Origin of the sequence: Bilifractor sp. LCP21S3_A7 (genome assembly GCF_052118825.1) — a bacterium.
In the GTDB taxonomy this organism is placed as follows: Bacteria; Bacillota; Clostridia; order Lachnospirales; family Lachnospiraceae; genus Bilifractor.
Genome location: NZ_JBQKGL010000003.1, coordinates 1 through 230686 on the forward strand (window position 1 = coordinate 1; position 230686 = coordinate 230686).

At 50.2% G+C, this 230686-nt stretch carries 179 protein-coding genes, 1 tRNA gene, 1 other RNA gene and 1 pseudogene (1 of these 182 cut by a window edge); 113 read left to right on the forward strand and 69 right to left on the reverse strand.

Annotation, left to right across the window (positions count from 1 at the left end; translation table 11 throughout):
* The first annotated feature begins 329 nt into the window (after nucleotides 1-329).
* Nucleotides 330-671: a helix-turn-helix domain-containing protein gene (locus ACTQ1O_RS03255; protein ID WP_441486084.1), complete on the forward strand. Its 342-nt coding sequence runs from the start codon at nucleotides 330-332 to the stop codon at nucleotides 669-671.
* A 664-nt stretch (nucleotides 672-1335) separates the two neighbouring features.
* Here the strand turns inward: ACTQ1O_RS03255 and ACTQ1O_RS03260 are convergent.
* Nucleotides 1336-2463 (reverse strand): DUF362 domain-containing protein, encoded by a 1128-nt coding sequence (locus ACTQ1O_RS03260; protein ID WP_441486085.1) that lies wholly within the window; start codon nucleotides 2461-2463, stop codon nucleotides 1336-1338.
* Nucleotides 2464-2962: 499 nt separating this feature from the next.
* Between ACTQ1O_RS03260 and ACTQ1O_RS03265 the strand changes: the two genes are divergently transcribed.
* From ACTQ1O_RS03265 to ACTQ1O_RS03385, 25 genes are all read left to right on the forward strand, one after another.
* Nucleotides 2963-3184, forward strand: coding sequence for an LDCC motif putative metal-binding protein (locus tag ACTQ1O_RS03265; RefSeq protein ID WP_441486285.1), 222 nt, complete (start codon nucleotides 2963-2965; stop codon nucleotides 3182-3184).
* Between the two features lie 142 nt (nucleotides 3185-3326).
* Nucleotides 3327-4595 (forward strand): HlyC/CorC family transporter, encoded by a 1269-nt coding sequence (locus ACTQ1O_RS03270; RefSeq protein ID WP_441486086.1) that lies wholly within the window; start codon nucleotides 3327-3329, stop codon nucleotides 4593-4595.
* A gap of 415 nt (nucleotides 4596-5010) precedes the next feature.
* The gene (locus ACTQ1O_RS03275; RefSeq protein WP_441486087.1) at nucleotides 5011-6018 is read left to right on the forward strand and encodes a deoxyguanosinetriphosphate triphosphohydrolase; all 1008 of its coding nucleotides are present in this window, start codon (nucleotides 5011-5013) and stop codon (nucleotides 6016-6018) included.
* Nucleotides 6019-6198: 180 nt separating this feature from the next.
* Nucleotides 6199-7989, forward strand: coding sequence for a DNA primase (gene dnaG / locus ACTQ1O_RS03280; protein ID WP_441486088.1), 1791 nt, complete (start codon nucleotides 6199-6201; stop codon nucleotides 7987-7989).
* 10 nt (nucleotides 7990-7999) lie between these two features.
* Entirely contained in the window at nucleotides 8000-9127 is a 1128-nt protein-coding gene (rpoD, locus tag ACTQ1O_RS03285; protein ID WP_441486089.1) for an RNA polymerase sigma factor RpoD, read from the forward strand.
* A gap of 121 nt (nucleotides 9128-9248) precedes the next feature.
* Nucleotides 9249-10016 (forward strand): tRNA (adenine(22)-N(1))-methyltransferase, encoded by a 768-nt coding sequence (locus ACTQ1O_RS03290; protein WP_441486090.1) that lies wholly within the window; start codon nucleotides 9249-9251, stop codon nucleotides 10014-10016.
* On the forward strand, nucleotides 10006-10824 hold the full coding sequence (locus tag ACTQ1O_RS03295) for a Nif3-like dinuclear metal center hexameric protein (RefSeq protein ID WP_441486091.1): 819 nt from the start codon (nucleotides 10006-10008) through the stop codon (nucleotides 10822-10824). Before ACTQ1O_RS03290 ends, ACTQ1O_RS03295 begins: the two co-directional genes overlap by 11 nt.
* 343 nt (nucleotides 10825-11167) lie before the next feature.
* Nucleotides 11168-12841, forward strand: coding sequence for a nucleoside kinase (locus ACTQ1O_RS03300; RefSeq protein ID WP_441486092.1), 1674 nt, complete (start codon nucleotides 11168-11170; stop codon nucleotides 12839-12841).
* Nucleotides 12838-13056, forward strand: a complete 219-nt coding sequence (locus ACTQ1O_RS03305) for a hypothetical protein (protein ID WP_441486093.1) — start codon at nucleotides 12838-12840, stop codon at nucleotides 13054-13056. Before ACTQ1O_RS03300 ends, ACTQ1O_RS03305 begins: the two co-directional genes overlap by 4 nt.
* A gap of 319 nt (nucleotides 13057-13375) precedes the next feature.
* Nucleotides 13376-19201, forward strand: coding sequence for a Cna B-type domain-containing protein (locus tag ACTQ1O_RS03310; RefSeq protein ID WP_441486094.1), 5826 nt, complete (start codon nucleotides 13376-13378; stop codon nucleotides 19199-19201).
* A 179-nt stretch (nucleotides 19202-19380) separates the two neighbouring features.
* An RNA gene (gene rnpB, locus ACTQ1O_RS03315) (RNase P RNA component class A) lies at nucleotides 19381-19741 on the forward strand.
* Nucleotides 19742-19997: 256 nt separating this feature from the next.
* Nucleotides 19998-20642: a Maf family protein gene (locus tag ACTQ1O_RS03320; protein ID WP_441486095.1), complete on the forward strand. Its 645-nt coding sequence runs from the start codon at nucleotides 19998-20000 to the stop codon at nucleotides 20640-20642.
* A 95-nt stretch (nucleotides 20643-20737) separates the two neighbouring features.
* Nucleotides 20738-21427, forward strand: a complete 690-nt coding sequence (locus ACTQ1O_RS03325) for an HdeD family acid-resistance protein (protein WP_441486096.1) — start codon at nucleotides 20738-20740, stop codon at nucleotides 21425-21427.
* A 202-nt stretch (nucleotides 21428-21629) separates the two neighbouring features.
* A complete protein-coding gene (gene pyrB / locus ACTQ1O_RS03330; protein WP_441100114.1) occupies nucleotides 21630-22550 on the forward strand; it encodes an aspartate carbamoyltransferase in 921 nt (306 codons plus the stop codon).
* Nucleotides 22551-22988, forward strand: coding sequence for an aspartate carbamoyltransferase regulatory subunit (locus ACTQ1O_RS03335; RefSeq protein ID WP_441099959.1), 438 nt, complete (start codon nucleotides 22551-22553; stop codon nucleotides 22986-22988).
* Between the two features lie 156 nt (nucleotides 22989-23144).
* Nucleotides 23145-24485 (forward strand): ATP-binding protein, encoded by a 1341-nt coding sequence (locus ACTQ1O_RS03340; protein ID WP_441486097.1) that lies wholly within the window; start codon nucleotides 23145-23147, stop codon nucleotides 24483-24485.
* 58 nt (nucleotides 24486-24543) lie between these two features.
* Entirely contained in the window at nucleotides 24544-25677 is a 1134-nt protein-coding gene (gene pheA / locus ACTQ1O_RS03345) for a prephenate dehydratase (RefSeq protein ID WP_441486098.1), read from the forward strand.
* 228 nt (nucleotides 25678-25905) lie between these two features.
* Nucleotides 25906-27453: a Ppx/GppA phosphatase family protein gene (locus tag ACTQ1O_RS03350; RefSeq protein WP_441486099.1), complete on the forward strand. Its 1548-nt coding sequence runs from the start codon at nucleotides 25906-25908 to the stop codon at nucleotides 27451-27453.
* A 258-nt stretch (nucleotides 27454-27711) separates the two neighbouring features.
* The gene (locus ACTQ1O_RS03355; protein WP_441486100.1) at nucleotides 27712-29868 is read left to right on the forward strand and encodes an RNA degradosome polyphosphate kinase; all 2157 of its coding nucleotides are present in this window, start codon (nucleotides 27712-27714) and stop codon (nucleotides 29866-29868) included.
* 312 nt (nucleotides 29869-30180) lie between these two features.
* Complete coding sequence (gene ilvN, locus ACTQ1O_RS03360; RefSeq protein ID WP_441099966.1) at nucleotides 30181-30681, forward strand: acetolactate synthase small subunit; 501 nt, start codon at nucleotides 30181-30183, stop codon at nucleotides 30679-30681.
* 251 nt (nucleotides 30682-30932) lie between these two features.
* Nucleotides 30933-31952, forward strand: coding sequence for a ketol-acid reductoisomerase (gene ilvC, locus ACTQ1O_RS03365; protein ID WP_441486101.1), 1020 nt, complete (start codon nucleotides 30933-30935; stop codon nucleotides 31950-31952).
* 271 nt (nucleotides 31953-32223) lie between these two features.
* Nucleotides 32224-33489 carry a 3-isopropylmalate dehydratase large subunit gene (gene leuC, locus ACTQ1O_RS03370; RefSeq protein WP_441486102.1) on the forward strand — a complete coding sequence of 422 codons (1266 nt, stop codon included), beginning with the start codon at nucleotides 32224-32226 and terminating at the stop codon, nucleotides 33487-33489.
* A gap of 12 nt (nucleotides 33490-33501) precedes the next feature.
* A complete protein-coding gene (gene leuD, locus ACTQ1O_RS03375) occupies nucleotides 33502-33990 on the forward strand; it encodes a 3-isopropylmalate dehydratase small subunit (protein WP_441486103.1) in 489 nt (162 codons plus the stop codon).
* A 162-nt stretch (nucleotides 33991-34152) separates the two neighbouring features.
* Nucleotides 34153-34227: transfer RNA gene (locus ACTQ1O_RS03380), tRNA-Pro, on the forward strand.
* Between the two features lie 132 nt (nucleotides 34228-34359).
* On the forward strand, nucleotides 34360-35088 hold the full coding sequence (locus ACTQ1O_RS03385) for a YdcF family protein (RefSeq protein ID WP_441486104.1): 729 nt from the start codon (nucleotides 34360-34362) through the stop codon (nucleotides 35086-35088).
* 72 nt (nucleotides 35089-35160) lie between these two features.
* Here the strand turns inward: ACTQ1O_RS03385 and ACTQ1O_RS03390 are convergent, their stop codons facing one another.
* The gene (locus ACTQ1O_RS03390; protein ID WP_441486105.1) at nucleotides 35161-36774 is read right to left on the reverse strand and encodes a PucR family transcriptional regulator; all 1614 of its coding nucleotides are present in this window, start codon (nucleotides 36772-36774) and stop codon (nucleotides 35161-35163) included.
* Between the two features lie 598 nt (nucleotides 36775-37372).
* On the opposite strand from ACTQ1O_RS03390, the gene ACTQ1O_RS03395 reads away from it, so the two are divergent.
* The 17 genes from ACTQ1O_RS03395 (at nucleotide 37373) to ACTQ1O_RS03475 (ending at nucleotide 53473) form a co-directional block, all read left to right on the forward strand.
* On the forward strand, nucleotides 37373-38749 hold the full coding sequence (locus ACTQ1O_RS03395) for an MFS transporter (RefSeq protein ID WP_441486106.1): 1377 nt from the start codon (nucleotides 37373-37375) through the stop codon (nucleotides 38747-38749).
* 211 nt (nucleotides 38750-38960) lie between these two features.
* Nucleotides 38961-40034 (forward strand): uroporphyrinogen decarboxylase family protein, encoded by a 1074-nt coding sequence (locus ACTQ1O_RS03400; protein ID WP_441486107.1) that lies wholly within the window; start codon nucleotides 38961-38963, stop codon nucleotides 40032-40034.
* 709 nt (nucleotides 40035-40743) lie between these two features.
* Nucleotides 40744-42420, forward strand: coding sequence for a GspE/PulE family protein (locus ACTQ1O_RS03405; RefSeq protein ID WP_441486108.1), 1677 nt, complete (start codon nucleotides 40744-40746; stop codon nucleotides 42418-42420).
* Nucleotides 42421-42423: 3 nt separating this feature from the next.
* The gene (locus ACTQ1O_RS03410) at nucleotides 42424-42585 is read left to right on the forward strand and encodes a hypothetical protein (RefSeq protein WP_441486109.1); all 162 of its coding nucleotides are present in this window, start codon (nucleotides 42424-42426) and stop codon (nucleotides 42583-42585) included.
* Nucleotides 42582-43634: a type IV pilus twitching motility protein PilT gene (locus ACTQ1O_RS03415; RefSeq protein WP_441486110.1), complete on the forward strand. Its 1053-nt coding sequence runs from the start codon at nucleotides 42582-42584 to the stop codon at nucleotides 43632-43634. Before ACTQ1O_RS03410 ends, ACTQ1O_RS03415 begins: the two co-directional genes overlap by 4 nt.
* A 269-nt stretch (nucleotides 43635-43903) precedes the next feature.
* Entirely contained in the window at nucleotides 43904-45118 is a 1215-nt protein-coding gene (locus ACTQ1O_RS03420) for a type II secretion system F family protein (RefSeq protein ID WP_441486111.1), read from the forward strand.
* A 49-nt stretch (nucleotides 45119-45167) separates the two neighbouring features.
* Nucleotides 45168-45743 carry a hypothetical protein gene (locus ACTQ1O_RS03425; RefSeq protein ID WP_441486112.1) on the forward strand — a complete coding sequence of 192 codons (576 nt, stop codon included), beginning with the start codon at nucleotides 45168-45170 and terminating at the stop codon, nucleotides 45741-45743.
* 88 nt (nucleotides 45744-45831) lie between these two features.
* Entirely contained in the window at nucleotides 45832-46605 is a 774-nt protein-coding gene (locus ACTQ1O_RS03430) for a prepilin peptidase (protein ID WP_441486113.1), read from the forward strand.
* A 197-nt stretch (nucleotides 46606-46802) separates the two neighbouring features.
* Nucleotides 46803-47804: a pilus assembly protein PilM gene (pilM, locus tag ACTQ1O_RS03435; protein WP_441486114.1), complete on the forward strand. Its 1002-nt coding sequence runs from the start codon at nucleotides 46803-46805 to the stop codon at nucleotides 47802-47804.
* A gap of 95 nt (nucleotides 47805-47899) precedes the next feature.
* The gene (locus ACTQ1O_RS03440; protein WP_441486115.1) at nucleotides 47900-48646 is read left to right on the forward strand and encodes a hypothetical protein; all 747 of its coding nucleotides are present in this window, start codon (nucleotides 47900-47902) and stop codon (nucleotides 48644-48646) included.
* Nucleotides 48643-49275 (forward strand): hypothetical protein, encoded by a 633-nt coding sequence (locus ACTQ1O_RS03445; protein ID WP_441486116.1) that lies wholly within the window; start codon nucleotides 48643-48645, stop codon nucleotides 49273-49275. The genes ACTQ1O_RS03440 and ACTQ1O_RS03445 overlap by 4 nt, the downstream gene beginning before the upstream one ends.
* Nucleotides 49276-49463: 188 nt before the next feature.
* Complete coding sequence (locus ACTQ1O_RS03450; RefSeq protein WP_441486117.1) at nucleotides 49464-49871, forward strand: type IV pilin protein; 408 nt, start codon at nucleotides 49464-49466, stop codon at nucleotides 49869-49871.
* Between the two features lie 340 nt (nucleotides 49872-50211).
* Nucleotides 50212-50763: a hypothetical protein gene (locus ACTQ1O_RS03455; RefSeq protein ID WP_441486118.1), complete on the forward strand. Its 552-nt coding sequence runs from the start codon at nucleotides 50212-50214 to the stop codon at nucleotides 50761-50763.
* A 116-nt stretch (nucleotides 50764-50879) separates the two neighbouring features.
* Entirely contained in the window at nucleotides 50880-51191 is a 312-nt protein-coding gene (locus ACTQ1O_RS03460; protein WP_441486119.1) for a hypothetical protein, read from the forward strand.
* A gap of 107 nt (nucleotides 51192-51298) precedes the next feature.
* On the forward strand, nucleotides 51299-51763 hold the full coding sequence (locus tag ACTQ1O_RS03465; protein ID WP_441486120.1) for a type IV pilin protein: 465 nt from the start codon (nucleotides 51299-51301) through the stop codon (nucleotides 51761-51763).
* 73 nt (nucleotides 51764-51836) lie between these two features.
* Nucleotides 51837-52304: a GNAT family N-acetyltransferase gene (locus ACTQ1O_RS03470; protein ID WP_441486121.1), complete on the forward strand. Its 468-nt coding sequence runs from the start codon at nucleotides 51837-51839 to the stop codon at nucleotides 52302-52304.
* A 263-nt stretch (nucleotides 52305-52567) separates the two neighbouring features.
* Nucleotides 52568-53473, forward strand: coding sequence for a type IV pilin protein (locus ACTQ1O_RS03475; RefSeq protein ID WP_441486122.1), 906 nt, complete (start codon nucleotides 52568-52570; stop codon nucleotides 53471-53473).
* A 277-nt stretch (nucleotides 53474-53750) separates the two neighbouring features.
* Here the strand turns inward: ACTQ1O_RS03475 and ACTQ1O_RS03480 are convergent.
* Nucleotides 53751-54017, reverse strand: a pseudogene (locus ACTQ1O_RS03480) (type II toxin-antitoxin system Phd/YefM family antitoxin).
* A gap of 523 nt (nucleotides 54018-54540) precedes the next feature.
* On the opposite strand from ACTQ1O_RS03480, the gene ACTQ1O_RS03485 reads away from it, so the two are divergent.
* Complete coding sequence (locus ACTQ1O_RS03485) at nucleotides 54541-54912, forward strand: nucleotide pyrophosphohydrolase (RefSeq protein WP_441486123.1); 372 nt, start codon at nucleotides 54541-54543, stop codon at nucleotides 54910-54912.
* Nucleotides 54909-56786, forward strand: a complete 1878-nt coding sequence (locus ACTQ1O_RS03490; protein ID WP_441486124.1) for a DNA/RNA helicase domain-containing protein — start codon at nucleotides 54909-54911, stop codon at nucleotides 56784-56786. Before ACTQ1O_RS03485 ends, ACTQ1O_RS03490 begins: the two co-directional genes overlap by 4 nt.
* Nucleotides 56787-56957: 171 nt before the next feature.
* On the opposite strand, the gene ACTQ1O_RS03495 is transcribed toward ACTQ1O_RS03490, so the two are convergent.
* Nucleotides 56958-57560 (reverse strand): hypothetical protein, encoded by a 603-nt coding sequence (locus tag ACTQ1O_RS03495; protein ID WP_441486125.1) that lies wholly within the window; start codon nucleotides 57558-57560, stop codon nucleotides 56958-56960.
* 551 nt (nucleotides 57561-58111) lie between these two features.
* Nucleotides 58112-59149, reverse strand: a complete 1038-nt coding sequence (locus ACTQ1O_RS03500; RefSeq protein ID WP_441486126.1) for a helix-turn-helix domain-containing protein — start codon at nucleotides 59147-59149, stop codon at nucleotides 58112-58114.
* Nucleotides 59150-59353: 204 nt separating this feature from the next.
* On the opposite strand from ACTQ1O_RS03500, the gene ACTQ1O_RS03505 reads away from it, so the two are divergent.
* The 9 genes from ACTQ1O_RS03505 to ACTQ1O_RS03545 all read left to right on the forward strand — a co-directional run bounded on the left by ACTQ1O_RS03505 (nucleotide 59354) and on the right by ACTQ1O_RS03545 (nucleotide 70473).
* Complete coding sequence (locus ACTQ1O_RS03505) at nucleotides 59354-60718, forward strand: MFS transporter (protein ID WP_441486127.1); 1365 nt, start codon at nucleotides 59354-59356, stop codon at nucleotides 60716-60718.
* A 22-nt stretch (nucleotides 60719-60740) separates the two neighbouring features.
* Nucleotides 60741-62990: a family 78 glycoside hydrolase catalytic domain gene (locus tag ACTQ1O_RS03510; protein ID WP_441486128.1), complete on the forward strand. Its 2250-nt coding sequence runs from the start codon at nucleotides 60741-60743 to the stop codon at nucleotides 62988-62990.
* 298 nt (nucleotides 62991-63288) lie between these two features.
* Nucleotides 63289-63465, forward strand: coding sequence for a hypothetical protein (locus ACTQ1O_RS03515; RefSeq protein WP_441486129.1), 177 nt, complete (start codon nucleotides 63289-63291; stop codon nucleotides 63463-63465).
* A 33-nt stretch (nucleotides 63466-63498) separates the two neighbouring features.
* Nucleotides 63499-65103, forward strand: coding sequence for an EAL domain-containing protein (locus ACTQ1O_RS03520; RefSeq protein ID WP_441486130.1), 1605 nt, complete (start codon nucleotides 63499-63501; stop codon nucleotides 65101-65103).
* 82 nt (nucleotides 65104-65185) lie between these two features.
* A complete protein-coding gene (locus ACTQ1O_RS03525; protein WP_441486131.1) occupies nucleotides 65186-65407 on the forward strand; it encodes a hypothetical protein in 222 nt (73 codons plus the stop codon).
* Between the two features lie 184 nt (nucleotides 65408-65591).
* Nucleotides 65592-66758 carry a GGDEF domain-containing protein gene (locus ACTQ1O_RS03530; RefSeq protein WP_441486132.1) on the forward strand — a complete coding sequence of 389 codons (1167 nt, stop codon included), beginning with the start codon at nucleotides 65592-65594 and terminating at the stop codon, nucleotides 66756-66758.
* 299 nt (nucleotides 66759-67057) lie between these two features.
* A complete protein-coding gene (locus ACTQ1O_RS03535) occupies nucleotides 67058-67267 on the forward strand; it encodes a DUF6219 family protein (protein WP_441474533.1) in 210 nt (69 codons plus the stop codon).
* Nucleotides 67264-68424, forward strand: a complete 1161-nt coding sequence (locus ACTQ1O_RS03540; protein WP_441486133.1) for a GGDEF domain-containing protein — start codon at nucleotides 67264-67266, stop codon at nucleotides 68422-68424. The genes ACTQ1O_RS03535 and ACTQ1O_RS03540 overlap by 4 nt, the downstream gene beginning before the upstream one ends.
* A gap of 123 nt (nucleotides 68425-68547) precedes the next feature.
* Nucleotides 68548-70473 (forward strand): oleate hydratase, encoded by a 1926-nt coding sequence (locus ACTQ1O_RS03545; RefSeq protein ID WP_441486134.1) that lies wholly within the window; start codon nucleotides 68548-68550, stop codon nucleotides 70471-70473.
* Nucleotides 70474-70560: 87 nt separating this feature from the next.
* Here ACTQ1O_RS03545 and ACTQ1O_RS03550 read toward each other — a convergent pair whose 3' ends face one another.
* Nucleotides 70561-73416, reverse strand: a complete 2856-nt coding sequence (locus tag ACTQ1O_RS03550) for an EAL domain-containing protein (RefSeq protein WP_441486135.1) — start codon at nucleotides 73414-73416, stop codon at nucleotides 70561-70563.
* Between the two features lie 446 nt (nucleotides 73417-73862).
* Between ACTQ1O_RS03550 and ACTQ1O_RS03555 the strand changes: the two genes are divergently transcribed.
* Nucleotides 73863-74990 carry a GGDEF domain-containing protein gene (locus ACTQ1O_RS03555; RefSeq protein ID WP_441486136.1) on the forward strand — a complete coding sequence of 376 codons (1128 nt, stop codon included), beginning with the start codon at nucleotides 73863-73865 and terminating at the stop codon, nucleotides 74988-74990.
* Between the two features lie 149 nt (nucleotides 74991-75139).
* Here ACTQ1O_RS03555 and ACTQ1O_RS03560 read toward each other — a convergent pair whose 3' ends face one another.
* The 3 genes from ACTQ1O_RS03560 to ACTQ1O_RS03570 form a co-directional block, all read right to left on the reverse strand.
* On the reverse strand, nucleotides 75140-76360 hold the full coding sequence (locus ACTQ1O_RS03560; RefSeq protein WP_441486137.1) for an FprA family A-type flavoprotein: 1221 nt from the start codon (nucleotides 76358-76360) through the stop codon (nucleotides 75140-75142).
* Nucleotides 76361-76529: 169 nt separating this feature from the next.
* Nucleotides 76530-78437: an acyl-CoA dehydrogenase family protein gene (locus tag ACTQ1O_RS03565; RefSeq protein ID WP_441486138.1), complete on the reverse strand. Its 1908-nt coding sequence runs from the start codon at nucleotides 78435-78437 to the stop codon at nucleotides 76530-76532.
* Between the two features lie 256 nt (nucleotides 78438-78693).
* Complete coding sequence (locus ACTQ1O_RS03570) at nucleotides 78694-79113, reverse strand: RrF2 family transcriptional regulator (RefSeq protein WP_441486139.1); 420 nt, start codon at nucleotides 79111-79113, stop codon at nucleotides 78694-78696.
* 767 nt (nucleotides 79114-79880) lie between these two features.
* On the opposite strand from ACTQ1O_RS03570, the gene ACTQ1O_RS03575 reads away from it, so the two are divergent.
* The 4 genes from ACTQ1O_RS03575 to ACTQ1O_RS03590 all read left to right on the forward strand — a co-directional run bounded on the left by ACTQ1O_RS03575 (nucleotide 79881) and on the right by ACTQ1O_RS03590 (nucleotide 89275).
* Nucleotides 79881-81098 carry a hypothetical protein gene (locus tag ACTQ1O_RS03575; protein WP_441486140.1) on the forward strand — a complete coding sequence of 406 codons (1218 nt, stop codon included), beginning with the start codon at nucleotides 79881-79883 and terminating at the stop codon, nucleotides 81096-81098.
* Nucleotides 81099-81348: 250 nt separating this feature from the next.
* Nucleotides 81349-81786, forward strand: a complete 438-nt coding sequence (locus tag ACTQ1O_RS03580; RefSeq protein ID WP_441486141.1) for a type IV pilus modification PilV family protein — start codon at nucleotides 81349-81351, stop codon at nucleotides 81784-81786.
* 8 nt (nucleotides 81787-81794) lie between these two features.
* On the forward strand, nucleotides 81795-82523 hold the full coding sequence (locus ACTQ1O_RS03585; RefSeq protein WP_441486142.1) for a PulJ/GspJ family protein: 729 nt from the start codon (nucleotides 81795-81797) through the stop codon (nucleotides 82521-82523).
* 59 nt (nucleotides 82524-82582) lie between these two features.
* On the forward strand, nucleotides 82583-89275 hold the full coding sequence (locus ACTQ1O_RS03590) for a prepilin-type N-terminal cleavage/methylation domain-containing protein (RefSeq protein ID WP_441486143.1): 6693 nt from the start codon (nucleotides 82583-82585) through the stop codon (nucleotides 89273-89275).
* A gap of 178 nt (nucleotides 89276-89453) precedes the next feature.
* Here the strand turns inward: ACTQ1O_RS03590 and ACTQ1O_RS03595 are convergent, their stop codons facing one another.
* The 6 genes from ACTQ1O_RS03595 to ACTQ1O_RS03620 form a co-directional block, all read right to left on the reverse strand.
* Nucleotides 89454-90959, reverse strand: a complete 1506-nt coding sequence (locus ACTQ1O_RS03595) for a bifunctional folylpolyglutamate synthase/dihydrofolate synthase (protein WP_441486144.1) — start codon at nucleotides 90957-90959, stop codon at nucleotides 89454-89456.
* A 139-nt stretch (nucleotides 90960-91098) separates the two neighbouring features.
* Nucleotides 91099-91947: a 2-amino-4-hydroxy-6-hydroxymethyldihydropteridine diphosphokinase gene (gene folK / locus ACTQ1O_RS03600; RefSeq protein WP_441486145.1), complete on the reverse strand. Its 849-nt coding sequence runs from the start codon at nucleotides 91945-91947 to the stop codon at nucleotides 91099-91101.
* 101 nt (nucleotides 91948-92048) lie between these two features.
* Complete coding sequence (gene folP, locus ACTQ1O_RS03605; RefSeq protein ID WP_441486286.1) at nucleotides 92049-92858, reverse strand: dihydropteroate synthase; 810 nt, start codon at nucleotides 92856-92858, stop codon at nucleotides 92049-92051.
* A 168-nt stretch (nucleotides 92859-93026) separates the two neighbouring features.
* Nucleotides 93027-93605: an HD domain-containing protein gene (locus ACTQ1O_RS03610; RefSeq protein ID WP_441486146.1), complete on the reverse strand. Its 579-nt coding sequence runs from the start codon at nucleotides 93603-93605 to the stop codon at nucleotides 93027-93029.
* A gap of 162 nt (nucleotides 93606-93767) precedes the next feature.
* Nucleotides 93768-94325 carry a GTP cyclohydrolase I FolE gene (gene folE / locus ACTQ1O_RS03615; protein WP_441486147.1) on the reverse strand — a complete coding sequence of 186 codons (558 nt, stop codon included), beginning with the start codon at nucleotides 94323-94325 and terminating at the stop codon, nucleotides 93768-93770.
* Nucleotides 94326-94792: 467 nt separating this feature from the next.
* Complete coding sequence (locus ACTQ1O_RS03620) at nucleotides 94793-95740, reverse strand: LysR family transcriptional regulator (RefSeq protein ID WP_441486148.1); 948 nt, start codon at nucleotides 95738-95740, stop codon at nucleotides 94793-94795.
* Nucleotides 95741-96040: 300 nt separating this feature from the next.
* Between ACTQ1O_RS03620 and ACTQ1O_RS03625 the strand changes: the two genes are divergently transcribed.
* The gene (locus ACTQ1O_RS03625; RefSeq protein WP_441486149.1) at nucleotides 96041-97357 is read left to right on the forward strand and encodes a CapA family protein; all 1317 of its coding nucleotides are present in this window, start codon (nucleotides 96041-96043) and stop codon (nucleotides 97355-97357) included.
* 285 nt (nucleotides 97358-97642) lie between these two features.
* On the opposite strand, the gene ACTQ1O_RS03630 is transcribed toward ACTQ1O_RS03625, so the two are convergent.
* Together ACTQ1O_RS03630 and ACTQ1O_RS03635 are read right to left on the reverse strand one after the other, a co-directional pair.
* Entirely contained in the window at nucleotides 97643-99436 is a 1794-nt protein-coding gene (locus ACTQ1O_RS03630; protein WP_441486150.1) for an ABC transporter ATP-binding protein, read from the reverse strand.
* 1 nt (nucleotide 99437) lies between these two features.
* Nucleotides 99438-101306, reverse strand: coding sequence for an ABC transporter ATP-binding protein (locus ACTQ1O_RS03635; protein WP_441486151.1), 1869 nt, complete (start codon nucleotides 101304-101306; stop codon nucleotides 99438-99440).
* Between the two features lie 528 nt (nucleotides 101307-101834).
* Between ACTQ1O_RS03635 and ACTQ1O_RS03640 the strand changes: the two genes are divergently transcribed.
* From ACTQ1O_RS03640 to ACTQ1O_RS03740, 21 genes are all read left to right on the forward strand, one after another.
* Nucleotides 101835-105533: an ABC transporter ATP-binding protein/permease gene (locus ACTQ1O_RS03640; RefSeq protein WP_441486152.1), complete on the forward strand. Its 3699-nt coding sequence runs from the start codon at nucleotides 101835-101837 to the stop codon at nucleotides 105531-105533.
* Between the two features lie 499 nt (nucleotides 105534-106032).
* A complete protein-coding gene (locus ACTQ1O_RS03645) occupies nucleotides 106033-107565 on the forward strand; it encodes a sodium/proline symporter (protein WP_441486153.1) in 1533 nt (510 codons plus the stop codon).
* A gap of 454 nt (nucleotides 107566-108019) precedes the next feature.
* Nucleotides 108020-109681, forward strand: coding sequence for a 2-isopropylmalate synthase (locus ACTQ1O_RS03650; RefSeq protein ID WP_441486154.1), 1662 nt, complete (start codon nucleotides 108020-108022; stop codon nucleotides 109679-109681).
* 240 nt (nucleotides 109682-109921) lie between these two features.
* On the forward strand, nucleotides 109922-111412 hold the full coding sequence (gene thrC / locus ACTQ1O_RS03655) for a threonine synthase (protein ID WP_441486155.1): 1491 nt from the start codon (nucleotides 109922-109924) through the stop codon (nucleotides 111410-111412).
* Nucleotides 111413-111507: 95 nt separating this feature from the next.
* Entirely contained in the window at nucleotides 111508-112590 is a 1083-nt protein-coding gene (gene cobT, locus ACTQ1O_RS03660; RefSeq protein ID WP_441486156.1) for a nicotinate-nucleotide--dimethylbenzimidazole phosphoribosyltransferase, read from the forward strand.
* Nucleotides 112587-113102 (forward strand): bifunctional adenosylcobinamide kinase/adenosylcobinamide-phosphate guanylyltransferase, encoded by a 516-nt coding sequence (locus tag ACTQ1O_RS03665; protein ID WP_441486157.1) that lies wholly within the window; start codon nucleotides 112587-112589, stop codon nucleotides 113100-113102. The genes cobT and ACTQ1O_RS03665 overlap by 4 nt, the downstream gene beginning before the upstream one ends.
* A 24-nt stretch (nucleotides 113103-113126) precedes the next feature.
* Nucleotides 113127-113909, forward strand: a complete 783-nt coding sequence (locus tag ACTQ1O_RS03670) for an adenosylcobinamide-GDP ribazoletransferase (protein WP_441486158.1) — start codon at nucleotides 113127-113129, stop codon at nucleotides 113907-113909.
* Nucleotides 113910-113913: 4 nt separating this feature from the next.
* On the forward strand, nucleotides 113914-114300 hold the full coding sequence (locus ACTQ1O_RS03675; protein ID WP_441486159.1) for a bifunctional adenosylcobinamide kinase/adenosylcobinamide-phosphate guanylyltransferase: 387 nt from the start codon (nucleotides 113914-113916) through the stop codon (nucleotides 114298-114300).
* Nucleotides 114301-114439: 139 nt separating this feature from the next.
* Entirely contained in the window at nucleotides 114440-115180 is a 741-nt protein-coding gene (locus ACTQ1O_RS03680) for a histidine phosphatase family protein (RefSeq protein WP_441486160.1), read from the forward strand.
* Nucleotides 115181-115195: 15 nt separating this feature from the next.
* A complete protein-coding gene (locus ACTQ1O_RS03685; protein ID WP_441486161.1) occupies nucleotides 115196-116215 on the forward strand; it encodes an amidohydrolase family protein in 1020 nt (339 codons plus the stop codon).
* A complete protein-coding gene (gene cbiD, locus ACTQ1O_RS03690) occupies nucleotides 116194-117420 on the forward strand; it encodes a cobalt-precorrin-5B (C(1))-methyltransferase CbiD (protein ID WP_441486162.1) in 1227 nt (408 codons plus the stop codon). Before ACTQ1O_RS03685 ends, cbiD begins: the two co-directional genes overlap by 22 nt.
* Before the next feature lie 163 nt (nucleotides 117421-117583).
* The gene (cobM, locus tag ACTQ1O_RS03695; protein ID WP_441486163.1) at nucleotides 117584-118354 is read left to right on the forward strand and encodes a precorrin-4 C(11)-methyltransferase; all 771 of its coding nucleotides are present in this window, start codon (nucleotides 117584-117586) and stop codon (nucleotides 118352-118354) included.
* 100 nt (nucleotides 118355-118454) lie between these two features.
* Nucleotides 118455-119558: a cobalt-precorrin 5A hydrolase gene (locus tag ACTQ1O_RS03700; RefSeq protein ID WP_441486164.1), complete on the forward strand. Its 1104-nt coding sequence runs from the start codon at nucleotides 118455-118457 to the stop codon at nucleotides 119556-119558.
* Between the two features lie 157 nt (nucleotides 119559-119715).
* On the forward strand, nucleotides 119716-120447 hold the full coding sequence (gene cobJ / locus ACTQ1O_RS03705; RefSeq protein WP_441100216.1) for a precorrin-3B C(17)-methyltransferase: 732 nt from the start codon (nucleotides 119716-119718) through the stop codon (nucleotides 120445-120447).
* Nucleotides 120440-121402 (forward strand): precorrin-6A/cobalt-precorrin-6A reductase, encoded by a 963-nt coding sequence (locus tag ACTQ1O_RS03710; protein WP_441486165.1) that lies wholly within the window; start codon nucleotides 120440-120442, stop codon nucleotides 121400-121402. The genes cobJ and ACTQ1O_RS03710 overlap by 8 nt, the downstream gene beginning before the upstream one ends.
* 113 nt (nucleotides 121403-121515) lie before the next feature.
* A complete protein-coding gene (cbiE, locus tag ACTQ1O_RS03715; protein ID WP_441486166.1) occupies nucleotides 121516-122811 on the forward strand; it encodes a precorrin-6y C5,15-methyltransferase (decarboxylating) subunit CbiE in 1296 nt (431 codons plus the stop codon).
* 178 nt (nucleotides 122812-122989) lie between these two features.
* Nucleotides 122990-124567: a cobyrinate a,c-diamide synthase gene (locus tag ACTQ1O_RS03720; RefSeq protein ID WP_441486167.1), complete on the forward strand. Its 1578-nt coding sequence runs from the start codon at nucleotides 122990-122992 to the stop codon at nucleotides 124565-124567.
* Nucleotides 124548-125531 (forward strand): adenosylcobinamide-phosphate synthase CbiB, encoded by a 984-nt coding sequence (gene cbiB, locus ACTQ1O_RS03725; RefSeq protein WP_441486168.1) that lies wholly within the window; start codon nucleotides 124548-124550, stop codon nucleotides 125529-125531. Before ACTQ1O_RS03720 ends, cbiB begins: the two co-directional genes overlap by 20 nt.
* A gap of 143 nt (nucleotides 125532-125674) precedes the next feature.
* Nucleotides 125675-126757, forward strand: coding sequence for a pyridoxal phosphate-dependent aminotransferase (locus ACTQ1O_RS03730; protein ID WP_441486169.1), 1083 nt, complete (start codon nucleotides 125675-125677; stop codon nucleotides 126755-126757).
* Nucleotides 126758-126759: 2 nt separating this feature from the next.
* On the forward strand, nucleotides 126760-128277 hold the full coding sequence (locus ACTQ1O_RS03735; protein ID WP_441486170.1) for a cobyric acid synthase: 1518 nt from the start codon (nucleotides 126760-126762) through the stop codon (nucleotides 128275-128277).
* A 98-nt stretch (nucleotides 128278-128375) separates the two neighbouring features.
* Nucleotides 128376-129035, forward strand: coding sequence for a precorrin-8X methylmutase (locus ACTQ1O_RS03740; protein WP_441474488.1), 660 nt, complete (start codon nucleotides 128376-128378; stop codon nucleotides 129033-129035).
* Between the two features lie 74 nt (nucleotides 129036-129109).
* On the opposite strand, the gene ACTQ1O_RS03745 is transcribed toward ACTQ1O_RS03740, so the two are convergent.
* Nucleotides 129110-129391 carry a type II toxin-antitoxin system HicB family antitoxin gene (locus ACTQ1O_RS03745; RefSeq protein ID WP_441486171.1) on the reverse strand — a complete coding sequence of 94 codons (282 nt, stop codon included), beginning with the start codon at nucleotides 129389-129391 and terminating at the stop codon, nucleotides 129110-129112.
* Between the two features lie 552 nt (nucleotides 129392-129943).
* On the opposite strand from ACTQ1O_RS03745, the gene ACTQ1O_RS03750 reads away from it, so the two are divergent.
* From ACTQ1O_RS03750 to rsfS, 16 genes are all read left to right on the forward strand, one after another.
* On the forward strand, nucleotides 129944-131482 hold the full coding sequence (locus ACTQ1O_RS03750) for a 4Fe-4S dicluster domain-containing protein (RefSeq protein WP_441486172.1): 1539 nt from the start codon (nucleotides 129944-129946) through the stop codon (nucleotides 131480-131482).
* Between the two features lie 193 nt (nucleotides 131483-131675).
* Nucleotides 131676-133553: a TIGR03960 family B12-binding radical SAM protein gene (locus ACTQ1O_RS03755; RefSeq protein ID WP_441486173.1), complete on the forward strand. Its 1878-nt coding sequence runs from the start codon at nucleotides 131676-131678 to the stop codon at nucleotides 133551-133553.
* Nucleotides 133537-134307, forward strand: a complete 771-nt coding sequence (locus tag ACTQ1O_RS03760; RefSeq protein ID WP_441486174.1) for a TIGR03936 family radical SAM-associated protein — start codon at nucleotides 133537-133539, stop codon at nucleotides 134305-134307. Before ACTQ1O_RS03755 ends, ACTQ1O_RS03760 begins: the two co-directional genes overlap by 17 nt.
* Nucleotides 134308-134466: 159 nt before the next feature.
* Entirely contained in the window at nucleotides 134467-135714 is a 1248-nt protein-coding gene (locus tag ACTQ1O_RS03765; RefSeq protein WP_441486175.1) for a ribonuclease E/G, read from the forward strand.
* Nucleotides 135704-136741, forward strand: coding sequence for a CPBP family intramembrane glutamic endopeptidase (locus ACTQ1O_RS03770; RefSeq protein ID WP_441486176.1), 1038 nt, complete (start codon nucleotides 135704-135706; stop codon nucleotides 136739-136741). Before ACTQ1O_RS03765 ends, ACTQ1O_RS03770 begins: the two co-directional genes overlap by 11 nt.
* A 223-nt stretch (nucleotides 136742-136964) precedes the next feature.
* Entirely contained in the window at nucleotides 136965-137843 is an 879-nt protein-coding gene (locus tag ACTQ1O_RS03775; protein WP_441486177.1) for a DegV family protein, read from the forward strand.
* A 132-nt stretch (nucleotides 137844-137975) separates the two neighbouring features.
* The gene (locus ACTQ1O_RS03780; RefSeq protein ID WP_441486178.1) at nucleotides 137976-138722 is read left to right on the forward strand and encodes a YoaK family protein; all 747 of its coding nucleotides are present in this window, start codon (nucleotides 137976-137978) and stop codon (nucleotides 138720-138722) included.
* 184 nt (nucleotides 138723-138906) lie between these two features.
* Nucleotides 138907-139215: a 50S ribosomal protein L21 gene (gene rplU, locus ACTQ1O_RS03785; protein WP_441100192.1), complete on the forward strand. Its 309-nt coding sequence runs from the start codon at nucleotides 138907-138909 to the stop codon at nucleotides 139213-139215.
* Nucleotides 139216-139548, forward strand: coding sequence for a ribosomal-processing cysteine protease Prp (locus ACTQ1O_RS03790; RefSeq protein ID WP_441100190.1), 333 nt, complete (start codon nucleotides 139216-139218; stop codon nucleotides 139546-139548).
* 3 nt (nucleotides 139549-139551) lie between these two features.
* Nucleotides 139552-139845 carry a 50S ribosomal protein L27 gene (rpmA, locus tag ACTQ1O_RS03795; RefSeq protein WP_441486179.1) on the forward strand — a complete coding sequence of 98 codons (294 nt, stop codon included), beginning with the start codon at nucleotides 139552-139554 and terminating at the stop codon, nucleotides 139843-139845.
* Between the two features lie 262 nt (nucleotides 139846-140107).
* Nucleotides 140108-141406: a GTPase ObgE gene (gene obgE / locus ACTQ1O_RS03800; RefSeq protein ID WP_441486180.1), complete on the forward strand. Its 1299-nt coding sequence runs from the start codon at nucleotides 140108-140110 to the stop codon at nucleotides 141404-141406.
* Between the two features lie 115 nt (nucleotides 141407-141521).
* Complete coding sequence (locus tag ACTQ1O_RS03805; RefSeq protein WP_441486181.1) at nucleotides 141522-142148, forward strand: hypothetical protein; 627 nt, start codon at nucleotides 141522-141524, stop codon at nucleotides 142146-142148.
* A 165-nt stretch (nucleotides 142149-142313) separates the two neighbouring features.
* Complete coding sequence (locus tag ACTQ1O_RS03810; RefSeq protein WP_441474478.1) at nucleotides 142314-142607, forward strand: YhbY family RNA-binding protein; 294 nt, start codon at nucleotides 142314-142316, stop codon at nucleotides 142605-142607.
* Between the two features lie 120 nt (nucleotides 142608-142727).
* Complete coding sequence (nadD, locus tag ACTQ1O_RS03815) at nucleotides 142728-143393, forward strand: nicotinate-nucleotide adenylyltransferase (protein ID WP_441486182.1); 666 nt, start codon at nucleotides 142728-142730, stop codon at nucleotides 143391-143393.
* A 62-nt stretch (nucleotides 143394-143455) separates the two neighbouring features.
* Nucleotides 143456-144049, forward strand: coding sequence for a bis(5'-nucleosyl)-tetraphosphatase (symmetrical) YqeK (gene yqeK / locus ACTQ1O_RS03820; RefSeq protein WP_441486183.1), 594 nt, complete (start codon nucleotides 143456-143458; stop codon nucleotides 144047-144049).
* A gap of 59 nt (nucleotides 144050-144108) precedes the next feature.
* Nucleotides 144109-144486, forward strand: a complete 378-nt coding sequence (gene rsfS, locus ACTQ1O_RS03825) for a ribosome silencing factor (protein ID WP_441486184.1) — start codon at nucleotides 144109-144111, stop codon at nucleotides 144484-144486.
* Nucleotides 144487-144551: 65 nt separating this feature from the next.
* Here the strand turns inward: rsfS and ACTQ1O_RS03830 are convergent, their stop codons facing one another.
* Together ACTQ1O_RS03830 and ACTQ1O_RS03835 are read right to left on the reverse strand one after the other, a co-directional pair.
* A complete protein-coding gene (locus ACTQ1O_RS03830) occupies nucleotides 144552-144884 on the reverse strand; it encodes an MGMT family protein (protein ID WP_441474474.1) in 333 nt (110 codons plus the stop codon).
* Between the two features lie 244 nt (nucleotides 144885-145128).
* The gene (locus tag ACTQ1O_RS03835; RefSeq protein ID WP_441486185.1) at nucleotides 145129-145614 is read right to left on the reverse strand and encodes a LysM peptidoglycan-binding domain-containing protein; all 486 of its coding nucleotides are present in this window, start codon (nucleotides 145612-145614) and stop codon (nucleotides 145129-145131) included.
* 285 nt (nucleotides 145615-145899) lie between these two features.
* Here ACTQ1O_RS03835 and lexA point away from each other — a divergent pair, with 285 nt between their 5' ends.
* From lexA to ACTQ1O_RS03865, 6 genes are all read left to right on the forward strand, one after another.
* Nucleotides 145900-146595 (forward strand): transcriptional repressor LexA, encoded by a 696-nt coding sequence (lexA, locus tag ACTQ1O_RS03840; RefSeq protein WP_441474472.1) that lies wholly within the window; start codon nucleotides 145900-145902, stop codon nucleotides 146593-146595.
* A 553-nt stretch (nucleotides 146596-147148) separates the two neighbouring features.
* The gene (locus ACTQ1O_RS03845; RefSeq protein ID WP_441486186.1) at nucleotides 147149-147844 is read left to right on the forward strand and encodes a hypothetical protein; all 696 of its coding nucleotides are present in this window, start codon (nucleotides 147149-147151) and stop codon (nucleotides 147842-147844) included.
* A gap of 87 nt (nucleotides 147845-147931) precedes the next feature.
* Complete coding sequence (locus tag ACTQ1O_RS03850) at nucleotides 147932-150061, forward strand: C40 family peptidase (protein WP_441486187.1); 2130 nt, start codon at nucleotides 147932-147934, stop codon at nucleotides 150059-150061.
* A gap of 159 nt (nucleotides 150062-150220) precedes the next feature.
* Nucleotides 150221-151123, forward strand: a complete 903-nt coding sequence (locus ACTQ1O_RS03855) for a hypothetical protein (RefSeq protein WP_441486188.1) — start codon at nucleotides 150221-150223, stop codon at nucleotides 151121-151123.
* On the forward strand, nucleotides 151120-151701 hold the full coding sequence (locus ACTQ1O_RS03860; RefSeq protein ID WP_441486189.1) for a glycerol-3-phosphate responsive antiterminator: 582 nt from the start codon (nucleotides 151120-151122) through the stop codon (nucleotides 151699-151701). The genes ACTQ1O_RS03855 and ACTQ1O_RS03860 overlap by 4 nt, the downstream gene beginning before the upstream one ends.
* 158 nt (nucleotides 151702-151859) lie before the next feature.
* Nucleotides 151860-153254 (forward strand): alanine/glycine:cation symporter family protein, encoded by a 1395-nt coding sequence (locus ACTQ1O_RS03865; protein WP_441474467.1) that lies wholly within the window; start codon nucleotides 151860-151862, stop codon nucleotides 153252-153254.
* Here the strand turns inward: ACTQ1O_RS03865 and ACTQ1O_RS03870 are convergent.
* Complete coding sequence (locus ACTQ1O_RS03870; RefSeq protein WP_441486190.1) at nucleotides 153251-154459, reverse strand: helix-turn-helix transcriptional regulator; 1209 nt, start codon at nucleotides 154457-154459, stop codon at nucleotides 153251-153253. The two genes, ACTQ1O_RS03865 and ACTQ1O_RS03870, sit on opposite strands and share 4 nt — an antisense overlap.
* Nucleotides 154460-154709: 250 nt before the next feature.
* Here ACTQ1O_RS03870 and ACTQ1O_RS03875 point away from each other — a divergent pair, with 250 nt between their 5' ends.
* The 6 genes from ACTQ1O_RS03875 (at nucleotide 154710) to ACTQ1O_RS03900 (ending at nucleotide 164930) form a co-directional block, all read left to right on the forward strand.
* On the forward strand, nucleotides 154710-156128 hold the full coding sequence (locus ACTQ1O_RS03875; protein WP_441486191.1) for an MFS transporter: 1419 nt from the start codon (nucleotides 154710-154712) through the stop codon (nucleotides 156126-156128).
* A gap of 115 nt (nucleotides 156129-156243) precedes the next feature.
* A complete protein-coding gene (locus ACTQ1O_RS03880; RefSeq protein ID WP_441486192.1) occupies nucleotides 156244-158694 on the forward strand; it encodes a beta-glucosidase in 2451 nt (816 codons plus the stop codon).
* A gap of 18 nt (nucleotides 158695-158712) precedes the next feature.
* Nucleotides 158713-161286 (forward strand): family 78 glycoside hydrolase catalytic domain, encoded by a 2574-nt coding sequence (locus tag ACTQ1O_RS03885; RefSeq protein WP_441486193.1) that lies wholly within the window; start codon nucleotides 158713-158715, stop codon nucleotides 161284-161286.
* 322 nt (nucleotides 161287-161608) lie between these two features.
* Nucleotides 161609-163114 (forward strand): glycerol kinase GlpK, encoded by a 1506-nt coding sequence (gene glpK, locus ACTQ1O_RS03890; protein ID WP_441486194.1) that lies wholly within the window; start codon nucleotides 161609-161611, stop codon nucleotides 163112-163114.
* Between the two features lie 202 nt (nucleotides 163115-163316).
* Nucleotides 163317-163649, forward strand: a complete 333-nt coding sequence (locus ACTQ1O_RS03895) for a hypothetical protein (protein ID WP_441486195.1) — start codon at nucleotides 163317-163319, stop codon at nucleotides 163647-163649.
* 261 nt (nucleotides 163650-163910) lie between these two features.
* Nucleotides 163911-164930, forward strand: a complete 1020-nt coding sequence (locus ACTQ1O_RS03900) for a tyrosine-type recombinase/integrase (RefSeq protein WP_441486196.1) — start codon at nucleotides 163911-163913, stop codon at nucleotides 164928-164930.
* A 135-nt stretch (nucleotides 164931-165065) separates the two neighbouring features.
* Here the strand turns inward: ACTQ1O_RS03900 and ACTQ1O_RS03905 are convergent, their stop codons facing one another.
* From ACTQ1O_RS03905 to ACTQ1O_RS03935, 7 genes are all read right to left on the reverse strand, one after another.
* A complete protein-coding gene (locus tag ACTQ1O_RS03905; protein ID WP_441486197.1) occupies nucleotides 165066-165596 on the reverse strand; it encodes an HD domain-containing protein in 531 nt (176 codons plus the stop codon).
* 181 nt (nucleotides 165597-165777) lie between these two features.
* Nucleotides 165778-167364 (reverse strand): L,D-transpeptidase family protein, encoded by a 1587-nt coding sequence (locus ACTQ1O_RS03910; protein ID WP_441486198.1) that lies wholly within the window; start codon nucleotides 167362-167364, stop codon nucleotides 165778-165780.
* A 223-nt stretch (nucleotides 167365-167587) separates the two neighbouring features.
* Nucleotides 167588-167851, reverse strand: a complete 264-nt coding sequence (locus tag ACTQ1O_RS03915) for a hypothetical protein (protein ID WP_441486199.1) — start codon at nucleotides 167849-167851, stop codon at nucleotides 167588-167590.
* A gap of 30 nt (nucleotides 167852-167881) precedes the next feature.
* Nucleotides 167882-168526 carry a lysoplasmalogenase gene (locus tag ACTQ1O_RS03920; protein WP_441486200.1) on the reverse strand — a complete coding sequence of 215 codons (645 nt, stop codon included), beginning with the start codon at nucleotides 168524-168526 and terminating at the stop codon, nucleotides 167882-167884.
* Nucleotides 168527-168578: 52 nt separating this feature from the next.
* Nucleotides 168579-168986: a DUF6483 family protein gene (locus ACTQ1O_RS03925; RefSeq protein ID WP_441486201.1), complete on the reverse strand. Its 408-nt coding sequence runs from the start codon at nucleotides 168984-168986 to the stop codon at nucleotides 168579-168581.
* 96 nt (nucleotides 168987-169082) lie between these two features.
* Nucleotides 169083-170393 carry a homoserine dehydrogenase gene (locus ACTQ1O_RS03930; protein ID WP_441486202.1) on the reverse strand — a complete coding sequence of 437 codons (1311 nt, stop codon included), beginning with the start codon at nucleotides 170391-170393 and terminating at the stop codon, nucleotides 169083-169085.
* A 154-nt stretch (nucleotides 170394-170547) separates the two neighbouring features.
* Nucleotides 170548-171258, reverse strand: coding sequence for a Crp/Fnr family transcriptional regulator (locus ACTQ1O_RS03935; protein ID WP_441486203.1), 711 nt, complete (start codon nucleotides 171256-171258; stop codon nucleotides 170548-170550).
* 345 nt (nucleotides 171259-171603) lie between these two features.
* On the opposite strand from ACTQ1O_RS03935, the gene asrA reads away from it, so the two are divergent.
* The 3 genes from asrA to asrC are packed head-to-tail and all read left to right on the forward strand — an operon-like array spanning nucleotide 171604 to nucleotide 174546.
* Nucleotides 171604-172668: an anaerobic sulfite reductase subunit AsrA gene (gene asrA, locus ACTQ1O_RS03940; protein ID WP_441486204.1), complete on the forward strand. Its 1065-nt coding sequence runs from the start codon at nucleotides 171604-171606 to the stop codon at nucleotides 172666-172668.
* The gene (gene asrB, locus ACTQ1O_RS03945) at nucleotides 172655-173455 is read left to right on the forward strand and encodes an anaerobic sulfite reductase subunit AsrB (RefSeq protein ID WP_441486205.1); all 801 of its coding nucleotides are present in this window, start codon (nucleotides 172655-172657) and stop codon (nucleotides 173453-173455) included. Before asrA ends, asrB begins: the two co-directional genes overlap by 14 nt.
* Before the next feature lie 14 nt (nucleotides 173456-173469).
* Entirely contained in the window at nucleotides 173470-174546 is a 1077-nt protein-coding gene (asrC, locus tag ACTQ1O_RS03950) for a sulfite reductase subunit C (protein WP_441486206.1), read from the forward strand.
* Nucleotides 174547-174817: 271 nt separating this feature from the next.
* On the opposite strand, the gene ACTQ1O_RS03955 is transcribed toward asrC, so the two are convergent.
* The 17 genes from ACTQ1O_RS03955 to ACTQ1O_RS04035 all read right to left on the reverse strand — a co-directional run bounded on the left by ACTQ1O_RS03955 (nucleotide 174818) and on the right by ACTQ1O_RS04035 (nucleotide 193406).
* The gene (locus tag ACTQ1O_RS03955) at nucleotides 174818-175465 is read right to left on the reverse strand and encodes an AAA family ATPase (RefSeq protein WP_441486207.1); all 648 of its coding nucleotides are present in this window, start codon (nucleotides 175463-175465) and stop codon (nucleotides 174818-174820) included.
* 174 nt (nucleotides 175466-175639) lie between these two features.
* A complete protein-coding gene (locus tag ACTQ1O_RS03960; RefSeq protein WP_441486208.1) occupies nucleotides 175640-176557 on the reverse strand; it encodes an RluA family pseudouridine synthase in 918 nt (305 codons plus the stop codon).
* Nucleotides 176554-177102 carry a signal peptidase II gene (gene lspA, locus ACTQ1O_RS03965; protein WP_441486209.1) on the reverse strand — a complete coding sequence of 183 codons (549 nt, stop codon included), beginning with the start codon at nucleotides 177100-177102 and terminating at the stop codon, nucleotides 176554-176556. Before lspA ends, ACTQ1O_RS03960 begins: the two co-directional genes overlap by 4 nt.
* Before the next feature lie 119 nt (nucleotides 177103-177221).
* Nucleotides 177222-178319, reverse strand: coding sequence for a 3-dehydroquinate synthase (aroB, locus tag ACTQ1O_RS03970; protein ID WP_441486210.1), 1098 nt, complete (start codon nucleotides 178317-178319; stop codon nucleotides 177222-177224).
* A 375-nt stretch (nucleotides 178320-178694) separates the two neighbouring features.
* Complete coding sequence (locus ACTQ1O_RS03975) at nucleotides 178695-179291, reverse strand: cell division protein SepF (protein ID WP_441486211.1); 597 nt, start codon at nucleotides 179289-179291, stop codon at nucleotides 178695-178697.
* A gap of 176 nt (nucleotides 179292-179467) precedes the next feature.
* Nucleotides 179468-180175 (reverse strand): YggS family pyridoxal phosphate-dependent enzyme, encoded by a 708-nt coding sequence (locus tag ACTQ1O_RS03980; protein ID WP_441486212.1) that lies wholly within the window; start codon nucleotides 180173-180175, stop codon nucleotides 179468-179470.
* Between the two features lie 170 nt (nucleotides 180176-180345).
* On the reverse strand, nucleotides 180346-181674 hold the full coding sequence (locus ACTQ1O_RS03985) for an HlyD family efflux transporter periplasmic adaptor subunit (RefSeq protein WP_441486213.1): 1329 nt from the start codon (nucleotides 181672-181674) through the stop codon (nucleotides 180346-180348).
* Nucleotides 181675-181851: 177 nt separating this feature from the next.
* Nucleotides 181852-182277, reverse strand: a complete 426-nt coding sequence (locus ACTQ1O_RS03990; protein WP_441474444.1) for a twitching motility protein PilT — start codon at nucleotides 182275-182277, stop codon at nucleotides 181852-181854.
* 185 nt (nucleotides 182278-182462) lie between these two features.
* On the reverse strand, nucleotides 182463-183689 hold the full coding sequence (locus tag ACTQ1O_RS03995; protein ID WP_441486214.1) for a D-alanyl-D-alanine carboxypeptidase family protein: 1227 nt from the start codon (nucleotides 183687-183689) through the stop codon (nucleotides 182463-182465).
* Complete coding sequence (locus ACTQ1O_RS04000; RefSeq protein ID WP_441100141.1) at nucleotides 183625-184815, reverse strand: FtsW/RodA/SpoVE family cell cycle protein; 1191 nt, start codon at nucleotides 184813-184815, stop codon at nucleotides 183625-183627. Before ACTQ1O_RS04000 ends, ACTQ1O_RS03995 begins: the two co-directional genes overlap by 65 nt.
* A 99-nt stretch (nucleotides 184816-184914) precedes the next feature.
* Nucleotides 184915-187863, reverse strand: coding sequence for a penicillin-binding transpeptidase domain-containing protein (locus ACTQ1O_RS04005; RefSeq protein ID WP_441486215.1), 2949 nt, complete (start codon nucleotides 187861-187863; stop codon nucleotides 184915-184917).
* A complete protein-coding gene (gene mreD, locus ACTQ1O_RS04010; RefSeq protein WP_441474440.1) occupies nucleotides 187848-188375 on the reverse strand; it encodes a rod shape-determining protein MreD in 528 nt (175 codons plus the stop codon). Before mreD ends, ACTQ1O_RS04005 begins: the two co-directional genes overlap by 16 nt.
* Entirely contained in the window at nucleotides 188372-189220 is an 849-nt protein-coding gene (gene mreC / locus ACTQ1O_RS04015; RefSeq protein WP_441474439.1) for a rod shape-determining protein MreC, read from the reverse strand. The genes mreD and mreC overlap by 4 nt, the downstream gene beginning before the upstream one ends.
* On the reverse strand, nucleotides 189217-190236 hold the full coding sequence (locus ACTQ1O_RS04020; protein WP_441474438.1) for a rod shape-determining protein: 1020 nt from the start codon (nucleotides 190234-190236) through the stop codon (nucleotides 189217-189219). Before ACTQ1O_RS04020 ends, mreC begins: the two co-directional genes overlap by 4 nt.
* A 41-nt stretch (nucleotides 190237-190277) precedes the next feature.
* Nucleotides 190278-191054, reverse strand: a complete 777-nt coding sequence (gene radC / locus ACTQ1O_RS04025; protein WP_441474437.1) for a RadC family protein — start codon at nucleotides 191052-191054, stop codon at nucleotides 190278-190280.
* Nucleotides 191055-191541: 487 nt separating this feature from the next.
* The gene (locus tag ACTQ1O_RS04030; RefSeq protein WP_441486216.1) at nucleotides 191542-193173 is read right to left on the reverse strand and encodes an NAD(P)/FAD-dependent oxidoreductase; all 1632 of its coding nucleotides are present in this window, start codon (nucleotides 193171-193173) and stop codon (nucleotides 191542-191544) included.
* A gap of 68 nt (nucleotides 193174-193241) precedes the next feature.
* Complete coding sequence (locus ACTQ1O_RS04035; protein WP_441486217.1) at nucleotides 193242-193406, reverse strand: hypothetical protein; 165 nt, start codon at nucleotides 193404-193406, stop codon at nucleotides 193242-193244.
* Nucleotides 193407-193852: 446 nt separating this feature from the next.
* Between ACTQ1O_RS04035 and ACTQ1O_RS04040 the strand changes: the two genes are divergently transcribed.
* Nucleotides 193853-194767, forward strand: a complete 915-nt coding sequence (locus ACTQ1O_RS04040) for a hypothetical protein (RefSeq protein ID WP_441486218.1) — start codon at nucleotides 193853-193855, stop codon at nucleotides 194765-194767.
* Nucleotides 194768-194925: 158 nt separating this feature from the next.
* Here ACTQ1O_RS04040 and ACTQ1O_RS04045 read toward each other — a convergent pair whose 3' ends face one another.
* The 24 genes from ACTQ1O_RS04045 to ACTQ1O_RS04160 all read right to left on the reverse strand — a co-directional run.
* Nucleotides 194926-199542, reverse strand: coding sequence for a VaFE repeat-containing surface-anchored protein (locus ACTQ1O_RS04045; protein WP_441486219.1), 4617 nt, complete (start codon nucleotides 199540-199542; stop codon nucleotides 194926-194928).
* Entirely contained in the window at nucleotides 199539-200774 is a 1236-nt protein-coding gene (locus tag ACTQ1O_RS04050) for a DUF7601 domain-containing protein (protein ID WP_441486220.1), read from the reverse strand. The genes ACTQ1O_RS04045 and ACTQ1O_RS04050 overlap by 4 nt, the downstream gene beginning before the upstream one ends.
* The gene (locus ACTQ1O_RS04055; RefSeq protein WP_441486221.1) at nucleotides 200771-201628 is read right to left on the reverse strand and encodes a class C sortase; all 858 of its coding nucleotides are present in this window, start codon (nucleotides 201626-201628) and stop codon (nucleotides 200771-200773) included. The genes ACTQ1O_RS04050 and ACTQ1O_RS04055 overlap by 4 nt, the downstream gene beginning before the upstream one ends.
* Before the next feature lie 96 nt (nucleotides 201629-201724).
* Nucleotides 201725-203872: a SpaH/EbpB family LPXTG-anchored major pilin gene (locus ACTQ1O_RS04060; RefSeq protein WP_441486222.1), complete on the reverse strand. Its 2148-nt coding sequence runs from the start codon at nucleotides 203870-203872 to the stop codon at nucleotides 201725-201727.
* 254 nt (nucleotides 203873-204126) lie between these two features.
* Entirely contained in the window at nucleotides 204127-205083 is a 957-nt protein-coding gene (locus tag ACTQ1O_RS04065; RefSeq protein WP_441486223.1) for a class B sortase, read from the reverse strand.
* Between the two features lie 520 nt (nucleotides 205084-205603).
* A complete protein-coding gene (locus ACTQ1O_RS04070; protein WP_441486224.1) occupies nucleotides 205604-206827 on the reverse strand; it encodes an NAD(P)/FAD-dependent oxidoreductase in 1224 nt (407 codons plus the stop codon).
* A 190-nt stretch (nucleotides 206828-207017) separates the two neighbouring features.
* A complete protein-coding gene (locus ACTQ1O_RS04075) occupies nucleotides 207018-208283 on the reverse strand; it encodes a methionine gamma-lyase family protein (protein WP_441486287.1) in 1266 nt (421 codons plus the stop codon).
* A 43-nt stretch (nucleotides 208284-208326) separates the two neighbouring features.
* The gene (miaA, locus tag ACTQ1O_RS04080; protein WP_441486225.1) at nucleotides 208327-209310 is read right to left on the reverse strand and encodes a tRNA (adenosine(37)-N6)-dimethylallyltransferase MiaA; all 984 of its coding nucleotides are present in this window, start codon (nucleotides 209308-209310) and stop codon (nucleotides 208327-208329) included.
* A gap of 240 nt (nucleotides 209311-209550) precedes the next feature.
* Complete coding sequence (gene mutL, locus ACTQ1O_RS04085) at nucleotides 209551-211695, reverse strand: DNA mismatch repair endonuclease MutL (protein ID WP_441486226.1); 2145 nt, start codon at nucleotides 211693-211695, stop codon at nucleotides 209551-209553.
* A 6-nt stretch (nucleotides 211696-211701) separates the two neighbouring features.
* The gene (gene mutS / locus ACTQ1O_RS04090) at nucleotides 211702-214341 is read right to left on the reverse strand and encodes a DNA mismatch repair protein MutS (RefSeq protein WP_441486227.1); all 2640 of its coding nucleotides are present in this window, start codon (nucleotides 214339-214341) and stop codon (nucleotides 211702-211704) included.
* A 195-nt stretch (nucleotides 214342-214536) separates the two neighbouring features.
* Nucleotides 214537-216003 carry a tRNA (N6-isopentenyl adenosine(37)-C2)-methylthiotransferase MiaB gene (gene miaB, locus ACTQ1O_RS04095; protein ID WP_441486228.1) on the reverse strand — a complete coding sequence of 489 codons (1467 nt, stop codon included), beginning with the start codon at nucleotides 216001-216003 and terminating at the stop codon, nucleotides 214537-214539.
* 115 nt (nucleotides 216004-216118) lie between these two features.
* The gene (locus tag ACTQ1O_RS04100) at nucleotides 216119-216682 is read right to left on the reverse strand and encodes a 5-formyltetrahydrofolate cyclo-ligase (protein ID WP_441486229.1); all 564 of its coding nucleotides are present in this window, start codon (nucleotides 216680-216682) and stop codon (nucleotides 216119-216121) included.
* Nucleotides 216683-216694: 12 nt separating this feature from the next.
* A complete protein-coding gene (gene proB / locus ACTQ1O_RS04105; protein WP_441486230.1) occupies nucleotides 216695-217567 on the reverse strand; it encodes a glutamate 5-kinase in 873 nt (290 codons plus the stop codon).
* A gap of 195 nt (nucleotides 217568-217762) precedes the next feature.
* The gene (gene ybeY / locus ACTQ1O_RS04110) at nucleotides 217763-218284 is read right to left on the reverse strand and encodes an rRNA maturation RNase YbeY (RefSeq protein WP_441486231.1); all 522 of its coding nucleotides are present in this window, start codon (nucleotides 218282-218284) and stop codon (nucleotides 217763-217765) included.
* Nucleotides 218285-218330: 46 nt separating this feature from the next.
* Entirely contained in the window at nucleotides 218331-219350 is a 1020-nt protein-coding gene (locus tag ACTQ1O_RS04115; RefSeq protein WP_441486232.1) for a PhoH family protein, read from the reverse strand.
* A 210-nt stretch (nucleotides 219351-219560) separates the two neighbouring features.
* Nucleotides 219561-220109: a DUF2284 domain-containing protein gene (locus tag ACTQ1O_RS04120; protein ID WP_441486233.1), complete on the reverse strand. Its 549-nt coding sequence runs from the start codon at nucleotides 220107-220109 to the stop codon at nucleotides 219561-219563.
* 117 nt (nucleotides 220110-220226) lie between these two features.
* Nucleotides 220227-220706 carry a 23S rRNA (pseudouridine(1915)-N(3))-methyltransferase RlmH gene (gene rlmH, locus ACTQ1O_RS04125; RefSeq protein WP_441486234.1) on the reverse strand — a complete coding sequence of 160 codons (480 nt, stop codon included), beginning with the start codon at nucleotides 220704-220706 and terminating at the stop codon, nucleotides 220227-220229.
* Nucleotides 220707-220936: 230 nt separating this feature from the next.
* Nucleotides 220937-222340: an NADPH-dependent glutamate synthase gene (gene gltA, locus ACTQ1O_RS04130; protein WP_441486235.1), complete on the reverse strand. Its 1404-nt coding sequence runs from the start codon at nucleotides 222338-222340 to the stop codon at nucleotides 220937-220939.
* On the reverse strand, nucleotides 222340-223227 hold the full coding sequence (locus ACTQ1O_RS04135; protein WP_441100091.1) for a sulfide/dihydroorotate dehydrogenase-like FAD/NAD-binding protein: 888 nt from the start codon (nucleotides 223225-223227) through the stop codon (nucleotides 222340-222342). Before ACTQ1O_RS04135 ends, gltA begins: the two co-directional genes overlap by 1 nt.
* 624 nt (nucleotides 223228-223851) lie before the next feature.
* Nucleotides 223852-225291, reverse strand: a complete 1440-nt coding sequence (locus ACTQ1O_RS04140) for an FN3 associated domain-containing protein (RefSeq protein WP_441486236.1) — start codon at nucleotides 225289-225291, stop codon at nucleotides 223852-223854.
* 3 nt (nucleotides 225292-225294) lie between these two features.
* A complete protein-coding gene (locus ACTQ1O_RS04145; protein ID WP_441486237.1) occupies nucleotides 225295-228396 on the reverse strand; it encodes a DNA translocase FtsK 4TM domain-containing protein in 3102 nt (1033 codons plus the stop codon).
* Nucleotides 228397-228422: 26 nt separating this feature from the next.
* Nucleotides 228423-229292 carry an undecaprenyl-diphosphate phosphatase gene (locus tag ACTQ1O_RS04150; protein WP_441486238.1) on the reverse strand — a complete coding sequence of 290 codons (870 nt, stop codon included), beginning with the start codon at nucleotides 229290-229292 and terminating at the stop codon, nucleotides 228423-228425.
* A gap of 88 nt (nucleotides 229293-229380) precedes the next feature.
* Entirely contained in the window at nucleotides 229381-230124 is a 744-nt protein-coding gene (locus ACTQ1O_RS04155) for a YebC/PmpR family DNA-binding transcriptional regulator (RefSeq protein WP_441100084.1), read from the reverse strand.
* Between the two features lie 321 nt (nucleotides 230125-230445).
* Nucleotides 230446-230686, reverse strand: partial view of an NAD(P)H-hydrate dehydratase gene (locus ACTQ1O_RS04160; protein ID WP_441486239.1) — the 3' end only. It continues 1280 nt past the right edge of the window; only the last 241 of its 1521 coding nucleotides appear in the window; the start codon falls outside the window, past its right edge — the gene reads right to left on this strand; the stop codon is at nucleotides 230446-230448.

Here is a 230686-nt window from a genome sequence, read left to right on the forward strand (position 1 = left end):
ACTGTTACTAATCGGTCGAGGGTTTGACCTGAAGCATAAGTTGGAAGGAAAAGAGGGAATCCGGAGACGGATTCCCGGGAAGCGTTTGTGTGTTCAGTTTTGAAGGTATGTGTTGATTTTCTGAAAAGTCTGCTTTGACAGACTTTTTTTTTTAATTGTATAAGCTCTTCGAAAACGCAGACAGGCTCGTCACACGCAAAGCGTGTGTAAGAGACTGAATGCGATTTCGAAGGCATTTTCAATATAATATTATGAACACTGTCTACGCCCTGAGAATTACGCACCCGCTCATAATATATTTCTAAAGATGGTTGAAGAGGTGCAGTCGGATGGGTAAACAATGTGATTTTGAATTCGCAAATCTCGGGCAGGTTGTGAAAAAACTGAGAAAGGAACATGGGCTGACACAGGTGGATGTTGCCAGAACCCTGAATGTGACGCCTGGATATATCAGCAACGTGGAAAACAGCAGAACTGAGATGTCTCTCCGCATGCTGTGCTACTATGGAGATTTAACAGGGCTCACACTGGATGAGCTTGTCGGGAAAGCGGTACCGGCATATCGGAAAACTTCTCTGGATCATAAGATATCCAGGATGGTGGAGAAGCTGGGTGAAGAGGACAAACAGAAGGTTATCGATACGCTCAGCATATGGACGAATGTGGAATGACATATCATTAAAATGCGCAGACGGTTTAAAAAGCACCACAGAAATATCAGAAAGCAATGTAGAAATATCAGAAAATACTGCAGAGGCGTTAGATAATACCGGAAATAATTAAAGAAGAGCATTGCTTTATGCATTTCTCTTTGCTAGTATAGCTTTCATAATTTAAGAAAAAGAAATTTGAAAACTTGTCGGACGTACAATGAAGTATCTGCCATCTTTAGCGATGGTCGGGTACTTTTTTGTACTACATGTCGGTGAAAATGATGCATGTACTGTTAATGATACAAGGACGTATCGGGAAGGAATTCCCGGTGCGCCCTTATTTTTTTACGCGAGCGTCGCGATAGCGAGATAAAACTCGCGCAGCGTGTTTTATCTCGTTTCGTAAACAGTGAGACGTACTGATTCACGAAGCAGACGTGTGAGGCTCCATTCGCATCGGCGGGATATCATCCGCGAAGAGCGGCATTGCCTTGCCTGACACAACCATTAAACTGCTGCCGAAGATTTGCGTTCAGATCGTAGTAGAGGACAAGAAGGTCGAGCCGATCATACTCTGAAATCTATGTATATAATGCCATCAATGAGAATACGTGAATTTCCCGGACCATTTTGAATGATCCGGGAAATACTCATGACACTTATTCCAGACGGTTATTTGTGATCACTTCATTGTGACCAGTTCATAGGAGCGGCTGCCGAGGCCGATCTTCTCGGCGTGCTCGAGCGTCTCCTTCCAGCGCACGTTTGGGTTGCTGTCCAGGAAATGGTCGTGATAGTGGTGCCAGTCCGGTTTTGCGAGGTTGTCGCCGAGCTGACTGTTGCGGATCGGCGTGGCAGCGAGACAAGCGTCAACGCAGGCCTGATCGAGGGCAACCGGATCAAAGGAGGCAAACATTCCGATATTCGGAAGAATCGGGGCGTCATTCTCCGGGTGGCAGTCGCAGTTCGGGGAGACATCGGTGATCAGACTGATGTGGAAGGTCGGGCGGCCGTCACAGACTGCCTGGGAGTATTCGGCGATCTTGCAGCCGAGGATTTCGTTGGCGTCCTCGTTGTTGTTTTCGATGGCGTCGAAATTGCAGGCTCCGATGCAGCGTCCGCATCCCTTGCAGATATCCTGATCGATGTGTGCCTTTCCGCTCTCGTAAGAAATGGCATCGGATCCGCACTCCTTTGCACAGTTCCTGCAGCCACGGCATTGTTCTTCAATGACATGCGGCTTTCCGGAGTTGTGCTGGTGCATCTTGCCTGCGCGGCTTCCGCATCCCATACCGATATTTTTGAGCGCTCCGCCGAAGCCGGTCGCCTCATGACCTTTGAAATGAGTGAGGCTGATCAGGATGTCGGCGTCCATGATGGCATGACCGATATATGCCTCCTTGAGATATTCACCGTTCCGGATCGGGACGATCACCTCATCTGTTCCGCGCAGACCGTCGCCGATGATGACGTGGCATCCGGTGGTCGCCATGCTGAAACCGTTCTCTTCGGCACAGCTTAAATGATCAAGCGCGTTCTTCCTGCTTCCCGGGTAGAGCGTATTGCAGTCGGTCAGGAAGGGATTTCCGCCGAGTTCCTTTACGACGTCAGCGACTGCTTTTGCGTAGTTCGGACGCAGATAGGAAATGTTGCCGAGCTCGCCGAAATGCATCTTGATTGCTACAAACTTTCCATCCATGTCAATGTTGCCGATTCCTGCCTTGCGGATCAGCTTCGCCAGCTTCCCCGGCAGGCTCGGGCCATTTGTGTGTGTACGAAAGTCGGTAAAATAGACCTTTGATTTTTCCATCAGATTCCCTCCGCATACATTGAATATACATTGAATCCGACCTCTTCCAGATTGCTTCTGCGCGAATGCCCGCGCGGAATCCGAAAAAAGTCTTTTTTATATTATAAAAGTTGTCTTTGTATAATTCAAGACAGGTTCTGCCCTGCCGGTAAAGGTTCTGATCTGCCGGAAGATCAGACGAGCATTCTTATAGTGAAAACAGTTGAGACGGCAAAAACCCAGAACATATGACAGGCAATCGAGAACGTGCGGCATACTCCTGAGATCTTGCAATAAGCAATTTCAACAAGTCAGAAGCGAATCAGACTATATATAATATAATATATAATCTGAAGCGATTCAGATTATGTGAGAAGGAATTCAGGATATGTCGGCTGTGAGAAGGAATTCAGGATATGCTGGCTTGCGAAAAAGGATTTCCGTGCTATGATAGGAATACGGTGAAATCCCGTGCAGAAAAGAACTTCCAGATATCAGCAATAGGGAAATTTCAGATTTGATGAGAATTCGTAATACAGGAAGGAAGATCCGAACGATCAAGAAAGGAAATGGTTTTTGTCATATGAGTATTTTTTCCGGAATCAAAAATCATTGGAATGCGTGGCTGAAGCGTATGGCGGATTCGAACAAGGAAGCGTTTCACGGCGAGGTGCCGGACTGCTGCAAGCTGAAACAGCAGAATCAGCCGGGGCAGAAGAGCCGTGAAGAACGGCAGAAGTAATGCCCGGGCCAGAAGAGCTGTGAAGAACGGCAAAAGTAATGCCCGGGGGCAGAAGAGCCGTGAAGAACGGCAGAAGTAATGCCCGGGCGAGGTCCTGTGCCGCGTACAATGACATTTTTGAGGGGATGAATGCAGGAAAGATATGGAAAAAAATATCGGTACTCTGGTGGTTATCGTAATTTGTGTAATATTGTCGGCTTATTTTTCAGCGACGGAGACGGCGTTTGCCTCGCTGAATCATATCCGGGTCAAGAATATGGCGGAGAAGGGAGACCGGCGGGCGATCCTTGTCATGAAGCTGCTGGACCGTTATGACAGTGTCCTCTCCACGATTCTGGTCGGAAACAACGTCGTAAATATCGGCGCGACGTCGCTGGCGACCGTTTTCTTCGTGCGTATGCTCGGAGAGGATGCGGGTTCCGGTATTGCGACGCTGGTGACGACGCTGGTGCTCCTGATTTTTGGCGAGATTTCGCCGAAGAGTATGGCGTCGGAGTTTCCGGAGCAGGTGGCGATGCTGGCGGCCCCGCTTCTGAGCTGTATTGTGGCAGTTCTGACGCCGGTGAATTTTCTTTTCGGACTGTGGAAGAAGTTTCTTGCGAAGCTCATTAAAGGTGAGGAAGACCGCGCGATTACGGACGAGGAGCTTCTGACAATCGTCGACGAGGCGGAGACCGGTGGCGGCATCGGTGAGGAGGAAAGCGATCTGATCCGCAACTCAATAGAATTCCGGGATCAGGAGGCGGTTGATATTCTGACACCGAGAGTGGATATCGTCGGAGTGGAGTATGGAACCTCCAATCAGGAAATTGCGGACATCTTTGCCCAGACCGGATACTCGAGGCTTCCGGTTTACCGGGAGGACATGGACCATATCACGGGAATCCTTTATGAAAAGGATTATTATAACAAGATTTTCGGCTCAGACCGGACGATCGACTCCATCATACGTCCGACGGTTTTTATTACGGAGCACAAGAAGATCGACGAGCTCCTGCGCGAGCTTCAGAAGAAAAAAATTCATCTGGCAGTCGTGGTCGATGAGTACGGCGGAACGGTCGGTATCGTGTCCATGGAGGATATTTTGGAGGAGCTGGTCGGCGAGATCTGGGACGAGCATGACGAAATTGTCCAGGAAATCCGGAAGATCACGGACAGCGACTATGTGGTGGAGGGTTCCGCAAACCTTGAAAAGCTCTTCGATGAGATCGGATGTGAGCGGGAGCATGATTCGATCACCGTGAGCGGATGGATTCTGGAGATCGCCGGAAAAGTTCCCTCCCGCGGGGATGTTTATCACTATGAGAATATGACAATACGGATTCTCGAGATGGATGGACACAGAGTTGGAAAGATAAAGCTTCATGTGGAGCATCCGGCGGAGAAAGAGGACAGGGCAGATCAACAGTAACTGCTGTCCGCAGGCGACGGAAAACAAGAATTCGGCAGAATCGCTGCACAGTCAAAGCTATTTAAAGCTTGTCAGGCGACGAAAATCAAGAATTGTGCATAATCGTCGGCCGACTCAGCATTGCTTAAATCAGTAGTCTGCACCAGCACCAATCCACCAGGGGTTGGTGTTTTTCTTGTCTGGACGGACAAAAATTTAACGATTTGCTTTGAAACTTTTCAAAATAAAAAAGGAAAATCCTTTTTGGCGTCGTAAATATATAATAGACGCATTTTTTCAGCCTGCGGAGCCATCCGGAGATCTTGAAGTGATGCCTGCTGATGAGTCAGCGCGCAGGATCTGGAAGTGATGTCGCCCATATATCTGGAAATTTTCGGGAAAGCAGCATTCTCGGCAGAGATTGGAGAGCAGAGCCATGAATATTCGGGAAGCGATTGAAGAAAACGAAATGGATGATCTGAGCCCTTACGCTGCCCATAGCCGGGAGACGCGGGGGCGGGACTGGCCGATCAGCGAGGATACCGTTCGAACGGATTACATGCGCGACCGGGACAGGATTCTGCACTGCAAGTCCTTCCGGAGACTGAAGGACAAGACGCAGGTGTTCCTGTCGCCGCAGGGAGATCACTACCGGACGCGGCTGACACACACGCTGGAGGTATCCCAGATTTCCAGGACAGCAGCGAAGGCACTGCGGCTTAATGAGGATCTTGTCGAGGCAATTGCTCTGGGGCATGATCTCGGGCACACCCCATTCGGCCATGCCGGGGAGAGAACCCTGAACAGGCTCTGTCCGTCGGGATTCCGCCACTATGAGCAGAGTCTCCGTGTCGTGGAAAAGCTGGAGAAAAACGGGGAGGGGCTGAACCTCACCTGGGAGGTGCGGGACGGAATTCTGAATCATCAGATGAGCACGACGCCGCACACGCTGGAGGGAAAGATCGTGCGGATCTGTGACAAGATTGCGTATATCCATCACGACATGGACGATGCACAGCGGGCGGGAATCATCAGCGAGGACGATATTCCTATTACGCTGCGGATGACGCTCGGATATACTTCCCGCGAGAGGCTGAACACACTGGTGATGGATCTGATCGCCAGCAGCCGGGACTGCGATGATATCCGGCAGTCGGAGCAGATCCATGACGCGATGATGACCTTCCGCAAGCTGATGTTTGCGGATGTGTACACAAATCCGGTGGCAAAGTCCGAGGAGCTCAAGGTGGACAGGATGCTGACGGAGATGTATGGATATTACGTCCGGCATCCGGAGCTTCTGAAGGGAGAATACCGCAAGATGCTGGAGCAGGGCGAGACACCGGAGAGGGTTGTCTGTGATTACATCTCCGGGATGACGGATCAGTACGCAATTCACAAATTCCGGGAGATCTACATTCCGAAATCCTGGGATGTATTGTGACAGGAAGGAAGTGCGATCGCGCAAAATCCGCATCTCATACAGGCTGCGGCACGATGGGTCTTCCATATGGCGGTTTACAGGGCAATCGTCAGGATATATCTTCCATAGAACCGTTAAAGCGTTTATGGTCAGTCAGGCCGGGATACCGTCAGATGCTGACAGGATAATATTGGAGGAATCATGAGATATACAGATGAGGTCATCGAGGATGTCCGTGAACGGAATGACATCGTGGATGTGATCTCTCAATATGTGAAGCTTCAGAAGCGGGGCAGCAATTATTTCGGGCTGTGCCCGTTTCATAATGAAAAATCGCCGTCTTTCTCGGTGAGCCGGGACAAGCAGATGTATTACTGCTTCGGCTGCGGCAAGGGCGGAAATGTGTACACTTTTCTGATGGAGTACGAGAATTACAGTTTTCAGGAGGCAATCAAGGCTCTGGCGGACAGGGCAGGCGTGAAGCTCCCGGAGGCGGAGTATTCGAGAGAGGAGCGGGAAGAACAGGACAAGCGGTCGAGGCTTCTGGAAATCAATAAGCAGGCGGCACTGTATTATTATTCCAGACTCCATTCTCCGGCCGGACAGGCCGGACTGAGGTATCTGGAAGGGCGCGGGCTTAGCGCGGAAACCATGCGGAGCTTCGGACTGGGCTATGCCGACAAATACAGCAACGATCTGTATCAGTTTTTCAAGAAAAAAGGCTATAGCGACGGGATTTTAAAGGAATCCGGGCTGTTTCATGTCGATGAGAAGCGGGGATTTTCAGACAAATTCTGGAACCGGGTAATGTTCCCGATTATGGACGCGAACAGCCGGGTGATCGGCTTCGGCGGCCGGGTGATGGGAGACGGAAAACCGAAATATCTGAACTCCCCGGAGACGCCTGTGTTCGACAAGAGCCGGAATCTGTACGGCCTGAATGTAGCGAGAAGGACGCGCCGGAAGAACTTTATCATCTGTGAGGGCTACATGGATGTCATTTCGATGCACCAGGCGGGATACACGAACGCCGTTGCTTCGCTCGGAACGGCGCTGACCTCTCAGCAGTGCTCGCTGATGAGCCGGTTCACGAAACAGGTTCTGGTCATCTACGATATGGACGGCGCCGGCGTGAAGGCGGCTCTGCGGGCGATTCCGATGCTTCGGACGGCCGGGCTTTCCACAAAGGTCGTAAACCTGAGACCGCACAAGGATCCGGATGAATTCATCAAGGCAGAGGGAGCCGAGGCGTTCGAGCAGAGGCTGGAGGAGGCGGAGAACAGCTTCCTCTTCATGGTCCGCATGACCGAACAGAATTACGACATGAATGATCCCGGCGAGCGAAGCAGATTTTTTCACGAGGTGGCGGCCATGCTTCTCGAGATCGAGGATGAGATTGAGAGAAACAGTTACACTGAGGCAATCGCGAGAAAATATCACATCGAGCAGAACATGCTGGTGTCGCAGATCAACCGGGAGGCGCTGAAGGGCGTGGGGAGAACCGAGATCCGGCCGCCGAAGAACACCGATGCGCGAAGGCAGAAGGCAGCCATGGCAGCTGCTCCGGCGGACAAGGAACAGAAGCTGATGCTCACCTGGATCGCGGGACAGCCGGGGCTTCTGGAACGGCTGAAGGATTATCTGTCGCCTGCGGATTTTACCAATCCGATGTACCGGGAGGTCGCGGAGATGGTCTGGGAGCAGGGAGCAAAGGGCAAAATCAGCCCGGCCGCTATTATCAATCATTTCGAGGACAGCGCGCAGCAGACAGAGGCAGCATCTCTCTTCAACACAGATATCACACTAGACAGCCCGGCAGACCGCAAGAAGGCGCTTTTCGATGTCCTCTGCCGCATGAAGCGGCAGAGCATCGACAAGAGAGCTGATGAGCTGGACCCCGCGGATATGCAGGGATTCATGAAGATCATGGATGAAAGAAAAAAGCTCGATCAGCTTCGAGCAAGAGGACTGCCGGAAAATATTTTTTCATAGGAGAATGTTCATGGAAGCAGATAACAAGAAATTGCTGGAAAAAACCAAAAGCCTCATTGAGGTAGCCAAGAAGAAGAAAAACGCTCTCGAGTACACGGAGATCGTTGAATATTACAAGGATATGAACCTCAACGAGAAGCAGATCAAGATGGTTGTGGCATATCTGGAGGATCATGACATCGATGTTCTCCGGATCCAGAGTGAGGATGAGGAGCCGAATGACGACATGCTCCTTCTCAGCGAAGAGGGAGAGGACGAGAACGAGGAGACCGATGTGGAGAACATCGATCTCACCGTCCCGGAGGGCGTCAGCATCGAGGATCCGGTCCGGATGTACCTGAAGGAAATCGGAAAGGTGCCGCTTCTGACTGCGGATGAGGAAATCGAGCTGGCCAAGCGGATGGAGGACGGCGATGAAAACGCGAAGAAACGTCTGGCGGAGGCAAATCTCCGTCTGGTTGTATCCATCGCGAAGCGATACGTCGGCCGCGGCATGCTTTTTCTGGATTTGATTCAGGAGGGAAACCTCGGACTGATCAAGGCGGTAGAAAAGTTCGATTACCGGAAGGGATATAAATTCTCAACCTATGCGACATGGTGGATCCGTCAGGCCATCACGAGAGCGATCGCCGATCAGGCCCGCACCATCCGTATTCCGGTACATATGGTAGAGACCATCAACAAGCTGATCCGCGTCTCCCGTCAGCTGCTTCAGGAGCTCGGCCGCGAGCCTACGCCGGAGGAGATCGCGAAGGAGATGAATATGTCTGTGGACCGTGTGCGTGAGATCCTGAAGATCTCACAGGAGCCGGTATCTCTCGAGACCCCGATCGGCGAGGAAGAGGACAGCCACCTGGGAGACTTCATTCAGGACGATAATGTTCCGGTGCCCGCGGACGCGGCTGCCTTCACGATGCTGAAGGAGCAGCTGGAAGAGGTGCTTGGAACGCTGACCGAGAGGGAACAGAAGGTTCTCCGGCTCCGCTTCGGTCTCGATGACGGAAGAGCCAGAACCCTCGAGGAGGTCGGAAAGGAATTTAACGTCACCCGTGAGCGAATCCGTCAGATCGAGGCGAAGGCGCTCCGGAAGCTGCGTCATCCGAGCCGCAGCAGAAAGCTGAAGGATTATCTGGACTGATATACCTGGCAGTAGCAGAAAGCTGAAGGGATTATCCGAACTGATATACAAATCAGTAACAAAAGCGAAAGAATTATCCGGACGGATATACTGATCAGAGACAAGAGGCGGGAGGATTATCTTGACGAATACACCGATCATCAACAAAATGTCAGAGCGGCTGCTGTCAGTGGCCTCCCTGGTGACGCCGGGCAGCAGGACGGCGGATATCGGAACGGATCATGGATATGTGCCGGTATACCTGGTGGAAAATAGAATTGTGGACGCAGCCATTGCCATGGACTTGAGAAAAGGACCGCTCGCCCGGGCGCAAGAGACAGTGAACAGCGCCGGACTCTCGGACCGGATCGAGCTGCGAATCTCGGACGGCCTGGAAAATCTTAAACCGGGGGAAGCGGACACGGCCGTGATTGCCGGGATGGGAGGCATGCTGATCTGCCGCATCCTGACGGCACATCCGGAGATGACAGAGTCCCTGAAAGAGTTGGTTCTGGAACCACAGTCAGAGGTGGACAGGGTCCGCCGGCTCCTTTCGGAGATCGGATTCGCGATCACAGATGAACGAATGATCTTTGAGGACGGAAAATACTACCCGATCATCAGGGCAGAAAAGTGCCCGTCTTCTCCGGCAGCACTTAATGAGATGGAAGGACACATTGAACCGTCTTCTCCGGCAGTCCTCAGTGAAATGGAGGTGCACTTTGGCCCGGTTCTGCTCCGGCGCAGGGATCCGATCCTGAGAAAGTATCTCGCGTGGCAGATTCAGGTCAACGAGCAGATCGCTGGAAGACTCGCGGCGGCAGGCAGCGGGAATTCCATGCAAAGACTTCAGGAAGTAAAGGAGGAACTGCGGCTGCTTCTGGCCGCATACAGCAGATATGAGATGTGAAGAGATTATTCAGAGACTGGAACAGGGATATCCGTTATCCTGCGCGGAAGAATGGGACAACCCCGGACTGCAGGTGGGTCGCAGAAACCGTGAAGTACGGAAGATTTTTGTCGCCCTGGACGCGACGGAACAGACGATCCGGGAAGCCGTGGAGTGGGGAGCAGACCTTATGATCACGCATCACCCTCTCTTATTTCACAGCATCAAGCAGGTGAACGACGACAGCTTCATCGGCAGAAGAATTCTTACCCTGATTGAAAACGATGTGAACTGCTACGCGATGCACACGAATTTCGACGTCCTTGGAATGGCGGAGCTCAACGAGAATCAGCTGAACCTGCAGAACGCGCATGTTCTTGACGTTATACGCGAGAATGAGGGCGTCGAGGAGGGAATCGGACGGGTCGGCGATCTGGAAGAACCCATGACACTGTATGATTTTTCCGTGACGGTCAGACGTGCCTTCGGACTCTCAACCGTGCGCTGTTATGGTCTGAAGGAACTGGAGGAAAACGAGGAAGAATCCGGAGACGACGGATTGCTGGTGAGCCGTGTGGCAGTATGCGGCGGGTCCGGCAAGAGTCTGATTGACCGGGCAATCGACGAGGGCGCCCAGGTTCTCGTGACCGGGGATGTGGACTATCACAGCGCGATTGACGCAATGGCAAGAGGACTGTATATCATCGATGCGGGACACTACGGCACAGAGTACTGCTTCATCGATTACATGGTGAAGAAGCTGACCAAGCTGTTTCCGGAGTGCAAAGTCCGCGGCGCGAAGATCATTCCGCCGTTCACGGTAATATGAGCAGAAAATACAGATAACAGAAAAGAAAAAGGCGGAATGCTCTGGCAAATCTCACAGAGTATTTCGCCCGTTGTTTTCTTATTTTATTATATTCGTTCTTCCTTATCGTTCTGTTTTTTATTGTTCTGCTTTTTTATCGTTCAGTTTTTTTATAATGTATCTTTCAAAAAAGAAGACAGTTTGGCAGGGCTTATGCCAGAAGAGCATAGGAGTGCGTGTACGGCACAAGGTGATCGGCAGCGGCTGCGGAATGTGGCGGCACACATCGCACTCATCGGATTTACATCTGTTACATTAGCAATGGATCTTCAGGCAGATGGTAAGTGACTGAGAGGAGATTATTATGTCAGGAACATTTCAGATTCAATATCAGGGAAAGCATTTCGAGGTAACCGAAGGCACTCGCTACATCGATTTTGTCGGAGCGCACCCGCTCCCGGATAACCTTCCGGTTCTGCTGGTTCTGGCAAACGGAAGACTTCAGGAGCTGAATCGGCCCGTGAAGGAGGATTGCGTGGTCGAGCCACTCACGATCAGGGATCAGATCGGCATGGCGACCTACCGAAGAAGCCTGAATCTGCTCTTCAACAAGGCGGTTCTGGATGTGGAGAAGAGGCGCAATCCAGGAAAGGATATCCGGATCACGCTGAATTTTTCAAATGGAAACGGATATTACTTCACCTTCAGCGGAGAGGACAGACCGGATGAGGAATTCGCTTCTCTGGTAAAGAAAAGAATGCAGGAATTGGTGGAAGAGGACCTTCCGATCTGTAGAAAGACACTATCCACCTATGACGCGATCCGTTCTTTCCGGAAACAGGGGATCGCCTACAAGGAAAGACTTCTGAAATACCGCAGAGTATCTACGGTGAACCTGTATGTGCTCGGCGATTATCAGGACTATTTCTATGGCTATATGGTACCCGGCACAGGCTGCCTGAAGGTATTTGATGTCTGCTGCTATGAGGACGGGGTGGCTCTGGTCTACCCGAAACACGACGAGCCGGACCGTGTTCGCCCATATGCACCCTTCCCGAAGCTTTTCAAGGTACAGTCGCTTTCAGAAGACTGGAATTCGCGGATGGGAATCCAGTCGGTGGCGGACCTGAATGATACAATTACAAGAGGAGATATTGAACATAAGCTGCTGGTGGCGGAGGCACTACAGGAAAGCCGGATGTCGGACATTGCGCAGGACATCCGGAAGCGGGGCAATGTGAAGTTTGTCATGATTGCTGGTCCGTCATCCTCCGGCAAGACCACGTTCTCCCGCCGGCTGTCGATTGAACTCACTGCCCATGGGCTGACCCCGCACCCCATCAGTCTCGACAATTTTTACCGCGACAGACAGTACTGCCCGAGGGATGAGAATGGAGATTATGATTTTGAATGCCTGGAGGCCTACGATCTGGAGCTGATCCGCGAGGTACTGAGTGATCTGATGAATGGAAAAGAGGTCGAGCTTCCGTACTTTAACTTCCTGACCGGCCAGAGGGAATATCACGGTCAGAAGCTGCAGATGAAGAATTCGGATATTCTGGTCATCGAGGGAATCCACGGACTCAATCCGAAGCTGTCGGAGCACCTGCCTGCGGACTGCGTGTACCGTGTCTACATCAGCGCTCTGACACAGCTGAATATCGATGACCATAACCCGATCTCGACTACCGACGGCCGTCTTCTTCGTCGCATTGTCCGCGATTACCGGACCCGGGGAACCGACGCTCTGGAGACGATTCGCAGGTGGCCGTCGGTTCGAAGAGGCGAGGAAAAATATATTTTTCCCCACCAGGAAAACGCAGATGTCATGTACAATTCCGCGCTGATCTACGAGCTTTCTGTTCTGAAGATCTATGCCGAGCCGCTGTTGTTTCAGGTGCCGGAGGATGCTCCGGAATATCTGGAGGCAAAACGGCTGCTGAAGTTTCTGGACTATTTCCTCGGGACGCCCTCGGAAAGCGTGCCGGTGAACTCCATACTCAGAGAATTCATAGGAGGGAGCTGTTTCGACGTATGAAAAAAATCATAGGAATCTCAGGATACATTCTGATGGTGATCGGCACCATCTGCCTGTTTGGAGCGCTGTTTATCGTGATCGGCGCTGCAATCTGGAATATAAATTTGCTCATATACGGAGATCACACATTGACCATTGCACTGATTCTGATCGCGGCATGCCTTGATGCGCTGGGATTTATGCTGCGGTGGATCAGCGGGAAGATAGAAGACTGAGAATACGATGATATATCAAAAACGTTTTCGTTAAAAAATACACAATGTATACGATAGATTGTGTTTACTTTCGTTTTTATTTGTGTTATAAGGTATTATAGTAATGATTCCTACTATTGTAATTAAAATCATATTATACTTATCCGATAGCAGAAGGATTTTGAGACGATAACAGGAAGCATTTTTAAAGCTTTTTTATCTGACGATCTTTACGTAAACCTCGAAACAGACTACTTGTAAAAGAGATCGGTGAAAATCAGCACAAACAAAGCATAAGAAGATTCTGGCGGAAATATTTTACTAAAAGTAAGGGGATCTTATGAAAAAAACGAAGAAATGGAAACGTATTCTCACAGTCTTATGTATCTTTACGATGATTGCAGGTATCATGAGCCCATCAGCGATTTATGCTGGTGATTCCACGCAGGAGACTGTGGCCGAGCAGACGGATACAGCTGAATCTGCTGATACACAAACCGAAACTGCCGAAACGGCGGAGACAACAATTTCGGGAGCTGCGGGAGACGCTTCCGGAGTTGCAAACAACGAAAACGATGCAGACTCCATATCCTCCGACAGTACCGTTACATCTGCTTCGGAAAATACGGATAATGCGGATAAAGAAGAAAAATCTGAATCCGATGAGACTTCCGTGACAACCACTGATTCAGGAGTGGAAGAGGCGACTGCGGAATCATACCCGGCAGTTTCTCTGAATACAAAAACAAATGATGGAACAGAAATCAACATCAGTGCACCGGAAGGAGCATTTCCGTCTGGCATTCAGGTCGCGGTAACAAAGGTGGATTCAGAGCAGATCCTTTCAGCCCTTAAGGAAGCTTCTGACAATACGGATCTGACAGCGGATCAGGTTGTGGCGTATGACTTTGATTTTTATCTGGATAATGGTGAGCATAATATTGAACCTCAGAAGGAGATTTCTGTTCAGTTTTCTATGACTCAGCTGAAAAAGGACGATTCCGTAACTGCCTATCATCTGAAGGATGAGAATTCCGTGGCAGAAAAAGAAGATGTCACAGCAGACGTATCCGCCGGAACAGCAACACTGGAATCGGGGAAGTTCTCGATACATGCATTGCTGCTGGGTTCAGCAGAAAACGCATCTGGCGTAACAATAGATTTCGATGAGAAAACAGATATTCATTCTGTTAGTGGACAAGATGGGACAAAGATCATTCTTTACTGCATGAATAATGAGTTGCATTGGCCCCATAAGACACCCAGCATTCAGAATATTCCGACTTACACGGAGACGTCGCTTGAAGAGTTCCTCAATGCAAATGGCATTACGGGTGATGATCAGAAAAAGCTGAAGACCAATCTGGAAAATCTCCTTTATGCAGGCTATCCATATAATGGATATAGTCTGTATGAGATCGTGGACAGCGTTCCTACGATTTCGGAGGATGATTTCAATCGGTTTCTTACTCCACCTCAGTATCTGAGAGACGATTTTCCGGACAGTATCGGAAACAATAACTTTACGTATGCGGATAGAAATGACAATAGGAAGTTAGCGTTGCTGACACAATTTTTGAAGGAGGCGGGTATATACTTTCAGGGAGGAACGACAGCTTCCGGGCTGAACTATCAGCAGCTGCAGCAGCTTCCCTTCTGGAGAGCGGCTTATTGCATGGTATATTTTTCAGGTGATCCCATTCAGTCCTATTCCAGTATATATGTGGCCAATTATTATGTGACGGAGTCACAATCCTATGCTGCTACACGCGATGCTATCTGGACGTTATTAAAGAATGCAGGACTGAAGGAAAACGGCAGGGATGTAACTAAGACGACATTAGTTGATAATTTGATTAATGCTAATGCTGATGGAAAAAAAACGATTCTCACAGAGAAACCTGTTGAAGATAAGGTTAGTGTCTCCGGAGATCTCAAGTTTTCTTATAGTACGCGTGATGGCAAGTGGCACACGGGTGCGTTATCGATTACGACACCGTCCACATATCATACCCCATTTAGTCTGATTCTTCCCGGTAATATTACCGAAGAAACCGGAAAGACGCAGGTAATGAGCGGTGAAAGCTTTTCATTGGTATCCGCTACAAAGCCGGATGCTTCGACATCAATCTCGCTTTCAGCCACCATCCCCTGGATGGATCCTGATCTTGAGGTATATGTGGCAGACAGTAGTGTGACTGCTTCTGATGGAACACGGTTTCAGAACATGATTGGTGCGGTTATCCACAAGACTCCGATTTCCAAAACAGTCAGTGTTTCTAGCTCAAATACAAGTTTTACATTCACCAAGATTTGGAAGGATAACAGTAATAGCGATAACGTCCGCCCGGGTCAGGATTCATACAAGAGTAAGCTCCATCTGATGAATGGCACCACGGAATTAACAGGATTTACACCGGATATAACAGATAATGGAAACGGCACATGGACAATTACGTATAAAGATCTGCCACAGATAATTGATGGCAAGGATGCTTCCTTTACTGTCCGGGAAGATGCCGTAGATAAGTACAGCGCAGACAAGGCTACCGTTATAAATAAAGAGTCTATTACGAATACATATTCGCCTGTAACCATTTCTGGTACAAAGACATGGAATGATTCGGGATACAGTAGTGTAAAAAAACCGGACAGTATAACGGTTAATCTGCTTGCCAATGGTAATCTGGTGGCTAGTAAATCGGTTACAGCAGCTACAAGTTGGAAGTACAGCTTTGATAATCTTCCTAAATACGATGACAATGGACAGGAAATCGTCTATACCATTACGGAAAATAATGTCTCGGATTACAGTACGACTGTAAATGGATATAATATTACAAATACCTATACACCGGGAAAAACAAGCGTTACTGTTAAAAAGGAATGGAAAGACAACAACAATCAGGATGGAAAACGTCCGGACAGCGTGGCGGTTCAACTTCTTTCAAATGGTGAAAAGCAAGGGGAAGCAGTTGCTCTATCAAACAAAAACGGATGGACTCATACATGGGGCAATCTCGATGAGAAGGATAAGGAATCTAAAGAGATTACCTATACAGTAGAGGAAGTCAATGTCCTGGATGAATATACGACAGCAGTAAGTGCTGGTGAGAAGCAGCATTATTTTGTCATTACAAATACGCATACACCAGAAACAACGACAGTAAGCGGTACAAAGACCTGGGATGACAACAATAACCAGGACGGCAAACGCCCATCTATGATTACGGTAAATCTGTTGGCTGACGGAGAACAAATACAGAGTCAGGATATTACTGCAGATCAAAGCGGAAACTGGAAATACAGTTTCACAAATCTTCCAAAATACAAAGATGGTAAGGAAATTAAATACACAGTTAACGAGGAGCCGGTAGATAGTTATAAAACTACAATAGAGAACTACAATATCACAAATAAGCATACACCGGAGACGACAGAAATAAGCGGTACAAAGACTTGGAATGATAATGAGAACCAGGATGGAAAGAGACCGACAAGCATCACGGTGAGACTGTTGGCTGATGGTAATGAGGTGGCGTCTAAAGCTGTTACGGCGGGTAGTGGGTGGACGTATAAGTTTGATAAGCTCCCGGTTTACAGTAACGGCAATAAGATTACTTACACGATCTCGGAAGATGCCATTGATGGTTATTCGAGTAGTAGAGATGGATTTAACATTATTAACAGTTACACACCAGAACAGACTGTGCTGAACGTTCAAAAGGTCTGGGATGACAGCAACAATCAGGACGGCAAACGCCCAAATTCTGTTACGGTGCAGCTGTACGCGGATGAAACAGCAAGCGGTGAGCCGGTCACATTATCAGCATCTAATAATTGGTATCATACCTGGACGAAGCTTCCAATATATAAGGGTGGCGAGAAGATCAAATATACAGTGAAGGAAACTTCGGATCTTCCGAAAGGGTATACGCCGAAGATTTCAGGAGATGCAGAGAAAGGATACATAATTACCAATAGCTATACGCCCGAAACAACAACAGTCAGTGGCTCGAAGACTTGGAGTGAGCATGATAATCAGGATGGCGAAAGACCGGATAAAATTAAAGTGAGATTATTAGCTGATGGTAAGGAAGTGTCATTTACAACCGTTAGTGCGGCTGACGGGTGGAAGTATAAGTTCGATAAACTTCCGGTTTACCATGACGGAGATATAATCAAATATTCGATATCAGAAGATGCGATCCCCGATTATACAACGGAAATCTCCGGATATAACATCACGAATAGTTACACACCGAAAGAAACCAGTGTGAGTGTGCTGAAGAATTGGGCTGACTCAGACAATCAGGATGGAAAACGTCCAAACGACGTACAAGTTCAGCTGCTGGCGGACGGTGATGCATCCGGTGAACCAGTGACACTGACTTCTTCGAACTGGATGTATACTTGGAAGAATCTTCCTATGTACAAAAACAGTGGCACGGAAATTAAGTATACAGTTAAAGAAGTGTCAAAGCTTCCTGATGGTTATTCGTCTATTATTACAGGAGATGCTGTACGTGGATATACGATTACCAACAGTTATCAACCGGAAAAAACAACGATTTCCGGTTCAAAAACCTGGGATGATAATAACAATCAGGATGGCAAGAGACCGGACAGCATTATGGTCAAGCTTCTGGCAGACGGAATCAGGGTTGCTGAGAAGACAGTAACGGCGGAAGATGGCTGGAAGTACTCATTTGAGGATCTCCCGGTTTACAAGAATGGTCAGAAGATTAAGTATTCTATTGCTGAGAGTGGGGTTGAGAATTACTCGACTACCATCGAAGGATACAATATCACAAACAGTTACACACCGGAGAAAACCAGTGTGACCGTTCTAAAGAGATGGAATGACAGTGAGAATCAGGACGGCAAACGCCCGAACTCGGTCACTGTTCAGCTGTACGCGGACGATGAGGTGAGCGGCAAACCGGTGACCCTGACAGAATCAAGCGGCTGGCTTTACACGTGGATCGGACTTCCTATGTATAAAAATGACGGAACAAAGATCGCATATACAGTTAAAGAAGATTCAGATCTTCCGAGTGGTTATACATCTTCTGTCACAGGAAGTGCCGAGGGCGGTTACGTGATTACGAACAGCTACACGCCGGAGAAGACTACGATTTCCGGGACGAAGACCTGGGACGATAAGAACAATCAGGATGGCAAGCGCCCGGATAGTATCACGGTAAAACTGCTGGCGGACGGAGACAAGGTTGCTGAGAAGACAGTGACGGCGGACGACGGCTGGAAGTACTCATTTGAGGATCTCCCGGTTTACAAGAATGGTCAGAAGATTACGTATACTATTGCTGAGAGTGCGGTTGAGAATTATTCGACTGCAATCAACGGATTCGATATCACGAACAGTTATACACCGGAGAAGACCAGTCTGAGCGTTCTGAAGAGATGGTATGACAGTGAGAATCAGGACGGCAAACGCCCGAACTCGGTTACTGTTCAGCTCTATGCGGATGGCAAGGCGAGCGGTGAACCGGTTACCCTGACGGAATCAGGCAACTGGCTTTACACGTGGACCAGACTTCCTATGTATGAGGACGGAGGAACAAAAATTCAATATACAGTTCAGGAAACTTCTAAACTTCCGGATGGTTATACATCTTCTGTAACGGGAAGCGCTGAGGGGGGCTACGTGATCACAAATTCGTATACACCGCCAACGGATCCGACAGAAACGCCAACTCCGTCAACGACACCGACGGAAACGCCAACTCCGTCAACGACACCGACGGAAACACCAACTCCGTCAACGACACCGACGGAAACGCCAACTCCGTCAACGACACCGACGGAAACACCTGCGCCGTCAACGACAGCGACACCTACGCCCGCAGAGACATCCACGCCGTCAACGACACCGACAACAACACCGACAACAACACCGACAACAACACCAGGGTCGACAGCATTGTTAACTCCCTCGAATACACCTGGCACTCCATCAGTGTCGACAATGCCGGGAAGAGGAGATAATAACTCTAAGGGATCTGCAGGAACAGTGAAAACCGGTGGGGTATTAACCGGTGACAACTCGAATACCCGTATTTGGAAGGCTTCACTCACTGCATCAGCAATCCTTCTTGTGATCCTTCTGTTCATGACCGTACGAAGCAGAAGAAAACACAGATGAACATTAAGAGCGTGAAAGTAAACGGCAGGAAAAACGTATTGTTAAGCAGGAGCCTGAAAACCTTAGAATAAGGATGCTCAAAATATACGGAATTAAAATACAGGTTCAAAATATATTATGGATTGTTAAAAATCCGTGTATATTTCGGAAGTTTGTGGTAAGATAATTAAGATTGGCTGCAAGTAGGACATACGGTCGCGGCCGGCGGGCCGAAAGGTGCCGGCTGAGGAAAGTCCGGGCTTCACAGGGCAGGGTGCCGGATAACGTCCGGCGAGGGTGACCTCAGGGAAAGTGCAACAGAGATATACCGCCCCTGGCTCCGTAAGGATGCAAGGGCAAGGGTGAAAAGGCAGTGTAAGAGACTACCGATCCCCTGGTGACAGGGGATGCCATGTAAACCCCATCCGAAGCAAGACCGAACAGAAGGCAATGTGGCTGCCCGTCACGTCTTCAGGTAGGTCGCTTGAGCCTGCCGGCAACGGCAGGACACAGATAGATGACCGTACGCGACATAACCCGGCTTATCGTCCTGCTTGCAGTCAATTGTGGTTGAGATTTCAGAGGCTTTGTTTCATAATGGATGAAGGATAGTGAGAGATGATCACACTATTTTTTATCCATAGAAACAAAGTCTTTTTGTTTTCAGAGAGACTTTTGTTTTTTTAAATTGATGGAAACAAGGCCTTTTTCTTTTCAGAGATTTTTGCTGTTTTTGAATTGGCGGCTAATTTTGAATCTATGGAAACAATGCCTTTTTCCAGAGCGTGTTTTTGTGAGAATTGAAGTGAGGGATGAAATGAGGAAAAATGATATCAGGTCAGAGAGTAAGGGAGTTATGCCCCGGATTATCCTTGCCTCAGGATCTCCGCGGCGCCTGGAACTGATGCATCAGGCGGGCTTTTCGGTCGAGGTGATTCCGAGCCACGCGGACGAGAAGGTAAGCAGCGGAACACCGGACGAGGTGGTGCGCTGCCTCTCAAGACGAAAGGCAGAAGATGTCGCCGGCGAAATACTAAATCCCGACAAATCACAACTGTCTGCATGCATCATACTTGGCGCTGATACGATCGTGGCGCGTGACGCGGATATCCTCGGGAAGCCGTCGAGTCCGGAGGAAGCAGCGGAGACGCTGCGAAGTCTCTCCGGAAGAAGCCACGACGTTTATACAGGCGTGACTCTTGTGAAGGTGGAGAAGGGTGAAATACAGCGAGAGGAAACCTTTTCCGTGCGGACCAGAGTATATATCTGTCGGCTCACGGACAGAGAAATCCGGGAATATGTCGAGACGGGGGATCCGATGGACAAGGCAGGCAGCTATGGGATCCAGGGTATTTTCGCCAGGTATATAGAAAAAATTGAAGGTGATTATTATAATGTGGTTGGACTTCCCGTTTCGGCTGTCTACCATAAGCTTGAAGAGTGGGGCGTTTCGCGGGAATAATATCAGTGGGATGTTTCAGGTTTTGTGACGTGGCATAGCGCAGACGGAAATTGAACTTAAAACGCACATTTGATACTCTGCAGGAGGAAGAAAACATGTTCAGGAATTTAGGAGAGAATATCAAGAAGAAGCTGCTTGCAGTCAATATATGGTCGCTGATTCTGCTCATCATCGGTATTTTTCTGCTGGTGCGGCCGGAGAGCACGCTGTTTGTGATCTGCAGACTGCTCGGCGTGGCGATGATCGTGATCGGAGCGCTGCTGATCGCCAGCTATATCAATATGCGCGGTGAACCTGTGGCGGCTGGCGCGCTGGCCGGCGGTGTCATCCTTGCGGCTTTCGGAATTTTTATTGTAGCGAGGCCGGATGTGATTGCGGCCTTCGCTGGAATCCTTTTTGCCGTGATACTGATTTCGTATGCCTGCGGTCAGTTTGTGGAGATGAGCACGCTCCGGACCTTTCATGACGGCAGATGGTATCTCTGCCTGATCGGCGGAATCGTGACGCTGATTCTCGGTGTGGTATTCCTGTTCCATCCGATGCGGCTGACCTCTGTACTGGTTCAGGTTGCCGGGGCGGCGATGATTTACGCGGCGATCTGCGGCTTCGTCTTTCATAAGCGCACCGCGGATTTTGCCGCTGAGGTACACGATGCGGCGGAGGAGTTCCGCCGTGCGGAGGATGAATTTGAGGATGAAATGACCGGGCGCCCGCACTATGATGAGAATGGTCAGGAAATCATAGACGGGACAGCGACGGAGGAAGATGTCGATGACCGGAAGTAAGAACAACCCGCAGCGTTTTTTCCCGGGATGGGGAGAAACGGCTGCGGGTTTTTGCTCCGCGTCCCTTGATTCCACATATGCATTTGCGGTAAAATAACTCGAATGCAATCCGCAGCTTATCAGGCTGTGGTGCCATAGTAGCCATTGTCATTTATTTAGCTTACGTTTAAGGAGGCTTATAATGCACAGACAGTTGAAGAATCTGAGACATGTCATGTCACCGCTGGATCTTTCCGTTGAAGAGCTCGAGCATATCATGAAGCTCGCGGCGGATATGGAGAAGAATCCGGAGAAGTACGCGCATGTCTGCGATGGTATGAAGCTTGCGACTCTATTCTATGAGCCAAGCACGCGAACAAGGCTCAGTTTTGAGACGGCCATGCTGAATATGGGCGGAAACGTCATCGGATTTCACTCGGGCAATACCAGTTCCGCTACCAAGGGAGAGAGTGTGGCAGATACCATCCGCGTTGTAAGCTGTTTTGCAGATATCTGCGCGATGCGTCATCCGAAAGAGGGAGCTCCTATGGTGGCCGCGGCCAAGTCCTCGATTCCGGTCATCAATGCCGGCGACGGAGGCCATCAGCACCCGACGCAGACGCTCGCGGATCTCATGACAATTCGCCAGACCAAGGGAAGACTTGGCAACATGACTGTCGGGATCTGCGGCGACCTGAAATTCGGCCGCACCGTCCATTCGCTGATCAGCGCTCTGGTGCGTTATCCCGGCATCCGCTTTGTGCTGATCTCGCCGGAGGAGCTGAAGCTTCCGTCGTATGTCAAGGAGGAACATCTGGATCCGAACCACATCGAATATAAGGAAGTGATCCGTCTGGAGGATGCGCTTCCGGAGCTCGATATCCTCTACATGACCCGGGTGCAGAAGGAGCGCTTCTTCAACGAGGACGACTACATCCGCATGAAGGATTTTTACATCCTGAATGAGGAAAAGATGAAGCTCGCGCCGAAGGATATGTATGTGCTTCATCCGCTTCCGCGCGTGAATGAGATCTCGGTTGATGTCGATGACGACCCGAGAGCCGCTTATTTCAAGCAGGTGTACTGGGGCATGTATATGAGAATGGCACTGATGTTCACGCTTCTTGAGCTGGAGGTAAAATAAATGCTGAATGTAGGTTCTATCGAGCAGGGATTTGTATTGGATCACATCAAAGCCGGCAAGGCGATGACCATCTATCATGACCTGAGACTGGATCAGCTGGACTGCTGTGTCGCGATGATCATGAATGCCAGAAGCAGTAAGATGGGCAGAAAAGACATCATCAAGGTGGAATGCCCCGTTGATCAGCTGGATCTGAACATTGTCGGATTCATCGATCCGAACATCACCATCAATGTCATTGAGCATGGAGAGATCGTCGAGAAGAAGGCACTCGGTCTTCCGAAGGAGATCCGCAACGTCATCAAATGCAAGAACCCCAGATGCATCACATCCATCGAACAGGGGCTGGATCAGGTGTTCATCCTGACGGATCCGGAGCATGCGGTATACCGCTGCAAGTACTGCGAGGAGAAGTATCACGGACATCGGAGAGACTGACAGTAAAGAGCAGCGCTTTCCGAAGGCAGCATTGTCATGAGACGCAGGTAACAAACTGCGATTCCGAAAGCAACAATGCAGGGAAATGCGCGGGAAACGGACTGCGCTTTTCGAAGACAGCAGTTGAGAACGGAAGATTATTCTGGGGAGGAGACTATGGACCACATTATTTCAAAATTATTGATATACGGAAGCATCCCGGAGGATTGTATTCTCGCGCAGATGGGGGATATCTGCCGGAACGCGCGGGAGAAAACGCAGTCGAAGGATGTGCTTCGCACACGCTGCTTTCATGAGGTGAAGAGGATTCTCAATATCGCGACGGACTACGCTTTTGACAAGAACCTCTGGCACAATTATCTGACCTTCCGGCTGATCACGGATGAGAACTCCTTCAGTCTGACCTGTGAGAAAGTCGGCGCAAGCGACGGAAGCGTCAATTATTTCGCGAAAAATGACTTCAAGGCTTACAAGGAACTCTTCGATTATGATTTCAGCTGGCTGGAAGAGGAGCTCGGTGTTGACTGCTTCTCGAGAATTCTGGACTACAAGGCCATCGTAAAGCCGGAATTGATGTACAACAAGAATGTCAGCGAAAAGGTCAGGACGCTCAGTGAGAAGCTGGAGCAGGCCGGGGACGAAAATGAGTTCTTTGACGCGGTGACCGGATTTTACCGGGATTACGGAGTCGGAATGTTCGGCCTGAACAAGGCATTCCGCATTGCTTCCGATGAGAACAACGATGTTACCTTCCACGCCATCAACAACATGGAGAAGGTGATGCTGGATGATCTGATCGGCTATGAGATCCAGAAGAAGAAGCTGGTGGACAACACAAAGGCCTTCGTAGAGGGAAGAAAGGCAAACAACTGCCTGCTCTACGGCGATTCCGGAACCGGAAAATCGACCTGCATCAAGGCAATTGTCAATGAGTTCTATCCGGACGGTCTGCGCATGATCGAAATCTACAAGCACCAGTTCAAGGATCTGTCGAATGTGATCGCGAAGATCAAGAACCGGAACTACAAGTTCATCATCTACATGGATGACCTGTCCTTCGAGGAATTCGAGATCGAGTACAAATTCCTGAAGGCAGTCATCGAGGGCGGTGTCGAGACAAAACCGGCAAATGTTCTGATCTACGCGACATCGAACCGGAGACATCTGATCAAGGAAACCTGGAGTGACCGCGACGATGTTGTGAACGACAACGGCATCCACAAGTCGGATACCATGGAGGAAAAGCTGTCGCTGGTTCACCGCTTCGGTGTCACCATCGGATTCACAAAACCGGGTCAGCAGGATTTCTTCAAGATTGTCATCGGCCTGGCGAGAAGGAACGGCATCAGGCTGACGGACGAAGAACTGAAGGCCGGCGCCAACAAGTGGGAACTCACCCATGGAGGAATCTCCGGAAGAACCGCACAGCAGTACATCAACTATCTGCTGGGGGATCCGGAAATTGAGAAAGAGGCGATACAGCAGGCGCATATCTGACGATCGGATAAATCGAATCAGAATATTTTGACTAAAAACAAACGGGAGAATTATCAGCATGTCAGAACTGGATCATTATCGCGAGGAAATCGACAAGACGGACAAGGAGATCGTCCGCCTCTTTGAGGAACGTATGAAGCTTGTGGAAGGAGTCGCGGACTACAAGATCAAGAGCGGGAAGGAAGTCTTTGACGGCAAGAGAGAACAGGAAAAATTGCATAATCTGTCTGGTCTGGCTCATTCGGAATTCAACAGAAGGGGTGTGCGGGAACTTTTCGAGCAGCTGATGGCAATCAGCCGGAAGCGTCAGTATCAGCTTCTGACCGAGAACGGGATTACCCTTCCGGCGGATTACGCGCTGATGGATCATCTGTATTTTCACAATGCCCGGGTTGTCTTTCAGGGTGTCTACGGAGCGTACAGCTTCGAGGCGATGAAGGAATTCTTTGATGATACGATCGAGAGCACCCATGTAAAAACCTGGAAAGAGGCGATGGAGCTTGTGACAAATGGAGAGGCGGATTTCGCAGTGCTGCCGATCGAGAATTCGACGGCGGGAAGTGTATCGGACATCTATGATCTTCTCCTGGAATACAACAACTATATTGTCGGAGAGCAGGTGCTGAAGATCGATCATATGCTGATGGGACTTCCCGGGGCAACGATCGATGACATCGACGTTGTTTATTCCCACCCGCAGGGACTCGCGCAGTGCAGGGAGTATCTGCAGAGCGAACACCCGGACTGGAAGCAGCAGAATGTACTGAATACCGCAATGGCAGCCGAGAAAGTGGCCCGCGAGGGACTGAAGAACCAGGCAGCCATCGCCAGCCGTTCCGCGGCAGAATACTTCGGCCTTCAGATCCTGAAGGAAGGGGGGCTATCGAAGGAGAAGAACTCCACCCGATTCATCATCATCTCTCACAGCCGCCGATTCGTCCGCACTGCGCAGAAGATGAGTGTATGCTTCGGCGTACCGCACGCCTGCGGAACCCTTTACAACATGCTTTCCCATTTCATCTACAACGGACTGAACATGTACAAGATCGAATCCCGGCCGATTCCGGAGAAGCCCTTTGAATACCGCTTCTTCATCGACTTTGAGGGAAACCTCAGCGATCCTGCAGTAAAGAACGCACTCCGCGGCCTCGAAGCCGAAGCAGTCGGACTTCGCCTCCTCGGCAACTACTGACTGTATAAGCTCTTCGAAAACGCAGACAGGATCGTCACACGCGAAGCGTGTGTAAGAGCCTGACTGTGATTTCGAAGGCAACAAGTCTGAGCATGGAGAGACGCGAAAGCGGCAAATTAAAATTGTTACACAGAGTTAACAGAAATTTAGAATACAAAATATGTCCATTCCGGCAGATATTGCCTATACTGTAACCGTTTTATTCTAGTCATTTGGGGGTCATATAAAATGGCATTTTTAACATTCGGCGCAATCCACATCGGAAGCTATGAGGTTTCTCTTGAAATTTTTGAAATCTCCAGGAAGAACGGCATTCACTGCATCGATAAGATCGCGCACAAGATCGAGCTTGGCCATGATTCTTTTTCCACCGGAAGGATCGGCTTTGAAATGGTCGATGAGCTCTGTGATGTCCTGACGGATTTTCGGAAGATCATGGACACTTACAAGGTGGATGGTTACAGCGCGATTGCGACAAGCGCGATCCGCGAGGCGGAAAATGATCTGTTCATTCTGGGCAAGATCCGCCAGACGACAGGACTGAATGTCCGGATCCTGAGCAACTCGGAGCAGCGGTTCCTGAGCTACAAGGCGATCGCCTCCATTGCGGGATGCTTCGAGGACATGATCCGAGAGGGAACCGCTGTCGTTGATCTGGACGGAGGAAGTATTCAGATCTCGATTTTTAATAAATCTGAGTTGATCGTCACACAGAACATGAAGATCGGAAATCTCCGTGTCCGGGAAAAACTGCAGAATGCCATGGGCAGAACAGACAATTACGAGGATCTGGTCGAGCAGCTGATTCAGCATGACCTCAGTCTGTTCCGCAGCATGTATATTCGGGATCTGAAGATTGAGAACATCATTCTGAACGGCGATTTCATCACGGAGATGATTTTCCAGGATCCGAAGCACAGAGACCGCTCGACGCGTATTCTGACCAGGGATAAGTTTGAGAAGTGGTACAGGAGGATCGGCGGGAAATCCGTGGCCGACCTTGCGATGGAGAATAATATCGCGGTGGAATACGCATCCCTGCTCCGGCCGTCCGCCATCATCTATCACAAGATCGTGACGGATCTGGATCCCGTGAACATCTGGACGCCGGGCACACATCTGCAGCGGGGGCTCGCCTATGAGTTTGCGGAGGCACACGATATCTTCAAGGCAAAGCATGATTTTGAGAACGATATCGTAACCTGCGCGAAGAATATCGCAATCCGCTACGCAGTCAGCGCACCGCACATCAACAATATGGATGTGACGGCCATGAGCCTTTTTGACGCGACGCTTCCTCTGACGGGCATGACCAGCCGGGACCGGCTGATGCTCCGGGTCGCTGTCATGCTTCATGATGTCGGAAAGTTCATTGGCTTCAACCAGATCGGCGAGAATTCCAGGAACATCATCATGAGCAATGAAATCATCGGTCTCTCTCACGCAGAGCGGGAGATCATCGCTCTGTCGGCCCGGTATGTCCAGGAGGATTTTCCGCAGCACGAGGATATCGTCATGGAATCCAGTCTGGATACGGAGCGGTATTTGAAGGTCGCTGCTTTTGTCGCGATCATCCGTCTGGCAAACGGACTTGACCGGAGCCACAGACAGAAGATCCTGAACATCAGCACAGAGATGAAGAAACAGAAGATTGTCATCCGCGTTGAGGTTCGCGAGAGCTTTGCTCTTGAGGAGGGCATGCTCCAGCCGGAGATTGACTTTTTCAATGAAGTGTTTGGCGTCCGCCCGGTGATCAAGCTGAAACGGATCGTCTGAGCACAGGAATGTGCAGAATATACAGCAAGATGCAGAAAGCGCAGCAAGGTGCAGAAAGCGCAGCGTGGGTGCAGAAAGTACAGCAGGATGCAGAAAGCACAGCAAGGTGCAGAAAGCGCAGCGTGGGTGCAGAAAGTACAGCAAGATGCAGAAAGCACAGGCAGAGTGCAGAAGGCACAGGAATGGGAGACTTTGGTCAGCTGCCCACGGCCTCAAGACGGTGGGTTTTCGCCTGTGACAATCGAAAGGAATATAGTTATGAAAATGAAAGCTGAGTACGAAGAATATGCAAAACCGGAATATTACTGGAACAGGGAGCTTTCCTGGATCCGTTTTGATGAGCGGATTTTGCATGAGGCAAAGGACAGTACCATCCCGCTGTTTGAGAGACTGAAGTTCGAGAGCATCACCTCCTCAAACCTGGATGAATTTTTCATGGTCCGCGTAGCGTCCCTGAAGGACCAGATGCACAGCGATTACAATAAGCCGGATATCGCGGGAATGACGCCGGGAGAGCAGATCGATGCGATCCTTGACGCCACGCACGCGATGGTAAAGGATCAGTACGACAACTACAACAACGAGCTGGTTCCGAAGCTGAGAGAAGTGGGACTCCATGTGTTCAACAGTCATGAGGAGCTGACCCCGGAGCAGGCTTCATACATTGATGATTATTTTAACGAGAATGTCTACCCGGTACTGACGCCGATGGCGATGGATTCCTCCAGACCCTTCCCGCTGATCCGGAACAAGACTCTGAACATCGGAGCCTTGATCCGCAAGAAAGGGAGTGACGACGGGCGGACGCTGTTCGCTACCGTGCAGGTGCCGTCTGTTCTGCCGAGATTCATCGAGCTGCCGGAGAAGGACGCGTCTGAGCGCGCCATCATTCTGATGGACGAGATCATCGAGAGAAATATCTCCCGGCTGTTCCTCGGCTACGAGGTTGTATGCGCGCACCCTTACCGGATTATGAGAAATGCGGAGCTCGGCATAGATGAGGATGAGGCAGCCGATCTTCTGGTGGAGATTCAGAAGTCGCTGCGGAAGAGACAGTGGGGCGAGGTCATTCGTCTGGAGGTGGAAGAAGGCATCGAAGCGGAGCTTCTGCAGATCCTGAAAGAGGAGTTCCAGGTGCGGGAGCCGGATATCTTCTATATCCCGGGACCTATCGATCTGACGTTCCTGATGAAGGTCTACGGAATAGAAGGATTTGATCAGTACAAGGTTCCGAAGTATACGCCGGCGGATGTTCCGGCACTTCAGAATGATGATGATATTTTCACCAACATCCGAAAGGGCGATATATTCCTGCATCATCCCTACATGAGCTTCCAGCCGGTAGTTGATTTTGTAAAGCAGGCAGCGTCCGATCCGAATGTACTCGCCATCAAGCAGACGCTCTACCGTGTCAGCGGCCATTCCCCGATCATCGCTGCGCTCGCGCAGGCGGCGGAAAACGGCAAACAGGTGACGGCTCTGGTCGAGCTGAAGGCACGGTTCGACGAGGAGAACAACATCGTCTGGGCGCAGAAGCTGGAAAAAGCCGGCTGCCATGTCATCTACGGACTGGTCGGACTGAAGACACACAGCAAGATCACGCTGATCGTGCGGAAGGAGGAAGACGGCATCCGCAGATATGTTCATCTCGGAACCGGAAACTACAACGATTCCACCGCGAAGCTGTACACGGACTGCGGCATTCTGACCTGTGACGAGAACATCGGCGAGGATGCCACCGCGGTCTTCAATATGATTTCGGGATACTCCGAGCCGGACCGCTGGAATGATCTTATCGTTGCGCCGATCTGGATGCGTGACCGCTTCCTGCATCTGATTCGTATGGAGGAAAAACATGCGCGCGAGGGACAGCAGGCAAGAATCGTGGCGAAGATGAACTCCCTGTGCGATCCGGAAATTATCGCGGCCCTCTACAAGGCCTCCGCTGCAGGCGTACGGATCGATCTGATCGTCCGCGGAATCTGCTGTCTGAAGGTCGGAATCCCGGGCATCAGCGAGAACATCACTGTGCGATCGATTGTCGGAAACTTCCTGGAGCACGCAAGAATCTTCTATTTCTATAATAACGGCAGCGAGGATGTCTACATGGGCAGCGCGGACTGGATGCCCCGTAACCTGGACAAACGTGTCGAGATCGTCTTCCCGCTCCTGCAGCCGGAGACGAAGAAGCAGGCAATGCACATCCTGGAGATTCAGCTTGCGGATACCGTGAAGGCAAGCATCCTCCAGCCGGACGGAACCTACAGGAAGCAGGATCTGGAAGGCAAGGAGAGGATCATCGCGCAGGATTATTTCTGCCGGGAGGCAACGGAGATGGCGAAGCAGCAGAAGAACAGCGGCGACAGCCGTGTCTTCATCCCCGCGGAACCTGTGACCGTGCCGGAGGAAGCGTAAGATTGTTGTGCTCTTGTGAATAATAGCATTCATGTTGAACGTGAACACAATTCAGCAAGACTTGTCCAGATACAGAAAATTTTTGACTTGCAGACATACCCGGGAAAATGTATTCTAATATCGTCTTCAGGGAGCGAAAAAATTTCAAATGCATTCCTGCAGGATTTCATGACGGACAGGGAAAAATGAAGATGTCTGCAGCTGGAGAGATAATACAGACTTCAGCAAGATGAAAATCATTCAACTTGTTGACAAATGAAATTCCACATAGTAGAATACAAAGAGTTTGAAGTAATAGAGGGAATGGCGGTTATGGAAAAGCGAATTTTATCGATCCTGGTTGACAATACATCGGGAGTCCTTACGAGAATCGCAGGACTTTTCGCGAGACGCGGCTATAACATCGACAGCATCACCGCAGGTGTGACCGCGGATCCGCGGTTCACCAGAATCACAATTGTGACCAGCGGAGACGAGCTCGTTCTTGAGCAGATCAAGAACCAGGTTCAGAAGCAGGTGGATGTCAGAGACATCAAGATCCTGGACGCAGATACAAGCGTTATCCGCGAGCTGGCGCTGCTGAAGCTTCGGGTCAGCGAAGCGGAGAGAGACAAGGTTCTTGCGGTTGCGAATATTTTCCGCGCGAAGATCGTAGATGTGGGACTGAATTCCATCATCATTGAGCTGACCGGATCTCAGAGCAAGCTGGAGGCATTCTTCGAGCTTACCAAGGAATATGAGACGCTGGAGCTCGCGCGTACCGGAATAACGGCACTGTCCAGAGGAATGGACGATGTCACGTATCTGGACTGAACGGCTGTACAATATCACCCGTTTACCGGAACTGGTACCGGAACTGGCTGACCGGTGTGCTGTCTGGCAGCGAACGTTTCCTCAATGCCGCTCTTTCGCAGGGACCGGCAGATTTGCTGCGGCACTTGCGGCACACCCGATAGAATCAGTTAGCTAAAGAGTTTACTCTTTAACATATATAAGCCGCTGTATACGGCAGAATAAGCCACTGTATACGGCAAAATCTAAAATTATATGGAGGAACTTGTATTATGGCATGGAAAATGTTTTATCAGGAAGATTGCGATCTGTCTCTGCTTGACGGCAAGAAAATCGCCATCATCGGTTACGGCAGCCAGGGTCATGCACATGCACTGAACCTGAAGGATTCCGGATGCGACGTCATTATCGGCCTGTATGAGGGCAGCAAATCCTGGAAGAGAGCCGAGGAGCAGGGCTTCAAGGTTTATACAGCGGCTGAGGCTGCAAAGCAGGCAGATATCATCATGATCCTGATCAACGATGAGCTGCAGGCAGCTATGTACAAGAAGGACATCGAGCCCAACCTGAAAGAGGGAGATATGCTGATGTTCGCTCATGGCTTCAACATCCATTTCAACCAGATTATCCCGCCGAAGAATGTCGATGTCACCATGATCGCACCGAAGGCACCAGGCCATACCGTTCGTTCCGAGTACCTCAGAGGACGTGGAACTCCCTGCCTGATCGCTGTTGAGCAGGATTACACAGGACATGCACAGGATCTTGCCCTTGCATATGGCGCAGGAATCGGCGGAGCTCGTGCAGGACTTCTGGAGACCGACTTCAGAACCGAGACCGAGACTGACCTGTTCGGTGAGCAGGCTGTTCTTTGCGGCGGCGTTGTAGCTCTGATGCAGGCTGGATTCGAGACTCTGTGCGAGGCCGGATATGATCCGAGAAACGCATACTTCGAGTGCATCCATGAGATGAAGCTGATCGTAGACCTGATCTATCAGTCAGGCTTCGCAGGAATGAGATATTCCATCTCCAACACTGCTGAGTACGGCGATTACATCACCGGACCGAAGATCGTTACCGCTGAGACAAAGAAGGCAATGAAGAAAGTCCTGTCCGACATTCAGGATGGTACCTTCGCGAAGGACTTCCTGCTTGACATGAGCCCGGCAGGCGGCCAGGCACACTTCAAGGCACTTCGTAAGCTCGCTTCCGAGCATCCGTCAGAGAAGGTCGGAGCTGAGATCCGCAAGCTGTACAGCTGGAACGATGAGGACAAGCTGATCAACAACTAATCCCCATTTCCACATATACAAAAGTATCCATATAAGCCGGGGGCTGAGAATGCCCCTGGCTTGTTTTAGTTTACGCCAACAGTGAGCCGCAGCCGAATGCGAAGTATTCGTGTGCGGCGAGCGTCGCGATAGCGAGATAAAGCTCGCGCAGCGTGTTTTATCTCGTTGCCGGGATCCGCGAATTGTTGTAAAATAAACAAGATCTGCCGTTATGCAGAGTATGGCGGTTACTGCATTTTTTTTAACATGAGTGTTTATGGAGGACAAACAGATGGGAATGACGATGACGCAGAAGATCCTCGCGCACGCAGCCGGACTGGACAGTGTAACTGCCGGTCAGCTGATTGAGGCGAAGCTGGATCTCGTACTTGGAAATGACATTACCACACCGGTAGCCATTGACGTCATGGACGGCTTCAAAAAGCAGCAGGTTTTTGACAAGGACAAGATCGCACTGGTAATGGATCATTTTATCCCGAACAAGGATATCAAATCCGCGGAGCACTGCAAGCAGGTGCGTGAATTTTCACAGAAGTATGACATCACGAATTATTTTGACGTCGGACAGATGGGCATCGAGCATGCGCTTCTTCCGGAGAAGGGACTCGTGGTTGCCGGCGACGTTGTCATCGGAGCAGATTCCCATACCTGCACCTACGGCGCGTTAGGAGCATTTTCCACAGGTGTGGGAAGTACGGACATGGCTGCAGGAATGGCCACCGGCAGAGCATGGTTCAAGGTCCCCTCCGCTATCAAGGTCGTTCTGACCGGCAGGAAAAATAAATGGATCAGCGGCAAGGATGTCATCCTTCACCTGATCGGAGAAATTGGTGTAGACGGAGCACTCTACAAGTCCCTGGAGTTCACCGGAGACGGAGTTGCGGATCTGACGATGGACGACCGTCTGACGATCTCGAATATGGCGATCGAGGCGGGCGGCAAGAACGGAATCTTCCCGGTAGACGACAAGACCGTCGAATATATGAAGGAGCATTCCACAAAGAGCTGGACCGTCTATGAGGCAGATCCGGACGCGGAGTACGAGAGAACGGTGACGATTGATCTCTCTGCGCTGAAGTCCACGGTTTCCTTCCCGCATCTGCCGGAGAATACCCATACCATCGATGACTGCGGAGACATCCGGATTGATCAGAGCGTCATCGGATCCTGTACGAACGGAAGAATTCAGGACCTTCGTGAGGCTGCGGAAATCCTGAAGGGCCGCAAGGTGGCGAAGAACATCCGATGCATCATCATTCCGGCGACGCAGGCGATCTATCTGCAGGCACTGAAGGAAGGACTGATCGAGACCTTTATCGAGGCCGGCGCTGTCGTAAGCACACCGACCTGCGGACCCTGCCTCGGCGGATACATGGGAATCCTGGCAGAGGGTGAGAGATGCATCTCCACGACAAACCGTAACTTTGTAGGACGGATGGGACACGTGAAATCTGAGGTTTACCTCGCAAGCCCGGCGGTAGCGGCGGCAAGCGCGGTCACTGGAAAGATCAGCTCTCCGGCAGAGCTCGGCTTATAAGGAGGAAGTAAGATGCAGGCACAGGGAACAGTATTCAAATATGGTGATAATGTAGATACCGACGTAATCATTCCCGCCAGATATCTGAACTCTTCAGATCCGGCGGAGCTCGCAACACACTGCATGGAGGATATCGACAGGGAATTTGTGCACAAATTCCAGAAGGGCGACATCATCGTGGCGAACAAGAATTTCGGCTGCGGCTCCTCCCGAGAGCACGCGCCGCTGGCCATCAAGGCTGCAGGCGCAAGCTGCGTTATCGCCGAAACCTTCGCACGCATTTTTTACCGCAACTCGATCAATATCGGACTGCCGATCATTGAATGTCCGGAGGCGGCAAAGGCAATCGGTAACGGAGACAAGGTGAAGGTGGATTTTGACTCCGGAAAAATCTACGATCTGACAAAGGGCACGGAGTATCAGGGACAGCCATTCCCGCCGTTCATGCAGAAGATCATCTCTGCCGGCGGCCTCGTCAACTACATCAACGAGGAGAGCTGAGGAGCTGCCGAAGGCTTCGGCTGCCGTCTGACGAAAAAGTGCACTTACTTCCAGGTCAGCAATTAAAAAAATAGATTTACATTGTGTGATCTTTGCGTTATAATGATCAGGTGCTGTGAGTAAGGATACTTTGATCAAGGTTCATCTGCAGCATCTGATTACCGGGGTATGGCTCAGTTTGGCTAGAGCGCACGGCTGGGGGCCGTGAGGTCGCAAGTTCGAATCTTGTTACCCCGATTGCTTGAGGATCTCCGTTTGGAGGTCCTCTTTTTTTCTATATAAGCCCGTCGAAAACGCAGACAGGTTGTCTGTTCTAACAAACCGGAAGACTGATTTTGAGGTGAGCATGAGGTGAAGAAAGTGGGCATCTTGTTATTTATAATCGGAGCGGCTGCCATAGGTTACGGCTTTCTGATCCTTGCCGCGGCGTCGGGTACGAAATTTTTTGCAATATGGTTTCTGATCGGGGCATTTATTATCTGGGCGGGATATATGACGAACGGGAATCACTGGCGCGCCGTTCCGCCTGCCGTCCGGATCGCTCTGGCGGTTCTGGTCACTGCCGCTGTGGTTATCGTGGCAGCAGGAACGGCATGCATCATGACTCATTTCCACGACAGGGCGCCGGACGGACTTGACGAGATTATCGTTCTCGGCGCGCAGGTCAGAGAGTCAGGACCGAGCCGGGTGCTGAGAAGCAGGCTGAATGCAGCGGCGGCGTATCTGGCGGAGAATCCGGATACGGTATGCATCGTCAGCGGAGGGCAGGGACCGAATGAGCCCTGCACGGAAGCGGAGGCTATGAAGGAATATCTTGTCCAGAAAGGCATCCCGGAGAACCGGATCCTGGAGGAGGACAAATCCACGACAACTGTGGAGAATCTGGAATTCAGCAGCCGGTTTCTGAACCGGAAGGAGGATTCCGTGGGAATTGTGACGAACAATTTTCATGTGTTCCGCAGCCTGAAGCTCGCGAAGAAAAACGGATACCGGAACTGCCGGGGGATTGCGGCGGGCTCCACACCGCTGTACCTTCCAAATAACATCCTCAGAGAGTGTCTCGGTATCGTGAAAGAAGTCACGTGGGGGAACTTCTGAGTGTTCCTTATCGTGAAAGTGGTCGTGTACTGGAACTTCTGATTTTCCTCTCCTGGAACAGGTCTCTTCTGTTCATCCTTTTTTATAATGGCTTGCAGTCTCTTCGAAAGCATGGCTCATCTCCAGCAGAAGAATGGATTGCTGCAGGTACAGGGACAGATCCGGGCCAAAGGAATCGCAGTGCATAAGGTTTCTTATGGTCCGGATTCTTTTGTTCACAGTATTCCGATGCAGAAACATGGCATCGGCAGTTTTCTGTGTGGACTGGTTATGGTCCAGAAAGGATTTCAGTGTGTCGAAAAGCTCTGGCCTTCCATTGCTTTTCTGTTTCCAGAGATAGCGGATGACAGGATCGCAGAAATACAGCTTTTCGTCTGCCGGATCACTCCCGAGTAGAAAGCGGTTCCCGTAGGAGCGGAAATTGCGGATCAGATTGTCGCCAGAAAGGGAAAAAAAGTTTCCCGAAACTGGAAAGTCATCGGCTGCAGCAGGAATGGTATTCCTGGAAACAGCGTGGCCTGAAGATGAACAGCATTCGGCCCCGGTCACCGGCGGGATATTGTTCCGAGGCATTCTGCGTTGATTTAGAGCGAATTCTGCCTGTCGGAACATATAGGATAGTTCTTGAAGGCCCGGTTCCGGGAGACTGAAACCGATGGCCACGAGATTACGCGCGGAAAAACTTTTCAGGAAGGACATAAACTCTGTGCGCATGAACGTGCTTTCCACAGCAACCAGCGCCACGTATTCGGAGATTCTGAGGCAGACGCATTCCGGGAAGGTCTGTTGAATCGAGTGTTGTATGATGCTGAGAGCTCTTTGGTCCGTGTAGCTGTCACCGAATTGTTGGGGTTTCAGCAGGACGACCTGAAAGACATCATCGTCCTTCCAGTTATAAAAATGAAGTTGGGTTTTCAGATCGTTGGGGTTGACTGCTTTTTTCTGGATGAGGCGGAAAAATACATTGGCGGAATCATTCTCATTCTTTATTGTCTTTCCCATATATGCCTGAAGAATCTGCCCCAGACGGTGGAGAAGCTGTGCGTCTCCGGGGTTTACAGGTCTGTTCTTCTCCAGAAGCGTGATTCTGCCGCAGGTGGCAGAGTCAAAGGCAAGGCCCTCCGTCAGACCGTTGAGTGTCATCTGCTCATTTTTTCGCCACTGGAAGGTATGACTCCCGTTCTGAAGTCTCGATTCCATAGCGGCATTATCATAGCGTATCAGATGAATGCTTTGGAGAGAAGAGTAGCCGGTGCGGGCAATGTACTGCCATTCCGCGTCCATCTGGGACAGGTCGTCCACATGTGACATGGCGAGAGCACGGCTGTTTGCATTCTGGATCAGCAGCGGGTTTTGGAAAATCCGTTCCGAGCGATCAACGATATTCTGGAACCTTCCATGCTCTGCATCGTCTTCCACCTGAGATTCCCAGTCCTGATAATAGTCAAATACACCCTGGAGAAGCTCAAAGGCTTCTATGGCTCTGAGACCTTTCACCCGGATGATGTCTCCCTCCCCGTTAAAGATGACGGAGTTGTCTTCTTCGTACACATATACACAGTTGGTCGCGTAGGCGAGCCGGGCACTGTTCAGAACAGCTTTCGCGGTATCACGAATCTGAAGCGTCAGGTCATCTGCCATCAACGGCATCAGACGATTGGCAATCATCCACATACTAAGTTTCATTTCTTATCCTCGTCGATTTTCCCTGCTGTCTCTCCGATTTTCTGTTATTCCTGTCACGATCAAATCCCTGGTTGTCGTGTAGTGGTTTTTCTGTTATTCCTGCCACGATCAAAGCCCAGGTTGTCGCGTGGTGGTTTTTCTGTTATTCCTGTCACAATCAAACCTCTGGTTGTCGCGCAGTGATCCGGGATGCCGGATCGGCGGCTGTCGCCATCCCGGAGTTCCATCATCCCTTGCGCATATTCATTGAGAAGCAGATATTTCTCGTTCACCTTCTACCCGTGATCATGAGTATGGTTTTACGGGTGCAGTTTTATTCTAACGAAAGCGGTCAGAGAAAACAATATTTAGAGATGCAATAGTGCTGTATTTGCATATAAAATTAATAAAAAAATCAATTAATCATGTGCGTTTTCGACATTTTCTGTATGCGGGTGAGGAAGTACTATGGAAATATCAAAAGCAGTTGTATGAAGAAACGGCGCCGCAGATTGACGTACAGCTGACGAAAGGGAACTGCTGCGGAGAACAGGACAGAGGGGAAAATAGCAGCAGTCAGATGTGGACTTCGTTGGATATAACGGGAGGAGGGATATTTGTGCAGAAAGAATCACAGGCAAGGTCGGCGAAACCCTTAAGCAGGCCGTTGAAAACATTTTTTGGTATCGGAGATTTCGGCTTTACATTGATGACGAATATCGATACCTTTTATGCTTCTTATTTTTTCATTAACATTGCGCTTCTGCCTTTGGCGACAGTGTCGGTGATCACGACGATTTCTGCGGTCGTCGATCTGATCCTTTCCTGTCTCTACGGGGCATGGATGAACAAGATCAAGCCGGGCAAATGGGGGAGATACCGTTCATGGCTGGTGCTTACGCCGTGGATGGTGCCGTTCCTTTACATGTTCGAATTTGTAAAACTCGGCAATACGACGGTGATGGTAGTTGTGATGACCATTGCCATGATCACAAGCCGGATTGCATGGAATATTCCGTATATCGCGAATATCTCAATGATCAATATCGCTGGAAAGACAACGGAAGACAGGATGGCGCTTTCTTCGATCCGAAATGTGTGGACCGCGCTTGGCAGTGTTGTTTATTCTTATCTCGGACCTATGGTTGTAGCTGGTTTTACTGCGGTTCTGAGTGAGAAAAACGCTTATGCGGCAACTGCATTTGTATTTGGCGCATTCATGGCTGCTGCATACTTCGCGCATTTCAAGATGTTCAAGGGCTATGAGGAAACCGGGGAGGAGAAACTCGCCCGGATTGCAAAACAGAAGCAGGCAGAAAGCGCGCCGAAGGTGAGTGCAATCGCAGCGGTCAGATGTAATCCGCATCTGCTGGCTTTAATGCTTTCTTCCACTACAAAGTACATGGTTCTGTTTCTTGTGAATGGTATTGCGATTTATTACTTCCAGTATATAGCACTGAAACCGGCAATGTTTGCGGCATTCATGCTGATCACAAATCTCCTGGGAGTTCTGGCATCGTACATTTCAAGATTCTTCGTCGCCAGAGCAGGGGCCAAAAAGACCGTTGTGTGCGCATATCTCATCATGGGAATTGCCATGCTTGCTGCATTTGTGATTTACGAAAAATGGATTCCGGTGATCATCCTGATGGCTGTTACTTTTTTCGCCATGAATATCACTACCACCTGTGATCCGGAACTTTTTGCTACGTGCGCTCAATTCAGCTCGGCAAAAACCGGGTTTGATACGACCGGAACTGTCATGGGTCTTCTCACCGTTCCGGTGAAATTTGGAATCGTAATGCGGGGCATCCTGATTTCTGCAGCCCTTGCAATCGGCGGTTTTTCGGCAACGGTGGATCCCTCACAGGCTACGGAGCAGATGAAACGGGGAATCTGCATTGGCTTTATGATCATTCCTGCTCTTGTAGTAATTGCAGGCGCAGTGATCCTTGCTTTCGGCTACCGGCTGGGCAGAGAAAATACGGAAAAATAAAAAGCAGAATATGGATAACCGCATCTGAAATGAGTGGCATATCTGTAAAGAGAGAAGGTGAAGGAACATCATATCTTCGAAGAGAAAAGGTGCAGGAACATCATATCTGCAAACAGATAAGGTGAAGGAACATCATATCTGCGAAGCAAAAAGGTGAATGGCATTATATCTGTGAATGGAAATATTGGTGAAGCGAAAAGGAGGAGATTATATGCTGACAAGAAGACAGAATTTATTGGAGACGATTCACGGTGGGCATCCGGACCGGCTGGTCAATCAGTATGAGTACATGCAGCAGGTGTTTGATCCGGTGCTGCTGAACGCGCTTGGCAACTGCCCGAGAGGTGGAACGGCGGTGAACGGCTGGGGTGTGACGATCGAATTCCCGGATTACGTGCCGGGTCCGTTCCCGGATACCAGCCCGGAAAAGGTAGTCATCAAGGATATCGAGCATTGGAGAGATTATGTCAAGGCGCCTGCCGTAGATTTTCCGGAGGAAGCATGGGCACCATTTGTGCAGCAGGCGGAATCCATTGACCGGAATGAGTATTTCGTCGCAAACTTCATTGCACCCGGAATTTTTGAAAAACTCCATTATCTGATGGGCATGGAGGAGTGCATGATGGCCTTCTATGAGAGCCCGGACGAAATGCATGAATTGATTGATTTCCTGACAGATTGGGAGATTCAATGCGCTGAGCAGGTGATCCGTCATCTCCATCCGGATGCACTGTTCCACCATGATGACTGGGGAAGCCAGAAATCCACATTTATGAGTCCGGCGATGTTTGAAGAGTTCATTCTTCCGGCCTACAAGAAGATCTATGGTTATTACAAGGATCATGGCGTGCAGCTGATTGTCCATCACAGCGATTCCTTTGCGGCAACACTTGTGCCCTATATGATCGAGATGGGTGTGGATATCTGGCAGGGCGTCATGAGTACCAACAATGTGCCGGAGCTGATCCGGAAATACGGTGGAAAGATTTCGTTCCAGGGCGGCATCGATAACGGGAAGGTGGATCGCGTTGACTGGACGAAAGAGGGCATCGAACAGGAGGTCCGCGGCGTGGTGGAAGCATGCGGAAACATGTATTTCATTCCGAGCACAACGATGGGCGGTCCGGAGAGCACTTATCCGGGGGTATACGAGGCCGTATCGGAGACTATAGACAAGATCTCTGAGGAAAAATTCGGCTACACCGGAAAATCCGGCAACAAGGCAGATCCACTGTTCGCCCATGTGGACAAGGCGTCGAAGGAAATCTCAAATCAGGATTCGTAAATCAGTCAACAGGTCTGGATTTGCGAACCAATGAGAAGGATGGAATTCGTAAACCAATTACGAAGATTTAAAAGGAAACGAGATAAAACGCGCTGCGCGAGTTTTATCTCGCTATCGCGACGCTCGCCGCACACGAATACTTCGCATTCGGCTGCGGCTCACTGTTCGCGTAAATAAGAAGCAATTACCGGGTCGGCAATATGCCGGCCCGTTTCTTTTCGGTATCAGATACAGAACTTTTACTCCAGTTTATCATCCTTGCATCCATTTCACCGGCCTTGCTTGTGAGTGATGATATGGCGTGAATGCCATATCATAGGAAACAAACGGATTACGTACAGTGCAGGCTGACGAAAGATCAGACAAGGCTGATTTTCGAGACGAATACTCAAGGCTTTGCTGAGGCACTCGGAATACCCTGCGGCCAAGCAGAGAAATAGCGACCTGTCGTGCAGGTCATCGTGACGCAGGTAATCGTGGTGCAGTTCAACGTGATTCAGCTCATCGTGGTACGGCTCATCGTGGAGCAGTTCATCGTCACATCCGCTGAAATTGACAGCATTTTAGGTTTGTTGTATATTTGGGTTTAGTTTTTGGTATGATGAATATATGAGATAAAGAGCATTGGCGATAGAGGGGATGTGGAGTCAACTGCCCACCGCCTGAAGATAGTGGCTTTTCGTCTGCAGCAAACGAAAGGACTTTGTTTATGAAGAATAAACGACTGGGAGATATGCTTGTCTCGTCGCATGTAATTACTGAGGATCAGCTGAATCAGGCGCTTCGGATGCAGAAGGAGCAGAAGAAGCGGCTCGGACAGGTTCTCATCGATAACGGATTCATCACGGAGGCGCAGCTGATTGATACCCTTCGTATACAGCTCGGTATCGATTACATCGATTTGGGTAAGGCCGATATTGATCCGACGATGTCAAAATATATTCCAAAGTCTCTGGCGAAGAAGGCGTTGATCGTTCCGGTTTCCGTCTCCAAGGACTCGCTGTTCCTGGCGATGGCGGATCCACTGAACTTCATGGCGCTGGAGGAGGCGCATGATACATCGAAGAAGAAGATCATTCCGATGATCGCTTCGCAGGCTGCCGTGGAGCATGCGATCAATGTACTCTACAGCAACGAGGGCGCCGCCGAGGCAATGGCGCAGATGATGGCGGATGCCGGGCTGACAAAGGACGAGATCAAGACACCGGAAGAAGAGGATGTCGAGGATGCGCCGACGATCCGACTGGTGAATTCGATCATCGAGCGCGCCTACAATGAGAAGGCATCCGATATTCACTTTGAGCCGACCGAGACGGAAATGGTCATCCGCCTTCGTGTAGACGGGCGGCTTCACAGGATCATGACGATCCCCGGCGACCTGATGGGCTCGGTAACATCAAGACTGAAGGTCATGGCACATCTGAATATCGTTGAGAAAAGAATCCCGCAGGACGGCCGGGCGGTTCTGAAGCTGAAACAGAACGATGTCGATATGCGTATGTCCACGCTTCCGACAATCTATGGAGAAAAAATCGTAATCCGAATTCTCGGTACAGAGGGCTCCATGCTGACCCGCGAGGGAATTGGAATTCCGCAGGACGAGAACGCGAAGATCGACCGGCTGCTCAAGAATACCAGCGGGGTAATCATGATCGTGGGTCCAACCGGAAGCGGAAAATCTTCGACGATGTATGCCCTGATGCAGGAACTGTTAAGTGAGTACACGAACCTGATCACGCTGGAGGATCCGGTGGAGTATCACATCGAGGGCGCCACTCAGGTGCAGATCAACGAAAAGGTCGGCCTGACATTTGCCAGCGGTCTCCGTTCAATTCTGCGACAGGACCCCGACATCATCTGTGTCGGAGAGATCCGTGACGGCGAGACTGCAGAGATTGCGATGCGCGCCGCGATGACCGGACATCTCGTGATCACGACCATTCACACGGAGGACGCGGTATCGGCCATCGACCGTCTGAAGGATATGGGCGTCGCTCCGTACCTGATTTCCGCCGGCCTTCGAGGCATCATCTCTCAGAGACTTCTGCGGAGAATCTGCCCCACCTGCAAGGAAGAATACACGCCCGAGGCGGAATCGCTTTCTCTGGCCAGAATCCACAATTACCCCGGAAGAAAGTTCTACCACGGAAAAGGCTGCGACAACTGCTACCATTCCGGCTACCGCGGGCGAATCGGCGTATTCGAGATCCTGATGATGAACGACGAACTCCGCCACTGCATCACCTGCGGTGCGGACAAGCAGGAATTTACAAGGCTTGCGAAAAAAACAAACTACGTGACAATGCTGGAACATGCAGATAAACTGGTAGAAGACGGTATCACAACAGTTGATGAAATTATCCGTACAATAAGTATTACAGATTGAGTAATGGATGGGAAGACTGCTTTCTTTGCAGAAACTGGGAGTTTACAAGCTTATTTGAAAATTCGGGATGTATTTATGATTGCAGGGATAGCTGACTTGAATAGAATTGCAGGGACAGTTGACATGAATAGAGCGGTTCGAAAAATGAGAGGCATAAAGATATGATGAAGGTCGACCAAATGGTTATGACAGCAGCGGCGATGCGCGCATCGGATATCCACCTGATCTGCGGACTTCCGCCGAAAATTCGTGTGGACGGAATACTTCAGGATCTGACAAGTGATGTTCTGACCGATGATGACTGCAAAAAAATAGCTGAGAAACTGGCGGGAGAGCATTACGATTCCATTCGTGATATCGGAGAACTGGACATGGCGGCGTCCATCGGCGGCGAGCGTGTCCGTATCAACCTGTTCCACCAGAGAGGCCATATCTCAGCAGCACTGCGTATCCTGAGCAATCATATCCCGGAGGTCGAGGAGCTGGGACTACCGAAGGCGGCAGAGAGGTTCGCCAATTACCGGAAAGGCATCGTGCTCGTCACCGGTGAGACCGGTTCCGGAAAATCCACAACACTCGCAGCGCTTCTGAATCGCATCAATGAAACACGGGCAGAGCACATTGTAACGTTGGAGGATCCGATCGAGTACCTGTACGAGCCGAAGAAGAGCATCATCAACCAGAGAGAGATCGGAACAGACACCAGAAGCTACGAGGACGGACTCCGGGCGGTTCTGCGGGAAGACCCCGACGTCATTCTGATCGGTGAGATGCGTGATCTGACCACAATCGAGACGGCGCTGACGGCAGCAGAGACCGGTCACCTCGTCTTTGCGACGCTTCACACGAACTCCGCCGTCGATTCCATCGACCGCATGGTCGGCGTTTTTCCGGAAGAGAGACAGCCGCAGATCCGTATGGAGCTGTCGACCACACTGAACGCGGTTCTCTCGCAGCAGCTTCTGCCCAGAGCAGGCGGCAAGGGCCGGATTCTTGCGGCGGAAGTCATGATCGTCACGACTTCGATACGAAATTTGATCCGCGAGGGCAAAACACCGCAGATGCATTCCGCGATGCTGACATCCGCAGCGGAGGGCAGCGTTACGATGGACAACTTCCTCCTCGAGCTCGCCGCGGACCGCAAGATCACGCCGGAGACCGCACTGCAGGCCTGCAACGATGCCGACTATATGAAGAAGAAATTCATGTTCTGAGAGGACCGTTGTGGCAGGGATCTGTGAATAACCAGGCATACTCCGGATTGCCCGGATGGATCGCTTCGACCGTCGTCGCATGGATCTGTGAATAATCAGGCATACTCCGGATTGCCCGGATGGATCTCTGCGCTCGTCGCCGCATGGATCTGTGTATCACCAATATCGGGTGATTTACGCGAATAGTGAGCCGCAGCCGAATGCGAAGTATTCGTGTGCGGCGAGCGTCGCGATAGCGAGATAAAATTTTTCTGAGAGGAAAAGTGCGTATGACTACATACCAGTACCGCGCCATTGATACCGACGGCAAATCAATCCGTGGTGTCGTACAGGCGCCGGATGAGTATTCAGCGGTGCAGAAGATCCGGCAGAGCTGCCCGATCATCACTGAAATTTCCGCTGTGAAAGAATCCCGAAATGTGCTGTCAATGGAGTTCGGCGGGAAACCGAAGGTAAACGCCAAGATTCTTTCCGTTCTCTGCTCCCAGTTCGCCGTAATGCTGAGATCGGGTATGCCGGTCGGGCGGTGCATCTCAATGATCGCCGAACAGACCGAGGACAAAAAACTGAAGAAGATGCTGCAGGAGGTCGCTGCTGATGTTGAGGATGGAAGCAGCCTTGCGTCAAGCCTCGAACGAAACGGGAAAGGCGTTTTTCCATCGACCTTTGTGGAAACAATCCGGGCAGGTGAGCAGTCGGGTACCATTGAGAACTCCTTCTCGAAGATGCAGATCTACTATGAAAACGCAAGCAAAAATCAGGAGAAGATCAAGGCGGCAATGACCTATCCGATCTTTGTCGTTATTGTAGCGATCATTGTCCTGATCATCATCATGGCAAAGGTTATCCCGACGCTTACCAGCACCTTTGAGTCGCTCGGCGGCAATCTGCCCATGATGACACAGATCACCATCGCAATTTCGAATTTCTTCGCAAAGTGGTGGGCGCTTTTTGTGATTGTCATTCTGGGAGCCGTGATCGGACTGTCCGTGTACTTTCGGACCGATAAAGGCGTGCTTGTCAAGGGAAAGCTTCAGCTTCGGATGCCTGTCATGGGAAAAATTAACACAGCCAACAGCGCTGCTCAGTTCGCGGATACAATGTCTGTGCTTCTGGCATCCGGCCTTACGGTCAACAATGCCGTGGCGGTAACGGCAAAGGTCATGGACAATGAGCTGTTCCGGCGCGACGTAGCGGCCATGCAGCCGAAGATTGAGGAAGGACAGCCCCTGGGCAAATGCATCGAGGCGAGCGTCTATTTTCCGGACAACCTCAAACAGATGACCGCGATCGGAGAGGAAACCGGTTCGCTGGAGGATACCCTGCAGACAATCGGAGAGTACTACAACAACGAAGCGGACTACCGGATAAAACAGGCACTGGCAAAGCTGGAGCCGACGCTCCTGATTTTCCTTGCGTTCTTTGCCGGGTTTATCGTCATCTCAGTCTATCTGCCGATGTTCACGATGTACAACCTGATGTAAGAGAGGACCGGCGGATCAGAGAATGAACTGAAACAGAGGAACGGCGGGAATGGGGAAACGGAATCGATCGATAATCAGAAATGAACGGGGAATCGCGAACCTGACCGCTGTTCTTCTGATCGCGGTGATTTTTTTCTGCGGCATGTTTGTGGTTCGGATGTATGTCTGCCACCTGAACGACGCGAAGCTGACCTTCGACCGGAATCAGGTCGAGAATGCCATCAAGGCCGCAAAGGTCCAGTACATGGAAGACGGGTTCGGCGGTGATGTCACTTACTATTTTGACTCTGTCAACAGCCGGATGCTTGGCTGGGATGAGATCGGGAAGATCGAGGGGTACGGGCGCTCCGACCGCAGGCACAACGCGAACGGGGAGACAGGAGCACTCGGTATTCCGAATCTCGGAGGAAAGAACGGCGGGCAGCTTCTCGCGCTATCCGTGGAGGACAGCGGGACGGTGGTTCACCCAAGATGGCAGGGACATACACTGACCGCCTACGACTACACCCTCATGACCGTCAGTGAAAGACGTCGGCTGAACACAGAGCAGAAGGATCAGATCGAGAAGGATGCTGCGAAGACCGGGACGAAAATCGCCGGTCTCAGCGTGGCTGCATCTTCATGAAGTTGTGTTCTGTATTTGAGTTGTGCATTTGAGCTGTGCATTTGAGCTGTGTATTTGAACTGTGTATTTGATAAGAAGGGGAATCGAGGTGGAACCAACTCTATTTCTGACAATATACGGCGGAGTCGTCAGCTTCATCTTCGGTGCCGTCTTCGGCAGCTTTATCAACTGCCTTGCGTGGCGGATTGTGCACGGTGAGAGCGTGCTGAAGGGCAGAAGCCACTGTGCGGTCTGCGGTCATCCGCTTTCAGCGGCGGACCTGGTGCCGATCTTCAGCTACATGTTCCTGAAGGGCAGATGCCGGTACTGCCATAAGAAGATTTCCCCGCGGTACATGATCGCAGAGCTGATTCTCGCCTGCGCCTTCACAGGTGTATATCTCCGATACTGGATCAGCATTCTCACGATTCGATACATGATCCTGTCCTGTATCCTTCTCGGACTTTCCCTGACCGACCTGGATACCTTTGAAATTCCGAACGGCTTCATCGTGGCAGGTATTGTGCTGTGGGCGGTTACCCTTCCCTTCACCGGGGAAAAAATCAAAGACCAGCTGATCTCGGGCCTTCTGGGCGGAGCCGTCATTGCAGGGGCATTGCTTCTGCTTTCACTTCTCTTTGACAAGGTCACCGGCAAGGAAGGACTTGGAGGTGGAGACATCAAGCTTTTCTTTATGGTGGGGCTCTTCACCGGACCGGTAACCGGACTGTTCAATCTGATCCTGTCCTGCATCGTTGGACTCATTTTTGCCGTGATCCGCAGGGAACACAGAATCCCCTTCGGCCCGGCAATCTCCATCGCAAGCTGGATCAGCATCCTGTTCGGCCAAGCCGTAACCGGGTGGTATCTGAACCTGTTCTGACAGGAAGTACCTGATCCGCGCGGTAAGATTTACAGAATAGGAATTCATAAACGTTTTTCGAATCGTTACACAATAGGAAGTACCTGATCTGTGCGATCTGACAAACAGAAGGGTATATGAACTTAATCTGATCTGCTATAATAAAAGAATAGTCTGTATCACGAGGCAAAAAAACATTACGGGAATGAGGGCGTGCTATGCCAAAGAATAAGATACTGGGAATCGATATCGGGAATTACCGGATCAAGATGACGCTGTGCCAGAACAATGTCCCGGTCCGATTTGTGAGCGAGAGAGTGCCGGAGCATCTCGTAAAGGATGGACGCATCATCTCCTGGGACGCAGCCGGGGATTTTATCAAGGAGCTGATGAGGGAAAACGACATCAGCTGCAGGACAGCGGCTGTCACAATGCCGGAGAATACTGCCTATATACGACGGATGGAACTTCCGCTGATGACGATCAGTCAGCTGAAGGTTAACCTTCCCTTTGAATTTCACGATTACATCACAGAAGATCTCGACAAATATATCTACGATTATGCGGTAATCGGCCGAAACGAGAAGAAAATGGAGCTTCTTGCGGTGGCTGCCAGTAAAGATCTGATTCAGAACTACACCGCCATGTGCAGAAGAGCCGGTCTCAGACTCGAAATCATCGCTCCGGAGGTAATTGCCTTCCGCACGATTATTCAGGACTTCGAGAAACGGCACAACATCGAAAAAGGAAGCAGAGACTATGTCATCCTCGACGCCGGCGACCGTACCATCAATCTTCATTTTTTTCCGAAGGGAGAGTACGAAATCACACGAAGCATGGAGCCGGGATGTCACGAACTGGCGAAAGCTTACGCGGAAGCGGTCGGCCTGAATGAGAAAACGGTAAAAAATATCGATATGAGCGCTCTGGACGATCAGAAGGACATCATCCAGGATGACCAGCAGATTCAGGACCTGTACAACAGCATGGCCGTTCAGATCATGCGTGTGCTCAATTTCTACAGCTTCAATAATCCGAACAACAACATCGACAAGCTGTACTACTGCGGCGGCGGATCGAGAATCGACGGACTCATGAAGGAAATTGCAGAGAACGTCGAGCTGCCTCAGATCAGCATCGCCGACCTCATCGAGACGAAACCGGAGTTTGATGAGAGCATGATTCTCGGGCCGCAGTCGCTCGGAATCACCATGTTCTAAGGGCAAAATAAGCATTGATCCTGAAATTACCATGCTCTAAGGGCGGAATAAGCATTGAGCCTGAAATCACCATGCTCTAAGGGGAGGAATAAGCATTGAGCCTGAAAGATCTGTTAAGTATGGAAATCGGCCCCGGCGCTTCCGGAAGCGGCAAAAAGCCGCAGAAGAGCAGCACCGGCGCACGTGGAAAAGGAAAATACCCGACAAAGACAAGCATCAATCTGATCTACCACGAGAACAACGGAAAACGCATCGCCTTCGATCTGGTGGTCTTTGGCATTTTTCTCGTGGCACTCGGGATCTTCACCAAGTTCATGGTGCTGGACAAGCTGAACGAGATCAATACCGCGCAGGCGGAATACAGTGCGAAGCAGGAACAGCTCAAGGAGCTTGTATCGTCTAACAGCGTCTATGACGATGTGAGCGGTCAGTACAGCCACTACGGAACCGGATACATGAATTCCGACGAGCTGGCCATGCAGGACCGGGCAAAAATGATGCAGGTGATTGACCAGGATGTTCAGGTCGACAGCGGAATCAAGAGCATATCAATTACCGGCAACACCGCTACGCTGACCATCGAGCGGACGACATTGTCTGAAGTCTCCGACGTGGTCAAGGCACTCCAGAGTAGCGACATCGTACAGTATGTCTCGCCTTCTACCGCATCCACAGGAGATGACAGCACAGACACAGGCGTTGTGACGGCGGAGATCACCATCACCTTTACCTCCCCAACCGGTGCCGTATCCAGTTCGTCCGGTGACGAAGGACCATCGCTGACGGATCAGCTTGCGAACAGGAAGAAGGAAGCAGAAAGTGAGGGAATGGAAAATCAATGAAACTCAATCGTAAATTTTCCCAAAAAGAAACTGTCCTTATCCTCATTCTGACCTTTGTCCTGCTGGGATTTATCTATTATTTTTTTACCTACGATTATCTCGAGTCACAGCTCCGCAGCTACGACACCACGGATCTGGACAGTCAGATCACGCTGGAGCAGAAGAGAGCGGCAATGATCAGCCAGATGAAGCAGGACATCGCCAACGGCACAGTAGCATATTCCGGCGAGGTCGCCACCTACAACAACCTCAGCAACGAGATGACGGAGCTGAACAACATCTTCTCCGGGACATCGGTCTACAACTTCGATTTTGAGGAGCCGGAGGCGACAGACAGTACGGTTCGCAGAAATATCAACATCACCTTCACCTCCAACAGCTATGCGGAGGCGGAAAAAATCATCAGCAGCCTCTATTCCTGTAAATATCGCTGCCTGATCAGCGATCTCGACATCGCAGCCGGTAGCGAGAGCGGCGTTCTGCAGAGCGGACCGGTCAGCGTATCCATGAAGGTGACCTTCTTTGAGACACTCGAGGGAGCAACAGACACCAGCGGTATCATCGTCGACAGTTCATCCGACGAAAGCCAGACAGACGGCACCACTTCAAGTTCCGCTGCATCATACTGAATGAGGTCCATAAAATTCCGCCGATTACCTAATTTCGTCTAGATTGATTAAAATAATCGGCAAAATTTGGGCAGTAATTCATATGGCTAGACTTGTAAAATAACGAAAAAGCATATATTATAATACCAGTAATAATTTTTATTTCCTTAGTCTTAGAGGAAGTAATGTTCAAGAGGAGGACCTGAAAAATGTTCAAGAAATTAAAAAACAGCAAGAAGGGATTCACCCTTGCTGAGCTGCTCATTGTTGTAGCAATCATCGGCGTACTGGTAGCCATCAGTATTCCGATCTTCTCAGCACAGCTGGAGAAGGCAAGAGAGGCGACGGATCAGGCGAATATCCGGAACGCATATGCAGAGGTTACGGCGGCATGTCTTGCTGACAATCAGACGGAATCCGATGAAACCAATAAAACTGACCAGATTAGTGCGATTACCTATAAGGACGGCACATATAGCTGCACAGTCACCGCGACACAGTCGGATAAAACGAAATGGGAATCGGGAACTACTGTGACCATTGGCGGCCAGCCCGTTAATGCTGCAGCAAGCTGGACGATTTCCGGCAAAAAAGACGGAAAGGTATCGATAAGCTAAACAGGCACTTCTGCATCACCCTCAACCACGCCAGGATCATAATGAATTAACCTCAACATGTTAAATATCAGGTCCCTCATCCTCGTGATGAGGGATTTTGCTTATATAGAAACCATCCGGATTGATCCGGGAACCAGCAACCTCTCAATTCCATGTGCAAGAGCTTTTTTAAACGCACCTTACCTGCTCTGCACTATTACGCGCGCCTGTCCATCGCTTGTAATGACAAAGACTATTGCGCAGAATGAGGCCATTTTCCGCAGATTTCAGAACCTGCGGGCGTTATTACATTTACGGAAAGCATTATCTGATTCTTTTGAGATTATGATGGGGGAGTAATGTGGGGATTCAAGAACGGGACTGGTATCAAAGAGACCAGCGCGCAAAAGAATATAAGGCGGCAGGCGTAAAATATAAAAACTCACAGGGCTGGTACTACAGACTGAATGGATATGATTTCGGTCCGTGTGATAAAGACAATATCTGCCGGTTGATGCGAGAGCACAGACTTGATGACAGCAGCCTGGTGAAACATGGGTCAGGCGAGTGGATGCAAATTTCAAAGCTTCGGAAGGAGTTCCCGAAGGGTGGGTATATTTACAAAACTGGTAAGAAGGGTTCTGCTTCAGTTCATGTTGGAGAGGAGCATAAATCGAGTGTAAGTACTGTTGGCATTATACTTGGGGGGATAACATTCCTGATATGTTTGTGGCAGAAAATAGATATTCCGGTAATGGTATTTTCGATTGCACTTAGCGTGGTCATGCCATCTACGATAAGAGCTGAGAGAGAAAAAAGACGTATCACATTGTTGGGCGTAATGGCAACGATTGTCCTTATAATCAATTTTATTTTTCTGGGGCTGATATTGTTTTTACGGTATTTTAGTTAAAGGGCTCAATGATTTACTTTTGTATTGATGATTGGAAAAATCTAGAGCTATCTTCATAATATTGTTGCTGCAAACAGAGATAATACCTATGAAGACCAGATCAAAAGGAGAATACAATGAATTTCGAAGATTTTACAGATAAAGAACAGAAACAAATCAACGCTGGCTTATCCACCGCGGAGATCAGTGATAAAGAGGCTGCTGACAAGATCCTTGCTCTTGTCCCACAGGAGTGGATCAAGAAGATCCCTTTCTTCGTGAGAAAGCACGCAACGACGAAAACCATCGAGCGAATCGCCAATCAGTATCCTGAGCTGTATGCAGTCGCAAAGAACCCGGGAGAACTGCCGGAAAAAGAGAGTGAGGAACTTCGAACGATCATCACGGATATTTTCAAAGAGAAGATGAACAAGCACAATATCAAGTAATAATCATCATTAGTGATCGTTATAGGTAATAACCGTAGTATGAAAGCAATGTGACGGCATCACGGGACTTTCGGTATTAAGGCAATGATCTGTTAGGGGGATGGTTAATGAGAAAACGGAATAAAGGTTTTACATTAGCAGAACTCCTGATCGTAGTTGCCATAATCGGAGTGCTCGTGGCGATATCCATCCCGATCTTCAGTAAGCTGGTCGAAAAGGCAAGGTTTGCTACGAATGTGGCGAATGCAAGAGCTGCTTATGCGGCGGTAGAAGCGGAACATATCACGACCGAATTTACGCCGGATGAGTTGAATCCAATACGAGATACTTATTACTCTTATGATACCGAGGCAGGTAAGGTTAAAGCAGGAGCCGATCTAAACGGATATGAGGGAGTGGGCTTGAGACAAGATGACCCAGACTTTTCGTATCCGCCTTCTTCCTGGACAACATCTACACGTCCTGGTGATCACTCGGACTGGGCCTTAGGCAAACGTGTCTATAAGAAATGGATATTGGTTGTCAATAATAGTGCTGGAACGGTAAGACAATACTTGGTGTACACCGGATAATGTTTTCTGGATAGAGCATAATCCATGTAACCATGTAGTGATGCCGGACTTCATACGCTTATGGAGGACACATATGATTTCTGCTCAAATTAATGGCTTCCATGTTCGTTCATTCGATGCCTTAACGACACATGAGCTTTATGAAATACTAAGAGCAAGGGCTGATGTGTTTGTGGGAGAGGAGAAGATCCTTTATCCGGACGCGGATGGACTTGACTACAAAAGCCTTCATGTGTTTTGTACCGATCCCATGGGCAAGGTCACAGCATACCTGCGCATGTTTCCGAAGGAAGATGAGCCAGGAACGGTTCAGATGGGACGAGTGCTGACAAGGGTCCATGGAACAGGAGACGGAAGGAAACTTTTGAATGCCGGGATCCAGGCGGCAAGGGAATGCCTGGATGCACGAGAAATATACGTTGAGTCGCAGAAACACGCTGAAGGGTTTTATGCGAAGGCAGGCTTTAAGGTGACTTCTGAAGATTTTATCGAGGCAGGAATCCCACATGTTCAGATGCGCCTGATGGTTTCGAAGACCTGATCGTTTGCCCTCCCGTCGAGAAGATGAGCAGGACAACGTAAAGCACGGCATAAACGCCAACGTCAGCACCAACACAAAGCGCGACATAAGGACCAACATCTGCTACAATATAAAACACAACATCAACCAACACATCAAATCACGGTACTGAATGAGCGGTGTAGAGACTCTACCAGTACCAATGACACCGATGAGACCCGGAATAAACGGACAATCCAGCCCGCTTGTTTCGGGATTTCAGTAATCATAGGAGGTGTGATCCCATGTGGACAAAGAACAAAAAAGGCTTCACACTGGCGGAACTTTTGATCGTAGTTGCCATAATCGGAGTACTTGTCGCGATATCCATTCCGATCTTTAACAGTCAGCTGGAGAAATCACGATTTGCAGTAGACCAGTCTAATGTCAGAAATGCGAAGGCTGCTGCGGCAGCGGATTATTTGAGCACGGGAGCCAGTGGAAAAGTAGAGTATTATTATGATGCATCCAGCGGCAAGGTTACGTCGGATTTTGCAGCTGCAAAGCAGATACCTGTCTACGGCAAATCTACGATGAAGGAAGAAGGTGTAGAAGGCACCGGTAAAAGCAATGGGATGGCCGGCATTGTTATGGTTACCGTTGATTCCACGGGGATAGGAGAGGTGCGCTGGACAAAGAATGATATTGAATACGTTAAAGACAATGCTAGATCCTATCTGTCCGAAGATGGAAAGAGCCTGATCTTTAAACCAACGGGCCTGAAAATATTGTCTTTTAAGGATTCAGTTACACCGCTGCAGCAGTTATCAGAAGATGAAAAAAGTAAGGTAACCACCATTTCTTTTGAAGCAAACAATGAGTATCCTGACGACATCAGTCGGAACGGGCAGGGGAGAGGTATGGATTTTGAGGGGCAGTTCAATGGATATTCCAATGTGACGAGACTTGATTTGTCCGGCATCAGTATTTCAAGAATCAAATTGGAAGACTGGAATGCGCTTTCAAGCCTGAATACCATTGTCCTTCCGACAGCAACTATCAAGGATTCATTTAACATCCCCGGAAAATGGTATTATGTGGAGGGAGAAAAGAAAGTATACCTTCCGAAATACAAATACGACAACAACAGTTCAAGAGTGGATAAGGAAACGAGTGGATTGGAAGGAAAGACGATATATAAAGAAACTTAAGGCTGAGAGCTTTTTGAGTTTTTATAGACGGCGGTGCGGGATGAATGCCTGCATCGCTTTTTTGCCCTCATCAGATTTTGCTTACACTTGTTCATTTTTCAGAGGCCAATGTCCGGCGTTCATGGTATACTGAAGTAAAAGGATCAGAGCGCATATTGGCATTTGATAAAAAGACCGGACAGGAAGATACCCATCCGGTTTATCATGGTTCTGAAGATCAGTTGAGATGTAGTCCACGATTTCATTTAGATCCTCTTCAAGGGGAAGAAATGACAGCTTATACTTTTTCACTGACGCGGCTCCTTACTCTGCTGAAGACTTCGTTTGAGGAGGATCGTTTGTCCGATTTCGCTGCTGCCGCATCGGCCTCGTCAAGCTTACGTTCTGTGTCGTCAGTGAGAGCGGAGTACTGTTCGATACTTAAAAGAACCATGGTGCCATATCCGTTTTTTGTGAGAAAGACAGGTTAATTTGATTTCATGACGGTTTCTTCAAGTTCCGGGAACTTGTTTCTGAGGTCGGATACAGGGCGAATGTTGATCATAGTGATTCCTCCTTTTTTATCATTATTCTGTCATTATATTATCACAATTACAAGAATAAGGAGGGACCGGGGGAGCTAAAGATACTGAAAGACGCTACTACAGAAGACCGATGCCCAAAACCGCGCAGAAAAAGCGAAAACAAACGGGGTATATTGCCCCGTTATTTTTATACCCGAAAGGAAGTGAGCAGAGATGGCAAAGGACGGAACTGCCAGAGGTGGCCACACAGAAGTGTGGTCTCTTTTGAAGCGGTTGGAGAGAACAACATCAAGCATCGTTGCCCTCCAGCACATCGTTCATTGCAATGCGAAACGAAGAGTATTTTTTATATTTCTCAGGATGAGCCTTCATCTTATAATACTCATTCATTGCTGCGATTGTATCAGTATTAGGATTCTCTCTGGTGACGGTAAAAGAAGGTTCATCAACTGTTGAAGGATTAAAACTGGTATTATAATATGATTAAAGAACTTCGTAAGGTAAAAATTTCAGATATGATCATAACAGAATGGGTAAAGCGAAATGAACGATTCGATAAAAGAACTAACAGATGAAATTGTAGCATTCAGAGATGCCAGAGACTGGAAAAAGTTTCATAATTCTAAAGATATGGCAATCTCAATATCTCTTGAAGCTGCAGAACTTTTGGAGGTTTTTCAATGGTCTGGAGAAGATGTTGAGGCTGATACAGATAAGAAAGTATCTAAGATCAAAGAAGAACTTGCGGATGTGCTGATTTATTCTCTGCTCATGGGGCATGATCTTGGATTTGATATATCTGAGATTGTAAAACAAAAGATTGATACAAACAACAGAAAATATCCGGTGGATAAAGCATATGGAAAATCGGATAAATATACGGCATATTTATCGTCTGGAAAGGGAAAAGTATGATCGTTTACGAGGGCATAAAGAGTGACTTTCTGGAAAATGTTGAGGATGACACTATCGCTGACAAGATTGAACAATTAATCTTACAGAAGATGGGAAGACATACGGTGGCTAATGAAAGGATGTCATGGGTTAACTCGATGGAATACATGTATAAGGTCATGAATGATCCTGAAATTCCTTCTGATGCAGGAATTGCCATTGAGTATAATATCCCGCAGACAGCAAAGAGAGTTGACTTTATGATTTCCGGATATGATATCAATAAAAGGCCTGGAATGGTCATTATAGAATTAAAACAATGGAGCAAGCTGAATAAAGTGTACAATAGTAATGCTCTTGTTGAGACTTATACCGGAAATGCGGAACGGAAGGTGGTTCATCCTTCGTATCAGGCCTGGTCCTATGCCCGATTAATAGCGGATTATAATTCTGCAGTGCAGGATCAAAATGTACATCTTATACCATGTGCCTATCTTCATAATTATATCCGAAAGGATGACGATCCCGTCGATGATAGACAGTATGCCGCATATACGTCTGAAGCACCGGTTTTTACAAAGGGGCAGGTGCCTGATTTAAGAGCATTTATTAAAAAGTGCGTAAAAACAGGAGACAAAGAGAAGGTTCTTTATCTGGTTGATCGCGGAACGATAAGACCATCAAAAAGCCTTCAGGATTCTATTGCTTCTATGATTAAGGGCAATAAAGAATTTGTCATGATCGATGAACAGCGTGTTGTTTATGAAGAAATCATAAAGCTATCAACAAAGTGCCAGCGAGATCATAAAAAACGGACCATTATCTGCAAAGGTGGTCCCGGAACAGGTAAGAGTGTAATTGCTGTAAGGTTATTGGCTGAACTGACCCAAAGAGGACAATTTGTTCAATATGTTACCCATAATAGTGCCCCGAGACAGGTTTATGCTGCAAAGCTAAAAGGAAAAGTCAAGAAAAGCAGCGTTGATAATATGTTTAAGAACTCTGGTACTTACACAGAAGTCGGCAATAATAAGATTCATACACTGCTTGTAGATGAGGCACACCGGTTAAGTGAAAAATCCGGAATGTTTCATAATAAGGGAGAAAATCAGATCAAAGAAATCATCCATGCGGCTGCATGCTCTGTATTTTTTATTGATGAAAGTCAACGAGTCACTATGTCTGATATTGGTTCGGTAGACGAAATCTTGAAATGGGCAAAAGAAGAGGGATCAGAGGTAACAGAACTGGAGCTTCTTTCCCAGTTCAGATGTAATGGATCAAATGGATATCTTGCATGGGTTGATGATCTTCTCGAGATCCGTGAGACTGCGAATTATAATTTATATGGACTCGGTTATGACGTAAGGGTTTTCGATAATCCGGAAGATATGAGAAAGCTCATTTTAGAGAAAAATAAGGTGAATAATCGATCCAGAATCCTGGCTGGATACTGCTGGGATTGGCCCAAGAAGACAAGAAATGATACTGATTTTCATGACATTAAAATCGGAGATTTTGAAATTAGCTGGAATCTGGATGGCGGAGAGGCGTTCGCTATCGGTGAATACTCTGTTAACGAGGCGGGCTGTATCCATACCACGCAGGGTCTGGAGTTTGATTATGTTGGTGTCATCATGGGAGATGATATCCGATATGAAAATGGTCATGTGGTTACTGATTTTAAAAAAAGAGCTAAAACGGATCAGTCTTTGCGGGGAATAAAGAAGCTTTACAAAGAACATCCGGAAGATGCAGTCGATCGTGCAGATGAAATCATAAAAAATACTTATCGCACGCTTATGACCCGGGGAATGAAAGGATGCTATATTTACTGTACCGATCCCGGAATGAGGAAATATATCAGAAAACGTCTGGAAATGGTCTCCGAATAATTTATTGTATAAGTCCAGTCGCAATGTTCTTGGCCCACGGGGAGCCTGCTCACCAGTGGGCCAAGAACATTAGCGGCACGGAAGCTGCGAAGCAGCGAAGTGACGCGGGGACTTATACAGTTTGTGACACGACTTATCGTATGAGGTTTACTGTAAAAGATATAGGAGCGATTAGAAACGATCTGACCGCTTCTTTATCCATAGAGCAATTTCCTCCCTGATTTCTGTTTCATTATCAATAATTGTACTCAGCGATGGATTGCGTATTATTACATGGTCTTTTCCCTTACACGCTATTTCCCGGTCTAATTCATCCAGCTCTGGCTCTAACTTACTACGCAAAAGATCTTTGATTTTCTGAAGCTCCTTCTGTGCAGCTCTTGTACGTCCATTGGAAAGATTTTCCGCATAGGTTTTCTGCAGTGTCTGAAAGTCCAGATAGGATAAATCTGCCATGTAGTAGAACTGAAAAAAATTTGAACATGGATTATGTGCACACATATCTTCATTTGTTTGTGCATCCCTGGTACATGGCGTCAACGATGTTCGGATGCAGACTCCTCCCGTTTTTCGACGAATAATCAGATTTTTTCCGAGAGCTTCCTGGATCTGATGAATATCTTTTTTTACATCCAGATGTCTGTCATTGATAAAGAGCTTTATATTGTCACGAAGGTCACTTCCCATGAATCCTATCGGAGTCAGATCATCACCTGCGATTTCACTGATGATTTTTTCGGAATATTCAATATTAGCAAGATCGGAAGGTGCCATAGTGGTTCCTCCTTGAGTTAGGATAAATTAAATGAATTTTCAAAGTATGTGAATCTCACAGGCTGGTTTCCATATTCCTCCAAAGTATGACTATGGAGAGGTCATATAAGGAACGCAGGGACTACCAGGGCGAATGAATAACAGGAGGCAAAGATCAGCATGGATAAAATAAGAACGGATATACCGGAACAGGTGGATCAATTGCGGAAACGATACCATGAGGGTTTTGATCTGATTGATAGCGAAGTTTGTTTTGTCCTTGCTATTTGAGGAACGGGATGACGAAACGGTCAGCGTAACCTATGAATGGACTGCATCAGATGTGGTCCCGTTGAAGGAGGAATTGCAAAGTATCCCGATAACAGAATAACGGGAGCTGTATACACGGTTCGTCTCAGAGGGGATCGTCATGGTGAGGGATACGGAAGTATTTCAGAAGGAACATCCGGATATAAGAACCATCTGGCCGGTGCTTTTTTCGTGCCATGAATGGAGGAAAACAGTATGGCAGATCGTAGTAAATATATAACGCAAGAATTTTAGCGTAAGGCTCATGGTCCGGTATGCCGTTTTCTGAATTCGCTGGGAGTTAGTCCGTAGTGTTTTCGAAAAATCCTTCGGAAGTTGTTAGGGGAATCAAAGCCGATCAGCTCACATATTTCTCCAATTGAGTGTTTGGTTGCACCGAGCAACTGGGCTGCCCGAGCCATTTTCTGCTGCTGGATATTTTCCGTAAAACTCATGCCCGTTGCATCAGAGATGATTCGCTGCATCTGTCGATCACTGTAGTTGAAGAACTGTGCCAGACTATGCAGGGTAATGGTGGTGTAATTGGCCTGCAAATAGCGGAGTATGAACATGATGCTGTCATCAGCCGACTTCATCCGTACGTTGGGAATCTCAATATCCTTTTCATGATGTCTGAGAATGGTAATGAAAAAAGCAGATAGCAAGGAATTTATCATCTGATTTTTGTATCGCTTATTTTGGCAGAATTCCAAATACGCTGCCCTTCCGAGATTCTCCAGTTCCTCGTCCTTGTTGGTATGAATCATCAGATAGGGAATCTCTTCCGGCTCATAGAAGACGCGGTGGAAAAAGGTGGACAAGATGGTGTCGCCTTCCATCAGGGAGAGAAATGAGCGTTCGAAGGTGGATTTTCTTATCAAAATGTTCATTAGGTCAGCATCGTCCGAGAAGGCACTTACTGAATGACTCGTTCTCGGCGCATGGATGCAAATATCTCCTGTATGCATGGTGAAGCTCCCGTTGGGCAGGATGTTCTCACAGGTGCCGTTGATCACGATAAGGAGCTCAAAGAATTCATGCCTGTGCCAGAAGGCAGGGGTGTAGCGCATATGTTTTACGAAGCTGCAATCCATATCTTTTTCAATAAAGGTGTGCTCACCGATATTGGTCGACAGGTTTTTTCTGGCCGGTGACAGGTCTCCTGTAAAAACCTGATCCAGTATATCCCGGACTTCATCCTCTGTGTGTACCTGTTCCAGATGCCGTTCTGGATGGGCAATCCAAAGGCGTTTCAGCCGTTTTTCGGCCTCGGATAGAGGGGTATGAATAAAGGTGTCCATGATAAATTCCCCCAAAAACTAACTATTACATTTATACCACCGTTTCATGGTAAAACGCAAGAACATGGGAAAATGCATGTCGTAAAAGTTACTATTTCATGTCTTCTAAGAGGCTCGTTCTTGTCCCGTTTGGGTGATATCTTTGTACTCAACAAATAATATAAAGACCGGTAAAATGGACCGGTCAGGAAAGGATATCAAAAAATGGAAACGAAAAAGCTGAGATTTTCCGAGAAGATGGCTTATGGACTTGGTGATTTCCCAGAGGTAATCAACTCCATTCTCGCAGCCTTTCTCACCATGTTCTACACCGATAATATCGGCATGGCGGCAGGCGCTGTTGGGACCATGTTCTTCATTTCAAAATTGTTTGATGGCATTACAGACATTCTTGCCGGTGTCCTGATTGACAAGACAAGAACAAAGTGGGGGAAAGCCAGACCATGGCTTCTCTGGCTGGCTGTACCGACCGGTTTTGCAGCTGCCCTGATTTTCTGGATACCACAGAATGCGTCGCAGACGACCCAGCTGATTTATGCATTCCTGACCTTTAACCTGTTCTCTTCCGTAATGTTCACAATCACAGGAATCGCACGGTCTTCCCTGTTGGCACTTATGACACAGGATATGAAACAGCGTGGAGCTATGGCTGCCTTCGGAATGTTTTTTGGCTTAGGCGGCACCATTCTGGGAATGTCTGCAACTTTTCCTCTGATCTACAGATTTGGTGGTGATGTGAAGGCATGGAGAATCGTCTTCACCATCTACGGCATCGTCACAACCCTTGGCCTGTTGTATGCTTTCTGCTTCTCTAAAGAGTATGTAACATCTGTTGAAAAATCAACCACAAACGAGGAATCAAAACTTGGCTTCGCTGAAGAGGTAAAGCTGTTCTTCACAAATAAATATCTGCTGATCGCCCTGGTTATGACGGTTCTGGTAAACTTTGTAACTCAGGTCAACTCAGCAGCCCAGACTTATTTTTATACATACACTATGAATGATCCAATGCTGACAACATCTCTGAATCTGGTCAGCGTAGTTCCGATCATTGTGAGTATTGTGGTGTTCGTGGGTCCATGCCTGGCTAAGTTTGGAAAAAAGAAAACCATGTATATCGGTATTTTGGGCCAGATCATTGGTTTTGTAGTCAGAGGCATTGCAGGTACACTGCAGAGCGTGCCGCTTTTGATCGCAGGCACCATCATCGGCGGAATTGTAACAGGATTGCTTGCTGTACCGGTATCCACCCTTTTTGCAGATGGTATCGACTATGGTGAGTGGAAGACCAATAAGAGAATTGAGGGAATGGGAGCTGCAATCACATCCTTCTCCCAGAAGATCAGCTCCGGGTTGGCTCTGGCCAGCGTTGGTTGGGTTCTTGCCCTCACAGGCTTCGTAGCAAATGAAGTTCAGAACGCGGCAACGAACAACGGTATCATTGCCCTGTTTGGATGGGTACCGGCCATCGTTCTTGTTGTGATCTTTTTGATCATTCGATTCGCATACAAGTATGATGAGATCGCGGAGCAGATAGTGATTGACCTGGATACCAGAAAGAAGCAGTAAAGATCATAAGGAGTAAGAAAGAATGCGTTTACTTGGCAACTGGATTACAAATGGCACGGAGCATCCTTTTTATGTAAGAAAGGTACTGACAGTTACGAAAAAAATCACCCGTGCAGAGGCTAAGGTCTGCGGCCTTGGACAGTTTGTCTTCTATGTCAATGGAAAGAAGATAGAAGATCATGTGCTGGATCCGGGCTGGACAGCTTACGACAAGCTGATCGAGTATGTGAGCTTTGATCTGACAGATGCCTTCAAAGTTGGGGAGAATGTCCTCGGCGCAGAGGTTGGCAACGGATGGTTCATCAAGGACGATCTGGACTACACCTTTGGCTTTCCGTCGTTCATGCCGCCAAACCCAAATCCATATAAAGCCTATGGTAAAGCACTTGTTTTTGCAATGAAGCTGGATATCGACTATGCAGATGGTTCACACGAGACCATCTGCGCAGATGACACCTTTAAGACGGCTAAGCATCCAACGATAAGATCTAACGTCTATGGTTCTGAATTTTTTGACGCATCCCTTGTCCAGGAGGGATGGAGTGAGGCAGGATTTGATGACATTGCCTGGGAGCAGGCTCAGATTCTTGCAGAGGAGGAGGAACCGACAGGCCGGTTGCTGGAGCAGTTCCAGCCGGCGATTAAAGTCATTAAAGACTACCCTGCAGAATATATGCATCATGCTAATGGGCGGGCTATTTATACCTTTCACCAGAACATATCCGGCATGCTAAGCTTCCGGGCAAAGGGAAAGAAGGGGGATACAATCAGGTTTTACCCGGCAGAGAAGTTGGGAGAGGACAAGGATGTGGACCAGGTGGCAAAGAACTGGGTGACCGTAGATACCGTAATCACATATGTGGTGGGAAAGGATGACACCTGGGAGAATTTCCGTCAGAAATTTGCTTACTTCGCTGGTATGTACATGGCGGTAGAAATGCCTGAGACATGTCAGATCGAAAACATGGTGGGGCACGCAATCACAAGCGCCTGGAAGGAGGCTGGCACTTTCTGCTGTGACGACGATCGCTACAATAAGATCTACGACATGATTGAGCGCACTGTCGAGGCAAATATGGTCAGTGTCCATACCGACTGCCCGACTATTGAGCGTTTTGCCTGGCAGGAAACTAATCATCTCATGGGTGCTGCCATTATGTTCATGAAGGATGGAAAAAAGCTCTGGGAGAAGTTCCTCCTGGATATGAGAGTAGGGCAGCATACAGAAGAGGACTACTTTTTTGATTTCGCCGGCAACAAGTTCAAGCCGGGTCAGGGGCTGGTTCCGTCCCAGTGTCCATGCTATATTCCGAATGTACTGCCTGTACCGGGAATGGGAAGCTTCTATGATATTATCCCATGGGGCAGTGCCCTGATTCTGGGAGCCAGATGGCATTATCTGTTTTATGGGGATCAGAAAGTCATCGAGGATAACTATGAGGCGGGGCTGAAGTATCTGGACCATTTGAAGACAAAGATGACGGAAGAGGGATTCATCAGACACGGACTTGGCGACTGGGGCAATCCGGAAGAACAGTTGGCCAGAGAAAATGTTGAGACAGCCTTCCTCTATGCGGATGCGAGGACTCTGGCAGAATTCGCCCGGGTACTTGGAGAGACGGAAGATCAGGCTGATCTCGAGAAATTTGCTGAAGAAGTAAAAGCTAATTACAACGACAGACTTCTTGCCCAGGGACCAGATGGCAGATGGGCATACTTCAGTCTGGAGGAGAAAAATAAGACCGGCGCATTCGTCACAACTCAGACGTGCGAGGCCCTGCCTCTTTACTGGGGCATGGTACCGGAGGATAAGAAAGGCGATGTGGTGGACGTTTTCAAAGAGACTTTGAAAGAAAAAGGTTCCTTCGCAGCAGGCGAGATAGGACTTCCCTATATCATCCAGACAGCAAGAGAGGAAGGACTCAACGATGTGATTGCAGAGTTTATCCTTAAGCCGGATCATCCATCTTACTACGCCTTTGTATTGGATGGCATGACTACACTGGGTGAGTACTGGGAGAAAAATCCGAGAAGCCATGCTCATGACATGATGGGTCATATCCAGGAGTGGTTTTTCAATGGAATCGGAGGCATCCAGATCAAGGCGCCGGGCTTCAAGAAAGTAAGCATCCAGCCATACATGCCAGAGAGTGTGAATCACTTTGTCGTAACACATGACACGCCCTACGGTACGATCCGTGTGGAAGGAAGAAGAGTGGATGGCACGCCGGAGTACGAAATTTCTGTACCGGATGACATTGAAATCGAGTGAAAAAGGAATTGACATCTGTTGTAGAGAATGCAGCAGATGTTTTTTTACGCGAACAGTGAGCCGCAGCCGAATGCGAAGTATTCGTGTGCGGCGAGCGTCGCGATAGCGAGATAAAACTCGCGCAGCGTGTTTTATCTCGTTCTGTAAGGTTGACAAGTAGTAAATGGTATAGTAAACAGTAAATGATCAGCATCTGACGAATTTAGCTGACGCTTGATGTTGTGAAGTCGCATGTTTTACTTGCTGTCATTGTGATATACTTATCATTAAATAAGCCCTTTTCATGTGGGATAATCGTATGAAAGGGAAGCATTTTTCAAAAATGGACTGCCATGGGATGAAAGATATTGACTGCTTCAAGGCGATCGATGATCGTTTTGATTTACGCGAGCGTCGCGATAGCGAGATAAAACTCGCGCAGCGTGTTTTATCTCGTTACAATGCGGCTCAGTCTTCCGGTGCCTGTCTGTCGTGACAGAGAGTGAAAGTCGTAAAGGAATATTTACATATGGATACACATGATATGGATCAGTATATTGCTTCACATCTGGAGGAGGCATTGGCGAAGGAATGGATCTCGCCTTATTTCCAGCCGATTATCCGTACAATAACGAATAGTTTTGCGGGTGCCGAGGCGCTTGCCCGATGGGAAGATCCGGTATTTGGCCTTATAATGCCGGGTACCTTTGTGCCGATCCTGGAACAGAAGGGACTGATCTATAAATTAGACTGCTTTATCCTGAAGAAAGTGGCGAAGCTGCAGCGGAACCGGATCGACGCGGGGCTTGCTGTCGGACCGATTTCGGTTAATCTGTCACGACAGGATTTTGATCACGTGGATATGGCTGCATATGCGAAAAAGGTTTGCGATACGTACAATATTCGCCGCGATCTGATCGTGCTGGAGCTTACCGAGAGTCTGTTGGTCACGGACAAGGAGAAGATGACATCAGTTGTCAGAGAGCTTCGGGCCGAGGAATTTACGATCTGGATGGATGATTTCGGGAGCGGCTATTCTTCCCTGACCTTTCTGAATGACTATACGCTTGATCTGATTAAGCTGGATATGGGCTTTTTGAAGTCCTTTACACATACCTCCATGGAAATCATGAAAAGTGCCGTCAGCATGGCAAAGAAACTGGGCATACGGACGCTTGCGGAAGGGGTTGAGACAGAAGAACAGGCACACTTTCTGAAAGAGATCGGATGCGACATGATGCAGGGATATTATTTTTCGAAGCCGCTGCATATGCAGGAGGTACTGGAATTTCTGCGTCATATGAATATGCCTTCGGAAGTGATCGAATGGAAGGACTTCTATGACCGGGCAGATGCCTGCGCGGTTGACAGCGACGTGCCGCGGGCGGTCATGGAGTATGACATAACAAATGATCATATTCGTTATCTGTATATCAACAGGCATGAAAAGGAACAGCTGCGCAGTATCGGACGTGTTCACAGAGAAAATTCCGAATTTGTCATGAATGTCAGGAATACTTCGCTTCATGCCAGACTGCTGCAATTTTACCGCCATATGCTCCAGGTGGACGGGCGGGCTTCCCTGTATGTATCGGACAATTCTTTTTTTGTTCGTCTGGATGGAAAAATGATCGTTAAACAGGACAATCGATGCGTATTTCTCCTGTCTATCGTCAATATTACCGAGGAACGGACGCAGAAGATCGGAGAAGTACTCTACAAATCGGTATCAGATATTATGCTGTTGTTTGATGATGTCCATGTTCTGAACCCGGAACAGGATACTGCGGATACTGTGCTCAACAATTTCGGTATCGAAGGCGGCCGCACGGACCATGATCCGCTTCGCAAGGGGCTTGAGGACTTTTGCCATCATATGATTTCTCCGGAGGATCGGGAACGTTACTGGGCTTTTGCCGATCCTGACACGATGATTGAACGGTTGCGGAAGGCTCCGGATGGAGTATGCCGCGATTACTTCCGTGTGCTGCATACCGCCGATGATCAAAAAGGAAGCTTTGAATGGAAAGAATTCAATCTTCTGCTGATTCCCGGTTCGGAAGACCAAAAGGTCCTTTCCTGCATCAAGAATGCCGGGCCAACCGAAGGCAGAAAATTCGTTTGGGACTGCTGATTCAGGCGTTTTCAAAACTGCCGCCTCCTTGTAAATGACGAATGGATCAGAGTGACTGAGGCTTTTTGAGATGGAGGTGCCCATGGAACTGATTCGATTTGAGCATGTGTATAAGACCTATGGTCAGGGAGAGGGACAGGTTCATGCCCTCGCTGTTCGCGGTGATCGTGAACGTTCTGATGCGGCGGCAGATTCGCCGTATCAACATGGCCGAGTCGCTCAAGGCGGTAGAGTAGGGGAGGCTTTGGGATTCTCAGTAGGGGAAGATTCGGAATCCTCAGTGGATGATTTGTATAAAATGTGATATCATCAGTACATAGCAGATTGTTCAGGAACTAAGCGGACCGATTTATTTCACGTTATAACGCCAGGTAAGGCTGCCTTCCGTGTAACAATTGGTCTAGTCAAATCGTGAACGCTCTAATAGTATATGTATCCGGCACAAAAGTGCGATCATGTGAACGCAATCGGGAGAGTTGAAGAGTAGTATGAGTGTACCGAGCTGGCTTGTTTTAAATACATATGTGGCGATTCTTTCTATTGTTCTGCTTGGAATGACACTGAGCAAGAAGTCGGGCACGCGCCAGGACAGCAGCTTTGTGTTCATGCTGAGTGTCATTCTCATTCTTCTGATCGCTGATTCATTCAGTAAGGCATATGTGCCTGGAAATCTCGGACTTATGATTTCAAAGGCAGGCACTTATTTCATTTTTGCCTTTGATCCCGTTGGCTATCTGGCTGCGCTGATCTACATTGATTCCTGGACTTCCGGAAAAAAGGATCACGTGGAAAGCGTCTTCTATGGCATCGTCATCGGCTATGTCTGTCTGAATTTTGTATTAGTGACCGTCAGTGCAGCGCTCGATCTGAGATGGTTTTACTGTTTTGCGGGTGCTTCGCACACGCATACGCACGGCAGCCTGTTTGTCCTGAGGGGCCTGATAAACATGATCTTCTGTGCGGTGATTTCTCTGTACATTTTTTTGCGCAGAAGGAAGATCCGTACGCAGTATACGCTTGTTGTCATTATGTTTCCCATGATCATTCTGTTTTCCGGCTTTCTGCAGGTGTTCGTCGGAGGTGCATCGTATGAATACGCGGGATCCGTGCTGGCATGTCTGCTGTTATTTGTGAAGGTGCAGGCGCATAATATAGATGATGACTACCTGACCGGTCTGCTTAACCGAAGAGGGTTTATGCGTGAGATGGAGTACCAGAGCAGCCATTATCGCCGGGAACATCCGTTTGCTGTATACTTTGTTGATCTGGATTTCTTCAAGGTGATCAATGATGAATATGGACATCTGGCGGGTGATGAAGCTTTGATTACCTTATCCGAATTTCTTGTGGATGTTTTTGGGAGAGAAGCGAGAATCGGACGTTACGGAGGCGATGAGTTCATAGTGCTTGCTTTCGAAAAGGACACACAGCAGGCAGAGCGGAAGCTGAATGAATTAAAGCGGCGGTGTGATGAATTTAATCAGCGGCAGACATCTGGTCTGCAGCTGTGTTTTTCGTCGGGATTCGCGTTCTATGATCCGGATGCCTATCCGGGGGTGGATCCGTTTTTCCGTCACATCGATGATCTGATGTATCAGGAGAAAAAATCTCATCATGCGCTGCGGAATTCTTCGGGCGTGTCTTCCGCCGGATGAGGGATCCGGCGTAGATAATCATTGGCATTGCCAAGAAGTTTACCATGAAAAGAGAAAAAAGCTTAGCCGTTCTGGTGGTGCGTGAACGGTAATATGATGCGTCAGGATTGAGGCCGGGTCACAAAAAGTTCAGTGTATCTAATCGATATTTGTGTTATAATTCTTGCAGCCGGTAACCGCTGTGCGATATATAGTGCCACATACTGCATAAGCTGCGGATTGCTCCGTGCTTCGCACTCTCGCAATCCTACAGGCATTCGCAATCGCATACAGTACATTCTACACTGGAGGTATTGTTCATGGAGAAACACAAGCAATTTGGAATTCTTGCACTGGTATGTATGCTGTTGACGTTTTTTTCCGGAATCTGCAAGCCGATCCGAAAGGTACATGGCTGCTTTGGGTGCCTCACGCTGCTGTTTATGATCGGAGCTGTGGTGAGTGGTCATTCAATGATCAGCAAGACTGACGCGGACAGAGATGAAGGCGAGGCAGTGGAGAATGCATGAACATTTCGATGCAGTATCATTTCGCGGAAGCGTATGAGCCTTTTTACTTCTCCTTCCTGGCAGTGTGCCTGATCATCGCGATACAGGTCTACCGTCGGGTACAGTCAAATCTCGGCAGGGAGTCCGTGACGGGTGCTTTCAAGTTAATCATCCGGGTCTATTTTATTTATATTATCACGGATTTCCTGTGGCTTTTTGTGTCATTTTATACGGACTCTCTGACCTTGGTTGTCGTTCTGGAGTATATCGAGTCCGGTATCCTCGCTTTGTTCACCTTCTGCTGGTTCCGGTTTGCGGAATTCTATATTGATGGATTTCCGATGCAGAATATCCGAACCTGGATCTGGTATTCGATTCCGTATCTCGTCACGGTCGTTGTCACGGCTTGGTATGTGCTGAATGTCACCGGTATCATGGGAGAGGCGCGTGTTTCATCGGCTCTGTATGTGATTAACAGTATAGCAGACTGCTTCTATCTGGGCTTTGCTTTTTTCCATACACTGTACAAGCTGGCACAGGAAAAGTACAGGATCCGACGTCAGCGGTATCTGGTTATACTGGAATGCATCGTCTATCCGGCGGTGGGAGCAGTGATCAGCTTTTTTATTTCGTATGTGCCGTATATCATTCTGGGTATTCTGCCGTCCATCATTAAGGTACTGATCGATATGCAGAACGCGAATATTTATACGGACGCCCTTACCCGGATCAACAACCGTTATCGGGTGGATGAGTATCTGGAGCACAACTGGGAGCATTGCTCTGAGGAGAGACCGCTGTGGATTTACCTCATCGACATCAATCAGTTCAAGAAGATCAATGACCGGTTCGGACACATGGAAGGTGACCGGGCACTCGTGGCAATCGCGGATGCATTGAAGAAGATCGCGTATGAGGGGCTTGTCATCGGGCGGTTCGGAGGGGACGAGTTCATTCTTGTCGATCCTCAGGATCACGATCTGGAAGCACTCACCCGTGAGCTGCGCAGTTATCTGAAAGAGATCTCCGAAGAGAGGCGGTTTGCCTTTCCGCTTACTGTTTCTGTCGGATATGCTTCGTGCACCGATCCGAGGGAGCAGATCATCGATGTGAAGAAGCGCGCCGATGAAGTTCTGTATCAGGACAAAAAGGTGCAGAACGCGGGCGCAATTGAATGATTATCTGATTCTAAAAAGTATAAAATTTCTGTCAAATTCCCCGTTTTTCTTGACGGGGAATTTATTTTGTCGTATTCTGGACCTGAAAATGACTGACGGTCAGTTATACAGGAGGTACATGCCATGTATTACAGCAGTGGAAATTATGAAGCATTTGCGACACCTGAGAAACCGGAAGGAATTGAGAAGAAACATGCGTATATTGTAGGAACAGGCCTTGGAGGCCTTTCGGCTGCATGTTATCTGATCCGGGACGCACAGATGCCGGGAGAGAATATCACCCTGTTCGAGTCACTTCCGCTTGCGGGAGGTTCGTGCGACGGTCTGCATGACCCGCAGAAGGGATACATTATGCGCGGCGGCCGTGAGATGGATAATCATTTTGAATGTATGTGGGATCTGTTCCGGTCCATTCCCTCCATTGTCAATCCCGGAGAAACGATTTTTTCGGAGTATTACAAGCTGAACAAGGAGGATCCGAACTATTCCCTCTGCCGTGTAACGGAGAAGCAGGGACAGGATGCTCACACGGATCGGAAGTATGACCTGAACAAGAGCGCGGAGAAGCAGCTGCTGAAGCTGATGTTTGCCAGCGATGAGGAGCTGGCGGACAAGACCATCGACGATATGTTTGATGATGACTTTTACCGGACGAACTTCTGGATCTACTGGCAGACCATGTTCGCGTTTGAAAAATGGCACAGTGCTCTCGAGATGAAGAAGTACATGCAGCGCTATGTCCATCACATCGACGGACTCCCGGATCTTAGTGCGCTGCGCTTCACACGATACAATCAGTATGAGTCGATGATCCTTCCGATGGTGAAGTATATCCAGGATGCCGGCGCGGTGATCCGGTACAATACACAGGTGACGAATATTGTCTGTGACTGCAAGCCTTCGCGAAAACAGGCTGTCAGACTGGAGTACACACAGGACGGAGAGGATAAGGCTATTGATCTGACTGAGGATGATCTGGTCTTTGTGACAAACGGTTCGCAGGGCGACGGTTCTGCCTACGGCGATCAGACGCATGCGCCTGAGATTCAGATCGAGAACGGACAGGGCCCGTCTGTGGAGCTGTGGAAGAAGCTGGCGGCTCAGGATGACGCTTTCGGTCATCCGGACGTATTCTTCCGGGACATCAAGGAGACCAGCTGGGAGTCCTGGACGGTGGATACGGCGAACAAGGAGATTCTGGAGGCCATCGAGAAGATCTGTCACAGAGATCCGCTCTCCGGAAAGGTAGTAACCGGTGGAATCGTGACAGCGAAGGATTCCAGCTGGCTCATCAGCTGGACAATAAACCGCCAGGGTCAGTTCCAGGATCAGCCGGATGATCACTGCCTGATCTGGGTTTACGGACTGAACTGCTGGGATGACTGCGGCGACTACGTCCAGAAGCCGATGTTCATGTGCAGCGGCCGTGAGCTCTGTGCGGAGTGGCTGTATCATATCGGAATTCCTGCAGATCATATCGATGAGCTTGCGGACAAGGAGTGCAACACCACCCCATGCATGATGCCTTACGTAACGAGTTTCTTTGAGCCGAGAAAGTATGGCGATCGTCCGCTCGTGGTTCCGGAGGGATCCGTGAATCTGGCCTTCCTCGGACAATATGCGGAGACTCCGCGGGATACCGTATTCACGACAGAGTACTCAATCCGCACAGGTATGGAAGCGGTCTATACCCTCTGCAAGGTAGACCGGGGGGTTCCGGAGGTGTGGGGATCCATTTATGATATCCGCGATCTGATCACTGCAGGTGTGAAGATGAACGACGGCAGGATGATCAAGGACTGGCCGATCGGGGCAGGTGAGAAGGCCGCCATCATGGGCGCTCTGAAGCTCGCGCGCAACACGGACCTGGAGACGCTTCTGATCCGTCTCGGAGCGGCAGAGGAAAAGGACTTTGAACCGGTGATCGACAAGAAGAAGGCTGCCGAGGCGGTGGAAGACGTGAAGGACAGCGCAGTCACCAAGGCTGTCGGAGCGGCTGTCGCGGTTGCGGCAGGCGTGACGGCGCTGAAGCATCTGAAGAAGAAATGATTTAAGGGAACATGACTCCGGGAAGAGATGATCCCCGGAAGCGTGATTCCGGAACATAATGATCCCGGAATATGATAATTCCAGGATTTATGGAGCAATGACGAAATTGGCAAGGGTAAGCAGAAAACCTTCCATTTCGCCATTGCTTTTTTCTGCGAGGAGATTGAGTGTTGCGTGGTACTTCTGATTATTCAGCTCAACGCTGAAACCAAAGGCCGGATGCTTCGCGTCGACTTTGCGGATCGCGTCAGTCAGGATCGCATAGAGGCTGAAGTCCTGTCTGAGGGAGTACTGATATTTGTTCACGGCGATCACAGAGCCCTTCAGCAGATCCTGCATATCCTTGTCGATGCGGAGGAGTGTCAGCTGTTGATCCGGACAGAGGACAATGACGGCTCTTGCCAGAAGAAGAGGCCGGTGATTCTGCGGATTCTGATACTGGAACGGCAAATTATTCACGAGACTCACCTTAGCCATGGTCTGATAGAAGCGGTCCGTATCTTCGTCTGTAACGTTGCTGACGAAAGGACTGCCGATCAGATCATTGAGCGGGATCGGTCTGCTGAAGAAAAAGCCCTGAATGAAGTTCATACCCCATTGCTGTGCATACCAGAGCTGTTCTCTGGTTTCAATTCCCTCCGCGATCATCATGCTGCCGGTCTCATGGCAGAGATCAACGATGCTCTTGATAATGATTTTGGTCCGTTGATTCGAGAGATCCCGGAAGAAGGACTGGTCAATCTTAACACCCTGGACTTCGTAATTATGAAAGGCGGACAGGGAAGACTCTCCGACACCGAAGTCGTCCATCCATACCCGGTATCCGCGTGCGTTCAGCTGCTTCACGGCATCATGAATCACCTTTGTCTCCGCGAAGGCGGATTCCGTGATCTCGAACTGAATCTGTTCCGTTGGGATCCCATACCGCGAGACAATGTGCTCGATTTCCTCCGGCATATTCATGATTTTGAAATCGGTCTGAGACAGATTAATCGTGACAAATAGCTTTTGCGAGAACTTGTCTCTGTATTTCCGGATATCCCTGCATACCTGTTCCAGAAGGTACAGATCGAGACGGTAAGCCTCGAAGCTCTCTTCCAGGTAAGGAACGTAATCAGCGGGAGAGATCATACCCTTTTCCGGATCGATCCACCGGCTCAGTGCCTCAAAGCCGCTGGTGGTTCCGGAAAGGGAGCCGACGATCGGCTGATAGTACGGAACAATATGACCGGCCTCCAGAGCAGCGATGAAATTGCTGTGTACAAAGTTCTCCCGGGCACGTTTCTGCTCCAGTGTGGCATCGTAGATGCAGAGATAATTGTCGCCAGAGGTGACATTATATGCCTGATTTGCCGCATATATCGCGTTGTACATACCGGTAATGAAGTCTGCAGGAGCGTCGGTATCGTGATGGTGATAAATTCCGGCACGGAGAATGACAACCCGGCTGCTTTCCAGAGCGGCGACGTCGGACTGAACTTTTCGGATCCGGTCCGTGAATTCAGAATCCGGGACTGTCGAATACAGTACAAAATGATCCACCTCGCGGGTGAAGAGGATCGAGTCAGGAAAATAGCGCAGGAGTATGTTCAGAATGGCCTGAAGGATGATCTGTCCGTTCCGTGTGCCAATGGTTTCATTGATTTCCGCAAAACGGTTGACGTTCAGATAGGCAATTGACCATGATTTGCCGCACATTTTATTCTGGGTGAAAAATTTTACGGCGTCATCCGTGTTTTTTACGGTAGCGGGAGATAGAAGCTGCTCTGTCATCATCCGGACAGAGGCGTTGGCAAGAGACAGCGCTCCCTGCATCGTGCCTTTTCCATCGCTTTTGGCCTTATAGAGATAATTGTCGGCGATTTTGATCAGGGCGCGCAGATCGGCTTCCGCATGAGGAATGCCGACGCAATATCCGATGCTGCAGGTAAAAGGAAGGTCATCCCCGGTTTCCGCGCAGGAATTCTGAAACTCACGTAGTTTCTGAGTGAACATCCGGGTATTGTTTTTGGAAATAATCAAAAATTCATCTCCGCCATATCGATAGCAGCGATCCTCGTAATCATGAAAAATATGTCTGAGCTTTTTTCCGGTCCTCTCCAGCACCCTGTCCCCGTATTCATGACCGTAATTGTCGTTGTATTGTTTGAAGGAATCCAGATCGATCAGAGCCAGTGACAGCTTCTGATTGATGTAGCCGGGAAAATCCTTCCGGAGCGCATAGCGGTTAAGAAGGGTGGTAAGCGCGTCGGTCCTGCTCTTGGTGTAATAGAGATCCCTCTTGCTCTCAATGGAGAACAGCATGCCTTCTGTCTGAAGAAAGGAAATCCAACGGACCCAGTTGACAAAGCCGCAGATCAGATGCAGGGCAATGATATCGACCAGATCCTGCCACGCAATATTATAATGCAGGAAGCACAGAACAAAGATCATCGACACAATGTTGATCGCGGCATTCCGGATAAAAGACGGAATATCCGAGAGCGGCAGCAGATAGACGATGATCGTGACCAGAATGTATTCAAAGAAAAAGCTGCTGTTCTTCTGCGTGGTAAAAAAGGTCAGACTTGCCAGAATCATGTTGATACCGCAGAAGAGATGGAAGATCAGCGCGGCATGGCTGCGTGTGATATCATCCGCGGGCTTTTTCTGCTCATACAGCACCAGCCGCAGGAAGACAACGTTGGTCAGAAACAGGATAAGGTAGACAGAGGTGGCGTTGACACCGGAGAGCACATAGCCCTTGTCTAAAGATAAAACAGAGCCGATCACTCCGATCAGTGCGAGTATGCAGAGAAGAATACACGCGGTGATGCTGTAAAAGATGTTGTTTTTGAGGATATCGGACTTAAGGCGGGGATCCTTGACTGCAGAAAGGTCCAGATCTCTCCCGACGATTAATTTTGTCAGCCCTTGCAGAAACTTCTCTCTACGTACTTTCATAGATTCTCCGGTAAAACACGATGTGATAATGGTGCCACAAACTGTATGAAACGAGATAAAACACGCTGCGCGAGTTTTATCTCGCTATCGCGACGCTCGCCGCACACGAATACTTCGCATTCGGCTGCGGCTCACTGTTCGCGTAAAAAAAACTATTTTTATTATAGCATTATTAGAGGAAAGTGTGTACATGTAAGCATCGTAAAAGCCTGATATGTACCCGGAAGAAGCCTGGCATATACTTGAGAGAAATTTGACATAAGTATTGGAATAAACCTGGTATAGATGTACCGGAAATGCTGTTTTTGGGGGTCTTCTAATTCTTAAGAATTCGTTTGCCGTTTTATGGTATACTGGTAAATAAGCTTGTAAGCTTGTTGAAAAATATAGGAGCCTTATGAAAACACTTGCAGTTTTCCGGGCGTATTCGAAATGGAAATATAATTATGCGTGAAAAAATATCTTTCTTCTTTCAAAAACTTAAGCTTACGATTTTTCCGGATGTTTCAAGAAATGTGAAGGATGAAATCATCCGGGATAATATCTATCGCCTGAAGAAGATTTCAGCTGCGGTTACGGCAGTTGAGATTGTGATTCTGACCCTGTTCTGCGTTCATTACTATTTCGCTGTTCTGCATTATTGGCGGAGTCTGGTCAGCGCCCTGACATGTATTTTGGTAAGTGTATATTTCACGGTGCATATGACAAGAATTTCGCGGAACGAGATCAGCCTGAATAAGCATCTTCTGCGCGAAAATGTGATTATCATTCTTTATTACGGAATTCTGGTTTTCTGGGGTATGGCGGCGTCGCTGCGCCATTATGAGTCCGGAGAGCAGATGCTGACTTTTTTTATAGTGGAAATTGTGTTTACCTGTTTCGTTACGATGCCTCCGCTGATGAGTATCGCTCTGATTCTGTCGGCACACGGTATTTTCTTCATTGCTCTGGAATTGGAAGACGGAGCGGCGAGAATCAGTTTCCTGAATTATCTGGCACTCGCTCTGCTTCTATGCGCCGGCATGATCACCCGCTACCACATTGAAGTAAGGCAGATCCGGCAGCGTATAGAGGTGGAGAACCTGAATAAAAAGCTGGAGATCCTTTCCATGACAGATGCTCTGACGGGTATCGGAAACCGGATGGCTCTCCGGACAGTTTTTCAGAATTATGTCGGCGGTCAGGTCGCCGTAATGATGGCGGATGTCGATTATTTCAAGCGTTATAATGATGAAGCAGGACATGAGGCGGGAGATGAGGTGCTGATCTGCGTGGCATCTTTGCTCACGCGGTATTTTCCGAGAAATTGCTGCTTTCGTTATGGAGGAGACGAATTCCTGGTTCTCATGAAAACGGATCGGGCGGAGGAGTTTCAGCACCGTATTGACTGCTGGCAGGATGCTGTTTCAGCCGCCTCCGTTCCCGGAATTTCAGTCCCGATCCGGTGCAGTGCCGGATTCGTGGTAGAAAGAGTGGAAAGCGAGGAGGAGCTCAGAAGGCTGGTTCACAAGGCGGACAGGGAGCTCTATCTGGTAAAGGAAACGCATCACAAGAGCGTACGCGGAAGAAGGTGAACGGAGAAGGCAGCCTGTAAAGCTGTTTTCCCGCGTGCTGTTCTGCCCGGGTACGCTCTTGATGATTTCGCAGCGAGGGTATTCTGTTAAGGATCAGGGGGCTTCGTTTAGAAAATCCCGAATCAGGGGTTCCTTCAGAAAATCCCGAATCAGGAGACTTCGTTCAGGGAATCCCGGATTGCTTCGGCAAGGCTGGTCAGATCGTCTTCCTGTTCTTCCTTCATCGCGGAGGCGAGCGACAGCCTTTCATTCAGGATGGTCATGTCCTTCAGCTCGTTGTTGAGGAAGTCCTGCATCAGATCCCCTGACTTGCATGCCCAGGAGCCGTTTTCGATGATGGCGAAGGTTCGTTTCTGGAGGTTCAGCGCCTTCATATCCATCAGATAGTTGTGCATCACCGGATAGATGCCGAGGTTATAGGTGACCGAGGCCAGGACGATGTGGCTGACACGGAAGGTCTCGGAGATCAGGTAGGATACGTGTGTGTTCGACACATCGTATACGACCGTGTTGGTGACGCCGAGCTCCGCCAACTTTGCGGCGAGCGCCTGAGCAGCCGCCTCGGTGTTGCCGTACATGGAGGCGTAGCAGATCATGACGGCTTTTTCTTCCGGTTCATAGGTGCTCCAGTGCTGGTATTTGTCAAGGAGATAGTCAAAATTGCTGCGCCATACCAGTCCGTGAAGCGGGCAGATATATTTGATCTGGGGAAGCAGGGGAGCTGCCTTCTTCAGAAGCTTCTGAATATGCGGACCGTATTTTCCCACGATATTTGTGAGATAGCGTCTGGACTCGTCGATCCAGTCGCGGTCGTAATTCACCTCGTCGTTGAAAAGCTTTCCGTCCAGAGCAATGAAGGAGCCGAAGGCGTCCGCGGAGAAGAGAACGCCGTTCGTGGTGTCGAAGGTAACCATTGCCTCCGGCCAGTGCACCATCTGTGCCTGCACGAAGGCGACGGTATGATCTCCGAAGCAGGCAGTGTCGCCTTCCTTCACCTCAATGGTTTCGTGTCCGTCCGTGTGAAAACCGAACTGATGCATCAGCATAAATCCTTTTTCCGTGCAGTAGATGCGGCAGTCGGGGTAGCGGAGCAGTACCTCCTGAAGAGATGCCGCGTGGTCAGGCTCCAGGTGGTTGACCACCAGAGCGTCCAGCTTCGCGCCGTCCAGCAGATACTCGATGTTCTCGAGCATCTGGCGGCAGGCCGACCAGTCAACGGTGTCAAAAAGCACGTTCTGCTTATCCTTCAGCAGGTATGCGTTATAGCTGACTCCTCTCGGTATCGGGTGAATATTCTCGAAGAGATGGGTGCGGTGATCATTCGCGCCGACCCACCACAGATTGTCCGTCACCTGTCTTACACAATGCATATGGTTTCCTCCTATATAATGATGATTCGACATGCCTGTCCTTTATATACCTGTCTTTAGTAGATCTTCGACATGTCTGCCTTTTGCAGATTTACGACATGCCTGCCTTTTGCAGGCTTTCGATATGCCGGTTCTGGAATTTGTCATATCCTTTGTCTGAATCCGTGAATTATTCCACCTTTGTGAAGTTTGCCTTTGGTTCCGCGCATTCCGGACATACCCAGTCCTCCGGAAGCTTCTCGAAGAGGGTGCCTGGCCTGATGTCGGCAGCCGGGTCTCCGATGGCAGCATCGTATTCGTATCCGCATCCGTCGCATACATAGAGGCTGTACGGCGGTTTCATCTTCTTGGGCTGAGCGCGTTTGATCTTTTTCATCGGCGGAGCGGGTTTCTTCTCACCCGTGTCGAGTGCTTCTGTGAGAAGCGGGAGAATCTCGTTCACATCTCCGACGATACCGTAATCGCAGTTCTTGAAGATCGGCGCGTTCGGATTCTTGTTGATCGCGACGATGGTGGATGCCTCACGGATGCCCTTCAGGTGCTGAACGGCTCCGGAGATGCCGCAGGCGATATACAGGTTGCCGGAGAACTTCTGCCCGGACATGCCGACGTAGCGGTTGAGCGGTACGTAGTGAAGAGTTTCGGCTACCGGACGGGAGGAGCCGATGGCCGCGCCGGCGGCTGCCGCCAGATCCTCGATCAGCTTCATGTTTTCCTTCGGACCGATGCCCTTTCCTGCGGATACCACACGTTCCGCTTTCGCGATCGGGGTGTCCTTCGGGATGCCGACCGTGAAGTCATAGCCATCCTTTTTCAGATCCTTTACCAGTTCCTCGACACGTTCCTGTGCGGAGCCGTCCTTGAGGATCTTTTTTCTGCGGGCGCCGGTGACATTCGGCTGCTGCTGGAAGAGCGGAGCAGAAGCCTCCTTCGGAGCCTTTCCGAGGATCGCAGTTGAGATGACGAGACGCTGAATCTCGTTGGTTCCCTCATAGATCGTTGTGATCTTCGCGTCGCGGTAAAATCTTTCGACATCCATGCCTTTCAGATAGCCGTTGCCGCCGTGAATCTGCAGGGCCTCGTCACAGACCTCCACGGCGGTATCAGAAGCGTACTGCTTTGCCATCGCGGCCTCCATTGCATAGGGCTCATGGTTCTGCTTCAGCTCCGCGGCGCTGTAGACGAGCATCCGGGATGCCCGGATCTTTGTCGCCATATCTGCAATCTTGAAGGAGATCGCCTGCTGGAAGGCAATCGGCTTATGGAACTGCACGCGCTCCTTGGAGTAAGCGATTGCGCTCTCAAACGCTCCCTGTGAGATGCCAAGCGCCTGTGCGGCAATGCCGATGCGTCCGCCGTCAAGCGTGTTCATGGCAATCTTGAATCCCTGTCCTTCCTGTCCGAGGAGATTTTCCTTCGGAACCTTCACATTGTTGAACAGGAGCTGGGCTGTTGCGGAGGAACGGATGCCGAGCTTGTCGTAGTGATCGCCGAATTCGAATCCGGGCATACCCTTTTCGACGATGAAGGCACTGATGCCTCTGGAACCGATTCCCGGCGTGGTGAGGGCGAAGATTACGTAGATGTCGGCCTCTCCGCCGTTGGTGATGAAGATCTTCTCACCGTTGAGCAGGTAATAGTCGCCTTGCAGTACAGCGGTGGTCTCCGTGCCGCCGGCATCCGAACCGGCATTCGGCTCGGTAAGGCCGAATGCGCCGAGCTTCTCGCCCTTCGCGAGAGGAATGAGATATTTCTGCTTCTGCTCCTCGGTTCCGTACGCAGCGATGGGCCAGGTTCCGAGAGAAGTGTGCGCGGAGAGGATAACGCCCACGCCGGCGTCGACTCTGGAGAGCTCCTCCACGGCGATGGCGTAGCTTGTCACGTCAAGTCCTGCGCCGCCGTATTCCTTCGGGTAGGGAAGTCCCATGATGCCGAGATCGGTCATCTTGCGAACAACCTCTGACGGGAAAATATTGCCCTTGTCCCATTCGAAAGAGTATGGTTTGATTTCGGCTTCGGCAAAGGCGCGGACCTTCGCGCGGAGTTCCTCTTGTTTCTGTGTGGTTGCGTAGTTCATAGACCTGCCTCCTTTTCCTGAAATATTTAAGTCTTCCTAATCTAATATTTAAGTCGTCCTTATCTGTTGGCATGCCCTATCCGGGATGATGTGTTGTGCTTTGCCGGTATGGAGTTCTCTGTTTTCTCTTTCTATAATGAGCGATATCGGGATTGATGCATTTGCTTTTCTAATGAGCAATATCTGATCTAATGAGCAATACTCATCTAATGAGCAATATCAGAGATAAGCGGCTCTCTTGACTTTATGGATTCGGTTATGACGATGTATCATCGTTTTCCAGAAGGTCCAGGATGGATTGCCTGGCAAGCTCCTGATTCAGCGTATTCTGGATTTTACACAGCCTGGAATGAATCGTGCATTTTCTGCAGTTCTTTTCAGACCAGGTGCAGCGGCAGTCCGGGCTCATGCAGTCAGAAATATAGGAATCGGATTCCGTGATCCGGATGACATCCAGAAGAGTGATGCTTCCAAGGTCACCGGTAAGCTCTGTGCCTCCTTTGACGCCCCGGACGCTTTTCACAAGCCCCGCTTCTGTCAGCCGCCGCAGAATCTTGTACGCAAACTGCTGCGGAACGGCTTCACTCTCACAGAGTTCCTTGACATTGTGTCGTTTTCCGTCCGCCAGAGCGCGGAGAATTCGTAAAGCGTAGTCAGTTTCCCGGGTGATCAGCATTTGTCTTCTTCCTTTTTCGGCTTGAGAATTTATTCTTCCGTCTCTTATTCATATGATTTCATACGTTCTGTAAGATAATTGCATTTGTATTTCAAAGAGCAGATAGATCCTATGAATTAACTGTAATATACTGGACAATTATAGTCAACAATAAGGAGAGGGAGAAGTGCAAATTCGTGAGTAATAGACGATTATTATCTGATAAAATTGTGCAGAATACTGAAAACAAGAAACTGATACCTTCTTGTGATGGTAGCGAATCATTCGGAATGTCACGAAATCACGGAGTGATGCGGATGCCGGGAATACCCTTAAATCCCATCTGAGATCATCTGAGATACGGAAGAAACAAATTTGATGTGAAGCCTTGAATAAGCAAATTTATGTTATGCGGCAAAGTGCTTCAGGTGTTGCGAAAATCAACGAATATTTGACGTGAGAGATCATTGTTGCTATTATAAAATGTAATATTCTCGTTATAATTTTTTATCATTAACCGGCGTGTGTGCGTTTTGTTCGAAGCAGTACAGCGGCTGGTTTTATAGATATTGTGACATGAACGCGGGCAATCCAAATGCCTGTAGGATTGCGGGATTGTGAATACCCCTGGGATTGCGGGAATGCGAATACCCCTGGGATTGCGGGAATGCGAATACTCCTGAAATTGCGGGAATGCGAATACTCGCAGGATTGCGGGAGCGCGCAGCACGGAGGAATCCGTAGCTTATACAGTTTGCGGTACAATGTATCGAATGAGTGCCTACTATATGAAAAAGAAGAGAAATGTTCTGATTCAGAGAAAAATAAAGTCGGAGGAAGGCGCAAGCCTTTCCGTGGCGCTGCTGTTTTTTCTGGTATGCGCAATTGTCGGGTCGGTAATTCTGGCTGCGGCGACATCCTCGATGGGGCGGATGAAGAACCTGTCCTCGACGGAAAAGGATAAGGATGCCGTATATTCGACGGCAAGGCTTGTGGTGCGGCGCATGGCGGGAAGGAATCTGGCGGACGATGAAGTCCTTCCGAAACTTCTGAATCTTCAAAAGAATAAAAGCACCGGAGCAGCAAGCGCGGACGACATTGCCTCCGGGACGCAGATTATCTGCAATGCGGCGGATAATACTTTGACTGCCGGTACAGAGTTTTCTTTTTATCGCACAGTGAATGGAGACGGGACATCTGTTGATTCCAGCACTTTGGAAGGAAGCGGAGGCCCGGCTATATCGCAGGCAGACCAGTCCGATTACCTGAATGGGAGGCTGCCGGAATCTCCATTCAAGAATATGAAAGACAATCTGCAAAACCAGAGTTTAACCTCACAATTGAACCTTACCGGATATGAAAGCGTCCGCGCGGGAGAAATTATCGATTCGTTCTGGCATGATTATGTTCTGATAGACGACGGAACGCTTGGAACGAAAACGGGTAATCCCGGAATTTCCAGTGCAAATACCTACAGCTGGACCGGTGACAGCGTTCCGGGCAATCACACCTGGATGTACGGTTACACAGATGCTGTCGACACGTATCTGAATAGCAGTTCCTTGAACAAACAGTCTTATATTCTGAGTGTCGGAGCAGGCAGTGATTCAATTAAAGTCTGTGTGGACTTATATATGGACAAAGGTCTGAACATCGAAGCACAGATTTATCCTTATAAGGTAGATGACAACGGAAATCAAACATCATCCTTTCAAAACGCATCTGCAAGATGTCTGGTGAGGATCCCCGCAAACGGAGGGGAACTGCAGTATACACAGGACACGAATACAGCGGCAATAAACTCGTCCATATCGGGCACGGCATCCGGAGCCGGAGATGAAAACGGTACAGCACCGGGAGGATCGTCTCAGAATCCGGATGATACCGGGGATTCGGTAACATACAAGGTGACCATCACCAGAAGCGTGACATTGAGCGGATTCGGATGGGGAGATGCCAGGGTTTACACCGGTTCCGCGATCAGCGCGCAGAATCCCCGGAGCTGATAAATGACAGAATGTCTTAAATAAATACAGATGATCTTTGATTTACGCGAACAGTGAGCCGCAGCCGAATGCGAAGTATTCGTGTGCGGCGAGCGTCGCGATAGCGAGATAAAACTCGCGCAGCGTGTTTTATCTCGTTAATTGAAGACAGGCGATTTCATATTATTCGAAAACAGCTGATCTCAAATTGTTGGAGAACAGCCGCTCTCAATTATTTGAATACGGATGATCTCGAAGGAAAGTAAGAAGAATGCAGGATAAACAGTTGTGCGATAATTCTAATAAGAGCGGAAGGGAAAAGGACGTTGCGGAAGGATTCTGCGGATGCGGAAGCTTTGTCCGTGCAAGGCTTCGCTCCAGGGCGGGAGAGAGCCTGACGGAGACGTTGGTTGCGGTTCTGATCGTTTCTCTGGCGTCTATTCTTCTGGTGTCGATGGTGCAGGGGGCACGCCGGGTGATTTCACGTTCCGGATCCGCTTATTCAGATTATATCACGGAACACAGCGATCTGGCAGTGCAAGGTGACAGCAGGGACAGCAGCAAATCAGATACGGATACCATTACAGATGCTATTATACTGAAAAAAAATGCGGCCTCGTCTGATTACAGTCTTTCTAAGATGGAAGAAAAAGTGACCGTGAAAACGGGAAAGGACGGGAACAAGGTATTTTTTCCCGCGGACAGCTGAGGTGCAATATGAGGCGCAGGCAGGACTATTTCCTATATCACAATCGAACAAAATCCCGAAAGGGTTTTTCTCTCACGGAGATGCTTGTAACAGTTCTTCTGATGTCTCTTGCGACACTCGCGATTGCGGCCGGAATCACAGCTGCAGTCCGTACGTACCGGAGTATGACATTGAAGGCGGAAGCACAGACACTTCTCGGAACAGCGATTGCTTCCGTGGATGACGACTTTGCCGCAGCGGATTTGTCTACACTGACGATCGGCTCTGACGGAAGCGAGGCATCGTTCTATTCCGGGAACCGTGGGTATGAGGTACACATTCACAATGGCGGCGATACCATATATATGACAGATGCCGGGAACGGCATCTCATCTGTTTCGTCCGGAAGTGTGTCGGATTCCGCCAATGGAGCGATTCCGATTGTCACAACGCAGACGAGGACACAGAATCTGAAGCTTCAGATCAAGGATATTTCGATTACTCCGTCAGCGGCAGAGGGCTTGGGAAGCAATGCTTCGGCTGGAAACGTATCAGGTGGGAGCACGTCTGCCGGAACAGTATCGGGTACTGCGTCGACCGGCAATTCCGGGACGAAGCTATCGGATACGAATCCGTATTTCACATACACAATTATTGTGCTGCATGGTGAAACAGTAGTTGAGTCAGAAAAGGTGAAGACCGCAGTAATTGCAGGGTATCCGGCAGGAACAGGCAGCCGGGGGAATATGGGCGAATAGATCTGACCGGCCGGTACATTGCAAGCGCATGGGACCTTTCGCATCGAGGATGACAGTACATGAGAATAAATGATTTTCCGGATCATCAGAATCATAGAAAAAAAACGACGAATAACGTTGCTAAAAAGAGGACTGCCCGGGATAAATCCCGGAGCGGATTTACGCTGGCAGAGATGCTGATAACGGTTGCAATTATCGGCATTCTGGCAGCTTTTGGCTTTGTGGCGGTAATCCGTTATCAGAAGTCCCTCAAGCAGACCGAGCTCGATGACACGGCACGTCAGATTTTTGTTGCGGCGCAAAATCATACGACGGTATCGCGGGCAAGCGGAAACTGGGATACATATGTCGCGGAAGCGGAAGGTCAGAATGGAGGAGGAACGGATAAGCTGGGGGAGGCAATGGGAGCCGGCGCAGGAGATCAGAACGGACCGTCGGATTATGATAAGAACTCCCTGGGCAGCTGGAATTCATCCTGGGCGAATGTAACGTCCGCAAAAGACCAGGAGCATGATTTCCGTTATGTGACGGTCAGCGCGGACGATACGAACGATCCCGGCATTCTGTCTATGATCCTTCCGGACGATGCGATCGATGAAACCCTTCGCGGGAACGGAAATATTCTTATCGAGTATGACGCGAAGACCGCGGCCGTCTACGGTGTATGGTACTGTAAGATGGCAGACTTGAAGAAGGCAAAGAGTACCAATACGACAGGTACCGCTTCTTCGTCTGTTGTCAGTTCCATTGCCAATACGGAATCTTATATAAATGACAACCGTGTGAGTAAATCCAACCGCATGAAGAGTGATCCCATGGTGGGCTATTACGGCGGTGCGACAGCGGCCCAAAAAGAAGGTGAGAAGCAGGATACTCTCAGCGCAATCATCGAAAATGACGACCGCCTGATGCTCGAAGTCGCAGTGCCCGAGAAGGGCAGATCTGGTTCAGGCAGTGCTCGAAGAGCGTATACGGTCAAGGCTGTCATCACCGGACAGACAAGCAAACATTCCAGAGAGATTACGCTCGGAAACTCTAATGTGCCAACATCGCAGAAGAATGCAAATTCCCTGAAAGGCGTTTACAAGGATTCTTCCACAGGCTACCGGCTTTACTATTATACGCTGGACAGCGTGACGGACGGAGCGGAGGGCCATTTTGCAAGCCAGTTCTGCAACGCGTCGGATAAGGCGGAGGAACGGCTTCTTCCGGGAGAAAATCTGACGATTACAGTCAGCCTGTCCTATGATGGGGAGGCGTCCCGGAAGGGATCCTCTTCAAATGGAAGTTTATCCTCCAAGGGAAGCGCGTCTAACGATGCTTCAAGCGTGACACTGACCGCTAACAGTCTTTTCGCGAATGGTTCCGCAAATGACGATCAGACAGCGGGAATCGTCTATGGACGTCACCTCCAGAACCTGAGCACGGTTGTGTCCGGCGTCAACAGAGAAGCTTCCGGAAGCACCGGTTCCGCGGGAACCGGGAGCAATTCCGGAGGGAGCGGTGCGGTTATCACAAAAGCAAAGATGATGCGCGATCTGGACTGGTCCAAAATGACCATTCGTTTTTTGGACAGCAATCCGATCCCGAGGACGTCGGCCGGCACTGAAGCCGGCAGCAGCGGATCCTCAGCGCAGAACTATGCGGTTTCATCGTATAACAGTGAGTGGAATACTTCAGATTCCGGTTCCGTGTCTTCCGTTTCCGAACCGGCAGCGAGGGCAGTCACCGCAGCGGGTAAGTTCTACAGTATTTCGGATTCTGCTCTGACTGCTTTCAACGGAAACGGATGCGTGATTTCCAATCTGCAGATCGGCGCGTCTAAAACCTTGTCATCAGGCTCTTCCGCAGGAAAGAACGTGACCTATGCCGGTCTGTTCGGTTATGTCGATTCGGGAATCGCGGAGGACAGCCATTCTGCAGGCGGCAATGCGTCCGGCAGTCCGGCGGGTAATTCCATGACCGTGAGCCTGCTGACTTTAAAGAATCCGACGGCTGAAAATGCCACCTTTGCTGGATTCGTCATTGGAAAAACAGATCGGAAGACTTCTGTTCAGAACGTGACGATTACGTCGGATCAGTCGCTTTCCATCGCAGCAGATCAGGCAGCGGGCGGCATACTGGGAGAGGCAGAGAGCACTTATACCAATATTCAGTACGCAAAGGTTCTGGCGGGAACAAGATTGACCGTCAGTGCAAATAATAATATTTTTTCGACTGCAGGAGGAATTCTCGGCGGTCAGATTGAAGCAAAAACAGGGACAGAAGGCACCGGGACAGGTCTGTCCATTGAGAACTGTACCGTATCTGTATCGGGAGCAGAGAACAGCTCGTCAAATACAAATAATGCGGAAAATAACGGCAGTGCGGGTGCCGCAGGAAATTCGGATAAATCGGTTCAGGTTTCAGGCGGATACTCTGCCGGCGGGATTCTCGGTTATTGCGGAGCGTCAGAAGCGGACAATACCGGAGGCAATTCTGCAGGCTCTTCTGCCGGAAATTCTGTTTATAACGGTGCGGTCAATATTCAGAATTGCAGTGCCATCGGCGCGGGAAATGAGGATCTGGTTTCTGCCCGAAAGGCAGCGGCAGGGCTTGCGGCTTACATCAGCGCAGGCGGAAAGGTGGATATTGAGAACAATGCGGCTTCTGTATATGTCGCCGGTTCCGATTCGCAGAATTCCTCCGACGCGGCAGGTTTCGGAGGCCTCATCGGATATCTGAACAGTACAATCAACGATAGCCGGGTTTCGAATTGTTACGTCGGCGGCCGTACGGCGGCCGGAGAGTATAAGGATACTGTTGATGATGCTGCTACGCAGGGCCGCTACAACATCCGTGGATACGGTTATGTCGGCGGCTTCATCGGACAGGTTGCGGGCAGCCATTCCCTTACGATAGAGAAATGCTTTACCACGGCCTCCGCATATTCCGGGACAAACGGGGGTACAGGCAACGGTGGGCAGAACGCCGCACAGGCAGGAAACTTCGTTGGTTACAGCAGCAACAGCAGCGCAGTTATCACTTTCTGCTATGCAACCGGACTCACGAACGGAACGGTATTTGCCGGAGGAAATTGGGCTGCTACTTCAGGGGACAATTATTATCTGAAGGGCGTAAACAAAGGAGAACTGACCGGAGCAAAAGTAAAGGGCGAAGCAAAGGAAACTGCAGGCACACCATTTGCGAATCAGACTGCCACTGTAAAGACCAATATATATGATAAAACCCTGGAGGGAGATTATCCGTATCAGATGATTTCCGGTCAGTCTGCGTACTACGGAGACTGGGTCATCCCGAAAAAAACACAAAGCTTCAACGGAGATTTCGGAATCCTGTACTATGAGATTGTGCAGCATGGAGATCAGGCAGGCGCGTCAAAGGATGCTTATTATCATGGATATGTGGGAAACGTAGCTCTCGATGAGGGAGATAATAATATTCAGGAGGTGAATACAAAGTTTACTCTTCACTCTAAAGGAACTATGGATACGACAACAGGACTTCTTACTGCTATTGATGGTGGCGAATATGTTACTGAGGACGGATACATTCTGCTTTTGGCAGACAAGTATGCCCCGAATGAAGTCGAAATGGATTTCAACTGGGGGAAAACCTTGCTGTCAGAACTGGCTTCCAATATATTTATTCCATATGATGCCATCACAGAAAGTTTAAATATATCAGGGTATCATGCATACTACTTAAATGCTAAGAATGAGACGGTCCAAAACTATATTTTATGGAACACGGATGAATCCAATACTGACCGTATGAACGTAAGCTTTTTAATGAGTTCCGGAACAGACAATGAGAAAAATAATAATTACGGGTGGAGAAAGAAATTAACATTAAAATGTAATCCGTATTTTGCAGATTATATCCTGACAAGTTCTGATACAAAGCCATTTACAATTCGCAGCGCACACCAGCTGAACACATTATTCGAATTGAACGGTGGAAAGTACATAGGAAATGGTGGAGGAACCGGTAAAACAGTTGTCACACAAACTATGGATATTTCTTATAATAATGATGTGATCGATTTTACAGCTCCGAAATCTGATGGGAATTCACAGGCAAAGTCAGAAGGCATTGACTATACATCAAAAACATTGGAAAAACTTGTCGGGACATACCGGGGAGCCCTAAAAAGTAATGGTAGTTATTATAAGCTGGATTTTCTGACAGAGCCTCTGATAGGAAGTGTTTTCTTTGCAAGGACATCAGATAACCCAAATACATCAAATGATCCAAATACATCAGATAACCCAAATACATTAAAGAACTTAACAATCACTAACATGAAGGCAGTTTCTTTGGCAGGGTCAAATCATGGAGATATGGAGAACCTGACAATATTAGATTCTAAATTTAGTGGGAATGCTTTACTGTCTGGGAATTCTGATAACGACGGCATTAATACGGGAACAATTAGTAATTGTAAAATTAGTAATTCAGAGATTAATGGGAATGGTATTGCTAAATACAATAATGGAGTAAATGGAATAATCAGCAATGTGACCTTGGAGAATAACGTTGAGATAAAGGGGAACGGATTTGTAACAGAGAACAATCAGGGAACAATAAAAAACAGCAGCATTACAAACGCGGAGATCGGAGGTAATGGAGTTGCAAGTACGAACAGCAATGGCGGAACGATCGATACGGTAAAGCTGGAAAGTATCAGCAAAATAACCGGGAACGGATTTGTAGTTAATAACGAGAGAGGAACAATAGAAAACAGCAGCATTACAGATACGGAGATCGGAGGTAACGGAGTTGCAAGTACGAACAATGGCGGAATGATCGATACGGTAAAGCTGGATAGTATCAGCAAAATAGCCGGGAACGGATTTGTAGTTAATAACGAGGGAGGAACAATAAAAAACAGCAGCATTACAAATGCGGAGATCGGAGATAACGGAGTTGCAAGTACGAACAGCAACGGCGGAACGATCGATACGGTAAAGCTGGAAAGTATCAGCAAAATAACCGGGAACGGATTTGTAGAAGAGAACAAGCAGCAGGGAACAATAAAAAACAGCAGCATTACAAATGCGGAGATCGGAGGTAACGGAGTTGCAAGTACGAACAGCAATGGCGGAACGATCGATACGGTAAAGCTGGAAAGTATCAGCAAAATAGCCTGGAACGGATTTGTAAAAGAGAACAATGGAGGGACAATAAAAAACAGCAGCATTACAAATGCGGAGATCGAAGATAACGGAGTTGCAAGTACGAACAGCAACGGCGGAACGATATCTGGTGTTACTCTACAGTTGGTCGAAATAAAGTCGAATGGTTTTGTAGATACTAACACTAACAGCGCTACTATATCTGAAGGTTATATAATTGATGCTCAGATAGGAAAAAATGGTTTTATTAATACCAACTCTGGTAAAATCGATAACTGTCAACTGTATGCAGACACGAATGTGTATGAAGGTTATTTGAATTCGCGTGATTCGAAGATGTGTTATTTCAATCCACAATCGCCGACAGTAGATGATCAGGATACTGGTTCGGCGGGCTATAGTTTATTGGTTTGCGGCTTGGCAATAAATGAGAATGATACATCGTCTGAAGCTTCTTATATCTATAATAACGAGACGGCTGGTTTTGTTAACGCGAATACAGGAGGAACCATATCTTTATGCAGTTATTCTGGTAAAGTATATGGTAAAGATAATGCGGCTGGATTTTTCTTGAATAATACAAATTCGGGAAAGATTCAGAAGAGTTATGCCAATGCGTTGGTAACTGCATCTGATATTGCCTGCGGTTTCGGATATTTGTGTAAAAATGGTGAGATAACAGCAAGTCATAGTATCGGTATGGTTCTTGAAGCACAAGAAGGCACCGGATTTGTTTATCAATACGAAAATACTGATTGGAGTAATAAGATTGAGAATGATTATTCTGCTGTCTGGAAAAGCACAGCGGGTACGTATTACTTTTTCGCTAAATCATATAACGCACCTATGTATTCTACTCTAATGAAAAACTGTACTTATCTTTCGAGCATCGATTGCGCTAAGAACAGTTTAAGAGATGTGTCGATAATAGTTACGGGGTCTAATTTCGAGTTGAGAGGGGTTACATATGAAGAGCTGAAAAACAATTATGGATCAGCGGCATCTGCCGCCAAAACGATTCCTTATTATCAGTATGTAAGCAAAGATGAGGAGGTTTATCCATTCCCTATGCCTGTTGATGATAAGAATGTTGTGATGACCGCATATGGTGACTGGAACAAGGCGGTTTATTCGATCCGATTTGACGGAAAAGGCGGAAAGCCTGTTACTGTTGATAATGTTGAAATAGACTCAATACCGAATATCGATTACATAGCAGAAGTTACTCTGCCTGACTGTAAAAAAGCAGATAGCAGCGAAAAGTTTCTAGGTTGGGAGACTGCTACGGGTAATCTGTATCAGGCAGGAGAAAAGGTGTCCGGTTTGGCAAAATCAGGCACAGTAACCCTTACTGCAAAGTGGGAGACGAATACAAAAATTGATTCGAGTAATCTGGCAGTTGGTGAAGGCAATAGTGTAACAGCAAATTCGAGTGAAGATGCGATGAGCAGCGGAGGGCGAAGAGGAGACACTGCCGTCGACAAAACAGATGCCGATAATAAGAAAGATTCGGATTCATCATCGGTTATTTCCGGTTTTACGGATGAGGAATCTCCAGAAAAAACGACCGGAGGACAGACGAGTCAGAGCAGCATACCGACAGAGAACGGCTAATTAAGGAAAAACTATCTGTCAGTAATTAATTGCAACAACTGCGAATACAAAGGCCTGACATATTGACGAAAGTAAATCGTGATGTGACAGGCCTTTGATTTTGAATTCATTATCCGCAAGTAGATAGATTGTTTTTTGACTTCTGAGTAATAATTTGAAACGAAATAGTGGTGGTATTCTATTCGTTAGGTTTCAGATGCGCTTTCAGATGCTCCCGTATTCTTCCCACATAGTACAGGGATCCGAAGGAGCAGATGACGTCGTCCTTCCTGCAATTTTTGAGTGCTTTGTCTGTGGCTTCTTCGATGGAGCCGCAGGCTTCGGCCGTGTATCCGGCCTCCCGGAGTTCGCGGGCGAGCTGTTCGGGATCGAGGGCTCTGGGATTCGGCACGGGTACGGTGTAGAATTGTTTCGCGAGGGGACCGACGATATCGATGACCCTGTGGTAGTCTTTGTCTGCGAGGATGCCCATGAGGAAGGTGATTTTCTGACCCGGGAAGTAGCGGGCGAGACTGTCCCGGAGCATTGCGGCACCTTCCGGATTATGCCCGCCGTCTACGATGACGGCGGGATTTTTGTGCATGAGCTCGAATCTTCCGTGCCATACGGTGTGTTTGAGTCCCTTTCGGACAGCGTCTTCCGTGATCGGATAGCCTTTTTGCCGGAGAATTTCGGCTGCGGCGACGGCCATGGAGGCGTTTGCGCACTGGTAGGAGCCGAGGAGCGGGATGAAGAGATCCCGGATCGTTGTTCCTGATGCTGAGGTGTTATCTGTAGAGATTTCGTCGGGTACTGATGTTTCGGGTACTGATGTTTCGGGTACTGATGTTTCGGGCATTGATGTTTCGGGTACTGATGTTTCGCGTACTGATGTTTCAGATCCGGAAGATTCGGGAAGAGACATATCAGATAAAGAGATTTGCGGATCCGCTTCGAGCGTTAGATCAAAGATCTGTCCCTGCAGGGAATATTCCCGCGCTTTGCGGCAGACGTTTATCCGGTGAAGGCGGGCTTTTTTTTCTCTGCATACGGCTTCGAAGACCTGATCGGCCTCCGGCTTCTGGGGATAGAGGAGTACGTCAGTGCCTTCCTTGATGATGCCGGCCTTCTGAAAGGCAATTTCGCGGAGTGTGCGGCCGAGAATCTCAGTGTGGTCCATGCTGATGGTCATGATGACGGCGGCTTCCGGGGAGGGGATGACATTTGTGGCGTCGAGGAGGCCGCCCATTCCGGTCTCGAGGACGACGATGTCGCAGTTCTGTTCGTGAAAATAGAGGAACATCACTGCAACCAGGATCTCGAACTGAGTGGGCTGCGGTTTTCCGTCTCTGAGGTTCTGCTGAATCTGTGACGCGACGCGGGTCAGGATTGCTGCGAAGTCTTCCTCGGTGATGTCGTGTCCGTTGATGCGGAACTGTTCGGTAAAATGCTCGATGGCGGGGGAGTTAAAGCTTCCAGTTCGAAGGCCGCTCTCGATGAGAATCTGCGAGAGAAAGGCGGAAGCGGAGCCTTTTCCGTTTGTTCCGGCGATGTGAACGAAGCGGAGCTGTTTCTCCGGATTTCCCAGTGATTCCATCAGCGTCCGCATCGCGCCGAGCTCGTAGGCGACGGCGCCGCTTACCACGTCCTTCGGGGAAAATTTCGGGACGCTGTCGAGATATTCCATAGATTCTCTGAAATTCATCTTGTCTCCTCTATTTATTAATCGGGATCTTGTCGGAAACCGGTCTTTTTCTTCAAAATGCCTGACGGAATTCACTATTTCTGTAAAGTGAGATGCATGATTGCGCATCTGTTTTTTTCGTTACGAAGGAGCAAATTCCTCACGATATTTGTGTCTGTTTTTCCAGGTTCCGGAGCATCTGCGCCATGGTCAGATGTGTGACCGGATGGGTCCACCACGGGGCGATTTCTGCCATCGGGCGGAGCACGAAGTCCCGGTTTGCCATGTCGGGGTGTGGGATGTTGAGACGTTCCGTTCCGATGATTTCCTGATCGTAGAAGAGGATATCCACGTCGAGGGTGCGGGGACCCCAGTGGATCCTGCGGACTCGCTGTGCTTCCTGTTCGAGGGAGGCACAGAGATCGAGCAGCTCTTCCGGCGTGAGAAGAGTGCGGATCATGCAGGCACCGTTGAGGAAGGGATCCTGGTCGGTGTAGCCGTAGGGAGCCGTCTCTATGAAGGAGGAGACCTTCAGGAGACGGTTCTTTTTTTCATTTTTGATACCGTTTACGGCGAGATCGAGCATCGCCTTCCGGTCACCCATATTGGAGCCGAGCGCGAGGAAGGCGGTGTGCCAGCCGCGGTGGATCCGGACGGAGACCTGGTCGAGCGGAAGACCGATGGGTGCCCAGGGCTTATGGATCTCGAGGGTGATTTCCCGGAGAAGACCTTCATATTTTACGAGAAGGTGTTCCGCAAGCTGTTCGGCGCAGGCCTCGATCAGCTGGAAGCGGCGGTCTGTCAGAAAAGCCGTGATCTCGTGGCAGACCTCTCCGTAGTTAATGGTGTTCTCGAGATTGTCGGTGAGGCCGGGCTTCCGGATATCGGTGCAGAGCACCGCGGATACGGTAAATTTCTGACCGAGCACGGCTTCTTCTTTATAGACGCCGTGCTTTGCGAATACTGTTAAATTGTCGATTCGGATTTCGTCATGGCTGGTTGAATGCATCGTTTCTTTTCCTTCTGTTTTTATGTTCGGCTTTTTATCTGTGAGTGAAGCCTCACACGACAAAAGTCACGAGTGTGCGGCAGCGGCGTAAGGCGGTACAGTTAGAGGGTTTGCAGGATCTTTTCCGTCATGCGGATTGCCCGGGCGTTTTCCCTGACATCATGGACGCGGACGAAGCCGGCGCCTTTCATGACACCGATGACACTTGTGGCGATGGTTCCTTCCACACGCTCGGACGCGGGAAGATCCAGGGTCAGACCAATCATGGATTTCCGGGATGTGCCGAGAAGATACGGGTAGCCGAGATCTTTCAGAAGCTCCAGGTGGTTCATCAGCTTCAGGTTCTGCTCATAGGATTTGGCAAAGCCGATGCCGGGGTCCAGAATGATCCGGTCATCCGCCACGCCGGCTCTTTTCGCGATTGCGACGGATTCCCTGAGATCGTCCAGAACATTCTGCAGATAATCGGTGTAGTCGGTGTTGTTCCGGTTGTGCATCAGGCAGCAGGCGACGCCGGAGGAGGCGATAACGGAAGCCATCTCGGGGTCATATTTGCAGCCCCAGATATCGTTGATCAGATCGACGCCCTCCGCAAGACCTGCTTTTGCGACGGCGCTCTTGTAGGTGTCGAGGGAGATCGGGATATCGAAGCGGCTGTGAATTGCCTCGATGACAGGAGCGACGCGGTCAATCTCCTCCTGGTCCGGAAGCTTTGTGTAGCCGGGACGGGTGGATTCTCCGCCGACATCGATGATGTCAGCTCCCTCCGCGATCATCTGTTCTGTGTGTTTCATTGCTGTGTCCAGGTGATTCCATTTTCCGCCGTCGGAGAAGGAATCCGGTGTGACATTCAGGATTCCCATGATATAGCAGTGCTTGTCCGGCTCAAAGGTGCGTGTGCCGATTTTTATGGTGTGCACTGCTTTACCGGCGGCAGCTGCCCGAACTTCGATGGCTTCTGTACGTGGTGTTTCTGATTTGCTCATGATCAAGTACCTCTACTTTCTTTTTGGATGTCTGTTATCTTTCAGGGCCGCGAGACCGGCAAAACCGGGCAGAGGAGCAGGCGGCTGGAACCGTCATATCTCCGGTGTCCGGTTTTTGCGTTCCTCCGGCCAGTTGCACTCCTTGCGGGCGTTACATATATAGCACGGACGGGATTTTTTATCTGCAGCGTACATAATCTGTGCAAATCGTTTTTGAATGGCTTCGGAATATTCTGCCTTTTCCGAAGCAAGGGCCGGATCGCTTCCGGCAGTCAAGGCTGCGTGTAATCTGTGACTGCCGATGGCATACAGGATCAGGCCGGTTTCGGCTGCGGTATAGCCGCAGTCCGCAAGAATCGGGCCGGCGATCTGTACGCCGGCAAGATCATGAGGAGTGCCGTCCTCATACTGGCGCGCTCTTCCGATGTCATGGAGCAGAGCGGCCGCATAGATCAGATCATTTCTTACCGGAAGATTCTCCCGGAGGCAGAGGATCTGCATGATTCTTGCGGTATCGAGAAGGTGCTGCCAGTCGTGACGGCAGAAAACGCGGTCCTTCTCGAGATGCTGTGTTTTTTCCAGTTCCAGGCGGAACCCCGGGTGCTCCATGATTCTGCGGACACGGTCCTGTTGTTCCGGATGCTGGCTGTTCTCACTGGTGTGTGGGGACATGATTGCCTCCGTTATTTAACTCTGTGTGGTACTGAGTGCCTTCTCCTGCATTAATCAGACTTCCGACATTATTCCGGGGACCTCATAACGATATCCTTCAGGATTCAGGTTCTATTTTAGACCCTTTCGTATGATCCTGATGGACAGCAAGTGACGGATTTCTCAGGTGCGGATCATGGCGAGCACGCGGTCTACCAGAGCGGGATCTTTCTCAAATGCTCCCTTGCAGACATAGGTCATGGTCCGGGTGCCGGGTTTCTTGATCCCGCGCATGGACATGCACAGATGCTCTGCCTCGATGACAACCATGACACCGCGGGCGTCCAGATTTTCCATCACAGCGGTTGCGATCTGGTCCGTCAGTTTCTCCTGGATCTGGGCGCGGCGGGCATATGCCTCAACGGTGCGGGCCAGCTTGCTGAGTCCTGCGACCTTTCCGTTCGGCAGATAAGCGATGTGCACGTTGCCGAAGAATGGGAGCAGATGATGCTCGCAGACAGAGTAGAAATGAATGTCCTTTTCGAGAACCAGGCTGTCGGCGGGACTGGAGAATGTGACGGAGAGCGCCTTCTTTGCCGCCTCGTCCGTACCCGAAAAAATTTCCTCACACATCCTTGCGATGCGGTCGGGCGTACCCTTGAGACCCTCTCTGTCAGGATCCTCGCCAATTCCCTCAAGAAACAGGCGTACAGCCTGTTCCACCTTTACCTTGTCAATCATAATAAGAAAAAACCTCCAATTCAATGAAACGCGGGCTGCGTTTTCTCGCTGCTGCAGCCGGCATGACGCATGCGCAGGAGATAAAAAGGCAAAAAAAACAGGACCGCAAGGTTACAGGTCCCGTAATAAAGTCCAGCAACGGGATGGACTGAAATATCGCAGCCATGCATTTCCAGTAGACGCCATGCTTTTACAAGTGCAATATACTGTCTAAGGCCGGCAATTCGTTTCCCACTCATCTCCCGTGCAGTGGAAACACTACGCATTTCAATCCTGCTTTGCCTATGGAACTATATTAGTACAGACTGGGGGTAAAATCAATGATAACCTGCCGGTTTGTGTGATGAGCATAACCTGCCGTTTGTGTGATGAGAAAAGAACCGGATCCGGCAGGCATACATGACGTACTGAATAAGTTACAGTTGATATTTCATTCGGCCGCATACATGTACGTTGCAGTTGATATTTCATCCGGCTGCATACATGAGATAGCCGGTGAAGTCGGTGATCAGTGCGGAGGGCTGCCGCTCTTTTGGAGCAGCGAACAGGATTGAGGTCCGCAGCTCTTCCGAGTCGATGGTCATTGTCCGGATTCCGTCGGGAAGTGCGGGCCGGAGTGATTCCGGGAACAGGCACACGGCGCATCCGCTGCTGCACCAGAGCAATGATGTTCTGGCGTCGTCACAGATGCTGAAATAATCCGGTGTGAGATGCTGTGCGGTGAATTGTTCATGAATCAGATCATAGTATCTGCGGTAAACTGAGAGCGGATAGCGGGAGAGCTCTGAGAGAGAGATCTTTCCGGAATTTCCGGGAATGGATTCTTCCGGGGATTTAGCGGTTGGGGATTCTGCGGCCGCGAATTTTGCGGCCGGGAATTCTGCATCTCTTGCTTTTCGCGGGCTCCACTGTGCAGGGAATCCTGCAAGCATCGGTTCGGTGCGAATCAGGCGGCAGTTGAACTCCTCCACGGGAAAGGGGGTTCGGAGAACGGCACCCTCAATCACGCCCGTATCAAGCAGGTGGCGGAGCTCAAAGGTGGAGCCGTCATACAGCTGGTAGTGGACATCGTGATGGTCTGTTGCAAAACGTTTCAGTACGGGCTGCATGATGGAGACGGTTGTGGATGTCATCCCAAGATACAGCGTCTGCCCCTTGCCGGCCCGAATCGTGTCCCTTGCCGCATTATCCGCCATTTCAAGGATGCGGGTTACCCGTGTATAAAAAATATGGCCCGCGTTGGTCAGCCGGATGTGGCGGGCGCCTCTTTCAAAGAGCTGAACGCCGAGCTCATTTTCAAGCATCTTCATCTGATAGCTGACCGGCGGCTGTGCGACATGAAGCCTCCTCGCCGCTTCACTGATGCTGCCCGCGTCTGCAACCGCCTGAAAATATTCCATCTGTTTCAGATCCATGTCCGAGACCTCACTTGCAAATTTCTTTAAATACTATATCACAGCCAGAGTGGAGAAGAAAGAATCACAGTAAATGAATGGCTTTTCATCACGATGATTTGCATATATGAATCACAGTAAATGAAAGGCTTTTCATCACTAGGATTTGCATATATACTTGTATAAGGTGAGTCGCAATGTTCCTGGCCCACGGGGAGCTTGCTCATCAGCGGGCCAAGAACATTAGCGACGACAACGACGGTCGCCTGTTAGCGGCAGGGAAGCTGCGAATATAATTTTCAAATGTGGGGGATTATGGTTATGGATGACGGGAGAAGGAACCGTGACACAAAGCCAGGTGCGCGGCGGGATTCACGGCGGGACATTTCCGGCATGACGGAGGAAGAGATTCGCGCGAGAAAGAGGCGGATGGCGGCGAGACGGCGCCGGCAGGCACAGGTGCGGAGAAGGAAGCGGATACTGGCCTGCTGTGCGGGCGGAGGAGTTCTGCTTGTGGTTATCATCGCTGCGGCGGTTCACGCAGGCGGTCCCTCGAAGAATGGAGGAGGAAAGACTGCATCCGGTGAGACGCTGGAAGCGGTGACCGTCTCCAGTTCGGAAGCTGCGGCGGCAGCATCCGCGAAGATCAAGCCGACAGACCTGAAGATGACTTTTACCGGAGATGTAATCCTCGGGACAGATGAGTATTTTGATTACAGTACCAGCATGAATGCGTACTACGACCTGAACGGCCCGGATTATTTCCTGAAGAATGTAAAGGATATCTTCAGCAAGGATGATCTTACCGTTATCAATTTTGAGGGGACGCTGACCAACGAGACTGCCCGGGTTGGAAATCAGTTCGCTTTCAAGGCTCCGCCGGAATATGTGAACATCATCAACAAGGAGTCGATTGAGGCCGCAAACGTGGCCAATAATCACAGCCATGATTACGGCGAGAAGAGCTTTACGGATACCGTAAACACGCTGAAGGAAAATCACATTGAGCCTTTTGGCTATGACGATACTGCTGTGATTGAGGTAAAGGGCGTGAAGGTCGGTCTGTTCGGAATCTACGAGCTGGACGAGTATGACGGCGTGGCACCTCAGGTTACCGCAAATATCAACAAGCTGAAAAAGGAAGGTGCGGATGTAATTATCGCCGTCTTCCACTGGGGCAATGAGCTGGAGAGCTGCCCGGATCAGTATCAGGTGAAGCTTGGGCATCAGGCGATCGACGAGGGAGCGGATCTCGTGGTCGGCCATCATCCGCATGTGATACAGGGAATCGAGTACTATAAGGGAAAGACCATCGCTTATTCCCTAGGAAATTTCTGCTTCGGAGGCAATTATCATCCGACCGAAATCGATACGATGATTTTCCAGACAACCATCTCGGTGGACGAAAACGCGAGGATGACAGGTTCTACAATCAATATCATTCCCTGTCTGGAGTCCACGACCTGGGAGTACAATGATTATGTTCCCACACCGCTGACAGGGGCGGACGCGCAGTCTGTGATTGATAAGCTGGACGAGCGAAGCCAGGAGATCGCGTCCACGTATCAGACGGATACTGTGTATGAAAGTACTGACACTTCTGGAGGAAATACTGTGAGTTCAAGCAGTGTCGAATGAATAACTGTGCGTTCAGGCAGGGTCAGACGAGTACATGATCCATGACGCTGATCAAATATAGAACGGATAGTAGAAAATATAGTAAAAAAATATAGCTGAAAAAATTTAGTAGAAAAATATAGTAAAAAGACCTCTGATGAGAACATCAAATCTCGTACAGGGGTCTTTGCTAATTTACGTGTACAAAGGGGAGTATGCGGCAACAGCAAAGTCAGATGCCGCATCCAGCTTCTTTATTTACGTTCACAGGAGCATATCCGGCCGCAACGGGGTCAGATACAATATTCAGCTTCTCTCAAACTGCGCATGGTAGAGCCTGCTGTAGAATCCGTTCTTTGCGAGCAGCTGTTCGTGATTGCCCTGCTCGATGATGTGGCCGTCACGCATGACGAGGATTTCATCGGCGTCCCGGATGGTGGAGAGACGGTGCGCGACCACGAAGCTGGTCCGTCCCTTCATCATTTCATCGAAGGCCTTCTGGATACGGATCTCGGTGAGCGTATCGATGGAGGAGGTCGCCTCGTCAAGGATCAGGATCGGCGGGAGGTTCAGCATGACTCTGGCGATGCAGAGGAGCTGCTTCTGTCCCGCGGAGAGGTTTCCTCCGTTTTCCTCGATTTCCGTGTCGTAGCCGTTGGGCATGCGGAGGATAAAGCTGTGGGCGTAGGCCTTCTTCGCCGCTGCGACGATTTCCTCATCGGTGGCGTCGGGTCTGCCGTATGCGATATTCTCCCGGATTGTTCCGGCTTTCAACCAGGTGTCCTGGAGAACCATTCCGTAGTTGTCGCGGAGACTCAGGCGGCGGATCCTGCGGATATCGGTTCCGTCCACGGAAATAGAACCGCTGTTTACGTCGTAGAAACGCATGAGCAGGTTGATGATGGTGGTTTTGCCGCAGCCGGTCGGGCCGACGATGGCAATTCGTCTGCCGGGCGCGACATCTACATTGAGGTTTTCGATCAGCGGATGGTCCGGCGTATAGGAGAAGGCGACATTTTTGATCTGAACGGCGCCCTCTGCGTGTTCGATGGAAATGGCGTCCGGATCGTCCGCTGGTTCCGGCTCCTCATCGAGCATCTCGAACACGCGGCCTGCGGATGCGACGGAGTTCTGGAATTCTGTGATCACGTTCGTGATATCGTTGAACGGCTGGCTGTACTGCTTGACATAGGCGAGGAAGCTGGTCAGCTTTCCGATCGTCAGCAGCGAGGAGCCGATGGGCGACAGGAAGCAGAGAAGGCACCCGGCGATGACCACGCCGTTGTAGATCAGGGTGTTGAGAAACCTTGTCGTCGGATTGGTCAGGGATGAGTAGAAGGTAGCTTTCATGCTGTTCTCGCCGAGTTCGCGGCTGCGCTTTTCGAATTCTTTCAGGGCGGCCGCCTCGTGACCGAAGGTCTGGACGACGGTCAGATTCCCGATCATCTCGTTGGTCAGCGTCGTCAGGTTTCCTCTGGATTCCGATTGCTTTTTAAAGAAACGGAAGGAACGGTCGGAGATGAATTTTGCGGCAAAAAATGTCAGCGGCGTCAGAACCGCGACGATGAGCGTGATCAGGGGCTGCAGCGTCAGCATGAAGATAATCGTTCCCACGATGGTTACGATACCGGTGAACAGGTTGGTGAATCCGAGCAAAATTCCATCGGAGAGCTGCTCGACATCTGTGATGACACGGCTGATCAGATCGCCGGTGGGATGCGCGTCAATGTAGGAGAGCGGCAGGCTGTGAATCTTGTGAAAGGCCTCCTTGCGCAGATCCCGAACGATCAGGTACGTGATTTTGTTGTTGATGTGATTCATGGTCCACTGGGCAGCTGCCGTCACGGCGATGCAGATGACGATTCTGCGGATGATGCGGAGCAGACCCGCGAAATCGACATGTCCCTTTGAGACGATCAGATCCACTCCGTTACCGATGAAGATGGGGATCAGCAGGGTCAGAGCGACAGACAGAACGGCCAGGACCAGGGACAGGATCACAAATCCCATGTAGGGCTTCACATAGCTGATGATCCGCAGGAGGGTGTTCTTGCGCATCGCTTTTTTCGCGTTTTTCGGATCTTTTGTGCTTATCGTCATTTTATTCACATCCCTTCTGGGTGGAGTCGCTCTCATCCTGTGTCTTATGATTGTCTGCAGAGGCGTCCCGTGTCTTTCGATTGGCTGCTGTCGCGTCTGTGTTCTTCTGGCTGTCCTCGATTTCAAGTGGTCCCTTCAGATCTCTCTCTATTTCATCCGGTGTCATCTGTGACTGGCAGATGTCCCGGTATATGCTGCAGTTTTTCAGAAGCTCAAAGTGGTTCCCGCTTCCGGCCAGCCTTCCGTCATCGAGAACCAGAATCTGGTCGGCGCTCCGTATGGTGCTGACACGCTGAGAGACGAGAATGACGGTACGTCTGGAGATGTCGTTGTGGATGGCCTTCCGCAGCTTTGCGTCTGTGGCAAAATCGAGGGCGGAAGCGCTGTCGTCCAGGATCAGGATCTGCGGGTCCCGCACCACGGCACGGGCGATGGTCAGGCGCTGTTTCTGGCCGCCGGAGAGATTGCGCCCCTCCTGTTCGATCGGAAGATCGAGGCCCTCTCCCTTCTGGTCTACAAATTCTCTGGCCTGGGCGATATCGAGCGCCTTGTAGATCTGTTCGTCTGTGGCGTCGTCATTTCCCCATTTCATATTGTCGCGAAGGGTGCCCTGGAAGAGCACGGCCTTCTGGGGGACGACGCCGATGCTGGAGCGGAGATCCTTCTCGCGGATGTCGCGGACGTTTTTCCCGTTCAGGGACACCGAACCGGAATCCGTGTCATAGAATCGCGGAAGGAGATTGATCAGTGTGCTCTTTCCGGCACCGGTTCCTCCGATGATGCCGAGGGTGGAGCCTGCGTCCGCGTGAAAGCTGATGTCATCGAGCGCGGGGGAGGAGCCTTCCTGATATGTAAAGGTGACGTGATCGAAGTCGATGGAGGCACCGTCTGCTCCGGCAGGGAAATCAACCGTGCCGTCTGCCCGTGTATTCTGCATCCGGAAGACATCGTCCACGCGGTTCATGGATGCGGCTGCCCGGGAGAGCAGGATGATAAGATTGGCGAGTTTTACCAGCTCGGTGAGAATCTGTGTCATATAGTTGACCAGGGCGGTGATGCTTCCCTGTGTCAGGGCGCCGGAATTGACTCTTCCGCCGCCGATCCATAGAATGGCGACGATGCCGAGATTGATGACGACATAGGTCATGGGATTCAGAAGCGCGGATATTTTTCCGACGTGGACCTGCTTCTGATAAAGCCGTTCGGTTTCGCTGTCGAACGAGGAGGTCTCCCGGTTCTGCTGGTTGAACGCGCGGACGACGCGGACGCCCTGCAGATTCTCACGGGTCTTCCGGAGAATTGTGTCGAGCTGCGACTGTACCTTGCGGTTCAGAGGCATTGTGATGAGAATGATCGACATGATGATAAAGAGCAGCACCGGGATGACGATGGCAAAGCTGACAGCTGTTGGGACATCGACGGTGAAGGCCATGATCATGGCGCCGAAAACGACGAACGGTGAACGCAGAAAGAGACGGAGGAACATGTTGACGCCGTTCTGAACGGTGTTGATGTCACTCGTCATCCGCGTGATCAGGGTAGAGGTCCCGATGCTGTCGATCTGCTTCCAGGAAAGTGTCTGGATATGTGCGTAGAGGTCATTGCGCATCATCGTTGAGGTGCTGGTGGCGACCTTTGCGGCAAAATACTGCGCGGTGATTGCGGATGCGAGGCCGATGAATCCGAGTATGATCAGCAGGATTCCGTTGTGAATGATGTAAGAGACATCGCGGTTGGCGATTCCGACATCGATCATCTTTGCGACGATCAGCGGAACGATCAGTTCAAAGGTTGCTTCCAGCATCTTGAAAAGCGGGGCGCAGATGGTCGCCGCCAGATGCCGCTTCAGATAAGACCAGAGTCGTTTCATGAAATGAGTCCTTTCTATAAATAATGAAATAACAATGAAATGAGTCAATCTGTCCCGGCTGTAATGATTGAGTCCATTTATTCAGACGCTGCACGATTTTGCGCCTTACAGGCGACAGGACTTATGCTGTATAGAAGTGTACGCCGGAAGTATAGAAAACACAAATACGAAATCTTTTGAATAACCATATAAGAATTGTATACGTGATCGAATTTTGACAAATAAAAAATATAGAAATGAATTCGCAGCCCTGTTTCCGGATAACATCAGGTCTGGATTTTTGGCTCAAGATCATTGCGTTTCGAAGTGGTTTTGCATAAAATGACCATATTGCCGTATCAGGCACGATTCATATTGTGGCATCGAAGTCTGGCGGATTCCTGCCGCTACGCTTGCCGGACATTGCCATTTATGTAAATTGCGGCTTTGTAGCAGGGAAGTTTGCCAGGGGAGGGCTTGCCGGACGTTGCCGTTTATGTAAATTGCGGCTTTTCAGCAGAACCGTTTATAAAGGAGAAATTGAATTTTATGCTTCAGATAAAAAATATCAGCAAGGAGTACCGGACCGGCGATCTGGTCCAGAAGGCGCTGGATCATGTGAGCCTGGATCTGCGGGACAGTGAGTTTGTGGCTGTTCTCGGACCGAGTGGATCCGGAAAGACGACCTTATTGAATATTGTAGGCGGTCTGGACCGCTATGACAGCGGAGATCTGGTGATCAACGGAATTTCCACGAAGAAATACAGGGACAGAGACTGGGATTCCTACCGGAATCACACGATCGGTTTTGTCTTCCAGAGCTACAACCTGATCATGCACCAGAGTGTGCTTGCCAACGTAGAGCTGGCACTGTCCATTTCGGGCATCTCCGGAAATGAGAGGCGGGAGAGATCTATGGAGGCGCTCCGCCGGGTCGGACTTGCCGGGCAGGAGCACAAGAAACCGTCACAGCTTTCCGGAGGACAGATGCAGCGGGTGGCAATCGCAAGAGCACTTGTCAACGATCCGGATATTGTGCTGGCGGATGAACCCACCGGCGCGCTTGACACGGAGACGAGCATTCAGGTGATGGATATTCTGAAGGAGGTCGCAAGGGACCGGCTCGTTGTTATGGTGACGCATAATCCGGATCTGGCGCAGAAGTATGCCACCCGGATTGTAACCATCAAGGACGGGCGGATTTTGTCTGACACCAATCCGCCGGATACCGGCAGAGAAGAGAAACCGCCGGTTCACCGGAACATGGGAAAAGCCGCCATGTCTTTTCTGACCGCGCTTACCTTAAGCGGCAACAATCTCCGGACAAAGAAGGCGAGAACATTGCTCGTTTCCTTCGCGGGATCCATCGGAATCATCGGCATTGCGCTGATCCTTGCGCTGTCGAGCGGCGCGAACCGATTTATACAGACACAGGAGGCTGAGACGCTTGCGATGTATCCGCTTCAGATTGAGAAGACCGGATATGATCTGACCTCCATGATGAAGAGCATGGGCGGTGATCCGGGATCTATGTTTGGATCAGACGGCACAAAGACGTATACCGACGCGGTCGGTGTGGATGAAACGGCGGGCAGGCTGCTGAAGGATGTAAGCACGAACGATCTGAGGGCTCTGAAAAGTTATCTGGACAGCAGGGAGAGCGGAATTCAGAAGTATGTGAATGCCATCGAGTACAATTACGGCATCACGCCCCAGATCTATACGCTGGAGGATGGTTCGGCCGAACAGCTGAATCCGAATCATCTGTTTGATTCCCTCTCTTCTGATGATTCGGGGAATATGGACATTGCCGGAATGATGACCGGCTCCCTCAGCGTGAACCTTTTCAGCAAGCTTCCGACCTCGGAAGAACTCTATAAGGAATCCTATGATCTGAAGGCGGGACACTGGCCGGAAAAAGATACCGATCTGACTCTGGTTCTGAATTCAAGCGGTGAGGTCAGCGATGTGATCCTCTATGCCCTGGGGCTTCGGGACCGGAAGGAGCTGGAGCAGCGGATCGAGAATTTTGCGGACGGAAAGAAGGGTGATACGAAGGTGGTTGCAGGGGAAACGTCTGACAGCGGGGCAGAAGACAGAAGCGGGACAGAAGACGGAAGCGGGTCCGTGGTTTCCTCTGGTTCGGATCTCGCCGTACAGGACAGCAGCACAGAAGGCGCGGAATCTGTCTATGCCTATGATGATTTTCTTGGGAAGAGTTTCCAGCTGGTGAATGCCTGTGACTATTATACCCGCGATGATACGTACAATGTCTGGACCGACCAGAGCGACGACAGGGATTTTGTGAAAAAACTTGCGGAGAACGGGAAGAAACTAACGATCACGGGAATCGTACAGCCGAAGAAGGAAACAATGTCAGAGGCTCTGAGTACCGGGATCGCTTACTCCCCGCTGCTGGAGGAAGAACTGATGAAGGCGGCCGCTCAAAGTGAGGTCGTAAAGGATCAGCTGAAGAATCCGGAGGTCAATGTACTGACAGGCAAGAAGTTCTCCGAGGAGAACGCCTCGTCCGATCTGGATTTAAGCAGGCTTTTTTCCATCGACGGGGACGCGCTTCAGAAGGCATTCTCGTCGAAGGCAGAATCGATCTCGCCGGACAGCCTGGATCTGAACAAAATTCTTCAGAACCTGAATCTTCAGAATCTGGATTTCAGCAATCTGAATCTGGAGGACAGCCTTGATCCGTCGGCAATGCAGAAGGCGATGCCGGATCTCGGAAGTGTGGACCTCCCGGGGCTTCTCTCGAAGGTTCAGGTGCATGTGACCGGGGAACAGCTTCAGAGTCTCTTTCAGGAGGCGGCGAAGGGCTATCTGGAAAGCATCTCGAAGGATCCTTCCACCGACTATACGAAGCTTGGCAGCGCATTCGCGGAATATCTTCAGTCGGAGACGGGGAGAGCCGCGGTTCAGTCGGAAATGCAGAAGATTCTCGATGCCAACAAGGAAAATCTCATTACCCGGGACGATGTGGTACAGATGGCATCTGAGATTTTTGACGGATATTCGGAATATGCACAGAAGAATCTGCCCGATGATCCCCTGAGTCCGGACGGCTTCCGCAGCTGGCTGTCCTCTCCGGATGCGGAGGAAACCGTTGGAAAAGCCTTTTCCGTCATCACAGACAAGCTCAGCCGCTTTACGGTGACAGACGGGGATGCAGCTTCCATGACGGAGACGCTTTTGAAGAGCTATGACGAGTGGGCGGGTGAACATGACGCACCGCAGATGTCTAAGGCAGCGGATTCTTTTGCTGCCTATCTGCAGTCCGAGGATGCGCAGAAGCTTCTTCTGAATGCGGCGGGGCAGATGATTGATGTAAGCGGGCTTCAGAGCGCCCTCTCGGATACGCTTCAGAGCACGGTCAGTGCGCTGATTCAGGCGGTTACCGCGCAGATCGAAGGCGCGATCACATCGGCTATGACGCAAATGACCGGACAGCTTCAGCAGGCGCTCTCGCAGGCGCTCGGTCAGACCGTCAGCGCGATCTCCGGGAATATGGAGAAAATGTTCCAGATCGATCCGGACCAGCTGGCATCTGCCTTTCGGGCGAACATGGACGCCGGACAGCTGCAGAAACTGATGAGTTCTATGATGCAGGGCAACAGCAGTTCGCTGGAGAATAATCTGTCTTCTCTTGGTTATGCCGATCCTGCCGAGCCCTCCGAAATCAATATTTATCCAAAGGATTTCAAGGCAAAAAATGAGGTCGTGAATCTCCTGACCTCTTACAATAAGCAGATGGAGAAGAAGGGCGAGGACAGCAAGGTGATCACCTACACGGATATGGTTACTGCCATGATGTCGTCTGTCACAAAGATCATTGATACTATCAGCTACGTCCTGATCGCTTTTGTCGCGATCTCGCTGGTTGTTTCTTCGATTATGATTGGTGTTATTACCTATATCAGTGTGCTGGAACGGAGGAAAGAGATCGGAATCCTGCGGGCGATGGGCGCGTCGCGTCACAACGTGGCGCAGGTGTTCAATGCGGAAACCTTCATCACAGGTATCCTGGCCGGGGGCATCGGTGTCGGCGTCACATTGCTGCTTACGATCCCGATCAATGCGCTGATTGTTCGTGTGACCGGGCAGGAGATACATGCGGCACTGCCGCCGGCAGCGGCGCTGATGCTGATCGCGCTCAGTGTGGCGCTGACCATGTTTGCCGGTCTGATTCCTTCACGAAAGGCGTCCAGAAGTGATCCGGTGACGGCACTGCGAAGCTGATTTACTGTATAAGCTCTTCGAAAACGCAGACAGGATCGTCGCACGCGAAGCGCGCGTAAGAGACTGTATGCGTTTTCGAAGGCAACAGGTATGAGGATGAAGCGCGAACGCGCGAAATCCGAATACCTGTTGGATTGCGGGAGTGCGAAGCACGGAGCAATCCGTAGCTTATACAGTATGTGGCACGATGTATCTACTGTATAAGCTCTTCGAAATTCGACGGAAATCGAAATCGGAAAAAACTGCTTAGAGATATTGAGTTTACCACTGGAATGTGGTAAACTCTCCACAATACATTTGAAAATCTCATGCTATATATGCGAATTTGTAATGATTGTATTGCAGGATCGATTTGAGATGTGCGGCGGGTGATTTCGGGCTGGTGTGTATCATGGATTAAGCTGCAGACAGAAGCCTGTGCTGCGTATTTTCGAGCCGTATGTATATCAGGATATTTTCAGGCGTTTTACAGGATTTTATGAAGAAGTGAGGGAGAGAGATGACAAGTTCACAGGTTGGAATTCTGATCGTCATGATCGTGTACCTGCTCGGTATGCTGGCGATTGGATTCGTGGTGGCAAAACAGAATGAGAATATCAGTGATTTTTACCTCGGGGGAAGAAAGCTCGGGCCGATTGTGACCGCAATGAGTGCGGAAGCCTCGGATATGAGCTCCTATCTTCTGATGGGACTTCCAGGACTGGCTTATCTGTCCGGTATAGCTGATGTAGGATGGACCTGTATCGGTCTTGCTGCGGGCACCTATATCAACTGGCTGCTCGTCGCGAAAAGGATCCGGCGCTACACTGCAAGGACGGGTTCGATCACGATTCCGGATTTCTTTTCAGACCGCTACAAGGATAAGCACAGGGCGCTGATGATGATCGCGGCATGCATCATTATCATTTTCTTTATTCCGTACACCGGCTCCGGCTTTGCTGCGTGCGGAAAGCTTTTTTCCAGCCTGTTTTCGGTAGATTATCACATCGCGATGGTGATCAGCGCAGCGGTTATTATTTCCTATACGCTGACCGGCGGTTTCCTTGCTGCCAGCCTGACCGATCTGATTCAGAGCATTGTCATGACGGTTGCTCTGATCATCATTCTGATCTTCGGCATCAGCCAGGCGGGAGGAATGGACGCGGTTATCGCAAACGCGAAGTCTCTTCCGGGCTATTTCAGTATGGCACAGAGCTATGACGCGGCGGCAGGAAAGGCTTCCCCCTATGGCGTCGTGACCATCATCTCGACGCTTGCGTGGGGTCTCGGATACTTCGGAATGCCTCACATTCTGCTGCGCTTCATGGCGATTGAGGATGACAGCAAGTTGAAGATTTCCAGAAGAGTTGCCTCCGTGTGGGTTGTGATCTCCATGGGAATCGCTGTTCTGATCGGTATTGTCGGCCTCGGCATGACAAAGGCGGGCGTCGTTCCATTCCTGGAGGGATCCGCGTCCGAGACGATTATCGTGAAGATATCCGCGCTGATGAGTGAGCACGGCGTGATCGCGGCTGTATTCGCGGGCATTGTTCTTTCCGGAATTCTGGCCGCAACCATGTCTACCTCTGATTCTCAGCTTCTTGCGGCTTCCTCGTCCGTATCTGAGAATATCATCCATGAGTTTTTCCATCTGGATCTGGATGAGAAAAAGCTGATGCTGATCGCCCGTTTCAGTCTCGCGATCATCGCCGTGATCGGCGTGGGCATCGCCTGGAATCCGAACAGCTCTGTCTTTGGCATTGTGTCCTTCGCATGGGCAGGCTTCGGCGCGACCTTCGGCCCCATCGTTCTGCTGGCCCTGTTCTGGAGAAGGTCGAACAAGTACGGAGCCTTTTTCGGAATGATCAGCGGCGGCATCATGGTATTCGTCTGGAAATATGTGGTTCGTCCGATCGGCGGAGCATGGAATATCTACGAGCTTCTCCCGGCATTCATCGTTGCGATTCTCGTAAATGTAATCGTCAGTCTTCTGACTCCGGCTCCGGAGAAGGAGATCACGGATGTGTTTGATGAGATGAAAAAAATTGGCTGATTTTTTGCATTTTCGTTCTGCTTTCCGCGGTTGACTTTTTCCGGGCAAGATGTTATGGTAGGAAACAGTTAAATACGTTGACGAGGAATAGTACATCAGTGATTGGAATCCAGAGAGCTGCCGGTTGGTGTGAGGCAGCAGAAGATCCTTTTGGAACTGCCCTCCGAGTGGCTGCCCGAAATCAGTTATTCTGAGATTAGACGCAGACGGAAGCCCACCGTTACAGGGGTGAGGATATGCATGTATCCGGATGAGAGCACGGGAAACCGTGAAGAAGAGTGGTACCGCGCAGGGTTCCTGTTAGTTTTCAGGTGATTAACAGCCTTACGTCTCTTGCAAATGACAGGAGACGTAAGGCTTTTTCTTTTCTCCTGTTTTACCCGGATATCCGGAGATGTTGTGAAGCTTTTTGGAAAACCTTGAAGAATCTTGAAGCATAAGGAGGAACGCAGCTATGATGAATTACAGAAAATATCAGAAACAGTATTATATGCCGCCGGTTGAGTGCAATGACTGGGTGAAGAAGGATGCCATCGACAAGGCACCGCTCTGGTGTTCCGTTGATCTGCGTGACGGCAACCAGGCTCTTGTGATTCCGATGGATCTGGATACGAAGATTGAGTTCTTCAAGATGCTCTGCGAGGTTGGATTCAAGGAGATTGAGGTCGGATTCCCGGCCGCTTCCGAGACGGAGTTCGTTTTTCTCCGCCGTCTGATTGAGGAGAATCTGATCCCTGACGATGTGACCGTTCAGGTTCTGACACAGGCAAGGGAGCATATCATCAAGAGAACCTTCGAGGCTCTGAAGGGCTGCAAAAACGCGATTGTTCACGTTTACAACTCTACTTCTTTTGCACAGAGACAGCAGGTGTTCAAGAAGGATAAGGAGCACATCAAGCAGATCGCTGTCGATGGCGCAAGGCTTCTGAAGGAGCTGACCGAGGAGGCGGGAGAGAAGTACCGCTTCGAGTATAGCCCGGAGAGCTTCACCGGAACAGAGCCGGAATATGCCCTTGAGGTCTGCAACGCGGTTCTGGATGTGTGGAAGCCGACTTCTGACAGGAAGGCGATCATCAATCTTCCGAGTACGGTTGAGCTTTCCATGCCGCATGTCTACGCGCAGCAGGTGGAATACTTGAGCAAGAACCTGAAATACCGCGACAATGTAATGCTGTCTCTTCATCCGCACAATGACCGTGGAAGCGGAGTGGCGGACGCGGAGCTCGGAGTTCTCGCCGGAGCGGACCGCGTGGAAGGCACGCTTTTCGGAAACGGAGAGAGAACCGGAAACGTGGATATCATCACTCTTGCGATGAACCTCTACATGCAGGGAACCGATCCGAAGATGCACTTCGACAACATGCCGGAGATCTGCCGGAAGTATGAGGAATTCACGGGAATGGAGGTAAATCCGAGAAGTCCGTACTGCGGAAAGCTGGTCTTCGCCGCGTTCTCCGGATCACATCAGGACGCGATTGCAAAGGGTATGCACTGGAGAGAGGAGAAGGATCCGGATCACTGGACCGTTCCGTATCTTCCGATCGATCCGACCGATATCGGAAGAAGCTACGACAAGGATGTCATCCGTATCAACAGCCAGTCCGGAAAGGGCGGCGTCGGATATGTGCTTGAGACGAACTATGACCTCATTCTCCCGAAGAAGATGCGTGAGGCCATGGGATATGCGGCCAAGGATCTCTCCGATCATCTGCACAAGGAGCTGCAGCCCGATGAGATCTTCAGCCTCTTTAAAGAAAAATTCGAGAACATTCAGGAACCGCTTTCTGTTCACGGCGTTCATTTCAGACAGCTGGATGACGGACAGATCGAGGCAAGCGTCAATGCGAAGAACGGAAGCGGAGATTACCGTGTTACCGTGGCTGAAGGCAACGGACGTCTTGACGCTGTCAGCAATGCGCTGAAGAAGGCGTACGGCTTCGAGTATCAGCTTTCCACATATCAGGAGCATGCGCTTTCCAAGAGCTCGAGCTCGAATGCGATCGCTTATGTCGGAATCACAAAGCCGGACGGCACACAGGCATGGGGCGCCGCAGTGGATCCGGATATTATCCGGGCATCCATCGACGCACTGATTACCGCAATCAACAACCGTTGAGAACCGGGGAAAACCGCCGGAGACGAATACATCTGTCATATTGCACGGGAAAACCGCCGATCGGACTGCATCTGCAGTTTCCGGCCGGCGGTTTTTCTCTACTTCACACTCAAGTTTGCTTATGCTATAATACAAATATTAGCGTTTTCGGACAGGTTTCGCTTGTCCGGTTCCGCGCTTGTTTTCTTTAGGCCTATTTTATCGAGACGGCGGAAGCCATCTGACAGGAGGAATAAACAAATGCAGATTCTTTACAAGAGCACCAGGGGCGGCGAAAAGGATATTTCGGCATCCAGGGCGGTTCTGAACGGACTTGCCTGCGACGGAGGCCTTTATGTTCCGGACAGTTTTCCAAAACTGAGGGTTTCTCTGGAGGATCTCTCGAAGATGAACTACAGAGATCTGGCTTACGAGGTGATGTCTCTCTTTCTGACGGATTACACGGAGGAGGAGCTTCGCCGCTGCATTGACAGCGCGTATGATTCGAAGTTCGATGTCCCGGAGATCGCTCCGCTTCACAAGGCGGACGGTGCTTATTTCCTGGAGCTTTTCCATGGCAAGACCATTGCCTTCAAGGACATGGCTCTCTCGATTCTTCCGTATCTGATGACTACTGCCGCAAGAAAGAACAATATCACGAACAAAATCTGCATCCTGACGGCTACCTCCGGTGATACCGGAAAGGCGGCCATGGCGGGATTCCAGGATGTTCCCGGCACGGAGATCATTGTGTTCTATCCGGAGGGCGGCGTGAGCCCGGTTCAGGAGCGGCAGATGCGGACCCAGAAGGGTGAGAATACGCACGTCGTTGCCATCAAGGGGAATTTTGACGATGCCCAGACCGGCGTGAAGAAGATCTTCGGCGACCGGGAGATGAATGAGGAGATGGCTTCTCACGGCATTCAGTTCAGCTCCGCGAATTCGATCAATATCGGACGTCTGGTTCCGCAGGCGGCATACTATGTATACGCCTACGCCACCCTTGTCCGCGACGGAGTGATCAAGGCAGGAGATCCGATCAATGTCGTTGTTCCGACCGGAAACTTCGGAAATATTCTCGCGGCGTACTACGCGAAGCAGATCGGGCTGCCGGTCGGCAAACTGATCTGTGCGTCTAATGAGAACAAGGTTCTCTTTGATTTCTTCTCTACCGGAATCTATGACCGGAACCGTCCGTTCATTCTGACTTCTTCTCCATCGATGGATATTCTGGTATCCAGCAACCTGGAGCGTCTGATCTATCTGATCGCAGACCGGGATGCCGCAAAGACCGCCTCTCTGATGAAGGCACTCTCTGATGGCGGCAGGTACGAGATCACACCGGAGATGAGGGCTAAGCTGTCAGATTTTGTGGGCGGATACGCTGCGGAGGACGAGGTCTTTGCCACGATTCACAAGATCTACACAAAGGATCATTATGTCATTGATCCCCACACCGCGGTTGCCGCGACCGTCTATGACCGCTATGAGAAGAAGACGGGTGATACGACACCGACGGTTATCGCCTCCACGGCGAGTCCGTACAAGTTCGCGAGAAATGTTCTGCACGCGATTGACGCGGCGAAGTATGATCCGATGACGGATCTGGAGCAGTTTGACGCTCTGCACGAAGTATCGGGCGTGAAGATTCCCGCAGCGATCGAGGAGATCAAGACGGCACCGATCCGTCACAGCACCGTTGCGGAAATCGGCGAGATGAAGGACGTTATCCGGAAGATGCTCGGCATCTGAGAAACACTGCGCCGGAAGGTCTTTCGGTATTTGGGAGAGACCCGGTGCGGGAGAGATATCCGGTATACGAAAAATTGACTGCAGAGGCATGAGGAATGAGTGAAGAGAGAAAACTGAATCTGTATGACGGCCTCCTCGAGGAGACGGTGAGCCGGATACAGGTGCCGGATAAGGGCGCCATGGAGGAGACGCAGAATCGCTGGAATGCGATTGCGCATCCTCTGCACAGTCTGGGCAAGCTGGAGGATATGATTATACAGATCGCCGGCATACAGCGGACCTCGCGTGTGAAGCTTGACAAAAAGGGCCTGATCACAATGTGCGCCGATAACGGCGTCGTGGAGGAGGGCGTGACACAGACCGGACAGGAAGTGACGGCGCAGGTTGCGGAGAACTTCCTTTCGGAAAAGGCAACGGCGGGAATTCTGTGCCGTAAGGCGGGAGCTGATATTTTTCCGATCGACATCGGTATCGCGAGGGACACGATTGTCCGGAACTGCAAGATTTCCTACGGGACGAAGAATATGACGAAGGGACCGGCGATGACGCGCGCGGAAGCGGTGAAGGCGCTGGAGACGGGAATCGCACTCGTCCGTGAGAAGAAGGCAGACGGCTACCGGATTCTCGCAACCGGTGAGATGGGGATCGGCAACACCACGACGAGCAGCGCTCTTGCCTCCTTCTTTCTGAAGCAGCCTGTGGAGAAGATGACCGGCAGGGGAGCTGGGCTCACGTCGGAAGGATTACAGCGCAAGATCCACGCGATCCGCAGGGCGATCGAAGTGAATCAGCCAGATCCATCGGACCTGGTGGATGTCCTCGCAAAGATTGGCGGTCTGGATATCGCGGGAATGGCAGGTGTTTTTCTCGGCGGAGCTGCGGAGGGAATTCCCGTGGTGATCGACGGTTTTATCTCCGGTGTCGCTGCGCTTGTCGCTTCTGAGATCTGTCCGCTCTCGAAGGATTACATGATCGCTTCACATATGTCTCATGAGCCGGCGGCGGATCTGATGATGAGGACACTCGGAAAGGATCCTGTGCTGCACGCGGATATGTGTCTGGGAGAGGGAACCGGAGCGGTTGTTCTGTTCCCGGTGCTGGACATGGCTCTTGAGGTGTATGACCGGATGTCAACCTTCGCGGAGGATGATATTGAAGCATATAAGGAGTTGAAATGATCCATTTAATTACCGGCGGTGCCGGGAGCGGAAAATCTGCCTATGCGGAGCAGAAGATTCTGGAGCTTGGTGAGGGCAGAAGAATCTATGTCGCGACGATGTTTCCGGGCGTTGACCCGGAGAATTCGAAGCGCATACAGAAGCACCGTGACCGCAGAGCACCGATGAATTTTGAGACGATTGAATGTCCGACGAATCTGTCCGCTGCCGCAATTCCGGAGAATTCGAATATTCTGCTGGAGGATGTTGGAAACCTTGTGGCGAATGAGATGTTTCTGCCGGATGCATCGGGAATCCACGCGGTCAATTCCGTGCTGGACGGTTTCAATTATCTGATGGATATTTCCGCAAATCTGATTATCGTCACGAATGAGATCAATTCGGACGGAGTAGACTATGACAATGCCACCCGTGTTTTTCAGCAGTTCATGGGTCTGGTGAATCAGGAGCTCGGAGAGCTGGCCGACAAGGTCACCGAGGTGGTTTACGGAATTCCCCTCACGGTGAAATAAAGGAAGCACAGAGGTTTTTGTACATTGAAATCTTTATTTGAAAGCTTTATCGTTGCGTTCTCGATGTATTCCAAGATTCCGATGCCGCATATCGAGTGGTCGGAAAAAAGCATGAAGTATTCTATGTGTTTTTTTCCCTGGATCGGTCTTGTGATCGGTCTGCTGGAGTATCTGTGGTTTCTGCTTTGCGGACGGACCGGTGCTTCGGATCTGCTTCGCTCTTCGATCGCGGTTGTGATACCGCTTCTGGTGACAGGCGGAATCCATTTCGACGGGTTTCTTGACACGACGGACGCGCTTAGTTCGTGGAGAACCAGAGAGGAACGCCTTCGCATTCTTAAGGATTCTCATGTGGGAGCATTCGCGGTGATCGGAGCCTGTGTCTTCTTTCTGATTGCACTGGGTTTTGCGTCGGAGGTATCAGGGAAAACAGCAGTATGTCTGTGCCTGATGTTTGCGGTTTCGCGCTCGTATTCGGCGATATCCGTGGTTTCCTTCCCGAATGCGAATCCGAAGGGAACCGCTGCCGCTTTTGGCAGCCATGCGAGGAAGCGGATGGTGCGACGGGTGATGATCGTCTATCTTGCGGCACTTTACGTCTGCCTGATTCTGATCGACCCGCTTGCCGGCATCTTTGTGATCGCCGGTTCTGTGCTGGCATTTTTGATTTATTATTGGACCTGCATGCATTACTTCGGGGGAATGACAGGAGACCTTGCGGGATTTTTTGTATCAGGCGCGGAGCTTCTGATGCTGATTCTGGCGGTGTCCGGCGACGGTATCGGAAGAATATGGTTGAGAGGTTAATAGTATGAAGTTTATTATCGGCGGTGCATTTCAGGGAAAAACGCATTATGCGGAGGAAAAGTACGGGATTGCTCCGGAGGATTGGGCGGACGGACAGGACTGCTCCAGAAATGAGATCTATCACAGCAGGGGTGTCATGCATTTTCACCAGTTTGTGGGAAGAAGCCTGCAGAATGGAGATACACTGGACAATTTTGTGGATGAGCTGATGGCGCGTAATCCGGACATCATCATTGTGGCGAATGAACTGGGTTACGGAATTGTTCCGGCGGACAGCTTCGACCGCAGATACAGGGAAACGGACGGAAGAATCTGTACGGAAATCGCGTCGCGCGCGGATGAGGTGATCCGCATCGTGTGCGGAATACCGACCGTTATCAAAAAGGTATGAGGAATCACGAGGCTCGAAGGAAGTTGAACTCCTGAAGAAAAAACGGGCATTGAAGAGGCACGAGAGCTTCTGAAGAAACGGGCATTGAAGAGGCACGAGCCCCCCCTGAAGATACGGGAATTGAAAAAGGCATGAAGACATGAGGATTCACGAAGGCATGATGGAACTGGTCATGATCCGGCACGGCAGAACAAAGGGAAATATGGAGAACCGGTACATTGGCACGACAGATGAGCCGCTGCTTGCTTCTGAGGCGGAGCGCCTTTTGGCGAAGCGGGAAACGCTGGAGGAGATGCGGATGGATCATCCGGATATACTCCTTGTAAGCCCCATGAGACGCTGTTTGGAGACGGCGGCGATTCTGTTTCCGGAATCGGAGCCGGTGATCGTTCCGGATTTCCGGGAGTGTGATTTCGGTGAATTCGAAAACAAAAACTATAAGGAGCTGAGCGGAAACGTGGATTATCAGCGCTGGATTGACAGCGGCGGAAGGCTGCCTTTTCCGGGCGGAGAATCCATGAGCTCCTTTCAGGAGAGGGTCTGCCGTGCCTTCGACCGGGCAGTCGGGGAGAGAGCGGAGCATCTCTGCGGCGAAACCGGGAGAACCGGCGGGGCATCGGAGTATCTCTGCGGCAAAACCGGGAGATCCGGCAAAGCATCGGAAGAGGCGCAGGACCGGAGTATTTCCGGTATATCCGGCGATCCGGTGATCCGGGCTGCCATGGTGGTCCACGGAGGAACGATCATGGCTGTTCTTGAGAAATACGGGTATCCCCGGAAGAGCTATTTTGAATGGCATGTAGGAAACGGAGATGGTTTTCTGCTTTCCGTCAGGGAAACGGGGGACGATCTCCAACTTTCTGTCAGACGCGGTTTCTAGCAGAGCACTCTTTGATTGATTCAGGAGAGAATTCCGGAGAGTATTGGAAACTGTGTTGTTCAGGAGGGGATTCCGGAGAGTATTGGAAACTGTGTTGTTCAGGAGGAAATTCTGGAGAGTATTGGAAGCTGTGTTGTTCAGGAGGAAATTCTGGAGATCGGAATGTTCGGAGAGTGTCATGCGCATCTGTTTATGAATGGTTATGATTATCATGCCGCGGTAAGAACGCACCGGGATCATCCGGATGAAGGGGTGATCCGAAAAGAACTTGAGGCATACAGAGATGCGGGCGTCACGTTTGTGCGCGACGGCGGAGATCACTATGGTGTGTCAGATCTTGCGAGAGAGCTGGCGCCGGAGTACGGAATCCGGTACCTCACGCCGATTTTCGGAATTTTCCGCGAGGGACATTACGGCAGGGTGGTCGGAAGACCTTTTTCGAACCTCAGAGAATACGCGCAGCTCGTCTCGGAGGTGAAGGAGCAGGGCGGAGACTTCATCAAAATCATGACTTCGGGAATCATGACTTTTGAGACATCCGACGGTCTTTCGGAGGAGGGGCTCAAAAGAGAGGATGTCAGGGAGATGGTTCATATCGCCCATGAGTCCGGCATGAAGGTCATGAGTCACACAAACGGAAGCAGAGGGGTGATTGACGCTGCGGAGGCCGGTGTGGATTCTCTGGAGCATGGAAATTTTCAGAGCGAGGAAAGTCTGGAGGCTCTGGCGGAGAGCGGCGCGGTCTGGGTACCGACCTGCTCGACGGTTCGGAATCTGATCGGCTCCGGACGTTTTTCCGATGCGGTTCTTACAGAGATCTGGAGCGGTCTCAGGAAAAATATCCGACGGGGACGTGAGCTTGGGATTCCGATCGCTCTTGGCAGCGACGCGGGAGCTTATCGCGTTCTGCACGGGCAGGGCATACGGGATGAATATCGGGCATTTCAGGATATTTTTCCGGACGACCCGGAACTTGACGATTGGCTTGCACAGGCAGAGAAACGGATTCATCAATGGATAAAGAAAAAAAATTAAACGGTGGAAGGGAGAAGAGCAAGGATTCACCCCGGACAGGTCTGGAAGAATCCTTCGTGCTCTATGATCACAAAAAGCTCAGAATGGGATACACAACCGGTTCCTGTGCCGCGGCTGCGGCAAAGGCAGGAACGAGAACGCTCCTGACCGGAGTGGAGACCGAGGAAATCGTTCTGGATACGCCGAAGGGAATCCGGCTGCATCTCCCGGTCGAGGATATCCATATCCAGAGAGATGAGAGCGGAATTCCTGTAAAGGTGTGCTGCGCGGTCCGTAAGGACGGCGGAGATGATATTGACGCGACGAACGGAGCCCTGATCTATGCGGAGGTTTCGTGTACCGGGGAGGCCGGCGTGACCATTGACGGCGGCGAAGGAGTCGGCCGGGTGACGAAGCCGGGCCTTGATCAGCCGGTCGGAAACGCGGCGATCAATCATGTTCCCAGGGAAATGATCACAAAGGGCGTTCTGGAGGTCTGCAGAGAACAGGGTTACACGGGAGGAATTTCCGTGATCATCCGGATCCCGGAGGGACAGAGGATCGCGGAGAAGACATTTAATCCGAGGCTCGGTATTGTCGGAGGAATCTCCGTGCTCGGCACCAGCGGCATCGTCATGCCGATGAGTGAAAAGGCTCTGATCGATACGATCCGGGTGGAGATGAAGATGCGCCGGGAGAACGGCGGAGAATATCTTGTCATTACCCCGGGAAATTTCGGCGAGAGGTTTGCTTCAGAGATGCCGGACCTGGTCCGCACGCATGAGATGAAATGCAGCAATTTCGTCGGCGAGACGCTGGACATGGCGGTGGATCTGGGGGTAAAGGGCATCCTTTTTATCTCTCATATCGGAAAATTTATCAAAGTTTCCGGGGGAATCATGAACACGCATTCTCATGAGGCGGATTGCCGGGCAGAGCTGATGGCCGCAGCGGTGCTGCGGGCCGGAGGCAGCGCGGATCTGGCGAGAGAGGTTCTCTCCACCAATACGACGGAGGATGCGCTGAAGATCCTGAAACAGGAGGGCGGCGACGAACTCTTTGACGCGGCAATGAAGCGTATCACCGAACGGATCGGCTTTTATCTGAATGCCAGAGTGCAGGGAAGAATCGAAACCGGCGCCGTGATCTTCTCAAATGTCTTCGGAATGCTCGGAAAGACGGAGAACGTGCCGGATCTGGTGGAAAAGCTGAGAAGACAGGGCTGAAGAATTTTGTGCTGTGAATAACCGGTTTCTGCTGCCTCCGGATGATCCGGAGAAGCGGCGGGCATTGTATACAAGAATTGAAGACAGCGTTCCGCATCGGGGACGCAACGGAGAGAATTGAAGACAGCGTTCCGCATCGGGGACGCGACAGGAGGAAAAAAGAATGGTACATTTTGTAGGCGCCGGTTCCGGTGCCGCGGATCTGATTACAGTCCGCGGAAAAGAGTATTTGGAGAAGGCGGATGTGATCATCTACGCGGGTTCGCTGGTGAATCCGGAGCTTCTGCAGTACGCGAAGAAAAACTGCAAAATCTGGAATTCCGCGAAGATGACGCTGGAAGAGGTGCTGGATGTCATCTTTGAGGCGGAGAAAAGCGGCTTTATGACGGTCCGTCTCCATACCGGCGATCCATGTCTGTACGGGGCGATCCGGGAGCAGATGGACGTACTCGACGAGAAGGGCATTGCGTATGATTATACACCGGGCGTGAGCTCCTTCTGCGGTGCCGCCTCGGCACTGAACCTGGAGTACACTCTTCCCAACGTCTCTCAGAGTGTGATCATCACGAGAATGGAAGGACGGACGCCGGTACCGGAGAAGGAAAGCATTCAGTCCTTTGCCGCGCATCACGCGACAATGGTTGTATTTCTGAGTACAGGCATGCTGGAGGAGCTTTCGAAGCGTCTGATCGAGGGCGGATATACCGCAGATACACCTGCGGCAATCGTGTACCGCGCAACCTGGCCGGATGAACGGGCGTATATCTGTACCGTCGGGACTCTGGCTGAGACGGCGCGAGAAAATCATGTGACGAAGACAGCGCTGATGATTATTGGAGATGTGGTTACACATTCCCACTACGACCGGTCAAAGCTCTATGACCCGGAATTTACGACGGAATTCAGAGAGGCTTCCTCCGGGAAAAAATCCTGAGAGGAAGGCGCGGACGCCAAGAGCGGCTTAGCTTAGAAACATACGGAAGGATCTGGAACATACGGAATGCGGGGGCACAACAGAGAGCAGGGGCTTTTATATGAAGATTGCAGGAATATGTTTTACAAAATCGGGAAGTGAAGTATCGAAACGAATCATCCGGGTTCTGCGTGGATCATTCGCGGCCGGGGATGCAGACGATGTGGAGATCGAGTGGTATGGGAAGGGCAAGTATCTGGCTGGCACAGGTTTCCGGGAGCTGAGTGTCCCGGTTCAGGAGTGGGCCGGTAAATGCTTTCACACCTGCGACACCCTCATTTTTGTAGGAGCAGCGGGCATTGCGGTTCGCGCGATCGCACCGTACGTTCGGGATAAGCGCACGGATCCGGCGGTCATTGTGGTAGACGAGAGAGGAAAGTTCTGCATCTCTCTGCTGTCCGGGCACATCGGCGGGGCAAATGAAATGGTGGAGAACCTTTCGGCGGGACTGGGAAGTGTTCCGGTCATCACGACGGCGACCGATGTGAGCCACAAGTTCGCGGTCGATGTCTATGCGGACCGGAACGACATGGTGATCTCAAATATGACCTACGCCAAGGAGGTTTCGGCTGCCCTTCTCGCCGGCGAGCCGGTGGGATTTTACACACATTTCCCGGTGGAGGGAGATCTGCCCGAGGGTATTTACTGGTCTGACAAGCTGGATACGGCGAGAGCGCTGAGCGCGGAGAATGAGGAGGAGGGAACTTCTCTGGGAATCTACATCAGTCCCTCCTACAACCGGCAGTATTTTGATCACACACTTTGGCTGATTCCGAAGTGCCTTGTCCTCGGAATCGGATGCAAGAGGGGAACGCCGGCTTCGGTGATCCGGAAGCTGGTGGATGATACTCTGCGGCAGTACAGTCTTTATCCGGAAGCCATCGCCTCGGTGGCGAGCATCGATCTGAAGAGGGACGAGCCCGGGCTGGTCGAGTACTGCAGATTCCTGGGAGTGCCGCTGCATACCTTCTCCGCGGATGAGCTGAACATGGCAGAGGGCAGCTTCACAAAATCAGACTTTGTGAGAAAAACAACGGGCACCGATAATGTGTGCGAGCGAAGCGCGGTCTGTGACGGCGGCGGGGATCTGATCATCCGTAAGGTCGCTGAGGACGGGGTTACAGTAGCGGTCGCGCTGCTGAACCGGAAGATCAAGGTCGGGTAGCGCTGAACCGGAAAATCATGGACGGATTGCGGCAGATACATATATACAGAGATGAAAGAGGAGAGGGCGGTTGTTCACTGCCCAGAAGAAATCTGTCGACTGCCGGCAACCTGAAGGTGGCGGGTTTCTGCCTGCATCAAACGAAAGGATTCTATTTATGAAACAGATAAATGTAGTGGGCATCGGACCGGGTGCCTGGGAAAAAATGACAGTGGAAGCCGCAGAGGCTTTGCAAAACAGCGACACGATCATCGGCTACACCGTGTATATCGATCTGGTCAGAGATCATCTTCCAGGGAAGGAATTTCTGTCGACCCCGATGCGCAAGGAAGTGGACCGCTGTGTCCTGGCCTTTGAGGAGGCGGAAAAGGACAAGAAGGTGTCCATGATCTGCAGCGGAGACGCAGGAGTTTACGGAATGGCAGGGCTGATGTATGAGGTCGGGGAGCGTTACCCGGAGGTATCTCTCCGAATTATTCCGGGCGTTACGGCTGCCCTCGGAGGAGCAGCGGTGCTTGGAGCTCCTCTGATTCATGATTTCTGTCTGATCAGTCTGTCCGATCTTCTGACTCCGATCGAAAAGATCGAGAAGCGTCTGGCAGCGGCCGGTGAGGCGGATTTTGCGATCGTGATTTACAACCCGCAGAGCCGGAAGAGATCCGACTATCTCCAGAAGGCCTGTGACATACTGCTGCAGTACCGGAAGGATGACAATGTGTGTGGGATTGTGGAAAATATCGGCAGGGAGGGAGAGTCGATGAAGATTCTGACGCTCCGCGAGCTTCGGGATACGCCGGTCAACATGTTTACGACGGTTTTCATCGGAAACTCCCAGACAAAAATCGTCAACGGACATATGGTGACGCCGAGAGGGTATCGGAATGTATGATGTATTCTTGTTTGCCGGAACGACAGAGGGCCGCGTCCTGGCGGATCGTCTGAAGGAGATCGGGGAACGGAACGGCCGGAGAAAAATACAGATCTGCTGCTTTACCGCGACGGAGTACGGGAAAAGCCTGATCTCTCCGGGGGAAAATCTGGATGTTCACAGCGGAAGGCTGACGGAAGTGGATATGGTCCGTGAGATCCGCGAGAACACGACAGAGGATGCCGTCATCATAGATGCCACCCATCCGTATGCAGCGGCTGTGACGGAGAATATCCGGAAGGCCTGTGCAGAAGCGGGAAGGAAATATATCCGCGTGCTCCGCGGGACGACCATGCAGGAGGAGACGCCGGACGGCCATACTCCGGCGGACCGTGCGGCTGAGGACGCAGGAAGGACGGTCGGAGAGCAGGCGGCACAGGCAGGTTTTGCTCCGGCGGCTCGTGCGGCTGAGGGCGCAGGAGGGACGGTCGGAGAGCAGATGGCGCCGGATTCTTTCTATGAGCTTCCTGACGGAAACATTGTGGTCGGAAGCACAGAGGAGGCTGCCGCATGGCTCGCGGGGACAGAAGGAAACGTGCTTCTCACAACCGGAAGCAAGGAGCTGAGGGTTTTCACCTCGGTTCCAGATTATCGGGAGCGTCTCTTTGCCAGAGTACTCTCTCTTCCTTCTGTGGTGGCTTCATGCGCGGATCTCGGCTTTCAGGGAAGAAACCTGATCTGCATGCAGGGACCGTTCTCCGAGGAGATGAATATTGCCCTGATCCATCAGACGAAGGCGAAATACCTGGTTACAAAGGATACCGGAAGAGAGGGCGGCTTCCCGGAGAAGGAAAGCGCGGCAAAGGCCTGTGGCTGCCGGATGATTATCATCCGAAGGCCTCTTGAGGAGAAGGGCATATCTGTGGAGGAGTGTATAAGGCGGATACGGGAAAAGTTCGTACCGGAGATCAGCTGATTTGAGTTAAGGGATCGCCTGGCTGCAGAATGCGTTCCGTGAAAAGCCCGGGTTCGAGATTGTCGGATTCAAAACGCCCCGGAGATGTGAGTTTTTTGACAGGAGAATGATTTATGAGTGAAATTGCCGTGATTGGCATTGGTATGGGAACAGAAAATGGCCTGACCGTAGAGGCGGCGGATTTTATCCGTTCTTCAGATCTGTTGATCGGGGCGGAGCGGATGCTGCGGGATGTCGCGGGAAAAGGGCAGGAGACCTGCGCGGAATATCTGCCCGCGAGGGTCGCCGCGGCGATTGAAGCGCATCCAAATGCTTCGAGGATCTCCGTTCTGATGTCCGGCGATGTCGGATTTTTCAGCGGAGCAAAAAAATTGTACGCGGCGCTCGGCACACGGAACAATCCGGAGGATTCGATCCGCGTTATGCCGGGCATCTCATCGGTCGTCTATTTCTGCAGTCAGCTCCGAATCGCCTGGGAGGACGTGAGGCTGACGAGCATGCACGGCATGCACTGCAACCTTATCGGCGAGATCTGCCGGAACGGAAAGGTTTTTTCCATCCTTGGCACGAAGGATCAGGCGGCGGAGATCTGCCGGAAGCTGATCACTTATGACATGAATGAGGTGACGGTACATATCGGTGAGAATCTCGGATATCCGGAGGAGAAAATTCTTTCGGGGCGTCCGGTCGATTTTGCGGATTATGAGTCATCCGCCCTCAGTGTGATTCTGGTGGAAAATCCGAACGTGAATCCTGTCGTGACGAGCGGGGTGCCGGACGAGGATTTCCTGCGGGACAAGGTTCCCATGACAAAGGAAGAGGTACGCATCGTTTCGATCGGAAAGCTCCGGCTGACGGACCGGTCAGTCGTATACGATATCGGTGCCGGCAGCGGTTCGTGCTCGGTTGAAGCGGCACTGCGGGCGGTGAACGGAAAGGTTTACGCAATTGAGAAGAACCCCGCAGCGGTTCGGCTTCTCTATTCGAACAAGCTGAAGTTCCGCGTGGACAATATGGAGATCGTGGAGGGACTGGCGCCGGAGGCACTGAAGGACCTTCCGGTACCGACGCATGCCTTTCTCGGCGGCACCGGAGGAAATATGGAGGAAATTCTCCGTACCCTTCTGGACAAGAATCCGCGGATCCGCATCGTACTCAATGCCATCACGCTTGAGACAGTCTCGCAGGCATTGGGAATTCTGAAAAAGCTTCCGTTTGGTGAGCCGGACATCGCCTGCATCACGGTTGCGAAGTCGAAAAAGGCGGGACCTTATCACATGATGATGGGGCAGAATCCGGTATACGTGATCACAGCGGAAGGCGCTGAGGCTGAAGTATCGGAGAATGAACTGGAGAGGGCTCTCGTCCACACCGGAGTTGACGGCGAGAAATTCGACGAGGAAAGCTGAGAAGTCATTGCTTATGTGAAAAATAAGACAGTTCACTTGAAAAAAATGCGGTTCACTTGAAAAAATGCGGTTCACTTTGGAAAAAACACGGTTCACTTGAAAAAATACGGTTCATGTGGATAAGAATACAGTACATATGGGAAACAATACGGCACATATAAAAAATGATACGATACATATGGATGATAATCGGGTACGTACGGAAATTGCAAAAGCAGACACGGATAATTATGAGAAGATCAAAATCAGCCGGATCATGATCGCGGCGCCTTCCAGCGGCAGCGGCAAGACGCTGATCACCTGCGGATTGCTGAATCTTCTGAAGAAAAAGGGATTGAAGCCGGCTTCTTTTAAATGCGGACCGGATTTCATCGACCCGATGTTTCATACGAAGGTTCTCGGCACGAGAAGCCGGAATCTGGATACTTTTTTCACGGACCCGGATACAACAAGGGGACTTCTGGCGCGGAACGCAAAGGACGCGGATCTGGCGGTTCTGGAAGGGGTAATGGGATATTTTGACGGGATGGGAATTGACAGCTCGAGAGCAGGGGCAAGTGATCTGGCCTCTGTCACGGACACGCCGGTTCTTCTGATTGTTCCCGCAAAGGGAGTCAGCCGTTCTGTGCTTCCTCTGATCCGGGGGTTTCTGGATTTTCAGGAAAAACCCTGTATCCGCGGATTGATTCTGAACCGGGTTTCCGCGGGACTCTATCCCAGAATGAAGGAAATGATTGAGCGGGAGGTCGGAATACCCGTTGTCGGCTATGTGCCGGTCGTAAAGGACTGCGCGCTGGAGAGCCGGCATCTGGGACTTCTGATGCCGGATGAGATTGCCTCTTTTCAGGACAGGCTGGACAGGCTGGCAGACGTACTGGAAGGGACGCTGGATCTGGGACAGATCCTTGAAATCGCCGGGAGTGCCCCGGCGCTGACCGTGCAGAAAAGCGATCCTGAAGAATACAGTGCCCCGGATTGCGGTGCGGCAATATACAGTGGCGCGAATTGTGATGCGGCAAAGTTCAGTACTGCGGATGGCAATATTGCGAATTGCAGTACGGTGAATTGCAGTACCGTGGAAAGCGGCGCGGCAGAGCAGAGCGGGAAAGAATGCAGAAGTGGAAAGGTCAGGATCGGGCTTGCAAGGGATGAAGCCTTCTGTTTTTTCTATGCGGACAATCTGGATCTTTTGAGGGAGATGGGCGCTGAACTGGTTCCTTTTTCTCCGATTCACGATGCCTGCCTTCCCGATAATCTGGATGGTCTGATGCTTCACGGCGGATACCCGGAGCTTTACGGAAAAGAGCTGGGAGAGAATGCTTCGATGCGGGAGTCTGTCCGCAGAGCTGTGACAGGGGGACTCCCCACACTGGCGGAATGCGGGGGATTTCTCTATCTGCACAGGCAGCTGACCGACCTGGAGGGTAATGTATGGCCGATGGCGGGTGTTTTTCCGGAGAGTGCGTACTATACCGGACGTCTGACGCGGTTCGGCTATCTGACGCTAACAGGAGGAACCATGTTCGGAAGGGATGTCGGAGAGATCCGGTCCCACGAATTCCATTACTACGAATCGGAGGACCCCGGCAGTACGTTCCTCGCGCGGAAACCGGTCGGAAACCGCTCCTGGCGCTGCGTCAGAAGCACGGATACCCTTTATGCAGGGTTCCCGCATCTGTATTTCTACGCGAACCCGGGGACAGCTGAGGCATTTATCGAGAGGTGTGCAGAGTATCATGCTAATAGAAACCTTTGACCATATCGTTCCAGCGGTACTGCTCGGTGGAATTCTGGACCTTGTGTTCGGGGATCCGCACGGTCTGTACCACCCGGTTCAGCTTATCGGAAAGTTTATTACCTTTTTTGAAAAGCTCTTCCGGAAGATTTTCCCTTCCGGAAAAACAGGAGAGCGGACAGCAGGCGTTCTGACCGCGCTCTGTGTCATGGCGGTGAGCACTCTGATTCCCGTGGTTCTTCTGAAACTTTTCTACCACGTCAATTTTTGGCTTGGCTTTGCTTGCGAGACGTTCTGGTGTTATCAGATTCTGGCGGCAAGATCGCTCCGGGATGAGAGCATGAAGGTTTACCGGGAGGTGAAGACCGGAGATCTCGGAAAGGCCAGAAGGGCAGTCTCCATGATTGTCGGGAGGGATACAGAAAAACTGGATATGACAGGAGTCACAAAGGCGGCGGTCGAGACCGTCGCGGAAAACGCCTCTGACGGCGTTGTGGCGCCGCTGATTTTTCTGATGATCGGAGGAGCTGCGGGGGGATTTTTCTACAAGTCCGTTAATACGATGGATTCCATGATCGGGTACGTCAATGACCGGTATCGCTGGTTCGGAACCTTCGCGGCCAGGCTGGATGATGTTCTGAATTTCATTCCGGCGAGAATTTCCGGTCTGCTCATGGTGCTTGCCGCACAGATCTGCGGAAATGACGGGAAGAATGCCATGAAAATTTTTAAGCGCGACCGGCGGAAGCATGCAAGTCCGAATTCGGCGCACACCGAGGCCGCGATGGCTGGCGCACTGGATATCCGGCTTGCGGGAGATGCCTGGTACTTTGGAGAGCTGCACCGGAAACCGTATATCGGGGACCCGATCCGCGAGATTGTGCCGGAGGACATTCCCCGCGCCAATCGGATCATGTACGGAACTGCCGTGCTTGCCTTCCTTCTGTCAGCAGCGGTGCGGGTGCTGATTCTTGTGCTGGTGTGATTCGCCGGATAGGAATGGCCGGACAGTCGGGACAAAGCGCAGGCGGTAATTTCAGCACAGCTGTGATTTGCCGGAAAGGAATGGCCGGACAGTCGAAGCTTGGTGCAGGTGATGATTTTCGGGCCGGCGGGAGAGGTGAAGGAATGATTAAGACAGTACATGGCGGGGATGTCTACCGGCATCCCGGCGTCATTGATTTTTCATCAAATATGAATCCGCTCGGGACACCGGAGCGCGTGATCCGCGAGGCACAGGAGAGCATGACAGAGATCTGCCATTACCCCGATGTGCGGCAGGAACAGCTGATCCGTGCCCTGTCTGCATACGAGAAGGTGCCGGAGGAGTATCTGTTCTGTGGAAACGGTGCGGCGGAGGTGATTTTTGCGTATGCCTGGGCATTGCAGCCGAAGCAGGCGCTCATCCTTGCCCCGACCTTTGCGGAATATGAGCAGGCACTGAAAAGCACCGGATGCGCGGTGCGGCTCTATGCTCTGCGGGAGTCCGATGGTTACCGGCTGACGCGGGATTTCACGGAAGCGATTACAGAGGATCTGGACGTTGCCGTTCTCTGTAATCCGAACAATCCGACCGGCATTCCTGTTGATCCGGAGCTGATGCGGGAGGTTATCCGAACCTGCCGGTCAAGGGGCGTGAGGCTTTTTGTAGATGAATGCTTCCAGGATTTTTGTGATAATCCGGAGCGTCTGACAGTCAGGGGGTACCTGGAGGAGGAACCGGAAATCTTTATTCTGAAGGCGTTTACCAAGCGGTACGCGATGGCCGGTCTTCGGCTCGGGTATGGGATGACGTCGGATGCGGATCTTTTGTCCCGGATGCGTTCGGCGGTGCAGCCATGGAATGTCTCGATTCCGGCACAGAAGGCGGGAACGGCAGCGCTTCACGAGGAGGAATACGTGGAGAAGGCAAGAGCCGTTGTGCGCAGGGAGCGGACCTATCTGAAAAGGTCGTTGAAAGAGCTCGGATTTCAGGTATTTGATTCCTGCGCAAATTACATCTTCTTCAAGGGAGAGGAAGGGCTTTCCGAAAAGCTTCTGCCGTACGGGATTATGATCCGGGACTGCTCCAACTATCACAATCTTGGAAACGGGTATTACCGCGTTGCGGTACGGCTGCATCCGGACAACGAAAGGCTGATTGAAGCACTTGGAATGACCCGGCGGATGATTGAACGCAGGGATACAGAGACATCAGATAAGAGGTTTTGATTATGGCAAAAGCAATTATGATTCAGGGCACAATGTCGAACGCCGGGAAGAGCCTGATCGCCGCGGGACTGTGCCGCATTTTCAGACAGGACGGATATAGAGTTGCGCCGTTCAAGGCGCAGAATATGGCGCTGAATTCCTTTATTACGCGTCAGGGCCTGGAGATGGGACGGGCGCAGGTGATGCAGGCAGAGTGCGCCGGCGTGGAGCCGGATGTGCGGATGAACCCGATCCTTCTGAAGCCAACGAATGACACCGGCTCCCAGGTCATCGTAAACGGTGAGGTCCTCGGAAACATGGATGCCAGGGAGTATTTCCGTTATAAGCCGAACCTGATCCCGGAGGTCAGAAAGGCTTACGAATCCCTTGCCGCGGAGAATGATATCATCGTGATTGAGGGCGCCGGAAGTCCCGCGGAAATCAATCTGAAGGATGCCGATTGCTTCGTCAACATGGGAATGGCGAAAATCGCCGGTGCGCCGGTTCTTCTGGTCGGTGATATCGACCGGGGCGGCGTTTTTGCGCAGCTGATCGGAACGGTTGAGCTTCTGGAAGAGGATGAGAGGAAGATGGTGAAGGGGCTTGTGATCAACAAGTTCCGGGGAGACCGGACCATTCTGGATCCGGGAATCCGAATGCTGGAAGAAAGATCCGGAATTCCGGTTGTCGGTGTCGCTCCCTACCTTCACATCGAGGTGGAGGATGAGGACAGCCTCACTGAGCGCTTTTCGGGCAGTCAGACCGTCGCCGCGATTGATATTGTGGTCATCCGCACGCCCCGGATTTCAAATTTCACGGATTTCAATCCATTTGAGAAGATGAAGGGCGTCTCTCTTCGGTATGTGGATCGGGTGTCGGAGCTGAAAAATCCTGATATGATCATTCTTCCGGGTACCAAAAATACCATGGAAGACCTTCTCTGGATGAGACAGAACGGTCTGGAGGCGGCTGTCCTGAAGGCAGCCTCTGAGGGTACTGTGATCTTCGGAGTCTGCGGCGGCTATCAGATGCTCGGGGAGACGCTTTCCGATCCTCTTGGTGTTGAAAACGGCGGTTCCATCAAGGGAATGGGCCTGCTTCCGATGCACACTGTTTTTGCGGGGGAAAAGACCCGCACCCGCGTGGAGGGAAACTTCGGACAGCTTCAGGGCGCGCTGAAAGGCCTTTCCGGGACGGCGATCGAGGGGTATGAGATCCATATGGGTGTCAGCACCTTGAATGAGAACGCAGTGCCGACGGTGCGTATCCGGGATACGAACGTGGAGGGCGCGGCCGAAAAGGAGGACGGTGCTCAGCAGGGAAACGTATATGGAACCTATGTTCACAGCGTGTTCGACCGGGAAATGGTGGCCGACAGAATTGTGGAAGCTCTGGGCCGAAGGAAGGGTATGGACACCTCGGATATGACGGGCGTGGATTATCAGACCTTTAAGGAAAGTCAGTATGACATTCTGGCGGAGGAGCTTCGCAGAAACATGGATCTGAAAAAAATATACGGGATTCTGGATGCCGGTGTGTGAAAAATGCATGAGGCTCCGGATACCGGTGCGTGAAATAAATCAGAGAAAGAACATCGTGGAAAAGTGCAGGGAATGCTGGAAGGATGGGAATTGCGGATATGTCAGAAGTAAAGATCGAACTGGAAAATGTGAAGCCGATGGATATTGAGAAGCGAAGCTTCGAGATCATCACGGAGGAGCTGGGAGAGAAGAACCGTCTTCTGATACCCGGAACGGAGCTGATCGTAAAGCGCTGTATCCATACCAGCGCGGATTTTGATTACGCGGATAACCTCTGCTTCTCAGAGAACGTTGTGGAAAAAGCGCTGGATGCGATCCGCGGCGGGGCGAGCATCGTTACGGACACGCATATGGCGCACTCGGGAATCAACAAGCACGCGCTTGCCCGGTACGGAGGAGAGGCACTGTGCTTTATGTCCGATCCGGATGTAGCGGAAGAGGCGAAAAAACGGGGCGTCACCCGCGCCGCGGTATGCATGGAAAAAGCTGCCAGGCTGGACCGGAAGCTTATCTTTGCGGTAGGAAACGCACCGACGGCGCTGGTGCGCCTGTATGAGATGATCGAGAACGGGACGGTGAAGCCCGAGCTCATCATCGGCGTTCCGGTCGGTTTTGTGAATGTGGTGCAGTCGAAGGAACTGATCATGCAGACCGATGTACCATACATCGTTGCAAGAGGGCGTAAAGGCGGGAGCAATATCGCCGCCTGCATCTGCAACGCTCTCCTGTATATGCTGAGCAGCGACAGGGGATATTGACAGCGGGAGTGCGAAACAAGGAGCAATCCGTAGCGTAGCTTATACAGTTTGTGGAACGATGTATCGTATCGGGTTTACTCCTCCAATCCCTCCATCATCCGATAGGTGATGAGGATCTCCCGGACGATCTCTCCTTCTGCGGCTTCCGCCTCAAGATCTGCTTTGTCGGAAGAGGGAGGAAGCTGCGGATCCGGCTCCTGAAACTCCGCCTCAATCCAGTTGTAGGCGGCATCCTTCGCGTTGTCGAGCACCTCGTCGAGGGTATCGCCGTCTGCCTCACACATCTCAAGATCAGCAAACTTCGCGTGATATCCGTTTTCGGTTTTCTTTACAATAACGGGATAATAAAACTTCATCTTTACCTCCAAATCATACGTGAATCAAACATTCCTGAAATAGCGGCACGAATTACACGGGCCGCTATTTCACGGGTCACTATTATACGGGCCGCTATATTATAGCAAATCCGCTGAAAAAAGAAAACATGGACGAACCGGAAAAAGAAAACAAAAGAAAACACAAAGGGAAACAATGAGGTGTATTTTTCAAAGAACATTTGTCCGCACAGAAGGGTACCGGTTGAATCAGCCTTTCAAAAATAGTAAGATTAGTGTATAAGCTCTTCGAAAACGCAGACAGGATCGTCACGCGCGAAGCGTGTGTAAGAGACTGTATACAATCCGCAGCTTATACAGTATGTAGCGCTGCACAGAGCATTGGGGCTTACATAATATGTATATCTTCCGAATGCAGGGGCCCGTGCGTGCGTATAAAAAGAGTACAATTCTCCCGGTGCGGAGACTATTTTCGGAGAATTGGCGGGGCGGATCATGCGGTTGAATCCGTTCCTCTGTTAGTGTTCTTTGTGAGTTTGAACTTGACCTAAAATTGGAAAGGATGTATGTGGTATGGTTACAAATGATGAAAATCTGATTCAGCTGAAGCATAAGATTCTTGAGGAGACGGCAAGGCTCGCCTGGAACGACGAGCTGGATGAGGACGGCAAGGAAAAACTGATTCTGAAGCTGAGCCCGGGACCTCTTGCAAAATACAGATGCTGCGTCTACAAAGACCGCGAGCTGATCAAGCGCCGGATTCGTCTGGCGGAGGGCAAGAACCCGGATCCGAACGATACCTCGAAGAATATCGTGCGCGTTCTCGGACCGGCATGTGAGGAGTGTCCGATTTCCGCTTATACCGTAACCGACAACTGCCGCAAATGCATGGGACAGCCATGTCAGAGCTCCTGCAAATTCGGCGCGATCGATATGGGCGCGCATCGTTCTCATATCGACGCGACAAAGTGCAAGGAGTGCGGAAAATGTGCGGAGGCGTGTCCCTACAATGCGATCGTTCATCTGGTCCGGCCCTGCAAAAAGGCCTGCCCGGTAGGCGCCATCACCTATGATGAGTACGGGATCTGCGTCATTGATGATTCGAAATGCATTCAGTGCGGGCTCTGCATTCATTCCTGCCCGTTTGGCGCACCAGCGTCAAAATCCTACCTCGTAGACATCATCCGTGATATTAAAGCCGGGAAGGAAGTCTATGCGATGGTTGCGCCCGCGACCGAGGGTCAGTACGGACCGGATATCACAATGGGGTCCGTCCGTCAGGCAGTGAAGGAGCTCGGGTTCAAGGATCTGGTCGAGGTCGGCCTGGGAGCAGATATGACGGCAGCCTTTGAGTCTGAAGAGTGGAGTGAAGCTCTGAAGGAAGGGCGGAAGATGACGACCTCCTGCTGCTCCGCCTTTATCAATATGCTGAAGGTACATTTTCCGGAGCAGTACAAGAACAACATGTCCACAGTTGTGTCTCCGATGTGCGCCGTGTCCCGATATCTCAAGGCCATGCATCCGGGATGCGTGACGGTTTTCCTCGGACCCTGTGTAGCGAAGAAATCCGAGGCAGCGGATGTAGAGGGTGTGCCGAAAAACGCGGATTATGTCATGACCTATGGTGAGTTCTCGGCGCTCTTACGCTCCAAAGATGTGGAGCTGAAGCCCTGTACCGATCCGTATCAGGAGGCTTCCATCTTCGGTAAGAGATTCGCCACCTCCGGCGGAGTTGCGAATGCCGTGATTGAGTGCATGAAGGAGCGCGGTGAGGATACCTCAGATATCCGGCTTCTGAAAGCCGCGGGCGGTCCGGAGTGCAAGAAGGCACTCACGATGCTGAAGTTCGGAAGACTTCAGGAAGATTTCATCGAGGGTATGATCTGTCCGGGCGGCTGCGTGGGCGGTCCGTCCCGCAAGGTAACCGCCGCCGAGATTATGAAGGACCGTGAGAAGCTGCTGAAGAAGGCGGACGGCAGAAAGGTGCTGAAGAACCTTGAGAATTATCCGATGGACAAATTCTCCATGTTCCGGGACGATATCATTCGTGACACCCGGAAACAGCCGGTTGACGGGACGCAGAAGCCGGCCGGTCAGGGAAGCGCCGAATAAACTGCATGCCTGCCCGCGGCTGTCAGAAATTCTGTTCTGACCCGCGGACAGGTGGATTTACGCGAACAGTGAGCCGCAGCCGAATGCAAAGTATTCGTGTGCGGCGAGCGTCGCGATAGCGAGATAAAACTCGCACAGCGTGTTTTATCTCGTTTTTTTCTGAACGAAATATTACGATTTAAAGGGTGAATGTATGAGAAGATTGGCTTTGAGCGATGAAATTCTGCTGTCAATTGACAAGCCTGCCAGATATATCGGCAATGAGGTGAATGCAGTTGACAAATCGGAATCTTTCGATCCGGAGAAGATGATTCGCTTCTGTATGTGTTTCCCGGATGTCTACGAGATCGGTATGTCTCATCTGGGGATTCAAATCCTGTATGATATGTTTAATAAACGAGAGGATGTCTGGTGCGAGAGAGTCTACTCTCCATGGCCGGATCTGGACAAGATCATGCGGGAGAAGAAGATCCCTCTCTTTGCCCTTGAGTCTCAGGAACCGGTCCGCTCGTTTGACTTTCTCGGAATCACGATTCAATACGAGATGTGTTATACAAACATTCTCCAGATTCTGGATCTGTCCGGGATTGCACTTCACGCCGCAGACCGCGGAGAGGATGAACCTATCGTTATCGGCGGCGGCCCCTGCACCTACAATCCGGAGCCGATCGCGGAATTCTTCGATCTGTTTTATATCGGTGAGGGCGAGGTTGCGTACGACGAGCTGTTCGGTCTGTATCAGGAGAAAAAAAGAACCGGTATGAGCCGCCGGGATTTCCTTCTTCGGGCCTCCCGTATCGAGGGATTCTATGTGCCGCAGTTCTACCGGGCGTCCTATCATGAGGACGGGACGCTTGCATCCTTCGCTCCGACTGAGGATGGCGTGCCGGAAAAGGTGCGTAAGCGGATCGTCATGGATTTCAGTGAGGTGTCCTATCCGGACGCGCCGATCGTTCCGTATCTTCAGGCCACACAGGACCGGGTCGTTCTGGAGATTCAGAGAGGCTGCATCCGGGGCTGTCGTTTCTGCCAGGCGGGAATGATCTACCGTCCGCTTCGGGAGAAGAATGTGGAGCGGCTGAAGCGGCAGGCGGAGGTAATGCTGAAAAATACCGGCTATGATGAGATTTCACTGAGTTCGCTTTCCAGCAGCGATTACTCGGAGCTGAATGAACTTTTGAGCTTTCTGATTCAGATCTGCAACGAGAAGGGCATTAACATATCACTTCCGTCCCTCAGGATCGATGCCTTCTCGCTCGATGTGATGTCGAAGGTGCAGGATGTGAAAAAGAGCAGCCTGACGTTTGCGGCGGAGGCAGGTTCACAGCGGATGCGTGATGTCATCAACAAGGGAATCACCGAGGAGGATATCCTCGGCGGAGCACTGGAGGCGTTCCGCGGCGGGTGGAACAAGGTAAAGCTCTATTTCATGCTTGGACTTCCGGGAGAGAATGAAGAGGATGTCAAGGATATTGCGCATCTCTGTCAGAAGGTGGCCGAGTGCTACTATGACAATATTCCAAAGGAGGAGAGAACGGGGAAAATCAGCATAACCGCCAGCAGCTCGTTCTTTGTTCCGAAGCCATTCACGCCCTTCCAGTGGGCACGGATGGACCGGGAGCAGGAATTCCTTGACAAGGCGCATATGGTCAAGGACGAGGTTCGCGCGATGACGAACCAGAAGAGCATCCGGTACACCTATCACGATGCGTATATTTCGGTCCTGGAGGGTGTCCTCGCAAGAGGAGACCGGCGCGTCGCTCAGGCAATCGAGACGGCTTACCGCAAAGGCGCGATCTTTGATGCCTGGACAGAGTATTTCGATGAGGACAGATGGCAGGAAAGCTTCCGGGAGTGCGGAATTGATCCGTATTTCTATACCGCGCGGGAGAGAGACACCTCCGAGCTGCTTCCGTGGGATTTTCTGGACTGCCAGGTCAGCCGGGACTTTCTGATCCGGGAGTGGAAGCGGGCCAAGGAGGGAATCATCACACCGAACTGCCGGCAGAGATGCAGCGGATGCGGATGCCGCGTCTACAGGGGAGGAGTGTGCTATGAGAGTCAGGATTAAATTTACAAAAACCGGATGCCTGAAATTCATTGGCCATCTGGATGTCATGCGTTTCTTTCAGAAGGCGATCCGCAGGGCCGGGCTGCCGGTTTCCCTGTCCGAGGGATTCAGCCCTCATATGCTGATGTCTTTCGCGGCGCCGCTCGGTGTGGGAAAGACAAGCAGCGGCGAATATTTTGATCTTGATCTGAAGGAAGAAATCCCCGAGGAAGAGATCCTTGAGAGACTGAACCGGCAGATGGTTCCGGGGATGCATGCGGAAAGCTGCATCCGAATCGGAATCACAAAGGCGGAGAAGTGCATGACGCTGGTAAACGCGGCTGACTATACGGTAAGTTTCCGGAAGGGAAGCGTGAAGCTTCCGGAGCGTGAAGTGCTGCAGGATAAGCTGAACGCCTTTCTCTCGGCTCCTTCCGTCATTGTGCTTCGAAAAACAAAACGAAGTGAGGCAGAGACAGATATCTTGCCGTGGATCTATGAGATGAACCTGACAGAGCTGGATGATCAGGCACTGGCGGAGCATCCCCAGGGCACGGACGCGGAGCGTGTCGCCTTCCATATGCTGCTTTCTGCCGGAAGCGTCAGCAATCTGAAGCCGGAACTGGTCATGAGCGCATTCGCGGAATTCGCGGGCTTTGAGATTCCGGCTTTCAGTCTTCTGATTCACCGCAACGACATCTATACGAATATCGGGACGGCTGAAGACAGAAAGCTTGTGCCGCTGGACCATGTTCCCCATGCGGCAGGCGCGTAGTAACCGCTGTTGTTCGGCTGAACTGCGGGCTGTGCGAAGAAACCGATGTGGCTGGCGCAAGTCTGTACATAATCATAATTCGTCACAGGCGTGCGGGCTGTGTGAAGAAGCCGATTAAGTGGGGGAGCGGCTGTCTGAATAAACAGATAAGGTCTGAAGGTGATTGAGGAACAGGACATGAGTATACCCGCGGGGGAAGCAGAGAACATGGGAGAGAAGAAGATTGTAATCGCAAAATATCCGGCGGGAGAAGTTCCGTGTCTTGCATCGGTGCTTTATGAGGATGACAGACCGGTTGAATTCTATATCCGGAGAAAAGACAGCCCGTCAATACTGGGCAATATTTATGTGGGAAAGATCGAGAGCATCCAGAACAATCTGAATGCTGCCTTTGTCCGGATCGGTCCTGACCGGAACGGATATCTTCCGCTGCCTCCGAAGCATGCAAGGCAGGACAGGACACTGAAGGTAGGAGACGAGATTCTGGTACAGGTCGAGAAAGAGGCGATGAAGCAGAAGCTTCCAAGGCTGACGCAGAATCTGACGGTTCCGGGAAGATTCCTGGTGCTGACCTCGGAGCGGAAGACCCTGAACTTTTCCAGAAAGCTTGCGGAGGACGACAGGAAGCGGCTCGAGGATTTTTTCCGCCCGCGTTTTGACGGCCGCTTTGGCATCATTGTCAGAACGAATGCCGCCGAGGCGGATGAGGAGGAGCTCCGGGGGGAATGGGACGCACTATCGGGTCAGATGAACCGGATTCTGGATCACGGACTGGAGAGAACCTGTTATTCATGTCTGTATCAGTCGGAAAGCGATGCGATCTATCTTCTGAAGCAATGTCCGGTCAGGGAACTGAAGCGCCTCGTCACCGACGATCCGGAGACGAAACGGGAGCTGGACGATTATATCCTGCGGACATTTTCGGAGGATGACCGGCCGAAGGCGGTTCTCTATGAGGACCGGATGGTGGATCTCTACAAGCTCTATAATCTGACGACGCTTTTCGAAGCCCTTCAGAGCCGCAATGTTTGGCTGAAGTCCGGAGGTTTCCTTGTGATCGAACAGACGGAGGCTTTTGTATCCGTCGATGTGAATACCGGACGTTACTCCGGGAATAAAAGCTTCTCAAAAACGGTTCAGATGACAAATGATGAAGCGGCTCCCGAGATCGCGAGGCAGATTCGTCTGAGGCAGCTGTCTGGAACGATTCTCGTGGATTTCATCAATATGAGAGAACCGGGTGATCAGAGAAGACTGAGAGAGAGGATGACGGAGGAATTCCGGAAAGACCCCTCACGGCCTCAGGTCATCGATATCACCGCGCTTGACATCATGGAAATTACGCGGACCAAGAAGAGAAAATCATTCAAGGAGCAGTTAAAGGATATTGAAGCAGATGCAGAATAATTCCTTCAATCTTAATCATTCCGGAGAAGACCGGGACCGGCAGAATCACCCGGGTGTGGACAGAAACAGATTTGAACATGAGTGGGTTCCATACGAGAGCATATCCGGAACGGCGCCAAGGGGACTGAAGAAACCGCGGACGAAGCGTGAGCTGAGATTCTGGCAGTGTCTGGTCTTCTTTATCTGCATGATGGCGGTCTGGATTTTTACGAACGGATGGGTTTACCTGCTGACCGGGAACATGGATCTGGATTCCTTTGCGATGGAGCTTGAATTCGTTGTGGCCTCCGTTCTTTTTGTGTTTTTCATGAAGGCAGATCCGAAGGAGGTATTTCCGCTGCAGAGGCCCAGGATGTCCGCTGTTTTCGGAGTTCTGATCCTGGTTGTCGCCGGTTATCTGGCAGCAGATGTTGTGACGATTCTGGAGATGTTTTTCGTTCCGCATGCCCTGCAGAGCATCGATGAGGGCCTTGCGGGCACCTATTCCTCGAGTCTGCCCGTTGAGCTTTTTCTCACCGCCTTCATGCCTGCCGTGTGCGAAGAGGCTCTGCATCGAGGGGTCCTGGTATCAGGCCTTCGTACAAGCTTTCGGAAGAGATGGCAGATCATCCTCGTGGGTGGGGTTCTGTTCGGCGTCTTTCATATTTATCCCGTCCGCTGGTGGATACCCGGAATTCTCGGTGCGCTGATGACCTGGGTAATTCTCGAGACGGATAATATCTTCTACACGAGTCTGCTGCATTTCTGCTATAACGGGCTTCTGGTGGTAATCTCTTTTCTGGCATCGGACGCCACTTCCCAGGCGTCCTATACCGCATCCTCGCAGATGGTCGGAGTCTCTCTGCTGTTTTACGGTATCCCGCTTCCAATATTGATCTACACGGGATGCTGGCTGATCCGGAGATCCGTTACGTGGACGAAACCTGCTTTTATCGAACCTGGTCTGGAAGAAAAACGTCTGACACAGATTCTGGTGCCGACCGGTGTGATCCTTCTGACCGGAATTCTGTTTCTCCTGATCCGCTGATAAGGATAGCCGTTATGGGCATTATTTCGTCAGGAGGTGCCGCCTTTCTGCTCTTGTTTCTTTTTGATCTGCAGATTATCAAAGGGGTTTTCTCCTTTTCCTGAGCGGTTTTTTGAAAACCTGATGAAGACACATTTTTTTAAAAGTGGGTGTTTGCATTTTATCGGGGCTATTGTAGAATGAATTTATAATATGTTTACAAGCAGGGTGAGGAGGATATTTCATGTCGAAGGTTGCAATCGTAACCGACAGTAACAGCGGAATCACACAGAAAATGGCGAAGGAGCTCGGGGTATATGTGCTGCCGATGTCATTTCTGATCAACGGAAAGGTGGTTCGTGAAGATATTGATATAACGCAGGCGGAGTTTTTCAAGGAGCTTGAGGACCCGAACGTGAGTGTCTCCACCTCTCAGCCGGCTCCCGCCGAGGTTACGGATCTCTGGGACAGGGTGCTCAGAGAGAATGATGAGATTGTTTACATTCCGCTTTCCAGCGGACTTTCCAATTCCTATCAGACAGCCAGGCTGCTGGCGGAGAACTATGACGGCAAGGTTCAGGTGGTGAATAACCAGAGGATTTCCGTTACCATGCGCCAGTCGGTGGAAGACGCACAGACGCTGAGAGATGCCGGGTGGAATGCAGAACAGATCCGCGAGAAGCTGGAAGAGGACAAGTTCAATTCCAGCATATATATTATGGTAGATACTCTGAAATATCTGAAAAGAGGCGGGCGCATCACAGCTGCTGCCGCATTGATCGGAAGTGTGCTTCACATCAAACCGGTACTGCAGATTCAGGGAGAAAAGCTGGATGCTTACGCAAAAGCCCGGGGCACAAAGCAGGCGAAGAAAATCATGCTGGACGCTGTGCGGAAGGACATGAACGGAAGATTCAGGGACTTTGTGGATAAGGGAGAATATACCATCCGTTATTCCTACTCGGAGGGAGACGATCCCGAAGAGGTGAAAGAGTGGGTGGATGAGATAAAGGCAGCGTTTCCGAATGACGAAATCAAAGGTGATCCGCTTTCCCTTGTCATCGGATGTCATATCGGGCCTGGAAGTCTGGCAATTACCATCAATCATAAAATCACGGTATAACATGAAAGTACAGACAGGAACGCCGGGGCGGGTACTGCCTGTACTTTTTCCGCTCATTTTACAGATGGAGCAGTTCGTTGATTCTGCGGAAGAGCAGTCCTGCCCTAGGGGTAATTGGAAAAGACAATCGAAATGAGACATAAGGCAAAAGAACTATCCGAACATGATGCACATCGTGAATTTTTTCTGGAGTGTGAGAAGCACTGGGTTTTCTGGTCGCTGATCCTGGTAGGCGGTTATTACGGAGCATATACCTTCATGGTACGGGGCGGTGTGTTCTGCAACGCACAGACGGCAAATGTCGTTCTTCTGTCCATGGCGATCGGCGAGAGAGACTGGGATAAGGCATTATACCTGCTGATACCGATTTCTGCCTATTTTGCCGGAGCAATTCTGTCAGAGTTTCTGGCCAAACGGGTGAAGCAGCTGCATATGCTGCGCTGGGACACGATCCTGGTTGGATTTGAGATCCCTGTGGCGATCCTGCTCGGAGCTCTTCCGGAAAAAGCTCCTGACCAGATCTGCCAGGTTACGTTGAATTTTATCTGTTCCATGCAGTTCAACACCTTCCGTCAGAATCAGGGAATTCCGATGGCCACTACCTTTGTGACCAATCATATCCGCCAGACGGGCAGCAATCTGGTCAAAGCCGTGCGGGATAAGGATCCGAAGGCTGCTCTCCGCTGGAAAATGCATGGGTCAATGATTCTGTTTTTCCTGGCCGGAGGGATTCTTTCCACGTTGCTGTGCGAGGTTTTTTCGGTCAGAGCGATCTGGGGGAGCGTGCCGATTCTTCTGTATACCTTTATCCGGCTTATGGTGGCCGACCGCACATATGAAAGGGATATGCTCGGGAAGGTTCCGAGAGGTCATTCCTGAGAGAGCATTTCCGGGGGCCGGATTTTTAGATTATACGGGGCCAGATTTCTAGATTTTCGGGTTGACAATTATCGAAGCATATGCAATAATATCCAAGTATGCCGCACAGAGAGGTATAAGAGTCTGTCTGAATTCATGCAGGCCACCGGATCTGGCGAGTTTTAGAAAGTAGGAGGTGTCCTATATGTACGCTATTATTGCAACTGGCGGAAAGCAGTACAAGGTTTCCGAAGGCGATGTTATCCGTGTTGAGAAGCTCGGTGCAGAGGCTGGAGAGACAGTAACATTTGATCAGGTACTTGCAGTTCGCGACGATGATACCATCAAGGTCGGCGGCGAGACAGCCGGTGCTTCTGTAGAAGCAAAGGTTCTTGCCAACGCAAAGGCGAAGAAGGTTATCGTTTACAAGTACAAGAGAAAAACCGGCTATCATAAGAAGAACGGTCACAGACAGCAGTACACAAAGGTACAGATCAGCAAGATCAATGCTTAAATGACCAAGGTTACTTTTTATCAGAATCGGAACGGCAGGATTACCGGCTTTGAGGCAAGAGATCATTCCGGATATGCGGAGGCGGGCGAGGATATCGTCTGTGCAGCCGTATCTGCTCTGGTCATTCACACAGTGAATTCACTGGATCGTTTTACCGGAGATCAGATAGAGGAATCCTCGGATCCTGAGAATGCGGTGATTTGTGTCCGTGTAAAGGGTATTCCGTCTGACGGATCGGAGCTGCTGCTTCGGGCATTGGCTTCCACCCTTTCCGATATGCAGGAAGAAGAGTCCTATCAGGACTTCATTGATGTTAATTTCGTGGAGGTGTAAGAAATGATGAATTTAAATCTTCAGTTCTTCGCTCATAAAAAGGGAGTAGGTTCTACAAAGAACGGCCGTGATTCCGAGTCCAAGAGACTGGGTGCCAAGAGAGCAGACGGACAGCTTGTAAAAGCCGGCAACATCCTTTACAGACAGCGTGGAACTCATATTCATCCGGGTCTGAATGTAGGCCTTGGTAAAGATGATACTCTGTTTGCTACAGCAGACGGTATCGTGAGATTTACCCGTAAGGGACGAGACAGAAAGATCTGTTCTGTTATTCCGCAGGCTGAAACAGCTGAATAATTTTTGAAACGTAAGGGCTGTCACATTCGCTGTGACGGCTCTTTCTGCTATGTGGGCAGAGGACTGCTGGAGTGAGAAGCGCGAAGATCCCGCTGCCTGTGCAGTATACAGAGAATTGCAGGAGCCAGAAGCGCGGAACAGAGCAAATTGTTGTTGAGAATGCAATTTATATGGCTTACCCATCTGTTTTTGTAGTTGTTGTTTGTTTTTCTGAGTCGGCGATATAAGTTACATTCTTTTTTTATGAACTGAGGTGATCATTATGTTTGCAGATCGTGCGAAAATCGCGGTGAAATCCGGAAAGGGCGGGGATGGCCATGTAAGCTTCCGCCGTGAGAAGTTTGTGGCGGCAGGCGGACCGGACGGTGGTAACGGAGGAAATGGCGGAAGTGTCATTTTCGAGGTGGATCCCGGACTGAATACTCTCGCCAGCTTTCGTCATCATTACAAATTCAAGGCGGAGGATGGACAGGAGGGCGGAAAAAAACGCTGTACCGGAAAGGACGGAGCGGACGTTGTCCTGAAGGTACCGGACGGAACGGTGATCTATGAGGCACAAAGCGGGAAGGTTATCGCGGATATGTCCGGCAAAAATACACGCGTGGTGCTGCTGAAGGGCGGAAAGGGAGGCAAGGGTAATATGAATTACGCGACACCTACCATGCAGGTACCGAAGTACGCGCAGCCGGGTCAGCCGTCCAGAGAGCTTGAGCTGAGGCTGGAGCTGAAAATGATTGCCGATGTAGGACTGATTGGTTTTCCGAGTGTCGGCAAATCAACATTGCTGTCGAGAGTCAGCAATGCGCAGCCGAAGATTGCCGAGTATCATTTCACAACTTTGATTCCGAATCTCGGTGTAGTTGACCTGGAAGGCTGCAATGGATTTGTCATGGCAGATATTCCGGGATTGATTGAGGGAGCCTCTGCGGGAGCGGGACTGGGATACGAGTTCCTGCGTCACATTGAGCGCTGCCGGATGCTGATCCATCTCGTGGATGCCGCCGGTACAGAGGGACGGGATCCTGTTGAAGACATCTATACCATAAACGGCGAACTGAAGAAATACAATGCGAACCTTGAGAAGCTGCCGCAGGTGATCGCTGCAAACAAGGTTGATTTGATTTTCCCGGAGGATGGAACAGAGAACCCGGTGGAGAGGCTGAAGAAGGAGTTCGAGCCGAAGGGCATCCGCGTCTTCCCGATTTCGGCTGCGACTGGAAAAGGAATTAAAGAACTGCTATACTATGTACAGAACCGTCTGGATGAGATCCCGAAGAATACGGAGCTGTACGCGCAGGAGTTTGATCCGGAAATCATGATCCCCGAGGACAGCCTTCCTTATACCGTCACTAAGTCAGAGACGGAGGATCACACCTACATCGTTGAGGGACCAAAGATCGAGAAGATGCTCGGATACACGAATCTGGATTCCGAGAAGGGATTCCAGTTCTTCCAGAAGTTCCTGAAGGATTCCGGTATTCTCAGTGATCTCGAGAAGGCAGGTATTCAGGACGGCGATACGGTACGGATGTACGGACTTCATTTTGACTATTATAAATAAGTAAACGTCCATGCCCCGCAAGCGGGGCGCCACAAATTGTATGAAGCCAGCTGCTGCGTTGTTTCACAACTCTCGCAGCTGTCACATAGTGTAAAAGCTACGGAGGTGCCTACAAATGGGGCTGATTGAGATCTGGCAGGAACTGCCGGAAGTCAGAAATCTGGAATTTCATTACCTGGGTCATTCCGACAGGGATGAGACTTACTCGGAGACACGGAAGATCCCGCCTTTCGATATTTTCTGCAGAGATGCGGAATTCACCTGGGAAGGGATCCGGTTCACCTCGAAGAGAGAGTGGTTCGGGGCGCCGCGCAATGAGCATCTTCTGGTCTTTCGCCAGACGATAGAACCGTTCGCAAACTGCAATTTTGAACTGAGAACCTGGATGGACGAGCCGGATGCGGATTCTCCGTGGCAGCTTGAGCAGTATCTGGAACAGGAAAATAATTCCTGCGGTTTTTTGTTCCGGAATCTGCAGGGTAGACATCTGATTCTCTGCGAGACTTCTCAGATCACTTCTTTTTCCATAAGGGTGAATGAAACCAGGGAGAAGGTTACACGTCATTATGCGATTACGGCTTTTGAAGAGAGTCCGATCCGGGTTGAGAAGTATTTTTCTCTTCACACCGACGATGAGGACAATTATCAGGAAATCGCGTTCCGGGAGTGTCGGGAGGCGTCAAAGCTTCGTTTTGATGATCTGAAAGGCCGCGGGGCGTGGATACTGCCGGAGAGAGAATGAACGAAGGGCGGCGGGGCCTGAGCGCTGCCGGAGAGAGAATGAACGAAGGGCGGCGGGGCCTGAGCGCTGCCGGAGAGAGAATGAACAAAGGACAGCGGCTGTCTGTCAGATGTACATGAGAGCCGTAGACATTTTTCAAAGAATAACGAATAACGGGAGATTCAGATGACAAGTAAACAGAGAGCTTACCTGAAAGGGCTGGCAATGAATGAGGATACTATTCTTCATATTGGCAAGAGCGGTATCACGCCGGAACTGACAGAAAACGTGCGCCTTGCGCTTGCTGCGCGGGAATTAATAAAGATCGGCATCCTTCAGAACTGCATGGATGATCCGAAGGAAATGGCACAGATGCTGGCGGAGCGGACAAAATCCCAGATCGTGCAGATCATCGGCAAGAAGATCGTCCTATATAAAGAGGGACAGGGCGATGACAGGAGGATTGTATTCCCGAAGTAAACCGCCGGTGAGAACTCCTGCGGGCAGCGTCACAGAACGGGTATTCCGGAGACAGGACGGCGCTGCGGACATCATCAGATACGGAACTGCTTATATGGGTATTTGGGACAGGGGATTTCTATGTCAGAAGAGAGAAAACGAAAGATCGGTATCATGGGAGGAACCTTTGATCCGATTCATATCGGGCATCTGATACTGGGAGAGGCAGCCAGACAGCAGTTCAGTCTGGATAAGGTTTTCTTCATGCCTGCAGGCAATCCGCCACACAAAAGAAACCGTGCCGGAAGAGCTGGAGATGAACAGCGGGTAGATATGGTAAGACTGGCCATCGCATCGAATCCGGGCTTTGAGCTCTCTCTATTTGAGATGAATGAGGATGGCTACAGCTATACTTATCGAACACTGGAGATGCTGCGGAACAAAAACCCGGATATGGATTTTTATTTTATCATGGGTGCGGACTCTCTGTTTGATTTTGACCAGTGGCGTGAACCGCAGAGAATTGTCAATGCTGCCCATATCGTCGTCGCGACAAGAAATCAGACAGATCCGGATGTCTTCAACAGGCTTCTGGATCAGCGGAGAGAAGAGTTTCACGGAGACTTCCTGAAGCTTGACACTCCGAATCTGGATATCTCCTCCAAGCATATCCGCGAGCTGATCCGAAACGGAATATCGGCGAGATATTATCTTCCGGATCCGGTGCGGGAATATATCCGGGAAAACAGGATTTATCTGTCTTCCGCTGACAATGCGGAGAAGGTGGCGTGCTCCGGAAAAGGATAATACAGCCCTGTTAACTGATGGGCAGATGATCCGCATAGAAAATGTTCAAAGAAGGACAGAAAATGGGCAAAGATAAAACAGAGTGGAATGCAATCGAATCCAAGTTAAAGAAAGAACTGACGGACAGCCGTTACCGCCACACGCTTGGAGTCACTTATACGGCATGCGCACTTGCAATGCGCTATGATGTGGATTTGAAGAAGGCGCGGATGGCGGGACTTCTGCACGACTGTGCAAAGTGTATACCGAATGCGCAGAAAATTGAAATCTGCACAAGGAAGAATATCCCGGTGAAAAAGTTTGAACTGGAGCATCCGGTGCTGCTTCATGCAAAGCTCGGCGCGTATATTGCAAGGAAGGACTACGGGTGCCAGGATACGGAGGTTCTGGATGCCATTACCTGGCATACGACAGGAAAGCCGGAGATGACAACGCTTGAGAAAATCACGTTTATCGCGGACTATATCGAACCGAATCGTGATAAGGCTCCTCATCTGGCGGAGATCCGGAAAGCCGCATTCTGCGATATTAATGAATGCATGTATATGATTCTGAAGGATACGGTGCAGTATCTCAGTGAAAATCCGAAGTCAATGGACGAGACGACGCTTTCAGCATATGACTATTACCGGACTCTCACGAAACACATCGATTAACAACGAATGATACATCGTGCCGCAAACGGTATCAGTTACGGATTCATAAGGAGGTTAATATGACAGAGCCCAGAGAAATGGCAGATATTGCCGTAAAAGCACTGGAAGAGAAAAAGGCTATTGATATCAAGATTATCGATATTTCTCATATCTCGACACTGGCGGATTACTTTATTATTGCCAGCGGGTCTAACCGCAGTCAGGTTCAGGCAATGGCAGATGCCGTTGATGAGGCGCTTGACAAAACAGGTGTTCACGCCAGGAGCACAGAGGGGTATCAGAATGCGAACTGGATCTTGCTTGACTATGGTGATATCGTCGTTCATCTCTTTGATGAGGAAAATCGTCTGTTCTATGATCTGGAGAGGATCTGGAGAGACGGCAGGGTCATCTCTCCGGAAACACTCGAGGATGGCTCTGGATCAGAGGAGCAATAATCTCCCTTTAACGGGCGGGCATTAAATGCTGGAAGGGGAGAACAGGATCTGGTGTTGTTCTGGACTCATTGAAAGTCGGTCAGAGAAAATTTCTTCCACTGATATTTTGCCAGATCTACAATCCCATCGGGACAGGGCACTCCGTCTGCTTCAAGAAGTTCGATCTGACGGTTTCTTCCGCCAAACGCGAAGGCGGGAGAAACCTGTCCATTCCGGTTAACGACACGGTAACAGGGTATATGTTCCGGGTCGGGATTCGCGTGTAGGGCGTAACCGACAACGCGCGCCCACCGTTTATTGCCGGCAAGAGACGCGATCTGACCATATGTCGCCACTTTGCCTGCGGGAATCTGCCGCACGACCTCATAGATTTTCTCAAAGGAACTATTTTTATTCATTGGTTCTGCTTTCAATTCTTTTTCGTCCCCCTATGTATACAGCATTTTGTCACACCATCTGTGTCATATAACATACCAGAGTCCGTTGCTGATGTCCATCCTAAGAAAGGTGCCGGTGATCTTCACGCCGCTGATGATTTACAGATTTTCAGGCGCTTCCGGTATCTCCGATTGATTCCGATGGACCGGAATGAACTGTCTCATACCTTTATCGCGTCCGTTCGCAGAATTCCAAAGGTATGGATCATTTCTTGATCTCCGTGGAGTAGTAGGGGATGATAATTCGCTGCCCTCTGTCGAGCTGATCTCCGTGGAGATGGTTGATAGAGGCAATCTCGCTCATGTAGTCGTAGATATCCCTGTATTCGGGCGACATATGATCGGAGGCAATGGACCATAGGCTTTCGCCCTGATCCACCTCGATGCTGGTGTAATACTTGTAGGTGGGAACATTCACCTTCTCCGCTTCCGTGCGGTTCGCGGTAAAGTGGAGCAGCAGAAGGACTGCAGCGAGGAAAATCATCATTATGACAATGACTCTCTTCATATGGCGAAGTTTTCTCTGCTGTTCTCTCCGGAGCGATCTTCTTCCACCGGAACGTCTATATCCTGCGGCACGGTCAGCAGCGTCCCTTCTGGCAAAATTGGCCGATCCTGATCTGTCCGATCCTAAATATGCTGAATTATAGTAAATACGACGGGAATGTACGGAATAATTATTCGAAATCATAAATCTGCCCCCTCAATTTAAATGCTTAACAGAAAAACCCGAACACAGGTTCCGAACACCTGTTCTCATATTGCGATTATATTACACTTCTGTGAACGTGTCAATAAAAAAACGAATGTTTGTTCGATAAAAAACGAATACATGTTCGAAAAATATGTTTGCTTTTTTAAAGTGCGTATGGTATATTTATGTAAAGCTTTTTTTCTGAATATTCATTTGAATTCAGCGAACTTCCGTGTCTGCAGGTGCCATGGGAGATTTTTTCTATAGTCTGGGGGAGTGTTTATGAATACATCTTCGAATGCTCATATAGCGTCAGGAAGGAAACCAATCAGCAAGAAGCAGCAGGAGATTCTTGATTATTTGAAGCAGGAGATTCTCGACCGCGGTTTTCCGCCGTCCGTGCGCGAGATTTGTGAAGCGGTTCATCTTAAATCCACATCATCTGTTCACGCACATCTGGAGACGCTGGAGAAGAACGGTTATATACGCAAGGACGCGACAAAGCCAAGAGCAATTGAGATTCTGGACGATGATTTTCGTGAAGAACGCTTGAGACAGCTCGATCCGGCTGCAGAAACCGGTCAGGCCATAGAGTATCAGAATGTTCCGGTGATTGGAAATGTTGCTGCGGGTCAGCCGCTTCTGGCCGTAGAACAGGTGGAGTCTTATTTTCCCATCCCGGTGAATAAACTGCCGAACGGTCAGACCTTTATGCTGCGCGTACACGGGGAAAGCATGATTAATGCCGGAATCCTTGACGGTGACCTTGTGCTTGTACGTCAGACAAATGCCGCCCGAAACGGACAGATGGTGGTGGCTCTGATTGATGATTCTGCCACGGTGAAGACCTTCTACCGGGAGAACGGATACGTTCGTCTCCAGCCGGAGAATGACCATATGGATCCGATCATCGTGACGGGGGATCATTCGTTTTCGATTCTCGGTCAGGTGATCGGTGTCATGCGCTTTTTTCTGTGACTTGTTTAGAAACAATATTTTCCAGGACAATTTTGTGAACTGCCACGCACCTGAAGGGTACGTGGTGGTCCACTGAGGACAGCGGATGCTGCTATCCAGGAGAGTTTTGGGAGTATATGTTTTATTTTGGCAAAAGAAGGCTTTTGTTACTGAAGGCCGGCGGAGGGACCGGCTGAATCCTCCGATCATATTCTCTGTATCTTTTTCTTTTCTTCTCTCTTCGTTTTTCAGAAGACTTTTCCTTTTTCCAGAAGATCATTCCTTTTTTCAGAAGAATTAAGCCATATCAGAGTAATCATGATTACGCGATGCTGCCCGAGACGATATTTTTCAGGACATTTTTATCCTCATGGATCAGACGGAATTCGTACACACTTCAGAAGTTTATAACCTTGGATTGACGCGGATTGGTGCAGAAGACTATAATAATAACAATGAGCCATAGCGGAAAAGTATGTCCTTCATAGATTCATATCCCGCTGGCGGGGCAGTACAGATCATTATCTGGTGTGGATTGCCCGGGGTTTCGGACTTTCGCAGGGAGGAACATTTCATGAAGAAATCTGTTGTAATTGTTCTATTGGCAGGCACTATCGCCGTTTCTGCCGTCGGATGCGGGAACCGTACCGCTGACACTGCGCCGTCTGTTGAGAGCGCAGCGGCAGAGGTGACGGAAGCCGCCTCGTTGTCCGAGGGCAGCTCCGCAGGGTCAGAGTCCGTTGTTTCTTCCTCGTCCGGAGAATCTGTTTCGCCGGACTCTTTATCTTCATCCGTATCTTCTTCCACACAGGACGGCGCCGCGCCGGAGTCCGAAGCTCTGACCGCAGTTGCCGTCAGTTCGGATGATTCCGCTGCTTCTCTTGAAAGCTCTTTCGGAGATGTTCTTGATATCTGTACCAGCTGGGGACCCGGAACGGCTGGCTCTTCACTGCAAAGCGTGTTATCAGCGGTTACGCTGATCACCTGGGCAAATACAAATGATGTGAAGGATATGGATCAGGATAAACTTCTCGGCATTGTCATGGATGTAATCGACAAATCGGACGATACAGAAAAGGACGCACTTGCGGCAAACTGGAGAACAATCTACGACACCGGTGACAGTATTCTGAATGACCCGACAAATCTGTATGGAATCATGAGCGATGCCGGATGTTATGATGAGGGAATAGCAATTGTGCAGAATGCGGATTCTGCAAAGAACTGGGAGACACTCAAGCTTCTGATCGAAAGAAATGCTTTTGAGTAAAAATATGGTTATAAGCAGGCAAGATAAGAAGAAAAAACTGACTGAAAAAGACAGAATTGACAGAACATCATTGGAAAGGCAGCATCATTGAGACAGAATCAGATAAGAAAAAAGCTCGGTATTATTGTGACCGCACTGGTAATTGCATCGATAACAGCGGCTCCGTCCGCACTCGCTGTGTCAGCGGATGAGATCACGACCGCTTCTTCTTCAGCGGTAACAGGGAGCAGCCAGGTGCCGGACAGCAATATCGCATCCTCGTCTGCCGGGGCAGGGACAGCAGTACCTTCTTCTCCAGCGACGCCGGCTCCGGATGCCGGAAATCAGGAGGCGGGAGAAATCGCTTCTCCCGGAGCATCGTCTGAAACAGCGGAATCTGTTCCAGAGAGTTCAGTTTCTTTATCGGAGACAGGTACCGTGTCTTCCAGTTCCTCTGCATCCACACAGAGCGCTTCCGGGTCGACCGGTGCTTCGAAATCATCCGCTGTGAAAGAAAATGGATCGTCTGACGAGAGCTCCGGGAATAAGGCTGCGGATGGGCAAAAGGACACCGATGGACTGACGATTACAGATACAGCCGGAGAGACACCGGCTTCTGATTCGACCGGGGCGAATGGGGGCGAGGCAGAAGGACCGCAGAGAGCTCCGACCGGATCCCGTGCAGTTGTTCCGCCGGAATATCTGAAGGTGTCTGATCTTCGATTTGAAACGGTCGGTAAGCACCCGGTTTTTGCCGCGGAGGACATGAATATCTATATGTCAACTTCCACATCCTCTCAGGCGGTCGGACATATCACGAAAAACGGTATCATGTACCGGTTGAAGGATGAGGGGAACGGGTGGCTGTATGTCGAGTCCGGAGAGGTCCGTGGTTTTATTCCTGCTTCTTCAATCCGATCGGAGGTAGCTGCGAAGCACCTGATGGCGGCGCGTTATCGGCTTGGAAACGTTCATACGGATGAAGAAAAGGCCGAATTCGACTGGAGCCCTTATTTTGCCTCAAAGACAGTTGAGATCTGGGACAATGAGGCGTTCACACACACGAACACAACGACGAGAGAAACCATCGCTGAAAAGCATGATCTGCTCACGCTATCCGCAGTGAATATTACAGAACAGCCGGATGCGAACAGCACAGTGATTGGCACTATTCCGGCAAACGGCCTTCTGTACAAGATTGAAAACGCAGGGAGTGACTGGCTCTATGTGGAATCCGGTGACTGCCGGGGATTTGTTCCGTGGAGCAGTGTCCGGGGCGGCAGAGAAGTCAATGCTGAGGTTGCGGCAGCAGGAGAGAGCAGTTTCGCGGGAGCCACAGAGAAGGTCAGCCCGAAGGATAACCGGGCGTTCTATTACAGTCTGTCTTCGGTAACCCCCTGGTCCGAGAAAAAAGATCTCGGCGCTTCAATTATCAAAAATGCTGCCTATTACATCGGAAACAATTATGTATGGGGAGGAACCAGTCTGACGGATGGCGCGGACTGTTCTGGGTTTGTACAGACGCTTTACGGCGAATTCGGGATATCGCTCCCGAGAGTTGCCCAGGATCAGGCACAGGTAGGCACCAGGGTGTCACTGGAGGATGCGGTTCCCGGGGATCTCTGTTTCTACCGGAATGCCTCGACCGGCGAAATCTATCATGTGGCAATATATGCCGGAGACGGGAAAACAATTGAGGCCTACAGCTCAAGCCGCGGGATTATCGCGACGACCGTCTACACGCCGGATTTGTGCTGGTGTACCCATGTGCTTCCTGACCAGACGAATGAGCCGGCAACCCTGACGGCGGGTGATTCTGTGACAATCACTCCGGATACGTCCGCGGGCGGTCAGTATGGTTATGGTACATGGGACAATTTCTGTGCGGCTGGAACTACTGAGAGAGGACTGAAGGAAAAGTACGGAGATTTTGACGCGGAGGGGTTTGGAAGAATCAGCGGAAGATATGTCATTTCCTGCATGCCCTCTTTTGGTAAGGTCGGAGATCTTATTGATTTTACGCTTTCCAATGGAACAGTGCTGAAAACGATTGTCGGCAGCAACATGACTCCGTCTGATAATCAGTGGGGACTGGCGGGAGGAAAGAACGCCATTTCCTTTATGGTTGCCGGAAGAACCTGGAAGGAAGGACATCCGGTTCCGGGAACTGCGGGCTTCCATCCGGAATGGAACGCGGCAGTTCAATCGGCTCACAACTACGGTTCGATTCTTGGCTGACCGGCTTCTGAAATACTCAGAGGGTATATGACCGGCATGTCACTGCTGCATGCAGGAGGAGCATGCCGATAACGTATTTCTGTGACAGGTAGAGGAGATTCCGCCTTCGGAAGCGGTAATTCCGATATGCAATCCATGTAAGGAGAAAAGAATAAGATTATGAACGACTCGATTTCAATAAATGAAAAGAACTTTCCGAATGCGGACTGGTTTTATCTGAAAAACGGAAATATCGCGGCGGTTCTTCCTGATCCCGATTCCGAGAAGATCCGCGAGAAGGAGTTCTGCAGACGCTATCACCTTTTTGCAGCGGTATACAGCAGCTCTGAGGAAAGCGAGGAGGACAAGGTTCTCAGATTTGAGAAAGAGTACGACCCGAGGGGCGGAAAAGCAATGTATGCCTATGTCAGTGACGGACCGCGGTTCTGGCTTGCTGCTGTCGGTTCTGAAGTCGTTTCGGAGCTGGGCAAAGACCGTGAGGAGACCGGAAAGTATCTGAAAAAGGTTCTGGCAATCTGGAAATCGGAAAAAATATGGACGATTCAGACGGTTGCCTTGTATGATGCGGCATCCGGAAAGGAAGTGGATCATTTCACGGGCATCCGTTCCTGCGGCAAGACGGACGAGGATATTCTCCGTGATTCCGGGATACTGAAGAAATATAAAACAGGGATTGAGACAGATCTCTACAGCGGATTCAAGGACATATCCGGTGTCCTGAATTCGGTGGAGAGCTATCGGATGCAGAAATCGAAAAGTGCGGCGCTTGCGCTGAATAGGGATAGAGAATATTATACGATCTGCAAGGGAAATGAGAAGCGGATGGTCTGCTATCGGGCTTCTGACGGCCGGACGCACTGCATTCCTGTTTACACGGATCGTATGGAAGCAGATCGCGCGGTTTCTTCGCGCGGCAGCGAATACAGCCTTCGGACAATGGATCTGCGGGAGCTTGCCGGAATGCTTGAAAAGCCTTCTTTCAGTGAAGTGAGACTGTATACGGCAGACGGGAGTACTACATTGGATGCACAGACGGTCATCAGCCGTTATCATGAGACATGAATAAGGAATTTCTGGATAAACTCGAGGACAGCCCGATTGTAGCGGCTGTCAGAAATGACGAAGGCCTTGAGGCCTGCCTGAAGACAGAGGTTGAAATTGTATTTGTTCTCTATGGTGATGTGTGCAGCGTCTCCGGAATCACGGAGCAAATTGCAGAAGCCGGGAAGACACCGGTTGTCCACCTGGATCTGATTGACGGATTGAGTCAGAGGGAGGCTGCCGTTGATTTTCTGAAGAAGAAAACCATGGCGCAGGGTATCATCACGACAAGGAGCAGCCTGATCTCCTGTATCAAGGAGCGGGGACTTGCCGCGGTTCTTCGTGTCTTTATTCTGGACAGCAGAGCAATGGACACCGTCGGGAAGCTGACCAGACAGAGTTATTCGTCACAGCCGGATGTGATTGAAATTCTTCCTGGCACACTGGCACCGAAGGTGATCAGCAAGATCCGAAAATCGGCGGATCTGCCGCTGATCTGTGGAGGACTCATCAGCGACCGGGAGGATGTGATGAATGCGCTGAATCACGGAGCCATCGCGGTTTCCGCCACCAGTCCGGCTATCTGGGATATGCTGTAGCAGAGGAATCAGGCATCGGGATCGCGACGTGTTTTATCTTAATCATTTGGAATCAGTATTTTCAGAAAGACTATCGCAGGTGAGAGAGGCCTCCGGTAATGAGGCGGGTATTTCAAATGCGGTAGTCGTTTTATATGATTGTCGATGAAGGGGAAACCATGAAAAACATTACGGAAATCATCAATCAGTTCGACTCGCTGGTCTGGGGCATTCCTATGCTGGCGTTGTTGCTTGGAACAGGCGTTTTCCTGAGTATTCGTCTTCGCTTCATGCAGTTTCGCAAGTTCGGATATATCATGAAGAAGACTGTCGGGCAGCTGTTCGTTCGCAAGGAGAATCAGGATGGAAGTCTGACACCGGTACAGGCGCTGAGTACGGCGCTGGCGGGAACAGTCGGAACCGGAAATATCGCCGGTGTTGCGGGTGCGATCGCAATTGGCGGGCCGGGCGCCATCTTCTGGATGTGGATAGCGGCTCTGTTTGGAATGTGTACGAAATACTCGGAGATCCTGCTCGCTGTTCATTTTCGCAAAAAGAACAGCAACGGAGATTTTGTGGGCGGTCCGATGTACTATATCCAGAACGGACTCGGTGCCAGATGGCACTGGCTGGCAGTTCTGTTCTGTGTTTTCGGCTCTATAGCCGCGATCGGTACAGGAAATATGACCCAGATCAATACCATCGTTACCTCGATCGGAGCAGTTGTCACATCCTTCCAGCCGAACCTTCCTGCGGGAGATCTTCAGGCGCTTTATATGGTGATCGGTATTATCGGAGCGGTCCTGACCATTCTCGTATTGTTCGGAGGTATGCAGCGAATCGGAAGCGTAACCGAAAAACTGGTTCCGGTGATGGCACTTGTATACATTGTGGCGGCACTGGTCGTGGTTCTGGGAAATGCCGGCATGATCGGATCTGTATTTTCCGATATTTTCAGGGGTGCCTTTGATCCGAAATCCATCAGCGGCGGGCTTGCAGGTGTAGCGGTTCAGCAGGCAGTGAAGGCCGGATTCGGAAGAGGTATTTTCTCGAATGAGGCTGGACTTGGAACGGCACCGATTGCGCATGCGGCTGCGGATGTCGAGCATCCGGTTCAGCAGGGAATGTATGGTGTATTTGAGGTTTTCGCGGATACCATCGTTATCTGTACGCTGACAGCGCTTGCGATCCTGATATCCGGCAAGGCCGAAGCCTTTTATGGAAAGACCGCAGGAACGGATCTGACCATTATGGCGTTTGGAACAGTGCTTGGAACGAAGCTGGCAGCCATTGTAATCGCCGTGTGTATTGCCATGTTTGCTTATTCGACATTGCTTTCCTGGAGCCTTTATGGCAGCAGATGTTTTGAATTTATTTTCGGAACGACCGGTTCAAAGGTATATCAGGCGATCTACGTGATCTTTGTCGTGGTTGGAGCAAATGTCAAGCTGGGACTTGCGTGGACGATTGCGGACGCCTCGAACGCACTCATGGCGTTTCCAAACCTGATTGCCGTGCTTCTGCTTTCTCCGGTTGTTGTTCGGCTCACGCGTGAATATAAAGGGATGAATTAACGAACGTGCGTTTCTGATTTCGTGACAGATTTTCGATATTCCCTGGGTGTGCAGCAGTATTTTTTGCGAAAGACATTCTGAAAATAGGACTGTGAGGAGAAGCACAGATATTCGCTTATCTCACTGATCGTTTTATCGGTGTAGTGCAGAAGGCTTCTGGCCTCCTCCAGTTTCCGCCGCATGATATAGGAACTGATATGGAATCCAAGCTCTTTTTTGAATTTTCTGGAAAGAGTACTTCGGTCCATTTTCAGTTCCTTCGCTATATCACTGACAGATATGTTTCGATTGATATGATTCGAGATAAACTGAATGGCGCGAAAGACATCCGTTGACATACCGCTGGGAATTTTCGCGTCAGAAACTCTTCTGGTGAAATCCATTGTCGCTGTTGCGGTTAACAGCGTGATAGCTGTGGCATCTGTCATACGCTCCGCTTCCTGAATGTAGGAATCGGAGAGCAGATAGGCAGTTTCAATATCGAGACCTCCGGAGATTGCGTGACGAGTCATAAGCGCAATAGTGATGATAAAGATATTCTTCGATTGCCGCAGGGAATCCTGAGCGACAGAACCGACGTCAAGCGGTGGAACCGTTTTCATGAAATCTTTCAGGCCATTCAAATCTCCCCGTTCGACAAATCCATAGTAGGCCTGCTCAAAAAAGTAGGTATCATGATAATGCTGTTCCTCCTTGCGCTCATAGAGCAACCTGGAGTGTACATTTCCTATTTCTTCTTCCCTTTCATGATTTACAATTCTAAACCGTGCAAAGATGTCAATGTCGTTTCCGGTCATCTCTGTATAGATTAATGCAAGGATATTCAGAAACTGATCCAGAGAGAAAAGAGGCGTCTGATGAAAAAAATCTATGATCTGAAGCCGCATCTGCACCGGGAGGCTGTAGGCGGAAATGAGATGATCAATTGCCTCGTCACCTAAGGGTATTGAGCAGACCGGACCTAAAACGACAGACTCACCGGTCTCCGGGTTTCTGCAGAAGCCAAGATAGGCAAATTCTTTTGTAGTCAGATAAAGAAGATTATCTTGTGCAGAGAGCAATTGGTCCTTATAATGCTTCAGATAATCATCCGGAAGGCTGAGAGAAGGATAAACAGCCTTCAGATTACTCTTTACGTAATAGTGGGTCGGCACATAGGTGGCATGATAAATCATGTTTAGCTTTTGTTCAAAATCTATGTTCATTAATGAAGCCTTTCTTTTATCTTCTGTAGATTTTCTTGTTTAAAGATATTCAGACTGCTATATTTTGATTCTTCGATATTTCAATGATTTGCTTCTTATCCGTAATAGGTTTCTTCCGATAATGCCTTAATTTTACAATATATCATCACAATCTTACAATAAAAAGGGCTATTTTCCTGTTAGACTGTTTATAAAAGAACCGTTATGGGGCCCGGCCAGCTCGGATATCGATGTTTTACAGGAGGAGATTATGGGAAAGAAAATGGCACTTGGTAAGGACGCGATGGGAATTCAGAAAACTATGCGCTTTAAGGATTATCTGGGAGATGGAATCGGTCAGCTTCCTTTAAATGCGGTTTCCTGTCTGGTGGGACAACTGACGTATTTCTATACGGATAAAGTGGGACTTGCAGCGGCAGCGGTGGCAACCATGCTTGTTATCGCTAAGATTATAGATGCGTTTACGGATTTGATCATGGGAAAGATTATGGATGATGTTACTTTCAGGGATGGAAAAGCCAGGCCATGGTTTCGGATCATGGCGATTCCGATAGCGGCAATTATTGTCTTGCTCTTCACGGTTCCCACGAAGGCATCCAGGGGTGTTCAGTCAGGTTATGTGCTGATCACAAACATCCTGTGCAGCGCAGTCATCTATACAGCAATTGCCATCCCCTACGGCGCTATGATTGCCATGCGCACGGAGAGCAGCGAGGAGCGTGGAAAGATGGGAATATACCGCGCAGTCTTCGGATATGTGGTCGGCATGATTATATCGATCGGTCTGATACCGATCACGAATCTTCTGGGAGGAACCCAGGCGGCATGGATCAAAGTGGCAGCTGTTTTTTCAATCCTTTCCTTCATCAGCATGGTCGTTTTATACAGATCATCAAAAGAGACGGTCGCAGAGAGTAGGAAGGAAGAGGATGCGGAGAGCACAGAGGGCCCTGACAAACTAGCTTTTGCACAGTCAATCAAGCTTTTATTCCAGAATAAATATTGGGTGATTATGTTGATTGCCAATCTTTTGATGAATATTTCCTACGGACTCTCTACTTCCGGAGGAACCTTTTACGCAAAGTATATCCTTGGCAACGACAACATTGTCGCACTTTTGGGTGCTGTCGGTCTGATTCCAACCTTTGCGGGCTTTATACTTGTTGGTCCGATGACGAAGAAATTAGGAATGGCAAAGACCTGCCTGACCGGCTGTATCATTGGTATTGTCGGATGTATCTATCGTGTATTCACCCCATACAGCCTGATTTCCTGTCTGGTGGGTGGAAGCATGGTTACCTTTGCGAACATTCCAATCATGTGTCTGACCAGTGCACTGGTAAATAACTGTGTTGAGTACAATGACTGGAAGTTCGGACATAAGCTGGTCGGGATGAGCAATTCAGCATCATCCTTCGGGTCCAAAATCGGATCAGGTATCGGAGGATCATTGATAGGGTGGATCCTGGGTGCGTGTGGATTTATTTCAGGCGCGGCAGCGGCAGAACAGCCGTCAGCGGTTACTGCAGGAATCTTTACGTTTTCTATCTATATTCCGCTGGCTCTTTTGATCGGAATGGCAATTCTGTTTAAAATGTACGACCTGGAGAAAATTTATCCGCAGATCGTGACAGAACTTTCTGAGAGAAAGAAAAAAGCTGTGAAATAAGAATTTACGTAAAATAATTTCGGAACAGAAATTTTCGAACCCGGACAATAAAGCTTAATTAGTCAGAAGAATGCTGCAAGTTTGAGGATAGCGCAGGAAAGGGTGTAATAATTACATGGACAAATACACAGAGGAAATGAGAAACCTGAAAATAAGACAGATTCTGGATGAGATGTCTCTGGAAGACAAGATTGCCCTCTGTTCCGGCAAGGATTTCTGGCATACAAAGGCATTTGAACAATACGGGATTCCATCTATTATGATGACGGACGGTCCTCACGGTCTTCGAAAACAGAGTGAGAAAGCGGATATGCTCGGCATCAATCAATCGGAACCGGCCACTTGTTTTCCTACAGCTGTGACGCTGGGGGAATCGTGGAACCGGGATCTGATTCGTCAGGTAGCTGAGGCGATCGGAGAAGAAGCACGTGCATATGATGTCTCTGTCGTTCTGGGTCCTGGTATCAATATCAAGAGAAATCCGCTGTGTGGGAGAAACTTTGAGTATTTCTCAGAGGATCCATTTGCAGCCGGGGAAATGGGGGCCGCCTATGTAGAGGGTATGCAGTCGACCGGAACGGGATGCAGCCTGAAGCATTTTGCAGCAAATAATCAGGAATACAAGAGATTTTCTTCGGATTCTCAGATTGATGAGCGTACACTCCGTGAGATCTATCTGGCCGGTTTTGAAAGAGTGGTCCGGAATGCGCAGCCTAAAACTGTCATGTGTTCCTATAACAAAATCAATGGAGTCTATAACTCGGACAATTATCATCTCCTGACAGAAATTTTGCGGGAAGAGTGGAAATTCAAGGGAATGGTTGTCACCGACTGGGGCGCAATGAATGACAGAGCAAACGGTTTTTCTGCCGGATGTGATCTTTCTATGCCCGGAGGTGCGATATCGGTAGATGAAGAAGCCATGCATGCGATTCGTGAAGGGAGGCTTAGTGAGGATAGTGTAGATCGCTGTGCTGCACGGGTGCTAAAACTGGTGTTCGACATGCAGAAAAATCGGGAGCAGCATCAGGAGACAATTACGCAAACAGAAAACTCACGGGGCTTTGATGAGACAAAACACCACGAGCTCGCCAGAAAAGCAGCTGAAGAAGGAATTGTTCTGTTAAAAAACGAAAACCATGTTCTGCCGTTGAACGGCAGTGAGAAGATTCTGATTCTTGGCCATATGGCGAAGGATGGACGTTACCAGGGAGCCGGAAGCAGTCATATCCATCCGACAATGCAGGATCAGTTTCTGCCCATGATGCCGGAAGCGGATTATCTGGAAGTGGTAGATGAAAAGGGACACCTGCTCGAAGGTGCACTTGACGCGATTGACCAGACAGCCGGAAAGTATGATAAGGTTATCGTCTTTGCCGGCCTGCCTTCTCAATATGAGTCGGAAGGATTTGACCGTGATACACTGGATCTGCCGGTCGGACATAAGCGGATGATAGATGAAGCAACCTTACATCACGCTCACGTGGTTTTGGTTCTGATGGGTGGAAGCGTGATGGAAATTCCGTATCAGGGCCGGGCGGAGGGAATTGTATATGCCGGGTTGTCAGGACAGGCTTCAGGATCTGCTATCTATGATGTTCTTACCGGAGCGGTAAATCCAAGCGGAAAACTGACAGAAACCTGGGTTCGTTCCCTGAAGGATGTGCCGTCTTACGGCTACTATGCCGGGGTTCGCAAGAACGCCCAGTATCGGGAGGGAATCTATGTCGGTTACCGGTATTATGACAAAGCGGGGGTGAGTGTGAATTTTCCGTTTGGGTTCGGGCTGAGCTACACAGATTTCGTTTATTCCGATTTGAAGATTTTAGAGACTGATAAAGCAGAATATCAATACGAGGTATCTGTCAGCGTCAAAAATACAGGAAGCAATCCGGGTGCGGAAATTGTACAGCTCTATATCGGAAATCCACAGGATGGAATTTTTCGAGCAATCAAAGAATTAAAGGGATTTGAAAAGATTTATCTGGAGCCGGGTGAGGAAAAAACGGTGACCATGATGCTGGATGCGAGGAGCTTTGCTGTATTTCAGGATAAATTTATTATCCCTTCCGGGAACTATACGGTTATGGTAGGGGCGTCTTCCGCAGACATACGTCTGAAGAAGAGTCTGATAATAGAAGGGGTAACCCTTCGCACCGAGAATAGGTTGAAGGGAAGCTGGTATGAAGCGCCTGCAGGGCATCCTTCTCTGAAGGACTGGAGTCTTTTATTGGGAAGAGAGGTTAAAGAGGACCGGTCCCCTGTGAAGGGAGAGTTCACATTCGGAAATACACTCAGTGAGATGAAGGATTTCAGCTTTATCGCGCGTAAAATGTGTGAAATGATTGAAAAACAGATTGCGAAGAAAATGGGAATGAAGCCGGACTATTCTAATCCCGAATTCCGAATGCTGGTATCATCTTCCGTGGATTGTTCTCTGCATGGCATGATTGTCAATTCCGGTGGAGCCTTTCCGAAGAAGATTGCGGATATGATCCTTGCAGAGGCAAATCATGGAAAAGCAGGAGCATTTATGGCTTTAATCAGAAAAGAACACAGTGTTTAATTTTGGAGGAAAATGGGGATGAAAGCAATCAGACTTAGAACGGAATACTTGACGAATCCGATGGGCATTGATATCCGTCGTCCGCGTTTATCCTGGAATTGTGAGGGCGGACGCAGACAGACAGCATACCGGATTCGGGCAGAAAAAGAAGGGAGACTTATATGGGATTCCGGAAAAGTTTGCTCTGACCGGATGCATTTGATTCCCTGGGAAGGCGACCAACTGCATAGCAGGGATTCTGTCCTGTGGACGGTGCAGCTTTGGGATGAGGAGGATAGAGCCGGAGAGATCAGCGAAGAGGCTTTTTTTGAAATCGGTCTAGGTTCAGCGACCTGTTGGAAGGCGAAATGGATCACCGGAAATTATAAGGTGAATAAGAAGGAACGTTATCCGGTCGATTGCTTCCGAAAGGAATTTACCTGCAGACGGGCGGTGAAGAAGGCAAGACTCTACATCACTGCCTGCGGTCTCTATGAGGCCAGGATTGACGGCGTAAAAGTGGGTGATTTTTATATGGCACCCGGTTATACGGATTACAGGAAGCGTGTGCAGTATCAGACTTATGATGTCACAGATATGCTTTCAGTGGATTCTCATATCCTGGATGTAGATCTGGCTGACGGATGGTATCGCGGAAGTTGCGGTGCTTATGGATTGAAGAATCAGTACGGGAGTGAGACAAAGCTTCTGGCGCAGATGGAGATCTGTTATGAGGACGGCTCATCGGATGTGATCGGAACAGATGCAGGCTGGAAATGGTCCGATCAGGGCCCGGTCCGTTTTGCAGACAATAAGGATGGGGAAATTGTGGATGCTCGTATGGATGCTTTTGCAGATTCTTCCTGTGTTGGGTATGCAAAGCTGACAAGCCATGAGGTACTTCCGACCTGCTCCAATAATGTGCCGGTTACGAAACATGAGACCTTTCATCCACTTATCACGACTGCGCCAAACGGAAAGAAGCTTCTGGATTTTGGACAGAATCTTGCCGGAATTATCTCTTTCCGTGTTCACGCAGAGAACGGTCAGAGGATGGTGTGGCGTTTTGGAGAAATGCTGGATGAGGAGGGAAATCTGACGCTCGCCAATATTCAGCTCACGAGAAAAAAACGGACTACCCCCCTGCAGAAGATCGAATTTACTTGTAAAAACGGATGGAATGAATATGAGTCCCGTTTTACAGTTTTCGGATTTCGATACGCGGAGGTGGAAGGCGATGTGGAGCTGGATCCGGAGAACATTGTCTCCATTGCCGTCTATTCCGATATGAAGACGGTCGGAAGCTTTAAATGCTCAGATCTGCTGTTGAACCGTTTTTATCAGGCAACAATGCGGTCTGCCAAGAGCAACCATCTGGATATTCCGACTGATTGTCCGACCAGAGAACGTCACGGTTGGACAGGAGATGCGCAGATTTTTTTTGAAACCGCGGCGTATATGATGGACTTTGCCAGCTTCTCTAAAAAATGGCTGCATGATGTCTTTGACTGGCAGAAGAAAGACGGCTGCCTGCCGCATATCGTGCCAGACGGAGGCGCTGATTCTTATATGCGATCGATGAACGGATCGGTGGGATGGGCCGATGTCGGGATCCTGATGCCCTACCGTTATGCAAAGATGTTCGGCGATAAAAGCATTCTGGAAGAGTTCTATGACGGCATGGCAAGGTATGCCCGTTTCATGGAGAAGCGGATGGGCGTGAATCACTCACCTTTAGCAGAAAAGATCAGACTTTCCCCGGAAAACCGGAAATATCTGGTCAATAAAGGACAGAGCTATGGGGAATGGGCGGAGCCTGAGGATGTATGTGCTTTCCGGTGGCAGGATTTCGTTACTCCCCACCCGGAGGTATCGACTGCCTATACCGCATATGTACTTCGTCTGATGGCGAACATTGCCAGGATACTCGGACACGATAGAGATGCCGGAGAGTTTATGCGCAGCAGCAATGGATGCCGCAGAGCATATCAGGAGCTGGTCAGCGGAGGAAAATATAGTCTGGATACGGACCGCCAGGCACAACTCGTCAGACCTCTTGCTTTTAATCTTTTGAATGAAGAACAGACAGAATTTGCCAAGAAACGGCTGATCAAAGCGTTGGATCATTATGACTGGAGACTTGGAACCGGATTCCTTTCTACTCCGTTAATTCTTGACGTGCTTACAGAGATTGATGTCAAGTATGCGTACCGTCTTCTGGAGAACGAAGATATTCCGGGATGGCTTTCTATGCCGAAGAATGGGGCCACAACCATCTGGGAGGCATGGGAAGGACCTGCGTCAAAACAGGGAGGGATCGGATCCCTGAACCATTATTCCAAGGGAGCAGTTTGTGCGTGGCTGTTCCGCTCGATGTGTGGAATTTCCGTGAACGGAAGAAACTCCTTCCGGATTGCTCCCCAGCCGGGCGGGAGATGCAGCTTCGCGGAGAGCAGCTATGACAGCGTGTACGGGCTGGTCTCCTGCCGCTGGGAAAAGGATGCAGAAGGAAATTATCATTACACAATCCAGGTACCGGCAAATACAACAGCAACCGTGGAACTTCCAGGAAGGGAAGCCTTCATAGCTGAGGCCGGATGCTGGCAGTATTAAGAAGAAGTGAGTATGTATCACTGCACAGTACTATAATCCTTCCGGAGCAGAAGTTTGTCAGAGAGGTTAAGATGCTGCCAATTGAAAAAACAGCTTGCTAATTTGGTAAAAGTGCAATAAAATATAACTGTTTCCGAAATGAATCTATGAGATTTACCTAAAGAGTTAAAGAGTTAAAGAGTTATAGAGTTATAGAGTTATAGAGTATACGCACTGGAGTTGGATGGAGTCAGTCGAAAAGCGATAGAAAAAGACTATCGTCTATTGACTGACTTTTTCGTTTGCTTCCACAAAGCAGCGGACAAGGGAGGTTTTTACAATTATGGCAAAGTATGTGATGGCACTGGACTCGGGTACCACAAGCAACCGTTGTATTCTGTTCAACAGCAGAGGTGAAATCTGCAGTATGGCGCAGAAGGAATTCATGCAGTACTTCCCTCAGCCGGGCTGGGTGGAGCATGATGCCAATGAGATCTGGCAGAGTCAGCTGCAGGTAGCGCGTGAAGCGATGCGGAAGATTGATGCCGCGCCAGAGGAAATTGCGGCAATTGGCATTACGAATCAGCGTGAAACAACAATTTTGTGGGACCGCAGAACCGGGCAGCCGATCAGCCACGCAATTGTCTGGCAGTGCCGCCGTACCGCTGATTTCACAGAAAATCTGAGAGTGAACCGCCCGGAAATTGTTGATATATTCAAGAAGAAGACGGGGCTCATTATCGATCCGTATTTTTCCGGTACGAAAATCCGCTGGATTCTGGATCATGTCGAAGGTGCCCGGGAGATGGCGGAGAAGGGAGATCTCTGCTTCGGGACCGTGGACAGCTGGCTGATCTACAAGCTGACCAAGGGAAAAGTGCATGTGACCGATTATTCCAACGCATCCCGTACGCTGCTGTTTAATATCAATACTCTGAAGTGGGATGAGGAGCTGTGCGACATTCTGGACATCCCCATGAGTATTCTTCCTGAGGCGAAACCGTCAAGCTGCATATACGGAGAGGCGGACAAAGAATTTTTCGGGGCACCGGTTCTGATTGCGGGAGCAGCGGGAGATCAGCAGGCTGCGCTGTTCGGGCAGACCTGTTTCAAGCCCGGTGAGGCAAAAAATACCTATGGTACCGGCTGCTTTATGCTGATGAATGTGGGGGATAAGCCGGTATATTCCGAAAACGGGCTTCTGACGACGATCGCTTGGGGGCTGGACGGGAAAGTGGATTATGCCCTTGAAGGATCTGTCTATGTAGCAGGAGCTGCGATTCAATGGCTTCGGGATGAGCTGAAGATTGTTGATTCCTCACCGGATTCTGAATATTTTGCGACAAGAGTCCCGGACACGAATGGATGCTATGTGGTTCCTGCTTTTACCGGACTCGGAGCTCCGTACTGGGATCCGTACGCCCGCGGCGCCATAACAGGGCTGACCCGCGGCGTAAACAAATATCATATTATCCGGGCAACGCTGGAATCTCTGGCTTTCCAGACCAGCGATGTGCTTCACGCGATGGAGCTGGATTCGGGAATTCATCTGTCTTCGCTGAAGGTGGACGGCGGCGCAAGCATGAATAATTTCCTGATGCAGTTTCAGTCCGATATTATCAACACACCGGTGAGACGCCCGGTATGCGTGGAAACGACGGCTATGGGCGCCGCTTACCTCGCAGGGCTCGCAACAGGCTTCTGGAGCAGCAGAGACGATGTCATGCATAACTGGTCCATAGACCGTGAATTCCGGCCTCAGATGGACGATGAGACCCGTACAAGGGAGCTTAAGGGATGGAAGCAGGCAGTCCGTTCGACGCTCGGATGGGCAAAAGATACAGAATAAGATTGTAAATCAGGTACCGGTTGCTTCTCTGATAAAAGGCTGTATAATGATAACTATATCAGCATCTACAGCGATATCGGATATTTCACATATCATTTGACTTGTGCGGCTTTGACATGTGCTGCTTTATGCCGGTCGGCCGGCATGATGTGTTTGCTGTAAAGCTGTAAGAAAAAGATATTTTTGCCGGAGGAAATAAGATATGGCAGATCTGAAGGATTGGTCCTTGCATTATAATGGAAAATTTTTCTGGGTGCGCGGATATGTGTACCGTAAGTATGACGTAAACGACGGAACACCCGTGACAACATCCGCAATTATTCGTGTGGACAAGGATAAGGACGGGCTGGATATTTATACCGGACATTCTTATTACAGATGCGATTATGATCTGCATGCGCAGGACCGGAACGACCTTTCTTATGAAAAACTTCTTCCTGGAATTGTAAAATCAAACGCAATACCTGCAGATGTCCGGTCAGCTGCAGCAGAGGAAAGAGATCGCATAGAACGGGAGAAAAGAAACCCCAGATAATCAATAGAACGGGAGAAAAGAAACCGCAGATAATCATTGGATAACGCAGATAATTCGATGAGGCAGATCATTGCTCATAAGGACATATAGGAGTATTAATTTCCGGAAAAGGGATATAAAATGTCGTAAAATTGTTATTTTGCGACACTTTATATCCCTGTCTGTCTTCTCTCATTCTCATCTTTGTCCAGATTTTTCGCCCATTTTATCGGTGCGGCCTCCGTCAGGCCGCATCATCGCAAAGCCGAAAGGATTTCATTTATGAAATACAACGAAGAAGTCGATATTCTCACCATGGAGAAAATCAATGATCTGTTGACAGAGCTTCCGCAATATGTGAAAAACTACATCAGCAACCTTGCTGCGGGAAGCAAGTCGCGGCGGACAATTCTGAATTATCTCTATGACATTCGCGGGTTCCTGACATATACGGCAAATGCTCAAGGTATTGATGTCATGGATCTTTCGGCGGATACGCTCGGACAGCTGAACAATTTTGATTTCGATGATTATTTCGGCAGCTTCCGCACCGGAAAATCTGAAGGCAAGGCCAGAAAGCTTGCGGCGCTCCGTTCCTTTTATAAATTTTTGAAATCATATGGCTTTATTGCGCACAATCCGCTCTCTGAGTACAGCATTGAGCTGAAGCAAAAAAAAGATCCCAGGCGGGATCTGCAGTTCATGAATACGGAGGAAGTAAATCAGGTGATGGCCGGGGTGATGACCGGAAGCTCACTGGCCTCCGAGCATCAGAAAAAATGCAACCGGGAAAATCAGTACCGCGACACTGCCCTCTTCACTCTCATGCTGAACACGGGGATCCGGCTTTCAGAGTGTGTGGGAATCGATCTCACGGATGTTCTGTGGGAGGAACATAAGCTTGTGATCCACCGCAAGGGAGGGATTGATGATATCGTCTTCCTGAATGAGAATGCGGAAAGCGCTCTGCGTGATTATATACGCTATGAGCGGGCGGAGGATGCAGACGATCCGGCGCTTTTTCTTTCCAATCAGAAGCGGAGAATCACACCGAGATCGGTGCAGCGCATCGTGAAAAAATACACGGAATCAGTTGTCCCGGACAAGAATATTCATGTCCATTCGCTCCGGAAGACTTTCGGAGACAACCTCTATCAGGCCACCCACGATATCAAGCTTACACAGCAGGCACTGAATCACTCGGATATCAGCGTAACGGCCGCCCACTATATCACCGACAATGCGGAGAATAAGAAGACGGCCGTTGAGATTATTCAGGACGTATATAAGGAAGATTCTTGAAGGCAGGTATTGTTAACTGCATCTAATCCGTTACTTGCAGTCGTATAATTCTCTGCAGCTTTTACTGTATTCACGGATCAAATATACCCCGACATATGAAGGGATCAGGTATTGATCCGATCCCGACATGTTCATTTATGCGGCAATGTTCAAAATGAAGGGATCAGGTATTACCTTGAGATTTCTCTTCTCCCACATCCGGCGGACGGGGGGAAGCATCCTCTCACCGACGGCGGATACCTTATCGGCAACCGTGATCACCCATCCTTCCCTTGTTCTTGGTGGTGCAGCCAGCAGAGGAAACATGTGGTGCATACAGATATCATAGACCTTGTCCCTGTCTTCCGGATCTGCGAAGAAAACAGAAAGATTAGCGGATTCAATCGGATGAAGTCTGCACATAGATGAACTTGAGGTGAAGCGTTCTCGACCCAGGATGCCGAGATCATGGCACAGGCAGCCGACAACCAGTGCCCTGGTGTCCGTGCGGATATGAAGCCTGGCCAGCATGTATCCGATGCCAAGGGCAACAAAGGTGACGTTCAGAGAATGCATACCCACGGTTGAGCTGTGATGATGACACTGCTCCAGAGCTTCCCGGAACTTCAGACTGTTGAGAACCGGTTTTCCATATTTTTCAATATTTGAGATATTTTCTTCCTGCAAGATTATCCTTCCTCCGGATTCCGGTAAAATACTGATCCATTAACGATTTGTCTTTTCAATCCCTTATTATATATCTTTTTTGAACAATAAAAAATAAATTTTTAATAAAGCGCCGCTGACTCAGGATTTTACAGACCAGTACAGGAAGGTCACAATCTGGGCTCTCGTTCTTAAATTCATATCAGCCGGCTGCGGCTGCGTTGTCCGCCATTGTCGCAGAGTCTGACGCATAGGTTGAATCTGCGGGTTCTGTGCCGGGTTCATAGTAGATCACGATCGGAACACCAGCGTCGATGTTTTCATAGATGGACTGTGCTACATTCGACGGAAGATTCAGGCATCCGTTTGATCCGTTGGTCTTGTAGATTTCACCGCCGAATGCGGTGCGCCACCACGCATCGTGAAGACCTTCACCCTCATAGAACGGCATCCAGTACTGAACCTTTGTGGAGTAGTTCGCGCCCACCAGAGTGGAAGGACTTTCCTTGTATGCGACAGGGAAGATGCCGGTCATGGTGCCCTGGTTTTTCGAGAGGTCACCGCTTACAAGGTCGCTCTCCAGAAGCAGGGAGCCGTCCTTGTAATACCAGAGGTGCTGCTTCGTCAGGTCGACTTCCACATAGGTTCCGGCCAGATCGTCCGTTCCGTTCCTCTTGTAGTAGTACGGATTTCCATAGTCGTTGGTCTGAACGTATATCGGCTCACGGCTGATGGACTGGCCTGCCTGAAGATCCTTGATCAGTTCCGCAGTTTCGGAATCCTCATCAACGGTGTACCCGTATTCCACCTTTCCGGCCGGAAAATCAATGGTCAGACCGCCCGTGGTCTTGAAGGTTTTTTCAATATGACGGGTATTGTATTTATTCGCAAGATCACTCACCCATGCGGCGGCCTTGTCCTTGTCCACGGTGCAGCTTCCGTCGTCTGCAATGGTGAGCCAGTCCTTGAAGGTATCGTATGTAAGTGTCTCGCTCTGATCCCCGAACTGGTAGGTGATCGCCATATCCTTGTAAGCCTGAAGCTTCAGCTCCTTATTCTTGTCATCAGCTTCCTTCTGCAGATCTGTAGTATCCATATTCACTGTCTCTGAAGTGTAACAGTCTTCGGGAATTGCGATCTTCAGAGTGCCGGTGAGTGTACCGTTTTCGGATGCGCTTTCAATTGCGTCCCGGACTGCCTTCTGGAGTTTAGTGTCATCCACTTCATTTCCCTGCACCGGCTGTGTGACAACGTAGGTGTTGGTGGAAGAATCCAGATTAACCGCAGCCTCGACTGATTTTACACGGGCGACACTGAACTTTGAGCTCTGTACAAAAGAGTCAAAAGTGGCCTCATCGAATGAATATACGTTGTCTGCGGAGATGTTATCTCCTCCGGCTGTGTTCTGCAGATATGCGCTGATGCTCTCTGTCTGTGCTTCTCTTGCCTTTTCAAGAGAGGCTGTCATTGAGTTTTTGTCCAGACTGTATCCGTAGTCGGACAGATCTCCGGTCAGCACCGTCTGGTCATTTTCGGTAATATCAATCGTCACCGGCTGACTGTTCTGAATGATCTGATCAGCAACTTGTGAGGGCGTCATACCGGAGATATCAGCACCGTTGAAGGTGGTGTTCTTCATGAAAGTGTCTGTATGCTTCGCGTGCTGATAAATCGCAAATACCGATATAATGCCGATGATGATAACTGCCAGCAACACGATCAGTATAATTGTGCTGACGGAAAGATTTCTTGTTTTCTGATTGTTTCTGGTACTTGAAGCTTTATTCAAAAAATATCACACTCCTGTCAGCGGCACGTAAGCTGCAGAGCAGCTGTCGTGACGCGGATACTTATACATATTGTGGTGCCCCGCATGCGGGGGATTAGGATTTGTTGTAAACTGTTGGTTTCTCCGGACATGATAAAACTTAGCCGGATGGTATTTCTGATTTCAAAACAGGATTATACCCGTATATGGTAAAAAAAACATTACAAGAAAAGATAATTTTGTGTCAGATTTTGCACAATGTATTTTTTGACCAGTTTTTTCTGCTGCGGGTAAATGCCGTGACCGGAATCTGCGGCACATCCTGCATAAGCGCACCCGGTACGATGAGGAACTGCGCCTGCATAAGCGCACCCGGTGCGATGAGAAACTGCGCCTGCATAAGCGCACCCGGTGCGATGAGAAACTGCACCTGCATAAGCGCACCCGGTGCGATGAGAAACTGCGCCTGCATAAGCGCACCCGGTACGATGAGAAACTGCACCTGCATAAGTGCACCCGGTACGATGAGAAACTGCGCCTACATAAGTGCACCCAGTACGATGAGGAACTGCGCGGCAAGGTATGTCGGCATAACCCATGTGCCGCTCTTCTTATGAAATACCTGGAAGGAAAGGATGGTGTCGGAAGCGATAAAGAGCATGGTTCCTGCCCAGGTGATCATTCTTCCGGAGGTTTTCCCTGTCATATACATCAGGTAAGAACTGAAACTCATGGCCAGAATAACACCGATGTAGAGGCTGACCGGCACCTTTGCCCTAGGGTCCATGCCGGGAAAAAGTTTCTGAACGACAAGGATCATGTAGAGAAAATAGATCATGAAGATGACACTGATCGGGATGGGCCGCAGCCAGGATACCTTGATGTTTCTCCAGAAATCAATAATATAGAAGACATGGCCTGCCAGAAAGGACAGCAGACCCGGAATAAAGTACTCCTCCCGGAGAAGAAACGTATCTCCAAGAAATCCTCCGATCAGAGCCGGAATCAGAAGATACCGGATTTCCCTTCCCGACACGGAGACGGATGACAGATAAAATACAATCAGCACCGGCATCAGCAGCGGCTTGAAGAAATGCTCCTTATCCGTCTGGTGGAAACGAAGTTCCAGAACACTCAGTATACAAAAGCACACCAGTGAAAGGATCGATACACAGAGTGCCATTTCAAAGTCTCCTCCCCTAAATAATAAACCACCTTGTAAAACCGTCTTCGGGTCAGAATACCTGTACCAGGCTGCCGAGTCCGTAGGTTTCGCATACATTCCGGATGCCATCGGTGACTTCCTGACGGCTGTACTGGTGTCCTTCCAGAAAATCGTCGGATTTGTCATTGAGGTACGCGTAGAAATAGAGCGCCGTGCGCATATTCCCCCGGTCGCCGGTTTCGATCAGATCATAGACTTTGTTTTCCGCGTCATTGATGTCTCCGTCATCTACCATGGACTGTAGTTCGAAGAGAGCTTCGGAGGTGTCGTCCATCTGTTCGTTGACATTCTGCACCTCTCTTCCGCTCTCCCGGGCTGCAGTGTTATACGGAGTCCGGTCGGCCTCGCCAAACACAATTTTTCGCAGTGTATTCAGGATCTCCCGGTTCTGCCGGGTTACATAATCATCTTCAAACATAGTGGATATCCTTTTGCAATTTGCTTTTCTGATACAAATAATCGTAAAAAATCCGGAGGACTTATTCTTCTGCGTACAAAAAAACAATCCGGAGGACTATTCTTCTACGCGCATCACGGTTTCGACGGATTTCACGCAGTGATTTTCCAGAAGATCATCGAGCGCGTCGCTGACGATTGTCTTCTCTACATTGGCAAAGATAAAAATCAGCGGGACGATGGGAGCCGACGAGGTTCGCGTGTCGCTGTTATTTCTGCCCGGCCGCTGCAGGGCTGTCTCGATGCTGATTCCGTGCGCTCCGAGGATTGTAGTGATTCTGCCCATGACGCCGGGGATATCCTCAGCCATCATCCGCACATAGTATTTGTTGCTGCCCTCACCGATGAATTTCAGGTCGGCGTCGTAGCGCAGCTGCGGAACGATATCGTAGGCGGAATCCTTCTCCCACTTGCGGGCCACACCGATCACATCTCCCATGACAGCGCTTCCGGTCGGAAGCGGACCGGCCCCTCTGCCATAGAACATCAGATTGTCAACCGCGTTGCCGGTGATAAACACGGCATTGAATTCATTGCGGACATTCGCCAGAGGATGGCTGACCGGAACGAGCGACGGCTCCACGCTGGCGGAAACCTCTCCGTTCTCCTCACGGGCACTCGCAAGCAGCTTGATCTTATATCCGGATTCCTTTGCAAAGGCGATGTCATCCGATCCAACGTGGGTGATGCCCTGTGTAGGAATCTGATCCGGTCCTACACCCAGACCGAATACCAGAGATATCAGAATCGAGAGCTTATTCGCCGCATCGATTCCCTCCACATCAGCGGTCGGGTCTGCCTCCGCGAATCCTTTTGCCTGTGCGTCCCGGAGGATATCGGCGTAATCCTTGCCATTTTCTTCCATCTGCGTCAGGATATAATTTGTTGTTCCATTCAGAATGCCGTGAACGGAGCTGAATTCGTTGGACAAAAGGGCAGTCGTCAGGGAGGTCAGGATCGGAATTCCGCCTGCCACAGCAGCCTCGAAACGGAGCAGCACATGGTGCTCCTGTGCAAGCTGCGCAAGCATGCGGCCATTTGCGGCAATTGCCGCCTTGTTTGCCGTGACAACGCTCTTGCCGTTCTCGAGCGCCCGTGCCATAAACGTGGTGGCTGGCTCAATACCTCCGATCAGTTCCACGACGATGCTGATCTCCGGATCGTTCAGGATGTCATCTACATCCGTTGTATATTTCTCGCGGGGAATGTCGATTCCGCGGTCCTTTTCAGGGTGACGGTTCAGAATCTTCACGATTTCAATATCCAGTCCGGTCGTATCCGCGATCTTCTTCTGATTCATGGCAAGTGCCTTGTAGGTTCCCTTGCCGATGTTGCCGATTCCAAGCATACCGACTTTTATTTTTTCCATGATTGTTCTCCACTCCCGGTGTATATTTGAATGATGGTGTATATAATATAGAATAAATATGGTTATTCTGTGAATTCATCGGATCAGAAATCCGATTGAATTTATATTATAACAGAATGTCTGCAGCTGCGCACAATTTTCTTATGAAAGGCTTTCATTGATATTGTGCGGGAAATGCGTGAAGCGGATTGCGGAGCAGAATAAAGGTATTCTTGTGAAAATCGAGAATGCCATCCTGCTTCAGCAAAGCAAGCTCACGGCTGAGTGAGCTTCGGTTCGCACACAGATACTCCGCCATTTCCTCGCGGTTCAGCGGGATTTCGATGTAGCGGGTGTTCTGCTTCTCTGCCTGCAGCGACAGATAGCTTAGAATCTTGCTCCTCAGGTCCGGCTTGGATACGATCTCTATTTTTTCTATCAGCTGCATATTTTTCTGCCCGAGAAGATCATACAGATTATTCGCAAGGTTCACATGAAAGACGCACTGATTGCTGCAGGGATGAAGGATCCGGTTCAGGGACAGGAAAATCACACGGGTATCTTCCGCCGCACAGAAAGTGACCCTCGAGGCAGTCTGCTTCATGATGTTGAAGGTCTCTCCGAAAAGTTCACCTTTTCTCATATAGATGATGAAAATTTTATTGCCCCGGACATCCTCCCGGATCATATCCACCCTTCCGGACAAAACAATACCGATAAACTTCACATTTTCCTCTTCCATAATTATATGCGATCCCTTTTTAAAGCTGGAAATATGACTGTCCAGATGACCGGCCAGCGCTCCGATCTTCCCGGAATCGAGTCCCGCGAAAAGAGGTATCTCTGCCTCGCATATCTCTGCGATTTCTTCTTCTTTTAACCGCATGCTGTTCCTCCGTATCCATTGACTGTCCGGCAGATCGGGCCAGACGTAACCTTAAGCAAAATTATAGGACGCAGTCTCTCTTTTCGCAACCGGTCTGTCGGAGTCATACGGCCTGCGGACACAGTGTGTTACACACAACAAACCGCAATCGTGTTGAAGCAATTGATCATTAACGTTGCGTGTGCAACCAGATAAATATGCGGGAGTGATATAATTGTAATGATGAGTCAGATACGCATTGTTAAATTTTTAACTATAATAAAATCGGTATTCTTTTTTCATAGTATTTGTTATATTTAACAGTGTGGAAGTAGATGTCCTGTATATATACGAGGAGGTATTTACATGGGATACACGCTAGATGGAGCCGGATTCTCTCAGGTGGTGAAGAATCTCGGCCAGAATTATCGAATCTTTGCGCCTGTCCGTAAGGTCGGGGAAGGAAGATTCACGGACACGGATGTTATCCGCTATGAATTCATTACGGATGCGTCGGAAATCGAGCTTCAGAAGAAGTCGGACTACTCTTTCAAGGAGATCCTGACGCCGCTGTCTGAGACGCTCTTCTTCTTTACGGAGAATGTTGTGAAGGAAGCGGACCGGGATACCCGGGATGTGATTGTTTTTCTTCGAAGCTACGATATTCACGCGGTAAAAAGGCTGGATCAGATCTATCTTGGCAATGGACCGAAGGATTATTTCTATGAGAACATTCGTGATCATGTAAAGTTTGCGCTGATCGCCGGTGATGAGGCGGATGATCCGGACGGCTTTTCGGCCAGCATGGGTACCAACCGGGCAACAGAGGGATATCTGTTTTCTGTAGAGCAGACGTCGGATGGATTTCTCTGTGATGTGCCGGACACTTCCCTGGAGTCTGTTTTTGAAGAGGCCGGCGGTGTGAAGGCAGAGGTCACGCCTTCCTATCCCGTCAGGAACCGGACCAGGGTGGAAATTCCCGATGAAATCCCGAACAGTATCTACAAGGATCCGATCTGGGATGAATACACGGCGAGATGTATCGGCTGCGGCCGGTGTACCCTTGTATGTCCTACATGCACCTGCTTCACCATGCAGGACATCTACTACACCGACAATGGGAAGGTCGGCGAGAGACGCCGTGTAAATGCGTCCTGCATGATTGACGGTTATACGAACGTAGCCGGCGGCGGTCAGTACAGAAGAACGCAGGGAGAACGGATGCGGTTTAAGGTGCTTCACAAAATCTATGACTTCCGGAAACGCTTCGGCTATGATATGTGCGTCGGCTGCGGCCGCTGTGATGCTGTTTGTCCGGAGTACATCTCCTTCTCCAAAATCATCAATAAGGTGAATCAGAGAGTGAATGAACTCGCTGCGGAATCTGCGGATGCAGCGGGAAAGGAGGCAGGTGCAAATGGCAGCAAATGAAAAAAATCCATACATTCCCTTCGCGTCTGAGATTCTGGATGTAATCCGGCACACAAAAAAGGAATATACCTTCCGTCTCAGCTATTCGGGAGCGGTAAAGCCCGGTCAGTTTTTTGAGGTATCTGTTCCGAAGTTCGGAGAGGCACCGATTTCTGTCAGCGGCATCGGTAAGGATTATATCGATCTGACGCTCCGCAAGGTCGGCAGAGTCACAGATGAAGTCTTTGAGAAATATAAAGGACAGACTCTCCTGCTTCGCGGTCCGTACGGAAATGGTTTTGACATGGATCTCTATCGGAACAGAGAAGTTCTGGTGATTGCCGGGGGCACCGGCGTATCACCGGTTCGCGGTGTTGTGAGCGCATTCGCGGACGAACCGGATGCTGCGGACAAGCACGTTATTGTTGGATTCAAGAGCCCGGACGACATGCTGTTCCGGGATGACCTGAAGATATGGGATGAGCGTCTGGATCTCTGGCTCACCGTTGACGGAGCGCCGGAGGGATATGACGGAAAGATCGGTCTTGTGACCAAATACATCCCGGATGTGAAAATCCGCGATGTGGAGAAGGCCGCGGCGATCGTGGTCGGTCCGCCGCCGATGATGCGTTTCTCCGTTATGGGGCTTCTCGAGAAGGGTTTCCGTGAGGAGAACATCTGGGTGTCTCAGGAAAGAAAGATGTGCTGCGGCCTCGGAAAGTGTGGACACTGCAGAATCGGCGAGAAGTACGTCTGCCTGGACGGTCCGGTTTTCAACTATACCGAGAGCAAGAATATGCTTGACTGAGGAGGGAGATATCTATGGGTTACGATTGTAATGTAAAGAAATTAAAAAAGAACAACTTCCGTCAGTCGAAGGTCAGAGGAGAAGTCGCCTCCCGTGTGCGTGTGCCGGGAGGAAGAATCGATGCGGCCTCTCTCGCGAAGGTTGTTGAGATCGCGGTTAAGTACGGCACCGGAGAAGTAAATCTGACAAACCGTCAGGGCTTTGAGATTCCGGGAATTCCGATTGAAGATGTCGAAGAGGTGAATAAGGCGCTGCAGTCCATCATCGACGCGAGCGGAGTGACACAGGCGCCGAACAAGCCGGGCGAGGGCTACCCCTCCTCCGGAACCAGAAATGTCGTCGCGTGCCCGGGCAAATCTCTGTGTCCCTTCGGATGCTACGACACCAAGGAACTTGCAGCGAAAATCGACAAGCTGATCTATCCGAACGATCATCACGTGAAGATTGCCTGCACCGGCTGCTCTAATGACTGTGCGCATGTCAGATTGAATGATTTCGGTATTATCGGGCAGACAGAGCCTCAGTACAACCCTGACCGCTGTATCGGCTGTGAACAGTGTGTGAAGTACTGCAGCAGACGAAGCGTAGGTGCGCTCTCTGTCGTAAATGGAAAGATTGTCCGCGATACGGACAAATGCATCGGGTGCGGTGTCTGTGTCATCTACTGCCCTACCCGCGCGTGGACGCGAAGCAAAGAGCATTATTTCCGTGTGTCGCTTCTCGGACGTACCGGAAAGAAGAACCCGCGGCTGGGTGTTGATTTTCTGAAATGGGCGGATGAGGAAAGCATTCTCAGGATTATCAAGAACACCTATGATTATCTGGATGCTTATCAGGACAGAGGAGCGGTTGAGAATAAGGAGCATATTGGCTACATTGTTGACCGCACCGGCTTTGAAGAGTTCCTGAAGTATATCATGAGGGATGTTCATTTCGGACCGAAGACCGAGATGAACGGAAGACCTTACTGGGGCGGCAAGCGCTACGATCAGACCAATGAACTCCGCTCCTCCATGTACCGTTTCTCCGACCGTCCGTACGACGGATACTCCGGTATCCCGAGAGAGGACCAGCCGCAGAAAAAGAGATAACCGAAAAAAGAAACAGGAACGCAAAAACAATACAGAGAACAACAGAAACGCCAAACGGGGCTGCCGCACATTTTCGTGCGGCAGCCCCGTCCTTTCTCTCAGCCTTCACTTTCCAGAACCGGCTGCAATCACAGTGTTCACTTTCAGAACCGGCTGCAATCACAGTGTTCACTTTCAGATCTGGCTGCCATCACTCAGTCGCAGCCACAATCCTCGCTCTCCGTAAGAATCGATTGTAATCACAGGCTTCAGTCCCCCGTATTTGCCGAAATCAGTTCTTATCGGTAATGCCGTGGTGATATCCGCTCTCCTTGTGAGCAATCGCGTTCTTGATAATCTCCACGCAGCCGTCGATTCCGAACTTCGAACTGTCCAGACAGAGATGGTAGCTGTCTACAGATCCCCATTCCTTGCTGGTATAGTAGTTGTAGTAGCTGGAACGGCTCTTGTCGTTCTTCCGGATCCGGTCTCTGGCCTTATTGTCCGTCAGATCATACAGATTGGAAATCCTTCTCACCCGGACATCGAGATCCGCGTGAATGAATACACTCAGAAGATTCGGGTTATCCTCGAGCGCGTAATCCGCGCATCTTCCGATGATAACACATGGTCCCTGCTGCGCAAGCTTCTTCACGGTGTCAAACTGTGCCAGGAATACCTTCTGGTTCAATGGCATATCGTTCATGACATTCGATGTGTAACCGAAGGAATAGGTATCCATTACCAGAGAATACAGAAAACTGCTGGTCGGTTTCTCATCCTGATTTTCAAAAATTTCCTTGGCGAGTCCGCTGTGCTTGGCGGCCTGGTCGAGAAGCTCCTTGTCGTAAAACGGGATCTTCAGATCTTCTGCAAGCAATTTGCCGATCAGATGTCCGCCGCTTCCAAATTCACGTCCGATTGTAATGATGGTCTTCATAACAAGTCCTCCTTCCTGCATCCTGCTGTAGCAAGAAATTTTCTAAGTCCATTATAACATGAACCCTCAAAAAATCACACACAAATTTATGCGAAAAGGATATGTTTTTGTATACTTTTATAAAATAACTGTCAGTTTGCACAAATATAATCAGAATAAAGCGGAGGACAAAATTCAGGCCAGTTTTATCAGAAGTTTATTGAAATAATCCGGCAGCGGCGCGGTGAATTCCAAATATTCGCCGGTAACCGGATGCTGAAAACCGAGAATCATGGCATGAAGCGTCTGGCCCTGCAGTCCCTTCACCGGGCATCTCTTTGGCCCGTAGAGTTCATCGCCCAGGAGCGGGTGACCGATATGTGCCATATGTACGCGGATCTGATGGGTTCTCCCGGTTTCCAGGCGGCATTCAATGTAAGTGTAGCCGTTCAGCCGCTGAAGCACGCAGACATGAGTAACGGCAGGCTTGCCCCTGCCGTCCGGGACTACGCACATCTTCTTGCGGTCAACCGGATGGCGTCCGATATTGCCCTCGATTGTAATTTCGTCTTCCGTCAGGTTTCCGTGAACGATCGCGCGGTATCTGCGGGTGATGCTGTGTACGGCAAGCTGAGCGGCAAGGCTTTGATGAGCAATATCATTTTTGCAGACGACAAGCGCTCCGGTCGTATCCTTGTCGATCCGGTGAACGATGCCCGGCCGGAGGACACCGTTGATCCCGGACAGACTGTCTCCGCAGTGATAGAGCAGAGCATTTACCAGAGTGTGCTCATAATGCCCCGCGGCGGGATGAACGACCATATTCTTCGGCTTATTGACGACGAGGAGACAATCATCTTCATAGAGAATGTCGAGAGGGATATTCTCGGGCAGAACAGGCGGCTCCTGATTGTCGGGAATTGTCAGGTGAATCCGGTCTCCGGCCTGGATTTTGTAATTGGCTCTGACCGACCGGTCCGCGACAAAAACGCTCTCATTCTTCAGAAGCTTCTGAATATGGGAGCGTGACATGGTTTCAAGCTGTTCGGTCAGATAGATATCAATTCTTTTATCCTGGTCTTCCGGCTCGACGGCAAACGAGATTTCTTTCATTGTGCGTCCTCTTTTTGATTCGCGTTGTTCTTTCGCCCGAAGATCTTCTGCAGATCCGTGTCCTTATAGTGAAACAGAACCAGGATAATCAACAGAATCACAGATACGGTGACGTAGATATCCGCAACATTAAAGATCGGAAAATTAATGACGGAGAAATAAATAAAGTCGATCACATATCGGTGCATGATCCGATCGATCAGATTGCCGACCGCCCCTGCGCAGAGAATGGCAAGGCTCCACAGAAGAGGATTGAATTCAGATGTATTCTGTGGGATCTTCCTCATCAGCCAGATGGCGAAAATCAGAAAGACTGCGGTCAGAATATAAAAGAACCACTGCTGATTCTGAAGCATGCTGAATGCTGCTCCGTTATTCTCAAGGTAGCGGAGTTCAAGAATACCGGGAATCAGAACACGTGCCTCTCTTCCGGCGAGATGGCTGACGGCGAGGTACTTAGTAAACTGATCGAAAATCACAAGGATTGCGCCCGCAATCAGCAGGAGAAGCGGACTGGTTCGTTTTTTTTCAGCAGTATTGCTCATGGGTAAACTACAGATCCTTTCATAATACAGCATGTGGTGCCTCGCTTGCGGAAGTGCGCAGCACGGAGCAATCCGAAGCATATACAGCATGTGGTGCCCTGCTTGTGGAACAGGGACGTTTATTTAATAAGTACAGATGCTGCTTCGCGCAGCTCCTCGTCCGTGACGCTGCTGTCAATTACCGCGTTGCCGATACCGTCAAGAAGAATAAAGCGGATATGCCCCTCTTCCATTTTCTTGTCGGATCGGGTAGTCCGGACGATTTCATCAACAGTCAGGCCGCTGACAGAGGTGGGAATCCCGAAATCCCGGTGAAGCTTCTGCAGCCACCGGTAATCTTCCTCTGAGATCATGCCACGCTTCATAGATAGCCAGGAAGCTCCGATGGAGCCAATCCCGACACACTGACCGTGAAGGAGTTCGAAGTTCTTGCATTTCTCAATGGCATGGCCGAGCGTATGGCCGAAGTTGAGGATGGCACGGAGTCCCTTATCCTTTGGATCATCTTCGACAACGGACGCCTTTACCCTGCAGCAGGCGCGGATCACAGTCGCCAGAGCATCCGGATCTCTCCGGAGGATCTCTGCCTCGTGGGAATCGATCCAGGTGAGCAGATTTCTGTCGCGGATCGCACCGGTCTTCAGAACCTCACCCATGCCGGATGCAAACTGATCCTGCGGAAGTGTCTTCAGTGTCTTCATATTCATGTAGACAAGGCGCGGCTGAAGAAATGCGCCTACCATATTTTTATACTGTTCAAAATCGACACCTGTTTTTCCTCCGACACTGCTGTCCACCTGCGCGAGCAGGGTGGTTGGTATCTGGATAAAATCGATGCCTCGCAGATAGGTGGCTGCCGCAAAACCGGTCAGATCACCGGCGACGCCGCCGCCAAGCGCGGCGAGGATGTCGTTTCGCTGAAACTTGTGCCCGATCAGAAAACGATAGAGGCCGTTTACCGTATCCAGACACTTGTGCTCCTCCCCGGCCGGAAAAACGTAGGTTTCAACCGTAAGGCCAAGCGGAGCAAGTGCCTTCTCAACCTCGCCGGCATACAGAGGCGCCACATTGCTGTCGGATACCACACAGATTTTTTTTGCCCGGAAACCGCTGATCCGGCGGATTTCATCCGCAAGGGTCTGAAAGCTGCTCTCCCACACAATCCGATAGGAAAACTCCATGCCTGAGCTTTTTCTCTCTACAATTAATGATTCCATAATAATCTCCTTCTCAATCCTTTGGCGCCTGTATCCTACTGCTGAAGCAAGAGGGGCTCTGCGATATTATCTGATAAGAGAAAAGCATCAGTAAGAATCGCTTCTAACTGATGCCTGTAGGATTGCGGGAGTGCGAAGCACGGAGCAATCCGTAGCTTATACAGTGTGTGGCATGATGTATCGTATGGCCGTTACTGTAATCATTTGAACAGATACGGAAGCCCGGTAAACTGACCTGTAATCGCCCGGTCAGAACCGGATTACCCGGAATGCTGCTCTGTCATTATTCAATCAGAACCGGATGCCAGGAATGCTGCTCTGTCATTATTCAATCAGAACCGCATGACCGGAAAGCCATCGCGATGAAAAGCTCTGTCAGAACGCGGTGCGCATTGTCGGCATCGCGCCGTTCAGAAGGTCCTGAATGTCTCCGGAAATCTCGACGGTAGAAGGAGTCAGAATGAAGATGTAACTGGAAACCTTCTGCAGTCCTCCGCCGATTGCATAACAGGAACCGGAGGAAAAATCAATAATTCTCTGTGCGAGCTCGACATCAAGTCCCTCCAGATTCAGTACAACGGTACAGCCGGAAAGCAGGGTGTCTGCAATCTCCCGGTAGTCCTCGACCTTTGCCGGTTTGATCACACAGACTTCCATGCCGTTGCGGGAGGACGATGCGGCGCGATGCATCGGTGTTACTTTCTGTGACGACTGTGCTGCAGGTCTCGTCTGCATGCGGGCTGCTGTGGTATATCTTCCTGAGGTCTCCGGCTGTGCCTTGCGAACCGGCTCCTCCTCTGTCTCGCGTACTGTATTTACGCTCTTGCGGCTTCCAAAATGCTTTTTCTTCGGCGCCGGTTCTTCTTCCGGCTCATCACCATAATCATCATCGTCGTCATCGAAGAATTCATCGTCATCATCATAATCGTCATTCAGACGTACCGCGTCAAGGAACTTATCAAAAAATCCCATCTTATCATTCTCTCCTAACAATTTCTTACAGACTCAGGGGCAGCATTTCAGGAGTGTGAAGCACGGAGCAATCCGCAGCTCATACCCATTGCAGCGCCCCGCTATCGGAACCTGGCCGTTTACGTCACAATTTTGAAGCCGGCCGTAATGCCATGGGAAAACACTAAAAACATGTCTTACTGTTTGTGTGAATAATCGCGTGCGCCGAAAATAGCGGTACCTACACGGACAAGTGTGGCACCCTCTTCGACAGCGACAATATAATCATTGGTCATCCCCATACTCAGAGTCTTCATTTCAACATTCTCATTATCAGTGTTTTCATTGTTGATGTCAACACTTAATTGTCTCAATTTGCGGAAGACCGGACGGTTGTCCTCAGGGTTCTGCACAAAGGGAGCGCTGGTCATGAGGCCGCTGACAATGACATGCGGAAGCGTTTCTGCAATTCTTTTCACAAGCTCCGGAGCTTCTTCACAGGAAACGCCGAATTTTGTATCTTCCTCCGCAACATTGACCTCGATCAGGATCGGAATCCGGCGGTTGTGCTTAACCGCTTCCTTCTCGATGGTCTGAGCAAGCTCATAGGTATCGACGGCATGTATCATGGTGACGTATTCCGCGATGTACTTGACCTTGTTCCTCTGCAGATGACCGATCATATGCCAGTGAATATCTTTTGGAAGGTCATCATGCTTCTGGCGGAGTTCCTGAATATAATTCTCACCGAAGTCACGTACCCCGGCGCGGTAAAGCTCTTCGATGTTCTCCTCCGGCTTTGTCTTGCTGACTGCGATCAGCGTGACATTCTCCGGATTCCTGCCCGCGCGGGCGCAGGCCTCATCGATGTTCCTGCGAACAGCTTTATAATTTTCCAAAAGCATCTTCAACACCTCACATTTCTGTATATATATGACACCCCGCTTGAGAGGCAGGGGCATTTCCGGTAAACCACCATACGAGATATATTGTGACACAAACGGTAAAAGCTGAGCATTGCTCTGTGCTTTGCACTCTTGTAATCTTTCTACATAACCTGGATCTTTATGACGCATTACCGGAGAATCTCCGCCTCGTTCACGGTGCTTCCGTCTCTGACAATATAATCATACTGGGAGATTCCGTAGTTTGTGCCCTCCTCTACCAGACAGTATTCATCATTCTGATCGATGATGTCGATCTTGCGGAACTGTGCGTAGCCGCGGTTGATACAGTAAACCCCCTCCAGGGACGCAGTAGCCCCGATGGTATAGGTGTCACTGGAATCCGGCTTTAGGATGAGATCACCAGGCTGGAAATCCGCTTCATCTACATAGTAAACCTTCTGCCCGGAATCATCCGTGGTGCTCTCATACAGATCGGCTTCCACAAATTCTGTGGAGGAACTGTCTCCGCTGCCCTTTGTCTGTTTCATGAAACCGTCGGAATCGTCATCGCCTCCTGTCGTCAGATAATCTACCGGAATTGTGTAAAATTCCTTTGTGACGATGGAAGAAAGCGGGATTTTCAGCCCGGTGTCCGTATTTGTCACCAGTTCAATATTCAGGAACCGGTCATCCGCGTACCGCACCATACCACTGTACAGGGTGATTTTTGCAAAATGTGTGCCGTCTCTGTCAAACAGAGTGAGATCTCCGTTCTCGGAATTCCCGTCTTTGCTGAACTTCACCCGGACTGTTGACTTTGTGGAAAGAGCGGCATATTGCCGGTCAGTTAAAGGAAAGACAAGATACCAGGTGTCATCGGTCGCAATGCGAAAGATCGGATCTCCCTTCGAAACCTTGTCGCTGGTCCGGAGCTGTGTGCTCTCATAGGATTTGATGTTAAAATCATCCAGGGTGACGTCCTGCGGTGTCAGCGTCTCATATCCGTCTGTCGTATAGGTAATGACACCGTCGTTATCTGCCTGACAGGCAGTTCCGTTGACAGAGGATGGATCACTGTCGTTGATGACGGTAGAGTTCAGGGAATACTGAAAGTCATAGACGGTTCCGAAATTATCCTCATTATATGCTCCCGTAAATTCCGAGGCAAGCTGCCGGATTTTGCTGATGTCGGAGTCTGCCAGCTTGACCGTGGAGGAAGAATCCGGACTGGAGCCGATACTGCACACGATGTCATTCCTGGATGCCCGGGCACTGTCCTGCGTATAATAGCTGACATACCCTGAGGCCGAAGCATCAACCAGCTCTTCCGACCGAAGCGCAAGCACCGAATAGGATTCGTTATTTGAAAGAGTGCCGGAAGTTACCATATATGAGGAAATGTGCTTTGAGGTCGCATAGATAAAGATCGTGATGATCAGATACAGGAAGAGCGCTCCGAAGATCACGGTGCCGATATTGAAATTTATTCCGTGTTTTCTTTTATTCTTTTTTGCCACAGTTGCCTCCTGCATACGCTTTGACTCCTTATTCTAGCATTATCCGAAATTTATTACAAGCAAAAGAAAGCTGCCCGCAGGGAGGCATAAAGAAAGCTGCCGCAGCAGGTGCGGCAGCTTTCTGAAGTCCCGTTCGGAACCAAAAACTATAGGCTGAATTCGATATATGTACGGATATTACAGAGCAAGGAGGATCTTTTCCTGCATATCTGCGCTCAGTTCTTCCTTGTCCATGGACATGCTGATGACAAAGTCAACATGGAACATTGTGCTGATCTGCTCGAGCTGTTCGATGCAGTCGTCTACCTTATCCTTGTTGTCTTCAAGCTTCGTCAGCTTCAGGAAGCCATCGAGATACATCTGCTCGATATCACGATTCTGAGAGATGATTCCGCAGATAAAACCGACAAATTCATTGTAGTCCTTTAACGGATAAACGGATACATCAATCAGGCGGATCTTGTTGTTCAGCTCAAGCATATGCTTTGCGCTCTTGTCGAGATATACGATATCTCCGCTCGCCGACCTGACTGCTGTATTCACCTTGTCCAGAATATATTTGGTTTTTCCTTTTCCCTTTTTGCCTACAATTAATTGAACCATGGCTGATTCCTCCTTGAGCAGTATCGTAATGTAAAATACATTGGTGTAGCATAATTTCCCGAAAAGCTGCATAACCGACACAGACTGGCACGATTTAATTGTCTTTTTGACTAAAATCGTTTCGGGTTGATGGTTTAATTATAGTGTATTTATACAAAAAAGGCAAGACACTTTCCTTATTTTCATCAGGAACCGGAGACTGAGGAAACACTCTCCTCCGTATTGGAGGACGAAGACACCTTTTCGGCTCCGGAAGTGGAAGTATCCGTTCCGGAGGATGAGGATTTCGCTCCGGAAGAGGAGGCATCCGAATTCGTCAGACTGAGCAGCTTGCTCATATCGTTGTACAGAGTATCCTTCGTATCGGCACCGGTGACGATTGCGATAAAGGGAACGCCGTAACCGTTCTGTACGACGAGAGCAAGGCATGACCCGGCCTGATCTGTTGTACCGGTCTTGCTCGCAAGAATCTGTACATTGGAAGGCAGAGAATAGGTTCCGTCGAGATATTCATCGGTTGTGATGGACAGGAAGGTGCTCTCTCCCTCGGTTCCGGTGACGCTTGTCTGGTACTGGGACTGTGATGCGATCTTTGAAAAATCAGGATAATCCTGATAGACACGGTTCAGCATCAGATAAATGTCATATGGTGTTGTGTAGTGGCTGTCGTCGTGGAGTCCGGAGGGATTGACAAAATGGGTTCCCGTCATCCCGAGCTTCTGAGCTTCCGAATTCATTATCTCCACGAATTTATCCACGCTGCCGCCGACCGTTCGGGCAATCGCCATGGCCGCGTCATTCGCGGAGTATACCAGAAGCAGGTTCAGCAGATCTTCGAGCGCAACCTTGTCTCCGACTTCAAGCTGACTGGACTGCGCGTCCTCACCGAGCTGAAAATCCGCATCCGTCATCGTGACCTGCTGCGTAAGGTCTGTGCCACTCTCAAACGTCACGAGAGCGGTCATGATCTTCGTCAGGCTGGCAGGATAAATTTTATCGTAGATGCCCTTTGCATAGAGACTGGTGTGGTCCTCGAGATTAAACAGAAGCGCCCGTTCATCATCCTCAGTGAGGCTGAGGCTTCCGGATCCGACTTCGGATTCGGAACAGACAATTCCCTCGCTCTCCGTGTAATTCGATGTACTTTGAAGGGTGAAGGGAGAAAGCTCCTCGGCCCCATTCTGGGCGGAGAGATTATAGGCCTCGGATGTGTCGAGCGTCGTGCTCCGCGTGAAGATCAGATGAATCAGAACAGCTGCCAGCACAAGGATCACCGCGATGAAAACTGCCGCGATACGATGCAGGAGACGCTGCCGTCTGCGCCTCGCATTCCGGCTGTATTTTCTCTTATGCCTTCTTTCCGGTTCCGGATTCGAAGGAGTCCGGTTTGAATGTTTCTCCTGTGTAGACATATTTTCCTCCATAGTCAAAATATTTCTTGCGCTGCAGACTGATATTCATCACCACACCCATTCCGATGTAGAGACTGATCAGAGAGGTCAGGCCGTAGCTCACAAAAGGAAGCGGCGTTCCGGTATTCGGGAGAAGGCCTGTTGCGACGCAGATGTTAATAAAGCTCTGTATCGCGATCAGGCATCCCATACCGTAGCAGACCAGGGTGCCGGAGAGATCTTTTGCCGCTCTGCCCGCCAGAAAGCAAAGCAGAATGATCAGGAACAAGAGGATGACAATAATGGCGCTTCCGATGAAGCCCAGCTCCTCTCCTGCAACCGCGAAGATGAAGTCGTTCTGAATCTCGGATATGAAATTGCCGCTGTTCGCGGAAAGATCCGTGTTGTTCAGCCCTTTCCCGGTGACCTGGCCGGAACCGATTGCCATGATGGAATTCTGCTGCTGCATCTTGGAGTCGGAATACTCCTCGCTGTCATCGGAGCTGAGGAAGGTCATGATACGATCCTTCTGATAATCGTCGACGATGTGGAGATCCGTTTTGACGATCAGGAGAAACATCACCAGCACAACCGGTACGATTACCGCGAGGATAATGCCGATCTTCTTGTAGCTGAGCCCTGCTCCGAAATACATCAGTGCGAATACAATGGTCATTGTGATGGTATTCTTCAGGTCCGGCTGGCTCAGGATGAGGAACAGCGGGAATGCAAGAAGAATGATTGACCGGAAAACTGTCTTCCAGGAGTTCAGGTTTTCTTCATGGTTCATAAAGTACATGGAAAAAAACAGAATCATCATGATCTTGCACAGCTCGGTCGGCTGGAACTGGAATCCTCCGATGTTGATCCAGCGTGCCGCTCCCAGCGCTGTTGTACCGAACAGGCGGACCATGATCAGCAACAGAATGTTAATAATGTAGATGATCCAGTAAAAATGGAGAATCCAGCTGTAATCGATCAGAGATATCACGATCATCAGCGCAAGCCCCATCAGAAAGCCCATAAGCTGTCTGCTTCTGAGGGTCGGATCGGCGGATCCGACGAGGACCACACCGATCGAACTGATGATAATCAGCAGAAGCATCAGCATGAAATTGTAATCTTTCAGTTTATATAACTTCAGCATTCGATATTTTCCCTTTATCTGTGCGCCGGCTCAGTCGGCAGCGATTTTCTCCGTGCTCAAATCACATCCCGGGCGAATTTTGCAAATTGTTGAAAAAACTCAGTCAGCAACAATCTTCTTTGTGATCGAATCTGTATTTGCGTGTTTCATGATGATATTTTCCTCGGAATCCAGATTGAAGTAATACCTGAGGGCATCCCTTGCGACAAGGCTTGCGTTTGTGGAGCTGTAACCATTCGCGATCCGGACGGCGAAAGCCACATCGTCATAGGAAGTGCTGTCCTCTGCGCCGCTTGTGAATCCGATGACCAGACCGTGATCCGCGCGCAGCATGGATTCCTGTGCGGTTCCTGTCTTCGCGTACACGGTAATGGTACTGGAAAATCCCGGCCATACCGTCGCGTCATTTGATACAACCCCTGCCATTCCTTCATCGATCAGATCCCATGTCGTGCTGCTGATGGAATTTGCCGTGCTGAGTGTTTTTGTCTCGTTCTGCTTCAGCGTATTTCCTTCCGAGTCCGCGGTCTTGTCAATCAAGGTCAGATCCCGGCATACGCCTCTGTCTGCGATGGTCGCCGCGTATCTGGCGAGCTGAGTCGTTGTGTACTGATGCGTTCCCTGTCCGATGGAGGACGGAATCGGAAGACTGTCGGACACATGAGGATCCGATTCGGAAATTTCAATCCCCGTTCCCTCATTAAGACCGAACATTGCGGCGTACTTCTGCTCCTTTGCGAGAGCGGTATCCTGATCATAGTTCTGATTGCTATCAAGACCCAGATCAAAGCCAACGGTACAGAAAAAGACGTTACAGGAATTTGTAATTCCGCCGACCACATTCAGGTAGCCGTGGCCGTTGCTGTTCCAGCAGGCCACCCGGTCCGAGTCAGACAGGAACGGAATATCCTTTCCAAAGACGCCGGTACAGTCAATCAATGTTGAACCGTCAATGACCCCTTCGGTAAGACCTGCGGCTGCCATGACCGGCTTAAAGGGAGATCCCGGAGCGGTGAGCTGCTGCGTCGCCTTATTATAAAAAGGAGTGGAAAGATCGGTATTCAGCTTGTTGTAGTAATCGGTGTCCATGTCATTTGCAAGTCGGTTGTTGTCATAGCCCGGATAAGAGACACAGGCACGAACCTGACCGGTATCCGGATCCGTGATGACAATGGAACCGGAACACGGATCCAGGGCAAGCATGGCGGGCGTAATTTCCAAGCTGTAGATTTTGTTGTACAGCAGCTGGTACGCGCTGGTCGCCCCGCTCTCAAAGGAAGCATAGTCAGCGTCATCCTTTGAGAGAATTCCCTGATCATAAAGGATCTGCATGATCACCTTCGGCTCCAGCGCGTCATCCTGAAGCAGATATTTGTAGAGAAGCTTGTGGAACACTTTTTCTCCGGTGATGTGACTGGAGATGAAATCAAGGACTGCCTGATAGATTTCATCTGAGGTCAGATATGAAGAATCCTTGTCGCTGAGCTTGGCTACATTGATCCAGCTGTTATTTGCCGCATACTGGAGAAAAGCACGGGGGCTTATGGAGCCGTCCTTGAAATATGCCTGGTAGGTGGCATCGTCTGTTTTCATGGAAGAACTGTCCAGAATTCCGTACTCCGTTGTGAGAAAATCGGATATCACATAATCGAACACAGCTTTCTGCTCAGCAGACAGATCCGAATACCTGGAAGCGCTGTCGCTGCTCAGCTGACCGGTGATCCAGTTCACCGTGTTGGTCTGGCTGGTATCCAGCGCGGTCTGTGCCTTCTTCTCCGCCTCTGTAGCATCGTCGTCTGAGAATTTATCAATATCAATGATGCTGTTTTCAATCAACGCGTTGTAGCAGTCGTAGCTCGCGATGGAAATGGTATCATTGTCCGCGAGGCTTGCCGCGTCCACGGATTTTGCATCCGTCATATTGGTCAGGAGAATACCGGCGATTCTTTCTTCCAGAATCTGATAGGCTGCCTTCTGAAGCTCGCTGTCGATGGTAAGGTAAACGTCATTGCCCTTGGCAGGCTGCACCAGGGAGTCTTTATTTTCCGAGACTACCTTTCCGAGGTTATTGATCGTAACCTCCTCGGAGCCATCGGTTCCCTGCAGGGTGCTCTCCATTGCCTTCTCGATTCCGGCCTTTCCTACAATGGAGTTGCTGTTGTAGCGTGTATCGCCGGAGCCGTAATCTTCCAGTTCGTCCGAGGAGATCTTTCCCGTGTAGCCGACGACAGGAGCCATTGCTTCACCGCCGCTGTAGACACGGATATAATCCTCTGCGATTTCCACGCCCTGCAGAGAATCCGTGTTTTCCTTCACTGCCGCAACGGTACTGTCGGAGACATTGGTCGCGACAGTCACCGCGACATAGCGCTGGTAGCTGACCAGACTGAGCTGGTAGCGGACCACAATAATATCCAGTGCCTCTTCCTTTGTGAGTTTTTCAGGGAGGCCGTATTCGGCAAGCTCCTCCGCCGTATACGGCTCATCCGAATCCGTGAGTCCATAGTATTTTGAGCCGCTCAGATCCTGGACAATTTTATCCGGGGATGCATCCGCCTCGCCCGCCTTCAGTTCATCCGTTGTCTGATATCCGTAGATGTCTGCACGGAAACGCTGGATTGTCGTGGTATTGTCGGTATCAAAGGCGTAATTTCCGTCCGATCCGATAACAATATGGAAATCATGGGAAGGGGTGTCGCCGTTGGAACGGATCATCTTCGTCAGGCGGTAGATCTCTCCGTTCAGAGACAAATTCTTCTGCCGGGTGGTATCATACGACCCGTTATCTTCTATCGTGACATTATTTGCCAGTTCATTGGACGCGAGAACCTTCCCGTTTGCGTCATAGATATTACCGCGGGTGCTCTTCAGCGTGCGCGTAGCGGTCGTCATGACCGTGAAGCTGTTCGCGTAATCCTTTCCGCGGATAATCTGAAGATGAAACAGCCTCACCAGAAGGATCAGAGCCAGAACAGCGAAAAGCAGAACAAGGATCAGTCCTCTTCTGCTGAAAAAACGGATGAATGCTTTTTTTATCTTCTTAGCCAAGGTGATTGTTCTTCCTCCAGTTCATTTGCGGTGATCTTTCTGTTCAGCCAGTGGTACAGAAAATAAAGCGGAATGGTAAAGAGCATGGTGCATACTGCCTCCGGCAGAATTGTATGTATCATACAGGATCCGAGCGAAAGGCTCGTACCATTCAGAAAACGGATCAGGTAACAGGCAAGACCGTAAACGATATCGCTGATTCCCACTGCGACAAGAGGAATCCGGATGTCCTCATCAAAAAATACCTTGAACAAAAATCCGTTAAAATATCCGATGTAAAGAAGAATAAGCGCGGTGAATCCGAATATTTCGCCGAAAAAAAGATCCAGAATCAGTCCGGAAAAAAAGCCTGTCAACATGCCGGATTTCTTTCCCCGCATGAAGCCCATGGAGCATGTGAGGATCAGCGCCAGATTCGGTGCAGACAGAATTGCCGGCAGGAGCAGACCCAACGAAGACTGCACCACTATGGTTGCGGCAATTATCAGAAAAATACAGATATTTTTCTTCATTGATCAGCGGTCTCCTTCAGCTGTTTGATGATGAGTACGGTGTTCACGGACTGAAAATTCACTGCAGGAATAATGTAGCCCGTCTTCGTGAGCAGGTTGGAGTCATCCTGTACGGAATCCACATACCCGATCAGAATCCCGGGAAGGTATTTGTCACTGATGTTGGAGGTGACGACACGTTCTCCGGTGGATACCTTGGCATCTGTTCTGAGCTCGCTCAGCGCAAGCTTACCGGATTCAATCAGTGACAGACTGCCTGTGACAATGCAGTTCTCCGAGGAATCGAGAAGCATGGCGCTGACGTTGTTATCGTCGTCGATGATGGAACGGACGGTCGACCAGTTTTTACCGGTCTCGGTGACGATACCCACAAGACCGCCGTCGGAGATGACATTCATATTGACGGCAACGCCATCGTCCGTGCCGCGGTTCACGGTAAAGGTGTTATACCAGTTTCCTGTGCCCTTGGCGATGACGGACGCGGCAATTTTGTCGTAGTCATTATAATCCTGATCCAGATCATAGAGCTTCCGGAGATCCTCCAGTTCTTTGGTGTTCTCGGTAAGAACCGTATTCTCCTCTTCCAGATCTGCCACCTTGCTCTTCAGCTCTTTGTTTTCCTTAGCCAGCTGTCTGGCATTCTTCTGCCCGATTCTCTGTCCGTTCAGCCAGTCTCCGACCTTATTGATCCCGGTCTGCAGCGGAACCAGAAAAGTTCCGGCGGCGTTCCGCAGCGGTGATATGGATATGACCTGACTGCCGGTCAGCATGGCAAGCGCAACGCAGATGATGGTAAGAATGACAAGCAGATATCTGCTTTTAATATGTGTACCTTTTTTTTTCATGAATATGACTTCTTTCCCGGCAGATATGCCCAGTGCTGCATTTCAGGATGAGTGATGAGCTCCTTCAGACCGCATACGGTGCTGAGATCATAATACTTCGACAGGATAACCGGACAGTCGAGCGCTTCCTCCAGAAACGGCACCATGCCGGCAATGTGCGCGCTGCCTCCGGTGATATAAATCCCTTCCTTCAGGACATTTGTGCGGATCTGCGGCGGTATCCGCTCCATAATCCGGCGGATTTCCGCGGCAATCTTCTGCATCTCTGCGGTGACACTGGCGGTAACATTGTAGCTCGTCACGACACCGTTTCGCGGAAGACCACTGTCCAGATCAATACCGTTTACCTTACATCCCTCATTGATGTCTTTTTCCAGATTTGTCAGCGTCAGCTTCAGACGCTGTGCTGTGTGGTGACTGACGATGAAGCTGTTCTTTCGTCGGATGCCCTCTACGATAGCGGAGGTGAATGCCTGTCCGCCGATGGCAATCATTCTGCTGATGATCACCCTCTCATCGGCGATGAAGGAGACTTCGGTGCTCTGAGCCCCGATGTTGATAATCATCGATCCTCTGGTGTGATGCAGCGGGATGCCCAGGGCCAGTGCGTCTGCGATCGGTTTTTCCACAAGATAAACCTGACTTCGGCGGAACCGGCCCTTCCGCGCAATCGTGGAATATGCCCGGCGCTCGATCTCAGTCATATCGACGGGAACGGAAAAATACAGAACCGGACGATATCCGGCGTATCCGCCGGTCCGTCCGAGCATCGTGTGCAGCACAGCTTCCATCATCAGAACGTCATTGATCCGTCCATTGCTCATCGGTGAGATGATCTCGATATTCTCAGGAGTCTTCTCATACATGGCATAGGCGTCATTTCCGACCGCTATCACGGTGTCCCCGTTCCGGACCGCTATCATATTCACTTCCTTGGTGATGGAATCCTTGTTCCTGTCGTAGATCTTCACCGTTCCGGTGCCCATATCCACGCCATACACATGATTAAATGACATATAAAACTCCTGTACTGCCTGTGCTGTACGCCCCGGCCACATTAATCACCGGTGTCTGTCTGCGTTTCCTCCTGAGAGGCAAGTGTATCAAAGAATCCGTCGTCACGGAAGCTGAAATAGGTCCTGTCTCCGATGATAATGTGATCCGACAGATCGATCCCGACGATTTCGCCAGCCCGATAGAGATTCCGGGTGACCTGATAATCCTCGTGGCTCGGGGATGGATTTCCGCTCGGATGATTATGAATCAGTATCAGATGCAGCGCATGGTAGGACAATGCCTTCTGCAGGATCTCCCTCGGAGATACCAGAGACATGTTCGCCGTGCCGGAGGAAATCTCCGGAGAGGCAATCTGCTGCATTCTGCTGTCCAGCATGACGCAGATAACCTTCTCTGTCTCCTGATGACGCATTTCTTCCATAAAATACTGCGCGACCGTATCGGGACGGTCAAAACAGAGAGACGAAGAGGTGTTCATCTGCGCAATCCGCCTGGAGAGCTCGCGAACACATAAAATCTGCAGCGCCTTCACCTCACCGATTCCATCCAGCGACATCAGATCCTGAAGCGTTAGATGATAGATCCCGAGCAGTCCGTTCCGGAACTTGCACAGATCCAGGATCTCTTCCGCAAGCTGGAGGGAGTTCTTTCCCTTCGTACCGGACCGAAGAATGATCGACAGAAGCTCCGCATCGGTCAGCGCACCGGTCCCCAACCGGAGCGCTTTCTCATAGGGACGTGACTGATCCGGGAGTTCCTTCATCCGGGCAACAGGCTCAATCTTCATGCGGGGTATAGATTTTGAATTTTTCTCCATTTTCCTGTCCTCCTGTCTTACTGTATAAGCTCTTCGAAAACGCAGACAGGATCGTCACGCGCGAAGCGTGTGTAAGAGACTGTATGCGATTTCGAAGGCAACAGGTATGAGGATGAAGCGCGAACGCGCGAAATCCGAATATGCGCGGGCAGTGAGCCACATCCGCTCACACAAAGTGTGAAGCGGTGGAGCGAACGCCGCGACAGACCGACGAAGTCGGTCACCTGTAGGATTGCGGGAGTGCGAAGCACGGAGCAATCCGTAGCTTATACAGTTTATGGCACGATGTATCGTATGGCCATTTCCTGAAGAAAGACAAGAGATAATCCTGTGAAATATAATTTTAACACATTATGAAAACCATGTGAATCTGCAAAATCACGAATGAACAGTTCCGGTACGCAGTGTCATTCGTACAGAATTTCTTCTGTTGCAAGATATATTGCATGTGTCAGAGTTTCCTATATTCAGAGTACTTTACCTATATTCAGAGCGCTTTATATATAGAAGAAATTCTCTCGGCGACTTTCAGACCATCCATAGCCGCAGAGGTAATTCCACCGGCGTATCCCGCTCCCTCACCACAGGGATAAAGCCCCCGGATCGTGCTCTGGAGCGACTCGTCGCGGACGATACGGATCGGTGAAGAGGTGCGGCTTTCGACACCTGACAAAAGAGTGTCGTCTCCGCCAAATCCTGGGATTCTGCGGTTAAAGCACTGGATTCCCTGTTCCAGAGATTCCGAGATATATTCCGGCAGGACATTACGGATATTGGCGCATTGGAATCCGCCCTTTGAACAGGGCTCCACGGTTCCGATACCTCCCGGGCGGTTTTTCCGGAAATCCTCGAAACGCTGAACCGGAATCCGTCCCTGTCCTTCCCGCCAGGCAAGAGACTCCAGTTTCCGTTGAAAATACATTCCGTTGAGGACGTCCGGCCTTCCCTCCTGATGGTACGGCAGGAAATCCCCGGGGGTCACAGAAACCACTATGGCACTGTTCGCGTTGCGCGAATCCCGGGCGTGATAGCTCATTCCATTCACCGCCAGTCTCTCCGGTTCCGAGGATGCGTTCACAACATATCCTCCGGGACACATGCAGAAGGAATACACACCTCTGCCGTTTTCAGCGGTTCCGGTCAGCTTGTAGGGAGCGGCGCCCAGAAAGGAAGGAGCGTCCGGTCCGTATTGATCCCGGTTAATCATGCTCTGCAGATGCTCGACACGCACGCCTACCGCAAAGGGCTTCGGCTCCATGAGAAGTTTCTGGCTGGAGAGCATCTCAAAGGTGTCCCGGGCGGAATGGCCGATGGCCAGTACGACATTGTCAGAGAAAAATTCTTTTCCAGACGCTGTGCGAACCCCTGTCATATGCTCCTCTCCCGTCAGCGGGTCGGTACGTGTCAGAAGGTCCGTTACCCTGGTCTGAAAATGTACTTCACCTCCCGCTGCGATGATCTGATTCCGGAGGGTTTCGACAATACGAACAAGCAGATCGGTGCCAAGGTGCGGCTTGCTGTCATAGAGAATATTTTCCGGCGCACCGGCCTGTACGAAAATTCTCAGAACCTCATGATTTCGTCCGAATTTATCCTTGACCCCGGTATTCAGCTTTCCGTCGGAAAAAGTACCTGCGCCGCCTTCTCCGAACTGTACATTGCTGTCCGGATCCAGTTCTCCTGTATTCCAGAAACGCTCCACCGCATTCCGCCGTTGTGAAGCACTCTCCCCTCGTTCCAGCAGGACCGGGCGATATCCATGCATCGCAAGTTCCCAGGCACAGAACAGACCGGCCGGACCACTCCCGACAATGACAGGAGGAGCAGAAAGCTCGCGGGATCCTGTTTCCGGGAAATGATATTCCGGCGCCGAATATGCGGAGACATGATTTTTGCCGCCCCGGATCAGGATCGACCTCTCCGTTTTTTCCGAAGACAGCCGGACTCCGATGGTGTATACAAAGAGAAGCCTGCTTTTGTCCCTGGCATCAATGGATTTTTTCAGGATTTTCCACTCCGTGATATCCGTGGAACGGACATGCAGCACTTTTTCTATTTTGTGGAGAAGTTGAGCTTCTGTGTGAGAGACAGGAAGCTTCAGCTGAGAAATTTGTATCATAAAGAACCACCTTTTGAAAAGTATTCAAGTTTTGAAGGAAGTATTACAGATTAGAATTATAAAGCCGGTTAGCACAATAAGCAAATATATCCTTTTTTCTTGACAGCGGTATTGGAATCACATCTCTTTTCTTCTGCTTTTTCTTCCGGTGTCTTCAATCCGTTTCTGAAAATCCCGTAGTTGGCATCGAGCATGGACGGAGCGACATTCAGAAGCCAATGATCAATGACCACACATCCCTCTCTCAGTGGCCGTATTTCGCCCTCTGGACGTCATATTTGATTCCTCTTTTTCTCCGTCCGGTGGCCAATATCGGATGAAATCCTCTTCAGATTTTTTCCTCAAAGCAGGAACCTGATTTGGGCCTACTGCTTTTTGGGCGTTTATTCTTCTCTTGTAATATCAGCAAAATTTATATAAAATAAAATTGTATTCTATCACTCACGTTGCTGAGTGTGGTGTTATTTTATATCATTTTCACTCATTTCCTGAGTATCTGATTTATATCATTTCCAGAATCGGATTATTTTCCACAGAGAACAAAAATGTATAAAAGGATTTACGGAACTTATTCCTGCGGTTCTCGCGGATGAAACCGTAACCAATTAGAAACTCGAAGAGCACTCACAATATTTCAAATTTTCAAAAGAAAAATCTAAAAATAAGGAGAGGTTTGCTTATGGTAAGACGTAAGAAAAGAATGCTGGTGATTGCAATGGCAGCAGCGGCGGTGATGATCAGCTGTTGCGGTTCTCCGGTAAAAAAGAACACAACAGTGGATCAGAATGCCGTTGTCAAAAACGGCAGTTTGGACAACAAATCAGAATCGGAAGAAACTGCCATAACGAAGGAAGAGACTCTTCCGGCATCTGTAGAAACCACTCGCGGAGACAGCGGGAATGCTCCCACCTATAAGAAAGTTGAGGTGATGACCGAGGACAAGAAAGAAGAAACATCCGTCCAACCGTCTCCTGAAAGGACGGATACCGATATAAAAACAGAAGAGAAAAAATACGAAAAGAAAGATACTTTTCCTGAAAAGTCCGATACAAAGGTAGAGACGAATACCAACACCGATACACACAGCACCGATACACACAACACCGGTACACACAACACCGATACACACAGTACTGATACACACAGCACTGATACACACAACACCGATACACACATTGCCGCGAGTATGAATACAGATACTTTTAATGATATTCAGCCCAGTCATACCCACAACTGGGAAGCGGTCACGAAGAGCGTTCATTATGATGCTGTCACGTATCAGGAGCCTGTATACGAGCAGAAATGGGTTGAGGATACCCCGGCATGGGATGAGACAATGGTTGTTAGTAATTCATACTACAAATGCAATTATTGTGAATTTACTACCGCTGACGTAGAAATAATGGGAGACCATTCTATAGAAGAAGGTTACGGATATAGTTTTATACCAGAGCAGACACAGATGGTTCACCATGATGCAACCGGACATTATGAGCAGGTACAGACTGGAACAAAAACCGTTACAGATCAGCAGGCGTATGATGAAACCGTAACGATCGGATACAAATGTTCAATCTGTGGTGCAACAAAATAATCCTCAAAGTAACTTTTTCTCCATTAAAAAGAAGCTGTCGCACTAAGTAATTAGTGTGGCAGACTTTTCTAACGTATGAAATCCGGCCAGAAGGCCGGATTTCTCACAAAGAGCGAAAGGGTGCCGCGGCTTCTGATGCGATAGCCCCTCTTTGCTTGTTACTTTCTGTTTTCCATTTTTCTCTGTCGTTTCATAACCACGAGCAGTGCACATACCGCAAGGGCAATTACCGCAATGGACAGAATCGTCAGGATGGCTCTTCCGGGTCCTCCGGTCTGCAAAACCAGTTTTCCACTGTCCGCGACCCGGAATACCGGATTTATGACTTTTGTATCATTGACGCTGACAACCTTATGGTCTTTCAGCACTACCTTGATATCAACCGACTGCAGTGCCTTTTCGAGCGGTGCCGCTGTTTCACGGATATAATAAGTTCCGTCTTCCAGTCCTGACCATTGAACATAGCCATCAGTTCCGGATACCTGTTCCGGATAATCCTTCGGATTTGCACCAGTGCTGTCATTTTGTTGATATCGGGACTTGTCCTCGTTCAGAAGAACAAATTTTGCTCCGGCAAGGGACTGATGGTTGTTGTCGATCTTCATGATACGTACAGATCCGGAAGCTACATGATCATTGCCATGCATCACGAGGACTTTTCCGAGATCATCCCAGCGGATTTCCACTGTATTCGGAATGTCTGCCCCATCTTCAGGAGTGATTACAGCTGTCTGGTTGATCAGCGTGTCAAAACGGAGTCTTAAATAGCCTATACCTTCATACTGCTTCTTGGAAATCTTTTCCAGTCCGCTGGTTGTCAGAACTACTTTCAGCGTTCCGCCTGCGGTTCCTTCTGTTGCTCCGGATACAGTATAATCCTCGTTACCCAATGTCAGAAGAACATTTGCGTTTGTTTCCTGCGAATCGATGACATCCACTCTTACATTTCCCTTGTAATCCAGACGGGAGTCAATTGCATCCGTGAAGGATGCTCCCCTCTGTTCCGGCCTGGAATCTTCCATTCCGGATGGGATCTTCGTTGTGATGCTCCATGTATGGATCTCATAACGGTTGTTGCTGACCTTGGAGACCACTTTCTTTGGTGTTGCCACCAGGATACGTATCCTCTGTGCCTCGATGTTTTCTTCTTCTCTCGCCGATGCGGCTTTACCGGAAAGATTCAGTGTTTCAAAAGCAGCCAGCTGACAGTTCGGATACTGCATGGCATCAAAGCTGTAATGAATGTCCACGCTTCCAGAAGCTGTAAGATTTCCGCTTGTCGCTGCTCCGGAGATAAATGAGGTTTCCTTTGAACGGATTCCGGTATCAGTGAGGCTTCCATCCGCATTCACCTTCATCAGCTTTCCGGTTACTTCGTATACCTTGGATGGAGCGAGGTTTTCATAGATTACCTGATCGGTCAGGGTGACGTTGGTATCAAATGCCTTCGTATCATCCGCTGTCTGTACCGGTTTTCCGTTCTTATCCAGATCAAAGGCGATCATTTTCTCTCCGTCACCCGAGGCCTTATCTCCATTGACATCCTGGTACAGAATGGTGCTGATTTTCGGGAAGAAAACCATCTGCTCCGTATCATTCAGATCTTTGTGAGATGCAGCTTCTTTTCCATCGACAAAGATGGACTCTGTTGCCACCACGGTTTTTCCCGTCATGCCTGTCGCGTCGAACGTGAAGACGTTCTTCACTTCTCCGGTTTCGCTGGTTACATTCAGAGTTGTCGAAGCGGTTACCGTTTTTCCGTTAATGGTGAGCGGCTGTCCGGACTGTTTGTCGTACAGAGTTCCGGATATCGTGATCGTCTTTCCAATGTAGGAGTTAAGGTTCTTAATACTGACAGTATCTGTGAGTTTGACTTCCTTTTTTGCTTCTGTGTACTGCGACCCTTCCTCATCGCGAAGACTGGTGGACGGTACTGGAATCAGAGTATCGTTAACGTCCAGTGATGTATCAGATAGGCTGTTTCCTGTTTTCACGGAAACCAGTTTACCGCTGTCGTCGACTCTTGCCAGGACGACTGAGCCGTAGCTGGTTCCGTCGGATCCGGTGAATGAGGCGTTATTGTCATATCCGCTGGCGGCTTTGGTTTCCTGAATGGTAATTGTGCCGTAAGGGACCACTGTGTGTGTTCCGGAAGAATCAGTTACTGTGTACAGCGCATCACCACCAACCTTATAAGTATTGTCGAAAAGAACTCTGTATTTTTGTATATTTTGTCTCCACTTAGCCGCAAACACCCATGTTCTTGTTGCCTTCGCCGGGAGTTCCGCCTGGCTGGTGTAGTAATTGTTGTAGTACTTTACAGTAAATTCTGTTCCTTCCAGTGATGGTATATTCGCAGCAGCATTCGGCGTATTTTTATTGATCGTAATACCAATCGGGTCGGTTCCGGGCAGATCTGTTACACCTACTAGCACGGGTACACTTGCCGTACTTCCTTCTGTCACTGTTCCGGGATAAACTGTACTTGATAAATTGTACCCTTTGGGAGCCGTAATTTCCTTAATGTAATAGGTTCCAAGAGGCATTTGCAAGGTATTGGAATAACCATTTTCGTCGAGGGTAAAGGATTTTCCTGTACCCTGTGTACAAGCTGCATTTTTCCAAATTCCATACCAACCTCCCTTAAAGGAATAGCAGGGGTTTCCATTTGTGATTTCCGGATTGGAAGATGATTTATGGATACGGATATAACCATATTTCGGGGTATCCGTCACGTTTAATGTTAAAGGCTGATTCGTTGTGGATCCGGCAGTTACCTTTAATGGATAAACAGTTCCTGAGTATTCGTATCCTTTCGGAGCTGTAATTTCTCGGATGTAATAAGTTCCGGCTGGAAGTTCAACGGTATTGGAATAGCCATTTGCGTTTAGTGTAAACGACTTTCCTGTACCTTGTGTGCAGGCTGCATTTTTCCAAATTCCATAAAAACCACCTGAGAAGGAATAATTGGAATTTCCATCAGTCGCACCGGGATCCGAAGAAGATTTATGAATACGAACGTAACCATTCTGTACTGTAGGTTCATCTTCCGCTACTGCATAAACGATTACGGTTGTTCCAAGGAATCCAGCTGAACTGCTGCGAACTTTGTTTAAACCATATTCATACAGCCACTGCCGCCAGTTCTGGTTGGTAGCCTGTCCATTATTGTAATGAACAGAATTCCATGAAATAGAATCAGGAAGCCCTGATCCGTCATCAGCACGCATGTTTGTTAATTCTTTCCACGAACCATAGTATCCCGCTGTCGGAGTCTCCGGAAAGCTGTGTATCGGATAGGCAGTGCTTCCGTCCAACCCTATCGTATAAATACCAATCGCACCGACGACTCTGGCTTTTTTGGTTTTGGAACGTTTGGCAGCATCCTTCAAAGCGGCCTGTGCTGCTGTCTTATACAGGGTGCGGTAATCTGTTACATCGCCGTCGTTTACGGAACTCAGTGTGCCGCTGATTGCATGATGTTCAATCTGCTGTGTCCTGAAATTCGTAATATTGCTGTTTATAGCATTGTCGTTAGATACGTCGACACTTGTATTCTTTCCGCTGTCATGCCATACAAAGAAACCATGCACGTTTCCAATTGCTCCGCCTCCGGTTGCTCCTGAACTTCCGGATCCTCCATTGGCTGTTTTGATGTCATCGGATGTGCTATCCGTATTATCTTCATCCGTCTCACTGTTGTCTGCTGCGACAGTTGTAAAGACCGTTTTGTTATCTGCTGTAATCTTTCCTTCTTTTGAGCAGATACCCGAAAGTCTTGCGGCTGCTTCGGAAGTCGATGCGGCAGCCACATAATAATCAACGGTATCACCGTAGTTGGTATCCTTGATTTTCTTTCCTTCCGCATCTGCGGCGCCGGCGATTACGGCTTCGTTAATTCCGCCGGGGATATAATATTTGGCATTTTTGCCATTATTGCCCGCGGCGCCAATCACAACAATTCCGGCTTGAACCGCTTCTTTGACTGCCTTTTCGACCGCGGAAGTCTCTGCGGTTTTTGTTCCGGAAAGGGACAGATTGATCACACTTACCTTTCGTTCCATGGCATACTTGATGGCAGCTGTTACCGAAGACGGGGTGCCGTTTCCATTTGCGTCAAGAGCTTTGATCGAAAGGATTTCGGCATCTGGATTCTCTTCGGTGATATACCCCGCCATCCGTGTTCCGTGGCCATTGTCATCGGAAGCGTTGTCGCCAAGCATGGAAACCGCTTCTGTGACATTGCCTCCTTGGGATGCGCCGGTATCAATCAGGGCAATTGTTCCCTTTTTGACCGTGCCGGATGGCGCATCGGCAAGCTCTGTCAGAGGGTTGCTGTCCTCTGTCATCACGTGATCCTTTGTGACATCCGTGATGTCCGTATCTGCACTTGCGGCACTGAGACATGCGTTATCGATATTGACAAAATCCGCCGTTTCCAGATAACTGTCATAAGCCAGCTTCGCTGCTTTTTCGCTCGGATACTGAATCAGGTACAAACCGTCATACGAAGACAGGATATGATCCTGATCGTCCGCCACGACGGACGCGTCGTCTGTTCCGACCAGAAGGCGTGCAGACGAAAGATCGGATTTGTCCGTCACCGTATTCTCTGCCTCATCCGCGTTGTTCATAAGGATGGATGATCCCGATGCGGATGAAACGCTTTCGGAAGATGATTTTACTGATTCCTCCGCGAAGGTTGTCGCAGGAAAGCTTGTGACAGCCAGAGTGGCCGCAAGGATGATGTTCAGTGTTTTCTGAAATTTCCTCATTTTTTCTTCCTCCTGCGTGTAACAAACAAGATAATTCCAATGACACAAACCGAAGCGGCTGCCTGTATCATATAGAGGATCGGCAAAGTATCACCCGTCGGAGTTCCTCCGGTTTTGTGCACTGTCGGCGTCGGCTGCTTGTCTTTGCGGTTAACAAACTTTACCTCTGCCGGGACTTTCCGCACGATACGTCCGGACGCGCCCTCTGATGTGGTCTTGTATCCATCCTGGTTCGCTTCCACTTCGGTTACCTTGTAGTCCGAACCGCATGGAATCATCGTAATGATTGCAACTTCTCCGGATTTCAGCTGAATCTTGTCTCCGGTTTTGATCGTTCCTTTCGTTCCATTGGAAATCTTGTAGGGAACCGAAAGGTCCGCGTCCGTCGTCTTGAAGGTGACGACAAAGCTGAATCTCTGGTTTGTGTCTCCGGCACTGCCGGTTACATGCTTGCTGATTACAATGTCGCCTGCCGGCAGGGATTTTGGCTCCACTTTCAGCTCGTAATTCCAGAAGGTATGGTCGACATCCTCGCCGTCACTATAGGGCAGCTGGAACAGGAACGGGGCTGACGCATAATGTTCTGGTGCCGGAGAAGTCTCCATCCCAAGGTAAACCCCAGGCTCCATCCCGCTGATCGCGAGTTTTCCATCCTCTCCTGTCTTGCCGGTATAACTCGGCCCGATTTCCGGATGGTCCTTGTAATATGCCTGTACCTTTGCCGCAATGGTTTTTGCGTCCGTATTCTGATCGATTTCAAGATCCGGAATGATGGAAACGTACTGGTTTCCTACGGACGTGACGGTATCTGATCCGGATGCAGATGGTTTTTCCGCCTCTTCTTCCGGTCTGGTATCCGTCACAGAACTGGAGCTTACCGCTTCCGGCACGAGATTTTCAGATGCATTTAAGGCTGTGTCCGCGTCCGTTTTTGATCCGGAAACCGCGTCCGTGTCTTTGCTTGCGGAAGACTGTGAGAGGTGAGCCGCATCTGCTGCCGTGATCTGCATGTTCAGGTCCGCGATTTTGTAGAACGTAAATTCCGCGTCCGCAACCGGATCATTTTCATCTACGGTGTCCTGATAGTCGATGACAACCGTTCCTGTCTGTGCCGGATCCATGACGGATGACCGGCCGTCCGGATTCTCCGCCGCGCCAACGGGCACTGCCGATAATCCGAGAGCCGCGCAGCAGGACAGACAGAACAATTTTTTCAGAAATGTTCCTTTCATCCTTCGCTTTCTCCTTTCTTTTTCTTTTTCTTCAGGATGCACACGCATCCGATCGTTCCAAGGACAGCAGGAATCGAGAGTATCAGCGCCATTTTGATCCATGGAAGCTTGTCGTTATTCTTCAGGAGAATCGTTTCTCCTTCGGATTTGACAGGTATGTCCGGATAAGCCCGCTTCCCGGTGACAAGAAGCCTGTGATCGTTGATGCCGTAAGGCGTACAGGTGTACAGCGTAATGAGATCCTTCCCGCCTTTTACCTGCATGTAGGGATCACAGTCGCCCGGCAAAAGGACACGGATATCTTCCACCGTGTAGACATGTTCTTCGTCCAGAATGCGGATGTAGAACCTGCCGCCTTTTTCAAGCTTTGTCAGATCGGTGAAAATCCGGTTGCTGATGAGCCCCGTGTGTCCGGCAATCACCGCGTGGGTGCTTTTTCCGCCATAGGGAAGACTGGTCCCGTACATATGCCCGGTTTCGTATTCCAGCTCGCTGTCCTTTGTCCCATGCGCCACCGGAAGATAAACATTGATTTTCGGAATGATGATATATGCCATCTCGCCATCTTTCTGGTTCAGGATGGATTCGTATTCCGAATCCGTGGCATCCGCTCCTTGATAGCTGAAGATGCTTTCCTTCTGCTGCCTGGCGATTTTCTGGTTGTATGCTTTTATTTTTTCTTTCTCTTCCGCAATCTCTGACTTGCTCATGCCGTCAACCTCATTGCTGTAGCCGGTATACTTTGTTACCGCAGTCGCCAGATAGTACTCGTCAAGGATCAGGGGAGAAAGAAGTCCCGCGACTCCCGCGGCAAGAATCAGCCATACGGCAAGAAGCAGTATTTTTCGTTTCATCAGGGTGTCCTCTCTTCTTCTCTCTTTTCCTTCTGCAATCGGTTGATCCGGCAGGGCATTTTCCATGGCCCGCCGGACGCCGGATCGTGTCAGGACTTATACGTTTTTCTTTTTCTTTCTGGCAGCCAGAACAAGAACGCTGCCCGCGCCGACAACGACCAGAAGGGTTGCGCCATAAACCATTGCACGTCCCTCGCCGCCGGTCCGAAGGTTCAGGGACTCATAGTTCTCGACATTGAAGGAGGCAGTACCCTGCTTTACGGAGATTGCGGCGGTATTTCCGTCCGCGGTAATGGTGGTCTTGTCTGTATCCAGAGCGCCGGTTACGCCATGGTTGGAGTTGGAATCATCGGTCGGAACCGAAGTCAAGGCGATCGTCACCCTGGACTTCAGAAGCTCATGGCTCTTTGCGCCGCTCTCATCTTCTCTTCCCTCGGTTGCGGTCTCGGTCATGATGTAGTGCTCTTCATCGAGACCCTTGATGTACAGATTGCCGTCGGAGCCCGGATGTACGGTTGTCACAATGTTTTTCGCGTCGTCTGAGGTGCGGTCATACAGATGGTAGGTGCCGTCTCCCTCTTTGACGAACTGTACGTCGCTGTCCTTCACGTGGTTTTCATTGCCGCCTGCTCCGGTGCCTTCTCTCTTGAAAGTAAAGGAAACACGAGTCGGATCCTTCACCCCGTTTTTCTTCACATTCAGCTTGTAGGTATAAACGCCAACCTTGTTGCCCTTGATGGAATGATCGGTGTCCGTTTCGCCTCCGTTATCGGAAGTGTTCCAGGTCAGGGTCGGCTGGTTCTCTTCCTCCACCTGGTCGCCGACATGTGTGGTATCCTTGTTCAGAACGGAATCAAACAGGATCATGACCTGACTGTCCTCAGTAATCGCGTTCAGCTTCTCAAGTCCGGAATTGGTCAGAGCAACCGTAAACGAACTGTTTCCGTCAGCATCTTTTGCTCCCTGCGTCAGGGTGTAATCGGTATCTTTTGTCAGATCGACCGCGCTTCCGCTCTGAAGCTGGAAACTGTCATTGAGGGTGCCGTAATCGTTTATCTTCTCCGGGTTTGCGATACGGGGAACGATATAGATGCCGTTGATCTTGTCAAAGGTAAGGCCGTTGTCCATGGTATCGGTCTCGACAAATTTGGTGTACGCGTTGCCGTCCTGCAGCATCGGAGCTTCCGGAAGAAGGACCTGATGAACCGTTTCGCCGATTTCATAATCGCCGTGATCAATCAGTGTGTTCCTATCATCTTCCTTGATGATCCGCTTCGGGTTATTGATGGTCTGATTCTTCGGATAAACCGTGATATCATACTGCCATGCGGTACCCGCCGCGTTATTGCCGATCGTGGTTTGGTTAGTCATCGGGACGGAAACGAGAAGCGGGCTGGACTGGTTGGCAACGACCTCATCACGGGCGGTCTCTCCAACTGTCTTGTCCTGACCGGTTGCGCTCTGGTGTGGGTCCACGGTGATCTGGCCGCTCTTGTCGCTGTAAGTACCGCCGGCTGCGATCTGAGCTGCTGTTGACTGGTCATCTCCGGTCTGCGGATCATACCCTGAAATGTCGGTCTCGCATACGAGGTACAAGCCGAGCGGAAGATTATCCAGTACGATTTTTCCATTTGCGTCGGTTGTTCCGGTATAAATAGATTTTGCCTTGTTGCCGCGGTTGTTGATCACAAAATCATTCAGGGATTTCTCTCCGCCCTGCGCCGCATTGATGGTGACCATCACAGTCTGCATGGTTTCGGTGGTGTACGCCTGGGTATCGCTGCTTCCGTCCTGACGCTGTACAATCGGATCGGAACCGTTAGCTGCGACTGTTCCATCCTCGTCTGCAGCGGCGGTAAGCTTGTCCTTTGCCGCGGAATTCAGAATCAGGTTCTTGAAATCCTGGTCGAGGTTGTCGAAGTAAACGCCGGCGCCGTTCTTTGTGGTCAGGGTTTCGATGTCCGCTACCTTGATGGCGGAGAATTCCACTTCCTTCATCGGGGTCTGGGTGGAGCTTGTCGCTCCCTGTACTCCTTTGTTGTCGATAGTTTTGCCGTTGTTTTCCTTTACCTTGAAGATGGTGATGCTTCCGGTCTTCGAGGTGTCAATCGTTGACGCGGTGGTGATCGGGTTCGCGGAATCTGCAAAAGCCGGAGCCGCCATGGAGGATATAGCCATTGTGGCGGCCATGCTGACCGCTGCCAGATAAGTGATTCTGGGCTTTGGATTTCTTACGTTTCTCATCCCTTTTGTTCGGGGCGTTGTATCTTCTTTGCTTGCCCCTTCTCCTTTCTTCATTTTTGTTTGCTGCCGCGATGAATATTGCTGTCAATACAATTTACGGGCTTTTGGCCCGTATCACCCATCTTTTTTTGCGTTCAGTCATGTTTCCTCCTTTTTGCAGCGGGTAGAATGGTGAAAAAAATCTATGAGTATCGAAATCGTTGATCTTGAGAAATGGTTTTGGAATTGATTTATCCGTCAAAATGGTATAGAAATCAATTTATCCATAAAAATGATTTTGGAAAAGATTTATCCGTATGCTTTATGAGTGTATTGATATTTTCAGTGGATCCGTGTCCGGGATCTTTCTTTTCCGGCGGTACGTACCAGGATGCCGGCTGCTGTATTGTTTCCAGGTTGGTTTCTTTTCCGGTAATTACCAGACGGCGCGTCGTTCCTGCCATTCCGTCACAGGTGGAAAGAGAAACAAACCGTGCGTTTTTGTCCGGCTTTGGGGAATTTTCGTATCTGGTACTGCTCTTCAGCATGTTCTGCCAGTTCAGAAAAGAGGGGCTGTTTTCGAACGCATATGAATAAACCCGGGATCCGGCCTCTGTTGTCAGAACGGAGAAAAAAGTGTAGGTGCGTCTGGTACCGTTAGGCAGATACAGGCAGAAGGTGTGATCTCTGTATTCGGCATTGATATACCGGGAGTGAAATTTTCCAAACATCGATCCATCCGCCATGTTGTGACCATAGATGATGGAATTCCGGTCGCTTAAGTATCTGCTGTTTACAGAATCCAGAAGAATGCTGCCGCCGTAGTTATAGGTGTGGTCAGGAAGGGCGTGAAGGTATTCGCTGTTGTCATCGCCCTGAAGAACCGGATAACTGATGTCATCCAGCATCAGCCACGCGACAACATCCATGCCTTTGAACAATTCCCAGTCGATTGTGTCCGTATCTGACAGAGTCTTATTCCCGGATCCTATTGAGCTTTGATCTTTAGAAGGTGTGATGACCGCATCTTCCCGGATCTCCCGGTAGATTTTCGCGGATTTGTGGTACTCTGCCGCCTTCGGCAGGAGCTTATACAGACAGAAAACAAGGACAGCGAGGCAGATGAGGATGAGGATAATTCCCGGCGGGGAAAATTTTCTCTCCTGGGAAGTTCTTTTCCTGTGCGAAGTCCCCCTCTGTGAACGTGTGAATTCCGGCTCTTTCGAATACATAGATTTTCCTCCGGAGCAGATGAAGAATTGAGAAATAAACTGAGAAATGCAGATTTTGAAATGAAAATATCCTGTAACAGAAAGCAGGTTATAACAGAAATCAGGATGCAGCAAAAAAATCATGAGTAAATAAAAAATGACAAAGATATAGCTGAGTATTAGAAAACGGATAGGCTATAGAACAGAAATGATCAGAAAAAAGACGGACCTGCAGAAAAGATGTTTGGAAAAAATATTGTGAAATGAAATAAAGAAAAACTGATCAAAGCAGATGGTGCGGAAAATAAATACTGAAAAATGTGTGGTAAATATGAACTTTGAAGAAATGAAGTTAAGAATTGTCTGTGAATATATGCATTATAGCATAACAATTTCTGCCTGTAAATATAAATGAGACTAAATATATTTGATATCATTTTGCCGTTTTGAAAGATTTTTTCAAATTCACCACTTTTCACAAGGCACAAACCACAAGTCTGAACTATAGCCTTGAAAGGTTTTAAAACAGAGCTGAAAAATTTCAGCTCTGTCGGCTGCAGGCTTTTCCGGCTACATAACCGCTTGACCATGCCCATTGCAGATTATAGCCCCCGCACTCTCCGTCTACATCAACGGCCTCGCCGGTGAAATACAGTCCGGGGATCTTGCGGCATTCGAGATGATCCGTCAGTTCTTCCAAGGGAATTCCTCCGGAACAGATCTGTGCCTGCTTCAGGGATGCGGTTCCGGTGATGGTAACGACGTAATGCTTGATGCGCCGGGCAATATCCGGATAATCGTTCTGTCTGTTTTCTGAAGAAGCGTTTTTGGACGCGTGTCCGATTTTGCCGCTGAACAATGGGATGAGCTTGTCGGGAAGAAGGCCGATGAGAAGCTCCGAAAGGGGCGCTCCCGGCCGCAGTGCGGCTCTTTTTTCCAGGTCGGCGGCAAGATCATGTTCCGAGAGATCCGGCATGAAATCGAGCACTGCCCTCACCTTGCGTCCGCTGCTGATTCGCTCCGCCGCGTACCGGCTGACCTGAAATACGGGAATGCCGGAGATTCCAAAATCTGTGAGCTGGACTTCGCCGGTATCTGTCGCCACGCATTCCGAATCTGTCAGGATTGAAACAGAGGCGTGAACCCGGGTTCCTGCCCAGCGGTTCGTTACATCTTCGCGGATTCGGAGCGGTACAAGCGCAGGAAGAAACGGGACGGTGTCAAGGCCAAGATCGCAGGCAAATTGTATGGCATCACCGGAGGAACCGCGTACCGCAGACGCCGGGCTTCCCGTGGCGATGATTACGGAACCGGCCTCATAGATCCAGGTGGATGTGGAGACAAGAAAATGACCATTCCGGCAGTCTATCGCCGTCACCTGCTCTTTTGACTTGATCTTTACCCGGTATTTCTCCGCCTCCAGCAGGAGCAGACGAAGAACCTGAGATGCCTGTTCGGTGTAAGGATAAACCCAGCCATTCCGGTCAATTGTCTTCAGACCGATTCCGTGGAAAAAATCAAGCGTATCCCGGTTCGAGAAGGCTGTGAAAATGCGGCTGGTCAGACCGGAAGCTCCGCCCCGGTAGTGAGCGGGCGACAGATCCAGATTGGTCAGGTTGCATTTACCATTTCCGGTTGCCAGAAGCTTTCTGCCCGGCTTTTCATTCTGCTCGAGAACGGTTACCTTCCGCCCGCTTCGCGCGGCGGTGATGGCAGCCATGAGACCGGAGGGCCCGCCTCCGATTATGATGAGCTGTTCATCCATTGAAATCCTCTTTTCTGTTGCAGGTCTGCTGTTTTTATTCTGTATTGCACGGTAGTTTGTCGGATCTTCTGACAATCTGACGATAATTCGTCTTTTGGGAAAATGTTCTGTATCACATGGTGGTTTGCGGATCTTGTGACGCATATCCCGAATTTCGCGGATATGATTAGCACCGAAACTCTGCAGGCACTTACAGGCTCACAAGCCCCGCATCAATCACCTTCTGCAGGCTCATGATGATTCCCAGTTTACCGTGGGGCCAAGTGAGACCGCCCTGGAAGTAGACGGCGTAAGGCGGCTTGATCGGTCCGTCTGCCGAAAGCTCAATGGAGGAACCCTGTACAAAGGCTCCGGCGGCCATGATGACATCGGAATCATATCCCGGCATCGGCCAGGGTTCCGGAGTGACGTAGCTGTCTACCGGGGCAGCGGCCTGAATGCCCTGGCAAAAGGCGATGACGCCTTCCGGTTTTCCGAAGGTGACGGCCTGAATGATGTCGTGACGGTCTTCTGTCGCATTCGGAACCACAGGGAAGCCGAGCTTTTCATACACATTTGCGGCAAAAATCGCGCTCTTCAGCGCGCTTGCTGTGACTGTCGGGGCGAGGAAAAAGCCCTGATAGAAGGCAGGGTTGGTGCCGATGGAGGCGCCAACTTCTTTGCCCAGGCCAGGCGTGGTCAGACGGAAGGCGGCATTTGCCACACATTCTTTTTTTCCGACAATATATCCGCCGATGGGGGCAAGTCCGCCTCCCGGATTCTTGATCAGGGAACCGACCATCATGTCTGCTCCGACGTCCGTGGGTTCGATGCGTTCCACGAATTCTCCGTAGCAGTTGTCAACCATGCAGGTGACATCGGGGCGGATGGACTTGATGAAATGGATCAGATCGCCGATCTCCTTTACGGAGAAGGTATGCCGGGTCTGATACCCCTTCGAGCGCTGGATGGTGACAAGCTTTGTGCGTTCGTTCAGTGCGCTTCGGATGCCCTCGTAGTCGAAGGATTCGTCCGGGAGCAGATCCACCTGACGGTATGTGACGCCGTATTCCGCGAGGGAGCCCCGTGACGGGCGGATTCCGATGACCTCCTCCAGAGTATCATAGGGCTTTCCGACAGGGGACAGAAGCTCGTCTCCCGGTCGGAGATTTCCGGATAGGGCGATTCCGAGGGCATGGGTGCCGCAGGCAATCAGAGGGCGGACCAGTGCGTCCTCGGTGTGGAAGGTGGAGGCAAATACCTTTTCGAGCGTGTCCCTGCCCATGTCATTGTAGCCGTATCCTGTGGAGGGATAGAGGCAGGCTTCGCTGACACGGTTTTCCTGCATGGCGCGGATCACCTTAAGCTGATTATATTCTGCGGTTTCATCGATCTTCCGGAAACGTTCACGCAGAGAATCGGCGATCTCCGCGCAGAAAATTGCGGTTTTTTCGGCGATGCCGAAGCTTTCATACATCTTTATTTCTTCTTCTGTCATTCTTAACCTCTGTTTCTGATAATTAAAGTATCTGTTTGTCTTCGTTTAATTTTTCGCGCCACAGTGTCAGCATATAATTCAGGATGGCGTCATCCTCGTAGTTGAATTCATTCTTATTGATCCAGATGATGCCGCTCTCCCGCTTGAACCAGGTGATCTGGCGCTTTGCAAAGTGACGGGTGTCGCGCTTGATGATCTCCACCGCTTCGCTTAGCGTACATTTCCCGTCCAGATACGGAAACAGCTCTTTGTATCCGAGTCCCTTCATCGAGACATTGTTCTCCGTGAGGCCTCTTGCCTTCAGACTGCGAACCTCATCGACAAGGCCGGCCCCGATCATCTGATCCACTCTCCGGTCGATCCGGTCGTAGAGCCGTTTCCGCTCGTCATTCAGTACAAAATAAAGGTAGCAGTAAGGGGAATCCTTCGCCCGCTGCTCCTCGTTATGTCTGGATATCGGAGTGCCGGTCTGGTCATAAAATTCGAGAGCCCGGATGACACGCTTGAGATTGTTCGGATGAATCTCCCGTGCCGCCTCGGGATCCTTTTCTGCAAGGATAGCGTGAAGAGCCTGCGGACCTCTCTCTTCTGCCAGTTTCTCATACGCGGAACGGATGTCGGATTTCCCTTCGCTTTCGGAAAAATCGATGTCTCTCAGCACCGCCTGGATATAAAATCCGGTTCCACCGGTGATGATGGGAACCTGGCCGTTTTTCCAGATCTCCTGCATCGCGCGGAGGGCCATGGATTTGAAAAGAGCAACATTGAAATCCTCTTCGGGGTCCAGAACATCGATCAGGTAATGCGGAATTCCCTGTCTTTCTTCCGGCAGTATCTTTGCGGATCCGATGTCCATACCCCGGTAGACCTGCATGGAATCGGCGGAGATGACCGCTCCGTTTACCGCCGCTGCCAGCTTCAGGGAAAGGGCGGTTTTACCGACCGCCGTTGGACCGGTGAGTACAAGGACCGGCTTTTTCTTCAGCTTTCCGTAATCAAATGACATGGATGATTCTTTCCCTCTTATTATTAATGATTTATTTATCCTTGATCATAACTGCCAGATCACACAGATCTCCGGGATTCTTTTCGTGTATTGTGTCACTGGAATTTTCGGGATCCCAGTCGAATATCAAATCACACGATTTACCGGGAATCTATCAGCGTATCCTGTCACACGGTTCATGAGGAGCCTCACAGTGTGTCGGATTACGATGCACACCGGGGTTCGATGCGGCGTATCCAGTCACACGATACGCTTGAACTTTCTGTCCAGATCGTACTTTGTCATTTTGATGATTGTAGGACGGCCGTGCGGACAGTTATAGGGATTTTCCAGGGTCAGGAGTTCGTCGATCAGGGCATCCGCCTCCTTCAGGGACAGCATGCTGTTTCCCTTGACGGCTGCCTTACAGGACATGGAGGCAATTTTTTCCGGAATGCTTTCTGGAGCGGCGTCTCCGATCTCTGTCAGCTGATCAAGAATTTCCGTGAACAGGCGGTCGGACGCAATCGAATACAGATTATCCGGAACGGAATTGATCTTGAAGGAGTTTCCTCCGAAGGATTCAATTTCGAAACCGAGCTTTGCGAAAACGTCCAGGTTCTTCTCAAGAATTACCGCTTCTTTCGCACTCAGATTCACGACAATCGCCGGATACAGCATCTGGGCGTTGATTTTTTTCTCCCGGTAATTCTTCATCATCCGTTCATAATTGACTTTCTCGTGAGCGGCATGCTGATCGATGATGTAGAGAGCATCCTGATATTCGATGATCCAGTAGGTGTCGAAGATCTGACCGATGATTCGGAACTGCTTTCTGGAGCCGGGAGACAGAACTTTTTCCTTCGAGGTAAAGAAACTCATCTGCTCCGGTGCGGAAAAATCCTGTTTGCGGAGAGCAGCTGCCCCGGAGTTCGCCGCCGCAGGCTGTGCCACAGCAGTCTCATCAGCAATACCCGGCGTCGCAGGCTGTGCCGCAGCAGTCTCATCAGCAATACCCGGCGTCGCAGGCCGAGCCTCAGCAGTCCTATCGGCAGTACCCGACAGACAGGACAGCGCCTCGGGAGATTTTGCGTTGTCGGCGGTAGCTGACCTGTGGGATCCGCCGACCGGGTCCGTGTCCTGGCGGGGCGATGCGTCCGTATTCTTACGATCAGAAGTGTTCGTGCCGGAGACACCGTACGTAGGAATGTCCGTGCGGGGGGAACTTCGATAGTTCCCGTTCTCATCGCGGACCGATGACACGCCACCGGCTGCCGTGGGTGCCGCATTTTCCGCAGCATCCATCCGCCGGACGCGTTCAAAAGGCTCCGGCGCAGATTTCGAGAGAACCGGAAGCTTTCCCGGCCGGTCTGCGCTGCGCCGTGGTTCATGTCCAACCGGAACCTCGGGGATCCGCTCACGGTTCATGAGCGTATTTTGAATGGCCAGACAGAGCTGATGGTAGATGTCCTCCTGGCTGGAAAAACGAACCTCCATCTTCTGCGGGTGCACGTTCACATCCACCTTTTCTCCGTCGATATTCAGGTACAGCAGAGTGAAAGGATATTTGTGCTGCATGAGAAAGCCATGGTAGGCATCCTCGATTGACTTCGCCAGAAGACGGCTTTTCACATATCTTCCGTTTACAAAGTAATATTCATAGTTCCGGTTGCCGCGCGCTACATTCGGATTGCTGATGAATCCGTCGATTTGCATCAGGTCAGTCTGTGCGTGAATCGGGATCAGCTCTCTGGTGAGATCCCGGCCGAAAATCTGATAGACGATTTCCTTCAGATTTCCGTTTCCGCTGGTGTACAGACGGTTCTGTCCGTTCTGAATAAATTTGAACGAAATCTCCGGGTGAGACAGGGCAAGCTCTTCCACAAAGCTGCTGACATGATTTCCCTCCGACATGGGAGATTTCAGAAACTTCGCCCGGGCAGGGGTGTTGTAGAAGAGATTGCGGATGATGAAGGTGGTGCCCTCAGGCGCCCCGATCTCCTCATACTCCTTCTCCTCTCCGCCTTCGATCGTATAGCGGATACCGGTCAGTGCTTCCGGCGTTTTTGTGATGCATTCTACCTGCGCGACTGCTGCGATGCTTGATAATGCTTCGCCGCGAAATCCCAGAGATGATATGTTCGTGAGATCCTCCACCTTGCGGATTTTACTCGTCGCGTGGCGCAGAAAGGCTCTCCTGACCTGGTCGGCGGGGATGCCGGCTCCGTTGTCCGTGATCCGCATGAAGGTGGTTCCGCCGTCCCGGATTTCGATGGTGATGGCCGTAGAGGCGGCATCGATGGCGTTTTCCGTGAGCTCCTTGATGACGGAGGCAGGGCGCTCGACCACCTCTCCTGCGGCGATTTTGTCTATTGTAGCTTTATCCAGTAATTCGATTGATCTCATATGTGCTTACCAGCGGTTTTTCACCTCGTTCTGCAGATGGTTCAACATGTTCAGCGCGTCGAGCGGCGTCATGGTGGAGATGTCAATCTCCCGGATTTCATTGATGATCTTGTCGTTATCGGTCGTATCGAAGAGTGACATCTGCTGCATGTCGACCGTATCGTAATGGCGCGGCCTGCTTTTCTTTGCACGGGATTCCGTTAGATTCTTGATGGCTGCCGTGATGTCGGCGTCGGACAGCTGATCCAGAATTTCCTTTGCCCGCGCGAGGACAGCCTCGGGAACACCGGCGAGACGGGCAACCTGAATGCCATAGCTCTTGTCGGCACCTCCCTTTACGATTTTCCGGAGAAAAACGATGCCGTCTCCTTTTTCCTTCACGGCGACGCAGTAGTTGTTGACGCCCGCGATCTTTCCCTCCAGCTCGGTCAGCTCGTGGAAATGGGTCGCGAAGAGTGTCTTGGCTCCGATCTTTCTTGGATCGGCGACAAATTCGGTGATTGCCCAGGCCAGGGACAGCCCGTCAAAGGTGCTGGTCCCTCTGCCGATCTCATCGAGAATCAGAAGACTGTCGGAGGTCGCGTTCCGAAGAATGTTCGCGACCTCACTCATCTCCACCATGAAGGTGGATTGACCGCTTGCGAGGTCGTCCGAGGCCCCGACACGGGTAAAGATACGGTCCACAAGACCGATATTGGCTGATGAGGCAGGAACAAAGGAACCGATCTGCGCCATAAGAACGATCAGCGCGGTCTGGCGCATATAGGTGGATTTTCCGGCCATATTCGGTCCGGTGATGATCGCGACGCGGTGCTCCTGCTGATCCAGGTAGGTGTCGTTGGAGATGAACAGATCATCCGGAATCATTTTTTCAACGACTGGATGACGGCCGTCCCGGATATCAATCTTCCCGCCCTTGTTCAGTTTGGGCCGTACATATCTATTTCGTTCCGCCACATACGAGAAGGAACAGAAGACATCGAGGCATGCGATGGCCCTGGCGGTGCGCTGTACGCGGGCGACATTTTTTCCGATGGTGTCCCGGATCTCAGAAAAAAGCTCATATTCCAGGGAACCGAGCCGGTCCTCTGCTCCGGTGATCTGCTCCTCAATTTGACGGAGCTTGTCGGTGCTGTAGCGCTCGGAGCCGGTAAGGGTCTGTTTTCTCTGATAGTAGTCAGGAACCTTGTCCTTGAAGGAATTCGTTACCTCGATGCAATATCCGAATACCCTGCTGTATTTGACACGGAGAGTCCGGATTCCGGTCTTTTCCCGCTCCTCAGCCTCCAGATCGGACAGCCATTTCTGGCCGTCTTTTTTTGCTGCCCGGTATTTGTCCACCTGCTCATTATAGCCGTCCTTGATGATGCCTCCGTCCTTCATGGCCATCGGAGGATCATCGATGATGGCGTCGTCAATCGCGTGAAACAGATCCTCCAGGGGATCCAGATCATTCTGAACATTTTTCAGAAGATCCCCCTGAAATCCGGTCAGAAGCTGACGGATAAAAGGAAGCATCTGAAGGGAGGACTTGAAGGCGATCAGATCGCGGGGGTTGGCTGTCTGATAGGCGATGCGGCTGGACAGCCGTTCAAGGTCATAGACCGGCTGCAGATATTCACGGATTTCATCCCGGATCATCGGCATGTCTGTGAGCTCCTCCACGGCGGTCAGACGCTTTTCGATTTCATCTTTATTGATGAGCGGCTGTTCGATGATGCTTCTGAGCATTCGTGCGCCCATGGCGGTCTTGGTGCGGTCCAGAACGCCGAGAAGAGATCCCTTTTTCTGTTTTTCCCGAAGCGTCTCCACCAGTTCCAGATTTCTCCGGGTAGAGCTGTCGAGAAGCATAAAACGGTCGGAAAAATAAGGGGTGATGGAGGTCATCTGCTCCATGTTGTTCTTCTGCGTCTCATAAAGGTACTGGAACAGTGCACCGGCGGCGATTGTGCCGCAGCTGAAATCGTCAAGCCCCAGGCCCTTCAGGGAGGAAACATGGAAATGCTTCTTCAGTATTTTCTGGCAGGAATCATCATCAAAATAATAGTCATCGAGCGCGGAGACAGAGATCCGGAGTCTGGTTCTGAGATCCTCGAGATCGAGGCCGGACACCATCAGGCTCTGATTGCAGATGATTTCGGAAGGCATGAATTTCTGAATTTCATCCTTCAGCTTCTGCGCGGTGTCCGTCTCGGATACCAGGCACTGTCCGGTGGAAATGTCCGCGATGGACATGCCGTAGCGGTCGGAGGTACAGACGATACACATGAGATAATTGTTTCTGGTCTCGTCCAGCTCCTCCTGACTGATCACGGTGCCGGGAGTGACGACCCGGATAACCTCACGTTTTACCAGGCCCTTGGCCAGCTTCGGGTCTTCCACCTGTTCACAGATCGCGACTTTGTGACCCAGGGCAATCAGTTTTGTGATATAGGTATCCGCGGCGTGAAAGGGAATGCCGCACATTGGGGCCCGTTCCTCCAGACCGCATTCCTTTCCGGTCAACGTCAGTTCAAGTTCCTCTGACACCATTTTCGCGTCGTCATAGAACATTTCGTAGAAGTCGCCGACCCGGTAGAAAAGAACACAATCCTTATATTCTTCCTTTGTGGCCAGATAGTTCTGCATCATTGGTGACAATGCCATTTTCGATAGAAACCTCTCTTTCATCGGACGAACGTCCCTGCTGCATGGGCACGAACCAGCTGTAATAAAAAAGCTGATCTTACTGCTATAAAAATCGGTCCGGCAGTTATAAAAAGCTGATCCGGCAGGATATAAAAGTTGATCCGGCAGGATCTAAAAGTCGGTCCTGCAGTAATGTAGAGTCGTTTCGCCGTCTCAAACCGTTTCGATCCGGTGTCCCATATAATAGAAGCCGTGACATTCATCGAGATGAACGGTCACGATTTTTCCGATCAGACTGCCGTCACCGGGAAAATGTACGACGATATTGTTGTCCATGCGTCCGGTTACAAGGCTCTCATCCTGTTCGTTGACCTGCTCGACGAGAACGTCCTTGTCCTGACCGGTGAAGCGGGAGGTCTGTTCTCTTCCGGTTTTCTGAACCAGAGCGAGAAGACGGTCGAAACGGTCCTTTACGACATCCTCCGGTACCTGATCCTCCATGGAAGCAGCAGGTGTTCCGCTTCTCCTGGAATAAATAAAGGTAAAGGCACTGTCATAGCGGACCTTCTCCACGACATCCAGCGTTTCGAGAAAATCATCCTCGGTCTCGCCGGGGTATCCGACGATGATGTCGGTTGTCAGGGAAATATCCGGAATCGCCGCCCGGATGCGGTCAACGAGTGCCAGATAGGACTCCTTTGTGTAGCGGCGGTTCATGTCCTTCAGAATCTTTGTGCTTCCGGACTGCAGCGGAAGGTGAAGATGACGGCAGATCTTCGGATATTTCGCCATTACCTCAATCAGCTCGTCCGACAGATCCTTGGGATGCGAGGTCATGAAGCGGACCCGGTCAAGACCGTCAATCTGCACAACCTGCTCGAGGAGCCTGGCGAAGCTTACGGGATTCTCTAGGGTTTTGCCATAAGAATTGACATTCTGTCCCAGCAGCATCACTTCCCGGACACCATCTGCGACGAGTCCTTCGATTTCCTGTATGATTTCAATCGGTTCACGGCTCTTCTCCCTGCCACGTACGTACGGAACAATGCAGTAGCTGCAGAAGTTGTTGCAGCCGTACATGATATTTACACCGGATTTGAAGGGGTACTTCCGGTCAACGGGCAACTGCTCCATCATGCGGTCGGAGCTCTGCCGGATGTCGATGATCATCCGGTCCGGATGATCCAGAGCCTCGGAGATCAGTTCCGCAGCCTTATAGATATTGTGCGTACCGAAAATCAGATTCACGAAGCGGTAGCTTTCCTTCAGCTTCGTCACGACGTGATCCTCCTGCATCATGCAGCCGCACAGACCGATCATCATGTGCGGATTTTTCTTCTTATAGGAGTGAAGCTTTCCAAGTCTGCCGTATACTCTGGTGTTTGCATTTTCACGCACGGTACAGGTATTGTAGAGAACAAGGTCGGCATCCTCTGTCTCAACCTTTCTGTACCCGATTTCTTCCAGGATACCGCGAAGCTTTTCGGAATCCCTCGCGTTCATCTGGCATCCGAAGGTGACCACATTGAAGGTGAGCGGTCTTCCTGCTCTCTCGGAAATCTCCGCCAGTCTCCGGCGTGCTCTCTCGATAAAATAATACTGCCGGAAGGGCTCGTTTTCCGGCGCGGGTTTTCGGGTATCTATACTGCTGATGATCTGTTCATAACTCTGATTATTCAAAATTCTGTTTTCCTTTCCTGATTCACCGATATAGTTCGACTATCCGGAAGCTGCGAAGCACGGAGCAATCCGTAGCTTACACAGTTTGTGGCGCTCCGCCTTCGGGGCATGGGGGTTACTGTATAATTCGCTTTTCGGTTACAAGATATCGCGGGCAGATATCATGTGCGTCAAAGGGAACCGAGTCAAAGATCTGAAATTCAAATGTGACTGCCATAGTTGTATGCTGCGTATGCTCGGCCTGATATTTGTCGTAGTATCCGCCTCCGTATCCGATGCGATGCCGTTTTTCATCGAAGGCAACGCCCGGGATGATGAACAGCGCGTGCTCATCGTGATCCGCGTTCCGCACGATTCCCGGACAGTGGGTGATTGGCTCCAGAATGCCCATGATTCCGGGCTCAAGCTGCCCGAAGTATTCGATATAGTAGAAGTTCATGATGTCGCCGTTTACCTTCGGAACAGCGACCTTCTTGCCGTCGCTCCAACACTGTTCAATAAATTCACGCGTCATGACCTCGTGCTTGTGATCCATGTAGCAGAACACGGAGGAAGCATTTCGATAGGAATCATTCTGCGTGATCTGTTCAAAGATAGCGCGGCTTTTTTCCCTTATTTCCAGGTCGGAAGCTTCTCTTCTTCTGGAAAAAACAATTTTTCTGAGTGCTTTCTTGTCCATAGCTTATCCTCATCAGGTATCCATCTGTTCCAGGTAATCCAGGAGATAGAACTCGTCCTTCGGGTCTGCCAGAAAGAGAGTTCCGATCTGCTCTCCGCGGATAATTTCATGTATAATATGAAAATCCTCTCCGCTTGCGATGATCATGTCGCAGCCGCCCATCGTGGCGACCCTTGCGGCGGAAAGCTTTGTCGCCATCCCGCCGGTTCCGGCGTTGCTGCCTGTCGTGGATTTTCCCATATGCATCAGATTGTCGTCAATCCGGTCCACCACATCGATGAACTTCGCATTGGGATTCGTATGCGGATCATCGGTATACAGACCGTCGATGTCGGACAGCAGGATCAGAAGATCCGCGTGAATCATCGCTGCGACAACGGCTGACAGGTGATCATTGTCTCCGAAAACGGAAAGGGAGTCAATTTCATAGGTGGCAATGGTGTCGTTCTCGTTCACGACAGGGATGACGCCGGCCTTGAACATCTCCCGGAAGCAGTTTACCGTGTTGTATCGGTTCAGGGTATCGAGCATGGTATGCTTCGTCATCAGAATCTGTCCGCACACGTGATTATACTCGGAAAAAATCTTCTGGTAGATCATCATGAGCTTGGCCTGTCCGACAGCGGCGCAGGCCTGTTTCTGTGCGATGGTCTCGTCCTTCTTGCTGATTCCAAGCGTCCCGCGTCCAACCATGATGGCTCCTGAGGAGACGAGAACAACCTCTTTTCCCATGTTTACCAGATCGCAGATCTCCCGGATCAGAACCTCAACCTTGATGAGATCCAACCGCTGTGTCTCTCTGTGTGCCAGCGAGGAGGAGCCGATCTTGATTACAATTCTCTTTTTGTCCTTCAGTTTTTTTCTCACTTCTGCGCTAATACTCATCTCTGCTCTCCAATAAATGATATCCGAATCCATGTGGCAGCTGCGGGAGCTGCGAAGCAACGGAGCAGCTGGCTTGATACAGCTTGTGGCGCCACGCCCGCGGTGCCCAAAGCAATCCAGTCAGCGGATGAAACGGTCAGAAGGCCGGAGCAATCCATGCCTGATCCATGCTCCGGAAATATCCGCGGAACCGTTTCATGAACGGACTTCAGGATCCCGTGTGATTCCGAGCGCCTGAAGAACTGCCTCCTGCTTGTGCTCCATCACTGCCGCTTCCTCCGGAACCATGTGATCATATCCGAGAAGATGCAGCATGCTGTGAGCAATCAGGAAGGAAATCTCCCGTTTCAGTGAATGCCCGTATTCCTTCGCCTGTTCGTTTGCTCTTTCTACCGAAATTACAATATCCCCGAGAAGAAGCTCTCCGGTCTCCGGGTTGAAGGACCCCGCGGCAGTCTCATCATCCTCGAGACAGCTGTAATTCGCGGGGCTCTCCCAGTCCGTCATAGGAAAAGACAGGACGTCGGTTGCCCGGTCAATCTGCCGGAACTCCCTGTTCAGGCGGTGAATCTCATCATTATCCACAAAGGTCAGGTTAACCTCCGCCTCGTAGGGACAATTTTCGGAAGCAAGAACCTGCCGGATGACCTGCCTGGCAGTTTCCTCGCAGTCGGATGGAAGCTCATGATTCTGCTCATTTTCTAGATTTAATGTCATAATATCTGCACCTCTGAAACTTCTGCTGTCAATGAACAGCAGCTTTCTATTTCCGGGAAGAAGGCCGCACCTGTCTGGACCCATGGGTATCCCTGCGGGATCTGGCCGTATCCTTTTTCTCGTACTTTTCGTAGGCTTCTACAATCTTCTGAACCAGCGGATGACGGACGACATCTCTGCTGGTAAGTTCACAGAAGGAAATTCCCTCAACTTTACGGAGAACCTTTGCGGCAACATCGAGTCCGGAGGTTACGCCGGCGGCGAGATCTTTCTGGGTCATATCACCGGTGATGACGACCTTTGACCCGAAACCGATTCGCGTCAGAAACATCTTCATCTGCGCGGGGGTGGTATTCTGCGCTTCATCGAGAATGATGTAGGCGTCATCCAGTGTGCGGCCTCGCATATAGGCAAGGGGAGCCACCTCGATCAGGCCCTTCTCCATATTCTTCTGAAAGCTCTCGGCTCCCATGATCTGATAGAGAGCATCATAGAGAGGACGCAGATATGGGTCAATCTTACTTTGCAGGTCGCCCGGAAGAAAACCGAGCTTCTCACCCGCTTCAATAGCGGGACGGGTCAGGATAATCCTGCTCACCTCGTCGTTTCGAAAGGCAGTGATCGCCATCGCCATGGCCAGATAAGTTTTTCCTGTGCCGGCCGGGCCGATGCCGAAGGTGATCATGTGATTCCGGATGGCGTCCACGTACTGCTTCTGACCGACAGTCTTTGGCTTCACTGCCCTGCCGTTTATTGTGTGGCAGATCAGATCACTGTCCAGTTCCAGGACATCGGATTCTCTGGATTCCATCGCCATTGACAGCATGTAATTGATGTTCTGTTCAGTGATTTCGTTGCCGCGCGTGGAAAGCTCGATCAGATCCTCCAGCATGTGGCGGGCCGCCGCCACGTTTGAGGCGGGACCGACGATCTTCAGGGATCCGTCTCTGGACAGAAGGGTCACCCCAAGGGTTCGTTCTATTTTCTTTACATTCTGATCGAATTCCCCGTATACATTCTTCTCATGTTCTGCGGGAATTTCCAATTGTTCCTCAATAACTGCCAATTTATCATCCTCAGCTTAAATGTATGATTGTGCCCCTGCTTACAGGGCGTGTACGTTTCTGTAGAATCTCCCGGCGGAATGACTCTCTGGTGACAGAGAGAAGGTACCGGCGGAAAAATCTCCTTCTGACAGAGAAAAATTTCCGGCGGAGTGACTCTCTGGTGACAGAGAGAAGGTACCGGCGGAAAGACTTCCTCGTGAGAAAGCATCTCAGCGGTAAAAAATGAGAGAAAACCACAGCTGTGTGTGTTCATCGATATAGTACTCCATGCCGCAGGACTCGGCAAGCTTTGCAACGACGATGCCGTGGCCTTCAATGCAGGGGTGCATACGGTCGGGAAAACGGCATGGCTTCTCCGGATAGGTGCATTCCGGGCAGATGCTGCAGGAATCCCCGGAGAGGCGGTAGGTCTCCAGACCGGCTTTCCGCATTCTCTGCTCTACAAGACCGGTTGTCTGCTCATGGGAAAGCTTAGTCTGAAAAGACTCTGTGAGGTTCATGCTGTCCCGGACCTCGTGTACGGTGGAGAAGAAAAAAGCTCCCCGGTAAGCCATGCATCTTTCCCGGCATTCCGGAACGGTACCGACCGCCGGCGGACAGGACCAGCTGCTCCCATATCGCTTGCATTCCAGCCGGCAGACCGTCCGCACCTTTTCGGTAAACGGGATCTGTTCCGGTGTCAGAAAACCATATTCAAATACGGGAAGATCCTGAATCAAAGTTTCTATATGATTTTTAATATTTTCAAAATCTGTCATGGTATTTACAGCCTGCCCTTCCGGAGCTGATGCGCACACCGGTTGGTATATATGTCAACAGCGTGATTGCCGTTTGTTCTGCAGCCTGCCCTTTCGAAGCTGATACAAACACTGAACTCACTTGTGATACGGCTCATGATGCAGAATGCGGAAACTGCGGTAAATCTGCTCGAGAAGAATCATGCGCATCAGCTGATGCGGAAAGGTCATTTTTGAGAAGCTGAGCTTCCGGTCCGCTCTTTGCAGAACCTGTGGGGAGAGGCCCAGCGAGCCGCCAATCACAAATACTATATGACTAATTCCACGTACGGTCAATGAAGAAATCCGTTCGGAAAGCTCGACAGAATCCAGCATCTCCCCGTCGATGGCAAGCACGATCACAAAGGCATTGTCCGGGATGAGTTTCAGGAGGCGGTCTCCCTCCTTTTCCCGGATCGCGTCCTCTTCCGCCGCGGATGCGCCTTCGGGAGTTTTCTCATCAGCAGCCTCCAGGATCTGAAGCGTGCAGTAGCGGCTGAGCCGCTTACTGTACTCGGCGATTCCCGCCGTCAGATATTTTTCCTTGATTTTTCCGACACAGGCAATTGTAATTTTCATAAGGTATGTTCCTGAATAATTTGTATTTAAACCGCGGCAGATCAACGAGGCCGGTCATCTGCAGGATTCCGGGTGAAAAGGAAAAAATTACAGCGCCGGAAGTCCTGCGAACAGAGAACGTTTTCCAGAAGAAACGAAAACATCCCGGAGAACTCCGGGATGTTTCGAAACGAGATAAAACGCGCTTCGCGGACGTTGTCTCGATATCGCGACGATCGCGTAAATCAAAATCACTTTGCGGATTTGGATCTGATGAATTCGTCAATTCCCTTCGCGGCCGCTTTACCTGCGCCCATGGCAAGGATTACGGTCGCCGCGCCGGTAACCGCGTCGCCGCCGGCAAATACGCCTTCCTTGGTCGTCTGGCCGTTCTCCTCGCTTGCAATGATACATTTTCTCTTGTTCACGTCGAGTCCGACTGTGGTAGAGGAAATCAGAGGATTCGGAGATGTTCCAAGGGACATGATGACGGTATCACAGTCCATGTTGAACTCAGAACCCGGGATCTCAACCGGGCGGCGTCTGCCGGAAGCATCCGGCTCACCGAGCTCCATGCGGATGCATCGGATGGATTTCACCCAGCCGGTCTTCTCATCCGCGATGATTTCCACCGGATTTGTCAGAAGATCAAAGATAATGCCCTCTTCCTTCGCATGATGAACTTCCTCGCGACGTGCCGGAAGCTCCTCCTCGGAACGGCGGTATACAATGTGTACCTCGGCACCGAGACGCAGTGCGGTTCTGGCAGCATCCATGGCAACATTTCCTCCGCCCACAACGACTACCTTTTTGCCCCTGTGGATCGGAGTGTAGTAATCGTCGCGATACGCCTTCATGAGGTTATTCCGGGTGAGGTACTCGTTTGCGGAGAATACGCCGAGCGCGGTTTCACCCGGGATATTCATGAAACGCGGAAGTCCTGCGCCGGAACCAATAAATACAGCCTCAAAGCCATCTTCGCCGAGAAGCTCGTCGACCTTCTCGGATTTGCCGATAACGACATTTGTATCGATCTTGACGCCAAGACTCTTTACGTTCTCGACTTCCTTCTCAACGACCTTGTCCTTAGGAAGACGGAATTCCGGGATTCCATAGGCAAGAACGCCGCCGGCCTTATGAAGTGCCTCAAAGATCGTGACATCATAGCCGAGCTTTGCGAGATCTCCGGCACAGGTCAGACCCGAAGGACCGGCTCCGATAATCGCAACCTTGTGGCCGTTCTTCTCCTTCGCGGGAGTCGGCTTGATTCCATTCTCCTTTGCCCAGTCCGCCGTAAATCTCTCAAGCTTTCCGATGGAAACCGCCTCACCCTTGATTCCGCGGATACATCTCTCCTCACACTGTGTCTCCTGAGGGCATACACGTCCGCAGACAGCCGGAAGAGAACTGGATTCACTGATGACATCATAGGCGTGCCGGAAGTCACCGTCCTTTACGCCGCTGATAAATGCCGGAATACTAATATGAACAGGGCAGCCTTCTACACATCTGGGCTTCTTGCAGTTCAGGCATCTGGTAGCCTCAGCCATCGCCTCTTCCTGATTATATCCAAGGCAGACCTCATCGAAGTTAGTGGCACGAACCTTGGGATCCTGCTCTCTGACAGGAACTTTCTTCAGCATATCAACTTCCATCACTTGTCACCTCCGCACATTCCGCAGCCGCCGTGATGGGTATCACCCTCCTGAGCCTTCAGGATCGCACGGCCTTCCTCTGTCTGATACATTCTGTTTCTCTGCATGGCCTGATCAAAATCGATGAGATGGCCGTCAAACTCCGGTCCGTCTACACACGCGAATTTGACCTCTCCGCCGACCATGACACGGCAGGCGCCGCACATGCCGGTTCCGTCGACCATGATCGGATTCATGCTGACTACTGTGTGGATGCCGAATTCCTTCGTCAGTTTGCATACGAACTTCATCATGATCATCGGTCCGATTGCAACGCACCAGTCGTAGTGCTTGCCCTCTTTTTCGATCAGATCCTGAAGACATACGGTGACCATACCCTTGCGCTGATAGGAACCATCGTCTGTGGTGATGTAAAGGTTGCATACGGATTTGAATTCATCCTCAAGGATGACAAGATCTTTATTCTTGGCGCCGATAATGACATCCGCGGTCACGCCGTGCTCATGGAGCCATTTAACCTGCGGATATACCGGTGCGGTGCCGACACCGCCGGCGATGAAGACAATGCTTCTCTTCTTGAGCTCTTCAATCGGCGTGTCGATCAGATCGGACGGACGTCCGAGCGGTCCGACAAAATCTTCGAAGGAATCGCCTGCTGTAAGCTCGGCCATTCTCCGTGTGGAGTTTCCGATTGGCTGAAATACGATAGTAATCGTTCCGTTTTCCCGGTCGTAATCACAGATAGTCAGAGGAATACGCTCTCCTACTTCATCAACCTTGGCAATGATGAACTGCCCGGGCTGACAATGCTTTGCTACCATTGGCGCCTTAACTACCATACGGTAGATATTTGCGGCCAGGTTGTCTGCAGACAAAATCTTATACATGTTGTCCTCCTGATATAAAATATATTCGCGCAATTCAAGTATATCATGATTCTTCATATACAATGATATCGTGACCACGCATCCTCACGGAAAACAGAAGCTTTCCGTAATGATCGGTATTAGATCATCTGAATCGGGATGCATCCGGAACGCCGTCGAAATGCATCAGAAGCAGATTCTGTAATAGTTTACCATAAATCAGAAACTTTGTGGAACTTTTTTCATAATTTAGTGTATAAGCTCTTCGAAAACGCAGACAGGATCGTCACACGCGAAGCGTGTGTAAGAGACTGGATGCGATTTCGAAGGCAACAGGTATGAGCACGAAGTGACGCGCAAGCGGCACGAAAGTGCGCATACCTGTTGGATTGCGGGAGTGCGAAGCACGGAGCAATCCGCAGCTTATACAAATTGTGGGGCCCCGCATGCGGGGCATAGGTGTTAAGAGGAAAAGCTCTTTGAAAACGCAGACAGGCCGCCTGTCGCGAAGCGTGTGTAAGAGACTGGATGCGTTTTCGAAGGCAACAGGTATGAGCACGAAGTGACGCGCAAGCGGCACGAAAGTGCGCATACCTGTTGGATTGCGGGAGTGCGAAGCACGGAGCAATCCGCAGCCAGGCCGGCTCAGTTCGTGTTCTCTTCGGCAGCTTTATCGCTCTCCTTTCCGGTACTTTCAGAACCGGTCTGTTCCCTGTTCTCCGAGTTTGCGGAGGAGGTTGATGAAGAAGCTTCCGGAGTCGGTGTGGCAGTTGGTGTTGCCGCTTCCGTTGGTGTCGGTGTGGCTACCGTCTCCGAATTATAGACATTAGCCGGGTTGTAGGTGTTGCTTGCCTCCTGTGTCGGTGTGGCAGTCGGTGTCGGCGTTGCTGTCGGGGTAACAACTGAGTAAATATAGGTTGCGGATGCCACCTTTCCGAGTTTTCCGTCCTTGCTGCACAGCACCGCGTAGAAGATATGTTCCCCCTGACGCATACTCACTGGTTTGGTATACTTATTGCTGCTTTTGGTCGGTGTCTGGTCAAAGGCATAGTAACATGTATAACCATCCGGAACCGTAACCGTAATATGGGTGACATCAGTGTTTGTGTCATTGCCGGAGGAAGACGAAACCGATTCGGTGCTGCTGCTCTTCCCCTTCAGGTGCGTATAGGTACCTGATTCCGGTGTGATCTTCGGAGCGGAAGGGGTATCGAGCTCGATGCTGAATTCCTGGCTGGAAGTCTCACTGGTGAGCCCCTTGTCCGTGACAACGATTGCCTTGACCGTTGTGGTTCCCTCCTTCAGTTTAAAGGAGCCGGTATACCTGGAAGATGAGAGATCCGGCTTGGAATCATCCGTCGTGTAGTAGATGGTTCCGTTGTCAGAGGACTCGATCGTAATGGTCTGGATATCATTGTAGGTACCGCCTTCAGGGGTGATGGTCGGCGCCTTCGGAAGGTAATTCTCATATTTCGCCAGTACCTTCTTGTTTTTGCAGTTCTTCAGCAGGGTGCGTATCGCGTCCGAGTTCCTGTCGGCGGTATATAATTTGATCAGAAGATCATATGCTCTGGTATAGTCGCCGTTTCCGGAAATCAGCTTCTCCAGAACAGATTCTGCGTCACTGTTTTTCTTCTGGGCAGCATAGATTTCTGCCTCCAGATAAAGCCCGTCGTCATTGTCAGCGTCGATTTTCAGAGCCTTTGTGATATAAGACAGGGCATCGTCATAATCGCCGATTTCATAGGAGCTCTGTGCTTTTTCATACTGATAGGCAAAGGACCCGTGCTGTTTGCTGAGATGAAGCGATACCGATGTTATGATGACAGCGGCAACAGCCGCGGCAATCAGCACAATCAGCAGGAGGATCTTGCGGCGGATCTGCTGTTTACGTTTTTCGATCGCCTGTTCCCGTTCCATCTCTTCACGGCGTCTCTGTTCTTCATCCTCTTTTCTTTTTTTGTCTTCCTGAATCTTGCTTTCAATCGTGACATAGTCAGGCACGAGCTGTACCTCGTGTCCGCATACGGGGCAGATCAGTTCATCATCCGGAAATTGTGCGCCACAGTTTGTGCAAGTCCTCATTGATCAATTCTCCTCCAGGTAATTCTCAAATTGTTCCATCGACATCAAGACTTTGCGTGGTTTTGTTCCTTCTTCTTCTCCGACGACACCGGCATCACAGAGCTGATCCATGATCCTGGCAGCGCGGTTGAATCCGATCCGGAATGCCCGCTGAAGCATACCGATCGAAGCTTTATCCTTTTCAATAATCAGTTTTCCGGCATCCGTGAAATAGGAATCCGTGTCCATCGCGTCTCCGCTTGGACTGACAGATCCGGCGGCGTTTTTGTCGATTGCCTTCTGAATCTGCATCATGTTCTCCTGTGTAAAGTGCAGGACCTTGTGGTTCTCCTTTAAATAATTGACTACGTTTGCGATCTCTTCATCCGTCAGAAAAGCACCCTGAATACGGGCGGGCTTCTGGTAGCCCTGCGGGTAAAAGAGCATATCACCCTTTCCGAGAAGCTTCTCCGCGCCATTCATGTCAATGATTGTTCGGGAATCAACACCCGAGGTTACGGAAAGAGCAATTCTCGAAGGCATATTTGCCTTGATCAGTCCGGTAATGACATTGACGGAAGGACGCTGGGTCGCGATGATCAGATGAATGCCACAGGCACGGGCCAGCTGAGCCAGCCGGCAGATCGCATCCTCCACCTCATTCTGCGCGACCATCATAAGGTCCGCAAGCTCGTCCACAACGATTACGATACGGAACATCTTCTTCGGCTTTTTACCGTTTTCATCCGGCGGCATCGCTTCTACCTTTTCATTGTATCCCCTCAGATCGCGCACGCCCATCTCCGCGAACTTCTGGTAGCGGTCCGTCATCTCTGAGACGGCCCAGTTCAGAGCGCCCGCAGCCTTCTTCGGGTCTGTGACGACCGGGATCAACAGATGCGGTATCCCGTTGTATACGGAAAGCTCAACGACCTTCGGATCAATCATGATGAATTTCACCTCATCCGGTCTGGATTTGTAGAGGATGCTCATGATGAAGGTGTTGATACAGACCGATTTACCGGAACCGGTGGCTCCGGCGATCAGCAGGTGCGGCATCTTCGCGATGTCGGCGATAACCGGCTGTCCGGCGATGTCCTTTCCGACACAGATCGCGAGCTTTGATTTGGCTTTCTGGAAAGCCTCGGATTCCAGAAGCTCCCGCATGCTGACTGTAGTATTTGTCTTGTTCGGGACTTCGATTCCAATCGCGGCCTTGCCGGGAATCGGGGCTTCAATCCGCACATCGGTGGCGGCCAGGTTCAGTTTGATATCGTCCTGAAGACTCAGGATCTTGCTGACCTTCACGCCCATTTGCGGGGTCAGCTCATACTGTGTGACGGTCGGGCCACAGCTGATGTGGTTGATGGTGACTTCCACGCCGAAATTATGAAGTGTCTGCTGGAGCTTTGCGGCTGTCGCCTTAAGATGCTCGTTCGAGTCGCCTCTCTGATTGGGCTTCGGAGGATTGAGCAGATCAATGGGGGGAAAAACATATTCCTCCGCGATTTCTTCCTCTTGTTCCGGGACCTGGATTTCTTCTGCGCCGCCTGCGGAGGTCCTTGCCTTTCGGCCGCTCTTCTCTTGAGAGGTATTTATCTCCTCAGGTTCTGCGTGCTCTTCCGGATTTACGTGCTCCTTCAGAACTCCGTTCTCCTTCGAATGGGTCTTCTGTTCTGTCTGTTCTCTTTCGTTTTTGGCAGAACCGGTATCAACAGCCGTGCCGCGTGATGGTCTGCCCGCGGCTTCATCGAAATGGTTTTCCTGACCGGCGGATGGCAGAAGAGACTCTCCTTCCGGTGCGGAGGAAGCTTCCATTCTGCCTGTTCCATTGCTGATGATGTCATCCGGAATTGCCTCAGGTGTAATCAGAAAATCATCTTCCAGGTTATCTTCGTCTTCAATAATCTCCCCGGTCTCAGGATCAAAGGAATGGTCCGATTTATATCTGTCCTTGCTGCTGTTATTGCTGCTTTTATTGGTATTGTCATCTGTTTTACGGATGGCCTTGTTATTGGTTTTGCTGTCTCCGCTGACGGTATTGCTGCTGTCCGGCGTCTGAGCGGTCTGCAGTTCCGAGATGATCGGCGCAAGAGAAGCCGCGTCAATGGTTGTCTTTGATACGGGCGTAGATAGCTTCGCAGCGGAATCCGTATCTCTGTCAGGATGTGGAATCGTCTGAGGTTCGACACGGCGGGCCATACGGGTTGTCTCCTCGGCCGCAGCCTGTCGTTCTCTGGTCTTCATGCGAAGCGCCGCCTCCCGCTCCTTTTTCGCGATCGCCGCATCTCTTCTTTCCTGACGGATCAGCCGGCGCTCTTCTCTCTCCTGTTCACGAATGTCGCGGGTGTCATAGAGATAGTCGCTGCGGTCACGTATGAGCGAAAAAAGAGATTTTTGCGTAAGAAGAAGCGCAAAGATTACCAGCGCCAGGATCACAATGACATAGGCACCGATCATACCGAAGCCCTTTCCGAACAGCAGAACCAGTATTCCTCCGATGATTCCGCCTCCGGTGTGGTATCTGGAACACTCGCGGAAGATCTGCGCGGGTCCGGTACTCTTCTCATATCCGCTGAGGATCAGCTGCGCAAAAGCACAGATAAAGATATACAGTCCCGACAGCGAGATTACCCTTCGAGTGACATCCGGAGAAGCTGTGTTTGCCATCAGGAAAATCACCAGATAGAGAAGCAGAAAAGGAAAAATATATGCAGTGATTCCAAAAAGGCCGAATGCCAGCGATGCCAGAGCGGATCCGACCGGACCGGCGAGACCGATACAGGAAAGAAACAGAAGAATGCTGATGCCGAGAGTCAGGAGAATCCCGACGTCACGTCTGATTTCTGTTTCACGCTTCGCTTTGGCTTTCGTGGAATAACCGGATGTCCGGTATTGTGATGTGGACCCGCCGGATGTTCTTCCGGAGGAACGCCGTCTGGAGGAACCCGTTCCTGAAGTGCCCTTTCCAGAGGAACTTCTTCCGTACGCGCTTCCTCCGGAGGATCTGCCCGACGAAATGGAAGTTCTGGATGATTTCAGCTTCCCCGTCGCTGAAGTCTTCCGGACTCTGCTTTTTGCGGAAACGCCGGACGCGGTTTCCTGTCTCCCCTTACTACGTGCCAATGATTACACTCCTCTTATCATTTGTCTCAGTGCAGGTATGCAATGATGGATAATACGCCTGCCGCCAGACAATAAACTGCAAAAAAACGATTTAAATTTCTGTTCAATAACCGGATTGTATAACGGAGTACCAGGTATCCGGCCGCTGCAGCGACAAGTATCCCTGCGATACACGGTCCAATGCCGACGGTCTTCCCGACAGATACCGGCGAAGGTCCCTCAAGAATCAGTCCTCCCAGAATCGACGGAATGCTGATCAGCATGGCATACCGGATCGTGTATTTTCTGGAAAAACCAGCGAGACTGCATCCTGCCATGATCATGCCGATTCTGGACACCCCGGGAACCGCTGATATTCCCTGAAATGCGCCGATGATTAAGGCGTCGGAATACTTCGTGCCTTTCGGTTTCTTCTTCCGGTCATCCGAGAACGAGGATACCATCAGCATCAGTGCGGTAACCATAAATCCCATGGCGGTGATCAGAAGATTCCGGGCGCCGATTTCGGCGAAACGACGAAGAATCAGGGCAATCAGAAATGTCGGAATCATGGAAACCGCCATATACACCACAAGTCTGCGGTAAGCGGATTTCAGCATCGGACGGTATTCTCCATCCTCCGGATGTCCAAAGTTTTGCACATAGGTGATCAGATTGAATATGCCGTCCCGGATGAGACCGGTGAGCGCGTTCCACAGACGGAGAAGATCATCCTTCAGAACGAGGCACACCGCTGCCAGAGTTCCGATATGCATCAGCGTCAGAAACTTCAGCGAAAGCCCGGTGCTGATTCCCATAAAACTGCCGGCCAGCACCAGATGTCCGGAGCTGCTGACAGGAAGAAAGGATGCAATACCCTGAATGCACCCCAGAATCATCGCCTGTAGAATAGACATCGTTTACTCCTTATTTGTTCAGAGTTATAAGAAACCGGTCCGAAAAATATCTGCAGGTCGGGACCGGTTTGTGATCATATCAGTTCAATTACTCCTCGTCGAGCTCTCCGTCGAGGTTGGTGTACACATTCTGAACGTCATCGCTTTCATCCAGAAGATCCAGAATCCTCTGAAGCATCTTGCGGTCATTCTCATCCGTCAGCGCAGTCTTTGTCTGCGGAAGCATGACGACATCTGCCTCAGACATGACAATGCCCTTTTTCTCGAGAGCTTCCCGAACCGCAGAGAAATCATTCGGAGCAGTCAGGATCTCATAGTAATCTTCCTCTTCATTGAAATCTTCCGCGCCGCAGTCAAGAGCGAGCATCATAAGATCATCTGCGGAACCATCATAATCCTCTTTGCTGACGATGATCTGTCCCTTCTCATCAAACATAAAGGAAACACATCCGGGTGTTCCGACATTTCCGTTTCCCTTTGAAAATGCGCTTCTGACATCTGCTGCCGTGCGGTTCTTATTGTCTGTAAGTGTCTGGACGATTACGGCAACTCCGCCGGGACCGTAGCCTTCATAGGTGATGTGCTCATAGTTGTCCGCGTTCGCGGCACCTGCAGCCTTTTCAATACCGCGCTTAATGGTATCGTTCGGCATGTTGTTGGCCTTGGCTTTTGCGATTACATCACGAAGCTTGCTGTTGTTGTCCGGATCCGGTCCGCCCTCTTTCACGGCAATCACGATTTCACGGCCGATGATGGTAAAAATCTTACCCTTAGCCGCGTCGTTCTTCTCCTTCTTGTGCTTGATGTTCGCAAACTTTGAATGTCCTGACATAAAATTTCACTCCTCATTAAATTGTAAATAGTATATGAATTCAGCGCCGGATACGGTAACCGGCCATGCTGTATACAACACCACAAGCTGTATACAAAGTCCGGCGGTTTTCATAACTCGCGCTAATTTTAACATTACTTTAAAAATATATCACTGAATGGATGGATCGTCAACCGGCTGCAAAGAGAGTCAAGGCGGCTGCAAAGAGAGTCAAATCGGCTCAAAGCAGATACAAAGAGAGTCAAAGCAGCAAAGAAGCAGAAAATTTCAGAGCTCTGTCTCCCTTTGAGGTGACAGCGGAAAAGGCGCGGCGCCGGTTCATCAGAGAAATTCGTGGATGAATTCGAGAATGTTTCCGGCAGTCGCGGAGGCCTCTGAATATTTCTCGGATGCCCGCTCTCCGCATTTTCCGTGAATGTAGACTCCGAGTGCGGCAGCGACACCGGTATAATCTCCGTGCTGCGCGGTCAGACCGGCAATGATTCCGGTCAGGACATCTCCGCTCCCGGCTGTGGAAAGTGCGCTGTTGCCGGACCGGTTCAGGAAGCAGCTGCCATTCGGG

Bases quoted from the DNA above. Each gene is read 5' to 3' on its own strand.
- rplU (WP_441100192.1), top strand. From the start codon at position 138,907: ATGTACGCTATTATTGCAACTGGCGGAAAGCAGTACAAGGTTTCCGAA.
- obgE (WP_441486180.1), top strand. From the start codon at position 140,108: ATGTTTGCAGATCGTGCGAAAATCGCGGTGAAATCCGGAAAGGGCGGG.
- mutL (WP_441486226.1), bottom strand. From the start codon at position 211,695: ATGAGATCAATCGAATTACTGGATAAAGCTACAATAGACAAAATCGCC.
- cbiE (WP_441486166.1), top strand. From the start codon at position 121,516: ATGAGTGAAATTGCCGTGATTGGCATTGGTATGGGAACAGAAAATGGC.
- ACTQ1O_RS03770 (WP_441486176.1), top strand. From the start codon at position 135,704: ATGCAGAATAATTCCTTCAATCTTAATCATTCCGGAGAAGACCGGGAC.
- ACTQ1O_RS03485 (WP_441486123.1), top strand. From the start codon at position 54,541: ATGAACGATTCGATAAAAGAACTAACAGATGAAATTGTAGCATTCAGA.
- ACTQ1O_RS03680 (WP_441486160.1), top strand. From the start codon at position 114,440: ATGAGGATTCACGAAGGCATGATGGAACTGGTCATGATCCGGCACGGC.
- ACTQ1O_RS03410 (WP_441486109.1), top strand. From the start codon at position 42,424: ATGGATGGGAAGACTGCTTTCTTTGCAGAAACTGGGAGTTTACAAGCT.
- ACTQ1O_RS03510 (WP_441486128.1), top strand. From the start codon at position 60,741: ATGCGTTTACTTGGCAACTGGATTACAAATGGCACGGAGCATCCTTTT.
- ACTQ1O_RS03400 (WP_441486107.1), top strand. From the start codon at position 38,961: ATGCTGACAAGAAGACAGAATTTATTGGAGACGATTCACGGTGGGCAT.
- ACTQ1O_RS03295 (WP_441486091.1), top strand. From the start codon at position 10,006: ATGAGATGTGAAGAGATTATTCAGAGACTGGAACAGGGATATCCGTTA.
- mreD (WP_441474440.1), bottom strand. From the start codon at position 188,375: ATGAAGAAAAATATCTGTATTTTTCTGATAATTGCCGCAACCATAGTG.
- ACTQ1O_RS03755 (WP_441486173.1), top strand. From the start codon at position 131,676: ATGAGAAGATTGGCTTTGAGCGATGAAATTCTGCTGTCAATTGACAAG.
- ACTQ1O_RS03555 (WP_441486136.1), top strand. From the start codon at position 73,863: ATGCGTGAAAAAATATCTTTCTTCTTTCAAAAACTTAAGCTTACGATT.
- ACTQ1O_RS03845 (WP_441486186.1), top strand. From the start codon at position 147,149: ATGAAGAAATCTGTTGTAATTGTTCTATTGGCAGGCACTATCGCCGTT.
- cbiB (WP_441486168.1), top strand. From the start codon at position 124,548: ATGCTAATAGAAACCTTTGACCATATCGTTCCAGCGGTACTGCTCGGT.
- ACTQ1O_RS03495 (WP_441486125.1), bottom strand. From the start codon at position 57,560: ATGGCACCTTCCGATCTTGCTAATATTGAATATTCCGAAAAAATCATC.
- folE (WP_441486147.1), bottom strand. From the start codon at position 94,325: ATGATTGACAAGGTAAAGGTGGAACAGGCTGTACGCCTGTTTCTTGAG.
- ybeY (WP_441486231.1), bottom strand. From the start codon at position 218,284: ATGACATTAAATCTAGAAAATGAGCAGAATCATGAGCTTCCATCCGAC.
- rlmH (WP_441486234.1), bottom strand. From the start codon at position 220,706: ATGAAAATTACAATTGCCTGTGTCGGAAAAATCAAGGAAAAATATCTG.
- ACTQ1O_RS03560 (WP_441486137.1), bottom strand. From the start codon at position 76,360: ATGCATTGTGTAAGACAGGTGACGGACAATCTGTGGTGGGTCGGCGCG.
- ACTQ1O_RS04065 (WP_441486223.1), bottom strand. From the start codon at position 205,083: ATGTATTCGAAAGAGCCGGAATTCACACGTTCACAGAGGGGGACTTCG.
- ACTQ1O_RS03900 (WP_441486196.1), top strand. From the start codon at position 163,911: ATGAAATACAACGAAGAAGTCGATATTCTCACCATGGAGAAAATCAAT.
- pheA (WP_441486098.1), top strand. From the start codon at position 24,544: ATGTCAGAACTGGATCATTATCGCGAGGAAATCGACAAGACGGACAAG.
- ACTQ1O_RS03350 (WP_441486099.1), top strand. From the start codon at position 25,906: ATGGCATTTTTAACATTCGGCGCAATCCACATCGGAAGCTATGAGGTT.
- ACTQ1O_RS03425 (WP_441486112.1), top strand. From the start codon at position 45,168: ATGGGGAAACGGAATCGATCGATAATCAGAAATGAACGGGGAATCGCG.
- ACTQ1O_RS03955 (WP_441486207.1), bottom strand. From the start codon at position 175,465: ATGAAGACCATCATTACAATCGGACGTGAATTTGGAAGCGGCGGACAT.
- ACTQ1O_RS03255 (WP_441486084.1), top strand. From the start codon at position 330: ATGGGTAAACAATGTGATTTTGAATTCGCAAATCTCGGGCAGGTTGTG.
- ACTQ1O_RS03855 (WP_441486188.1), top strand. From the start codon at position 150,221: ATGAACGACTCGATTTCAATAAATGAAAAGAACTTTCCGAATGCGGAC.
- ACTQ1O_RS03810 (WP_441474478.1), top strand. From the start codon at position 142,314: ATGACAAGTAAACAGAGAGCTTACCTGAAAGGGCTGGCAATGAATGAG.
- ACTQ1O_RS03880 (WP_441486192.1), top strand. From the start codon at position 156,244: ATGGACAAATACACAGAGGAAATGAGAAACCTGAAAATAAGACAGATT.
- ACTQ1O_RS03460 (WP_441486119.1), top strand. From the start codon at position 50,880: ATGAATTTCGAAGATTTTACAGATAAAGAACAGAAACAAATCAACGCT.
- ACTQ1O_RS04150 (WP_441486238.1), bottom strand. From the start codon at position 229,292: ATGTCTATTCTACAGGCGATGATTCTGGGGTGCATTCAGGGTATTGCA.
- ACTQ1O_RS03515 (WP_441486129.1), top strand. From the start codon at position 63,289: ATGAAAGGGAAGCATTTTTCAAAAATGGACTGCCATGGGATGAAAGAT.
- ACTQ1O_RS03745 (WP_441486171.1), bottom strand. From the start codon at position 129,391: ATGAAGTTTTATTATCCCGTTATTGTAAAGAAAACCGAAAACGGATAT.
- ACTQ1O_RS03575 (WP_441486140.1), top strand. From the start codon at position 79,881: ATGAAAAAGAAGAGAAATGTTCTGATTCAGAGAAAAATAAAGTCGGAG.
- ACTQ1O_RS04135 (WP_441100091.1), bottom strand. From the start codon at position 223,227: ATGTATAAGATTTTGTCTGCAGACAACCTGGCCGCAAATATCTACCGT.
- ACTQ1O_RS03720 (WP_441486167.1), top strand. From the start codon at position 122,990: ATGGATGATAATCGGGTACGTACGGAAATTGCAAAAGCAGACACGGAT.
- ACTQ1O_RS04075 (WP_441486287.1), bottom strand. From the start codon at position 208,283: ATGTATGAAAGCTTCGGCATCGCCGAAAAAACCGCAATTTTCTGCGCG.
- miaA (WP_441486225.1), bottom strand. From the start codon at position 209,310: ATGTCATTTGATTACGGAAAGCTGAAGAAAAAGCCGGTCCTTGTACTC.
- ACTQ1O_RS03930 (WP_441486202.1), bottom strand. From the start codon at position 170,393: ATGGAAAAAATAAAAGTCGGTATGCTTGGAATCGGCAACATCGGCAAG.
- ACTQ1O_RS03470 (WP_441486121.1), top strand. From the start codon at position 51,837: ATGATTTCTGCTCAAATTAATGGCTTCCATGTTCGTTCATTCGATGCC.
- leuD (WP_441486103.1), top strand. From the start codon at position 33,502: ATGCAGGCACAGGGAACAGTATTCAAATATGGTGATAATGTAGATACC.
- ACTQ1O_RS04050 (WP_441486220.1), bottom strand. From the start codon at position 200,774: ATGAAAGGAACATTTCTGAAAAAATTGTTCTGTCTGTCCTGCTGCGCG.
- ACTQ1O_RS04070 (WP_441486224.1), bottom strand. From the start codon at position 206,827: ATGGATGAACAGCTCATCATAATCGGAGGCGGGCCCTCCGGTCTCATG.
- glpK (WP_441486194.1), top strand. From the start codon at position 161,609: ATGGCAAAGTATGTGATGGCACTGGACTCGGGTACCACAAGCAACCGT.
- rsfS (WP_441486184.1), top strand. From the start codon at position 144,109: ATGACAGAGCCCAGAGAAATGGCAGATATTGCCGTAAAAGCACTGGAA.
- ACTQ1O_RS03700 (WP_441486164.1), top strand. From the start codon at position 118,455: ATGAAGATTGCAGGAATATGTTTTACAAAATCGGGAAGTGAAGTATCG.
- rpoD (WP_441486089.1), top strand. From the start codon at position 8,000: ATGGAAGCAGATAACAAGAAATTGCTGGAAAAAACCAAAAGCCTCATT.
- ACTQ1O_RS04000 (WP_441100141.1), bottom strand. From the start codon at position 184,815: ATGCTGAAGTTATATAAACTGAAAGATTACAATTTCATGCTGATGCTT.
- ACTQ1O_RS03665 (WP_441486157.1), top strand. From the start codon at position 112,587: ATGATCCATTTAATTACCGGCGGTGCCGGGAGCGGAAAATCTGCCTAT.
- ACTQ1O_RS03775 (WP_441486177.1), top strand. From the start codon at position 136,965: ATGTCGAAGGTTGCAATCGTAACCGACAGTAACAGCGGAATCACACAG.
- ACTQ1O_RS04120 (WP_441486233.1), bottom strand. From the start codon at position 220,109: ATGACAGATTTTGAAAATATTAAAAATCATATAGAAACTTTGATTCAG.
- folK (WP_441486145.1), bottom strand. From the start codon at position 91,947: ATGCATTCAACCAGCCATGACGAAATCCGAATCGACAATTTAACAGTA.
- cbiD (WP_441486162.1), top strand. From the start codon at position 116,194: ATGGATAAAGAAAAAAAATTAAACGGTGGAAGGGAGAAGAGCAAGGAT.
- ACTQ1O_RS03790 (WP_441100190.1), top strand. From the start codon at position 139,216: ATGACCAAGGTTACTTTTTATCAGAATCGGAACGGCAGGATTACCGGC.
- ACTQ1O_RS03990 (WP_441474444.1), bottom strand. From the start codon at position 182,277: ATGGTTCAATTAATTGTAGGCAAAAAGGGAAAAGGAAAAACCAAATAT.
- ACTQ1O_RS03595 (WP_441486144.1), bottom strand. From the start codon at position 90,959: ATGAATTTCAGAGAATCTATGGAATATCTCGACAGCGTCCCGAAATTT.
- gltA (WP_441486235.1), bottom strand. From the start codon at position 222,340: ATGGAAGTTGATATGCTGAAGAAAGTTCCTGTCAGAGAGCAGGATCCC.
- ACTQ1O_RS04140 (WP_441486236.1), bottom strand. From the start codon at position 225,291: ATGAGGACTTGCACAAACTGTGGCGCACAATTTCCGGATGATGAACTG.
- ACTQ1O_RS03565 (WP_441486138.1), bottom strand. From the start codon at position 78,437: ATGAACTACGCAACCACACAGAAACAAGAGGAACTCCGCGCGAAGGTC.
- ACTQ1O_RS03625 (WP_441486149.1), top strand. From the start codon at position 96,041: ATGGATGACGGGAGAAGGAACCGTGACACAAAGCCAGGTGCGCGGCGG.
- ACTQ1O_RS03895 (WP_441486195.1), top strand. From the start codon at position 163,317: ATGGCAGATCTGAAGGATTGGTCCTTGCATTATAATGGAAAATTTTTC.
- cobM (WP_441486163.1), top strand. From the start codon at position 117,584: ATGGTACATTTTGTAGGCGCCGGTTCCGGTGCCGCGGATCTGATTACA.
- ACTQ1O_RS04020 (WP_441474438.1), bottom strand. From the start codon at position 190,236: ATGTCATTTAATCATGTGTATGGCGTGGATATGGGCACCGGAACGGTG.
- ACTQ1O_RS03805 (WP_441486181.1), top strand. From the start codon at position 141,522: ATGGGGCTGATTGAGATCTGGCAGGAACTGCCGGAAGTCAGAAATCTG.
- ACTQ1O_RS03310 (WP_441486094.1), top strand. From the start codon at position 13,376: ATGAAAAAAACGAAGAAATGGAAACGTATTCTCACAGTCTTATGTATC.
- ACTQ1O_RS03475 (WP_441486122.1), top strand. From the start codon at position 52,568: ATGTGGACAAAGAACAAAAAAGGCTTCACACTGGCGGAACTTTTGATC.
- ACTQ1O_RS03275 (WP_441486087.1), top strand. From the start codon at position 5,011: ATGAATATTCGGGAAGCGATTGAAGAAAACGAAATGGATGATCTGAGC.
- ACTQ1O_RS04045 (WP_441486219.1), bottom strand. From the start codon at position 199,542: ATGAGGAAATTTCAGAAAACACTGAACATCATCCTTGCGGCCACTCTG.
- ACTQ1O_RS03865 (WP_441474467.1), top strand. From the start codon at position 151,860: ATGAAAAACATTACGGAAATCATCAATCAGTTCGACTCGCTGGTCTGG.
- ACTQ1O_RS03530 (WP_441486132.1), top strand. From the start codon at position 65,592: ATGAGTGTACCGAGCTGGCTTGTTTTAAATACATATGTGGCGATTCTT.
- ACTQ1O_RS03860 (WP_441486189.1), top strand. From the start codon at position 151,120: ATGAATAAGGAATTTCTGGATAAACTCGAGGACAGCCCGATTGTAGCG.
- ACTQ1O_RS03915 (WP_441486199.1), bottom strand. From the start codon at position 167,851: ATGCAGGTGCAGTTTCTCATCGTACCGGGTGCGCTTATGCAGGCGCAG.
- ACTQ1O_RS03325 (WP_441486096.1), top strand. From the start codon at position 20,738: ATGTTCAGGAATTTAGGAGAGAATATCAAGAAGAAGCTGCTTGCAGTC.
- ACTQ1O_RS03265 (WP_441486285.1), top strand. From the start codon at position 2,963: ATGAGAATTCGTAATACAGGAAGGAAGATCCGAACGATCAAGAAAGGA.
- ACTQ1O_RS03585 (WP_441486142.1), top strand. From the start codon at position 81,795: ATGAGGCGCAGGCAGGACTATTTCCTATATCACAATCGAACAAAATCC.
- ACTQ1O_RS03640 (WP_441486152.1), top strand. From the start codon at position 101,835: ATGCTTCAGATAAAAAATATCAGCAAGGAGTACCGGACCGGCGATCTG.
- ACTQ1O_RS03465 (WP_441486120.1), top strand. From the start codon at position 51,299: ATGAGAAAACGGAATAAAGGTTTTACATTAGCAGAACTCCTGATCGTA.
- ACTQ1O_RS03540 (WP_441486133.1), top strand. From the start codon at position 67,264: ATGAACATTTCGATGCAGTATCATTTCGCGGAAGCGTATGAGCCTTTT.
- mreC (WP_441474439.1), bottom strand. From the start codon at position 189,220: ATGAAAAAAAAAGGTACACATATTAAAAGCAGATATCTGCTTGTCATT.
- ACTQ1O_RS03260 (WP_441486085.1), bottom strand. From the start codon at position 2,463: ATGGAAAAATCAAAGGTCTATTTTACCGACTTTCGTACACACACAAAT.
- ACTQ1O_RS03830 (WP_441474474.1), bottom strand. From the start codon at position 144,884: ATGAATAAAAATAGTTCCTTTGAGAAAATCTATGAGGTCGTGCGGCAG.
- ACTQ1O_RS03675 (WP_441486159.1), top strand. From the start codon at position 113,914: ATGAAGTTTATTATCGGCGGTGCATTTCAGGGAAAAACGCATTATGCG.
- ACTQ1O_RS03630 (WP_441486150.1), bottom strand. From the start codon at position 99,436: ATGACGATAAGCACAAAAGATCCGAAAAACGCGAAAAAAGCGATGCGC.
- ACTQ1O_RS03340 (WP_441486097.1), top strand. From the start codon at position 23,145: ATGGACCACATTATTTCAAAATTATTGATATACGGAAGCATCCCGGAG.
- ACTQ1O_RS03270 (WP_441486086.1), top strand. From the start codon at position 3,327: ATGGAAAAAAATATCGGTACTCTGGTGGTTATCGTAATTTGTGTAATA.
- ACTQ1O_RS03730 (WP_441486169.1), top strand. From the start codon at position 125,675: ATGATTAAGACAGTACATGGCGGGGATGTCTACCGGCATCCCGGCGTC.
- ACTQ1O_RS04030 (WP_441486216.1), bottom strand. From the start codon at position 193,173: ATGATACAAATTTCTCAGCTGAAGCTTCCTGTCTCTCACACAGAAGCT.
- ACTQ1O_RS03875 (WP_441486191.1), top strand. From the start codon at position 154,710: ATGGGAAAGAAAATGGCACTTGGTAAGGACGCGATGGGAATTCAGAAA.
- ACTQ1O_RS04055 (WP_441486221.1), bottom strand. From the start codon at position 201,628: ATGAAACGAAAAATACTGCTTCTTGCCGTATGGCTGATTCTTGCCGCG.
- ACTQ1O_RS03780 (WP_441486178.1), top strand. From the start codon at position 137,976: ATGAGACATAAGGCAAAAGAACTATCCGAACATGATGCACATCGTGAA.
- proB (WP_441486230.1), bottom strand. From the start codon at position 217,567: ATGAGTATTAGCGCAGAAGTGAGAAAAAAACTGAAGGACAAAAAGAGA.
- ACTQ1O_RS03760 (WP_441486174.1), top strand. From the start codon at position 133,537: ATGAGAGTCAGGATTAAATTTACAAAAACCGGATGCCTGAAATTCATT.
- ACTQ1O_RS03620 (WP_441486148.1), bottom strand. From the start codon at position 95,740: ATGGATCTGAAACAGATGGAATATTTTCAGGCGGTTGCAGACGCGGGC.
- ACTQ1O_RS03975 (WP_441486211.1), bottom strand. From the start codon at position 179,291: ATGGGATTTTTTGATAAGTTCCTTGACGCGGTACGTCTGAATGACGAT.
- ACTQ1O_RS03305 (WP_441486093.1), top strand. From the start codon at position 12,838: ATGAAAAAAATCATAGGAATCTCAGGATACATTCTGATGGTGATCGGC.
- aroB (WP_441486210.1), bottom strand. From the start codon at position 178,319: ATGGAATCATTAATTGTAGAGAGAAAAAGCTCAGGCATGGAGTTTTCC.
- ACTQ1O_RS03415 (WP_441486110.1), top strand. From the start codon at position 42,582: ATGATGAAGGTCGACCAAATGGTTATGACAGCAGCGGCGATGCGCGCA.
- ACTQ1O_RS03740 (WP_441474488.1), top strand. From the start codon at position 128,376: ATGTCAGAAGTAAAGATCGAACTGGAAAATGTGAAGCCGATGGATATT.
- ACTQ1O_RS03590 (WP_441486143.1), top strand. From the start codon at position 82,583: ATGAGAATAAATGATTTTCCGGATCATCAGAATCATAGAAAAAAAACG.
- ACTQ1O_RS04040 (WP_441486218.1), top strand. From the start codon at position 193,853: ATGGTAAGACGTAAGAAAAGAATGCTGGTGATTGCAATGGCAGCAGCG.
- ACTQ1O_RS03925 (WP_441486201.1), bottom strand. From the start codon at position 168,986: ATGTTTGAAGATGATTATGTAACCCGGCAGAACCGGGAGATCCTGAAT.
- ACTQ1O_RS03525 (WP_441486131.1), top strand. From the start codon at position 65,186: ATGGAACTGATTCGATTTGAGCATGTGTATAAGACCTATGGTCAGGGA.
- ACTQ1O_RS03935 (WP_441486203.1), bottom strand. From the start codon at position 171,258: ATGCGGTTAAAAGAAGAAGAAATCGCAGAGATATGCGAGGCAGAGATA.
- ACTQ1O_RS03505 (WP_441486127.1), top strand. From the start codon at position 59,354: ATGGAAACGAAAAAGCTGAGATTTTCCGAGAAGATGGCTTATGGACTT.
- ACTQ1O_RS03835 (WP_441486185.1), bottom strand. From the start codon at position 145,614: ATGATTTCGAATAATTATTCCGTACATTCCCGTCGTATTTACTATAAT.
- ACTQ1O_RS03520 (WP_441486130.1), top strand. From the start codon at position 63,499: ATGGATACACATGATATGGATCAGTATATTGCTTCACATCTGGAGGAG.
- ACTQ1O_RS03995 (WP_441486214.1), bottom strand. From the start codon at position 183,689: ATGTCTACACAGGAGAAACATTCAAACCGGACTCCTTCGAATCCGGAA.
- radC (WP_441474437.1), bottom strand. From the start codon at position 191,054: ATGGAGAAAAATTCAAAATCTATACCCCGCATGAAGATTGAGCCTGTT.
- ACTQ1O_RS03870 (WP_441486190.1), bottom strand. From the start codon at position 154,459: ATGAACATAGATTTTGAACAAAAGCTAAACATGATTTATCATGCCACC.
- ACTQ1O_RS03920 (WP_441486200.1), bottom strand. From the start codon at position 168,526: ATGGCACTCTGTGTATCGATCCTTTCACTGGTGTGCTTTTGTATACTG.
- ACTQ1O_RS03355 (WP_441486100.1), top strand. From the start codon at position 27,712: ATGAAAATGAAAGCTGAGTACGAAGAATATGCAAAACCGGAATATTAC.
- ACTQ1O_RS03300 (WP_441486092.1), top strand. From the start codon at position 11,168: ATGTCAGGAACATTTCAGATTCAATATCAGGGAAAGCATTTCGAGGTA.
- ACTQ1O_RS03750 (WP_441486172.1), top strand. From the start codon at position 129,944: ATGGTTACAAATGATGAAAATCTGATTCAGCTGAAGCATAAGATTCTT.
- yqeK (WP_441486183.1), top strand. From the start codon at position 143,456: ATGGGCAAAGATAAAACAGAGTGGAATGCAATCGAATCCAAGTTAAAG.
- ACTQ1O_RS03405 (WP_441486108.1), top strand. From the start codon at position 40,744: ATGAAGAATAAACGACTGGGAGATATGCTTGTCTCGTCGCATGTAATT.
- ACTQ1O_RS03960 (WP_441486208.1), bottom strand. From the start codon at position 176,557: ATGAAAGAAATCTCGTTTGCCGTCGAGCCGGAAGACCAGGATAAAAGA.
- ACTQ1O_RS03650 (WP_441486154.1), top strand. From the start codon at position 108,020: ATGATGAATTACAGAAAATATCAGAAACAGTATTATATGCCGCCGGTT.
- ACTQ1O_RS03445 (WP_441486116.1), top strand. From the start codon at position 48,643: ATGAAACTCAATCGTAAATTTTCCCAAAAAGAAACTGTCCTTATCCTC.
- ilvC (WP_441486101.1), top strand. From the start codon at position 30,933: ATGGCATGGAAAATGTTTTATCAGGAAGATTGCGATCTGTCTCTGCTT.
- ACTQ1O_RS03735 (WP_441486170.1), top strand. From the start codon at position 126,760: ATGGCAAAAGCAATTATGATTCAGGGCACAATGTCGAACGCCGGGAAG.
- lspA (WP_441486209.1), bottom strand. From the start codon at position 177,102: ATGAGCAATACTGCTGAAAAAAAACGAACCAGTCCGCTTCTCCTGCTG.
- ACTQ1O_RS03710 (WP_441486165.1), top strand. From the start codon at position 120,440: ATGTATGATGTATTCTTGTTTGCCGGAACGACAGAGGGCCGCGTCCTG.
- ACTQ1O_RS03545 (WP_441486134.1), top strand. From the start codon at position 68,548: ATGTATTACAGCAGTGGAAATTATGAAGCATTTGCGACACCTGAGAAA.
- ACTQ1O_RS03550 (WP_441486135.1), bottom strand. From the start codon at position 73,416: ATGAAAGTACGTAGAGAGAAGTTTCTGCAAGGGCTGACAAAATTAATC.
- cobJ (WP_441100216.1), top strand. From the start codon at position 119,716: ATGAAACAGATAAATGTAGTGGGCATCGGACCGGGTGCCTGGGAAAAA.
- asrA (WP_441486204.1), top strand. From the start codon at position 171,604: ATGGGATACACGCTAGATGGAGCCGGATTCTCTCAGGTGGTGAAGAAT.
- asrC (WP_441486206.1), top strand. From the start codon at position 173,470: ATGGGTTACGATTGTAATGTAAAGAAATTAAAAAAGAACAACTTCCGT.
- leuC (WP_441486102.1), top strand. From the start codon at position 32,224: ATGGGAATGACGATGACGCAGAAGATCCTCGCGCACGCAGCCGGACTG.
- ACTQ1O_RS03490 (WP_441486124.1), top strand. From the start codon at position 54,909: ATGATCGTTTACGAGGGCATAAAGAGTGACTTTCTGGAAAATGTTGAG.
- rpmA (WP_441486179.1), top strand. From the start codon at position 139,552: ATGATGAATTTAAATCTTCAGTTCTTCGCTCATAAAAAGGGAGTAGGT.
- asrB (WP_441486205.1), top strand. From the start codon at position 172,655: ATGGCAGCAAATGAAAAAAATCCATACATTCCCTTCGCGTCTGAGATT.
- pilM (WP_441486114.1), top strand. From the start codon at position 46,803: ATGCCAAAGAATAAGATACTGGGAATCGATATCGGGAATTACCGGATC.
- thrC (WP_441486155.1), top strand. From the start codon at position 109,922: ATGCAGATTCTTTACAAGAGCACCAGGGGCGGCGAAAAGGATATTTCG.
- ACTQ1O_RS04155 (WP_441100084.1), bottom strand. From the start codon at position 230,124: ATGTCAGGACATTCAAAGTTTGCGAACATCAAGCACAAGAAGGAGAAG.
- ACTQ1O_RS03570 (WP_441486139.1), bottom strand. From the start codon at position 79,113: ATGCTGATCACCCGGGAAACTGACTACGCTTTACGAATTCTCCGCGCT.
- ACTQ1O_RS03645 (WP_441486153.1), top strand. From the start codon at position 106,033: ATGACAAGTTCACAGGTTGGAATTCTGATCGTCATGATCGTGTACCTG.
- ACTQ1O_RS03450 (WP_441486117.1), top strand. From the start codon at position 49,464: ATGTTCAAGAAATTAAAAAACAGCAAGAAGGGATTCACCCTTGCTGAG.
- ACTQ1O_RS03320 (WP_441486095.1), top strand. From the start codon at position 19,998: ATGAGGAAAAATGATATCAGGTCAGAGAGTAAGGGAGTTATGCCCCGG.
- ACTQ1O_RS03580 (WP_441486141.1), top strand. From the start codon at position 81,349: ATGCAGGATAAACAGTTGTGCGATAATTCTAATAAGAGCGGAAGGGAA.
- mutS (WP_441486227.1), bottom strand. From the start codon at position 214,341: ATGGCATTGTCACCAATGATGCAGAACTATCTGGCCACAAAGGAAGAA.
- dnaG (WP_441486088.1), top strand. From the start codon at position 6,199: ATGAGATATACAGATGAGGTCATCGAGGATGTCCGTGAACGGAATGAC.
- nadD (WP_441486182.1), top strand. From the start codon at position 142,728: ATGTCAGAAGAGAGAAAACGAAAGATCGGTATCATGGGAGGAACCTTT.
- ACTQ1O_RS03420 (WP_441486111.1), top strand. From the start codon at position 43,904: ATGACTACATACCAGTACCGCGCCATTGATACCGACGGCAAATCAATC.
- ACTQ1O_RS04100 (WP_441486229.1), bottom strand. From the start codon at position 216,682: ATGGACAAGAAAGCACTCAGAAAAATTGTTTTTTCCAGAAGAAGAGAA.
- ACTQ1O_RS03610 (WP_441486146.1), bottom strand. From the start codon at position 93,605: ATGTCCCCACACACCAGTGAGAACAGCCAGCATCCGGAACAACAGGAC.
- cobT (WP_441486156.1), top strand. From the start codon at position 111,508: ATGAGTGAAGAGAGAAAACTGAATCTGTATGACGGCCTCCTCGAGGAG.
- ACTQ1O_RS04060 (WP_441486222.1), bottom strand. From the start codon at position 203,872: ATGAGAAACGTAAGAAATCCAAAGCCCAGAATCACTTATCTGGCAGCG.
- ACTQ1O_RS03500 (WP_441486126.1), bottom strand. From the start codon at position 59,149: ATGGACACCTTTATTCATACCCCTCTATCCGAGGCCGAAAAACGGCTG.
- ACTQ1O_RS03335 (WP_441099959.1), top strand. From the start codon at position 22,551: ATGCTGAATGTAGGTTCTATCGAGCAGGGATTTGTATTGGATCACATC.
- ACTQ1O_RS03390 (WP_441486105.1), bottom strand. From the start codon at position 36,774: ATGAAACTTAGTATGTGGATGATTGCCAATCGTCTGATGCCGTTGATG.
- ACTQ1O_RS03635 (WP_441486151.1), bottom strand. From the start codon at position 101,306: ATGAAACGACTCTGGTCTTATCTGAAGCGGCATCTGGCGGCGACCATC.
- ilvN (WP_441099966.1), top strand. From the start codon at position 30,181: ATGGAAAAGCGAATTTTATCGATCCTGGTTGACAATACATCGGGAGTC.
- ACTQ1O_RS03885 (WP_441486193.1), top strand. From the start codon at position 158,713: ATGAAAGCAATCAGACTTAGAACGGAATACTTGACGAATCCGATGGGC.
- lexA (WP_441474472.1), top strand. From the start codon at position 145,900: ATGAATACATCTTCGAATGCTCATATAGCGTCAGGAAGGAAACCAATC.
- ACTQ1O_RS03535 (WP_441474533.1), top strand. From the start codon at position 67,058: ATGGAGAAACACAAGCAATTTGGAATTCTTGCACTGGTATGTATGCTG.
- ACTQ1O_RS03980 (WP_441486212.1), bottom strand. From the start codon at position 180,175: ATGCTTTTGGAAAATTATAAAGCTGTTCGCAGGAACATCGATGAGGCC.